At 67.3% G+C, this 189,231-nt stretch carries 175 protein-coding genes, 2 tRNA genes, 1 pseudogene and 2 riboswitches; of the genes and pseudogenes, 89 read left to right on the top strand and 89 right to left on the bottom strand.

Going from position 1 to position 189,231, the window contains the following annotated elements; genetic code table 11:
- Both EV657_RS08825 and EV657_RS08820 read right to left on the bottom strand, forming a co-directional pair.
- Positions 1 to 343, bottom strand: a 343-nt coding sequence (locus tag EV657_RS08825; RefSeq protein WP_134077663.1) for an IS5 family transposase, incomplete at its 3' end; no start/stop codon positions are given.
- Positions 344 to 642: 299 nt separating this feature from the next.
- Positions 643 to 2,529: a methyl-accepting chemotaxis protein gene (locus EV657_RS08820; protein WP_134077662.1), complete on the bottom strand. Its 1,887-nt coding sequence runs from the start codon at positions 2,527 to 2,529 to the stop codon at positions 643 to 645.
- A gap of 355 nt (positions 2,530 to 2,884) precedes the next feature.
- Between EV657_RS08820 and EV657_RS08815 the strand changes: the two genes are divergently transcribed.
- Positions 2,885 to 4,924, top strand: coding sequence for an ATP-dependent helicase (locus EV657_RS08815; protein WP_134077661.1), 2,040 nt, complete (start codon positions 2,885 to 2,887; stop codon positions 4,922 to 4,924).
- Positions 4,925 to 4,934: 10 nt separating this feature from the next.
- On the opposite strand, the gene EV657_RS08810 is transcribed toward EV657_RS08815, so the two are convergent.
- Positions 4,935 to 5,267, bottom strand: a complete 333-nt coding sequence (locus EV657_RS08810; protein ID WP_134077660.1) for a DnaJ family domain-containing protein — start codon at positions 5,265 to 5,267, stop codon at positions 4,935 to 4,937.
- Between the two features lie 93 nt (positions 5,268 to 5,360).
- Here EV657_RS08810 and EV657_RS08805 point away from each other — a divergent pair, with 93 nt between their 5' ends.
- From EV657_RS08805 to tpiA, 3 genes are all read left to right on the top strand, one after another.
- Positions 5,361 to 5,723: an SUF system Fe-S cluster assembly protein gene (locus EV657_RS08805; RefSeq protein ID WP_075785759.1), complete on the top strand. Its 363-nt coding sequence runs from the start codon at positions 5,361 to 5,363 to the stop codon at positions 5,721 to 5,723.
- A gap of 95 nt (positions 5,724 to 5,818) precedes the next feature.
- Positions 5,819 to 6,184 (top strand): HesB/IscA family protein, encoded by a 366-nt coding sequence (locus EV657_RS08800; RefSeq protein ID WP_075785758.1) that lies wholly within the window; start codon positions 5,819 to 5,821, stop codon positions 6,182 to 6,184.
- Between the two features lie 132 nt (positions 6,185 to 6,316).
- A complete protein-coding gene (gene tpiA, locus EV657_RS08795; protein ID WP_075785757.1) occupies positions 6,317 to 7,075 on the top strand; it encodes a triose-phosphate isomerase in 759 nt (252 codons plus the stop codon).
- A gap of 79 nt (positions 7,076 to 7,154) precedes the next feature.
- On the opposite strand, the gene EV657_RS08790 is transcribed toward tpiA, so the two are convergent.
- Complete coding sequence (locus tag EV657_RS08790) at positions 7,155 to 7,967, bottom strand: hypothetical protein (protein ID WP_134077659.1); 813 nt, start codon at positions 7,965 to 7,967, stop codon at positions 7,155 to 7,157.
- 197 nt (positions 7,968 to 8,164) lie between these two features.
- On the opposite strand from EV657_RS08790, the gene infC reads away from it, so the two are divergent.
- Both infC and EV657_RS08780 read left to right on the top strand, forming a co-directional pair.
- Positions 8,165 to 8,707, top strand: a complete 543-nt coding sequence (gene infC, locus EV657_RS08785) for a translation initiation factor IF-3 (RefSeq protein WP_075785755.1) — start codon at positions 8,165 to 8,167, stop codon at positions 8,705 to 8,707.
- Between the two features lie 172 nt (positions 8,708 to 8,879).
- Complete coding sequence (locus EV657_RS08780; protein ID WP_075785754.1) at positions 8,880 to 10,223, top strand: globin-coupled sensor protein; 1,344 nt, start codon at positions 8,880 to 8,882, stop codon at positions 10,221 to 10,223.
- A gap of 609 nt (positions 10,224 to 10,832) precedes the next feature.
- On the opposite strand, the gene EV657_RS08775 is transcribed toward EV657_RS08780, so the two are convergent.
- From EV657_RS08775 to EV657_RS08750, 6 genes are all read right to left on the bottom strand, one after another.
- Entirely contained in the window at positions 10,833 to 11,831 is a 999-nt protein-coding gene (locus tag EV657_RS08775) for a molybdopterin-binding protein (protein WP_113668589.1), read from the bottom strand.
- Positions 11,831 to 12,811 carry an XdhC family protein gene (locus tag EV657_RS08770; RefSeq protein ID WP_134077674.1) on the bottom strand — a complete coding sequence of 327 codons (981 nt, stop codon included), beginning with the start codon at positions 12,809 to 12,811 and terminating at the stop codon, positions 11,831 to 11,833. Before EV657_RS08770 ends, EV657_RS08775 begins: the two co-directional genes overlap by 1 nt.
- A 118-nt stretch (positions 12,812 to 12,929) precedes the next feature.
- Positions 12,930 to 13,544 (bottom strand): DUF6691 family protein, encoded by a 615-nt coding sequence (locus tag EV657_RS08765; protein WP_113668588.1) that lies wholly within the window; start codon positions 13,542 to 13,544, stop codon positions 12,930 to 12,932.
- A 3-nt stretch (positions 13,545 to 13,547) separates the two neighbouring features.
- Entirely contained in the window at positions 13,548 to 14,105 is a 558-nt protein-coding gene (locus EV657_RS08760) for a YeeE/YedE thiosulfate transporter family protein (RefSeq protein WP_134077673.1), read from the bottom strand.
- Positions 14,106 to 14,425: 320 nt separating this feature from the next.
- Positions 14,426 to 15,694, bottom strand: coding sequence for a vWA domain-containing protein (locus EV657_RS08755; RefSeq protein ID WP_134077658.1), 1,269 nt, complete (start codon positions 15,692 to 15,694; stop codon positions 14,426 to 14,428).
- A 27-nt stretch (positions 15,695 to 15,721) separates the two neighbouring features.
- Positions 15,722 to 16,594, bottom strand: a complete 873-nt coding sequence (locus tag EV657_RS08750) for an AAA family ATPase (RefSeq protein ID WP_134077672.1) — start codon at positions 16,592 to 16,594, stop codon at positions 15,722 to 15,724.
- Positions 16,595 to 16,747: 153 nt separating this feature from the next.
- Here EV657_RS08750 and EV657_RS08745 point away from each other — a divergent pair, with 153 nt between their 5' ends.
- Positions 16,748 to 17,962 carry an acyl-CoA dehydrogenase gene (locus EV657_RS08745; protein WP_113668587.1) on the top strand — a complete coding sequence of 405 codons (1,215 nt, stop codon included), beginning with the start codon at positions 16,748 to 16,750 and terminating at the stop codon, positions 17,960 to 17,962.
- A gap of 151 nt (positions 17,963 to 18,113) precedes the next feature.
- Here EV657_RS08745 and EV657_RS08740 read toward each other — a convergent pair whose 3' ends face one another.
- Positions 18,114 to 18,488, bottom strand: coding sequence for a hypothetical protein (locus tag EV657_RS08740; RefSeq protein ID WP_134077657.1), 375 nt, complete (start codon positions 18,486 to 18,488; stop codon positions 18,114 to 18,116).
- Between the two features lie 130 nt (positions 18,489 to 18,618).
- Between EV657_RS08740 and EV657_RS08735 the strand changes: the two genes are divergently transcribed.
- The 5 genes from EV657_RS08735 to EV657_RS08715 all read left to right on the top strand — a co-directional run bounded on the left by EV657_RS08735 (position 18,619) and on the right by EV657_RS08715 (position 22,476).
- Positions 18,619 to 19,095: a hypothetical protein gene (locus EV657_RS08735; RefSeq protein ID WP_134077656.1), complete on the top strand. Its 477-nt coding sequence runs from the start codon at positions 18,619 to 18,621 to the stop codon at positions 19,093 to 19,095.
- A gap of 67 nt (positions 19,096 to 19,162) precedes the next feature.
- Positions 19,163 to 19,696, top strand: coding sequence for a TniB family NTP-binding protein (locus EV657_RS08730; protein ID WP_134077655.1), 534 nt, complete (start codon positions 19,163 to 19,165; stop codon positions 19,694 to 19,696).
- 315 nt (positions 19,697 to 20,011) lie between these two features.
- Positions 20,012 to 20,476, top strand: a complete 465-nt coding sequence (locus EV657_RS08725; RefSeq protein WP_075785743.1) for a helix-turn-helix domain-containing protein — start codon at positions 20,012 to 20,014, stop codon at positions 20,474 to 20,476.
- 324 nt (positions 20,477 to 20,800) lie between these two features.
- Positions 20,801 to 21,430, top strand: coding sequence for a LysE family translocator (locus EV657_RS08720; protein WP_113668579.1), 630 nt, complete (start codon positions 20,801 to 20,803; stop codon positions 21,428 to 21,430).
- Between the two features lie 116 nt (positions 21,431 to 21,546).
- On the top strand, positions 21,547 to 22,476 hold the full coding sequence (locus EV657_RS08715) for a phosphoadenosine phosphosulfate reductase (protein WP_134077654.1): 930 nt from the start codon (positions 21,547 to 21,549) through the stop codon (positions 22,474 to 22,476).
- A gap of 30 nt (positions 22,477 to 22,506) precedes the next feature.
- On the opposite strand, the gene EV657_RS08710 is transcribed toward EV657_RS08715, so the two are convergent.
- Positions 22,507 to 22,713, bottom strand: coding sequence for a hypothetical protein (locus tag EV657_RS08710; RefSeq protein WP_075785740.1), 207 nt, complete (start codon positions 22,711 to 22,713; stop codon positions 22,507 to 22,509).
- Between the two features lie 201 nt (positions 22,714 to 22,914).
- Here EV657_RS08710 and pyrC point away from each other — a divergent pair, with 201 nt between their 5' ends.
- The 7 genes from pyrC to EV657_RS08675 all read left to right on the top strand — a co-directional run bounded on the left by pyrC (position 22,915) and on the right by EV657_RS08675 (position 29,533).
- Positions 22,915 to 23,958 (top strand): dihydroorotase, encoded by a 1,044-nt coding sequence (gene pyrC, locus EV657_RS08705; protein ID WP_113668577.1) that lies wholly within the window; start codon positions 22,915 to 22,917, stop codon positions 23,956 to 23,958.
- Between the two features lie 73 nt (positions 23,959 to 24,031).
- A complete protein-coding gene (locus EV657_RS08700; protein ID WP_075785738.1) occupies positions 24,032 to 24,712 on the top strand; it encodes an orotate phosphoribosyltransferase in 681 nt (226 codons plus the stop codon).
- A 212-nt stretch (positions 24,713 to 24,924) separates the two neighbouring features.
- Positions 24,925 to 26,421, top strand: a complete 1,497-nt coding sequence (locus EV657_RS08695; RefSeq protein WP_075785737.1) for a replicative DNA helicase — start codon at positions 24,925 to 24,927, stop codon at positions 26,419 to 26,421.
- Positions 26,422 to 26,498: 77 nt separating this feature from the next.
- Positions 26,499 to 27,551: an alanine racemase gene (alr, locus tag EV657_RS08690; RefSeq protein WP_075785736.1), complete on the top strand. Its 1,053-nt coding sequence runs from the start codon at positions 26,499 to 26,501 to the stop codon at positions 27,549 to 27,551.
- Entirely contained in the window at positions 27,548 to 28,330 is a 783-nt protein-coding gene (locus EV657_RS08685; RefSeq protein WP_081382109.1) for an MlaE family ABC transporter permease, read from the top strand. Before alr ends, EV657_RS08685 begins: the two co-directional genes overlap by 4 nt.
- Positions 28,327 to 29,073, top strand: a complete 747-nt coding sequence (locus EV657_RS08680; protein WP_134077653.1) for an ABC transporter ATP-binding protein — start codon at positions 28,327 to 28,329, stop codon at positions 29,071 to 29,073. Before EV657_RS08685 ends, EV657_RS08680 begins: the two co-directional genes overlap by 4 nt.
- A 22-nt stretch (positions 29,074 to 29,095) precedes the next feature.
- The gene (locus EV657_RS08675; RefSeq protein ID WP_208323250.1) at positions 29,096 to 29,533 is read left to right on the top strand and encodes a paraquat-inducible protein A; all 438 of its coding nucleotides are present in this window, start codon (positions 29,096 to 29,098) and stop codon (positions 29,531 to 29,533) included.
- A 30-nt stretch (positions 29,534 to 29,563) separates the two neighbouring features.
- On the opposite strand, the gene metH is transcribed toward EV657_RS08675, so the two are convergent.
- Positions 29,564 to 33,325 carry a methionine synthase gene (gene metH, locus EV657_RS08670; protein ID WP_134077651.1) on the bottom strand — a complete coding sequence of 1,254 codons (3,762 nt, stop codon included), beginning with the start codon at positions 33,323 to 33,325 and terminating at the stop codon, positions 29,564 to 29,566.
- 118 nt (positions 33,326 to 33,443) lie between these two features.
- A riboswitch (cobalamin riboswitch) is annotated at positions 33,444 to 33,655 on the top strand.
- Positions 33,656 to 33,686: 31 nt separating this feature from the next.
- Here metH and EV657_RS08665 point away from each other — a divergent pair.
- Positions 33,687 to 34,055 (top strand): hypothetical protein, encoded by a 369-nt coding sequence (locus tag EV657_RS08665; RefSeq protein WP_134077650.1) that lies wholly within the window; start codon positions 33,687 to 33,689, stop codon positions 34,053 to 34,055.
- 22 nt (positions 34,056 to 34,077) lie between these two features.
- Here the strand turns inward: EV657_RS08665 and nikR are convergent, their stop codons facing one another.
- Positions 34,078 to 34,542: a nickel-responsive transcriptional regulator NikR gene (gene nikR, locus EV657_RS08660; protein ID WP_075787564.1), complete on the bottom strand. Its 465-nt coding sequence runs from the start codon at positions 34,540 to 34,542 to the stop codon at positions 34,078 to 34,080.
- 142 nt (positions 34,543 to 34,684) lie between these two features.
- On the opposite strand from nikR, the gene EV657_RS08655 reads away from it, so the two are divergent.
- Genes EV657_RS08655 through EV657_RS08635 form a run of 5 tightly spaced genes read left to right on the top strand, consistent with a single transcriptional unit; the run spans position 34,685 to position 39,381 of the window.
- Positions 34,685 to 36,247 carry an ABC transporter substrate-binding protein gene (locus EV657_RS08655; RefSeq protein ID WP_134077649.1) on the top strand — a complete coding sequence of 521 codons (1,563 nt, stop codon included), beginning with the start codon at positions 34,685 to 34,687 and terminating at the stop codon, positions 36,245 to 36,247.
- On the top strand, positions 36,244 to 37,224 hold the full coding sequence (locus EV657_RS08650) for an ABC transporter permease (RefSeq protein WP_134077648.1): 981 nt from the start codon (positions 36,244 to 36,246) through the stop codon (positions 37,222 to 37,224). Before EV657_RS08655 ends, EV657_RS08650 begins: the two co-directional genes overlap by 4 nt.
- Positions 37,221 to 38,057, top strand: a complete 837-nt coding sequence (locus EV657_RS08645) for an ABC transporter permease (RefSeq protein WP_134077647.1) — start codon at positions 37,221 to 37,223, stop codon at positions 38,055 to 38,057. Before EV657_RS08650 ends, EV657_RS08645 begins: the two co-directional genes overlap by 4 nt.
- Positions 38,057 to 38,776, top strand: a complete 720-nt coding sequence (locus EV657_RS08640) for an ATP-binding cassette domain-containing protein (protein WP_134077646.1) — start codon at positions 38,057 to 38,059, stop codon at positions 38,774 to 38,776. Before EV657_RS08645 ends, EV657_RS08640 begins: the two co-directional genes overlap by 1 nt.
- Positions 38,770 to 39,381 (top strand): ATP-binding cassette domain-containing protein, encoded by a 612-nt coding sequence (locus EV657_RS08635; RefSeq protein WP_113668570.1) that lies wholly within the window; start codon positions 38,770 to 38,772, stop codon positions 39,379 to 39,381. The genes EV657_RS08640 and EV657_RS08635 overlap by 7 nt, the downstream gene beginning before the upstream one ends.
- A gap of 12 nt (positions 39,382 to 39,393) precedes the next feature.
- Here the strand turns inward: EV657_RS08635 and EV657_RS08630 are convergent, their stop codons facing one another.
- The 11 genes from EV657_RS08630 to iscR form a co-directional block, all read right to left on the bottom strand.
- Entirely contained in the window at positions 39,394 to 40,842 is a 1,449-nt protein-coding gene (locus EV657_RS08630; protein ID WP_134077645.1) for a tryptophanase, read from the bottom strand.
- Positions 40,843 to 40,986: 144 nt separating this feature from the next.
- A complete protein-coding gene (locus EV657_RS08625) occupies positions 40,987 to 42,207 on the bottom strand; it encodes a cysteine desulfurase (RefSeq protein ID WP_134077644.1) in 1,221 nt (406 codons plus the stop codon).
- Entirely contained in the window at positions 42,200 to 42,802 is a 603-nt protein-coding gene (locus tag EV657_RS08620; protein WP_134077643.1) for a Yip1 family protein, read from the bottom strand. Before EV657_RS08620 ends, EV657_RS08625 begins: the two co-directional genes overlap by 8 nt.
- Positions 42,803 to 42,836: 34 nt before the next feature.
- Entirely contained in the window at positions 42,837 to 43,316 is a 480-nt protein-coding gene (locus EV657_RS08615) for a YIP1 family protein (protein ID WP_134077642.1), read from the bottom strand.
- Position 43,317: 1 nt separating this feature from the next.
- A complete protein-coding gene (gene sufD / locus EV657_RS08610) occupies positions 43,318 to 44,604 on the bottom strand; it encodes a Fe-S cluster assembly protein SufD (RefSeq protein ID WP_113668566.1) in 1,287 nt (428 codons plus the stop codon).
- A complete protein-coding gene (sufC, locus tag EV657_RS08605) occupies positions 44,604 to 45,359 on the bottom strand; it encodes a Fe-S cluster assembly ATPase SufC (protein ID WP_134077641.1) in 756 nt (251 codons plus the stop codon). Before sufC ends, sufD begins: the two co-directional genes overlap by 1 nt.
- An 11-nt stretch (positions 45,360 to 45,370) precedes the next feature.
- The gene (locus EV657_RS08600; RefSeq protein ID WP_075785721.1) at positions 45,371 to 45,682 is read right to left on the bottom strand and encodes a heavy metal-binding domain-containing protein; all 312 of its coding nucleotides are present in this window, start codon (positions 45,680 to 45,682) and stop codon (positions 45,371 to 45,373) included.
- Positions 45,683 to 45,695: 13 nt separating this feature from the next.
- Positions 45,696 to 46,055, bottom strand: a complete 360-nt coding sequence (locus EV657_RS08595) for a hypothetical protein (protein ID WP_113668565.1) — start codon at positions 46,053 to 46,055, stop codon at positions 45,696 to 45,698.
- A gap of 14 nt (positions 46,056 to 46,069) precedes the next feature.
- Positions 46,070 to 47,602 carry a Fe-S cluster assembly protein SufB gene (sufB, locus tag EV657_RS08590; RefSeq protein ID WP_075785719.1) on the bottom strand — a complete coding sequence of 511 codons (1,533 nt, stop codon included), beginning with the start codon at positions 47,600 to 47,602 and terminating at the stop codon, positions 46,070 to 46,072.
- 71 nt (positions 47,603 to 47,673) lie between these two features.
- The gene (locus EV657_RS08585; RefSeq protein WP_134077640.1) at positions 47,674 to 48,720 is read right to left on the bottom strand and encodes a cysteine desulfurase family protein; all 1,047 of its coding nucleotides are present in this window, start codon (positions 48,718 to 48,720) and stop codon (positions 47,674 to 47,676) included.
- Positions 48,721 to 48,828: 108 nt separating this feature from the next.
- Entirely contained in the window at positions 48,829 to 49,290 is a 462-nt protein-coding gene (gene iscR, locus EV657_RS08580; RefSeq protein ID WP_113668562.1) for a Fe-S cluster assembly transcriptional regulator IscR, read from the bottom strand.
- Positions 49,291 to 49,439: 149 nt separating this feature from the next.
- Between iscR and EV657_RS08575 the strand changes: the two genes are divergently transcribed.
- The 4 genes from EV657_RS08575 to EV657_RS08560 all read left to right on the top strand — a co-directional run bounded on the left by EV657_RS08575 (position 49,440) and on the right by EV657_RS08560 (position 52,656).
- Positions 49,440 to 50,093, top strand: coding sequence for an alpha/beta hydrolase (locus tag EV657_RS08575; protein ID WP_113668561.1), 654 nt, complete (start codon positions 49,440 to 49,442; stop codon positions 50,091 to 50,093).
- Positions 50,094 to 50,366: 273 nt separating this feature from the next.
- Positions 50,367 to 51,581, top strand: coding sequence for an NADP-dependent isocitrate dehydrogenase (locus EV657_RS08570; RefSeq protein ID WP_134077639.1), 1,215 nt, complete (start codon positions 50,367 to 50,369; stop codon positions 51,579 to 51,581).
- Positions 51,582 to 51,697: 116 nt separating this feature from the next.
- Entirely contained in the window at positions 51,698 to 52,306 is a 609-nt protein-coding gene (locus tag EV657_RS08565) for a YitT family protein (protein WP_134077638.1), read from the top strand.
- A gap of 14 nt (positions 52,307 to 52,320) precedes the next feature.
- Positions 52,321 to 52,656 carry a DMT family transporter gene (locus EV657_RS08560; protein ID WP_134077637.1) on the top strand — a complete coding sequence of 112 codons (336 nt, stop codon included), beginning with the start codon at positions 52,321 to 52,323 and terminating at the stop codon, positions 52,654 to 52,656.
- 65 nt (positions 52,657 to 52,721) lie between these two features.
- On the opposite strand, the gene EV657_RS22155 is transcribed toward EV657_RS08560, so the two are convergent.
- A complete protein-coding gene (locus EV657_RS22155; protein WP_243837514.1) occupies positions 52,722 to 53,438 on the bottom strand; it encodes a VPLPA-CTERM sorting domain-containing protein in 717 nt (238 codons plus the stop codon).
- Positions 53,439 to 53,647: 209 nt separating this feature from the next.
- On the opposite strand from EV657_RS22155, the gene typA reads away from it, so the two are divergent.
- Entirely contained in the window at positions 53,648 to 55,468 is a 1,821-nt protein-coding gene (gene typA / locus EV657_RS08550; protein ID WP_113668559.1) for a translational GTPase TypA, read from the top strand.
- A gap of 153 nt (positions 55,469 to 55,621) precedes the next feature.
- On the opposite strand, the gene EV657_RS08545 is transcribed toward typA, so the two are convergent.
- From EV657_RS08545 to EV657_RS08525, 5 genes are all read right to left on the bottom strand, one after another.
- Positions 55,622 to 55,909, bottom strand: coding sequence for a DUF1330 domain-containing protein (locus EV657_RS08545; protein ID WP_075785711.1), 288 nt, complete (start codon positions 55,907 to 55,909; stop codon positions 55,622 to 55,624).
- 4 nt (positions 55,910 to 55,913) lie between these two features.
- Complete coding sequence (gene alaS, locus EV657_RS08540) at positions 55,914 to 58,571, bottom strand: alanine--tRNA ligase (protein WP_134077636.1); 2,658 nt, start codon at positions 58,569 to 58,571, stop codon at positions 55,914 to 55,916.
- 154 nt (positions 58,572 to 58,725) lie between these two features.
- Complete coding sequence (recA, locus tag EV657_RS08535; RefSeq protein WP_075785709.1) at positions 58,726 to 59,796, bottom strand: recombinase RecA; 1,071 nt, start codon at positions 59,794 to 59,796, stop codon at positions 58,726 to 58,728.
- Positions 59,797 to 59,996: 200 nt separating this feature from the next.
- Positions 59,997 to 62,318, bottom strand: coding sequence for an ATP-binding protein (locus tag EV657_RS08530; RefSeq protein WP_243837516.1), 2,322 nt, complete (start codon positions 62,316 to 62,318; stop codon positions 59,997 to 59,999).
- A 135-nt stretch (positions 62,319 to 62,453) separates the two neighbouring features.
- Positions 62,454 to 63,632 (bottom strand): RsmB/NOP family class I SAM-dependent RNA methyltransferase, encoded by a 1,179-nt coding sequence (locus tag EV657_RS08525; RefSeq protein ID WP_134077635.1) that lies wholly within the window; start codon positions 63,630 to 63,632, stop codon positions 62,454 to 62,456.
- A 180-nt stretch (positions 63,633 to 63,812) separates the two neighbouring features.
- Positions 63,813 to 63,909, top strand: a riboswitch (TPP riboswitch).
- A 43-nt stretch (positions 63,910 to 63,952) separates the two neighbouring features.
- Between EV657_RS08525 and thiM the strand changes: the two genes are divergently transcribed.
- Genes thiM through thiD form a run of 3 tightly spaced genes read left to right on the top strand, consistent with a single transcriptional unit; the run spans position 63,953 to position 66,209 of the window.
- Positions 63,953 to 64,795 (top strand): hydroxyethylthiazole kinase, encoded by an 843-nt coding sequence (gene thiM / locus EV657_RS08520; RefSeq protein WP_075785707.1) that lies wholly within the window; start codon positions 63,953 to 63,955, stop codon positions 64,793 to 64,795.
- On the top strand, positions 64,792 to 65,406 hold the full coding sequence (thiE, locus tag EV657_RS08515) for a thiamine phosphate synthase (RefSeq protein ID WP_134077634.1): 615 nt from the start codon (positions 64,792 to 64,794) through the stop codon (positions 65,404 to 65,406). Before thiM ends, thiE begins: the two co-directional genes overlap by 4 nt.
- Complete coding sequence (thiD, locus tag EV657_RS08510) at positions 65,403 to 66,209, top strand: bifunctional hydroxymethylpyrimidine kinase/phosphomethylpyrimidine kinase (protein ID WP_134077633.1); 807 nt, start codon at positions 65,403 to 65,405, stop codon at positions 66,207 to 66,209. The genes thiE and thiD overlap by 4 nt, the downstream gene beginning before the upstream one ends.
- 24 nt (positions 66,210 to 66,233) lie before the next feature.
- Here thiD and EV657_RS08505 read toward each other — a convergent pair whose 3' ends face one another.
- The gene (locus EV657_RS08505; protein WP_134077632.1) at positions 66,234 to 68,171 is read right to left on the bottom strand and encodes a M1 family metallopeptidase; all 1,938 of its coding nucleotides are present in this window, start codon (positions 68,169 to 68,171) and stop codon (positions 66,234 to 66,236) included.
- A 260-nt stretch (positions 68,172 to 68,431) separates the two neighbouring features.
- Between EV657_RS08505 and cysG the strand changes: the two genes are divergently transcribed.
- From cysG to EV657_RS08480, 5 genes are read left to right on the top strand one after another with little or no spacing between them, the layout of a single operon-like run.
- On the top strand, positions 68,432 to 69,808 hold the full coding sequence (gene cysG / locus EV657_RS08500; protein WP_113668553.1) for a siroheme synthase CysG: 1,377 nt from the start codon (positions 68,432 to 68,434) through the stop codon (positions 69,806 to 69,808).
- A complete protein-coding gene (locus EV657_RS08495) occupies positions 69,805 to 70,110 on the top strand; it encodes a DUF2849 domain-containing protein (RefSeq protein WP_075785702.1) in 306 nt (101 codons plus the stop codon). The genes cysG and EV657_RS08495 overlap by 4 nt, the downstream gene beginning before the upstream one ends.
- A 2-nt stretch (positions 70,111 to 70,112) precedes the next feature.
- The gene (locus EV657_RS08490) at positions 70,113 to 71,765 is read left to right on the top strand and encodes a nitrite/sulfite reductase (RefSeq protein WP_134077631.1); all 1,653 of its coding nucleotides are present in this window, start codon (positions 70,113 to 70,115) and stop codon (positions 71,763 to 71,765) included.
- Positions 71,755 to 72,501 (top strand): phosphoadenylyl-sulfate reductase, encoded by a 747-nt coding sequence (locus EV657_RS08485; RefSeq protein ID WP_134077630.1) that lies wholly within the window; start codon positions 71,755 to 71,757, stop codon positions 72,499 to 72,501. The genes EV657_RS08490 and EV657_RS08485 overlap by 11 nt, the downstream gene beginning before the upstream one ends.
- A complete protein-coding gene (locus EV657_RS08480; protein ID WP_134077629.1) occupies positions 72,498 to 72,920 on the top strand; it encodes a DUF934 domain-containing protein in 423 nt (140 codons plus the stop codon). Before EV657_RS08485 ends, EV657_RS08480 begins: the two co-directional genes overlap by 4 nt.
- 7 nt (positions 72,921 to 72,927) lie before the next feature.
- Here EV657_RS08480 and EV657_RS08475 read toward each other — a convergent pair whose 3' ends face one another.
- Positions 72,928 to 74,439, bottom strand: a complete 1,512-nt coding sequence (locus EV657_RS08475; RefSeq protein ID WP_166673678.1) for a divergent polysaccharide deacetylase family protein — start codon at positions 74,437 to 74,439, stop codon at positions 72,928 to 72,930.
- A gap of 327 nt (positions 74,440 to 74,766) precedes the next feature.
- On the opposite strand from EV657_RS08475, the gene EV657_RS08470 reads away from it, so the two are divergent.
- The 6 genes from EV657_RS08470 to lexA all read left to right on the top strand — a co-directional run bounded on the left by EV657_RS08470 (position 74,767) and on the right by lexA (position 79,582).
- Positions 74,767 to 75,348: an anthranilate synthase component II gene (locus tag EV657_RS08470; protein ID WP_075785697.1), complete on the top strand. Its 582-nt coding sequence runs from the start codon at positions 74,767 to 74,769 to the stop codon at positions 75,346 to 75,348.
- Positions 75,345 to 76,364, top strand: a complete 1,020-nt coding sequence (gene trpD / locus EV657_RS08465) for an anthranilate phosphoribosyltransferase (protein WP_134077627.1) — start codon at positions 75,345 to 75,347, stop codon at positions 76,362 to 76,364. Before EV657_RS08470 ends, trpD begins: the two co-directional genes overlap by 4 nt.
- The gene (gene trpC / locus EV657_RS08460; protein ID WP_134077626.1) at positions 76,361 to 77,170 is read left to right on the top strand and encodes an indole-3-glycerol phosphate synthase TrpC; all 810 of its coding nucleotides are present in this window, start codon (positions 76,361 to 76,363) and stop codon (positions 77,168 to 77,170) included. Before trpD ends, trpC begins: the two co-directional genes overlap by 4 nt.
- A complete protein-coding gene (gene moaC, locus EV657_RS08455; protein WP_134077625.1) occupies positions 77,170 to 77,649 on the top strand; it encodes a cyclic pyranopterin monophosphate synthase MoaC in 480 nt (159 codons plus the stop codon). Before trpC ends, moaC begins: the two co-directional genes overlap by 1 nt.
- On the top strand, positions 77,646 to 78,821 hold the full coding sequence (locus EV657_RS08450) for a molybdopterin molybdotransferase MoeA (RefSeq protein WP_134077624.1): 1,176 nt from the start codon (positions 77,646 to 77,648) through the stop codon (positions 78,819 to 78,821). Before moaC ends, EV657_RS08450 begins: the two co-directional genes overlap by 4 nt.
- A gap of 68 nt (positions 78,822 to 78,889) precedes the next feature.
- Positions 78,890 to 79,582: a transcriptional repressor LexA gene (gene lexA / locus EV657_RS08445; protein ID WP_075787560.1), complete on the top strand. Its 693-nt coding sequence runs from the start codon at positions 78,890 to 78,892 to the stop codon at positions 79,580 to 79,582.
- Here the strand turns inward: lexA and EV657_RS08440 are convergent.
- A complete protein-coding gene (locus EV657_RS08440) occupies positions 79,576 to 81,624 on the bottom strand; it encodes a ComEC/Rec2 family competence protein (RefSeq protein WP_134077623.1) in 2,049 nt (682 codons plus the stop codon). The genes lexA and EV657_RS08440 overlap by 7 nt on opposite strands.
- 134 nt (positions 81,625 to 81,758) lie before the next feature.
- On the opposite strand from EV657_RS08440, the gene gltX reads away from it, so the two are divergent.
- Both gltX and gltA read left to right on the top strand, forming a co-directional pair.
- Entirely contained in the window at positions 81,759 to 83,162 is a 1,404-nt protein-coding gene (gene gltX / locus EV657_RS08435) for a glutamate--tRNA ligase (RefSeq protein ID WP_425057250.1), read from the top strand.
- Between the two features lie 87 nt (positions 83,163 to 83,249).
- A complete protein-coding gene (gene gltA, locus EV657_RS08430; RefSeq protein ID WP_134077621.1) occupies positions 83,250 to 84,548 on the top strand; it encodes a citrate synthase in 1,299 nt (432 codons plus the stop codon).
- 118 nt (positions 84,549 to 84,666) lie between these two features.
- Here gltA and EV657_RS08425 read toward each other — a convergent pair whose 3' ends face one another.
- From EV657_RS08425 to EV657_RS08370, 12 genes are all read right to left on the bottom strand, one after another.
- The gene (locus EV657_RS08425; RefSeq protein WP_075785690.1) at positions 84,667 to 84,855 is read right to left on the bottom strand and encodes a hypothetical protein; all 189 of its coding nucleotides are present in this window, start codon (positions 84,853 to 84,855) and stop codon (positions 84,667 to 84,669) included.
- Positions 84,856 to 84,971: 116 nt separating this feature from the next.
- Positions 84,972 to 85,751, bottom strand: coding sequence for an enoyl-CoA hydratase-related protein (locus EV657_RS08420; protein WP_113668543.1), 780 nt, complete (start codon positions 85,749 to 85,751; stop codon positions 84,972 to 84,974).
- 82 nt (positions 85,752 to 85,833) lie between these two features.
- Entirely contained in the window at positions 85,834 to 86,313 is a 480-nt protein-coding gene (locus tag EV657_RS08415; RefSeq protein ID WP_075787559.1) for a cytochrome c-type biogenesis protein, read from the bottom strand.
- Positions 86,314 to 86,321: 8 nt separating this feature from the next.
- Positions 86,322 to 88,301 carry a heme lyase CcmF/NrfE family subunit gene (locus tag EV657_RS08410; protein ID WP_134077620.1) on the bottom strand — a complete coding sequence of 660 codons (1,980 nt, stop codon included), beginning with the start codon at positions 88,299 to 88,301 and terminating at the stop codon, positions 86,322 to 86,324.
- 154 nt (positions 88,302 to 88,455) lie between these two features.
- A complete protein-coding gene (locus tag EV657_RS08405; RefSeq protein WP_208323248.1) occupies positions 88,456 to 89,019 on the bottom strand; it encodes a holin family protein in 564 nt (187 codons plus the stop codon).
- Positions 89,010 to 89,624 (bottom strand): holin-associated N-acetylmuramidase, encoded by a 615-nt coding sequence (locus tag EV657_RS08400; RefSeq protein WP_134077619.1) that lies wholly within the window; start codon positions 89,622 to 89,624, stop codon positions 89,010 to 89,012. Before EV657_RS08400 ends, EV657_RS08405 begins: the two co-directional genes overlap by 10 nt.
- A 63-nt stretch (positions 89,625 to 89,687) precedes the next feature.
- The gene (gene ccmE / locus EV657_RS08395) at positions 89,688 to 90,149 is read right to left on the bottom strand and encodes a cytochrome c maturation protein CcmE (protein ID WP_113668540.1); all 462 of its coding nucleotides are present in this window, start codon (positions 90,147 to 90,149) and stop codon (positions 89,688 to 89,690) included.
- A 13-nt stretch (positions 90,150 to 90,162) separates the two neighbouring features.
- On the bottom strand, positions 90,163 to 91,191 hold the full coding sequence (gene argC, locus EV657_RS08390) for an N-acetyl-gamma-glutamyl-phosphate reductase (RefSeq protein WP_134077618.1): 1,029 nt from the start codon (positions 91,189 to 91,191) through the stop codon (positions 90,163 to 90,165).
- Between the two features lie 97 nt (positions 91,192 to 91,288).
- Positions 91,289 to 91,906, bottom strand: a complete 618-nt coding sequence (locus tag EV657_RS08385; protein ID WP_134077617.1) for a VPLPA-CTERM sorting domain-containing protein — start codon at positions 91,904 to 91,906, stop codon at positions 91,289 to 91,291.
- Between the two features lie 122 nt (positions 91,907 to 92,028).
- Complete coding sequence (gene murI / locus EV657_RS08380; protein ID WP_134077616.1) at positions 92,029 to 92,841, bottom strand: glutamate racemase; 813 nt, start codon at positions 92,839 to 92,841, stop codon at positions 92,029 to 92,031.
- Between the two features lie 4 nt (positions 92,842 to 92,845).
- Complete coding sequence (locus EV657_RS08375; protein ID WP_134077615.1) at positions 92,846 to 93,718, bottom strand: lysophospholipid acyltransferase family protein; 873 nt, start codon at positions 93,716 to 93,718, stop codon at positions 92,846 to 92,848.
- Positions 93,719 to 93,861: 143 nt separating this feature from the next.
- Entirely contained in the window at positions 93,862 to 97,266 is a 3,405-nt protein-coding gene (locus EV657_RS08370; protein WP_134077614.1) for an indolepyruvate ferredoxin oxidoreductase family protein, read from the bottom strand.
- A gap of 154 nt (positions 97,267 to 97,420) precedes the next feature.
- Here EV657_RS08370 and EV657_RS08365 point away from each other — a divergent pair, with 154 nt between their 5' ends.
- From EV657_RS08365 to EV657_RS08340, 6 genes are all read left to right on the top strand, one after another.
- Positions 97,421 to 98,326 carry a LysR family transcriptional regulator gene (locus tag EV657_RS08365; protein ID WP_134077613.1) on the top strand — a complete coding sequence of 302 codons (906 nt, stop codon included), beginning with the start codon at positions 97,421 to 97,423 and terminating at the stop codon, positions 98,324 to 98,326.
- A 399-nt stretch (positions 98,327 to 98,725) separates the two neighbouring features.
- The gene (gene purL / locus EV657_RS08360) at positions 98,726 to 100,885 is read left to right on the top strand and encodes a phosphoribosylformylglycinamidine synthase subunit PurL (protein ID WP_075785680.1); all 2,160 of its coding nucleotides are present in this window, start codon (positions 98,726 to 98,728) and stop codon (positions 100,883 to 100,885) included.
- 88 nt (positions 100,886 to 100,973) lie between these two features.
- Positions 100,974 to 101,480 (top strand): GNAT family N-acetyltransferase, encoded by a 507-nt coding sequence (locus EV657_RS08355; protein WP_134077612.1) that lies wholly within the window; start codon positions 100,974 to 100,976, stop codon positions 101,478 to 101,480.
- A gap of 64 nt (positions 101,481 to 101,544) precedes the next feature.
- Complete coding sequence (locus EV657_RS08350; RefSeq protein WP_113668532.1) at positions 101,545 to 101,787, top strand: BolA/IbaG family iron-sulfur metabolism protein; 243 nt, start codon at positions 101,545 to 101,547, stop codon at positions 101,785 to 101,787.
- A gap of 105 nt (positions 101,788 to 101,892) precedes the next feature.
- Positions 101,893 to 102,255, top strand: coding sequence for a Grx4 family monothiol glutaredoxin (gene grxD, locus EV657_RS08345; protein ID WP_075785677.1), 363 nt, complete (start codon positions 101,893 to 101,895; stop codon positions 102,253 to 102,255).
- A gap of 10 nt (positions 102,256 to 102,265) precedes the next feature.
- A complete protein-coding gene (locus EV657_RS08340; RefSeq protein ID WP_075785676.1) occupies positions 102,266 to 102,781 on the top strand; it encodes a hypothetical protein in 516 nt (171 codons plus the stop codon).
- A 60-nt stretch (positions 102,782 to 102,841) separates the two neighbouring features.
- Here EV657_RS08340 and EV657_RS08335 read toward each other — a convergent pair whose 3' ends face one another.
- The 5 genes from EV657_RS08335 to EV657_RS08315 all read right to left on the bottom strand — a co-directional run bounded on the left by EV657_RS08335 (position 102,842) and on the right by EV657_RS08315 (position 106,014).
- A complete protein-coding gene (locus EV657_RS08335) occupies positions 102,842 to 103,240 on the bottom strand; it encodes a cell division protein ZapA (protein WP_075785675.1) in 399 nt (132 codons plus the stop codon).
- Positions 103,233 to 103,724 (bottom strand): hypothetical protein, encoded by a 492-nt coding sequence (locus EV657_RS08330; RefSeq protein ID WP_113668531.1) that lies wholly within the window; start codon positions 103,722 to 103,724, stop codon positions 103,233 to 103,235. The genes EV657_RS08335 and EV657_RS08330 overlap by 8 nt, the downstream gene beginning before the upstream one ends.
- Positions 103,725 to 104,035: 311 nt before the next feature.
- On the bottom strand, positions 104,036 to 104,527 hold the full coding sequence (gene coaD / locus EV657_RS08325; protein ID WP_075785673.1) for a pantetheine-phosphate adenylyltransferase: 492 nt from the start codon (positions 104,525 to 104,527) through the stop codon (positions 104,036 to 104,038).
- 100 nt (positions 104,528 to 104,627) lie between these two features.
- On the bottom strand, positions 104,628 to 105,062 hold the full coding sequence (locus EV657_RS08320) for a CBS domain-containing protein (RefSeq protein WP_075785672.1): 435 nt from the start codon (positions 105,060 to 105,062) through the stop codon (positions 104,628 to 104,630).
- 61 nt (positions 105,063 to 105,123) lie between these two features.
- Positions 105,124 to 106,014, bottom strand: a complete 891-nt coding sequence (locus EV657_RS08315; RefSeq protein WP_075785671.1) for a LysR family transcriptional regulator — start codon at positions 106,012 to 106,014, stop codon at positions 105,124 to 105,126.
- A gap of 104 nt (positions 106,015 to 106,118) precedes the next feature.
- Here EV657_RS08315 and EV657_RS08310 point away from each other — a divergent pair, with 104 nt between their 5' ends.
- From EV657_RS08310 to EV657_RS08300, 3 genes are all read left to right on the top strand, one after another.
- On the top strand, positions 106,119 to 107,618 hold the full coding sequence (locus EV657_RS08310) for a CoA-acylating methylmalonate-semialdehyde dehydrogenase (protein ID WP_134077611.1): 1,500 nt from the start codon (positions 106,119 to 106,121) through the stop codon (positions 107,616 to 107,618).
- Between the two features lie 59 nt (positions 107,619 to 107,677).
- A complete protein-coding gene (locus EV657_RS08305) occupies positions 107,678 to 108,157 on the top strand; it encodes an RDD family protein (RefSeq protein ID WP_237400478.1) in 480 nt (159 codons plus the stop codon).
- A gap of 68 nt (positions 108,158 to 108,225) precedes the next feature.
- Positions 108,226 to 109,062 (top strand): arginyltransferase, encoded by an 837-nt coding sequence (locus EV657_RS08300; RefSeq protein ID WP_075785669.1) that lies wholly within the window; start codon positions 108,226 to 108,228, stop codon positions 109,060 to 109,062.
- A gap of 100 nt (positions 109,063 to 109,162) precedes the next feature.
- Here EV657_RS08300 and EV657_RS08295 read toward each other — a convergent pair whose 3' ends face one another.
- From EV657_RS08295 to EV657_RS08280, 4 genes are all read right to left on the bottom strand, one after another.
- Positions 109,163 to 111,514 (bottom strand): TRAP transporter large permease, encoded by a 2,352-nt coding sequence (locus EV657_RS08295; RefSeq protein ID WP_134077610.1) that lies wholly within the window; start codon positions 111,512 to 111,514, stop codon positions 109,163 to 109,165.
- A gap of 17 nt (positions 111,515 to 111,531) precedes the next feature.
- Entirely contained in the window at positions 111,532 to 112,425 is an 894-nt protein-coding gene (locus EV657_RS08290) for a TRAP transporter small permease subunit (protein WP_075785667.1), read from the bottom strand.
- Positions 112,426 to 112,530: 105 nt separating this feature from the next.
- A complete protein-coding gene (locus EV657_RS08285) occupies positions 112,531 to 113,613 on the bottom strand; it encodes a TRAP transporter substrate-binding protein (protein ID WP_075785666.1) in 1,083 nt (360 codons plus the stop codon).
- 248 nt (positions 113,614 to 113,861) lie between these two features.
- Positions 113,862 to 114,944, bottom strand: coding sequence for a TRAP transporter substrate-binding protein (locus EV657_RS08280; protein WP_134077609.1), 1,083 nt, complete (start codon positions 114,942 to 114,944; stop codon positions 113,862 to 113,864).
- A gap of 460 nt (positions 114,945 to 115,404) precedes the next feature.
- Between EV657_RS08280 and EV657_RS08275 the strand changes: the two genes are divergently transcribed.
- The 8 genes from EV657_RS08275 to EV657_RS21870 all read left to right on the top strand — a co-directional run bounded on the left by EV657_RS08275 (position 115,405) and on the right by EV657_RS21870 (position 127,161).
- Complete coding sequence (locus tag EV657_RS08275; RefSeq protein ID WP_134077608.1) at positions 115,405 to 117,162, top strand: acetolactate synthase 3 large subunit; 1,758 nt, start codon at positions 115,405 to 115,407, stop codon at positions 117,160 to 117,162.
- A gap of 217 nt (positions 117,163 to 117,379) precedes the next feature.
- Positions 117,380 to 117,775 (top strand): hypothetical protein, encoded by a 396-nt coding sequence (locus EV657_RS08270; protein WP_134077607.1) that lies wholly within the window; start codon positions 117,380 to 117,382, stop codon positions 117,773 to 117,775.
- Positions 117,776 to 117,792: 17 nt separating this feature from the next.
- Positions 117,793 to 118,353 (top strand): acetolactate synthase small subunit, encoded by a 561-nt coding sequence (gene ilvN, locus EV657_RS08265; RefSeq protein WP_075785661.1) that lies wholly within the window; start codon positions 117,793 to 117,795, stop codon positions 118,351 to 118,353.
- A gap of 387 nt (positions 118,354 to 118,740) precedes the next feature.
- Positions 118,741 to 120,573 carry a sigma-54-dependent Fis family transcriptional regulator gene (locus tag EV657_RS08260; RefSeq protein ID WP_134077606.1) on the top strand — a complete coding sequence of 611 codons (1,833 nt, stop codon included), beginning with the start codon at positions 118,741 to 118,743 and terminating at the stop codon, positions 120,571 to 120,573.
- A 272-nt stretch (positions 120,574 to 120,845) separates the two neighbouring features.
- Positions 120,846 to 122,999, top strand: a complete 2,154-nt coding sequence (locus tag EV657_RS08255; RefSeq protein ID WP_134077605.1) for a hydantoinase/oxoprolinase family protein — start codon at positions 120,846 to 120,848, stop codon at positions 122,997 to 122,999.
- Positions 123,000 to 123,021: 22 nt separating this feature from the next.
- Positions 123,022 to 125,331 (top strand): hydantoinase B/oxoprolinase family protein, encoded by a 2,310-nt coding sequence (locus EV657_RS08250; protein ID WP_134077604.1) that lies wholly within the window; start codon positions 123,022 to 123,024, stop codon positions 125,329 to 125,331.
- A gap of 55 nt (positions 125,332 to 125,386) precedes the next feature.
- Positions 125,387 to 125,887: an acetone carboxylase subunit gamma gene (locus EV657_RS08245; protein WP_134077603.1), complete on the top strand. Its 501-nt coding sequence runs from the start codon at positions 125,387 to 125,389 to the stop codon at positions 125,885 to 125,887.
- A gap of 167 nt (positions 125,888 to 126,054) precedes the next feature.
- Complete coding sequence (locus EV657_RS21870; RefSeq protein WP_208323247.1) at positions 126,055 to 127,161, top strand: alpha/beta fold hydrolase domain-containing protein; 1,107 nt, start codon at positions 126,055 to 126,057, stop codon at positions 127,159 to 127,161.
- Between the two features lie 303 nt (positions 127,162 to 127,464).
- Here the strand turns inward: EV657_RS21870 and EV657_RS08230 are convergent, their stop codons facing one another.
- The 4 genes from EV657_RS08230 to EV657_RS08215 form a co-directional block, all read right to left on the bottom strand.
- Positions 127,465 to 129,324 (bottom strand): methyl-accepting chemotaxis protein, encoded by a 1,860-nt coding sequence (locus EV657_RS08230; RefSeq protein ID WP_113668520.1) that lies wholly within the window; start codon positions 129,322 to 129,324, stop codon positions 127,465 to 127,467.
- 451 nt (positions 129,325 to 129,775) lie between these two features.
- Complete coding sequence (locus tag EV657_RS08225) at positions 129,776 to 131,032, bottom strand: helix-turn-helix domain-containing protein (protein ID WP_134077602.1); 1,257 nt, start codon at positions 131,030 to 131,032, stop codon at positions 129,776 to 129,778.
- Between the two features lie 113 nt (positions 131,033 to 131,145).
- A complete protein-coding gene (gene hemA, locus EV657_RS08220; RefSeq protein WP_113668519.1) occupies positions 131,146 to 132,369 on the bottom strand; it encodes a 5-aminolevulinate synthase in 1,224 nt (407 codons plus the stop codon).
- A gap of 525 nt (positions 132,370 to 132,894) precedes the next feature.
- Positions 132,895 to 133,536 carry a 5-aminolevulic acid synthase gene (locus tag EV657_RS08215; RefSeq protein ID WP_243837513.1) on the bottom strand — a complete coding sequence of 214 codons (642 nt, stop codon included), beginning with the start codon at positions 133,534 to 133,536 and terminating at the stop codon, positions 132,895 to 132,897.
- Between the two features lie 153 nt (positions 133,537 to 133,689).
- Between EV657_RS08215 and EV657_RS08210 the strand changes: the two genes are divergently transcribed.
- Positions 133,690 to 135,063 (top strand): M20/M25/M40 family metallo-hydrolase, encoded by a 1,374-nt coding sequence (locus tag EV657_RS08210; RefSeq protein ID WP_113668518.1) that lies wholly within the window; start codon positions 133,690 to 133,692, stop codon positions 135,061 to 135,063.
- A gap of 281 nt (positions 135,064 to 135,344) precedes the next feature.
- On the opposite strand, the gene EV657_RS08205 is transcribed toward EV657_RS08210, so the two are convergent.
- Both EV657_RS08205 and EV657_RS08200 read right to left on the bottom strand, forming a co-directional pair.
- A tRNA-Asp gene (locus EV657_RS08205) sits at positions 135,345 to 135,421 on the bottom strand.
- Between the two features lie 28 nt (positions 135,422 to 135,449).
- Positions 135,450 to 135,526: transfer RNA gene (locus tag EV657_RS08200), tRNA-Asp, on the bottom strand.
- A 261-nt stretch (positions 135,527 to 135,787) separates the two neighbouring features.
- On the opposite strand from EV657_RS08200, the gene EV657_RS08195 reads away from it, so the two are divergent.
- The 3 genes from EV657_RS08195 (at position 135,788) to EV657_RS08185 (ending at position 138,892) form a co-directional block, all read left to right on the top strand.
- On the top strand, positions 135,788 to 136,234 hold the full coding sequence (locus EV657_RS08195) for a GNAT family N-acetyltransferase (RefSeq protein WP_243837512.1): 447 nt from the start codon (positions 135,788 to 135,790) through the stop codon (positions 136,232 to 136,234).
- Between the two features lie 61 nt (positions 136,235 to 136,295).
- Positions 136,296 to 137,645 (top strand): DUF2927 domain-containing protein, encoded by a 1,350-nt coding sequence (locus EV657_RS08190; RefSeq protein WP_134077600.1) that lies wholly within the window; start codon positions 136,296 to 136,298, stop codon positions 137,643 to 137,645.
- A gap of 62 nt (positions 137,646 to 137,707) precedes the next feature.
- On the top strand, positions 137,708 to 138,892 hold the full coding sequence (locus EV657_RS08185; protein WP_134077599.1) for a vWA domain-containing protein: 1,185 nt from the start codon (positions 137,708 to 137,710) through the stop codon (positions 138,890 to 138,892).
- A gap of 284 nt (positions 138,893 to 139,176) precedes the next feature.
- Here the strand turns inward: EV657_RS08185 and EV657_RS08180 are convergent, their stop codons facing one another.
- From EV657_RS08180 to EV657_RS08155, 6 genes are all read right to left on the bottom strand, one after another.
- On the bottom strand, positions 139,177 to 139,587 hold the full coding sequence (locus EV657_RS08180; RefSeq protein ID WP_075784985.1) for a F0F1 ATP synthase subunit epsilon: 411 nt from the start codon (positions 139,585 to 139,587) through the stop codon (positions 139,177 to 139,179).
- 57 nt (positions 139,588 to 139,644) lie between these two features.
- Positions 139,645 to 141,069 (bottom strand): F0F1 ATP synthase subunit beta, encoded by a 1,425-nt coding sequence (gene atpD / locus EV657_RS08175; RefSeq protein WP_075784984.1) that lies wholly within the window; start codon positions 141,067 to 141,069, stop codon positions 139,645 to 139,647.
- A gap of 19 nt (positions 141,070 to 141,088) precedes the next feature.
- Positions 141,089 to 141,958, bottom strand: coding sequence for a F0F1 ATP synthase subunit gamma (locus EV657_RS08170; RefSeq protein ID WP_113668515.1), 870 nt, complete (start codon positions 141,956 to 141,958; stop codon positions 141,089 to 141,091).
- Positions 141,959 to 141,979: 21 nt separating this feature from the next.
- The gene (gene atpA, locus EV657_RS08165; protein ID WP_075784982.1) at positions 141,980 to 143,518 is read right to left on the bottom strand and encodes a F0F1 ATP synthase subunit alpha; all 1,539 of its coding nucleotides are present in this window, start codon (positions 143,516 to 143,518) and stop codon (positions 141,980 to 141,982) included.
- Positions 143,519 to 144,079, bottom strand: a complete 561-nt coding sequence (locus EV657_RS08160) for a F0F1 ATP synthase subunit delta (RefSeq protein ID WP_075784981.1) — start codon at positions 144,077 to 144,079, stop codon at positions 143,519 to 143,521.
- A 288-nt stretch (positions 144,080 to 144,367) separates the two neighbouring features.
- Positions 144,368 to 145,114, bottom strand: a complete 747-nt coding sequence (locus EV657_RS08155) for a class I SAM-dependent methyltransferase (RefSeq protein WP_113668514.1) — start codon at positions 145,112 to 145,114, stop codon at positions 144,368 to 144,370.
- 66 nt (positions 145,115 to 145,180) lie between these two features.
- Here EV657_RS08155 and gloB point away from each other — a divergent pair, with 66 nt between their 5' ends.
- Together gloB and clpA are read left to right on the top strand one after the other, a co-directional pair.
- A complete protein-coding gene (gloB, locus tag EV657_RS08150; protein ID WP_134077598.1) occupies positions 145,181 to 145,942 on the top strand; it encodes a hydroxyacylglutathione hydrolase in 762 nt (253 codons plus the stop codon).
- A gap of 175 nt (positions 145,943 to 146,117) precedes the next feature.
- The gene (gene clpA, locus EV657_RS08145; protein WP_075784978.1) at positions 146,118 to 148,454 is read left to right on the top strand and encodes an ATP-dependent Clp protease ATP-binding subunit ClpA; all 2,337 of its coding nucleotides are present in this window, start codon (positions 146,118 to 146,120) and stop codon (positions 148,452 to 148,454) included.
- A 104-nt stretch (positions 148,455 to 148,558) separates the two neighbouring features.
- Here clpA and EV657_RS08140 read toward each other — a convergent pair.
- Positions 148,559 to 149,601, bottom strand: a pseudogene (locus EV657_RS08140) (integrase core domain-containing protein).
- A gap of 101 nt (positions 149,602 to 149,702) precedes the next feature.
- Between EV657_RS08140 and EV657_RS08135 the strand changes: the two are divergent.
- Positions 149,703 to 150,062, top strand: a complete 360-nt coding sequence (locus EV657_RS08135) for an IS3 family transposase (RefSeq protein WP_134077597.1) — start codon at positions 149,703 to 149,705, stop codon at positions 150,060 to 150,062.
- Positions 150,063 to 150,345: 283 nt separating this feature from the next.
- On the opposite strand, the gene EV657_RS08130 is transcribed toward EV657_RS08135, so the two are convergent.
- The gene (locus EV657_RS08130) at positions 150,346 to 151,098 is read right to left on the bottom strand and encodes a cytochrome c biogenesis CcdA family protein (protein WP_075785637.1); all 753 of its coding nucleotides are present in this window, start codon (positions 151,096 to 151,098) and stop codon (positions 150,346 to 150,348) included.
- A 129-nt stretch (positions 151,099 to 151,227) separates the two neighbouring features.
- On the opposite strand from EV657_RS08130, the gene EV657_RS08125 reads away from it, so the two are divergent.
- Complete coding sequence (locus EV657_RS08125) at positions 151,228 to 151,455, top strand: sulfurtransferase TusA family protein (protein WP_075785636.1); 228 nt, start codon at positions 151,228 to 151,230, stop codon at positions 151,453 to 151,455.
- Between the two features lie 63 nt (positions 151,456 to 151,518).
- Here EV657_RS08125 and EV657_RS08120 read toward each other — a convergent pair whose 3' ends face one another.
- The 7 genes from EV657_RS08120 to purC all read right to left on the bottom strand — a co-directional run bounded on the left by EV657_RS08120 (position 151,519) and on the right by purC (position 160,943).
- Entirely contained in the window at positions 151,519 to 154,434 is a 2,916-nt protein-coding gene (locus EV657_RS08120; RefSeq protein ID WP_134077596.1) for an Rne/Rng family ribonuclease, read from the bottom strand.
- Between the two features lie 417 nt (positions 154,435 to 154,851).
- On the bottom strand, positions 154,852 to 156,186 hold the full coding sequence (locus tag EV657_RS08115; RefSeq protein ID WP_113668508.1) for a sigma-54-dependent transcriptional regulator: 1,335 nt from the start codon (positions 156,184 to 156,186) through the stop codon (positions 154,852 to 154,854).
- A 7-nt stretch (positions 156,187 to 156,193) separates the two neighbouring features.
- Positions 156,194 to 157,957, bottom strand: a complete 1,764-nt coding sequence (locus tag EV657_RS08110) for a sensor histidine kinase (protein ID WP_075785633.1) — start codon at positions 157,955 to 157,957, stop codon at positions 156,194 to 156,196.
- A 46-nt stretch (positions 157,958 to 158,003) separates the two neighbouring features.
- Complete coding sequence (purQ, locus tag EV657_RS08105) at positions 158,004 to 158,672, bottom strand: phosphoribosylformylglycinamidine synthase subunit PurQ (RefSeq protein ID WP_075785632.1); 669 nt, start codon at positions 158,670 to 158,672, stop codon at positions 158,004 to 158,006.
- A 24-nt stretch (positions 158,673 to 158,696) separates the two neighbouring features.
- Positions 158,697 to 159,740 carry a zinc-dependent alcohol dehydrogenase family protein gene (locus EV657_RS08100; RefSeq protein ID WP_075785631.1) on the bottom strand — a complete coding sequence of 348 codons (1,044 nt, stop codon included), beginning with the start codon at positions 159,738 to 159,740 and terminating at the stop codon, positions 158,697 to 158,699.
- Positions 159,741 to 159,743: 3 nt separating this feature from the next.
- The gene (gene purS, locus EV657_RS08095) at positions 159,744 to 159,983 is read right to left on the bottom strand and encodes a phosphoribosylformylglycinamidine synthase subunit PurS (RefSeq protein ID WP_075785630.1); all 240 of its coding nucleotides are present in this window, start codon (positions 159,981 to 159,983) and stop codon (positions 159,744 to 159,746) included.
- A gap of 198 nt (positions 159,984 to 160,181) precedes the next feature.
- Positions 160,182 to 160,943, bottom strand: coding sequence for a phosphoribosylaminoimidazolesuccinocarboxamide synthase (purC, locus tag EV657_RS08090; protein ID WP_113668506.1), 762 nt, complete (start codon positions 160,941 to 160,943; stop codon positions 160,182 to 160,184).
- Between the two features lie 254 nt (positions 160,944 to 161,197).
- Between purC and EV657_RS08085 the strand changes: the two genes are divergently transcribed.
- Together EV657_RS08085 and bmt are read left to right on the top strand one after the other, a co-directional pair.
- Positions 161,198 to 161,512 (top strand): DUF1476 domain-containing protein, encoded by a 315-nt coding sequence (locus tag EV657_RS08085; RefSeq protein ID WP_075785628.1) that lies wholly within the window; start codon positions 161,198 to 161,200, stop codon positions 161,510 to 161,512.
- A 111-nt stretch (positions 161,513 to 161,623) separates the two neighbouring features.
- The gene (gene bmt, locus EV657_RS08080) at positions 161,624 to 162,637 is read left to right on the top strand and encodes a betaine--homocysteine S-methyltransferase (RefSeq protein WP_134077595.1); all 1,014 of its coding nucleotides are present in this window, start codon (positions 161,624 to 161,626) and stop codon (positions 162,635 to 162,637) included.
- A 77-nt stretch (positions 162,638 to 162,714) separates the two neighbouring features.
- Here the strand turns inward: bmt and EV657_RS08075 are convergent, their stop codons facing one another.
- Entirely contained in the window at positions 162,715 to 163,788 is a 1,074-nt protein-coding gene (locus EV657_RS08075) for a PA0069 family radical SAM protein (protein ID WP_243837511.1), read from the bottom strand.
- A 236-nt stretch (positions 163,789 to 164,024) separates the two neighbouring features.
- Between EV657_RS08075 and EV657_RS08070 the strand changes: the two genes are divergently transcribed.
- The 3 genes from EV657_RS08070 to EV657_RS08065 all read left to right on the top strand — a co-directional run bounded on the left by EV657_RS08070 (position 164,025) and on the right by EV657_RS08065 (position 166,305).
- Entirely contained in the window at positions 164,025 to 164,729 is a 705-nt protein-coding gene (locus tag EV657_RS08070) for a corrinoid protein (RefSeq protein ID WP_075785626.1), read from the top strand.
- A 779-nt stretch (positions 164,730 to 165,508) separates the two neighbouring features.
- Complete coding sequence (locus tag EV657_RS21545; protein WP_166673677.1) at positions 165,509 to 165,670, top strand: hypothetical protein; 162 nt, start codon at positions 165,509 to 165,511, stop codon at positions 165,668 to 165,670.
- Between the two features lie 50 nt (positions 165,671 to 165,720).
- Positions 165,721 to 166,305 carry a DUF1638 domain-containing protein gene (locus tag EV657_RS08065; protein ID WP_243837515.1) on the top strand — a complete coding sequence of 195 codons (585 nt, stop codon included), beginning with the start codon at positions 165,721 to 165,723 and terminating at the stop codon, positions 166,303 to 166,305.
- Positions 166,306 to 166,311: 6 nt separating this feature from the next.
- Here the strand turns inward: EV657_RS08065 and EV657_RS08060 are convergent, their stop codons facing one another.
- Entirely contained in the window at positions 166,312 to 166,731 is a 420-nt protein-coding gene (locus tag EV657_RS08060) for a PaaI family thioesterase (RefSeq protein WP_134077593.1), read from the bottom strand.
- A 59-nt stretch (positions 166,732 to 166,790) separates the two neighbouring features.
- Here EV657_RS08060 and EV657_RS08055 point away from each other — a divergent pair, with 59 nt between their 5' ends.
- Positions 166,791 to 167,579 (top strand): enoyl-CoA hydratase, encoded by a 789-nt coding sequence (locus tag EV657_RS08055; RefSeq protein ID WP_113668502.1) that lies wholly within the window; start codon positions 166,791 to 166,793, stop codon positions 167,577 to 167,579.
- Between the two features lie 50 nt (positions 167,580 to 167,629).
- Here the strand turns inward: EV657_RS08055 and EV657_RS21540 are convergent, their stop codons facing one another.
- The 5 genes from EV657_RS21540 to EV657_RS08035 all read right to left on the bottom strand — a co-directional run bounded on the left by EV657_RS21540 (position 167,630) and on the right by EV657_RS08035 (position 171,754).
- Entirely contained in the window at positions 167,630 to 167,794 is a 165-nt protein-coding gene (locus tag EV657_RS21540; RefSeq protein WP_165828028.1) for a hypothetical protein, read from the bottom strand.
- A 223-nt stretch (positions 167,795 to 168,017) separates the two neighbouring features.
- Entirely contained in the window at positions 168,018 to 168,275 is a 258-nt protein-coding gene (locus EV657_RS08050; RefSeq protein ID WP_134077592.1) for a hypothetical protein, read from the bottom strand.
- 52 nt (positions 168,276 to 168,327) lie between these two features.
- The gene (locus EV657_RS08045) at positions 168,328 to 169,806 is read right to left on the bottom strand and encodes a carboxypeptidase M32 (RefSeq protein ID WP_134077591.1); all 1,479 of its coding nucleotides are present in this window, start codon (positions 169,804 to 169,806) and stop codon (positions 168,328 to 168,330) included.
- 6 nt (positions 169,807 to 169,812) lie between these two features.
- Positions 169,813 to 170,958 (bottom strand): COX15/CtaA family protein, encoded by a 1,146-nt coding sequence (locus EV657_RS08040; protein ID WP_134077590.1) that lies wholly within the window; start codon positions 170,956 to 170,958, stop codon positions 169,813 to 169,815.
- Positions 170,959 to 171,013: 55 nt separating this feature from the next.
- Positions 171,014 to 171,754, bottom strand: a complete 741-nt coding sequence (locus EV657_RS08035) for an RNA methyltransferase (protein WP_113668498.1) — start codon at positions 171,752 to 171,754, stop codon at positions 171,014 to 171,016.
- Positions 171,755 to 171,824: 70 nt separating this feature from the next.
- Here EV657_RS08035 and EV657_RS08030 point away from each other — a divergent pair, with 70 nt between their 5' ends.
- Together EV657_RS08030 and EV657_RS08025 are read left to right on the top strand one after the other, a co-directional pair.
- Positions 171,825 to 172,199 (top strand): TfoX/Sxy family protein, encoded by a 375-nt coding sequence (locus tag EV657_RS08030; RefSeq protein WP_166673676.1) that lies wholly within the window; start codon positions 171,825 to 171,827, stop codon positions 172,197 to 172,199.
- Between the two features lie 28 nt (positions 172,200 to 172,227).
- Positions 172,228 to 172,848, top strand: coding sequence for a thiamine phosphate synthase (locus EV657_RS08025; protein WP_113668496.1), 621 nt, complete (start codon positions 172,228 to 172,230; stop codon positions 172,846 to 172,848).
- Between the two features lie 22 nt (positions 172,849 to 172,870).
- Here EV657_RS08025 and olsA read toward each other — a convergent pair whose 3' ends face one another.
- The 3 genes from olsA to EV657_RS08010 form a co-directional block, all read right to left on the bottom strand.
- Positions 172,871 to 173,686, bottom strand: a complete 816-nt coding sequence (gene olsA, locus EV657_RS08020; protein WP_243837510.1) for a lyso-ornithine lipid O-acyltransferase — start codon at positions 173,684 to 173,686, stop codon at positions 172,871 to 172,873.
- Positions 173,683 to 174,459, bottom strand: a complete 777-nt coding sequence (gene olsB, locus EV657_RS08015) for an L-ornithine N(alpha)-acyltransferase (protein WP_075785616.1) — start codon at positions 174,457 to 174,459, stop codon at positions 173,683 to 173,685. The genes olsA and olsB overlap by 4 nt, the downstream gene beginning before the upstream one ends.
- A 166-nt stretch (positions 174,460 to 174,625) precedes the next feature.
- Entirely contained in the window at positions 174,626 to 174,808 is a 183-nt protein-coding gene (locus EV657_RS08010; RefSeq protein WP_113668495.1) for a DUF3553 domain-containing protein, read from the bottom strand.
- A 35-nt stretch (positions 174,809 to 174,843) separates the two neighbouring features.
- On the opposite strand from EV657_RS08010, the gene EV657_RS08005 reads away from it, so the two are divergent.
- Positions 174,844 to 175,449: a histidine phosphotransferase family protein gene (locus EV657_RS08005; protein ID WP_113668494.1), complete on the top strand. Its 606-nt coding sequence runs from the start codon at positions 174,844 to 174,846 to the stop codon at positions 175,447 to 175,449.
- A gap of 183 nt (positions 175,450 to 175,632) precedes the next feature.
- Positions 175,633 to 176,970: a tyrosine-type recombinase/integrase gene (locus EV657_RS08000; protein ID WP_134077588.1), complete on the top strand. Its 1,338-nt coding sequence runs from the start codon at positions 175,633 to 175,635 to the stop codon at positions 176,968 to 176,970.
- A gap of 71 nt (positions 176,971 to 177,041) precedes the next feature.
- Here EV657_RS08000 and EV657_RS07995 read toward each other — a convergent pair whose 3' ends face one another.
- Positions 177,042 to 178,223, bottom strand: a complete 1,182-nt coding sequence (locus tag EV657_RS07995; RefSeq protein ID WP_208323245.1) for an MFS transporter — start codon at positions 178,221 to 178,223, stop codon at positions 177,042 to 177,044.
- Between the two features lie 226 nt (positions 178,224 to 178,449).
- On the bottom strand, positions 178,450 to 179,769 hold the full coding sequence (locus EV657_RS07990) for a hypothetical protein (protein ID WP_134077587.1): 1,320 nt from the start codon (positions 179,767 to 179,769) through the stop codon (positions 178,450 to 178,452).
- A 227-nt stretch (positions 179,770 to 179,996) separates the two neighbouring features.
- On the opposite strand from EV657_RS07990, the gene EV657_RS07985 reads away from it, so the two are divergent.
- The 4 genes from EV657_RS07985 (at position 179,997) to bioB (ending at position 183,458) form a co-directional block, all read left to right on the top strand.
- The gene (locus EV657_RS07985; protein ID WP_134077586.1) at positions 179,997 to 180,590 is read left to right on the top strand and encodes a LysE family translocator; all 594 of its coding nucleotides are present in this window, start codon (positions 179,997 to 179,999) and stop codon (positions 180,588 to 180,590) included.
- 580 nt (positions 180,591 to 181,170) lie between these two features.
- Positions 181,171 to 181,839: a GntR family transcriptional regulator gene (locus EV657_RS07980; RefSeq protein ID WP_134077585.1), complete on the top strand. Its 669-nt coding sequence runs from the start codon at positions 181,171 to 181,173 to the stop codon at positions 181,837 to 181,839.
- 84 nt (positions 181,840 to 181,923) lie between these two features.
- Positions 181,924 to 182,481 carry a biotin transporter BioY gene (locus tag EV657_RS07975; RefSeq protein WP_134077584.1) on the top strand — a complete coding sequence of 186 codons (558 nt, stop codon included), beginning with the start codon at positions 181,924 to 181,926 and terminating at the stop codon, positions 182,479 to 182,481.
- Complete coding sequence (gene bioB, locus EV657_RS07970; protein WP_134077583.1) at positions 182,478 to 183,458, top strand: biotin synthase BioB; 981 nt, start codon at positions 182,478 to 182,480, stop codon at positions 183,456 to 183,458. Before EV657_RS07975 ends, bioB begins: the two co-directional genes overlap by 4 nt.
- Positions 183,459 to 183,460: 2 nt before the next feature.
- Here the strand turns inward: bioB and pdxR are convergent, their stop codons facing one another.
- Positions 183,461 to 184,873, bottom strand: a complete 1,413-nt coding sequence (gene pdxR / locus EV657_RS07965; protein ID WP_134077582.1) for a MocR-like pyridoxine biosynthesis transcription factor PdxR — start codon at positions 184,871 to 184,873, stop codon at positions 183,461 to 183,463.
- A 93-nt stretch (positions 184,874 to 184,966) separates the two neighbouring features.
- On the opposite strand from pdxR, the gene EV657_RS07960 reads away from it, so the two are divergent.
- The 4 genes from EV657_RS07960 to EV657_RS07945 all read left to right on the top strand — a co-directional run bounded on the left by EV657_RS07960 (position 184,967) and on the right by EV657_RS07945 (position 188,846).
- Positions 184,967 to 185,662: a glutamine amidotransferase gene (locus EV657_RS07960; protein WP_134077581.1), complete on the top strand. Its 696-nt coding sequence runs from the start codon at positions 184,967 to 184,969 to the stop codon at positions 185,660 to 185,662.
- A complete protein-coding gene (locus EV657_RS07955) occupies positions 185,659 to 186,339 on the top strand; it encodes an MOSC domain-containing protein (RefSeq protein ID WP_134077580.1) in 681 nt (226 codons plus the stop codon). Before EV657_RS07960 ends, EV657_RS07955 begins: the two co-directional genes overlap by 4 nt.
- Entirely contained in the window at positions 186,336 to 187,184 is an 849-nt protein-coding gene (gene pdxY, locus EV657_RS07950; RefSeq protein WP_134077579.1) for a pyridoxal kinase, read from the top strand. Before EV657_RS07955 ends, pdxY begins: the two co-directional genes overlap by 4 nt.
- 222 nt (positions 187,185 to 187,406) lie before the next feature.
- Positions 187,407 to 188,846 (top strand): IS1182 family transposase, encoded by a 1,440-nt coding sequence (locus EV657_RS07945; RefSeq protein ID WP_134077664.1) that lies wholly within the window; start codon positions 187,407 to 187,409, stop codon positions 188,844 to 188,846.
- The last annotated feature ends 385 nt before the right edge of the window (positions 188,847 to 189,231 follow it).

Here is a 189,231-nt window from a genome sequence, read left to right as displayed (position 1 = left end):
TCGGGCGGCCCCCCTCTTTCGCGGCCATGCTGGTCGCTGTGCGGTGCGCCTTCAGATAGGTCGCATCGATCATTACGGTCTTCTGCTCGCCGTGTTCGGCCGCCAACCCGGCCATCATCCTGGCGAAGATGCCTTTCGCGCTCCAACGCTTCCACCGGCTGTACAGCGTCTTGTGCGGTCCGTAGGCTTCGGGCGCGTCGCGCCAGCGCAAACCATTGCGATTGATGAAGATAATCCCGCTTATGACCCGTCTGTCATCGACCCGAGGCTTGCCGTGGGATTTGGGGAAGAAAGGGGCAAGCTTGGCCATCTGCTCGTTGGTCAGCCAGTACAGGTCGCTCATGTCACCGCTCCGTTTTGCGGGCCGTGAATCACGCAGCGCGTTGAAAATCAATGCATCCTGAGCCTAGGGACCCCACAGGTCCTCAAGAATTCGCCCCCCCCGATCACCTCGATCGCGGCGACGCAGTATTGGCAAGTCCGTTCGGTCAGAAACTGGCCAGCGGGCTGGTCTGGCTCTGGCCTGAATTGCAGAACGCGAAGGAACGGTCGGCCGATATGTCGAACGCCGCCCGCTGCGCGAGGCGTTTCAAGACTGTCTTTGGCAAAGCCCTCCAAAGAGGTTTGGACCGGGTGGCGCGCTCAGAAATCCTGCCAGCCACCGTCGTTGACCGCCTGGCGCAAGGGCGCGGTCGTTGGCACCGGTTCGGGGGTGACAGCTGTGGGATGGCCGCGCGCCGGCGCGGGTGCGGTCCCGTGGACGGATGGCCGACGCTTGAGATCGAACCGCGCCACAAGCCGTTCCAGGGTCGCGGCATCGGAGTTCAGCGTGGTCGACGCGGCTGTTGCCTCTTCGACCATGGCCGCGTTTTGCTGCGTGACCTTGTCGAGTTCGGAAACGCCAACGTTGATCTCGCCCAGCCCCACCGACTGTTCCTCGGCGCCTCTTGCAATATCGGCCACAAGGCCCGCGATGTTGCCGACACGCTCGACGATGTCGGTCAGCGCCTCGCCGGTGCGATTGACCAGCGCCACACCCGATTCGACCTCGTCGGAACTGGTCGAGATCAGCGTCTTGATCTCGCGCGCTGCCTCGGACGAGCGCTGTGCCAGCGCCCGCACTTCGGACGCCACGACGGCAAAGCCGCGGCCGGCCTCGCCCGCGCGCGCCGCCTCGACGCCTGCGTTCAGCGCCAGCAGGTTGGTCTGGAAGGCAATGTCGTCGATCACGCCGATGATCTGGCCGATTCCATCCGAAGATCTTTTGATGCGCGACATGGCCCCGACCGCGTCCTTCACCACCACGCCGCTTTCCTCGGCATGGTTGCGCGCCCGCTTGACCACCTCGGCGACCTCCGCCGCGCCTTCGGCTGCGGTCCGCACACTCGAGGTCATCTGGTCCAGCGCCGCGGCGGTCTCTTCGAGGGTCGCGGCCTGATTCTCGGTCCGGTGCGAAAGCTCGTCCGCGGCGGTGCTGATCTCGTCGGTGCGGGTCCGGATCTCGGCCGCGTTTTCGGCAACGATACCGATCAGGTCGTTCAGCGTATCGATGGTGGCGTTGAAATCCGTCCGCAGCCCTTCGTAATTGTGCGGGAACGGCTCTTCCAGCGAGTGGGACAGATCGCCCGAGGCCATCCGCTCCAGCCCGGCGCGCAGGGTCTGGACCACATGCGCCTCTTCCTTCTGGCGCTGGCGCGCTTCCTCGTCGAGCAGGTGCGCCGCCTTCAGCTTGATGCGGAAGGCATCGGCCCGGTCGGCGATCGCGCCGATCTCGTCATGCCGATGCGCATGCGGCACCTCGGTCTCGAGATCGCCGCCCGCCATCCGTTCGAACGCGTCGCCAAGATCGCCGAGCGGCCGCAGCAGCATTCGCAGCATCAGCAGCAGCACCGCCATGGCGACCGTGATCAGCACCGCGGTCACGGCCAGCCCGGTCTGACGCTGCACGGCAATCGCATGGTCGATCCGGCTGCGGTCGATGCCGACATAGAAAATCCCGACCGGCTGGCCATCGGACCCCATGATCGGCTGATAGACAGTCAGGAACGGCCGACCGAGGATGATCGCCTCTCCGCTGTAGGTCTGGCCCTGCATCACTGCCGCCCTGACCGGATTGTCCTGACCGAGCGGCGTGCCCACAGCGCGCGTTCCGTCGGGCTTCTGGATGTTGGTCGACACCCGCACGAAGTCGTCGCTGGCCGCATCCCAGGCGAAAAGGGTCGCGGTTTCGCCCGACAATCCGCCCACATGGTCGATCAGCGCGTTATCCGTCACTTCGGGCAAGCGGTCCCAGGTCACCCGGCTGACCGTGCCGTCGGGCGCGGTTTCGAACCCGATGCCGCCGAAATGGTCGTCGAACTGGTCGATCAGGATACGCAGCGACGTGGTCTGGCGCTGTTGCGCTGCCTCGCGCATCGCCACGGCGGTCTGGCGCTGAAGCACCACCCCCTGGACGATGCACAGCACAAGAACGAGCAAGCCCGTACCCAGCGTCAGGACGACTTTCAAGGATAGCTTGCTGAGGCGCATCGTGCCGTCTCCCGAAGGGGCCGGCACCGCGGCCCTGCCCGCACCGGCCCGAATATCTGTCGTGGCGCCCGTCCCGCCCCATGCCGAAACGCAACCACCGCGGCCGCACCGGAACGGCCGCTAATCCGATCGTTCAGCGCCCGTCCCCGGACCGGCCCCAAATCCAGGCACAAGCCGATCCCGTCCTGTTTCGCCGACCAGAATTGACGCTTGGTAAACGAAAAAGCGAATCTTGCCCTCACTTCGGGCGGTTTCAAGAGGCTCCCCGGCCTGGACGGGACTGCGGCGTCTTTCGGTGTTCCATGATTGTTCCAATCGCGCTAGACTCGTCCGGCAAGAGACGATGGGCAGGGGCATGCTGGATCACGGCGGGCATCTCGCCGGTCTGAACGACCGGCAGCGCGCGGCTGCGAGTCACGGGCCCGAGGGCGCGGGACCGCTTCTGGTCATCGCCGGGGCGGGGTCTGGCAAGACGCGCACCCTGGCGCACCGGGTGGCTCATCTGTTGGCCGGGGGCGCAGATCCGGGCCGGATCCTGCTGATGAGCTTTTCGCGCATGGCCGCGCAGGAGCTGACCCGCCGGGTCGAGCGGCTGCTGGCCGGGTCGGACCGCGCCTGGCCTGCGGGGGCGCTATGCTGGTCGGGGACATTCCATGCCATCGGCGCCCGGCTCTTGCGCGAGAATGCGGGCCGACTGGGGCTCGACCCCGATTTCGTGATTCACGACCGCGAGGACAGCGCCGATCTGATGAACCTCGCCCGGCACGGTCTGGGCCTCTCCTCGACCGAAAAACGCTTTCCGGCCAAGGGCAGCTGCCTTGCGATCTATTCGCGCTGCGTGAATGCGGGAAGCCCGCTGCCCGAGGTGCTGGCCGACCGCTTTGCCTGGTGTCTGCCCTGGGAGAACGACCTGAAACGGCTTTTCGGCGCCTATGTCGCGGCCAAGCAGGCGCAGAATGTGCTGGATTACGACGACCTGCTGCTGGCCTGGGCGCAGGCGATGGAAGACGAGAGTTTCGCGCGCTGGGCCGGGGGGCAATGGGACCATGTCCTGATCGACGAATATCAGGACACCAACCGGCTGCAGGCGCGGATCCTGATGGCGCTGAAACCCGACGGGCGCGGGCTGACCGTGGTCGGCGACGACGCCCAGGCGATCTACGGTTTCCGCGCCGCGACGGTGCGCAACATCCTCGACTTCCCCAAGGCCTTCGAACCGCCCGCCACGGTGATCGCGCTCGACCGCAACTACCGCTCGACCGGGCCGATCCTTGCCGCCGCCAATGCGGTGATCGGGCAGGCGCGCGAACGCTTCGCCAAGGATCTCTGGACCGACCGCGCGGGCGGCAGCAAGCCGCAGCTGGTCACCCTTCGCGACGGCCGCGACCAGGCCCGCCATGTCGCCGGGCGCATCCTGGCCGCGCGCGAGGCCGGGCTGAGGCTGAAGGATCAGGCGGTGCTGTTCCGCACCTCGAGCCATTCGGCCGAGCTGGAGATCGAGTTGACCCGCCGCCATCTGCCCTTCGTCAAGTTCGGCGGGCTCAAGTTCCTGTCGGCCGCCCATGTCAAGGACCTGCTCTCGGTGCTGCGGCTTCGGCAGAACCCGCGCGACCGGGTCTCGGGCTTTCGGATGTTGCAGCTTGTGCCCGGGATCGGCCCCGGCACCGCCGCGCGGGTGCTTGACGCGCTGGAGGCGGCGCCTGCCCCGGCCGAGGCGCTGCGCCGTCTGGCCCCTCCGCCCCGGGCCGCCGCCGACTGGCCCGCGCTGGTCGAGCTGATGACCGCGCCCGCCGGATGGCCGGACCTGATCGGCGCCGCCCGCGCCTGGTATGCCCCGCATCTGGACCGGCTTTACGAGGATGCCGACAGCCGCCGCGCCGATCTGGAACAGCTTGAACGGATCGCGGCGGGCTATCCCGACTGCGCCCGGTTCCTGACCGACCTGACCCTCGATCCGCCCGAGGCCACCAGCGCCGAGGCGGGCGTGCCGCTGCGCGACGACGACTATCTGATCCTGTCGACGATCCATTCCGCCAAGGGCCAGGAATGGCGGTCGGTCTTCGTGCTGAATGCGGTCGACGGCTGCATCCCGTCCGATCTGGGCACCGGATCGGAGGCCGAGATCGAGGAGGAACGGCGGCTTCTATACGTGGCGATGACCCGCGCGAAAGACAGCCTCGCCCTGGGAGTGCCGCTGAAATTCCATGTCACCCAGCAGGCCCGGTTCGGCGACCGCCACCTTTATGCCCGGCGGACCCGCTTCATCCCCGACTCGATCCTGAGCCAGTTCGAGCAGGTCTACTGGCAGGACCCGCCCGGCCCCGACGAACCGGCAGACGGGACCGAAGCGCCCCGGCTCGACCTGCGCCGCCGCATGCGCGACATGTGGGCCTGACCCGACCCGCTCAGAAAGACAGAAACCGGCGCCGCGCCTCTTCGGCGATGGCCTGGCGCATCTGCAGATCGGCCAGTTCGGCCATCGCGGCCTTCCGCTCTGCCGGATCGGTCAGCGCCGTCAACCGGGTCCTGCAGGCAAGAACCTGCTTTTTCAGCGAGATTTCTTCCGGCAGAGCGCCCGCCTCGGCCATGATCCGGAAGCCTGCCGCCTCGGCTGCGCCGACGAAGGCATCGCCCGGCCGGTCGGGCAGCGGTGCGCCCTCGCCCGCCAGCCCCTGCAACTGGCAGCGGGCCTGCGCCTGCAGGATCCGCCGCTCGACCAGTCTCGACATCCACGACATCGCATCCCTCCGCCGCAGGCCCCGCCCCCATTCCGCCTCTGGACGGCGGTTTTTCCATTCCTTATATAATTGGTAGGAATTACAGGAGCCGTCATGACCGAGCCGCAGGGAAAGCTTGAAGGCACGCCGCTCATCGAGCCCTCGACCACCGACCATCCGCTGTACGAACAGGTCGTCGAAGCCTGCCGTACCGTCTACGATCCCGAGATCCCGGTCAATATCTACGATCTGGGCCTGATCTACACCATCACCATCGACCCCGAGAACGTGGTGCGCATCACCATGACGCTGACCGCGCCCGGCTGTCCGGTGGCGGGCGACATGCCCGGCTGGCTGCAGGAGGCGGTCGAGCCGCTGCCGGGCGTGAACCGGGTCGAGGTCGACATCACCTGGGACCCGCCCTGGGGCATGGACATGATGTCCGACGAGGCGCGGCTGGAACTGGGCTTCATGTAGCGCGGCCGCGCCGCCTGCCCTTGCCGGTCAGGGTCCGGGCTCTTGCAGGATGCCCGCCCCGCCCTAGCTTGGCACCGAAGGAAACGAGGTATCCAATGTTCGCCATTCCCGGAAAACAGGCTGTCAGCCTTACCCCCGCCGCGGCGGCCGAGGTCGCGCGCCTGATGGACCAGCAGAACGCCCAGGGCCTGCGCATCGGCGTCAAGAAGGGCGGCTGCGCGGGCATGGAATACACCATGGACTATGTCGCCGAGCTCGATCCGATGGACGAGATCGTCGAGCAGGACGGCGCCCGGGTCGCCATCGCGCCGATGGCGCAGATGTTCCTCTTTGGCACCGAAATCGACTACGAGACCTCGCTGCTGGAATCGGGGTTCAAGTTCCGCAACCCCAATGTGGTCGATGCCTGCGGCTGCGGCGAATCGATCAAGTTCCGCGAAACCGACGCCGCCGAGGGCTGATCGCCTCTCCTCCGCATGTTGCGGCCCCGCGCCGTCCGGCGCGCCTCGCTTGCGCGGAAAAGGGCCGTTCCGCCCGGCCGGGAAATCGCCTAGGAAGGCCGGAATCATCATCAGCGACGAGGGAGTGAGCGCATGCGCAGGAAGCTGGCGGCCGGAAACTGGAAGATGAACGGGCTGAGCGGCGCGCTTGGCGAGGCGGTCGCGCTGGCCGCGGCCCATCCCGCTCCCGGAATCGACATCCTGCTGTGCCCCCCTGCCACGCTGCTCGACCGGATGGCGGATTCGGTCCATGGTTCGAAGGTCGCGGTCGGCGGGCAGGATTGCCATCCGCTGGTCTCGGGCGCCCATACCGGCGACATCTCGGCTGAGATGCTGGCCGATGCCGGGGCAAGCTACGTGATCCTCGGCCATTCTGAGCGCCGCGCCGATCATGGCGAAACCGACGCGCTGATCCGCGCCAAGACCGAGGCCGCGCTGGCCGCGGGTCTTGCGGCGGTGGTCTGCGTCGGCGAGACCGAAGCTCAGCGCGACGCGGGCGAGACGCTGGCCGTGGTCGGCGCACAACTGGCCGGGTCGCTGCCCGATGCGGGCGTCTCCGCCGAAACGCTGGTCGTGGCTTACGAGCCGGTCTGGGCCATCGGCACCGGCCGGGTGCCGACGCTCGAACAGATCGCCGAGGTCCATGACAGCCTGCGCGCCGCGCTGAAAGACCGCTTCGGCGCTACGGCCGACGGCATCCGGCTGCTGTATGGCGGGTCGGTCAAGCCCGGCAACGCGGCCGAAATCTTCGCGACCTCGAATGTCGACGGCGCACTGGTCGGCGGCGCCTCGCTGAAGGCTTCGGATTTCTCGGCGATCATCGCGGCACTCGAGGCCGCCCCGGCCGCCTGAGCAGGACAGCCGTCCCGCCAAACAAAGACGCCCGGCCCTGCGGCCGGGCGTTTCGCTTTCGGTCGAGCCTCCGGCGGCGTCAGTAGCCCAGAGCCGCGCGGATCTGGGCCACGACCGGCGGCACCAGAACCGGCGCATCTGCCGCGCCCTCGGCCGCGGCGGTCAACAGCGCCTTCTCGTCCTCGGGAAGATCCGAGGCGGCGATCAGTTCGGCCACCGCCGCGGCATCGAACCCGCCCTCGGTCAGCGCAAAGGGCAAGGCCGCCCCTGCCCCGGGCGTCTCCTCGGCTGCGGGCGCTTCCGCTGAAGGGGCTTGCGCTTCGGAGGCCGGGTCGGCCCCCTCGGGGACGGCCGTCTCCGGTGCCTCGGCGCCCGCGTCACCGGCGCCCGGTGCCGCGGCGGCAGGGTCTCTTTCTGCCGCCGGAGCGTCCCCGTCCGACGCCTTTGCGTCCGGGAGGTCTTGCGGCACGGCGGCCTCAGTGCCGGTCCCGTCGTCGGGAGCCGCCGCCTCGACGCTGCCATCGCCCGAGCCGACCGCCTCGGTCTCCTCCGGGGTCCCGGTCTCCTCTGGGGTCTCGGACGTCTCGGGCTGCGTCTCCTCGCCGACGCTCATGTCGTCATCGGCCGAGACCATGCCCGCGCCGGTCTGCGGCCCGGCCGCGGCCTCATCCTGCGGCGCATCGGCCTGCGTCTCTGCGGCCGGGACCTCTACTGGCCCGGCATCTGCCTCGGCCGCGTCCGGTGCCGCCTCCGGCGGCGCGGGCACAGCCTCTTCGGATGCGGGTGTGGCGGCGGTCTTCGCCCCGGGACCGGCCATGTTGCCCAGATACCAAATGAACCCGCCCAGCCCGAAAGCGGCGAGAATGACGATCGCTGCAAGAGCCTTTTTCATCCTATCCTCCTCTGCCGCCGGAGCGTCCTGCCCCGGCCCTCGCCCCGAAGCTTGTCCCAAGCACCCAGCCTGCGGCAAACCGGCCCGTCGCCGCAGGCCCCAGAGCCTTGCCCGCAGACGGAAAACCGCCTTGAAGCGCGCCCGCCTCGGCGGTAACTTGGACCCTACTCAATTGCAACGATCCAAGGAGCGACACCATAGCCCGCCGACCTCACAACGCGCCGCCAACGCGCGATACCGGCCCTCGCATCAACGGACGCATCCGCTGCCCGGAAATCCGCCTGATCGGCGCCGAGGGCGAAAACCTCGGAGTCGTGGCCCCCGCCCGCGGCATGGAACTGGCCGAACAGGCCGGGCTCGATCTGGTCGAGATTTCTCCCAATGCCACGCCGCCGGTCTGCAAGATCATGGATTTCGGCAAGTTCAAGTACGAACAGCAAAAGCGCGAATCCGAGGCCCGCAAGAAGCAGAAGGTGATCGAGGTCAAGGAAATCAAGTTCCGCCCCAACACCGACAGCCATGACTACGAAGTCAAGATGCGCTCGGTCATCAAGTTCCTCGAGAGCGGCGACAAGGTGAAGGTGACGCTGCGGTTCCGCGGTCGCGAGATGGCGCACCAGAATCTCGGGCGCGAATTGCTGGAGCGGGTGGCCGAGGACGTCAAGGAAATCGGCAAGGTCGAGAACATGCCCAAGCTGGAAGGCCGCCAGATGGTGATGATGATCGGACCGGCCAAGTAACCAACCGGCCAAGTGACCAAATAACAAAACCCGCCCGTCCAGCGATCGGCCGCCCTTCGGGGCGGCTTTTTCGTTATAATTCTCCTTATCTCGGCGAAGGTAACGTTGGGTCAACTGTCGCGACGGATAGTCTCATCGCATCCGCTTGCGCAACAGGGAGACCGTCAGCGTCATGGCCGAAAAGAAACGTCAGCCGGCACGTCTTTGGGCCTATGGGCTTCAGGGGCAGACACGCGAGCGCGTTGCCGAGGTCGGCAAGATCCTGCTGCCGCATCTCGATGCGGTGCTGGCGAGTTTCTATGAAGACATCGCCAACACCCCTGACTGGGACGCGTATTTCACGACCGAAGCGCTGCGCGCGCATGCCCGCAAGAAGCAGAAAGAGCACTGGATTCTCATGTTCAGCTCGAACTTCTCGCAGACTTATTTCGAAAGTGCGGAAAAGATCGGCCGGGTCCACCACCGGATCGGCCTGCCGATCAGCCATTATACTGCGGCCTATGCCCGGGTCGGTCTGGCGCTTCAGGGTCTGATCATGGCCGAGGTGCGCAGGAAATCCTTCCTGGGCCGCGGCGACCCGACCCCGTACATGGACGCCCTGTCGCGGGTGCTGATGCTGGATACCGAGGTCGCGAACTCCGGCTTTTTCGCCGCGCAGGCCGAGGAATACGAGGCCCGGCTTTCGACGCTGGGCCGCAATTTCGAGGACGACATCGGCCGCATCACGGATGTGCTGTCGACCTCGATGCGCCGCCTCGACGATGCGGCGGGCACCATGAACACAGAGATTTCCCGCGCCCGTCAAGGTGCCGACTCGCTGTCGGACAACGCCTCGCGGATCGCCACCAGCGCACAATCCGTCGCCTCGGCAATCGATGAGCTGTCCGCCTCGATCACGTCGATCACCCAGGATGTGAACAACGCCGCCTCGGCCTCGGCCAACGCGATGGAAGAGGCCGAGGCCTCATCGGAACAGGTCGAAAGCCTGCAATCCGCGGCCGAGGAAATCGGCGAGGTGGTGAACCTGATCGCCGAGATTGCCAAGCAGACCAATCTTCTGGCGGTGAACGCGACGGTCGAGGCCTCGCGCGCGGGCGACGCGGGCAAGGGCTTTGCCGTCGTCGCCTTCGAGGTCAAGGCCCTGGCCGAACGGATCAGCCAGGCGACCAGTTCGATCAACGACCGGATCAAGCGGATCCAGTCCGAAACCCAGCTGATGGGCACCCGCATGACCGGCATCAGCGACTGCGTCAGCCGGGTCAGGTCGTTCTCGGACAGCATCCGCGTCGCGGTGGCCGAACAGACCCAGGCCGCCCAGCATATCTCCCAGCATGCCGAGTCGACGGCCTCCAGCACCACCGACATGGCCCAGATGATCCACGACGTCTCGCATCGGGTGGAACGGTCTGGCGACACGTCGATGGCGCTCAAGGACGCGGTCGGCACCGTATCGGGCGAGGCGGGCACCTTGTCTGACAAGGTCCGGAGCTTCCTCGTCGCGCTCCGCGCCGCCTGATCGGAGGCCAAGCAGCCGGGCGTATGCGCGTCCCAATCGCCGACGCCGTCCGTCCGCCGGGGGCGGCATGGGCCGCGCCCCAACCACGCTTGGCCTCAAAGCCCACGCCGGTGCGCGACCGCAGACAGCCAGCGTCCCCTTTTCAAACTGCTGCGGCCTGCGTCGGTCCCGCAAACGAAGGCAGCCAGGCGACGGAGCGCATCGCGCAAAAGACCGGCGTGATCGACGCATCAGATCCGCAGGAACTCCTGCATGGCGCAGATCCGGGGCGACCTGCAAATCGCGACAGAGACGGCCTCCGATATCCGCACACCACCCAGGTCTTCCCAATCGAAGCGCCGCCCGGTCCGGCTCTTGCAGCAGCGGCTTCCGAGAACCCGATCCGGGGGGCGTGGCCCGGCTCGCCCGGGACAGCGCGACGCGTCTGTCAGGCCCAGAACGGCGCCCTCGGGGACCGGAAAAGCGAGCCGTGTCAAAGCGGGCCTTTCGCCGTGCTGAGCCGAAGGGCGTTCGGAAACCGAGAGATGGCGCCCTCGCACCTGACGGTTTCGATCGGCAGATGCCGATGACCGGAACAATTCCGGACCCGGGCGCGGCCCGTCCCCGGGCTCAGGCCTCTCGCGGCTGCGGACGCGACGGGATCTCTTTCAAGAGCCCCCCCACCGCCATGTCGGCAATGGCAGCGGCATCGACCTCGATGCCGCAGGCCACCCGCTCCAGCACCCAGTCGGCGCCGTTCAGCGCGGGCGAGCGGGCACAACCCGGCAGGCCGATCACCGGCCGCCCGCCCTGCGCCCCCAGAAACAACAGATTGCCCGGATCGACCGGCATGCCGAACCGTTCGACCGTCCCGCCCGCAAGGCGCACCGCCTCGGGCCCCACGTCGCGCGGGTCCGAAGTGGCCGAGCCGGTCAGGATCAACCCGATTTCGCCTGGCAGATCGGCCAGCACCGCGGCCATCGCCCCGGCCTCGTGCGGCACGACCCGCACCGCGTCGAGAGAAATCCCCAGCGCCGTCAGCCGGGCTTCGACCGCACCCGCGCCCTTGGCGGTCAGGCCCGGCTTCTGCCCCGCCACCTCGGACAGGATCAGCCCCGCCGATCGCCGCTGCACCGGATGCACCCGGACGGCCGACCGCCCGGCCTGGCAGGCCAGCGCAAGCGCCCTCCCCGGCACCGCATAGGGCAGGATCTTCACGGTACCGACCAGCATGCCGGGCGCGACCCGGACCAGCGGCGCGAGGGTTGCCAATGTGATGCCGGGATCGACCCGATTGATCGCCTGGACCGCCGCCGCGTCGAGCCCGACAACCCCGGGGCCGACCGCGTGCAGGTTGACCCGCCCCCGCGCCGCCGGTCCGATCCGGAGCGCCGCAGCCAAGGGGTCCGGAACCAGCGCTGCCGCCAGCCGCGCCGCCGCGGCATCCTCGGTCACGTCGTCCGGATCGGGGCGCGCGACCGTGACCGAGGCGATGCCTGCCGCCGCCAGCGCCGCCCCATCCTCGGCCGTCAAAATGCGGCCCTTCTGCAGCCGCCGCCCCGCCAGCGTCAGCGAATGCGCGAGGATCGCGCCCTCGGCCTCGGCGGGCGGCACCGGACCGAAGCGCATCAACCCCGCCTCAGCCGCTGGACGATCTCGGCCAGGATCGCGACCGCGATCTCGGCCGGCGATCGCGCCCCGATATCAAGCCCCACCGGCGCGTGGATCGCCGCGATCCGGTCCGGTGCCACCCCGGCCGCCTGCAGCCGCTCGACCCGCTTGGCATGGGTGCGCGGCGAGCCGAGGCAGCCCAGATAGAACGCCTCGGACTGAAGCGCGGCCAGAATCGCCGGATCGTCGAGCTTGGGATCGTGGGTCAGGGTCACGACCGCGGTGCGGGCATCGAGGCCGAGGCCCGCCAAGGCCTCGTCGGGCCAGGCGTCGATCAGGGGCTCGCCGGGAAAGCGCGCCTCGGACCCGAAGGCCGGGCGCGGGTCGATGACCACCGGGGCAAAGCCCGCCAGCCGCGCCATCTGCACCAGTGGCTGGGCGATATGGACGGCCCCAACCACGGCAAGCCGCAGCGGCGGGTTGTGGATCGCGATGAAGGCCGCCCCCTCGAAGCCCGAGCGGTCGGCGCGCATCCGGTCGGCCAGAACCGGCCCGAGGTCCGGGTCGCCGGGCCCCGCAAGACGCCGGGCCCAGCTGTCGGTCTCGACCACATAGGCCACCGCCCGGCGCGCGGCCCGGGCCGCGACCAGATCGGCCAGAAGCGCCTCGGGCAGCGCCGCGCCCACCGGCTCGACCAGCACACGAATGCGGCCGCCGCAGGCGAGCCCCACGGCAAAGGCGTCCTCGTCGCTGACGCCGAAGTCGAGCAGGCGGGGGCGGCCGTCCCCCAGCGCCTCGAGCGCCTCGGCGATCACCGCGCCCTCGACGCAGCCGCCAGAAACGGAGCCCGCCATGCCGCCCGCGCCCGAGACCGCAAGCTGGCTGCCCACCGGGCGCGGCGCGCTGCCCCAGGTTTCGATCACGGTGGCCAGCACCGCGCCCTGCCCCGTCCTGTGCCATTCGAGCGCGGCTTCGGGGATCGCGTCATGGTCTGCGATCTGCATGGATGGTGTCCTCCCTCGGACCGGATATTGGGGGGCCGCGCCGCCGGGGGAAATAGGCAAAAGGTGGCGCCCCCGCCCGCCGGGGTCCGGCGGGCGGGGAGGCCGGGGCCGGCTATTCGGCGGGCGCGGTCTTCGCGGCGTCGGCAGCGGCGGCGCGGGCGGCCGTCCGTCCGACGATCCGGCGCGGCAGAAGGATCGCGATAAGGATGAAGGCAGCCCCCATCACGATGCCCGCCAGATCGCCCTGCAGCGCCGGGATCGCGGCGGGGTAGTCGGCCCCCGGAATGGCGCCCAGAGTCCATTTCTCGCCGTTCAGAAACCCGATCGACTCCCAGAACGGATAGCTGACCATGAAGCCCGCGGCGCCAACGAGCCCGCCCGCCACGAAGAACAACGCATCGATCCGGCCGACCGCAAGCCCGCACAGCCCGGTGCCCGGGCAATAGCCCGCGATGGCCCAGCCGAAGCCCAGGATCGCCCCGCCCAGCAGCACGCCCACATGGACCGCCTTCACCGACATGTGGCCCACATCGACAAGCCCGTACATCTGCCCCGCGAAGATCAGGATCGAGGCGGTGCCGATGGCCACGAGGATGGTCTTCATCAGGTTGGTATCGGTCAGGGTCAGCATCCTCGCGATCCAGTTCGGGTTCGTGGCCCCGATCCGGTCGAGCATCGCCCCGAAGGCCGCGCCCAGAAGCCCGGCGATGACAAGGGTCATGGTCATAGCTTAGCCCTCCTTCTTCAGAAGCGCCATCGCCGTCGGGAAGGCGGTCAGAAACGCCCCGAAGGCAAAGACATAGCCCGAGATCGAGGTCTGCATCATCCCCGACATCATGTGCCCCGAGGTGCAGCCCCCCGCAAGCCGCGCGCCGTAAAGCACCAGCACGCCGCCCGCGAAGGCCAGGACCCAGCGCAGCGGCCAGAAGCCGCCGGTATTGGCGCGGTACATGGCGGGCACGTTGCGTTCGCCCTTCGGCACGGTCGAGCGGATCAGCGAGGACAGGAACGCCCCCACCATCATCGCCAGAACGAAGACCACGGGATAGGTCAGCGGATTGCCCGCCTCGGCCGCCAGCGCCCCGCCCGATTTCGCCAGATAGGCATTGGTCGAGGTAAAGCCCTCGGCGGTCTGCGTGACGATGCCCGCATCGGGCTGCTGGAGGTTCCACAGGACGGCGTCGAGCACCACGAACTGGGTCGAGACGCCGATCGGCTTGGCCAGAAGCACGGCCAGGAAGACCAAGATCCCAAGGAGCGGGCCGCCGATCTTCCAGTTGAGTGGCATGGGTTTCACCGGATTTCACTCCCCTCATTATATTCTCTGTTTGGAATATAATGACAGGGCGCGACGAGTCGGATCAAGACGGATCGCCTGTGACAAAAACGGAAACGGGAAACGCAAAAAACGCCGTGGGAGGGAGGGCCCACGGCGTTTCACTGACCGGCATCCGGGGAGGGAGGACCCCTTTGATGCCGAAATCCTGTGCTGGGAAAGACACAGGGACTCGCTGCGGGCTTGCTGGCGCCGGCTGGGAACGTTCCGACGCCGCCCGCAAACAGTGACTGTCAGATGTATCTTTCGCCGGGCCGTCACTTTGATCTGGATCAAACCGGTCCGGAATGTCGCATGGCGGCCAGCAATCGGTCGCGTTCGCCGGTGTCGCGGGCCTCGGAGACGGCCTCGGCGAGCTCTTCCAGCGAGCGGATCGAATGGCCCGCGCGAAAGCAGTCCACATGGGGCAGCATCGCCTGTATTCCCCGGGCCTTCGGCGCGAATCCGTCCCAGCGCAGAAGCGGGTTGATCCAGATGAGACGGCGCGCCGAGAGATGCAGCCGCTCGATCTCTCGCGACAGGATGTCCGCCTCGTCGCGGTCGAGCCCGTCGGTAATCAGCAGCACGACCGCGCCGGGGCCGAGAACCCGGCGCGACCAGTCGCGGTTGAAGGCATGCAGGGCACTGCCGATTCGGGTGCCGCCCTCCCAGTCGGGGGCCTCGGCCCCAGCCGCGGCAAGCGCCGCGTCGACGTCGCGGGTCGCGAGATGCCGGGTGATGTTGGTCAGGCGGGTACCGAAAGTGAAGGCATGGACCCGCGCCCAGCCCGCACCCCTGGCGTTCAAGACGGCGTGCAGGAAGTGCAGCACCATGCGGGAATACTGCGACATCGACCCCGAGATGTCGCAAAGCACCACCAGATTGGGCCAGCGCGGGCGCCGATTTTTCTGCGAAAAATCGCGGACCTCCCCGCCCGCGCGCAGGGAGGCGCGCATCGTGCCGCGCCAATCGGGCAGCCGCCCGTGCCGCGCGGCCTGGCTGCGGCGCGACACAAGGGGCGCCACCGGCAGGCGCAGCCGGGACAACATCCGCTTCGCCTCGGCGGTCTCGGCGGTGCTCATCTGCTCGAAGTCAAGGCTCTTGAGCCGTTCGCGTGCCGACTGGGTGCCGGTCGCATCGATCTCGATGTCCTCTTCGGGTCCAGGTTCGACGGGATCGGACAAATCGCGCGGCACGCCATCCAGCAGCGCCTCGGCCGCGCGCTTCTCGGCCGGGCGCGCCCGGCGCTCTTCCGCGGCACCGCGCAACGCAGGCAGCATCAGGCTCATCATGTGTTCGAGAAAGCGCGGGTCGCGCCAGTACAGCCGGAACACCTGGTCGAAGACCGCGCGATGCTCGGGGCGCGACACGAAACAGGCGGCGAGGGTATGGTGAAAATCGGCCCGGTCGGTGAAGCCCGCCGCCTCGACCGCGCGAACGGCGTCGATGGCCCGGCCGGGACCGACAGGCAGCCCTGCCTTGCGCAGGGCACGCGCGAAATGAAGGATGTTGTGCGAGAGCTTCCCCTCGTCGGGGATGCCGAGGGCGGGATAGTCAGCCATCTTCATCCACTCCGGGGCGCGGCAGGGTCAGGCGGTCGCAAGTTCGGCCCTCACCGCATCCAGAAGGCGCCGCGCCTCGGAGCCTTCGAGCCGCTGGATGTCGTCCTGGTATTTCAGAAGCGCGCCGATGGTGTCGGCGATCACTTCTGGCGAGAGGCCGATCACGTCGAGGGCGAGCAGGCATTTGGCCCAGTCGATGGTCTCGGCGACGCCCGGCTTCTTGAACAGATCCTCGCTGCGAAGCCGCTGCACGAAGGCCACGATCTCGCGGCTGAGGGTTTCGGCCGCCTCGGGCGCGCGGGCCTGCAGGATCTCGAGCTCGCGGGCGAAATCGGGGTAGTCGACCCAGTGATACAGGCAACGCCGCTTCAGCGCGTCATGGACCTCGCGCGTGCGGTTCGAGGTCAGGATGACGATCGGCGGCTCGGCCGCGCGGATCGTGTCAAGTTCGGGGATCGTCACCTGGAAATCGCCCAGCGCCTCCAGCAGGAAAGCTTCGAAAGGTTCGTCGGTTCGGTCGATTTCGTCGATCAGCAGAACGGGCGCGCCGCCCGGCTGGGGCCGCATCGCCTGCAATAGCGGCCGTTCGATCAGGTAGCGTTCGTCGAAGAGCTCGGCTTGCAGCCCGGCGCGGTCGGCACCGCCCGCGGCCTCGGCAGTACGGATCGCGATCATCTGCGCGGCGAAGTTCCATTCGCAGACCGCACTCGCGGCATCGAGCCCTTCGTAGCATTGCAGGCGGATCAGCCGACGGCCCAGCGCTGCGGCAATGGCGCGGGCGATTTCGGTCTTGCCGGTGCCGGGCTCGCCCTCGAGAAAGAGCGGCCGCCCGAGCCTGAGCGCCAGAAAGGCCACCGTCCCGAGCGCGCGGCCGCAGACATAGTTCTGGCCCGCCAGCATCGCCTGCACCGCATCGATGGACCCGATCACTTCTGCCACCCGCCCTGTCCTTCTCCTTAGCGTTCCGCTGGCCCCCGTCCCAGGACCGGCGATTGCCTCACCCTGCCGCGCAGGCTATGCCTCGTCCATAAGCCTAAAGGAGGAGGAACGGCCTTGGAGAGTCCGCTGAAACCGAAGGATGCGCCCGAGCTGGCGCGATTCGACTGGGAGGACCCGCTGCGGCTGGAGGACCGGCTGGACGAGGATGAACGGATGCTGCGGGACGCGGCGCGGGCCTTTGCCCGGGACCGGCTGCAGCCCCGCGTGACCGAGGCCTTCCGCAACGAGACGGTCGAGCCGGAACTCTTCCGCGAGATGGGCGAGGCCGGGCTTCTGGGGGTGACGCTGCCCGAGGCATATGGCGGGCTTGGGGCGTCTTACGTGACCTACGGCCTTGTCGCGCGCGAGATCGAGCGGGTCGATTCGGGCTATCGCTCGATGATGTCGGTGCAGTCCTCGCTGGTGATCTATCCGATCTACGCCTACGGCTCGGAGGCGCAGCGACAGCGCTATCTGCCGGGGCTGGCGCAGGGCACGCTGATCGGCTGTTTCGGGCTGACCGAACCAGAGGCGGGCAGCGATCCGGGCAGCATGAAGACCCGGGCCGAGAAGACCGCCACCGGCTACAGGCTGACCGGCACCAAGACCTGGATCTCGAACGCGCCAATGGCCGATATCTTCGTGGTCTGGGCGAAATCCGAGGCCCATGGCGGCAAGATCCGCGGATTCGTTCTGGAAAAGGGGATGGCCGGGCTTTCGGCGCCGAAGATCGAGGGCAAGCTGTCGCTTCGGGCCTCGCCCACCGGCGAGATCGCGATGGACGGGGTCGAGGTCGGCGAAGAGGCGCTTTTGCCCGGGGTCGAGGGGCTGAAGGGGCCGTTCGGCTGTCTGAACCGGGCGCGCTACGGCATTGCCTGGGGCGTGATGGGCGCGGCCGAGGCCTGCTGGCATGCGGCGCGGAGCTATGGGCTCGACCGGCGTCAGTTCGGCCGCCCGCTGGCCGCGACGCAGCTGTTCCAGAAGAAGCTTGCCGACATGCAGACCGAGATTGCGCTTGGGCTGTCGGCCTGCCTGCAGGTCGGGCGGCTGATGGACGAGGCCCGTGCCGCGCCCGAGGCGATCAGTCTGATCAAGCGCAACAATTGCGGCAAGGCGCTGGAGATCGCCCGGGCGGCGCGCGACATGCATGGCGGCAACGGGATTTCCGAGAGCTATCCGGTGATCCGCCACATGGTGAACCTCGAGACGGTGAACACCTACGAGGGCACGCATGACGTGCATGCACTGATCCTCGGCCGCGCACAGACCGGGCTGCAGGCCTTTTTCTGAAGCCACCTGAGACCCCGTCGCGGGGCCGGAATCGCGCGCGCCGGAGTTAGTGTTCAGTTGGTTTGATACCGGTGGTTCACGAGGTTTGATCCCGGAAGAACCCGGCAGTCCCCCGGTTATCCGGGATGGCCCAGCGGCGTCCGGCACAAGGTCAACGGCGTCTGCGGCGCTGCCACCATGCGTGGATTGCGGACTTCGCGACCCGGCGGCCTTCGGGAAATGTGCGCGATACCTCTGACGCGATATCGTCGAACGTCATGCGGTCGATGCGCGCCTCGATAAAGGCACGCAATTCAGGGTCCGTCTCGATCTTCGAGGGTCTTCCGGGCCGGTGATTGCGGCGATGGTCAGACGGTTCCGGCAGGTCCTGGAAGCCGATTTGAACGCCCTTGGAATGCGCGCTCAAAGGGTCGACCCGGAGTTCATCCTCTGCCTGATCGAGCGCGTCCGCGAGCCGGTCCAAAAGCAACTTCAACTGCCCGACCACTGCGCAAGCGGTTCTGATCTGGAGCGACACGCCGTCCATCTGATCAATCGCTCAGCGCTTCGGGCCAAAGACCCAATTGACGTGCGACATCGGCTGCTTCCGACGAAACTGAGGCACCTGCGGAAACTCTTGTGCGCGGTGGCGCGGCCGTCACAGCGTAAGACGTCAAGTGAGCATAGGCAGGAGCCGCCGAGGCAACAAAGCGGTCAAAGGCCGCTTCATCGGCCACGCATGGACACGCGCCCAAGATTTCATCGGAGTTGTCGAATACCCTTTCTGGAAGGCTTCCTCAACCTTTGCAGTCGCGCGCTCCAAACGCCAGGCATTTGGCTCTTCTAAGGCCGCGCATGGCAGCGCTGACGGCATTCGCGATGCCGCGCGCAACCGCAATGCCGCGCGCGCGGCCGTCGCTGCGGCCAACACCTACATAACCGACGCGAGTTTCGAGGCCGCGCTTGCCGCCCTCGATGTGGACAAGGCGGAACGTCCAGAACGGCCCGGAAAAGTGGTCGGCGCCCGCTTCGGCCCGCCGCTGAACCCACGTCCCACCATTGCGGAGCCCGAGACCGCCAAACCAGACGAGTACATGTCGAATTTCGATGCCTTCCTTGCCGCCAAGCGGTCGAAGGGCGGGAAACCGGCATGAGAGGCGCTGCAACGCCTCCCATGCCATTGGCAGAGGGCCGAGGCCCTCACTTCACCAGGAGAGGACTATGACCAACGTAATCCCGATTGCCAAGCCAGAAGTCGCATCGCGACAGATAGGCGGCTGGGTCGAGACCGAAGCGTCCAAGATTATTCTTCGGTCCCTGGAGCTCATCCGAGCCATGGACCCTCCGGCGCTCACAATGGTCGCGGGCGCACCCGGCCTTGGAATAACCAAGTCTTTGTTCCGCTTCAAAAACACTCACAAAAACGTCTTGATCCACGTCGCGGTGCAAGGCGAAGGAGGCGTCTGGAACCTGGCGAACGAACTCTACAGGTTGCTGGATATCGAAGACCCGAATGGCCGACGCCTGCCCGAAGAGAGGCGGCGCATCGCCGAGGCGGTCGGTTTCGAGTCGATGCTGCTTATAGACGAGGCCCAGTATCTGGTGCAGCGCAACGGCCGGGGTCGCGATGACCTTCAGCCGTGGCCCTCGGCCGCGAGCGAGACCAGAAGCCGTGCCATCGCGGCCTTCCGCTCGGCCCGTTCGCGCAGCGAGGGCGACGCCTCCATGAACGCCGCGTGCGCCGCCTCGTCATAGGTGCCCGGCTCAAGGTGCAGCTCGTCGCAGGTCTTGCGCTGCCAGGCCAGCCGCTCGGGCTCGGGCAGGTCGGAAACCGGGAAGAGGAAGACGTTGCCGTTGGAGCGCGGTTCGATGCCATTCCGCTTGAGCTAGGCGAGGCAAGGCAAGCGGGCTTGCTGCTTGGGATAGAACCCGCCCCTCCGAGCTCTGAAGCGGTCGCCATAGGCAAAGGAGCACCTCGTTTCTTGCCTTGCCCTTCGGGCACTCGTATAATAGTTACGGAATACCGTAAATAATTACGGATTACAATATTGGGATGAGGTTATCCGGACTATGGCCGCAGAACAAGAGCCCTACACGCTCCTTGATCTCTCGCCCGTCCTGCGGTCGATTATGGCTGCGCGCGGGCTGTCGGTTGCGGACATGGCCCGTATGGCTGGTGTGTCGAAAAGCGCCATGGAGAAGTATCTGGCCGGACCGAGTTCGCCGCGCGCGGTCGCGGTAGCCTCGCTTGCGAGAGCGTTGAATATCAGCACGGATGCCCTGGTATTCGGCGAGTTCTATGAGATGACGGAGAAGGCGGCCCACCGAGCCGCCGTTGACGGGTTCATCAAGCTTCTACGCGACCTCAAGTCGGACCCGGAGCTTTCAAGAACCTTTGCCGAACTCGAACCCGGTTCCGATGCGCTCTCGGACTTCACTATGCGCGTTGCGCTTGACCGAGCCGACGACGTCCACCGGCAATTCGTTGGGCGGCACTTCCGCATTTTGCCCGCGACAACGACCATCAAGCGTTAAGTCTCAGCTTAACGATCCCTGCAAGCTCCCATTGATATCATTGGATTTTTTACTGCACCTTTGGGTGTTTTGCGGCGTTTCCGGCCCAAATCGGCCCCATCGGTATTAAACCTCGTGAACCAGCCCCCCATTGCAAGCACATAAAAAGGCTTGATATTTTTTCGACCCGGTATCAAACCATCTGAACCGCGTCAGCCGGGGGCTCTGCCCCCGGACCCCCGGGGTATTTCGGCCAAGAAGAAGGACAGCCCCTTCGCCGCACTGGGTTTCGGGCTGAAACCGGCGTATGTGGAAGCCGTGCCTTTTCGTGCAGGAGTGCCCGCAATGCCCTTGGATCTCTGGTTTGCCTTTGCTGCGGCTTCGGCCCTTCTTCTGATGAGCCCCGGCCCGACGGTCCTGCTTGTGCTGAGCTATGCCCTGAGCCAGGGGCGGCGGGTGGCCGTGGCGATGGCCCTGGGCGTGGCCCTGGGCGATCTGATCGCGATGACGGCCTCTCTGGCCGGCCTGGGCGCGCTGGTGCTGGCCTCGGCCACGCTGTTCTCGGTGCTGAAATGGGTGGGGGCGGCCTACCTGGTCTGGCTCGGGATCAAGCTTTTGCGGAGCCGCCCGGCGGCACTGGAAGAGGAGAGCGGCGGCGTGCCAGAGCAGCGCCCGGCCCGGGCGATTTTCGCCCATGCCGCGATGGTCACCGCGTTGAACCCGAAATCGATCGCGTTCTTCATCGCCTTCGTTCCGCAATTCCTGCGGCCCGAGGCGCCGCTGGCGCCGCAATTCGCGACGCTGATCGCCACATTCGTCGGGCTCGCCGCGCTGAACGCGCTGAGCTATGCGCTGCTGGCCGACCGGCTCAGGGCGCAGATCCGGCGGCCTTCGGTGCTGCGCTGGATGACCCGGGCCGGGGGGGGCGCGCTGATCGGCATGGGGGCCCTGACCGCGACGGCGGCGCGCACCTGACCGGCCCCGGGGCGGTTTTCCGCTGACCGGACGCCGTGCCGCGCCGGTCGGTGAAAAACGCGCCTTTCGGACGCCGCAACTTGGATTTAGGCTTCCTCACGGTTGTAGAGGTGGGCATGAAGGACCGGTTCGCGAGCGAAAGCGAGACAGGCCGCTGGCATACACTGCTGGACCGGTCCGGTACGGGGGCGTGGGTCAAGGCGCTTGGCCCCGACCATGCCGCCGTCTGGGCGGCGGGGGGCGGCACGCTTCTGGTCACTTTCGAGCAGGCCCGCGAGATCCTGACCGGGGCGACCGTCGGCCATACCCTGGCCGCCCAGCTTGCCGAGCCCGCGGGCTGGTCGCGGCTGACCTTGGTAGCCCATGGCGCGACCTGGTTCCGCGACCGGGCGGTTTACGACTTCTTCGACGAGCGCGTCGATTCAGAATTCTTCGACGCGTTCGATCGCGTGGTGTTCTACGGGGCGGGCATGTGCGGCTATGCGGCCTGCGCCTATTCCGTCGTGGCGCCGGGGGCGGCTGTGGTTGCGCTCGCGCCGCAGGCCACGCTGGACCCCGCGCAGCTGGACTGGGACCGGCGTTTTCTGATGGCAAGGCGGCGCGACTTTACCTCGCGCTATGGCTATGCCCCGGACATGATCGAGGCCGCCTGCTGTGCGGCAATCCTCTACGACCCGGCGCAGACGCTCGACGCGATGCATGCCGCTTTGTTTGACGGGCCCAACGTGATGCGGCTGGCCACGCCCCATTGCGGCGACGCGCTCGAGGCGCATCTGTCGGCCATGGCCGTCCTGCCGGAACTGATCGACGCGGCGGGCGAGGGTCAGTTGACCGCCGAGGTCTTTTTCCGGCTTTTCCGGGCGCGGCGCCAGCACGCACCCTATCTTGCGGCCCTTCTGGACCGGCTTGACAAGTCCGGCCGCACCGATCTGGCGCGGGGCGTTCTGCGTCATGCAAGCCATGTTGCCGAGCACGAGCACCTGACCGGCGCACGCACCGATCTGGACCGGCGGCTGCGGCGCCACCGGCCGGACGTGCCGGTCTGAGCGACCGACCGGCCCGGGATCAGAGCGAGATCAAAGGTAGAAGCGGTCGCTGAAAATCCGGCGGATCACGTCCTGCCGGGTCAGCCCCCGGGCCGCCAGATCCTCGTCCGAGATGGCGTTCAGCTTTTCCAGCGCACGGGTGCGCGGGTGGTTCTCGACGATGCGGACCATCGCCGCGATGATCGAGGAAACGAGCGAGCCGCGTTGGCCCGCAACATGCGTATTCGCGAGTGCCATATGGAAACTCCTGTTCGCGTACAGTTGTTTCCTCCCATGCCCGCAAGATAGGACAGTATCCGTGACTTTTCCATTGACGGATGGGAAGCCCCGCCTTGCGTCAGGCGCTTGGCTCAGGCGCGGCGCGCGGCGCCCCAAGGCCGCAAGCCGACCGCGATCGGTACTGGAAAGCGCCCGGGCGATTGTGTATCGCCCTGCCCCATGACCCAGAGCCTCACGATCCGCCGCCCCGACGACTGGCACCTGCATCTGCGCGACGGCGCCATGATGGCCGGCGTGCTGCCCGAATCCGCCCGCGACTTCGCCCGCGCCATCGTCATGCCCAATCTGGTGCCGCCGGTGGTGACCGGGACCCAGGCCGCCGCCTATCGCGACCGGATTATCGCCGCGCTGCCCGAGGGGGCGGACTTCACCCCCCTGATGACGCTCTATCTCACCGAAGAGACCGATCCCGAGGATGTGGCCCGCGCCCATGCCGAGGGGCTGGTGACGGCGGTCAAGCTCTACCCCGCCGGGGCCACGACCAATTCGGCCTCGGGCGTGAGCGATTTCGACAAGGTGCGCGGGGTCCTGGACAGGATGGCCGAGATCGGCTGCCCGCTCTGCGTCCATGGCGAGGTGGTCGACCCCGAGATCGACATCTTCGACCGCGAGGCGGTCTTCATCGACCGGGTGCTCGACCCGATCCGCCGCGCGGTGCCGGGCCTGAAGGTGGTGATGGAGCATATCACGACCTCGGACGGCGTCGATTACGTGCGCTCGGCCGAAGCGGGGCTTGGCGCGACGATCACCACCCATCACCTGATCATCACCCGCAACCATATTCTGGTGGGCGGGATCAAGCCGCATTACTATTGCCTGCCGGTGGCCAAGCGCGCGCGCCATCGCGACGCGCTGGTCGCGGCCGCGACTTCGGGCGATGTGCGCTTCTTTCTCGGAACCGACAGCGCGCCCCATGCCGACCCGGCCAAGGAAAGCGCCTGCGGCTGCGCCGGGGTCTTTTCAGCCACGAACACGCTGTCCTGCCTCGCCGAGGTCTTCGAACGCGCGGGCGCGCTTGACCGGCTCGAGGCCTTCGCCTCGCTGAACGGCCCCGCCTTCTACGGCCTGCCGCCCAATGAGGACCGCATCACCCTGACCCGGGATGCCGCGCCCGTCGCCTATCCCGCGCGGATCGAGACCGGGGCCGGGCCGGTGACGCTGTTCGATCCGGGCTTCGATCTGCACTGGCGGGTCGAGCGGTGAGCCGCGGATTTTTCGCAGAAAAATCGCCGGGCCGGGCCGCACCCGTCCGGCAGGATACGGAGACGCTTGCGCCATGATCCCGACCGCCTTCCCCGACAAGTCCGAAATCGCCCGCCTCTCCGCCCGCATGCTGCTGGAAATCGGGGCGGTGCATTTCAATGCCGAAACGCCCTTCACGCTCGCCTCGGGCCTGCCCTCGCCCACCTATATCGACTGCCGCAAGCTGATCTCGTTTCCGCGGATCCGCGCCACGCTGATGGATTTCCTGACCGTCACCGTGCTGCGCGACGCGGGCTTCGAGGCCTTCGACTGCATCGCGGGCGGCGAAACCGCGGGCATCCCCTTCGCAGCCCTCGTGGCCGAGCGGATGGCGCTGCCCATGACCTATGTCCGCAAGAAGCCCAAGGGCTACGGCCGCAACGCCCGCATCGAGGGCGTGATGGCCGAAGGCGACCGGGTGCTTCTGATCGAGGACCTGACCACCGATGGCGGCTCGAAGATCAGCTTCGTCGACGCGATCCGCGACACCGGCGCCATTTGCGGTCATACGGCGGTGATTTTCTATTACGGGATCTTCCCCGAAACCGAAAAGACCCTGGGCGATCACGGCATCCGGCTGCATCATCTCTGCACCTGGTGGGACGTCCTGGCCGAGGCCCGCGCCCAGGGCACCTTCGATTCCGCCACGCTTGCCGAAGTCGAGGAATTCCTGAAAGCGCCGCGCGCCTGGCAGGAGGCGCGAGCCAAGGTTTAGGCGCAAACCCGCCTGTCTGACGCCGGAAACCTCTCGACCTTCCGGCCCGGGAGCCCGGCAGGAAACCAAATCTTGACGCAAGGCCACCTCGACCCGCAAGACTCGGGGTGGAAACTTATGAACCATTCATCCACAGGCTATCCACAGGTTTACCCAGATTGCCGTGGCCGCAGGCGGGGGGCTAGAACCCCCCTGCAGGGAGTTTAACGAACATGAACAAGGTCAGAACCATCCGGCCCGAGGGCGAGGAGGCGGACGACACGACCGGCCTGCCCCATAACATCGAGGCCGAGCAGCAATTGCTGGGCGCGATCCTGACCAATAACGAGATCTTCGACCGGATCGCGTCCATCGTCCAGCCGCAGCATTTCTACGATCCGGTCCATTCCCGGATCTTCGAGATCGCCGCCAACCGGATCCAGAAGAACCAGCTGGCCTCGCCGGTCACGCTGAAAGCCTTCCTCGAGGATGACGAGGGGCTCGCCGAACTGGGCGGGCCGGCCTATCTGGCGCGGCTCGCAGGGGCCGCGATCTCGTCCTTCGCGGCGCGCGACTATGCCCAGATGATCTACGATTTCTGGCTGCGCCGCGAACTGATGAAGCTCGGCGCCGAAATCTCGGACAAGGCCGCCAAGGTCGACATCGCCTCGGAACCGGCCGCCCAGATCGTCGAGGCCGAACAGGGGCTCTACAAGCTGGCCGAGAAGGGCCAGTCGGAAACCGGATTTCAGTCCTTCCTGCGCGCCGTCACCGATGCGGTGAAGGTCGCCAATGCCGCCTATCAGCGGGACGGCGGGCTGGCGGGCCTCTCGACCGGGCTGACCGATCTCGACAAGAAGCTCGGCGGGCTGCACCGGTCGGACCTTCTGATCCTCGCCGGGCGGCCCTCGATGGGCAAGACCTCGCTGGCGACCAACATCGCCTTCAACATCGCCCGCGCCTACAAGCGCGGCACCCTGCCCGACGGATCGGTCGGCGCGGTCAATGGCGGCGTCGTGGGCTTCTACAGCCTTGAGATGAGCGCCGAACAGCTGGCCGCCCGGGTCCTGTCGGAGGCCGCCGAGGTGCCCTCGGAACAGATCCGCCGCGGCGACATGACCGAGACCGAGTTCCGCCGCTTCGTCAACGCCGCCAAGGACCTCGAGGCCTGTCCGCTCTACATCGACGACACGCCCGCCCTGCCGATCAGCCAGCTTGCGGCCCGCGCCCGGCGGCTGAAACGGACCCACGGGCTCGATGCGCTTTTCGTCGACTACCTGCAGCTCGTCCGCCCCGCCACCGCCAAGGACAGCCGGGTCAACGAGGTGTCCGAGATCACCCAAGGGCTGAAGGCCATCGCCAAGGAGCTGGACATCCCCGTCGTGGCGCTGTCACAGCTGTCGCGCCAGGTCGAAAACCGCGAGGACAAGCGGCCGCAACTGTCGGACCTTCGGGAATCGGGCTCGATCGAGCAGGACGCCGACGTCGTGATGTTCGTGTTCCGCGAGGAATACTACAAGGAACGGGAAAAGCCCGGCGATCACGACCTCGAGGGCATGGCCAAGTGGCAGGAGCAGATGGAATCGGTCCATGGCAAGGCCGAGGTCATCATCGGCAAGCAGCGGCACGGGCCCATCGGCTCGGTCGAGCTGAGCTTCGAGGGCCGCTTCACCCGCTTCGGCAACCTCGTAAAACCCTGGCAGCAGGGACAGGCGGTCGAGGGCTTTTGATCGACCCGGACGCGGGCGGGCCGAGCCCGGGCCATTCGGCTCTTGACGCGGCCCGCGCGCGTGGCACAACAGCGGCCATGGCTACCGGTACACTCACGATCGATCTCGACGCGCTCGCGCGCAACTGGAAGGCGCTCGACCGCGCAAGCGGAGCGGGCGTGGAAACGGGGGCGGTCGTCAAGGCCGACGGCTACGGGCTGGGCGGCGACCGCGTGGCCCGCGTGCTGGCCCAGGCCGGCGCCCGGCGCTTTTTCGTCGCCGCCGCCGAGGAAGGCGCCCAGATCCGCAACGCGCTGGGACCGGGGCCGCAGATCTGCGTGTTCTCGGGCCATATGGCGGGCGATACCGACATGATCGGCGATCTCGACCTGGTGCCGATGCTGAACTCGGTCGACCAGCTGACCCGCCACATGGAGGGCCTGCCGGGTCGTGCCTTCGGCATCCAGCTCGATACGGGGATGAACCGGCTGGGTCTTGAACCGGCCGAATGGGCGGCGGTGCGCGACATCGTCCTGGCCGCGGGGCCGGTCCTGATCATGAGCCACCTCGCCTGCGCCGACGAGCCCGGCCACCCCGCGAACCTTCAGCAACTGACCGCCTTCCGCGAGATGACCGACGGCTGCGCCGTGCCGCGCTCGCTTTCCGCGACGGGCGGCGTTCTGCTGGGGCCCAACTATCATTTCGACGTCACCCGCCCCGGCATGGGCGTCTATGGCGGGCTGCCCTTCCCCGAGGCCGAGCCGGTCGTGGGCCTGTCCTTCCCGGTGATCCAGACCCGCGAGGTGCAGCCCGGCGAAAGCATCGGCTACGGTTACACCTTTACCGCGCCCGAGCGCCGCGTGGTCGCGACCGTGACCGCGGGCTATGCCGACGGCATGCACCGGGCGCTGTCGAACCGTGGCCAGCTCTGGTTCGAGGGCACGCCCTGCCCCATCCTCGGCCGGGTCTCGATGGACCTCATCACCGCCGACATCACCCATCTGGGCACGGTTCCGCCCGCGCTTGACCTGCTTTGCCCCGAACAGGGGGTGGACGCGGTCGCCGACACCGCCGGGACCATCGGCTACGAGATCATGACCTCGCTCGGCCGCCGCTATGCCCGCCGCTATGTCGGCGGTGCGGGCACATGATCCTGCTGAACCCCGTCGGCGCGCTCGGTCGCGCGGTGCTGGACGGGCTGGCCGCGCTCGGGCGACTCACGCTCTATCTCGGGGCCACGCTTTACGCGATGGTGCGCCCGCCCTTCTATTTTCGAGAATTCGGGCATGCGGTCTGGGTGATCGGCTACAACAGCCTGCCCGTCGTCGGGCTGACCGCCGTCTTCACCGGCGCGGCGCTGGCATTGCAGATCTACGAGGGCGGCTCGCGCTTCAATGCAGGCCAGGTCGTGCCATCGATCGTCGCCATCGGCATGGCGCGCGAACTGGGTCCGGTGATGGCGGGCCTGATGGTCGCCGCGCGGGTCTCGTCCTCGATCGCGGCCGAGATCGGCACGATGAAGGTGACCGAGCAGATCGACGCGCTGGTCACGCTTTCGACCGACCCGATGCGCTATCTGACGGTGCCCCGGGTGCTGGCGGCGACGGTCACCGTGCCGGTTCTGGTCGCCGTGGGCGATTCCATCGGCATCTTCGGCGGCTATCTGGTGGGCACCCAAAGCCTCGGGCTGAACGCCGCCGCCTATCTGAAGAACACCGCCGATTATCTGGAAATCTGGGACGTGACCTCGGGTCTGGTGAAGGGCGCGGCCTTCGGCTTCCTGATCGCGCTGGTCGGCTGCTATTATGGCATGAATTCGGGCCGCGGCGCCCAGGGCGTGGGGGCCGCCACGAAATCGGCGGTGGTCGCCGCCTCGGTTCTGGTGCTGGCCGCCAACTACATTCTCACAACCCTGTTCTTCGCCGCATGATCGAGCTTCGCGATATCCGCAAGGCCTTCGGCCGGAACCATGTCCTGAGGGGCGTGACGCTGACCGTCCCGAAGGGCGAAAGCATGGTCATCATCGGCGGGTCTGGCACCGGCAAGTCGGTGCTGCTGAAATGCATCCTCGGGCTGGTGCGGCCCGATGCGGGCCAGATCCTGATCGAGGGCGAGGATGCGTCGCGCGCCGAACGCGAGGCGTTTCTGGCGCGCTTCGGGATGCTGTTTCAGGGCGGCGCGCTGTTCGATTCGCTGCCGGTCTGGCAGAACGTGGCCTTCCGGCTGATGCGCGGCGCCACCAAGCGGCCAAAGGCCGAAGCGCGCGAGATCGCCATCGAAAAGCTGCGCCGGGTCGGGCTGAAACCCGAGGTCGCCGATCTGTTCCCGGCCGAGCTGTCGGGCGGCATGCAGAAACGCGTGGGTCTGGCCCGCGCCATCGCCGCCGAGCCCGAGATCATCTTCTTCGACGAACCCACCACCGGGCTCGACCCGATCATGGCGGGCGTCATCAACGAGCTGATCCGCGAGATCGTGGTCGAGATGGGCGCAACCGCCATGACCATCACCCATGACATGAGCTCGGTCCGGGCCATCGCCGACGACGTGGCGATGCTGCATGGGGGCGTGATCCAGTGGACCGGGCCGGTCGCCGACATGGACCACTCGGGCGATCCCTATCTCGACCAGTTCATCCATGGCCGCGCCGAAGGCCCCATCGAGGCGGTGCGGTGACGGTCCGGCCGTGACCCTGCGGCTGCTGCGCCTCGCCAATCTGGCGCTGCTGATCCTGTTCCCCGTCGCCTGGGCCGCGCCACTGTTGCGCGCGGGGCTCCTGCCGCTGTTCGGGATGTCGGAAATCTCCGTGCTGTCGGGGCTGGCCTCGCTCTGGCAGGCCGACATTTTCCTCGCGCTGCTGGTGACGCTGCTGGCGCTTGTCGCGCCCTATGCCAAGACCGTCGGGCTGGCGCTGGTCCAGTACGATCTGGCCTCGCCCCGGCTGCTGCCCGCGATCCATGTCATGGGCAAGCTCGCCATGGCCGATGTGTTCCTGATCGCGATCTATGTCGTGGTCGCGAAAGGGGTGGGCCTCGGCCGGGTCGAAACCGCCTGGGGGCTTTACCTCTTCACCTTCTGCGTACTGGCCTCGCTGGCATTGTCGAGCCTGACGGCCCGGGTGATGCACCGGACCTGACGCCCGGCATGGTCCGCCGGGCACCTGTCTTCAGGCCGCCGCCGCGTCGCCGGCCTTGCCGGGCGTGTAGTTCAGGACCGGCGCCAGATGGCGTTCGGCCTCGGCGAGCGCAATCCCCTTCCGCGCGGCATAATCGGCGACCTGATCGGCCTCGACCTTGCCGACCCCGAAATAGAAGCTGTCGGGATGGGCGAAATAAAGCCCCGAAACCGACGGCCCCGGCCACATCGCCATGCTTTCGGTCAGCCGGATGCCCACGGCCCGTTCCGCATCGAGCAGCCGGAAGAGCGTCTTCTTCTCGGTATGGTCGGGCTGGGCCGGGTAGCCCGGCGCGGGGCGGATGCCCTTGTAGGGCTCGGCGATCAGCTCTTCGGGGGTGAAGGTTTCATCGGGTGCATAGCCCCAGAGGCTGCGGCGCACTTCCGCATGCATGCGCTCGGCGAAGGCCTCGGCGATGCGGTCGGCCAGCGCCTTGACCATGATCGCGCCATAGTCGTCATGCTCGGCCGCCATGCGCTCGGCAATGGCGATTTCCTCGGGGCCCGCCGTCACCGCAAAGCCGCCCAGATAATCGGGCGCGGTGCCTTCGGGCGCCACGAAATCCGACAGCGCCGCATTGGCCACGCCCGGTCGCTTGGCGGTCTGCTGGCGCAGGGTGTGGAAGGTGGCGAGCGTTTCCTTGCGGTCCTCGCCCGTGTAAAGCCGCACATCGTCGCCCACCGCATTGGCGGGCCAGAAGCCCACCACGCCCTTCGGCGCGAACCAGTCGCCCTGCACGATCCGGTCGAGCATCCGCCGCGCATCGTCGTAAAGCGCCCGCGCCGCCTCGCCCTTGGCCTCGTCCTCGAGGATGCGGGGAAAGACGCCCTTCATGTCCCAGGCGTGGAAGAACGGAGTCCAGTCGATATGCGCCGCCAGATCGGCCAGATCCCAGCGGTCATAGACCTTGGTGCCGAGGAAGGAGGGCTTCGCCGGGGTGTGGCCCGTCCAGTCGATGGCGATCCGGTTGGCGCGGGCGGCCACGAGCGGCAGGCGCTTCTTGGCGGCCTCGCCGCGGGCATGCTTTTCGGCGATCTCGCGATACTCCTCGCGGATGCCCTCGACATAGCCCGACCGCTGGTTGTCGCTCAGCAGCGCGGACACGACGCCCACCGCCCGGCTGGCATCGGTCACATAGACCGCCTGCCCCGCCGTGTAGTTCGGCGCGATCTTCACAGCCGTATGCACCTTGCTGGTCGTGGCCCCCCCGATCAGCAGCGGAATGTCGAAGCCCTGCCGCTGCATCTCGGAGGCCATGTGAACCATCTCGTCCAGCGAGGGCGTGATCAGCCCCGACAGGCCGATGATGTCGACTGCGTGCTCCTTCGCGGCGGCGATGATCTTTTCGGGCGGGACCATCACCCCCAGATCGACGATCTCGTAATTGTTGCAGGCCAGCACGACGCCGACGATATTCTTGCCGATGTCATGGACATCGCCCTTGACGGTCGCCATCAAGACCTTGCCCGCAGCCTCGCGGCGGCCGTCCTTTTCGGCCTCCATATGGGGCAGCAGCACGGCCACGGCCTGTTTCATCACGCGGGCCGATTTCACCACCTGCGGCAGGAACATCTTGCCCGCCCCGAAAAGGTCGCCCACCACGTTCATCCCCGCCATCAGCGGGCCCTCGATCACGTGCAGAGGCCGCTCGGCCGCCAGCCGGGCCTCTTCGGTATCGGCCTCGATGAATTCGGTGATGCCGTTGACCAGAGCATGTTCCAGCCGCTTCCCGACCGGCAGCTCGCGCCAGGACATGTCCTTTTCGCGGGCCTGAGACCCGCCCTGCCCGCAGTATTTCTCGGCCAGCTCCAGCATCCGCTCGGTCGCATCGGCGCGGCGGTTCAGCACCACGTCCTCGCAGGCCTCGCGCAGCTCGGGATCGATCTGGTCATAGACCGCCAGCTGACCGGCATTGACGATGCCCATATCCATCCCCGCCTGGATGGCGTGGTACAGGAACACCGCATGCATCGCCTCGCGCACGGGCTCGTTGCCGCGGAAGCTGAAGGACAGGTTCGACACGCCGCCCGAGATATGGACATGCGGGCAATCGGCCGTGATCCGCCGGGTGGCCTCGATGAAATCGACGCCGTAATTGTCATGCTCCTCGATGCCGGTCGCGACGGCGAAGACGTTCGGGTCGAAGATGATGTCCTCGGGCGGAAAACCGACTTCTTCGGTCAACAGCTTGTAGGCGCGGGCGCAGATCTCGACCTTGCGGTCCTCGGTATCGGCCTGGCCCTTCTCGTCGAAGGCCATCACGATCACCGCCGCACCATAGGCCCGGCACAGCCGCGCATGATCGAGGAAAGCCTCTTCGCCCTCCTTCATCGAGATCGAGTTGACGACCGGCTTGCCCTGCACGCATTTCAGGCCCGCCTCGATCACCTCCCATTTCGAGCTGTCGATCATCACCGGCACGCGGGCGATGTCGGGTTCGGCGGCGACGAGGTTCAGGAAGTCGATCATCGCCTGTTTGCTGTCAATCAGCCCCTCGTCCATGTTGACGTCGATGATCTGGGCGCCGTTCTCGACCTGGTCGCGCGCCACATCGAGGGCGGTGGCGTAATCCTGCTCCTTGATCAGCTTGCGGAACCGGGCAGAGCCGGTGACGTTCGTCCGCTCGCCCACGTTCACGAAGGGGATGTCGTCGGTCAGGGTGAAGGGTTCCAGTCCCGAGAGCCGCATCTTCGGCGCGATCTCGGGGATCTTGCGCGGGGCATGCCCCTCGACCGCCTTCGCCACGGCCGCGATATGGTCATAGGTCGAGCCGCAGCAGCCGCCGACGATATTGACCAGCCCGTCTGTCGCGAAGCCCTCGACCAGGGCCGCCATCTCGTCGGGTGTCTGGTCGTACTCGCCCATCTCGTTCGGGAGCCCCGCATTGGGATAGGCGCAGATCAGCGTGTCGGCCACGGCCGAAAGTTCCGCCAGATGCGGGCGCATCGCATCGGCGCCAAGCGCACAGTTCAGCCCGACGGTCAGCGGCCGGGCATGGCGCACTGAATGCCAGAAGGCCGTCGGCGTCTGGCCCGACAGCGTGCGCCCCGACAGGTCGGTGATGGTGCCCGAGATCATAACGGGCAGGCGCAGGCCGGTTTCGGCAAAAACCTCTTCGCAGGCGAAGATCGCGGCCTTGGCGTTCAGCGTGTCGAAGATCGTCTCGATCAGCACCAGGTCGATGCCGCCCGCGATCAGCCCGTGCAGCTGTTCGGCATAGGCGATGCGCAGATCGTCGAAACTGACGGCCCGGTAGCCGGGGTTGTTCACGTCGGGGCTGATCGAGGCGGTCCGGTTGGTCGGCCCCAGCGCGCCCGCGACGAAGCGATGCCGCCCGTCCTCGGCCTCGGCCCGGTCCATCGCCTTGCGCGCCAGCCGCGCGCCCGCCTCGTTCAGCGCGAAGACCTTGTCTTCCAGCCCGTAATCGGCCTGGGCGATGGCGGTCGAGGAAAAGGTGTTGGTCTCGACGATATCGGCACCCACCAACGCATAGCGATAGTGGATCTCTTCGATCACGTCCGAATTGGTCAGGTTCAGAAGGTCGTTGTTGCCCTTCTGCGGCTTGTCGCCGTGCAGGTGGCATCCGCAACCGCCGCCAGGACCGGTGAAATCCTCCTCGGTCAGGCCGAGCTTCTGGATCTGGGTGCCCATCGCCCCGTCCAGCACCAGGATGCGCTCGGCGGCGGCGGTGCGAAGGGTCTCGAAAACGGGCGACAGCGAAAGGCGGGCGGGGCGGGGCGCAGGTTGGGTCATGGACGGCAGATATGGCCTTCGGCCGCTCCTGTCCAATTCATGTTTGTCAGGATCTTTATGAGGCCGCTTCACATTGCCGAACGACCCGCTGCGCCATTGACAGCCGCCCGCCCCGCCGGGTACCGCTTGCGGCGATGGTTCCCGCAGGCCTTGCCGGCTGCGCGGGTGAAAAGGGAACGCGGTCCGCCGGAACCACCGGCAAAGCCGCGGCTGCCCCCGCAACTGTAGGCGGAGAGCCCCCCGAGACGGCCACTGGACCCGCAGGTCCGGGAAGGGTCGGGGCGGCGATGACCCGCAAGCCAGGAGACCTGCCATCCAAGCGTGCGAACCCGGGCGGGGTGCCCCGGTAAGGAGATCCGCGATGGATGACATCGGGGGCCGTCATGGCCAGGTTTTTCGTGACGAGGTTCCGGGCGGGGCCGGTCTGCCGGCGATGCTGGAGATGGTCCTGATGCGGCTTGCCGCCTGCCCCGAAACGGGCGCACGGGCGCGCGAGCTGGGTCAGCTCGGCTTCATGCAGTGGCTGGGCAGCCTGCCCGGCCGGGCCGATCTGCCCGCCGCCGCCCGCGCCGCCGAGGCGCAGGCGGCACCGGGTCCGGCCACGGCCGCGCTGGACGAGTTTCGGCGCCTGCTGGTGCAGATCCGCGCGATGCCGCCACGGCCGCTGGATCTGGCCCTGCCGCGCCCTTGCCGCCGGGGCGGCGCCCGGGCGCGGCGCCTCAGGCTTTAGGCCGGTCCCGCCGCCGCCGGGGTCAGAAGCGGTCCAGCACCCGCAGGTGATCGTGGGTATGCGCCCGCTCGCCATGCAGGTGAAACTCGACCTCGGTCCGCACCGGGATCAGAACGGTCTGTCCGTGCCGCACGCCGCGTTGCAGGAACAGGCTGTTGGCATAGGCCTGGACCGAGCCCACCGTGCCCCGCATCACCGCCACCTCGACCGCCGCGTGATGGTCAAGCGGCACCGACAGCGCCGCGATGGCCGCGTCGTGGTGCTGCTGGCGGCTTTCGGGCACCAGCCGCCCCAGATCGCGCTGCGCCGGGTCCATGGCATAGGTCACGACGCCCACGCATTCGGCCGCCTCTGGCGCATCCTGATCGAGCCCCCGGCGGATCAGGTCGCGCAAGGCCTCGGACCGGTTCGACGCGCCAGACCGGTCCATGAAGGCGTCAAGCGCCTCAAGCAGGTCGTCCTCGATGGTGATCGTGATGCGCTGCATGGGGCCCCTCCCGCTTTGCGGCGACTTTGCCCGCGAAGCCGCGCACGAACAAGAGCCGGGCGAACAAGAGACAGAACCGCGCTTGGCATTCCCGCCCCTCCGGTCGTATGAATATCGAACACATAAATCATACCGATTCCGCATGCGCCCCCTGTCCTTCCTTGCCCTTGCCGTTTCGTTGAGTCTGCCGCTGGCCGCCGAGGCGGCCCCGCCCTTGGTGCTGGCGGTGGGCGGCGAGCCCGAGACCGGTTTCGACCCGATCATGGGCTGGGGCCGCTACGGGAACCCGCTGTTTCAGGCAACGCTCCTGCGGCGCGAGGCCGATCTGTCGCTGGCGGGCGATCTTGCGACGGGCTGGACGCTGTCGGACGACCGGCTGACCTGGACCATCACGCTTCGCGACGATGCCCGCTTCTCGGACGGCACGCGGCTGAGCGCCGAGGATGTGGCCTTCACCTTCAACGCCGCACGCGACGGCGACGGGCTGACCGATCTCAAGGTGCTGAAAGAGGCCCGCGCGACCGGCCCGCTGACCGTCGAGCTGGAACTCCGCCATCCGCAGATCACCTTCACCGGCGATCTGGCGACGCTGGGGATCGTGCCGAAGGCATCCTATGGGCCGGATTACGCCCGCCACCCGGTCGGCGCCGGGCCGTTCCGCCTGGTCGAATGGCGCGAGGGCGAACAGCTGATCGTCGCGCCGAACCCCTACTGGCACGGCCCCGAGATCCCGTTTCCGCGCGTGACCTTCGTCTTCGGGGCCGAGGCGGCGGGGCTGGCGCTGGCGCGCACCGGCGCGGCGCAGATCGTCGCCGTCCCCCCGGCCGAGGCCGATGCCGCGCCAGAGGGGATGCAGGTGCTGCATGTGCCCAGCGTCGACAATCGCGGGGTGATGTTCCCGATGCGTCCAGCGGGCGGCACGACCGCGGAAGGAGCCCCCATCGGCAATGACGTCACCGCCGACCGCGCCATCCGGGTGGCGGTCGATCAGGCGGTGGACCGGACCGCGCTGCTGGCGCTGGCGGTCAACGGCCATGGCGCCCCCGCCCATGGCCCGGCCGACGGGCTGCCCTGGGACAACCCCGCCGACCGCCTGTCCGAGACCGGCCCGGATGCCGCGCGCGCCACGCTGGAATCGGCGGGCTGGACCGATGCCGATGGCGACGGGCTGCGCGAGAAAGGCGGGCTGAAGGCGCAGTTCCAGCTGGTCTATCCCGCCTCGGATTCGGTGCGGCAAGCGCTGGCGCTGGGGGTCGCCGAGGCGCTGAAACCGGTCGGCATCCGGGCGATTCCCGACGGCCGGAGCTGGGACGAGATCGGGCGGCTCATGCATTCCGAGCCGGTGGTCTTCGGCTGGGGCTCGCACGACCCGTCGGAGGTTTTCAACCTTTATGAGAGCAGCCTTGCGGGCCGGGGCTGGTACAATCCGGGCTTTTACGCAAACCCGGCGGTCGATGCCCATTTCGCCGCCGCCGAAGCCTCTGAAAGCTACGAGGCCTCGCTGCCCGAATGGCGCGCCGCGCAATGGGACGGGACCACCGGCTTTGGCGCGAAGGGCGACGCGGCCTGGACCTGGCTGATCAATATCGACCATTCCTACTGGGTCAGCGACTGCCTCGATCTCGGCCCGATCCAGACCGAGCCGCATGGCCATGGCTGGCCGATCACACAAGGGCTGCCCGGGTGGCGCTGGACCTGCGAATGACAGGCTGGCTCGGGCGGCTGCTGGTCGAGCGGCTGATCCGGCTGGCCTGGTTGCTGCCGCTGGCGATGGCGGGGCTTTTCACGCTGGTCTCGCTGGCCCCGGTCGACCCGATCACGTCCTATGTCGGCGCCCGCGTCGCCGAGGTTGGCCCCGACCAGCGCGCAGCCATTGCCCAGGCCTGGGGGCTCGACGCGCCCGCGCCCGAACGGTTCGCGCTGTGGCTCGGTCACATCGCGCGCGGCGATCTGGGCAGCTCGATCACCTTCAACGCACCCGTCGCCCAAGTGCTGGCGGGCCGCGCCGGGGCCTCGCTGACGCTGATCGCGCTGGCCTTCCTGATGTCCTTCGCGGTGGGGCTGAGCCTCGGGCTGACCGCCGCCGCGACGCGCGGGCGCTGGCCCGATCGGGCGATCCGGGGCTTTGCCGTGGTGCTGACGGCAAGCCCCGGCTTCTGGGTCGCGCTTTTGCTGATCGCGCTTTTCGCCGTCGGGCTTGGCTGGCTGCCCTCCTGTTGCGCGGCCCCGCCCGGTCTGACCGCCGACGAGGCCGATCTGGCCGCGCGACTGCGCCATCTGATCCTGCCCGCGGCGACCCTGTCGGTGGTGGGCACCGGGCCGCTGATCCTGCATAGCCGCGCCCGCGCCGCGGCCTTTCTCGAAAGCCCCGCCGCGCGCCATCTGGCCGCCCATGGCGCCCGCCCCGGCTGGCTGGCCTGGAGGCCGGGGCTGCGCCATGCGCTGGGCCCGGCGCTGGCCGTGCATCTGGCGGGCACGGGCGAGCTGATCGGCGGGTCGGTTCTGGCCGAGACGGTCTTTGCCTGGCCGGGCCTCGGGCAGGCGACGGTGCGCGCGGCGCTGGGCGCCGATGCGCCGCTTTTGCTGGGGATCGCGCTGGCCACGCTGGTGGTGGTCTTTCTGGGCAATCTCGCCGCCGATATCGCGGCGCGGCTGCTCGACCCAAGACTGAGGCAGGCATGATCGCCGCCCTCACCCTCGCCTCGCCGGTGCGCCGCGACCTGCTGATCCGGGGCGGGCTGGCGCTGGGGCTTGTCGCGGTGCTGCTGTTGGCGGCGCTTGCCCTGCCGCCCGAAGGCCCGCCCGTCAGCGCGCTTGCCCGCAACCTCGCCCCCTCGCTGGCGCATCCCTTCGGCACCGACAGTCTGGGGCGGGACATGGCGCTGCGCACCGCGCTGGCGCTGGCCACCTCGATCAAGGTCGGGCTGTTCGCGGCGGTGCTGTCGACGGCGGTCGCGGTCGTCTTCGGGCTTGCCGCCGCCTCGCACCGGCTGGCCGACCGGCTGGTGGGGGTCGCGACCGAACTGGCGCTGGGGCTGCCGCATTTCGTGCTGATCCTGCTGATCTCCTATGCCGCGGGCGGCGGCATGGCAGGCGTGATCCTGGGCGTCGGGCTGACCCACTGGCCCCGGCTCACCCGCGTCCTGCGGCTCGAGGCGCAGACGGTCGCCGCCTCCGACTATGTCGCGATCTCGCGCGGGCTCGGGCGCGGGCCGGTCTGGATCGCACGCCATCATCTGGCGCCGCATCTGATCCCGCAGATCGTGGCGGGCTTCGTGCTGATCTTTCCGCATGCCGTGCTGCACGAGGCGGGGCTGTCCTTCGTCGGGCTCGGCATTCCGCCGCATCTGCCCTCGATCGGGGTGATCCTGGCGGACTCGCTGCGGGCACTGATGGCCGGGCACTGGTGGGTCGCGGTCTTCCCGGGCGCGGGCCTGATGCTGGTCGCGCTGACGGTGGAACGTTTCGGCGAGGCGCTGCGGCGCGCGGCCGACCCGAGCGAGGGGGTGGCCTGATGTTGCGCATCGAGGACCTGTCGGTCGCCTTCCGCCAGCATGACGGGCGCCTGACCCGCCCGCTTGCGGGCGTCAGCCTGACCGTGGGACCCGGCGACTGCGCGGGGCTGGTCGGCGGCTCGGGAGCCGGGAAAAGCCTGATCGCCGAGGCGCTGACCGGCACCCTGCCCCGCAATGCCGAGCTTTCGGGCCGGATCGAGGTCTCGGGCCGCATCGCTCTGGCGCCGCAAGCGGTGACGGCGCTCGATCCGCTGGCGCGGGCGGGCACGCAGATCGCACGGCTGGCCCGGCTCGCGCGGCGGCGCGCCGATCCGGCCGCGCTGATGGCGCGGCTCGGCCTGCCCGAGGCCGCCCTTCGCGCCTATCCGCACGAGCTGTCGGGCGGCATGGCCAAGCGGGTGCTGATCGCGACGGCGCTGGCGACCGGAGCCGGAACCCTGATCGCCGACGAACCGACGCTGGGGCTCGACCCCGAGGCGGCCGACCGGATCATGGCGCTGCTGGGCGGGCTCGCGGCCGATGGGACCGGCGTTCTCATCATCAGCCACGACCTGCCCCGGCTGGTCGCGACGGCGACCCGCGTGACGGTGCTGTGCGAGGGCCGCCCGGTCGAGACCGCCCCGGCCGCCGCCTTCCCCGAGGGGCTGACCCATCCCTTCACCCGCGCGCTGTGGGACGCCCAGACCTGGACCGCAACCGAGTGGGCCGAGGCATGCTGAGCGCCGAGGACATCCGCCACGGCTTCGGCGGCCGCGACGTGCTGCGCGGCGTGTCGCTGCGCCTTGCCCCGGGCGAGGTGCTGGGGATCGGCGGGGCCTCGGGCGCGGGCAAGTCGACGCTGGGGCGCATCCTTGCGGGCCGGACACGGCCCGAGGGCGGCCGCGTCCGCTGGCAGGGCGCGGGTCTTCCCGGCAGGGGGCCCTGCCCGGTCCAGCACGCGCCCCAGTCGCCCGATGCCGCGACCGACCCGCGCTGGCCGGTGGCGAAGATCCTGAAGAATGGCGGGCCGCCCGATGCCGGGGCGGTCGCGGCGCTGGGCATCCGTGCGGACTGGAGCCGCCGCCTGCCCGGCGAGCTGTCGGGGGGCGAGCTGGCGCGGGTGTCGCTGGCGCGGATGATCCGGCCCGAGACCCGTGTGCTGATCTGCGACGAGATCACCGCCCAGCTTGACGCGCTGGCGGCGCGCGATCTGTGGCAGGCGCTGTTGCCGCTGGCACGGGCGCGCGGCATGGCGCTGATCGTGATCAGCCACGATGCCGGGCTGCGCCGCGCGCTGGCCGCGCGCGACACGGTGCTGACGGACGGGCGGCTTTGCCAGGCCTGACCGAGACAGCCCTCAGAGGCTGTCGCCGAAATCGGCCTTGAACTGCGCCACCAGCCTTTGCTGCCAGTCCGAGACCGGCGCGAGACGGCCGTAGAAGAAACGCAGGATCTCGGGTTCCTCGACGAAGGTCAGCCCGCCCACCAGCCTGCGGTTCTGCCAGAGCCAGTCGATCCGGTCGATGGCGTATTTGACCTGCGACAGGGTGAAGACCCGGCGCGGCATGGCGAGCCGTACCAGCTCCATATTGGCCAGCGGCTCGGTGCCGTCGGGGGCGCGCTGTTCGGACAGGGTGCCGCGCTCCATCCCGCGCACGCCCGAGGCGATGTACAGCGCCGAGGCCAGCGCCCCCGCCGAATACTGCGGCTGCGGCACGTGATCGAGGAAGCGCATCACGTCGATATGACAGCCAAGCCCGCCCGCCGGCGTGATCACCGGAATGCCGCGGCGGTCGAGTTCGCCCACCATGTAGGCGATGAATTGCGGCCCCTGCGAGATCATGTCCTCGTCCATGGTCTCTTCTAGCCCGACGGTCAGCGCCTCGATCTCGCGCACCGACATGCCGCCATAGGTCAGGAAGCCCTCGTAAAGCGGCACGAGCCCCCGCATCCGGTTGTAAAGCGCCTCGTCGCGGACGCAGATCGCGCCGCCGCGCGCACAGCCGAGCTTGCGGGCCGAGAAATAGATCACGTCGCACAGATCGGCGATCTTGCGGGTGATCTCGCGGATCGACAGATCGCGGCAGGCGGCCTCGCGGGTCTTGAGGAAGTAGAGGTTGTCGGCCATCAGGCTTGCGTCATAGACCAGCGTCAGCCCGTGCCGGTCGCAGGCCGCGCGCACCTCCTGCAGGTTCGCCAGCGAGACCGGCTGGCCGCCGATCAGGTTGGTGCCCGCCTCGACCCGGACGAAGGCGATGCGCCCGGCGCCATGCTCGGCCACCAGCCGGTCCAGCGCCGCGACATCCATGTCGCCCTTGAACGGCTCGTCCGAGGTGACCTCGAGCCCGCGGGCATGGATGATCTCCTCGACGCTGCCGCCGTTCAGAACGATATGCGCCTTGGTGGTGGTGAAGTGATAGTTCATCGGCACGATCGAGCCCGGCGTCACCATCACCTGCGCCAGGATGTTTTCGCAGGCCCGGCCCTGATGGGTCGGCAGGATCCAGTCCATGCCGAAGATCTCGCGCAGCCGGGTTTCCAGCCGGGTATAGGTCGCCGATCCGGCATAGCTGTCATCGGCCACCATCATCGCCGCGACCTGCCGGTCGCTCATGGCGTTGACGCCGCTGTCGGTCAGCATGTCCATGAACACGTCCCTGTTCTGCAAAAGGAACGTGTTGTTGCCCGCCGCGGTGATCGCCGCGAGACGCGTGTCGATATCGGGCAGGGTCAGCTTCTGGACGACGCGGACCTTGTGCATCTCGAGCGGGACGGTCTCGCCGCTGAAAAAACGGACGCTGGGCATGGGGGTCTCCTCCTCGGGCCGATGTCACGGCCTCGTGATTGCGCAAGAAAGTTTCGCGCGCGGCCCCGCCCTTGGCACTGCGTCAAACACGCGCGCGGTGCCGGGACGGGAAGGAGGAGACGAAAAGGACCGGCAGGCGCCCGGTCAGGCAAAGAGGTCGCGGCAGAGTTCCAGCGCCTCGATCAGCCTGTCGACCTCTTCGGTGGTGTTGTACATCGCGAAGGAGGCGCGGCAGGTGGCCGTGATGCCCAGATGGTCCATCAGCGGCCCCGCGCAATGGTGGCCCGCCCGGACCGCGACGCCCTTCTTGTCAAGCACGGTCGAGATGTCATGCGGATGCGCCGGGCCTTCCAGCGTGAAGGAAAAGATCGCGCCGCGATGGTCGGCCTTGCCCTGCACCTGCAGCCAGTTGAGCCCGGTCAGCCGGTCCATGGCATAGGCGGTGATCGCCTTCTCATGGGCCGCAATGGCCTCCATCCCGACGCCCATCATGTAGTCGAGCGCCACGCCCAGCCCGATCTGCTGGACGATCCCGGGGGTGCCCGCCTCGAAGCGCATCGGCGGATCGGCATACAGGATGCCGTCCTTGTGGACCTCGCGGATCATGTCGCCGCCGCCCATGAACGGACGCATCTCGGCCATCCGCTCCTTGCGGATGTGGATCGCGCCCGAGGCCGAGGGACCGTAAAGCTTGTGCCCGGTGATGGCGTAGAAATCGGCCCCCAGCGCATCCACGTTGACAGGCTGGTGCACCGCGCCCTGCGAGCCGTCGACCAGCACCGGCACGCCCTTCTCATGCGCGCCCTTCACGATGGCCGCCACATCGACCACGGTGCCCAGCACGTTCGACATCTGGGTGACGGCGACCAGCTTCGTCCGGGGCCCGATGGCGTCGATCACCGCCTGCGGGTCGAGATTGCCGTTGCCATCGACATCGACCCATTTCAGCACAGCCCCCTGGCGTTCGCGCAGGAAATGCCAGGGCACCACATTGGCGTGATGCTCCATCACCGACAGCACGATCTCGTCGCCGGGTTCGAAGCGCGGCGCGGCCCAGGCATAGGACACCAGATTGATGCCCTCGGTCGCGCCGGAGGTGAAGACGATCTCGTCCGCGTCGGCGGCACCGAGGAAGCGCGCGATGATGCCGCGCACCGCCTCGTATTTCTCGGTCGCGATGGTCGAGAGCGTATGCAGCCCGCGATGGACGTTCGCGTATTCCATCGCATAGGCCTGCGTCACCGCGTCGATCACGGCCTGCGGCTTCTGCGCCGAGGCGCCGTTGTCGAGATAGACCAGCGGCTTGCCGTTCACCTGACGCGAGAGAATCGGAAAATCGGCACGGATCTTGTGCACGTCATACATCGGGGATGGCTCCGGTCAGGGTGATACCGAGGATCGACAGGATCAGGCTCATCCCGAAGACGATCCCGATCATCGAGAAGACGATCATCGCGAAGGTTTTCAGGACCGAGGGAAAGCCGTGAAGAACGGCGACAAAGTGACTGAGAAGCCAGAAGAAAAGGCCGATGCCGAAAATGCCCACCAGGCCCGCGGCGGGCGGCAGCACGATCAGGAAGACAAGCTGCACCACCTGCAGGCAGGCCATGACGAATTGCAGCCAGACGGTCAGGGCCAGCGCACCGTCCAGATCCCCGGTGCCGCCGAAGACCCGGCCGATCCCGGCGATGGCATGCACCGTCACGACCAAAAGCAGCCCCTGCACCGCCGCCGCCGCCAGCGGGTAATGCATGAAGACCGGCATCATCGGGTCGACCGGCGCCGGGTTGATCAGCTCGCCCAGCTCGGTCAGCAGAATGCTGAGGATCACGACCAGAGCCAGCGCCTCCCACAGCACGGCACGCGGCGGGGCCAGCGACAGGATGCGCACCGCGCTGCCGCGCGGATCGGTGACGGTGTCGCGGGCCAGCAACAGCAAGGAGGGTCTGGGTTCGGTCATGATCGGGCTATCCTGCGTCTCGTCGGGCACGGGCCTACGCCTCGGCCTCGACCAGAGACAAGAGCCAAATCGCGAGAAAGGCAACCGCAAGAACGGTCGAGACCAGCGCCAGCGCCGGGCCTTCCCCGATGAACCCCGCCACCAGCCCCTGCAAAAGCCAGAGCGGCGAGACGCACAACAGCGTCCAGAACAGCGCCAGCCGGGCGGTGAACCAGCTGCCCTTGCCCCCGACCGCACGCGCAATCAGGTGGCTGACCGCCGCAAGCCCGTAGAAGAACAGCGGCGCCAGCGCCATCCAGCCGAACAGCGCCGCGCCCAGAAGCGCCTCCAGCGGCACCTCGGGCGTCATGTAGGCCTCGCGCGCAAGGCGCGGCCATTGCCCGATGAAGATCAGGAAACAGGCGATCATCAGATAGATCAGCGCGCGATCCTCGCGCGGACCCATCCGCAACTGCCGCCGCAGCGCGGCGCGCGGTCCGCGCCACGTCGCGACGATTTCGGTGGTGACGGCCATCCTACCTCCGGTGCCGTTCGAGCCAGTCGGCAAGGCTGGCCACGACCTCGTCGCGCACGGCCTCGGCCTCGATCTCCTCGATGGCCTCGGCCAGGAAGGACAGGACCATCATGTCCTGCGCCTCGGCCTTCGGCACCCCGCGCGAGCGCAGGTAGAACAGCGCATCCTCGTCGATCGCGCCCGAGGTCGAGCCGTGCGAACAGGCCACGTCGTCGGCATAGATCTCGAGTTCCGGCTTGGCGAGGAAGTTTGCCTCTTCGTCCAGCAGCAGCGATTGCGAGATCTGGTAGCCGTCGGTCTTCTGCGCGCCCGCCTTGACGAGGATCTTGCCCTGGAAGACGCCGGTCGCACCCTTCCTCAGCACCTTCTTGAACACCTGACGGCTTTCGCAGTTCAGCGCGTCATGGGTGATGAAGACGGTGTCGTCGTGGTGGAAGCTGCCATCGCCCATGCAGGCGCCCGCGACATGGGCGGTGCCGTTGTCGCCGGTCATCTCGATCACCACCTCGTTGCGGGTCAGCGCGCCGTTCATGGTCAGGGTGAAGGACTTGAAGATGCTCTCCTCGCCAAGCCGCGCAAAGATATGGGTCGCGGCGCGGCGGTCATGGTCGCGGCCCTGGCTGCGCACGTGGTGGAAGGCGCCGCCATCGGCCACGTCGACCTCCATCACCTTGTTGAACCGCGCCGCCGCCGGGCCGGTTTCCAGCACGGTCAGATCGGCGCCGGGTTCGACCCGGATCAGGTGATGCAGGATCGCGTCCGAGGTCTCGTCGCAATGGCGATAGACCAGGTTCACCGGCTTCTCGACCTTGCCGGTGGCGCGGATCAGCACGCCATCGGTGGCAAAGGCGGTGTTCAGCGCGGCCAGCGGACGCGGCACCGGGCTCTGGCCGCGGGTCTCGAGCACGCCGTAAAGATCGGCCGCCCAGGAGATGTCCTGCGCCTCGGCCTCGGCCAGACGGGTGATCTCAAGCCCGGCCAGCGCCGGATCGTCGGACGCCTCGGGGTCGAACACCCCGTCGACGAAGACAAGACGCAGCCGGTCGATGTCCTCGAAGGTGGCGTTCTCGGCGGGCGGCAGCACCGCCGCCGGCACCGGCGCGGCCGAGATCAGCTCGTCGGGCCGGGTGAAGCGCCAGTATTCGTCGCGCCGCCCGGGCAGGCCCAGATCCTGCACCCGGGTCAGCGCCGCCTCGCGCAGGGGCCGCGTCCAGCCCGCCTGTACCGGCATCGCCAGCGAGGCCAGCCGCGCCTCGGTCGCGGTCAGTTTCGCCTGCGGCAGACCCATCACGCGACCTCCGCCAGGATGTCGGCATAGCCGTTCCGTTCGACCTCGAGCGCGAGCTCGGGACCGCCGGTCTTGATGATCCGGCCCTTGGCCATGATGTGCACCACATCCGGTACGATATGGTCGAGCAGGCGCTGATAGTGGGTGATCACCAGAAAACCCCGGTCGGGCGCGCGCAGCGCGTTGACCCCGTCGGCCACCAGCTTCATCGCGTCGACATCGAGCCCCGAGTCGGTTTCGTCGAGGATGCACATCTTCGGTTCCAGCATCGCCATCTGCAGGATTTCGTTGCGCTTCTTCTCGCCGCCCGAAAAGCCCATATTGACCGGGCGTTTCAGCATCTCGGCATCGATCTTCAGATCCTTGGCCTTGGCGCGCACCTCCTTGAGGAAGGTGGCTGCGTCCATTTCCTCTTCGCCGCGGGCCTTGCGCTGGGCGTTCACGGCCGTCCGGAGGAAGGTCATGTTGCCCACGCCCGGGATCTCGACCGGGTACTGGAACGCGAGGAACAGACCGGCCGCGGCGCGTTCCTCGGCTTCCATTGCCAGCAGGTCGGCACCGGCCAGCGTGGCCGAACCGTCGGTCACCTCATAGCCGCCCTTGCCCGACAGCACATAGGACAGCGTCGACTTGCCCGACCCGTTCGGCCCCATGATGGCATGCACCTTGCCCGCCTCGACGGTCAGGTTGACGCCTTTCAGGATCTCCTTGCCCTCTTCTTCCAGCGAAGCGTGCAGGTTCTTGATTTCCAGCATGTCGATATCCCTTAGCTCAACGTGACGGCGGTGCCCGAAGCCGACACCATCAGCATGTTGTTGATGACTTCGTAATCCAGATCGACGCCGACCACGGCATTGCCGCCCATGGCTCGCGCCCGTTGTTCCAGTTCGGCCAGCGCGGTCTCGCGCGCCTCGCCCAGCGAGGCCTCGTAGGCCGAGGACCGGCCGCCGATGATGTCGGTGATGCCCGCGAAGATGTCGCGGAACACGTTGGCCCCCAGGATCGCCTCGCCGACGACGACGCCGTGATAGGCGATGATGGAGCGGCCCTCGACCGAGGGTGTGGTGGTGACGATCATGTCGCGTGTTTCCTCATTTCCCGTCCTGCCGGTCGCGCGCGACCACGCGCATCCAGGCAATCATGCAAAGCCCCCAAAGGCTGAAGAGCACGAGCCCCAGCAGACCCTCTGCCAGCGCCGCCTGCCCTTTCGAGAGCGGTACCAGCGTGCCGAGCCAGTCGATGGTTTCCTCGTCCTGGAGCGACGCGTAGAAGATCAGCCCCTGGGCGACGATCAGAAGCCGCATCCGCGTGGTCAGGAACAGCCGCCCGCCATGGCCCGGGATCGACGGAAGCGGCAGCAGCCGCCGCCGTCCTTCCGGGCCGCGCCCGCGGTCGGCCGCCGCGCGCCCGGTCTCGGCACCGGTGCCGCGGCCCGCGCCGGAGGCGGCCATCGTCTTCGGCCTGTTCACCCGACCGACCCTTCCAGGCTGATCGCCACCAGCTGCTGCGCCTCCATGGCGAATTCCATCGGCAGCGCCTGCAGCACGTCCCTGCAGAACCCGTTGATCACCAGGGCCACGGCTTCCTCCTCATCCATGCCCCGCGAGCGGCAATAGAAAAGCTGGTCCTCGTCCACTTTCGAGGTGGTGGCCTCGTGTTCCACCCGCGAGCTGCTGTTTCTCACCTCGATATAGGGGACGGTGTGCGCCCCGCACTTGTCGCCGATAAGCAAACTGTCGCACTGGGTGTAGTTTCGGCTGTTCTTCGCCTTCGGATGCATGCTGACGAGGCCGCGATAGGTGTTCTGGGCGTGGCCCGCCGAGATCCCCTTGGACACGATCCGGGACCGGGTGTTCTTGCCCAGATGCACCATCTTGGTGCCGGTATCGGCCTGCTGCCAGTTGTTGGTGATGGCGATCGAGTAGAATTCGCCCTGGCTGTCATCGCCCCTGAGGATGCAGGAGGGGTATTTCCAGGTCACGGCAGAGCCGGTCTCGACCTGGGTCCACATCACCTTGGACCGCGGGCCCCGGCAATCGGCGCGCTTGGTCACGAAGTTGTAGATCCCGCCCTTGCCGTTCTCGTCGCCCGGGAACCAGTTCTGCACGGTCGAATACTTCACCTCGGCATCGTCGAGGATCACGATTTCCACCACGGCGGCGTGCAGCTGGGCGGTGTCGCGCTGGGGCGCGGTGCAGCCTTCCAGATAGGAGACATAGGCCTCCTTGTCGGCGATGATCAGCGTGCGTTCGAACTGGCCGGTATTCTCGGCATTGATCCGGAAATAGGTCGACAGCTCCATCGGGCAGCGCACGCCCGGCGGCACATAGACGAAGGAGCCGTCCGAGAAGACCGCCGAATTGAGCGTGGCATAGAAGTTGTCGGACTGCGGCACGACCGAGCCCAGATATTTCTTCACCAGCTCGGGGTGGGTGCGGATCGCTTCCGAGATCGAGCAGAAGATGACGCCCGCCGCCTGCAGCTCCTTCTGGAAGGTGGTGCCGACGGACACCGAATCGAACACCGCGTCGACCGCGACCTTGCGGCCCTCGGCGGGCGCGGCCTCGGCGCCCTCGACGCCCGCGAGGATCATCTGTTCCTTCAGCGGAATGCCCAGCTTCTGATACGTCTCCAGCAGCTTGGGGTCGACCTCGTCGAGCGATTTCGGCTTTTCCGCCATGCTCTTGGGGCGCGCGTAGTAATACTGCGCCTGAAAGTCGATCTCGGGATAGTCGACCATCGCCCAGTCGGGCTCTTCCATCTGCTGCCAGCGGCGGAAGGCCTGCAACCGCCACTCGGTCATCCATTCGGGTTCTTCATTCTTGGCCGAGATCAGGCGGACGATCTCTTCGGTCAGCCCCATCGGGGCGTAATCCATCTCGATCTCGGTATCCCAGCCGTACTTGTACTTGCCGGCCATCGACTGGACGGCCTCGACCGTCTCCTGGTCGACCCCCTCCTTGACGTTCTTCATGTCGGCCTTGTCCAAAGCAGCCATCCTGGTCTTCCGCCTCTCTGTCTTGGCCCGCCGATCCGCGGAGCCGGTCCGATCTGTCGGCCCGCGCGTCCTCAGCCCGCGCGAGCCCTGAATTTCGCCTCTGCCGCAAGCCAGGCCTCGGCAAAGCGCCTCACATCCTCTTCGGTCGTGCCCGGCCCCATCGAGACCCGGATCGCCGATGCCGCCACGTCCTCGCCCAGCCCCATGGCGGTCAGAACCCGGCTGGGGCGCAGCTTGCCCGAGGAACAGGCCGATCCGGCGGAAACCGCGAAACCGGCCAGATCCATCTGCATCACCTGAGTCTCGCCCTTCCAGCCGGGCGTGGCGAGGCACAAGGTGTTGGGCAGACGCGACGCCCCTTTCCCGACAAAAATAGTCTTATTTGCGCGCTCTGCAATCGTTAATTCTAGAATACTTCTAAAACGTTCGATTTCCGCCCAGTTTCCTGCGGCAAGCTCGGCAGCGGCGGCTTCTGCGGCGGCACCGAATCCCGCGATGCCGATCACGTTCTCGGTGCCCGCCCGGCGGCCAAGTTCCTGACCGCCGCCGCGAATCTGCGGCTCCATGTCGCAACCGGGGCGCATCACCAATGCCCCGATCCCCTTCGGTCCGCCAATTTTATGGGCAGAGACCAAACCCATCTCGCAGCCCAGCCAGTTGAAGGCGATCGGCAGCTTGCCGAATCCCTGCGTCAGATCGCATACAGCCAGCCCCTCGGGGATCTGCTGGATCACGCCGGTTTCGGAATTGGCCAGCTGAAGCGCGGTCCCGGCCGGATCGCGCACCGTGACCCGCCCCTCGGCATCGACCGGCAGACACGGGTCGATCCAGGCCGCCACCGCGTCATGCTCGATCTCGGCGCCCTGCAGCCAGCGCCCGGCGCAGGCCAGCGCCGCCGCCTCGCTCGCACCCGAGGTGAAGACGATCTCGGCGCCCTCGGCCCCCAGCGCCGCGGCCACCTGGGCGCGGGCCTTCTCGACCAGCCCGCGCGCGGCCCGGCCCTCGGCATGAACCGAGGACGGGTTGCCCACCACATCCATTGCCGCGATCATCGCGGCCTTCGCCTCGGGCCGCAGCGGCGCCGTGGCGTTCCAGTCGAGATATACCCGCCCGGGCATGGTCTTCCCCTTGTTCCGGCCCTTGTTCCGGGCCCTTCTCCGGCCGCACCGCCGCCGGGCGGTCGACGGCCGCAAGGCGCGCGGGCGGCACCGCGACAGATGGCGGCGTCAGTCCTCGTCCACGATGTGGAAGAGCGCAGGCACCGCCGGACAGGGCGCAAGCCCGTTGCCGATCACATCCGACAGGCGGGCCTGGTGCAGGAACACATAGACATGCGCGCTGAGCCCTTCCCAAAGCCGGTTGGTCAGCGATTGCGCCCGCGTGCCCGAGGTGCCGCCCGAGACGCCCGCGCCGGTATGCATCGCGCTGACCGTCTCGTCGACCGCGCCCAGCACGTCAGAGACGCGGATATCCGCGGCCGGCCGCGCCAGCTTGTAGCCCCCGCCGGGGCCGCGCACCGATTCCACCAGCCCCGCCCGGCGCAGCTTGACGAAAAGCTGTTCGAGATAGGGCAGGGAAATGTTCTGGCGCTTGGAAATTTCCGACAGCGAGACCAGACACTCGTCCGGCTGCAAGGCCAGATCGGCGAGGGCGACCATCGCATAGCGCCCCTTGGTGCTGAGTTTCATCGACGCTCCCCCGGCAAACAGTTGACGCAGCCCCGGCGGACCATTACCTCCGGATGCACCCCGACCCGCGCCCGCCGGGTTCGTCCTGTCCTATGGAGCCCGTCCGATTTCGTCAAGAAATCGCGGGCACCGCGAATGAGAAGACACGCATGCCCGAGGTCATCTTTCCCGGACCCGAAGGTCGTCTGGAAGGCCGTTACCACCCGCAGAAAGACCGCGACGCCCCGATTGCCATCGTCCTGCATCCCCACCCGCAATTCGGGGGCACGATGAACAATCGCGTGGTCTACAGCCTGCACTACGCATTCTATAACATGGGCTTCACCGTGCTCCGGTTCAATTTCCGGGGAGTCGGCCGCAGCCAGGGCGAATACGACCAGGGCGTGGGCGAATTGTCCGACGCCGCCTCGGCGCTCGACTACCTGCAGTCGATGAACCAGAACGCCAAGCATTGCTGGGTCGCGGGCTTCTCCTTCGGGGCCTGGATCGGCATGCAATTGCTGATGCGGCGGCCCGAGATCACCGGTTTCGTCTCGGTCAGCCCGCCCGCCAACATGTACGATTTCTCGTTCTTGGCCCCCTGCCCGTCCTCGGGCCTGATCATCAACGGCTCCGCCGACCGGGTGGCACCGCCCGCCGATACCCGCGCGCTCGTCGACAAGCTGCACGAGCAGAAGGGCATCACCATCACCCATCAGGAGATCGAGGGGGCGGATCACTTCTTCCAGGAGCCGCACATGGACCCGATGATCGAGAACGTCAGCACCTATGTCCGGCGGCGCCTGACCGAAGGCACCCGCTGATCCGGCTGCGACGCCCCGTCGCGCCCCCCCCCCCACCCCGAAAAACGCTTCGCCCCCGAGGGCGGAGCGTTTTTTCATTGGCCACTCGTGGTTCGGCCCTCCCCGCGGCCCCTGCCGAGCGCTGTTCCGGATCGGGGACCGAGATCGGATTGACCCAAGGGAACCTTGCTTGCGCGCCATTCCGTATACAACCGCATACTATCTTCCCCGTCGTGCCTCTTTGAGGTATCACCCAATCCGAAAGCGCGAATCCCGCACCGAAAAGAGGCGCCCATGACAAAGATCAAAGTCGAAAACCCGGTCGTCGAGCTCGACGGCGACGAGATGACCCGGATCATCTGGGACTTCATCAAGAAGAAGCTGATCCTGCCCTATCTCGACCTCGATCTGCTCTATTACGATCTCGGCATCGAAGAGCGCGACCGGACCAACGACCAGATCACCGTCGATGCCGCCGAGAAGATCAGGGACGTGGGCGTCGGCGTGAAATGCGCCACGATCACCCCGGACGAGGCGCGGGTCGAGGAATTCGGCCTCAAGCAGATGTGGAAATCGCCCAACGGCACGATCCGCAACATCCTGGGCGGCGTCGTCTTCCGCGCGCCGATCATCTGCAAGAACGTGCCGCGCCTGGTGCCGGGCTGGACCCGTCCCATCGTGATCGGCCGTCACGCCTTTGGCGACCAGTACCGCGCCACCGACTTCCGCTTCCCCGGCAAGGGCCAGCTGACGATGAAATTCGTCGGCGAGGACGGCCAGGTGATCGAGAAGGTGGTCTATGACGCCCCCGCCGCCGGGGTCGCCATGGGCATGTACAACCTCGACCAGTCGATCATCGACTTCGCCCGGGCCTCGATGAATTACGCCCTCTCGATGGGCTGGCCGGTGTACCTCTCGACCAAGAACACCATCCTCAAGGCCTATGACGGCCGCTTCAAGGACCTGTTCCAGAAGGTCTATGAGGAAGAGTTCGAAGAGCAGTTCAAGAAGGCCGGCATCACCTACGAACACCGCCTGATCGACGACATGGTCGCCTGCGCCATGAAATGGAACGGCGGCTTCGTCTGGGCCTGCAAGAACTACGATGGCGACGTGCAGTCGGACACCGTGGCCCAGGGCTTCGGCTCGCTCGGGCTGATGACCTCGGTGCTGATGACCCCCGACGGCAAGATCGTCGAGGCCGAGGCCGCGCATGGTACCGTCACCCGGCACTACCGCCAACACCAGAAGGGCGAACAGACCTCGACCAACTCGGTCGCCTCGATCTACGCCTGGACCGGCGGGCTCAAGCACCGCGCCAAGCTCGACAGCAACGAGCCCTTGATGCATTTCGCCCAGACGCTGGAGCGCGTCGTGGTCGAGACCGTGGAATCGGGCTCGATGACCAAGGATCTGGCGCTGCTGGTCGGCCCCAACCAGAAATGGCTGACCACCATGGGCTTCCTCGAGAAGATCGACGAGAACCTGAACAAGGCACTGGCCGGCTGAACCGCCCACGCCCTGAGCAGCCAAAGGGGGCCGGCCGCCGCGTCGGCCCCTTTTCGGTTTCAAGGCACTGGACAAGCCGCGCCCGCCGCGCCATCCCCTAGCCCATGCCGACCGACATGCCCCCGCCGACCGTTCCCCGCCATTCGCTTCTGGAGGATGCCCAGGGGCTGGTCGTGGGCACGCTGCTGGTGGCGCTTTCGGTGCAGATCCTGAAAAGCGCAGGCCTTGTCACCGGCCAGATCGCCGGGCTGTCGCTGGTCGCGAGCTATGTCAGCGGCTTCGGCTTCGGGCCGGTCTTCTTTGCACTGAACCTGCCCTTCTACTGGCTGGCGCTGCGCCGGATGGGGCTGGCCTTCACCGTCAAGACCTTCAGCGCGATCGCCCTGCTGTCGCTGTTCACCGAACTCATGCCGCATGTGCTGACGCCGGGCCGGGTGCAGCCGCTGGCCGGATCCATGCTGGCCGGGGTCGTCGCGGGCGCGGGGCTGCTGGCGCTGTTCCGCCATGGCGCGAGCCTCGGCGGTGTCGGCATCATGGCGCTCTGGCTGCAGGACAGCCGGGGCATCCGCGCGGGCTGGGTGCAACTTGGCTTCGACGCCATCGTCTTCGCGCTGGCCTTCGCGGCGATCCCGCCGCTGACCGTGCTGTGTTCGCTGGCGGGCGCGGCGGTTCTGAATGTCATCATCGCCACCAACCACCGGCGCGACCGCTATATCGCGCGCTAGGTCCGGAGCGTTCCATGCCCAAGCATTACCTCTATCTGCTGCTCGCCGTCGTCACCGAGACCATGGCCACCAGTTCGCTGCAGGCGAGCCAGCAATTCACCCGGCTCTGGCCCTCGGTGCTGGTGGTGCTGGGCTATGCGCTGTCGTTCTATTTCATGGCGCAGACGCTGAAGGTGATGCCGGTCGGGATCGTCTATGCGATCTGGTCGGGGCTTGGCATCGTGCTGATCTCGGGGATCGGCTGGGCCGTCTTCGGCCAGCGCATCGACTGGCCCGGCGCGCTGGGGCTCGGATTGATCATCGCGGGCATTCTCGTCATTCACCTTTTCTCGAAAACCGCCGCGCACTGACCGGCCCGAAAGAGGAAAGCCGCCCCCGAGGGACGGCTTTCGCGACTGTCGAAATGCCCTGAGGATCAGCGGCGACGCCGGATCAGACCGAAGGCCCCCAGACCGGCAACCAGCAAGGGCAGGCCCGCGGGCAGCGGCACCGGCGCGACCGGCGGCAGAGCGGCACCGGGGATTTCGGCATCCTCAGAGTAGTCCGCCAACCCCATGCTTTTGACCATCAGGCCTTGTTCGCCGCGCTCGAGTTCGAGCCAGCCGAACTGCCAAGCCCCTGTCTCGTATTCGCCGTAGCCTTCATCCTCACAGTATTCGCTGTCCGGGTCATCGCAAGAGGTGTACTTTTCGAAGACAAAGCCAATGAAGGCGCTGGCCCCGATTTCGTCCAGGGGCCCCTCCACACCATCACCGTAGACATTGACAAAATTCGATGTGCCATAGCCCCACGAAGATATTGTGTCGCCAGCCTCGAAAAACTGGGGCAAGCTACCGCGGTTGTTGCCTGTCGGCCCGCTCTGCAACATCAAAGTCTGGCGGTACGTCCATCCATCTCCAAGAGCGCTTTCGGGGCGAAAATCATAATAACCGAACTCGCCGATAAGCCCACTTGTACTGCCAGCCAGAAAATAGAAATCCTCGATACCGTCGCCGTCGAGATCAGCGTGGTCCTCACCGAACACGAGCGGTTCTTCAAAGACCGTAACCGTTGTCGCCGCGTCGACGTCGGTGGCGAAGGATGACAGGATGGCCGCGCCGCCAATCAGCGCGCCGGAGACAAGACTTTTCATAAGCAACTCCGAAATTGATTTAACGAGGAAATACCCCCACCTCGCCTTACCAATGCCGCATTTGGATCGGCAACGCTGACCAGACGTCACTGCGACCACTGGTCGGGCTGTGGCGCGCGTCCCGTGAAAAGCTGCTGCCGCAATGGGCACTGGTCTTTGGCCCTCGCACAGGGTATGTCCGCCGCAACCCCCATTTCGAGGCATATTCGATGGACCTTCGCAATATCGCGATCATCGCACACGTGGACCATGGCAAGACGACGCTTGTGGACCAGCTCCTGAAACAATCCGGCGCCTTCCGCGAGAACCAGTCCGTGGCCGAACGCGCCATGGACTCGAACGATCTTGAACGCGAGCGCGGGATCACCATCCTGGCGAAATGCACCTCGGTCGAATGGGACGGCCACCGGGTCAATATCGTCGACACCCCCGGCCACGCCGATTTCGGCGGCGAGGTGGAACGGATTCTCAGCATGGTCGACGGGGTGGTGCTTCTGGTCGACGCCGCCGAAGGGCCGATGCCCCAGACCAAGTTCGTGACCGCCAAGGCGCTGGCGCTGGGGCTCAGGCCCATCGTCGTCCTGAACAAGGTCGACAAGCCCGAGGCCGAACCCGACCGCGCGCTGAACGAAGTCTTCGATCTGTTCGCGAGCCTCGGTGCGAATGACCAGCAGCTCGATTTCCCGCATATGTATGCCTCGGGCCGGTCGGGCTGGGCGGATATGGAGCTGGACGGGCCGCGCAAGGACCTGCACGCGCTCTTCGACCTGATCCTCGAGCATGTCCCGGCCCCGAAGCAGCTGGCCCGGACCGACGCACCCTTCAGCATGCTGGCGACCACGCTTTCGGCCGATCCCTTCATCGGGCGCATCCTGACAGGACGGGTCGAAAGCGGCCGGGTCAAGCCGGGCGACACCGTGAAGGCGCTGTCGCGGACCGGCGAGATGCTGGAAAGCTTCCGGGTGTCGAAGGTGCTGGCCTTCCGCGGCCTGTCGCAGCAGCCCATCGAGGCGGGCGAGGCGGGCGATATCGTGACGCTCGCGGGCATGTCGAAGGCGACCGTTGCCGATACGCTTTGCGCGCCGCAGGTCACCGAGGCGCTGCCCGCCCAGCCCATCGACCCGCCGACGATCAGCGTCAGCTTCGGCATCAACGACAGCCCGCTGGCGGGTCGCGAAGGCAAGAAGGTGCAGTCGCGGGTGATCCGCGAACGCCTGATGCGCGAGGCCGAACTGAACGTCGCGATCCAGGTGACCGACACCCCCGGCGGCGAGGCCTTCGAGGTCGCGGGCCGGGGCGAGCTGCAGATGGGCGTGTTGATCGAGAACATGCGCCGCGAGGGCTTCGAGCTGTCGATCTCGCGCCCGCAGGTGCTGATGCGCGAAGAGAACGGCCAGCGGCTGGAGCCCATCGAAGAGGTCACCATCGACGTCGACGATGAATTTTCGGGCGTGGTGATCGAGAAGCTGACCGGCGTCCGGCGTGGCGATCTGGCCGAGATGCGCCCCGGCGGCACGGGCAAGACGCGAATCATCGCCCATGTGCCCTCGCGCGGGCTGATCGGCTATCAGGGCGAGTTCCTCACCGACACCCGCGGCACCGGCGTGCTGAACCGCGTGTTCCACGACTGGGCGCCGCACAAAGGGCCGATTCCGGGCCGGCGCGCGGGCGTTCTGGTCTCGATCGAGGACGGGGTGTCGGTGGCCTATGCGCTGTTCAACCTCGAAGACCGCGGCAAGCTGTTCATCGGCGCGCAGGAGCAGGTCTATCAGGGGATGATCATCGGCGAGCATTCGCGCGACAACGATCTGGAAGTGAACCCGCTGAAGGGCAAGAAGCTGACCAACATCCGCGCCTCGGGCACGGACGAGGCGGTGCGGCTGACGACGCCGGTCAGGATGAGCCTCGAGGAGGCCATCGCCTATATCGACGACGACGAGCTGGTCGAGGTGACGCCGGGGTCGATCCGGCTGCGCAAACGCTATCTCGACCCGCATGAGCGCAAGCGCCAGGCGCGCGCCGCGGGCTGAGCCCGTCATCCTGCGGACGCCCTTCGGGCGACGGTTTCAGAGACGGCCCCTGACGGGGCCGTTTTCTTTTTGGGTATTTGCGCCAAGAAGACATGCAAAAGGCCGCGCCCGGGATCGGAGCGCGGCCTTTGTCTTCGGGGTGCCAAAGGGGCGTTATTCGCTGGTTTCGACGACCATCAGCTCGCGTTCCGAGGCGCCGCGCGCGTGGTCGAGCGCGGCCTGGTATTCGGGGCTGTTGTAGCAGGCGACCGCGGCCTCGACCGAAGGAAAGCGGGCGACCACGTTGCGCGGTCTTTCGCGGCCCTCGAGCTGGACGAAGCGGCCGCCCCGCGCGATGAACTGGCCGCCATGCGCGGCGATGGCGGGACCGGCCAGTTCGGCATATTTCGCATAGGCCTCGGCATCGGTCACGGTGACATGGGCGATCCAGAGCGCGGGCATCGGCTCAGGCCCCCAGCACAGCTTCGGCCGCCTTGATCGCGGCTTCGGCATTGGCCGCGTCCTTCGCCCCGCCCTGGGCCATGTCGGGACGGCCGCCGCCGCCCTTGCCGCCAAGTTCCGCGACCGCCGCCTTGACCAGATCGACCGCCGAGACCTTGTCGGTCAGATCCGGGGTGACGCCTGCCGCAACCGAGGCCTTGCCGTCGGCCTCGGCGATCAGCAGGATCGCGCCAGAGCCGAGCCGGGCCTTGTGCTCGTCGATGATCGGCGGCAGGTCCTTGCCGGAAATGCCGTGCAGGACCTGGGCGAGGAAGGGCACGCCATGGACCTCGCGCACCTCGGGGGCTGCGCCCGCCGGGCCCGCCAGCGCCAGCTCGCGGCGAAGCTGGGTAACCTCGTGTTCCAGCGCGCGGCGTTCCTCGACCAGGCTGCGGATGCGCGCGACCACATCCGAAGCCGGGGCCTTGACCGCCTCGGCCACCTCGGCGAGGCGTTGTTGCTGCGCGATCAGATGGTCGAGCGCGGCCTGCCCGGTCAGCGCCTCGATCCGGCGCACACCGGCCGAGGAAGCGCTGTCGCCGAGCACGACGCACAGTCCGATATCGCCGGTACGGGCGACATGGGTGCCGCCGCAGAGCTCGATCGACCAGGTCTGGCCGTCGTGCCCCTTGCCGGTCGCGGCACGGCCCATCGAGACGACCCGCACCTCGTCGCCGTATTTCTCGCCGAAAAGCGCCTGGGCGCCGATGGCGCGGGCATCGTCCGGCGTCATGATCCGGGTCTCGACCGCCGAGTTCTGGCGGATGAAGCCGTTGACCTGGCTTTCGACCGCGGCCAGTTCCTCGACCGCCATCGCCTTGGCATGGCTGAAATCGAAGCGCAGCCGGTCGGGCGCGTTCAGCGAGCCCTTCTGCGCGACGTGATCGCCCAGCGTCTGGCGCAGGGCCTCGTGCAGCAGGTGGGTAGCCGAGTGATTGGCGCGGATCGCCGAACGGCGGGCATGATCCACCCGAAGCTCGACCGCGTCGCCCACGGCCAGCGGCGCCTTGGCGGGCGTCACCTTGTGGGCAAAGAGCCCGCCCGGCATCTTCTGGGTATCGAGGATCTCGCCCCGCCCCTCGGGCTTGAGATAGGTGCCGGTATCGCCGACCTGGCCGCCCGATTCCCCGTAGAACGGGGTCTGGTTGACGATCATCCAGCCGGTGGTGCCAGGGGCGAGTTCGTCGACCTCGGCGCCGTCGGCCACCAGCGCCATCACCTGGCCTTCGGCGGTTTCGGTGTCGTAGCCGAGGAATTCGGTCGCGGCGACGCGCTCGGCGATCTCGAACCAGATGGTCGATTCCTTCGTCTCGCCCGATCCCGCCCAGCTGGCGCGGGCCTTGGCGCGCTGTTCGGCCATGGCGGCATCGAAACCCGCCACATCGACCTTGCGGCCCTTCTCGCGCAGCGCGTCCTGGGTCAGGTCGAGCGGGAAGCCGTAGGTATCGTAGAGCTTGAACGCCGCCTCGCCGGGCAGATCGCCATCCTCGGGCAGACGGGCCAGTTCCTCGTCGAGCAGCCGCAGGCCGCGGTCCAGCGTCTGGATGAAGCGGGTTTCCTCCAGCTTCAGCGTCTCTTCGATCAGCGCCTGGGCGCGGCGCAGTTCCGGATAGGCCGCGCCCATCTGGGTCACGAGCGCGGGCACGAGGCGATACATGACCGGGTCCTGGCTGCCCAGAAGATGGGCATGCCGCATCGCGCGGCGCATGATCCGGCGCAGCACATAGCCGCGGCCGTCATTCGAGGGCGTCACCCCGTCGGCAATCAGGAACGAGGTCGAGCGCAGGTGGTCGGCGATCACCCGGTGATGCACGTTGCCCGGCCCGTCGGGCTCGGTCGAGGTGGCATGGGCCGAGGCCTCGATCAGGTCGCGCATCAGGTCGGTGTCGTAATTGTCGTGCTTGCCCTGCAAGAGCGCGCCGATCCGTTCGAGCCCCATGCCGGTATCGATCGACTGCGCCGCCAGCTCGCGCCGGGTGCCGTCCTCGAACTGCTCGTATTGCATGAAGACGAGGTTCCAGATCTCGATGAACCGGTCGCCATCCTCGTCGGGCGATCCGGGCGGGCCGCCCCAGATGTGATCGCCATGATCGTAGAAGATCTCGGTGCAGGGGCCGCAGGGGCCGGTCGGGCCCATCATCCAGAAATTGTCATTGGTCGGGATGCGGATGATCTTGTCGTCGGACAGCCCCGCGACCTTCTTCCAGATCGCGGCCGCCTCGTCGTCGGTGTGGTAGACCGTGACCAGAAGCCGGTCCTTCGGGATGCCGAAATCGCGGGTCAGCAATTCCCAGGCAAAGGGGATGGCCTCGGACTTGAAATAGTCGCCGAAGCTGAAATTCCCCAGCATCTCGAAGAAGGTATGGTGGCGCGCGGTATAGCCGACATTGTCGAGGTCGTTATGCTTGCCGCCGGCGCGCACGCATTTCTGGGCGGTGGTGGCGCGGGTATAGTCGCGCTTCTCGACCCCGGTGAAGAGGTTCTTGAACTGCACCATGCCGGAATTGGCGAACATGAGCGTGGGATCGTTGCGGGGAACGAGCGGCGAGCTGTCGACCACCTGGTGGCCGTTCCGTTCGAAATAGCTCAGGAATGTCGAGCGGATCTCGTTCAGGCTGGGCATCGGTCTGAGACCTTTCGGGGGAGTTTTCCGGTTTGTCGTCCGATGTATCGCCGCGGGCAGGGCCTGTCCATGGGTCAGACGCGCAAGCCCCGTCCTGAAAGCGGAACACCCGCCCAGAGGGGCGGGTGTCCGAAGCCTGGGTCTGGCGGGCGCGTCAGTCCTCGATCATCTCGTCGTTGTCGTCGCCGCTCATGTGAAAGTCGAGCCCGTGGGCGGCGCGGATCTTGTCCTCGATCTGCATCGCGACCTCGGTATTCTCGCGCAGGAAGTTCTTGGCGTTCTCGCGCCCCTGCCCGATCCGTTCGTCGCCATAGGAATACCAGGAGCCCGACTTCTCGACCACGCCGGCCTTGACGCCGAGATCGAGCAATTCGCCGGTCTTCGAGATGCCTTCGCCATACATGATGTCGAATTCGACCTGCTTGAAGGGCGGCGCGACCTTGTTCTTGACGACCTTGACGCGGGTGGCGTTGCCCACCACCTCGTCGCGGTCCTTGATCGACCCGATCCGGCGAATGTCGAGCCGGACCGAGGAATAGAATTTCAGCGCGTTGCCGCCCGTCGTGGTCTCGGGGCTGCCGAACAACACGCCGATCTTCATCCGGATCTGGTTGATGAAGATCACCATGCATTTCGAGCGGCTGATGGACCCGGTCAGCTTGCGCATCGCCTGACTCATCAGCCGCGCATGCACGCCAAGATTGGAATCGCCCATGTCGCCTTCCAGCTCGGCCTTGGGCGTCAGCGCGGCGACCGAGTCGACCACCACCATGCTGACCGCGCCCGAGCGCACCAGCGTATCGACGATCTCAAGCGCCTGTTCGCCGGTATCGGGCTGGCTGATCAGAAGCTCGTCGAGATTGACGCCCAGCTTCTTGGCGTAGATCGGGTCGAGCGCATGTTCGGCATCGACGAAGGCACAGACGCCGCCCTTCTTCTGTTCCTCGGCCACGCAATGCAGCGTCAGCGTGGTCTTGCCCGAGCTTTCGGGGCCGTAGATCTCGATGATGCGGCCCTTGGGCAGCCCGCCGATCCCCAGCGCGATGTCGAGACCGAGCGAGCCGGTCGAGGTCGCCTCGATCTCCTGCACGGGGTTGTCCGCCCCGAGCCGCATGATCGAGCCCTTGCCGAACTGCCGTTCGATCTGTGCCAGCGCCGAGTCGAGCGCCTTCTGTTTGTCCGAAGCTTTCTTGTCTGCCATGTCCAGGAGGTTCGCCGTCGCCATGTTCGGTTCCTTATTCCACACCCGGAAGCGGGCGGCAATGACTGCTCTTGTTCGCTTCTTGTTCTCATTCATATGAGATCAAAAAGCGAACATTGCAAGTCAAATTGTTCCCATTCTCAGGATCGACCGAAACAGTTAAGGAAGTGTTCACGCCCGCCGAGATCGCGCGGCCGGGCCCTGAAGCCAGGCGCGCCGGGCGGTCACGAGACCTCTTCGGGCAGCCGTCCCTCTTCTTCGTCGGGGTGGCCTTCTCGCGCGCGGGCCGCGGCGCGCAGCTGGCGCTGGACGGTGGCGGTCAGATCGGCCAGCGAGAAGGGTTTCGGCAGATAGACCGAATTCGGGATCCGCGCCTTGATCTCGCCGAAGCTGTCCTCGGCATAACCCGAGACGAAGATCACCCGCGTGCCCGGACGGTCGGCCAGGGCCTTGCTGACCCAGCCCGGCCCGTCGAGACCCGGCATCACCACGTCACTGACGAAGACATCGACCTTGAGATCGGGATCGGAGAGCTTTTCAAGGGCCTCCTCGCCGCTTTCGGCCTCCAGCACGGTATGGCCGCGCATCCGCATCGCGCGGGCCGCGAAGGAGCGCACGGGCGCCTCGTCCTCCACCAGCAGAACCACCGCCGATCCGGGCTGGTCCTCGACCGTGCCCTGCTCGCGCCGGGGCGCGGCCGGGCCGATTTCGCCGGCATAGGCGGGCAGGTAGACCGAAAAGCAGCTGCCCTGCCCGACCGTGCTGTCGACAAAGACAAAGCCGCCGGTCTGCTTGACGATGCCATAGACGGTCGACAGCCCCAGCCCCGTGCCCTCGCCGGGGCGCTTGGTCGTATAGAAGGGCTCGAAGATCTTGGTCAGCCGGTCGGGCGGAATGCCATGCCCCTCGTCGCGGACGCGGATCATCGCATAGGGGCCGGGCGGCACCACGGCGCGGTCGCGCTGCAACTCGGTGCTCAGCTGCACCGCCTCGGTTTCCAGCCGGATCTCGCCGCCCTCGGGCATCGCGTCGCGGGCATTGACCACGAGGTTCATCACCACCTGTTCCAGCTGGCGCTTGTCGGCGCGGATCGGCGGCAGCGCCTCGGCATGGCGCATCCTCAGGCGCACCTTCTCGCCCACCAGCCGGTCCAGCAGATGGGCCAGTTCGCCCATCGTGTCGCGCAGGTCCATCACCTCGGGGCTGAGCGTCTGCTTGCGCGAGAAGGCCAGAAGCTGGCCCACGAGGCTCGCCGCGCGGTTGGCGTTCTGGTGGATCTGCACCAGATCGCCGTAATCGGGATCGCCCGCGTCATGGCGCAGCATCAGCAGGTCGCAATGTCCCGAAATCGCGGTCAGCAGGTTGTTGAAGTCATGCGCCACCCCGCCCGCCAGCTGGCCGATCGCCTGCATCTTCTGACTTTGGGTGAATTGCGCCTCCAGCGTCTTCATCTCGGTCACGTCATGCAGCACCGCGACCAGACCGCCGCCGCCCATCCGCGCCAGCGCCACCTGCACGAAAAGCTCGCGGTCGTCGCGGGCCACGCGCAGCACTTCGGCGGTGTTGGGGGCGCGGCCCTGGGCGGCATCGGCCAGCCAGTCGCCGACCGACCGTCCCAGCCCTTCGAGTCGGTCGCAGAGGTTCAACGCCTCGCCGGCATAGGCGCCCAGCAGCTTGTTCGCCCGGGCATTCGACAGCCGCACCGTGCCGTCGATGTCGAGCTGCAGGAGAGCGACCGGCAGCGCGTCCAGGAACCCTTCGGGCGCCTCGGCGGCCCGCGCCCCGGCCGCCTCGGGCAGGATATAGAATTCGCGCCCGCCATCGGCCATGCGCAGCTGCACCAGGCGGCGGCGGCTCGGCCCCTCGGGGGTTTCGACCATCACCTCTTCGGTCTCGTCCGATGCGCCGCCCAGCAAGGCCGCCACGCTGTCGGGACTTTGCCCGATCAGCGCGCGGGCCGCGGCGTTGATGACCGCGAGACGCCCGGCCGGATCGAGCCGGACCATCGGCAGCGCAATTTCCGGCCCGTCGGCGGCACAGGACTCGAGCCGCCAGAGAAACAGCCCCGACCCGGCGCGTTCGACGGCGATCCGAAGCGGCCCGGAGGCCAACGTACGTTGGGCCGAGGCCGGAAGGCCCCGGGCGGCGGCCGAGATCAGGTCGGCGACGGCGTGACCCGGATCGGCAAAGAACGCCTGCAGGGCGTCCGCGACCGGCTGGCCGCGCACCGCCGCGACACGGCGCAGCGCCTCGGGGCTTGCGATCAGCACGCAACCTTCGGAATCGGTGACCAGTGTCGCGCCCGGCGCACTGGCGCAGAGCCGCCGCAACCGGTCCGACGGGATGTCCGACACCGGCCGCCCGAAGAGGCGCAGCAGCACGGCCAGGCAGGCCAGCGTGCTGCCCGCCGTCAGCAAGGGCGCGAAAAGCCCGGGCCAGGGCGATGTCCAGGCCGCCGCAACCAGCAGAACCCCAAGCGCCAAAGCGACCCAGGCGCGGTCGGCATGGGCCGCCGCGGATCGCCGGACAGTCACCAGAACGGGCACGAAACGCAACAATGAGGCCTCCCGGAAAGAGCGTCTTGCCCACTCTTTCTCCACAGGTATTAATCGAAGGTTAATGCGACCCGCCCGAGATGACCCGGCGGCACGGGATCGCCGAATAACGCAGCGTAACCCTTGTCAGCCATCGCCCCGCCGCAGCACCGCCGCATAGAATCCGTCGCCGCCATCAAGCGGGGTCAGGCGCCGCTCGGCGACCTCGGTCCAGCCCGGCGTATTGGCAAGAAACCGCGCGACCTGCGCGTCGTTCTCGGCCGACAGGAGCGAGCAGGTGGCATAACCAAGATGCCCGCCCGGCGCGACCAGTGCTGCGGCCCGGTCGAGAATGCCCGCCTGCAGCGCGGTCAGCCGGGCCAGATCGTCGGGGGTCGTGCGCCATTTGGCCTCGGGGCTTCGCCGCCAGGCGCCACTGCCCGAACAGGGCACGTCGCAAAGCACCAGGTCGAAGGGCGCTGCCTCGTCGAGATCCGCGCCGTCAAGGCAGGTCACCGCGATTCCCGCCCGGGCGGCCCGGTCGGGAAGATCGCGCATCCTTTGCGGGGCCGCGTCATGGGCGTAATGCCGGGCCGTCCCGCGCGCGGCCATGGCCAGCGTCTTGCCGCCGCCGCCCGCGCAAAGGTCGAGCACCCGCGCGCCAGCATCCAGCGGCATCAGATCGGCCACCGCCTGCGAAGCCGCATCCTGCAGTTCGACCACGCCGTCGGCAAAGGCGCGCGACTGCTGGACGCGCCGCGCCCCGGCCGTCACCTCAAGCGCGGTGGGCGAAAGCGCATGCGGCCGGGTCTCGATCCCCTCCCCCGCCAACTGAGCCGCCGCCTCGTCCCGGCCGCTGCGGCGCAGATTGACCCGCAGGAAGACCGGCGCGCGGTGCCGCAGCAGGTCCATCACCGGGCGGAAGGCCGGGCCGAGGCTGTCGCGAAGCATCTCTTCCAGCGCCTCGGGACAGTCGCAGGCGACCGCCTCGGGCAGATCCGCCAGGCCGGGCATGGGCGCGCGTTCGGCCTCGGACAGCGGCGCCGGGGCGTGGCCCTCGCCGGTGAAGACCGTCCCGGGGTCCGTGCCCTCGGCGCGCAGGGCGCCCAGCATCATGCCGCGCCCCGTCGCCGCCCCGCCCAGCGCGGAGAAGGATCGGGCGCAGCGGATCGCATCGAAGACATGGTCGCGGATCGCGGCCCGGTCCTTCGAGCCGGCAAAGCGGTTCTGCCGCGCCCAGGTGGTCAGCAGCTTCTCGGCCGGAGCGCCCTCGCGCCAGGCATCGAGCAGCTCGGCCGCCGCCGCGATCCGCGCCGCGGGCGTCACGCGCGGCCCAGCCCGGCCCGTTCGCGGCCCGCCGCAACATCATGCTCTGTCATCGCCCGCCATCCCTTCATCCGATCCGCCCCCGTGGGGGGTGCCCGTCTTCTGGCAGCCGCGTCCCCCGCGTGCAAGCGCGGCCCTCACCCGGGGCCTTTTCATCCGCGCCCGGACGTGGTTTGGTGGATCCCGTGACAGGGGCGTCCGGATCTGCCCGGGCTGAGAAGCACCCTTAGAACCTGAACCAGATCATGCTGGCGGAGGAAGTCGCGTGCCGGGCCCGAAAGCGGGCCGATGCGGCCGTCCGATGCCAGGGGAGGACAGCCATGCCCAGCGCGACAGAGACCCCGACCGGCGCCCCGAGCCAAACCGCAAGCCCCACGCCCGGCGCCCATCTTGCCGCGATGCGCGACCGCGCGCCTCTGGTGCAATGCATCACCAATTTCGTCGCCATGAACACCGCCGCGAATGTGCTGCTGGCGGCGGGTGCCTCGCCCGCGATGTTGCACGCGGCCGAGGAAACCCGTGAATTCACGCCGCTGGCGCAGGCGCTCTCGATCAATATCGGCACCCCCTCGCCGCATTGGGCCGCCGGCATGAAGGCCGCGGCCGGGGCGGCGCGGGCGGCGGGGCTGCCCTGGGTGCTCGACCCGGTGGCGGTTGGCGCGACCTCGTACCGTCAGGCGCTTTGCGGCGATCTTCTGGCGCTGGAGCCCGCAGTGATCCGGGGCAATGCGTCCGAAATCCTTGCGCTGGCCGGGGCCGCCACGCGCGGCAAGGGCGCGGACAGCGCCGACCCGGTCGAGGCGGCCGAGGCGGCGGCGCGGGCCCTCGCCCAGCGCAGCTGGGCGGTGGTCGCGGTCACCGGGCCGGTCGATTACGTGACCGACGGCACCCGCGCCTGGCGCGTTTCCAATGGCGACCCGATGATGCCGAAGGTCACCGCGCTGGGCTGTTCGCTGACCGCGCTGGTCGCGGCCTTCGTGGCGGTCGAGGGCGCCGATCGCGCCGAGGCGACGGTCGCGGCGCTGGCCTGTTTCGGGCTGGCAGGCGAAATCGCGGCCAGGGGTGCATCCGGTCCCGGCAGCTTTGCGGTCGCGCTGCTCGACGCGCTGCACGCCATGACGCCCGAGGCGCTGGACCTCGGCGCACGGGTCGAGCCCTCATGAACCGCAAGACGCTCGCCGTCTATTTCGTCACCCCCGACGGCGCCACGCCGGATCTGGTGATGGCGGCGGTCCGGGGCGGCGCCAGCATGGTGCAGTTGCGCGACAAGCAGGCCAGCGACAGCGATCTGATCGCGCTCGCCCGGCAGCTGAAACCGGATCTGACCCGGCGCGGCGTGCCGCTGATCGTCAACGACCGGCTGGCGGTCGTGCTGGCCTCAGGGGCCGACGGGCTCCATGTGGGGCAGTCCGACGGCGCCCCAAGCGCGCTGCGCAAGGCCCTGGGACCGGGGCGGCTGCTTGGCCTGTCGGTCGAGACCCTGGCCCAGCTCGACGCCATCCCCCCGGGTGCGGTCGATTACCTGGGCGTCGGCCCGGTCCATGCGACCGCGACCAAGCCCGATCACGCGGCCCCGCTGGGCGTCGACGGGCTCGGGCGGATCGTGACCAGGACCACCCTGCCCTGCGTCGCGATCGGCGGGCTCGGGGTCGCGGACGCGGCCGGTGTCAAGGCGGCGGGCGCCGATGGCATGGCCGTGGTGTCGGCGATTTCCGCCGCGCCCGATCCGGCGGCGGCGGCACGCGCCCTGGCCGAAGCCTGGAGAAGCGCATGATCCCCAATATCCTGTCGATTGCCGGGTCCGACCCCTCGGGCGGCGCCGGGATCCAGGCCGATCTGAAGGCCATCGGCGCCAATGGCGGCTATGGCATGGCCGCGATCACGGCCCTGACCGTCCAGAACACCCAGGGGGTGCGCGGGGCAGAGCTGGTGGCGCCCGCCCTGGTCGCCGACCAGATCCGCGCGATCCGCGAGGATATCCGCATCGACGCGGTCAAGATCGGCATGCTGGGCTCGGCCGCCATCGTCGAGGCGGTGGCCGGGGCGCTGGCCGGGCTCGACGCGCCGGTGGTGCTGGACCCGGTGATGGTGGCCAAGGGCGGCGACCGGCTGCTGGCCGAAGAGGCCGTGGCCGCGCTTTCGGCGCATCTGATGCCGATGGCCGCCGCGATCACGCCGAACCTGCCCGAGGCGGCCGACCTTCTGGGCCGTCCCGAGGCGCAAGACCGCTTTGGGATGGAGGCCCAGGCCGAGGCGCTTCTGGCGCTGGGGCCGCGCGCCGTTCTGTTGAAGGGCGGCCATCTGTCCGGCTCGGACAGCCCCGATCTGCTGCTGGACCCGACCGGGCGGGTCTGGTTCGAGGGGCCGAGGATCGACAGCCCCAACACCCATGGCACCGGCTGCACCCTCTCGTCGGCGCTGGCGACCTGGCTTGCCCGGACGGGCGAGATGCGCCCTGCGGCCGAAGCGGCGCGCACCTATACCCGCGCGGCAATTATGGGCGCGGCGGCGCTGTCGGTCGGGCACGGTCATGGGCCGACCGACCATTTCTTTGCGCTGAGAAACCTCCCGGTCTGACGGACCCCCTTGGGGCGGGGCCGGTCAGTCGAAGCGGCGGCTCAGCGGCGTGGCGCCGGTCGGCCAGTCGCCCGTCACCACAGCCGCCCCGCCCGCAAAGGCCGCATAGCTTTGGCCTGCCTGATAGCGGAGCGCGCCCAGCTCGGAGGCCAGATCCTCGATCCGGTCGGCCGAAAGAAACCCGATGAGCCGCCCGCCCGGGTCGCGCTCGACCCAGGCGCGCGCACGGCCGGCATCCATGCTCCAGGGCGCGGGCGCGGACAGATGCGCCATCCGCCAGGCCGCCACCTCGGCCCCCGAGCCGACCACGATCAGCGCGGGCGCGGTCTCGGCCGCCGCCGCATCGACCAGCCGCGCCGGGCGCCGCAAGAGCCGCGCGCCCAACGCCTCGGCCGCTGCCGTCTCGCCGCCAAGCGCCAGCAGTACCGGTTCGGGTCCGGCGAAGAGATCGCCCAGCATCGGCGGCACCTCGCCCGGGGCCAGCGCGCGGGCCAGATCGAAATCGGGATCGACCGAAACCGCCCGCGCCGGAGCCCGAAGCCGCAGCGTGGCCTCGCCCCGCCCGGCATCGAGCGCAACCAGATGGCGTTCGGTCCCCGCCCCCGTCTCGACCACCACGGGCACCGACAGCCGGTAGGCGGGCCAGGACTGGCCCAGCACCAGATGCAGGGCCGTACCCTCGGGCTCGGCCGCCTCGAGCCGCAGCGCGGGCAGGCCGCTGCGGGTCAGCCACTGGTCGAAGAACCCGCCCAGATCGCGCCCGGACACGGCCTCGAAAGCCGCGCGAAGGTCGTGCCAGGCCGCGACCCGGTCGTGATGGTCGGCATAGAAACGGCGCAGGCCCGCGCGCCAGTCCTCGGGACCGAGCTCGGCCTTGAGCATATGAAACAGAAGGGCAGCCTTGCCGTAACCGACCGCCTGCCGGTCGCCATGGGCGGCCGCGCGGAACTCGGTCAGCGGCCGGTCCTCACCGGCGGGCAGCGCCGCGAGATCGCGCAGCCAGCCCAGCCGCATCGCGCGCGCGACCTCGGGTCCCGCATCCTCGGCCAGCGCATGGTCGGCCATGTAGGTCGTCAGCCCCTCGCACCAGTTGCCGCGCCGGTAATCGACGGCCACAGCATTCCCCCACCAGGAATGCAGCACCTCATGGGCCAGCGACCGCCCGCGTATATAGCCATGGCCCAGGATCGACTGGCTGACATAGGTCAGACCGGGCATCCCCAGCCCGACCGGGATCGGCGCCGAGACCACCGAGAAGCCGGGATAGGGATAGGGGCCGATCTCGGCCGAGAAGCGGTCGATATAGCCCGCGACGGCCTCGGTATAGGCGGGCGAATAGGCGGCATCGCGGGGCTCGAAATAGGTGCGCAGCCGCAGCTCGCCATGCATCGCCTCGCCGACGGTATAGCGCCCGGCAAAGACCCCCATGTCGGCCGCGCGACCGGTGAACACGAACTGGGCGCTTCGCCCCTCGGCGTCGACCGCCTCGGCGCCGAGCGTGCCGGTCGCCGCCGGGCGCCAGCCCGCAGGCACCTCGAGGTTCAGCTCGAACCTGGCGCGGGGCGCTGAATCGATCGGCAGCCAGCCCGAGCCCAGAAGATAGCTTGCCGTCTCTCCGCGCGCGACCTCGCCGATACCGGCCGACAGCGGGGGCAGCGTCCCGGTCAGCCGCACCGTCACCGGCCGTCCCATATGCCGCGCCGCCCGCAAGACGCCCGAACCTGGTACCGGCGTCGCATCGCCGCCGATCCGAAGCGTCTCGATGGTCAGCCAGTCCTGCCGGGGCAGCGTCACGTCTCCCTGCGGCGCGGGCAGCACCGCGTCGAGCGCCAGCGCGCCGGTCGCTGGGTCAAGCGTCAGGGTCACCGCCTCTTCGCCCAGCATCTCGGCATGCGGTCCGGCCCAGACGGCCGGTCCGGCCAGGGCCGGAAGGACGGCAAGCAGCAGGGGACGAAAACGCATCGGCAGGTCTCCGGGCAGGCGATTTTCGCGAAGGTTAGGCGCGGTTCGCCGCCAGAGCCAGCGGATTGCGCGCCTGCCGCTGCAAGACGGGCGTTCGTCCGCTGCGGCCCGCACCGGGCAGGTTTCCAAGGAAAAGGGATCGAATGGGATTTCCTCCCACCATGACTGCAATGGATGGAGTTATGACCCTTTTTCTTCCGGGTTATCGCCTTCTTTCAAGAATTTTGTTCTACTGCGGGAAAGTCACAGGGAGAGTCCCGATGAAGTTCTTCCCGATCTTCCTGCGCACCGAGGGCGCGCGGATCGTGGTGTCAGGCGGCGGCGAGACCGCGCTGGCCAAGCTGCGTCTGCTGCTGAAGACCGAGGCCCGGATCGCGGTCCATGCCGCCGAGGCCGACCCGAAGATCCTCGACTGGCAGGCCGAGGGGCGTCTAAGCTGGGTCGCGCGGCCCGTCGAGGCGGCCGATCTCGACGGCGCGCGGCTGGTCTATGCCGCGACCGACGATGCCGCCGAGGATGCGCGCGTAGCAGGTCTCGCCCGCGCCGCCGGCGTGCTGTTCAACATCGTCGACAACCGCGCCGACAGCGCCTTCATCACCCCCGCGCTGGTCGACCGCGCCCCCGTCGTCGTGGCGATCGGCACCGAGGGCGCGGCCCCGGTGCTGGCGCGCCGGATCAAGGCAGGCCTCGAAGCCTGGCTGCCCGCCGGGCTTGGCGCGCGGGTGCGCGAGGCCGATGCCTTCCGCCCGGCGGCCGAGGCACTGCCCAAGGGCCGGGCCCGCCGCCGCTTCTGGGACGACGCCTTTGCCGGGCTTCTCGACGGCATGCCGGGCCCCGCCCCGCAGCTTGCCCCCCTGCTTGAAACCCACAAGGCGGCCGCAACGGCGGCGGGCGAGGTGCTGTTCGTCGGCGCAGGCCCCGGCGATCCCGACGACCTGACGCTGCGCGCCCGCCGCGCGCTCGACCGCGCCGATGTGGTCATTCACGACCGGCTGGTGCCCGCGCCGATCCTGGAACTCGCCCGCCGCGAGGCCGAGATCGTCGAGGCGGGCAAGACCGGCTTTGGCCCCTCGACGCCGCAGGCGGACATCAACGGCCTGATCGTCGACCGTGCCGCCCGGGGTCTTGTGGTGGTTCGCCTGAAGGCAGGCGATCCGTCGGTCTTCGGACGGCTCGACGAGGAAATCGAGGCCTGCGAGGCCGCCGGTATCGCCTGGTCGGTGGTGCCGGGGCTGACTGCCGCCTCGGCCGCTGCCGCAAGCCTTGGCCAGAGCCTGACCCGGCGCGGCCGCAATTCCGAACTGCGCGTGCTGACCGGGCATGACGTGAAGGGCCTGGCCGATCACGACTGGGCCGCGCTGGCCCGGCCGGGTGCGGTCGCCGCGATCTACATGGGCAAGCGGGCCGCGCGCTTCATCCAGGGCCGGCTGATGATGCATGGCGCCGAGGCCGCGACCCCGGTCAGCGTGGTCGAGAATGCGGGCCGCCCCGAGGAACGCATCCTTTCGGCAACGCTGGGCAGCCTGCCCGCCGAGATCGCCGCCGCCGGGCTGACCGGTCCCGCCGTCATCCTGCTGGGTCTGGCGCCGCGCGCCGCCGCCCGGTCCGTTCCCGCCCTGCGCGAGGTCGCCCGATGAAACGCCGCTTTCACCCCAGCGTGGTGACCGCCAACGACCTGTTCGAGGGCCACCCGGTCTGGCGCACCGCAGAGGGGCGCTGGTCGGCCACGATCCGCGAAGCCGAAGTGCTGCGCGATCCCGAGACGGCCGAGGCCCGCCTTGCCGCAGCCGCGTCGGATGCCGCTCGGGTCGTCGGCCCCTATCTCGCCGAGGTCGCGACCGCCCCCCAGGGCCCCGCGCCGCTGCATTTCCGCGAGGTTTTCCGCGTCCGGGGTCCCGCCCAGGCCTCTGACCGCCTCGACCACCTTCCCGGAGAGTGACGATGTACGCCTATTCCGATTTCGACGAGAGTTTCGTGCGCGACCGCGTGCGCCAGTTCCGCGATCAGGTCGAACGCCGGATCGACGGCCGCCTGAGCGAGGACGAGTTCAAGCCGCTGCGCCTGATGAACGGGCTTTACCTGCAGCTTCACGCCTACATGCTGCGCGTGGCCATTCCCTATGGCACGCTCGACGCGCGCCAGATGCGCCAGCTTGCGGCGATCTCGGAACGCTGGGATCGCGGTTACGGCCATTTCACCACCCGCCAGAACATCCAGTTCAACTGGCCGAAACTTTGCGACGTGCCCGACATGCTGGACGCGCTGGCCGATGTCGGCATGCATGCGATCCAGACCTCGGGCAATTGCGTGCGCAACGTGACCTCGGACCATTTCGCTGGCGCCGCCGCCGACGAGATCGCCGATCCGCGCCCCTATGCCGAGCTGCTGCGGCAATGGTCGAGCGATCACCCCGAATTCCAGTACCTGCCGCGCAAGTTCAAGATCGCGATCACCGGCGCCACCGCCGACCGCGCCGTCACCCGCGCCCATGACATCGGGCTGCGCGTCGTTGCGCGGGACGGCGCCGTGGGCTTCGAGGTCAGCGTCGGCGGCGGGCTTGGCCGCACCCCGATGATCGGCCGCATCATCCGCGACTTCCTGCCCGAGGCCGATCTGGTGCCCTATGTCGAGGCGGTGCTGGGCGTCTACAACCAGCTTGGCAGGCGGGATAACAAGTACAAGGCCCGGATCAAGATCGCGGTCCACGAGATGGGGCTTGATACCATCCGCGAACTGGTCGAGGCCCGCTTTGCCGAAACCCGGTCCGAATTCCCGGGCGCCGAGGCCGCCCTGGCCGAGATCCGCGCGGCCTTCCGCGCCCCCGATTTCCGCGCAGGTGGTACGGCGATCCCGTCGGGCAGCCCGGCCTTCCGGGCCTGGGCCGACACCAACCTTGCCCCGCACCGGCGCGAGGATCATGCCATCGTCACCGTCTCGCTGAAGACCCCCGGCCAGCAGCCGGGCGATGCCAGCGCCGGTCAGATGCGGGCAATCGCCGATCTGGCCGAAACCTTCGGCTATGACGAGATCCGGATCAGCCACCGCCAGAACGTGATCCTGCCCCATGTCCGCAAGGACGACCTGCCCGCCGTCTTCGAGGCGCTGGCGGCGGCGGGGCTGGCGGCGGCCAATGCCGGGCTGATCTCGGACATCATCGCCTGCCCCGGCATGGACTACTGCGCGCTGGCGACGGCCCGCTCGATCCCGGTCGCGCAAGAGATCGCGGTCCTGTTCGAGACCCTCGATCTGGCCCATGAGGTCGGCCCGCTGAGGCTGAACGTCTCGGGCTGCATCAATGCCTGCGGCCATCACCATGTGGCCGATATCGGCATTCTCGGGCTCGAACGCGCGGGCGTCGAGACCTATCAGATCACGCTGGGGGGCGATCCGACCGAACGGATCGCCATCGGCGAGCGCACCGGTCCGGGCTTTGCCGCGGACGAGATCGTCGGTGCGGTGGAACGTATCGTGACGGCCTATCTGGAGCTTCGCGACAGCGCGGACGAGACCTTTGCCGATGCCTATCGGCGGCTGGGGCTCGCGCCGTTCCAGAAGGCGCTTTATTCCGAGGAGAGCAGGGAAAATGCGGCCTGAAAACGGGTTCGAACGGGGAGAGACCCGGCTTGCGGCGCTGAACCGGCGCCTGGACGGCGCGACGCCGCAAGAGGTGCTGGCCGAGGCGGCCGACCGCTTCGCCGGGCAGCTGGCGCTGGTGTCGTCCTTCGGGGCGGAATCGGTCGTGCTTCTGCACATGGTGGCCGAGCTCGACCCCGGCCTGCCGGTGCTGTTTCTGGAAACCGAGATGCTCTTCCCCGAGACGCTGGCCTATCAGCGCGAGGTCGCGGACCTGCTGGGGCTGACCGGCGTTCGGCTGCTGCACCCCGATGCCGAGGCGCTGGCGCTGCACGACCCGGCGGGCGATCTGCACCGCAGCGATCCCGATCTCTGCTGCCACCTGCGCAAGACCGAACCGCTGGAACACGCTCTGGCAGGCTTCGGCGCCTGGGTCACCGGGCGCAAGCGGCACCAGACCCGCGAACGGCAGGCGATGCATGTCTGCGAGACCGACGAGGCCGGGCGGGTCAAGATCAACCCGCTGCATGCCTGGGGCCGCGAGGATGTGGCCGCCTATATCGACCGCCACGACCTGCCCCGGCATCCGCTGGTCTCGCGCGGCTATCCGTCGATCGGCTGCGCGCCCTGCACCAGCCGCGTCGCCCCGGGCGAGGACCCGCGCGCGGGCCGCTGGCGCGGGCAGGACAAGCAGGAATGCGGCATCCACCTGGTCAATGGCCGCTTCGTGCGGATGGGCACGGAGGATGTGGCATGAGCGACCGGGTTCTGATCACCGATGCGGGCTTCGGCCCCGTCGATCCGGCCGAGCGCTATCTGGGCCTCGCCGATCTCGTGGCGGCGCCCGGGGCGCAGCGGGTCGATCTCGGCCCCGAGACCGACCCGGCCGCGCTGGGTCCCGATCTGGCGCGGATCCAGGCCATCCGCATCGCCTTTCCGGCGGTGTCGGACGGGCGCGGGTTCACGCTGGCGCGGACGCTGCGGCGGATGGGCTTTACCGGGCGGCTGCGTGCCGCCGGGCAACTGATCCCCGAGCAATATCCAATGACGCGGGCCTGCGGCTTCGACGAGGTCGAGATCGACGCGGATCGCGCCCGACGTCAGCCCGAGGCCGACTGGCGCGCGGCGGCCCGGCGGCAGGGCTATCTTGCGCGGTTGCGGCGCCCGGCGGCCTGATCCGAGATCAGGGCAGGCGCAGCACCGCCGACAGCGGGGCCAGCGCCACCTCGCCCCGCCCCGATTGCAGCGCCCAGGAGAAAAGCGCGGTCACGGTCTCGGGGCGGCTGTGGCCGACCAGCACCGCCTGGCCGGTCTGGCGCGCCTCGAACACCGCGAGGTCCAGCATCCGGCGCATGGTCTCGGTGTTCTGCCCCTCGGCATCGAGGGTCTGGAAGACCGTCGCCTTGGGCACGCCCACCCGGTCGGCAGCGCGGGCCGCAGCGTTCAGCCCCTCATCGCGCGTGACGATCCCGTGACCGGTTTCGGCCAGTACGCCCAGAACCGCATCGGTCAGGACGCGATCGTCCTGAAACCCCTTCGACTGAACCCCATCCTTGCCGGGGTCGAGCACCGCAATCCCGGTGCCGATCAGCCCAAGCGCGCGGTTCAGCCGGGCGGCGGCCTCGGCGGGCGGCAGATCCGACAGCCCGCTGGCCAGCAGCACGACCTCATAGCCCGCGCGGTGGAAATCGGCAGCCGCCTCTGCCGCACCGGGCATCGCCGGGTCGATCGCGAAGGTCACCGGAAAGGGGAAGGTCAGCAAGGCCCGGCGGTCGAGCCCGGCCGCGCCGATATCGACCAGCACCAGCGACAGAAGCGGCGCACCGGGCGGCGGATCGAAGGCCACCGCATTCCGCGCCAGCGCACCCAGCGGCGCCGGGGCGGCGGCCCGGTCGCCCGGCACGGTGGCCGGAGCCTCGTCGGAAGGATCCTCGGCGGCCGCGCCATCCTCTTCCGGCGCCGTGCCGAGCGTCGGCAGCGGAGCGACCGGGGTCAGCCCGGCCGGCGCGTCTCCGGGCACGGTGGCATCCTCGACGCTTGGCAGCGGCAAGACCCGGGGGCCGGCCTTCCCGGCACCGGGCGGCGCGGCGGCTTCCTCGTCCTCGTCGTCATCGCGACCCACATCGCGGGGGGCGGTCTCGGCTGCGGGCCGGTCGTCGGGCAGCGCCTCGGGGTCGGGCGGCGCGGCCGGTTCTGGCGCCGCCGGGCCGCGCAGGGCGGCACCGGCGGGCGCAGGCTCTTCGGCGCCGAGGTCGGTCCCGGCCCCAAGGTCGACGGCCGCATCGGGGGCCTCGGGCGGGGTCATCGTCTCGGGTATCGCAGAGACCGGGGCGGGGGCCGCCGCGGGGGCGGTGTCGGGCAGCGGCGCCTCGGCGACGGCGGCGGGGGCCGGGGCGCCCATCGCCGGGGTCTCGCGCAGGGTTTCTTCGCGCTCGGGCAGGGTCGCCTCGGTTTCGGGCCGGGGACGGTTGAATTCGGACCCCGGCGGCAGGTCGATATCGGTGGTCGGGTCGGCGGCGGGCAGCCCCCCGGACCCGGACGGCGCGGCCGGACGCGCCCCCGGTGCCGCGACCGCGGCAGGCGCGGTTTCGGGCTCGGGGGCGGCGGGCGCGCCGCTTTCGGGGATGGCCGAGAACCGCGGGGCGGGCGCCTCGCCCGGCTGCGTGGGCACAGGAGCGGGCTCAGGGTCTCTCACGGGATCTCTCGCGGGGGCTGGCACCGAAGCGGTCCCTGCGCCGGGACCAGGACCGGGAGCAGGGCCGGGCCCGGACGGCGGCACCGCAACCTCCAGTGCCGCCAGCCCCAGACCGCTGGCCGCAGCACCCCAGAGAAAGCCGCGAATGCCGCTGGAAAAAACCCTGCCCATGCCTCGTACCTCCGACCTCGCGACGGCCTGCCCGGGCCGCCCTGTCCGATGCGGGACCCTTTGCCCCGCCGCCGCCCCTTGACCGGGGCGCGTCGCTCTGAGCATGTATAGCCCGACCCGCGACCCGGTTCATCCCCTTTCGCGAAGGCGCTGACCATGCTGCTCTTGATCGACAATTACGACAGTTTCACCTATAATCTCGTGCACTATCTGGGGGAACTCGGCGCCGAGACCAAGGTCGTGCGCAACGATGCCCTGAACGTGCAGGAGGCGATGGGGCTGCGGCCGTCCGCGATCCTTTTGTCGCCCGGCCCCTGCGATCCGGCCCAGGCCGGGATCTGCCTGCCCCTGACCCGCGCCGCGGCCGAGACCGGCACGCCGCTGATGGGCGTCTGCCTCGGGCACCAGACCATCGGCGAGGCCTTCGGCGGCAAGGTGGTGCGCGCGGACGAGATCGTGCACGGCAAGAAGGGCCGCATCGAACATGACGGGTCGGGCGTCTTCGCGGGCCTGCCCTCGCCCTTCCAGGCGACCCGGTATCATTCGCTGATCGTCGAGCGCGCCAGCCTGCCCGACTGCCTGATCGCCAATGCCTGGCTGGAAGACGGAACGATCATGGGGCTGCGCCACCGCGAGCTGCCGATCCACGGGGTGCAGTTCCACCCCGAGAGCATCGCCTCGGAACATGGCCACGCCCTGCTGAAGACGTTCCTCGACACCGTGAAGGAACCCGCATGAGCGATGCGCTGAAACCGCTGATCGGCCTTGCCGCCGACCGCCCCCTGACCCGGGAAGAGGCCGAGACCGCTTTCGAGGCGCTGTTCGAGGGCGAGGCGACGCCCAGCCAGATCGGCGGTCTGCTGATGGCGTTGCGCACCCGCGGCGAAACCGTCGACGAATATGCCGCCGCCGCCAAGGTCATGCGCTCGAAATGCCGCAAGGTGACCGCGCCCGAGGGGGCCATCGACATTGTCGGCACCGGCGGCGACGGCAAGGGCACGCTGAACATCTCGACCGCGACCGCCTTCGTGGTCGCGGGCGCGGGCGTGCCCGTCGCCAAGCACGGCAACCGGAACCTGTCGTCGAAATCGGGCGCGGCGGATGCGATGACCCATATGGGCATCAACGTGATGGTCGGCGCCGATGTGGTCGAGACCGCGCTGAGGGAGGTCGGCATCGGCTTCATGATGGCGCCGATGCACCATCCGGCCATGGCCCATGTCGGCCCGACCCGGGCCGAGCTGGGCACCCGGACGATCTTCAACATCCTCGGGCCGCTGACCAACCCGGCCGGGGTCACCCGCCAGCTGACCGGCGCCTTCTCGAAGGCGCTTTTGCGCCCCATGGCCGAGACGCTCGACCGGCTCGGTACCGAGGTCGCCTGGCTGGTGCATGGCGGCGACGGCACCGACGAGCTGTCGATTGCCGGGATCAGCCATGTCGCGATGCTGGAGGAAGGCACCATCACCGAGCGCGAGCTGCATCCCGAAGAGGCGGGCCTGCCGGTCCATCCCTTCGAGGCCATCATCGGCGGCACGCCCGATCACAACGCCCGCGCCTTCGCGGCGCTTCTCGACGGCGAGGCCTCGGCCTATCGCGACGCCGTGCTGCTGAACGCGGCCGCCGCTCTGGTGGTCGCGGGCCGGGTCACGACGCTGCGCGAGGGCGTCGAGCGGGCACAGGACAGCATCGACAGCGGCGCGGCCAAAAGCAAGGTCGAGGGCCTCGCCCGGATCACATCGGAGGCCGCATGACCGAGACCATCCTGGACCGCATCAAGGCCTACAAGCTGGAAGAGGTCGCCGCCGACAAGGCCACGCGGCCGCTGGCGGATGTCGAGGCGGCGGCACGGGCCGCCCCGGCCGTGCGCGGCTTTGCCGAGGCGCTGCACCGGGCCGCGCTGACGGGCTACGGGCTGATTGCCGAAATCAAGAAGGCCAGCCCGTCCAAGGGGCTGATCCGGCCCGATTTCGACCCGCCCGCGCTGGCGCGCGCCTATGAGGCGGGCGGCGCGGCCTGTCTTTCAGTGCTGACCGACACGCCCTCGTTTCAGGGCGCCAAGCCCTATCTGACCGAGGCCCGCGCGGCGGTGAAGCTGCCGGTGCTGCGCAAGGATTTCCTGTACGACACCTATCAGGTGGCCGAGGCCCGGGCGCTGGGCGCCGACTGCATCCTGATCATCATGGCCAGCGTCTCGGACGCTCAGGCGGCCGAGCTGGAAGAGGCTGCGACCTCCTGGGGGATGGATGCGCTGATCGAGGTCCATGACGCCGACGAACTTGACCGCGCGGCCAAGCTGAAATCGCCGCTGATCGGCATCAACAACCGCAACCTGAGATCCTTCGAAACCAGCCTCGACACCACCAGGCAGCTGGCCAAGCGGGTGCCCGAAGGCCGCCAGATCGTCAGCGAATCCGGGCTCAACACCCCGGCCGATCTGGCGCAGATGGCGATGTACGGGGTCCGCAGTTTCCTGATCGGCGAAAGCCTGATGCGCCAGGACGATGTCACCGCCGCGACCCGCAAGCTGCTGGCCAACCCGGCGATGGGCGCGCATTGATGCCCGAACTGACCCATTTCGACGCCGAGGGCCGCGCCCATATGGTCGATGTCTCGGACAAGCCCGAGACGGCGCGGCTGGCGGTGGCGACGGGATGGGTCCGGATGGCCCCCGAAACCCTGGCGCTGGTCGTCGCGGGCAGCGCGAAGAAAGGCGACGTGATCGGGGTCGCGCGGCTGGCGGGCATCATGGGGGCCAAGCGAACCTCCGATCTGATCCCGCTGTGCCACCCGCTGCCGATCAACCGGGTCGCGGTCGACCTGACCCCCGACGACACCCTTCCCGGCCTTCGGATCGAGGCGACGGTCAAGACCGCCGGGCGCACCGGGGTCGAGATGGAGGCGCTGACCGCTGTCAGCACCGCGGCGCTGACGGTCTATGACATGCTCAAGGCCGCCGAGAAGGGCATGGAGATCGGCGGCATCACGCTGAAGCTGAAAGAGGGCGGCAAGTCGGGCCGCTATGAGGCCCCGGAATGATCTCGGTCGACGCGGCGCTGGGCCATGTCTTCGACCTGATCGCGCCGCTGCCCGTCGAGGAGGTGCCCCTGGCCGAGGCCGCGGGCCGCGTGCTGGCCCGCCCGGTCGCGGCGCGCCGCAGCCAGCCGCCCTTCGCCGCCTCGGCCATGGACGGCTACGCGATCCGCGAAGACGACGCCCGCCCGGGCGCCGCCCTGCGCGTCGAGGGCGAGGCCGCGGCCGGTCAGGGCTGGCCGGGCACGGTGGCGCCGGGCCAGGCGGTGCGGATCTTCACCGGCGCGCCGCTGCCCGCGGGCGCCGACCGCGTCGTCATTCAGGAAGACGTGACCCGCGAGGGCGACCGGATCGTGCTGGGCGCGGGCTTCGATCACGGCACCAATATCCGCGCGGCGGGCGGCGATTTCCGGCAAGGCGACATGCTGGCCGCCCCGCGCCGTCTGGGTCCCGCCGATCTGGCGCTGGCGGCGGCGATGAACCTGCCCGCCCTGCCCGTTCACCGCCGCCCCGAGGTCGCGCTGATCGCGACCGGCGACGAGCTGGTGATGCCGGGCGAGATCCCCGGCCCCGACCAGATCGTGGCCGCGAACGGCTTCGGGCTGAAGGCGCTGATCGAGGCCGAGGGCGGCTTTGCCCGGCTGCTGCCCATCGCGCGCGACAGCGAGGTCTCGTTGAAGACCGTCTTTGCCCTGGCCGAGGGCGCCGATCTGGTCGTGACCATCGGTGGCGCCTCGGTCGGCGATCATGACATCGTCGGCAAGGTTGCGGCCGATCTCGGGATGGCGCCGGCCTTCTACAAGGTGGCGATGCGACCCGGAAAGCCGGTGATGGCGGGCCGCCTGGGCGGGGCCGCGATGATCGGCCTGCCCGGCAACTCGGTCTCGGCCATGGTCTGCGGCCATGTCTTCCTGCGGCCTGCGCTTCGGGCCTTTCAGGGCCTGCCCAAGACCCCGCTGCCGACCGCGCGCGCGCCGCTGGCCACAGATCTTGAGGCCAACGGACCGCGCACCCATTTCCTGCGCGCGCGCCTGACACCCGACGGGCTCTTGCCCTTCGAACGGCAGGACAGCGGGCTGCTGTCGGTGCTGGCCGAGGCCGATGCGCTGCTGATCCGTCCGGCGGGCGACGGGCCACAGCCCGCTGGGGCCTTGGCGGACTACTTGACGTTGCGGTAACTAAAGCTTGACACAAAACGTGAACATGTCTAGAACAGGAGAGAACGGCTTCCTGTGGGGGGATGAACATGCTGACTCGCAAGCAACTGGACCTTCTTGAATTCATTCATAAAAGGATGCAGCGCGACGGTGTTCCGCCGTCCTTCGACGAGATGAAGGAAGCGCTGGATCTGCGGTCCAAATCGGGCATTCACCGGCTGATCACGGCGCTGGAGGAACGCGGCTTCATCCGACGTCTGGCCCATCGCGCCCGTGCCATCGAGATCGTCAAGCTGCCCGAGGCGCTGGAGGCCAGGGGCTTCCGCCCGGTGGTCATCGACGGCGACCGGCCCGAGACGCCCGCGCCCTCGGGCGCGATGGATGTCACGCCCGTCCATGCGCTGGAACTGCCGGTGATGGGCCGGATCGCGGCGGGCACGCCGATCGAGGCGATTTCCGAGGTGTCGCATACCGTGGCCGTGCCAGGCTCGATGCTGTCGGGCCGGGGGCGGCATTACGCCCTTGAGGTCAAGGGCGACTCGATGATCGAGGCCGGGATCAACGATGGCGACGTCGTGGTGATCCGAGAACAGACCACGGCCGAGAACGGCGAGATCGTGGTGGCGCTGGTCGAGGGCCATGAGGCGACGCTGAAACGGTTCCGCCGCAAGGGCGAGATGATCGCGCTCGAGGCCGCGAACCCGGCCTACGAGACCCGGATCCTGCGATCCGATCAGGTCAAGGTGCAGGGCCGTCTGGTCGGGCTGATCCGCAGCTACTGAGCCCAGAGCCGGTCGCCCGCCGCGCCGCGGGCGGTGACAACGCGCGGGCCGTCCGCGCCGGGAAACAGCGCCAGCGACCCGGTTCGGGCCAGCGCCGCGCGGTCGAAGACCCGGCAGCCCGCAGGCGCGTCGTCCAGGAATTGCGGCACCACCACCCAGCCTCGCGCGCAGGCGGGGGCCACCCGGTCGGCCCAGCCGCGCCCGGTGATCAGCGTCACCCGCCGTCCCGCAACCGTGGCCTCCTGTTCGCCGGGCGCGCCGCCAAGCCCCGGCCGGGCAAAGGCCGCGGCCTGATTGGCGCGGTCGCCGTCGTTTTCCAGCCAGCTCAGCGCAACGAAGCCCTCGCCCGAGGGTTTCGACAGCGCCCGCCCCTCGGGCCCCATCGCGCCCATCAGCCCGCCGCTGTCGGCGATCAGCAGCGCCGGACGCGCGACCGCCGACCAGAGCGCGAAGGCCGCGAGGATCGGCACCAGCCCCAGCGCCCGCGCGCGCCCGGTCCAGAGCATGACCCAGAGTGCCCCAAGCGCGATCAGCGGCAACACCGCAGGCCCCGGCGCGGGCACCGGCCAGACCGCGCCGTCAAGCCCCGCGACCCGCTCGGCCACCCAGAGGATCCAGGCGATGCCCCAGCGCATCGGCTCGAGCCCCAGCACCGCCAGCCCGAAGGGCGCCAGGCAGGCGGCGGCGACCGCGGCGGGCATCACCAGAAGCCCCATCAGCGGCACCGAGGCCAGATTGGCGATCAGCCCGAATTGCGAGACCTGGTTGAAATGCGCGGCCCCGAAGGGTGCGGTCGCGGCCCCCGCCACCGCCGAGGAGATCACCACCGCCAGCGCGCCTTGCGCCCAGCGGGGCGGGCGCCAGCGGTCGGCGGGGCGGTCGCGCAGCGCGACAAAAACCGCGATCAGCGCCGTCGTCGCGGCAAAGGACATCTGGAACCCGGCCTGGGTCAGGCTTTCGGGGGTCAGGACCAGCACGATCAGCGCGGCCAGCGCCACCGCGCGCAGCGTCAGCGCCCGGCGGTCGGCCATCACCGCGCCAAGCACGACCGCGACCATGATGAAGGCGCGCTCGGTCGCGACATTGCCGCCCGAGAGCGCCAGATAGACCGCCCCGACCGCCAGCGCCCCCGCCGCCGCGATCTTCTTGATCGGCAGGCGCAGCGCCAGCCGCGGCCAGAGCGCCAGCGCAAAGCGCAGCGCGGTGAAGACAACCCCGGTCAGCAAACCCATATGCAGCCCCGAGATTGCCAGAAGATGCGCGAGGTTCGAGTCGCGCAGGGCCTGGATCGTGTCGCGCGACATCGCCGAGCGGTCGCCGGTCAGGATCGCCGCCGCGAACGCGCCCTGATCGCCCGGAATGCGCGCGCGCAGCGCGTCCGACAGTGCCATCCGCATCCGGTGTACCAGAAGCGTCGCGCCGCCCTCGGGCGGGCTCAGCGTCACCGCCGGGCTGTTGGCATAGCCCACCGCGCCGATCTGCTGGAACCAGGCATGGCGGCGGAAATCGAAACCGCCTGGCTCGGCGGGCGCGCCCGGCGGCGACAGATGCGCCATCATCGCGATCCGGGCGCCGGGCGGCGGCGCCATCACGCCGCCTGCGCCATGCAGCGCCACACGCAGCCGACGGGGCGTCTCGTCGGGGCGCACGCCCTCGATCCAGACCTGATCGAGCGTGATCCGCGGCGCGTCCGAGATCGACCGGTCCAGCACCAGCACCCGGCCCTCGAGCGCGCCATAGACGCGGTGGTCGAGCTTGGGCGCCGCGACCAGATGGGCCCGCGCGCCGGCCAGCGCCGCCCCGCCTGCCACCAGCGCCAGCACGATCAGGAGAGGCCCCCACAGCTCGGGCAGGCGGCGCGCGGCCAAGGCCAGCGCGGCGGCCACCCCGGCACAGGCCCAGAGCGCCCAGACCGGGGGCTCGGTTTTCTGCAGGAAATACAGCCCGATGCCCAGCGACAGGAAGACCGGCGTCCAGGGAAAGAGATGGCCGCGCCGGGCCTCGACCGCCGCCAGCACCGCCGACACCGCCAAGGCCGGCATTCGCGCCGTCCCCGCAGACCCGACCGCCTCCGTCAGCAGAAGCCCCACCGCTTGTCCTCTCCGCAGCGATCTCCTAGACAGACAGAGAAGCTATCTCCACCATGGTGAACAAAAGGTTAAGGCTCATGACCGACATGTCGGACAGCCCTGTCGTTACCCGTTTCGCACCCTCGCCGACCGGGTATCTGCATATCGGCGGCGCGCGCACGGCGCTGTTCAACTGGCTTTTCGCGCGCGGCCGGGGCGGACGGTTCCTGCTGCGGATCGAGGATACCGACCGCGCCCGCTCGACCCCCGAGGCGACGGCCGCGATCCTGAAGGGGCTGACCTGGCTCGGGCTCGACTGGGACGGCGAGGCGATCAGCCAGTTCGAACGTGCGCCCCGCCATGCCGAGGTGGCCCGCGCGATGCTGGCCAACGGCACCGCTTATAAGTGCTTTGCCACGCAGGAGGACATCGAGGCCTTCCGCGAGGCGGCGCGGGCCGAGGGCCGCTCGACGCTTTTCCAGAGCCCCTGGCGCGACGCCGATCCCGCGACCCATCCCGATGCGCCTTTCGTGATCCGGCTGAAAGCCCCGCGCGAGGGCGTGACGGTGATCGGGGACAAGGTGCAGGGCGATGTGAAGATCGGCAACGACCAGCTTGACGATATGGTGATGCTGCGCTCGGACGGAACGCCCACCTACATGCTGGCGGTGGTGGTCGACGATCACGACATGGGCGTGACCCATGTGATCCGGGGCGACGATCACCTCAATAACGCGGCCCGGCAGATGCAGATCTATCACGCCATGGGCTGGCCGGTGCCGGTCTGGGCACATATCCCGCTGATCCACGGGCCCGATGGCAAGAAGCTGTCGAAGCGCCACGGCGCGCTGGGGGTCGAGGAATACCAGGCCATGGGCTATCCGGCGGCCGCGATGCGCAACTATCTGGCCCGGCTCGGCTGGTCGCACGGGGATGACGAGTTCTTCGACGACGCTCAGGCCAAGGAATGGTTCAGCCTTGAAGGAATCGGCCGCTCGCCCGCACGGCTCGACTTCAAGAAGCTTGAAAACCTCTCGGGTCAGCATATCGCGGGGGCGGAGGATGCCGCGCTGCTGCACGAAGTTCAGGCTTTTCTGGCCGCAACCGGCGCACCGTCCCTGACGGAAGAACAGATCGCCGGTCTTGCCCGCGCCCTGCCCTTCCTCAAGCAATCCGCGAAAACCTTCCCGCAACTCGTTGAAAAGGCTTATTTCATCCTAGGCGAACGCCCCTTCGAGCCGGATCAGAAAGCGGCAAAATCGCTGGATGATGTATCCCGTGGTATACTGGGAGAATTGACGCCGCATCTGCAAAATGCTAGCTGGACGCGTGACGCCCTTGAGGCGGCCGTGACCGGGGTGGCAGAGGCCCATGGGCTGACCCTCGGGAAACTGGCCCCGCCCCTGCGCGCCGCACTTGCCGGGCGGACGGTTACGCCCAGCGTCTTTGACATGATGCTTGTCATCGGCCGGGACGAAACGCTCGCCCGGCTGGCTGACACCCAGGGCTGAGGCACCGCCGCCGAAAGCCCCCTGCACGCCACCGTCCGGAGCCGCGATCAGGGAGCGCGGCCCGGTTTCTCAAGAAGAGGGACTTTCATGGCTGACAGCAAGAAATCCGCAACGCTGACTCTGGGTGACACATCGGTCGAGCTGCCGGTGCTGAGCCCGACGGCCGGGCCGGACGTCGTCGATATCCGCAAGCTCTACGGCCAGATGGGCATCTTTACCCACGATCCGGGCTTCACCTCGACCTCGTCCTGCGAAAGCTCGATCACCTTCATCGACGGCGACAAGGGCGAGCTGCTGCATCGCGGCTATCCCATCGACCAGCTTGCCGAGAAATCCCACTTTCTCGAGGTCTGCTTCCTGCTTCTGTACGGCGAACTGCCCACCGCCGCCCAGCTTGAGGACTTCGAGAACCGCGTGACCCGCCACACCATGGTGCATGAACAGATGCACCGCTTCTTCACCGGGTTTCGCCGCGACGCGCACCCGATGGCGGTGATGGTGGCCGTGGTCGGCGCCATGTCGGCCTTCTATCACGACTCGACCGACATCTCGGACCCCTGGCAACGCGAGGTCGCCTCGATCCGGCTGATCGCCAAGGTGCCGACCATCGCCGCGATGGCCTACAAGTATTCGATCGGCCAGCCCTTCGTCTATCCGCGGAATGATCTGGACTATGCCTCGAACTTCCTGCGCATGTGCTTTGCGGTGCCCTGCGAGGAATACGAGGTCGACCCGATCCTGACCCGCGCGATGGACCGGATCCTGACGCTCCACGCCGACCACGAACAGAACGCCTCGACCTCGACAGTGCGTCTGGCCTCGTCGTCGGGCGCGAACCCGTTCGCCTGCATCGCGGCCGGCATTGCCTGTCTCTGGGGCCCGGCCCATGGCGGCGCCAACCAGGCCTGTCTGGAAATGCTGCGCGAGATCGGCACCGTCGACCGCATCCCGGAATTCATCGCCCGGGCCAAGGACAAGAACGATCCGTTCCGTCTGATGGGCTTCGGCCACCGGGTCTACAAGAACTTCGACCCGCGCGCGAAGGTGATGAAGCAATCCGCCGACGAGGTGCTGGACCTTCTGGGCATCGAGAACAACGAGACCCTGAAGGTCGCGATGGAGCTTGAGAAGATCGCGCTGGAAGACGAGTACTTCGTCTCGAAGAAGCTCTACCCGAATGTCGATTTCTATTCGGGCATCATCCTCGACGCGATGGGCTTCCCGACCTCGATGTTCACGCCGATCTTTGCGGTCAGCCGCACCGTCGGCTGGATCTCGCAATGGAAGGAAATGATCGCCGATCCGGCGATGAAGATCGGCCGTCCGCGCCAGCTTTACACCGGCGCCACCCGCCGCGACTACGTGGATGTCGAGGACCGGGGCTGATCGCCCCGGCCGTCATCGAAACACCGGACCCGCAGGCCGATGCTTGCGGGTCCGTTTCATTTCCGGGCGCCGGACGCCCGGCTGGGTCCGTTTACTTGGTCAGGATGCCGGCCCCGGCTTACTTGGTCAGGATGCCGGCCCCGGCCCCAATCGCGGCACTGGTGCCCACATCGTTGCCGGTCGCGGCGCCGACGCCCGCGCCGAGGACGCCGCCGGTCAGCGCGCGTTCGCCGTAGCTTTCGCCGCACCCCGCCAGCAAGGCGGCGCCCAGAAGCGAAACGGCGGTGATCGTATGAAGACGGGTCATGGCGGTTCCTTTCCGTTGGGTTATTTGCCTTGCCCAACGCACGGCTTGCCCGTCCCGTTCCATCGCCGCACGGAGCCGGGCCTCGTCTCGGCAAGGACCGGCCGACCCGCCCCGTCTCAGCAGCCCTCGAACCGGGCCTTGCGCTTTTCGACAAAGGCCAGCACGCCCTCCTTGAAGTCGCGCGAGGCACCGCAGCGGCCCTGAAGTTCGGCCTCCAGCGACAGCTGGGCCTCGAAATCGTTCGAGACCGACCGCCGCAGCGCGGTCTTGAGATTGGCGTAAGCCACGGTCGGCCCCGCGGCCAGCTGCGCCGCCCGGGCGCGCCAGTGGGCCTCGAACCCGTCCTCGGGCACCGCCTCCCAGATCATGCCCCACTCGGCGGCCTGACGCGCCGGGACGGGTTCGGCGAAAAGCGCCGCCCCCATCGCGCGGGCAAAGCCCACCTGCCGGGGCAGCCAGTAGGTGCCGCCCGCATCGGGGATCAGCCCGATCCGGGTAAAGGCCTGCACAAAGACCGCCGCTTCCGAGGCGATGACCACATCGGCCGCCAGCGCCAGATTGGCCCCGGCCCCGGCGGCAGCCCCGTTCACCGCCGCGATCACCGGCACCGGACAGTCGATGATGGCGTTCAGCATCGGTTCGTATTCGTCCCGCAGCGTGCGCTCGATGTCGATATTGGCGATATTGGCGCCGTCGCCCAGATCCTGCCCGGAACAGAAGGCCCGGCCCGCGCCGGTCAGCACCACGACGCGGGCCGCCTGCCCCGCCGCGCGCATCGCATGGGTGATCTCGGCCCGCATCTGCGCGCTGAGCGCATTCATCACCTCGGGCCGGTTCAGCGTCACCACCGCCAGCCCGTCCGCGCAGTCATATCCGATGGTCTTGTAATCCGTCACGCCAGCGTCCTCCCTTTGGCCCGTTCTCGGGCCAGACTAGCGGCCGCGCGCCCGGGGAAAAGGGAGACGCGAGGTCAGCGCCTCACTTGCCGAGGATCTCTTTCAGCCGCGCCTCTTCCTCGGGGCTCAGCGCCTCCGAACCCGCATCGCGCCCGGCCCGGCGCCCGCGGATGTAGAAAACGGCACCGCCCAGCCCCAGCACCAGCATCAGCGGCCCGGCGATGTACAGCACCAGATTCGAGCCGGTGGCGGTCGGTTTCAAAAGCACGTACTCGCCATAGCGGTCCACCAGATAGTCGACGACCTCGGTATCGCTGTCGCCCGCCGTGATCCGCTCGCGCACCAGAAGCCTGAGGTCGCGCGCCAGATCGGCGTTGGAATCGTCGATGCTTTCGTTCCGGCAGACGAGGCAGCGGATGTCCTTCGATATCTCGCGGGCGCGGGCCTCTTCGGCCGGGTCGGCCAGAATCTCGTTCGGCTCGACCGCCTCCAAAGGCCCGCTCAGAAGCGGGCTCAGGCTCAGGGCCAGCAGCAGGGCGGCAGTCAGCGCGGGACGGGGCATCGGCATCCTCATTCGGCGGGCTGGGGCAGTACGGGGCCACGCTCCTTGCGGGCGCCCGCGGCGACGCGGACCCGGCGATCGGAAAGGCTGAGAAGCCCGCCCAGCGCCATCACGATGGCCCCCATCCAGATCCAGTTGGCGAAGGGCTTGATATAGGTGCGCACCGCCCAGCCGCCGTCCTGCTGCGGATCGCCGATGGCGACGTAAAGGTCGCGAAGAAACCCGCCGTCGATGGCGGCTTCGGTCGTCGGCATGCCTGCGACCGGATACACCCGTTTTTCGGGATGCATCTCTGCCACCTGCCGGTCGCCGCGCCAGACGCTCATCGTGGCGGTGGTCGAGATATAGTTCGGGCCTTCCAGCTTCTGCACCCGGTCCAGCTGGAAGCCGTAGCCGCCCAGGTCATAGCGCTCGCCGATCTGGGCCACGCGGATGTCTTCCTGGCTCCAGGCCAGCATCGCCGAAATGCCGATCATGGTAATCCCCAGCCCGGCATGGGCGACCGCCTTGCCCCAGTCGGCACGCGGCAGCCGCGTCAGCCGGCCAAGCCGCGCCACCATCCCCGTCCGTCCGGCCCGCAGCCAGAGATCGACCGCCGACCCGGCGATCAGCCAGGCGCCCAGCGCCACGCCAATGGGCCCCAGCGCGCTGTGTCCGGTCTGCATCGCCCAGACAAGTGCCCCCAGCGCGACTGCCAGCACCAGCGCGGGCAGCACCGGCCCTGCCGCGCGGGCAAGTCGCGCCCGCTTCCAGGGCAGGATCGAGCCCAGCGGCAACAGGATCGCCAGCACCACCATGAAGGGCGTGAAAGCCATGTTGAAGAAGGGCGCGCCGACCGAAAGCTTGCGGTCGAAAGCCATCTCGGCGACCAGCGGCCAGATCGTGCCGACGAACACCACCAGCGCCGCGACCGCCAGCAGGATATTGTTGAAGACGAGCGCCGCTTCCCGGCTGACCGTGCCGAAGACGCCCTTGGCCTCCATCGCGCCGGCCCGCACCGAAAACAGCGTCAGCGCGCCGCCCATGAAGACCAGCAGGATCATCAGCAGGAAGACGCCCCGCTCGGGGTCGTTGGCGAAGGCATGCACGGACGTGATGATGCCCGACCGGGTGATGAAGGCGCCGACCAGCGAGAAGCCGAAGGCGATGATCGACAGCAGGATCGTCCAGCTTTTCAGCGCCTCGCGCTTTTCGACGACGATAGCCGAGTGCAGAAGCGCGGCGGCGATCAGCCAGGGCATGAACGAGGCATTCTCGACCGGGTCCCAGAACCAGAAGCCGCCCCAGCCCAGTTCGTAATAGGCCCACCAGGACCCCAATGCGATGCCGACCGTCAGGCAGATCCAGGCGGCCAGCGTCCAGGGCCGCACCCAGCGGCCCCAGGCGGCATCGACCCGGCCCTCGATCAGGGCCGCGACCGCGAAGGAGAAGCAGATCGAAAGCCCGACATAGCCGAGGTAGAGGAAGGGCGGATGGAAGGCCAACCCGGGGTCCTGCAGCAGCGGATTCAGGTCCTGCCCGTCGAAGGGCGCCTCGGCCAGCCGGTCGAACGGGTTCGAGGTGAACAGGATGAAGGCGTAGAAGGCCGCGCCGATGGCCGCCTGCACCGCCAGCACCCGCGCCTTGAGGGTCGGTGGCAGCCCGCCCCCGAACCAGGCCGCAAGCGCGCCGAAAAGCGACACGATCAGCACCCACAGCAGCATCGAGCCCTCGTGGTTCCCCCAGACGCCCGACACCTTGTAAAGCATGGGTTTCAGCGTGTGCGAGTTCTCGACCACGACCCTCAGCGAGAAATCCGACACAACGAAGGCATAGGTCAGCACCCCGAAGCTGAAGGCCGTCAGCAGGAACTGCGCCATGGCGGCCGGTTCGGCCATGGCCATCCAGCCGCTCCAGCCCTTGTGGGCACCGATCAGGGGAACGATCGCCTGCACCAGGGCAATGGCGAAGGCGAGGGCGAGGGCAAAGTGGCCGAGCTCGATAACCATGGCGACCTCATACCCGCCCGGCAGCCCTGCGCCAATGGATTTCGCGTCGCGGGGGCGAGGCGTTTACGCAATCGTGAGCCGGACGGCGCCCGGCGCGGGCGCGGCGCGGGCGCGGCCCCTGCCCGTCCGCGGCCGGGGACCATGCGCCCGGCGATCACCTCTCGCGCCACTCCTCCAGCGCCGGATTGGTTCCCAGAGAGACCGCCACCGCGCCGGTATCGGTCCGGGCGGTACGCACCGCGACCGCCTCTTCGGACAGGTCGCGCAGATGCTGGAGGTTGCGCGCCACCTGCGGCGCCATCGCCATGGTCTCGGCGATCGAGCGCTGAAAGTCCTGCCCCTTGGCCTGATACCGCGCCCCGAAATAGAAGCTGATGATCGCGCCCATGAGCCACCAGAGCGGCTCGGGCACCAGCGCTATGCCCTGCATCCGGGCGGCGAACCAGACCGGATCGACCATGGCCGAAATCGCCAGCCCGACCGTGCCCAGCGCCAGCAGCGGCCGGGGCAGCCGGTTCGCCCCGTCGATCAGCGCATCGAAACGCGTCTGGCGCGGCTGGGCGAATTCACGGGCGAATTCCTCCAAGACGGCGCGCTGCAATTCCAGATCGCGCTTGTCGGCCGCCTCGGCATTGACCCGGAACACCTCGGCCGCCTCGCGCACCACATTGGGTCCGCCCGAGAACAGCATGCCGAGGGCTGCATTCATCATCCCCATCGCGCGATCCTTTCCCGATGTTCGTCCTCGCTGAGACGATAGCGGGGCGAAATGAATTCCTCGGCCCGCAGGATCCAGCCGCCCTTGCCGCCGTCGCGCCGGCAGGCGAATTTGCGGCTCGCAGGGCGGCGATCGGCCAGCGCGTAATAGTAGTTGCGCCGGGCGATGCCGTAGGCGTCGGCGATATGGTCCGGCGCCGCCTCGGCCGCCGTCTTGGCGGCGCGCGCGGTCTCGGGACCGACGGCGCCGTCAACCCCGCAGGGCTGGCCCATGTCGTTCAGCAACTGCTGCAGCAACCGCACCGCATTGGCGCCCGCGTTGACATACATGTCGAAGACCGACGCATGCAGCAGGTCCGGCAGGGCATCGAGCTTGGGTCGCCGGAAATAATGGTCGACATAGATCGCCGCCGCCTGTTCGGCACTCAGCTTGCGCACATCGGCGATGTCGACCAGCCCGTCCCCGGTCAGGTCGAGCCGCAACCGCCGCAGCGTGTCCAGCGTGACCCCGTGATTCGTCGGACCGCCCGGGTCGTCGGGGTCATTCACATAGCCCCCCTCGCGCAGGACGATCTCCCGGGCGAGTTCTTCCACCGTTTTCGTCACAGAAAATCCCCCGCTTCGCGTCTGAACCGGGGGACTTTGGATCGAACGCTGTTAGCGTGGGGCTTAGCTGCCGTTCGCGCCCTCAACGGACGGGTCACGATAAACGCCCTGTTCCTTCAGCGCGTCGACCACTTCCTTGGGCATGTAGCTTTCGTCATGCTTGGCGAGGATCTCGCGCGCCTCGAAGACGCCGTCGACCAGCCGTCCGGTGCCGACCATGCCCTGATTTTCCTTGAACAGGTCGGGCAGCACGCCGGTATAGGTCACGGGCACGCTGGCGCCGCCATCGGTGACGTTGAAGCGGATGGTCTCGCCCTGCCCGCGCTTGAGGCTGCCCGCCTCGACCAGACCGCCGATGCGGAAGGTCTCGGTCGGCGGCGGCGGCGCCTCTGCAACCTGGCTCGGCGAGCGGAAGAAGTTGATGCCGTCGCGCATCGCATAGCCGATCAGGCCGGTCGACAGCACCAGCGCCGCAAAGGCCAGAACGATGATCTGTATCCGTCGTCTCTTCTTCAGTCCGCGCATCGTGCGTTCTCCCTCAGGGGAAGCAGGGGGCCAGCATCAGGCCGGTTTCCTCGGCGATCCCGAGCATCAGGTTGGCGTTCTGCAGCGCCTGCCCCGACGAGCCCTTGGTCAGGTTGTCGAGCGCCGCGATCACCATGGCCCGGCCCGGTTTCCGGTCGCCCACCACCCCGATATGGGCGAAGTTCGAGCCCCGGACATGCCGGGTCGAGGGGTGGTCTCCGAAGGGCAGGACCTCGATGAAGATCTCATCCGCATAGGCCCTTGCCAAGGTGGCGTGAATGTCGCGGGCCTCGCCCCGGACATAGACGGTCGCCAGAATCCCCCGGTTCGCGGGGATCAGATGGGGCGTGAACTGCACCTCGACAGGCCGCCCGGCGAGCATCGAGAATTCCTGGTCGAACTCGCCCAGATGCCTGTGAATCCCGCCTGCGGAATACGCATGAAAGCCCTCCGACAGCTCGGCATGTAGAAGATTTTCCTTCAACGCCCGGCCCGCGCCGGACACGCCGGCCTTGAGGTCGATCACGATCTCGTCAAGGTCGATGACGCCCGCCTCGATCAGCGGCCGCAGCGCATATTGCCCGGTCGCCGCGTTGCAGCCGGTGCCCGCGACCAGCCGTCCGGCGCGAATCTCGTCGCGGTAGAATTCGGTCAGGCCATAGACGGCCTCTTTCTGCAGATCGACCGCGGCATGGGGCTTGCCGTACCATTTCTCGTAGGCGGCCGGGTCGCGCAGCCGGAAATCGGCCGACAGATCGACGATCTTCAGATCGCGCGGCAGTTCCCTGATGACCGCCTGGCTGGTCGCATGGGGCAGCGCGCAGAAGGCCAGATCGACGGTGGAAAAGTCGATCTCCTCGATCTTCACCAGATCGGGCAGGTCCATATGGCGCAGATGCGGAAACACCGAGGCCATCGACATCCCCGCCTTGCGCTCGCCCGACAGCGCCACGATGCGAAGCTCGGGATGAGTGGCGATCAGCCGGATGAGTTCTGCCCCGGTATAGCCCGAGGCGCCCAGAATGGCGACGGAGTATGACATGGCTTCTGCCCCTGCAGGAAAACGGGCCCGCACAAGGCGGACCCGGCTGTCTTACCTGTCGCGCGGGGCGAAACGCAAGAGAGGGCCCAAGCCCCGCTCAGGCCGCTTTCCGCGCGCGCTGGCGCTGGCACAGGAGCGCCGCCGCCCCCAGAGCCGAAATTAGAAGGAGGCCACCCGCGGGCAGCGGAACGGCCGGCGCCGACGTTTGCGGAAGATCGACCGTGTAGCCGATGCCGCTGGGTGCCGTGTTGTCAGTGCCTATGATCGCCAGAAAGAGCGTGGAGCCCAACGCCGGGTCGGTGTCGATGGTGAACGCGGCGTTGGTCGGCGTGCCCGCCGACCAGTTCTGGAGACTGACGCTCGTAGGCGTCACCGTCTGGGTGACCCACTGGTTGTAGGGTTGCCTGAAGCTGTTGTTGGTATAGCTGAACGGCGAGTAGCTGTAATAAAGTTGGAAACCCGCCCCGTTCGGAATGCTGGTGTCCGCAAGTGAAAAGCTCAGGGCGATCAACGAGCCCACGCTCGGCAACCCGAGGGCGAGGTAGTCCCAGTCCCCGCCGGTCAACGTGCCGGTCACCGCATCGAAGCCGCTTCCGACAACGCTCGGATTGGTTGCCACAGACGAGTAATCCGTTATCTCGTTCAGCGTCGCCGCCGAGGCCGTGGAGCCGAGCACAGCCAGAGAGATCGCGGCGAATGCCATATTGAGTTTCATGTCATGTCCTTGCTGTGCGAACCTTCGCACAAAAAATACCTTGTTAGGCTGCTATGTAGGCATTTTTGGAACGCCTATAAACCCGCGCGGGGATCACGTCCGCATCCCGCCATGCGCATGGCTCAGGCGGCGCGAAATTCGATGCGGCGTCGCAGGAATTGCGTGGCCTTGTCCGACACGAACCCCGGATCGCCGGTGGTCAGGAACATCGAGGCGTCGCCCGTCCCCCGCATCCCCGGATGCCGGCCCAGATAGTCGGCAAGGCTCTCGGCCACCAGATTGGCCTGGGAATAGACCTTGACCCCCTCACCCAGCGCCTCCTGGAAGGCGCCCTGCAGCAGCGGGTAATGGGTGCAGCCGAGGATCGCGGCCTCAGGATGGGGCATCCGCCGTTTCAGCGCCTCGACATGGGACCGGACCAGCGCCTCGGCCAGCATCTCGTCGCCCGCCTCTATCGCGTCGACAAGACCGCCGCAGGGCTGGGCCTCGACATCGACGCCGATGGCGCGGAAGGCCAGTTCGCGCTGAAAGGCGCGACTGGCCACGGTGGCGGGGGTGGCAAACAGCGCCACATGCTTGACCGCAACCTCGCGCGGCGGAGAGTTGTCGCCCCATTGCCGTTCGGTCAGCGCCTCGATCAGCGGCACGAACACGCCCAGCACACGCTTGTCCTTCGGCACCCAGCTTTCCTGCATCCGCCGAAGTGCTGCGGCCGAGGCCGTGTTGCAGGCAAGAATCGCCAGATCGCAACCCGCATCGAACAGCCGCGAGACCGCGGCGGTGGTCAGCTTGTAGACATCCTCGGCATCGCGGATGCCGTAGGGCGCATGGGCGTTGTCGCCGAAATAGACAAAGGGCACATCGGGCAGTCGACGCGATACCGCATCCAGAACCGTCAGACCGCCAAGCCCGGAATCGAAGACACCAACCGCCATGCTCTCATGCCCTGCGTTTGTGATCGAACTCGTAGCCGTATGCGAGCGACTTCAGAGGCCGTGGAGACAACTCATAGGTGGAGTTGCGCAGAAAATCCATCATCGCTTTGGCATCCTGCCCAAGGGCATTCAGACGCGCCCGGTCGATCGGACGGCCGATCGCCACCCGCACGGGTTCATCGACCCGCGACCGGAATTCTTTCAGCAGAAGCGCCAGCCGCAGCGTCTCGTGCAGATGGCTCGCCAGCTGGAAGAGGCGCGAATTGTGGCCGTCGAAAAAGATCGGCACCACAGTCGCATCGGATTTCGCCACCATCCTGGCGGTGAAGCTGCGCCAGCCGGGATCCATCGGCGGCCCCATGGGCCGAAGCGCGGTCGACACCGTCCCGCCCGGAAAAACCCCTATGGCGCCGCCCTCGGCCAGATAGTCCAGCGCCGCCTTGCGGGTCGCAAGGTTTTCCTGCATCGCGGCCTTGGTCTCGTCGAAGCTGACCGGCAGGATCACCCGGTTCAGCGCCTCGGCCTTGCGGAAGACCGAATTCGCGAGAATGCGGAAATCGCCCCGCGCCCGCGCCAGGATCAGCCCCATCATCAGCCCGTCGAGAATGCCGTAGGGGTGGTTTGCGATCAGGATCAGCGGGCCGGTCGCGGGAATGTCCGAAAGGCTGCCCTGCACCACGTCGAGGCTGAGCCCGTAGCGATCGACCATGACCTCCCAGAAGTTTCGGCCGCGTTCGACCTCGACCTCGTAGCCCTCGGCCCGGCGGATCAGCGAAATCCGTCCGGTGGCGTTTTCCAGAACCCGGATCAGGGCCTTGCCGCCCTTGGTCCGGGCCGAACTCGAATAGCTGATGTCGCGCGCGACCTGGCCCCGCATGGGCGTTCCCCGAAGCTCTCCGGCACCGGGCCGGGTGGCCTGTGGAGCTACACCAAAACCCGCGCGCAGAAAAGAAATATCGGCGTCGCACGGGGCCACCGGACCCGGATTTCCCGAGGCCCGGCGGCAGCCCCGTCAGCCCCCTATTCCGCCGCCGTCCGCAGCGGCGCCTCGCCGCCCCGGATGCTGGCCAGAAGCTCTTCGCGCCGCACCTCGGCCGCCGCCTCGGCCGCCGCCTTGACCGGGCCGAAACCGCGCACCGTCAGCGGCAATTCGGCCAGCGCCGTGCAGGCCTCCAGCGTGGCGGGCGAGAGCCGGGCCAGAACCTCCTCCATGTCGGCCTCGAAGCGCCGGATTGCCGCGCGTTCGCGCCGCCGTTCGCCCTGCCAGCCGAACGGATCGAACGGCGTGCCCCGCAGCCGCCTGAGCGCCGCGAGCAGCCGAAAGCCCTGTTCCATCCGCCGCCCGAAGGCGCGTTTCTTCGGACGGCCGTCCGAGCCCTGCCCCTTGAGGAACGGGGGCGCCAGATGCCAGGTGATCTGAAGATCGCCCTCGAATTCGGCGCGGGCCTTGGCGGCGGTCTCCAGATGCAGCCGCGCGACCTCGTATTCGTCCTTGTAGGCCAGAAGCTTGTGATAGCCCTTTGCCACGGCCGCGCGCAGGAACGGGTCCTCGAACCGCTCGACCATCCGGCGATACCGCCGGGCCAGCCGCCCCGACTGATAAGCCCGCAGATGCGCCTCGCGCAGCGCGATCCGCTCGCGCAGCGACCGGGGCTTCTCGACCGTCTCCGAGACCAGCACCCGCGCCGCGGCGGCAGGCTGGGCCGCCGCCCAGCGCCCGATCTCGAAGGCACGGCGGTTGCCCGCGACGCCCGCCCCGTTCAGCTGGATCGCCCGGTCGATGGCCTCGTGCGAGATCGGGATCAGACCCTGCTGCCAGGCGGCCCCGGTGACGATCATGTTGGCATAGATCGTGTCGCCCATCAGCCGCCGCGCCAGTTCGGTCGCATCGAAAAGTTGCAGCCGGTCCTTCAGCCGCGCCTTCAGCGCCAGTTCCAGCCGGTCCGACGGCACCCGGAATTCCGGGTCGCGGGTGAAGGCCCCGGTCACGATGTCGTGGTTGTTGACGACCGCCCCGGTGCGCCCCTGCGTCATCAGCCCGACGGTCTTCGCCCCCGCCGTGACCACCAGATCGCCGCCGATCACCGCATCGGCCTCGCCGGTCGCCACGCGGATGGCGGAAATACCCGAGGGGGTTTCGGCGATCCGGCAATGGATCTGCACCGCGCCGCCCTTCTGGGCAAGCCCGGCCATTTCCATCATGCCCGCGCCCTTGCCGTCGACATGGGCCGCCATGGCGAGGATCGCCCCCACCGTCACCGCGCCGGTCCCGCCGACCCCGGTGATGACGAGGTTCCAGGTGCCCTCGATCCGGGGCAGCGCAGGCGCGGGCAGCGCGCCGATCTCGACCTCGGCCGAAGCCTCCTTGCGCGGCCGCGCGCCCTTCAGCGTCACGAAGGACGGGCAGAACCCCTTGAGACAGGAGAAATCCTTGTTGCAGGCCGACTGGTCGATGGCGCGCTTGCGCCCGAACTCGGTTTCGACCGGCACGATGGCCACGCAGTTCGACTGCACCCCGCAATCGCCGCAGCCCTCGCAGACATCGGTATTGATGAAGACCCGGGTATCGGGATCGGGAAAGGCCCCCTTCTTGCGGCGGCGGCGTTTCTCGGCGGCACAGGTCTGGATATAGACCAGCGCGGTCACGCCCTCGATTTCCGAAAGGCGCCGCTGAACCGCCATCAACTCGGCACGCGGATGGCAGGCCACCCCGGCCGGAAAGCCCCGTGGGTCGAGGTCTTCCTTCTCGTCATAGACGACCTCGACGCGCTTGGTCCCGGCGGCCAGCAGTTCGTCGACGATCTGGCGCGCGGTCAGGCCGCCATCGTTGCCCTGCCCGCCCGTCATGGCGACCGCGTCGTTATAGAGGATCTTGTAGGTGATGTTGACGCCAGCGGCGATGGCCGCGTGGATCGCCAGCCGCCCCGAATGGTTATAGGTGCCGTCGCCGAGGTTCTGGAAGACATGGCCCCGGGTCGAGAACGGCGCCTCGCCGATCCAGTTCGCGCCCTCCGCGCCCATATGGGTAAAGCCGCTGGTGTCGCGGTCCATCCAGAGCGCCATGATATGGCAGCCGATCCCCGCATAGGCGCGCCCGCCCTCGGGCACCTTCGTCGAGGTATTGTGCGGGCAGCCCGCGCAGAAATAGGGCAGCCGCGCCGCCAGATCCTCGGCATTGTCGGCGCGCCGCGCCTCCCGAATGCGCGCCAGCGCCGCGGTCAGCGCCTCGGTCTCGCGGCCCTCCTCGATCAGGATCTGGCCAAGCTTCTCGGCGATCATCACCGGGTCGAGCGCATAGCGGGTCGGAAACAGTTCCTGGTCGCGGTCGTTCTTCCAGCCATAGATCCGGCGGCCGCGGCGGTTGTGGAAGATCGCCTCCTTGGCCTGCACCTCGATCAGCTTGCGCTTTTCCTCGACCACCACGATCAGCTCGAGCCCTTCCGAGAATTCGGCAAAGCCCTTCATGTCCAGCGGCCAGACCTGCCCGACCTTGTAGGTCGAGATCCCCAGCCGTTCGGCCTCGGCCTCGCCGATCCCCAGCAGCTCCAGCGCATGGACCAGATCGAGCCAGTTCTTGCCCGCCGCCACCAGACCGATCTTTGCCCCGGGCTTGCCCCAGACCCGGCGGTCGATGCGGTTGGCATGGGCGAAGGCTTCGGCCGCGAAGCGCTTGTGGTCGATCATCCGCTCTTCCTGCGGCACCCAGTGATCGTTCAGCCGGATGCCCAGCCCGCCGGGCGGCATCGCGAAATCGGGCGTGACGAACCGCATCCGGTCCGGGCGGCCATCGACGACCGAGGTCACCTCGACGGTGTCCTTCATCACCTTCAGCCCGACCCAGACCCCGGCAAAGCGCGACAGCGCATAGCCGTAAAGCCCGAAATCGAGGATCTCCTGCACGCCCGCGGGCGAGAGCACCGGCACATAGGCGTCGACCATCGCCCAGTCGGACTGGTGGCAGGTGGTCGAGGACTCGCCGGTATGATCGTCGCCCATCGCGAGCAGCACCCCGCCCCGCGGCGAGGTTCCGGCCAGGTTCGCATGACGGATCGCGTCGCCAGACCGGTCGACCCCCGGCCCCTTGCCATACCAGAGGCCGAACACCCCATCGTGCCGCCCCTCGCCCCGCAGTTCGGCCTGCTGGGTCCCCCAGAGCGCGGTCACCGCCAGATCCTCGTTGAGCCCGGGCTGGAACAGCACGCCTGCCGCCTCCAGATCGGCCCGCGCCCGCGTCATCTGCTGATCGACCGCGCCGAGCGGCGAGCCGCGATAGCCGGTGACATAGCCCCCCGTATCCAGTCCGTCCGCCCGGTCGCGGGCCGACTGCATCAGCATCAGGCGCACCAGCGCCTGGGTGCCGTTCAACAGGATCCGGGATTTCGACAGGTCGTAGCGATCGTGCAGGCTCACATCGGGTCTGGTCATGGCGCCCCTCCCTTGGCGTCGGGTTTGCCCCAGTCTAGGTCAGGAACCGTGACCTACAAAATGATTTCGGAGACACTTCTTCGTTTGCAAATCCGGAACCGCCGCCTGTAGGTATCTGTCGAAATCGGTATACCAGCATTGCGGGAATTGCATGATGGATTGGGACAAGCTCAGGATATTTCACGCGGTCGCGGACGCGGGCAGCCTGACCCATGCCGGCGAAACCCTGCACCTGTCCCAGTCGGCGGTCTCGCGGCAGATCCGGGCGCTTGAGGAAAGCCTTGGATCGACCCTCTTCCACCGCCATGCCCGCGGCCTGATTCTCACCGAACAGGGCGAGTTGCTGTTCGACGCGACCTCGGCCATGGCCCGGCGGCTCGACACGGCCGTCGCGCGCATCCGAGACAGCGTCGAGGAGGTCTTCGGCGAGCTGCGCGTCACCACCACCACCGGCTTCGGGTCGCTCTGGCTCGCCAAGCGCCTGCCGGTGCTTTACCAGCGCTATCCCGAGCTCAAGATCGACCTGATGCTCGAAGAGCAGGTTCTGGACCTGCCGATGCGCGAGGCCGATGTCGCGATCCGGATGAAGGAACCGAGCCAGGCCGACCTGATCCGGCTGCGTCTGATGAACATCAAGATGCGGCTTTACGCGACCCAGCCCTATCTGGACGCGCACGGCATGCCCGCCACGCCCGAGGATCTGTCGTCCCACCGGCTGATCTGCCAGAACACCTCATCGGCCCAGGTCGCGGCGGGCGCGCGGTTGGTGCGCGAACTGATGACCTACAACATCCCCTCGACCCTGACCGTGAACAACTATTTCGGCGTGCTGCAGGCGGTGCTGAACGGGCTCGGCATCGGGGTCCTGCCCGATTACGTCACCGAGGATCATCCGCATCTGGTCCGGGTGCTCGACGACATCGAATCGCACGACGTGCCGGTCTTCCTGGCCTATCCCGAGGAATTGCGGGCCTCGCGGCGCATCGCGGCCTTCCGCGAGTTCATCACCGAACAGATCATGGAGAAGCGGCAGAGAGACAAAGACGCGCCGTCGATGTGAGATATGTGCCACATGCATGCCGCCTATGCTGCCTCCGCGGCAAGTTTGGACTTGAACCGCGGCCACCTCGTCCATAATTGCTGGGACGAAGGCGGAAGTAGCGCTTTCGTCTTTACCTCCCTGTTGGACTTGGGCCGAGCTTATGCTCGGCCTTTTTTTGCGCGCGGCGCAGGGTTGTCGGAATTTCGCGCAAGCTTCCGTAGCGTCCGCATGAAATTTCACCAAGATGTGAACGCAGAACCGACGGCAAGATCGCTTTCCGGCCCTCCCGCGCCCCGAATCGTCCATCGACCCGCCTTCCGGCGCCGGTCCGCGCCGCCTTCCGCCATGCGCCCCCTTCCCCCGACCGCGCTCCTGTCGTAGGACGACGCCAAACTGCCCGAGGGGAAGACGACCGCCATGGACGAGCCGCAGATCACCGAGGATCTCATCGCCGCACACGGGATAAAGCCGGACGAATACGCCCGCATCCTGCAGTTGCTGAACCGGGCGCCGACCTTCACCGAACTCGGCATCTTCTCGGCCATGTGGAACGAGCACTGTTCCTACAAGTCCTCGAAGAAATGGCTGCGCACCCTGCCCACAACCGGCCCGCAGGTCATCTGCGGCCCCGGCGAGAATGCAGGCGTCGTCGATATCGGCGACGGGCAGGCCGTCATCTTCAAGATGGAAAGCCACAACCACCCCTCCTATATCGAGCCCTATCAGGGCGCGGCCACGGGCGTGGGCGGCATCCTGCGCGACGTCTTCACCATGGGCGCGCGGCCCATTGCGGCGATGAACGCGCTCAGCTTCGGCGAGGTGAGCCACCCCAAGACCCGCCAGGTCGTCCATGGCGTGATCGAGGGCGTCGGCGGCTATGGCAACTGCTTCGGCGTCCCCACCGTGGGCGGCGAGGTCCGCTTCCACACCGCCTATAACGGCAACTGCCTGGTGAATGCCTTCGCGGCGGGTCTGGCCGATGCCGACAAGATCTTCTACTCGGCCGCCTCCGGCGTCGGCATGCCCGTCGTCTATCTGGGTGCCAAGACCGGCCGCGACGGCGTCGGCGGCGCGACCATGGCCTCGGCCGAGTTCGACGAGGGCATCGAGGAAAAACGTCCGACCGTCCAGGTTGGCGATCCCTTCACCGAAAAGCGCCTGATGGAGGCCTGTCTGGAACTGATGGCCTCGGGCGCGGTGATTTCGATCCAGGACATGGGGGCCGCGGGCCTGACCTGTTCGGCGGTCGAGATGGGCGACAAGGGCGATCTGGGCATCCGGCTCGATCTGGACCGTGTGCCCTGCCGCGAAGCGCGCATGACCGCCTATGAGATGATGCTGTCAGAATCCCAGGAACGGATGCTGATGGTGCTGCGCCCCGAGAAGGAGGCCGAGGCCAAGGCGATCTTCGACAAGTGGGATCTGGACTTCGCCATCGTCGGCGAAACGATCCCCGAAGACCGCTTCCTGATCGTGCATGGCGGCGAGGTGCGGGCCGACCTGCCTTTGAAGGCGCTGTCGGGCAATGCCCCCGAATACGACCGCCCCTGGGTCGAGACGCCCCCGGCCGCCCCCATGGACGACGTGCCCGGCATCGACCCGATCGACGGGCTGAAGGCGCTGATTTCGTCGGTCAACTACTGTTCGCGCCACTGGGTCTATGAACAATACGACACCCAGGTGATGGCCGACACGGTGATCCGCCCGGGCCTTGGTGCAGGTGTCATTCGCGTCCATGGGACCGAAAAGGCGCTGGCCTTCACCTCGGACGTGACGCCCCGCTATGTGCGCGCGAACCCCGTCGAGGGCGGCAAGCAGGCGGTGGCCGAGGCGTTCCGCAACCTCTCGGCCGTCGGGGCCCGGCCGCTCGCGACGACCGACAACATGAATTTCGGCAACCCCGAAAAGCCCGAGATCATGGGGCAGTTCGTCGGCGCGATCAAAGGCATCGGCGAGGCCTGCCTGGCGCTCGATATGCCCATCGTGTCGGGCAACGTCTCGCTTTACAACGAAACCGACGGCGTCCCGATCCTGCCGACGCCGACCATCGGCGCGGTGGGTCTGCTCGAAACCCTCGACGAGCTGATCGCGGGCGTTCCCGCCGAAGGCCATCTGGCGCTTCTGATCGGCGAGACGGCGGGCCATCTGGGCCAGTCGGCGCTGCTGTACGAGGTCTTCAACCGCGAGGATGGCGACGCGCCCCGCGTCGATCTGGAGGCCGAACGGCGCAATGGCGACTTCCTTCGCGCCAACCGCGCGCTGATCGCCGCCGCGACCGATCTGGCCGATGGCGGGCTCGCGCTCGCGGCCTTCGAGCTGGCCGAGGCGGGCGGGATCGGCGTCACCCTCGATGCGGCCGACACACCCACGCTCTTCGGCGAGGATCAGGCCCGCTATCTGGTCGCGGCCGGGTTCGACGCCGCCGAGGCGCTGATGGTCGCCGCGGCCAAGGCGGGTGTGCCGCTGACTGCGGTCGGCCGGTTCGGCGGCGATCAGGTCAGCTTCGGCGGGGTGTCGGCCCCGCTTGCCGATCTGACGACGCTTTACCGCTCGGCCTTCGCCGCCGCCCTGGGCTAACCCCCGGGCCGCGCATGAGCGGAACCTGCGACAACGAACCCGCGTGCCCCGTCCTGACAGGGCGCGCAGGTCCGGCTAGGCTCGGGCTGTGACGACACACGACCGCGCCTCTTCCGCCACCGCGATCCGCCCGGCTTCACCGGCGGATTTTCCGTTCCTTCACGCCGTCGCGGGCCGCCCGGACATGGCGCGCTTCGTGATCGACGAGGACGACACGGCACTGGCCGCCTATCTGGCCGATCCTGCCTGCCGACTGGTGATCTGGTCCCCCGAGGGCCGCCCGCTGGGCTTTGCGCTCTTCTGCGAGATCGGCAATCCCTCGGGCCGGGTCGAGCTGCGCCGCCTGGCACTCGCCGAGACCGGCCGGGGGCTCGGCCGCGCCTTTCTGGCCGCCCTTGTCCGCCACGCCTTCACCAAGCTCGGCGCCAGCCGGATCTGGCTCGACATGGCCTCCGACAACGACCGGGCGCACCGGGTCTATCTGGCCGCGGGCTTCAGCCATGAGGGCACGCTCCGCCGTCACTGGAGGCGTCCGGCCGGCGATGTCGCCGATCTCCTCCTCTTCGGGATGCTGCGCGACGAGTGGCGCGGCTGACCGCTTGCAGCCAGCCGTTCCCCCCTCTACATCTTGCAGGGGAGAGCAGAAAGGACGCCCGCCCATGGCGATCACGCCCGAAGAAATCGAGACCCTGATCCGCGAGAGGTTTCCCGCCGCAAAGATCACCATCACCGACCTTGCCGGGGACGGAAACCACTACGCCGCCGAGGTGATCGACGAGAGCTTTCGCGGCCTCAACCGTGTGCAGCAGCAGCGTGCCGTCTATGCGGCGCTGAAAACGCAGATGGAAGGCTCGACCGGCGCGCTCCACGCGCTGGCCCTCACAACAAAGGCCCCGGACTGACCGGACGGGCCGCCCGGCGCGCAGGGGTCATGCCGCCCCATCCGTGCCGGTTCGCACCAGACCCACCAGGGGCTCGACCCGGCCCCGCAGACAGGACCGCAGACCATGACCGACGCCAAGGATCGCATCCAGCAGACGATTTCCGACAATGACGTGGTGCTTTACATGAAAGGCACCAAATCCGCGCCGCAATGCGGCTTTTCCAGCCGGGTCGCGGGCGTTCTGAATTTCATGGGCGTGGACTATGCCGATGTGAACGTGCTGGCCGACGAGGACATCCGCCAGGGCATCAAGGACTTCTCGGACTGGCCGACCATCCCGCAGCTTTACGTCAAGGGCGAATTCGTCGGCGGTTGCGACATCATCACCGAAATGACCCTCTCGGGCGAACTCGACAAGCTGTTCGAGGACAAGGGCGTGGCCTATTCCAAGGACGCGGCCGACAAGATCCGCGCGGCCAACGCCTGAGGCCGCCCCGATGATCCGGGCACGTCTGTGGTACGGCCCGGCCGGCGACCACCTTCCGCCGAAGCGCATCGCGCGGTATCTGCGGGGGCCGCTGGCCTGTTCGGTCGCGCTGCGCGAACGTAATCTCGACGGCGAATGGCGGTCCGAGATCCGCCTGTCCGCGCCTGTCGGCGCCACGCTCGCGCTCGAGCGCGGGCTGGACGTCTCGGGCGAAGCGGCCGATCTGGTCAGCCGGCTGCCGGCGGATGCGCCCGCAGCGCTGGCCCGGCGGCTCGCGCGCTGCACCGCGCGGATCGAGGTATCGGACCCGTCCCCCGGCAGGCGCTTTGCCCCGGGCGCGCCAGTGGCTCGCAGCGTCCTGTTGCCGCTTGCCTTCGCGCTCGATGCCATCGTCGAGGACCTCGACAATGGCCGGGTGTCCTTCTTCCCGACGGCGGCCCGGCCCCGCGAAGCGCTGACCTCACGGATCGGCCGGATCCTGTCGGAAATCTCGGTCATCCTGAACAGGCGCAAATCCCTGATGTGATCCCCGATCGAAAAGGGCGGCCGGTCGAGAGTTCCGGGCGCCCCTGTTCGGGTCTGGCGGTCAGGACCCCGCTGCCCGATCCTCGACCTGAGCCGCCAGCGCCTCGGCCCGCGCCGCGATTTCGGCCAGGGTCTCGCCGACCGATGGCGGAATGACCGGAACCTCGACCCGCTCAGGCGCCGGGCGCGGCGCGGTTTCCATCGCCTCGATCCGGGCCGAGGCCTCGGCAAGCTTCGCCTCAAGCCCCTTCAGGCGTTCTTCAAGCCCCACCGTCTTGTCGGCCAGCATCAGCCCCGACATCAGCAAAAGCCGCGTTTCCGGCAGCCGCCCGTTCTGCGACGACAGTACCGAGGCCTCGGCATCGAGCATGCGGGCCGCAGCCGCCAGATAGGGTTCCTCGCCGGGTTGGCAGGCCACATCGAAGCTGCGTCCGCCGATCACGATCTCGATATTAGGCATGCGCCGCCCCTCCTTCGGCCACCGGCATCAGTTCGGCCAGAATGGCGTCGATCTCGGCCCGGTCGCTGGCGCGCAGCGCGGTCAGCGCCTCAAGCTCGGCCAGCATCGCCGCGTCGATGGCGCCGGGGTCGCCCAGCCCCTGGGCATTCGCCTCGCGCAGCGCCGCGCTGGTTTCGCGCAGCTTGGCATTCACAGCCCGAAGCCGGTCGACATCGGTCTCCGCCGCCTCGGCCCGCGCGGCCAGATCGGCCACCCGCTGCTCGAGCCGTGCAACCTGCGTCTCCTGCCGGTCATGAAGCGCCTTGACCCGCTCGTTCAATTGCGCATTCGCACCGCGCTCGGTCTCCAGCGCCTCGCGCAGCGCCTCCAGTTCCGATGGGTCGGGCCGGTCGGGGTCGTCGCCCCGCCCCATCCCGTCGAGCCCGCGCCCGATGCGGTCCAGCGCCGCGACGATCCGGCGCTCCAGTTCCACGATATCGCTCATCCGCCTGCTCTCCGGCCAGTCTTTTTGGGGCCCCGTCGCAGCCGCGTTCCGAATCGCGATGGCGGGCCATTGCGTAAAGTGTAGCTTAACGCAGGACGGAATGCGCCCCCCAGCGGCGACGGTCGAGCCCGCCCGGTTCCGTCGAACGCGCGGTCCCTCCGCTCCCCGTCCGTTTTCTTCTTGGCGAAAATACCCATCTGCGGCCCGGTCAGGGCCGCCAGGGAAACATCTGCGGCCCCGTCAGGGCCGCCTGGGAAAACCGACATGCCGAAGGCATTCCTCAGGGATACCGGCGGCCCCAAGACGGGGAGTCAGACGAACTTCGCCACCAGCCGGTCACGCACCCCGGGCGTCACGAAGCTCGACACGTCGCCGCCCAGCCGGGCGATCTCCTTGACCAACTTCGAGGCAATCGCCTGGCGCCGCGCATCGGCCATCAGGAACACCGTCTCGACGCTGGCATCGAGCGCGCGGTTCATGCCGACCATCTGGAACTCGTACTCGAAATCAGCGACCGCCCGCAGCCCGCGCAGGATCATCGAGGCGCCGACATCGCGGGCACAGTCGATCAGCAGGTTCTCGAAGGGATGGACGACGATCTCGGTTCCGAACCGCTCGCCCAGCGCGGCGCATTCGCTTTCGATCATCTCGACACGCTCTTCCAGCGGGAAGAGCGGACCCTTGTCGCGGTTGATCGCGACCCCGATCACCAGCCGGTCCACCAGCGCGCAGGCCCGGGTGATGATGTCGATATGGCCAAGCGTCACCGGGTCGAACGTCCCCGGATATAGACCGATGCGCATCGGGAAATCTCCTGCAGCCTTCCCGGCGCACGCAACAATATTGACGCCCATTTTGCAAGCACACCATGGGCTTGGCGACCGATTTCCGAACGTCGCGGGCCTAGTGGCCCATGATCATCCCTTCCAGCGCGGCCTTCTCCATCGCCAGTTCCGACATCCGCGCCTTGACCACGTCGCCGATCGAGATGATCGCTACCATCCGCCCGTCTTCCAGGACCGGCATGTGCCGGAACCGGCCCTCGGTCATGCGCGCCAGCACGGTATCGGCGCTGTCTTCCAGTGCGCAGAACTGGATGCGGCGGGTCATGATCGCGGCCACCGGGTCCTTGAGGCATTTCGGGCCGCGCCGCCCCAACTCGCGCACGATGTCGCGTTCCGAGACGATGCCCTCGACGCGCTCGCCGCTGCCGCTGACCACGAGCGACCCGATGCGCCGGGCCGACAGCTCGGCCGCGGCGTCGGCCACCGAGGTTTCGGGCGGGATCGTCGCCACCCCCGGCACCAGTTTCTCGCGCAGGATCTGATGAACTTGCATTGTCTCCTCCCCAGGATGACGGTGTCCATTGACCAAGCGTCACCCGGACTGCGACATTCTGTCAAGTCAAGCCTTCGAGGCGCAGCAATTCCGCGCGCACCCCGTCCAGAAGCAGCCCGGCGAACCGGGTCAGCCGCGCCAGCTTGCGGTCGTCGCCATGACGGATAAGGTAAAAACTGCGCCTGAGCGCCACCTGATCCGTCAGCACCCGGACCAGCCCCGGCGCGGCCGGGATCGCGAAATCGTGGACGATGCCCAGCCCCGCCCCGGCCCGCAGCCAGTTCAGCTGCACCGAGACCGAATTCGAGGCCAGCGCCACCCGCTCGGCGCCGGTGGCCGACAGGTAGTCGAGCTCGCTGTCGAAGATCATGTCGGGGATGTAGCCGACGATCCGGTGCCCGGCGAGATCGGCCAGATCGCGGATCGGCGGATGCGCCGCCAGATAGTCGCGATGGGCGGCCAGATGCAGCTGATAATCGGCGATCCGCTGCACCGTCAGCCGCCCGGTCTTGGGCGGGCTGACGGCGATCGCCATGTCGGCCTCGCGGCGGCTGAGATTGAACACCCGCGCCAGCGCCACGATCTGCACCTCGAGCCCCGGATGCCGGTCGCAGATCGCCGCCGCCACCTGCGGCAGCAGATAGTTCGCGACCCCGTCCGGCGCCCCGATCCTGACCGCGCCGGTCAGCTGGCCCTCCTGCCCGCGCACCTCCTCGACGCCCTCGGTCAGCGCCTGTTCGGCCTGGACCGCGCGCGCCATCAGCCGTTCGCCCGCCTCGGTCAGCCCGTAGCCCCGGGGCGAGCGGGCGAAGAGCGCACTGCCCAGCGCCTCTTCCAGCCGCGCGATGCGGCGGCCCAGCGTCGCGGGATCAAGCCGCAAGACCTTGCCCGCCCCGGTCAGGCTTTCGGCCCGCGCCACCGCCAGAAACAGCCGCAAGTCATCCCAGTTCATCCGCCCATCCTTGCATTTCTGCAAAATGCTTTTGGCAATCTGCGGCTTTTCGGCACAAATTTGCAAGACTAAGCTCGCGCCCGAGAAAACCCAGGGAGAACGCCATGAAGGATCTCACCCATTTCGTGAACGGCCAGCACACCGCCGGGACCTCGGGCCGGTTTGCCGATGTCTACAACCCCGCGCTTGGCGAGGTTCAGGCGCGCGTGCCGCTGGCCTCGAAGGCCGAGGTCGATGCCGCCATCGCCGCCGCCGCCGAAGCCCAGCCGGGCTGGGCCGCCACCAACCCGCAGCGCCGCGCCCGGGTGCTGATGGAGTTCGTCCGCCTGCTGAACCGCGACATGGACAAGCTGGCCGAGGCGCTTTCGTCCGAGCATGGCAAGACCCTGCCCGATGCCAAGGGCGACGTGCAGCGCGGGCTCGAGGTCATCGAATTCTGCATCGGCGCGCCGCATCTTCTGAAGGGCGAGTTCACCGACAGCGCCGGTCCCGGCATCGACATGTATTCGATGCGCCAGCCGCTGGGCGTGGTTGCGGGCATCACGCCCTTCAACTTCCCCGCCATGATCCCGATGTGGAAGATGGGCCCGGCGCTGGCCTGCGGCAACGCCTTCATCCTCAAGCCCTCGGAACGCGACCCCTCGGTGCCGCTGATGCTGGCAGAGCTGCTGCAGGAGGCGGGCCTGCCCGACGGCGTGCTGCAGGTCGTGAACGGCGACAAGGAGGCGGTCGACGCGATCCTCGACAACCCGGCGATCCAGGCCATCGGCTTCGTCGGCTCGACCCCGATTGCCGAATACATCTACGGGCGCGGCTGTTCGAACGGCAAGCGCGTGCAATGCTTCGGCGGCGCCAAGAACCACATGATCGTCATGCCCGACGCCGACATGGACCAGGCGGCCGACGCGCTGGTGGGCGCGGGCTATGGCGCGGCGGGCGAACGCTGCATGGCGATCTCGGTCGCGGTCCCGGTGGGCGAGGAAACCGCCGACCGCCTGATCGAAAAGCTGGTGCCGCGGATCGAAAAGCTGAAGGTCGGCCCCTATACCGCCGGCAATGACGTCGATTACGGCCCGGTCGTCACCGCCGAGGCCAAGGCCCGGGTGCTGGGGCTGATCGACAAGGGCGTGGCAGAGGGCGCCGAGCTGGTGCTCGACGGCCGCAACTTCTCGCTTCAGGGCTACGAGAAGGGCTTCTTCGTCGGCCCGACGCTGTTCGACCGGGTCACCACCGACATGGAGATCTACCGGACCGAAATCTTCGGCCCCGTGCTCTCGACCGTCCGGGCGAAGACCTATGAAGAGGCGCTGGGCCATGCCATGGACCACGAATACGGCAACGGCACCGCGATCTTCACCCGCGACGGCGACACCGCGCGCGACTTTGCCAGCCGGATCAATATCGGGATGGTGGGCATCAACGTCCCGATCCCGGTGCCGCTGGCCTATCACACCTTCGGCGGCTGGAAGAAATCGGGTTTTGGCGATCTGAACCAGCACGGGCCCGACGCCTTCCGCTTCTACACCCGGACGAAGACCGTGACCGCGCGCTGGCCTTCCGGCCTGAAGGAAGGCGGCGAGTTCCACTTCAAGCAGATGGACTGAGACACAATCAGGAGGCGGCCTGCGGGCCGCCTCTTCCCGGCGCCCCTCCGGCTTCCTACATGTCAGCGATGACAGACCGCACCGAACCCTCCGCCGACCGCCTCTGGGGCCTGCCCGACCCGGTGCTCCAGCCCGAATTCTATGCCGACGTGCCCTCCAAGCGGCTGGCCGCCTGGGTCATCGACGTGGTCCTGATCCTGATCCTGTCGCTGCTGGCGCTGCCCTTCACCGCCTTCACCGCGATCTTCTTCCTGCCGCTCTTCTTCACCCTTGTGGGCTTTGGCTACCGTACCGTCACGCTGGCCCGCGGCTCGGCCACCTGGGGGATGCGGATCATGGCGATAGAGATTCGCAATGCCCGTGGCGAGAAACTCGATCTGACGACGGCTGCCCTGCATACTTTGGCCTATTCGGCCTGTATCACCTTTTTGTTGCCGCAATTGGCCTCGGTGATCCTGATGCTGACCGGCGCACGTGCCCAGGGATTACCTGATTTCCTCCTTGGAACCGCCGCCATTAACCGACCTGCAAATCCGTAGCAACAATCCCTTGGCGCCTCGGGGGACGAGTGTTAGCGTATTCGTAACCAGGATATGACTGCCCGACGATGCGCCACACCCTTCCGCTTGCGCCACAGTTCTATGTGACGGCGCCCCAGCCCTGCCCCTATCTGCCCCGGCGGATGGAACGGAAACTGTTCACCGCGCTGCAGGGCGACACCGCCGAGACGCTGAACGACTCATTGTCGAAACAGGGCTTCCGGCGCTCGCAGAACGTGCTGTACCGCCCGGCCTGCGCCGATTGCACGGCCTGCCTCTCGGCCCGGATCCGGGTGGCCGACTTTCAGCCGACCCGCAGCCAGCGCAAGGCCCAGAACCGCAATGCCGATCTCAAGCGGCAGGCCAGTTCGCCCTGGGCCACCGAAGAGCAGTACACGCTTTTCCGCCGCTATCTCGACAGCCGCCATGCCGATGGCGGGATGGCCGACATGGACATCTTCGAATTCGCCGCGATGATCGAGGAAACCCCGGTCCGCTCGCGCGTGGTCGAATATACCGCCGATCCATCCGATGGCGGGCGCCACCGGCCGCTGGTCGCGGTCTGCCTGACCGACATCCTCGATGACGGGCTGTCGATGGTCTATTCCTTCTACGAGCCCGAGCGGACCAAACGCTCGGTCGGGACCCATGTGATCCTCGACCATATCGAGATCGCGCGCGAGGCCGGGCTGCCTTACGTCTATCTCGGCTATTGGGTGCCGGGCAGCCCGAAGATGGGCTACAAGGCGAATTTCTCGGCGCTCGAGATCTACAAGAACGACCGCTGGCAGGATATCGGCACGCCCGAGGACCATCACGCCGAAACCCACCCGCTTTCGGTCGCGCCCATTGCCGAACAGGTCGCCCGGATCCACCTGCCCGACAGCCGCCCCACCCGCGATTGATCGCGCCCGGGACCGGAGCAGGGCCGCCCGCGGCCCGGCGACAGAAAAGAACAAGCCCGCGCCAGTGGCGCGGGCTTTCCTTTGGACGGACCTCCCGAAATCAGCCGTTTGGCAGGAGGTTCGGCACGATGGTCACGATCCCGGGCAGGAACCACAGGATCGCCAGCCCGATCACCTGGATCACTACGAAAGGCGCGACGCCCCGATAGATATGCCAGGTCGTGACCTCCTTCGGCGCCACGCCCCGCAGATAGAACAGCGCGAAACCGAAAGGCGGGGTCAGGAACGAGGTCTGCAGGTTCACCGCGATCATGATCGTCACCCATTTCGGGTCGAAAGTGCCGCCATAGATAACCGGCCCGACAATCGGGATCACGATGTAGATGATCTCGAGGAAATCCAGCACGAAGCCCAGGACGAACAGAACCAGCATCACCAGCAGGAACACCGTGAACTCGTTGTCGAAGCTGCGCAGGAACTGCTGGATGTAATGCTCGCCCCCGAACGAGATCACCACGAGGTTCAGCAGCTGCGAGCCAATCAGGATGGTGAAGACCATCGAGGTCACCTTGGCGGTCTCGCGCACCACCGGCCGCAGAACGCCCGAGCGCAACAGCACCCAGCAGGCATAAAGGATGCCAAACATCGCGAAGTGATAGGTGCCCTGCGCCACGAAGAAGGCGATCCAGTCCTCGACCGGCACGCTCTCGCGCCCCAGCCTCAGATCGAAATTGGTGCCGACCAGCAGCATGATGACGATGGCATACGAGGCCCAGAGGATCAGCTTGCCGGTCCGGTGCTCTTCCTGCAGCTTGCGATAGGCGGCCAGCATCAAGGCCCCGCCCGCGCCCAGCGCCGCCGCGGGCGTCGGGTTGGTGATACCGCCAAGGATCGAGCCCAGCACCGCCACGATCAGCACCAGCGGCGGGAACACCACCCGCAGAAGGTCCGACCGCGAGAGGCAGGCCACCGCATAGCGGCAGCCGTAAAGCACCATCAGGACGGGCAGTGCCAGCATCAGCAGCACCGTGCCGGGCGAGGCCAGCGGCCCGATGAAAAGCGCATCGACCAGAAGACCCAGAACGATCCCCGCCCCGCCGATCAGCAGCGGCGCAGGCCGGGCTGTCGGCACCACGCCCCGCGCCGTGACCAGCGCCAGCGCGAGGAAGGTGAAGGCCAGCAGCACCCCGCCCGAGACCGGCGGCGTCGCCGCAATCCTGGCGGCGCGCGCGGCGGCGAGTTCGTCATCGGTCAGCTGATGCATCTCGACCCGGCCGCTGCCTGCGTCGATCTCTTCTTGCTGGGCAACGGCGCGATCCCATTTCGACTGGCCGTGCAGCGCGATCATCGAGGCCTTGCACTGATCGGGCACGTTGGTCCGCAGGCTTGCGGATTCGGCCGTGTTGGAATAGCGCGAAACGGTGACGTCCTGGCTGCCGGCGATGCCGGTCGCCTCCATCAGCAACGCCAGCCCGATCACCCCGGCGGGGGCGGCCAGAAACCAGGTCAGCGCCGAGCCCTTGCGGCCGCGCCGCGCCCCGGCCTCGATCACCGGCGGCGCCTTGTCGGGGTTCAGAAGCGCATAGCCGAAGGCATAGGCCGCATAAAGCAGCGCCAGCAGCACCCCCGGCAGGATCGCGGCCTGGAACAGCGTGCCGACCGAGACCACCGCCGCCTGCCCCAGATAGGTCAGCGCATCGGGACAGCCCGCAAGCTGGGCCCGGGTTTCCTGCGCGGTGGCATAGATATCGCCCGCCAGCGTGCCCAGAAGCACGATGATGATCGAGGGCGGGATGATCTGCCCCAGCGTGCCGCTGGCCGCGATGACGCCGGTCGCCAGCTCGGGCGAATACTTGTTGCGCAGCATGGTCGGCAGCGACAACAGGCCCATCGTCACCACGGTCGCGCCGACAATGCCGGTCGAGGCAGCGAGGAAGGCGCCGACCACCACCACAGAGACCGCCAGCCCGCCCGGCATCGGCCCGAACACCCGCGCCATGGTGGTCAGCAGGTCGTTGGCGATCTTCGAGCGTTCCAGCGTGATCCCCATCAGCACGAACATCAGAACCGCCAGCAGCGTCTCGATCGACTGCCCGGCAAAGACCCGTTCGTTCATCCGGTTGACGATGAAGCTGATATTGCGGTCCATCGCCGTCTCCCAGCCCTGCGGGAACAGCGCCGTGGTGACGGTGGGCAGGTCGGGATAGCGGAAATGCGAAATCGCGTCGGGGTGGATGCCCTGGGCCAGCAGCGCGTCATAGGCCGCGCTGCCGGTATCGATGGCCTGCGCCACCAGAATGCCCGCGCTGTCCAGCGCCGCGATGATCCCGAAGGAGATGACCGCCGCGCCGCCGATGGCGAAGGCCACCGGAAAGCCCGACAGGATGCCCCCGAAGAGGCAGAGAATGACGATGATCAGGCCGATCTCGACGCCATCAAGTCCGAATAGCATATGCCTGCCCTGCCCCTTTAATGCGTGCCTTCATAGGCTTCTTCGCCGGCGCCAAGGCTGTCCCGGTCGAGATATTTTCCGGCGCTCTCCTCGCCTTCCACGAATTCGAGGAAGGACCGGTAGAAGAACGCGATGGCCTGCAGGAACACGAGGCCGGTAAAGGCCACCAGAAGCACCTTGAACAGGAAGTACCCGTTGAAACCGTTGGGCGAGAACCCGATGGTCTCGACATTCCAGCGCACCGCGCGGGCCTTCATCAGAAGCCGCTCGATCGTGTCCGAGGCCGAGGGCTTGGGCGTGATCAGATGCCGCCACATGAAGAACCAGGAATACATCCAGACCAGCACCGCGACCGGCATCATGAACAGAAGCGACCCCGCCATGTCGATCGCCCGCTTGGCGCGGAAGCCCACCGCCGAATAGACCAGATCGACCCGCACATGCCCCGCCTGCACGAAGGTGTAGGTCGCGCACAGCGCCACGATGGCGGCGTTGTAGAGCTTCAGTTCCTCCGACCACCAGGACAGGTCCTTGGTGAAGGTATAGCCGAACGGCCCGACGCCGATTTCCGAGACCCGGAAGACCCGCTGCAGGAAGACGATCATGATCTGCTGCAGCACCATCAAGAGCCCGAACCAGGCGACGGCGCGGCCGATGCCGTTGGCCAGCCCCTCCAGCAGCCGGACCGCGCCCCACATGACCTGCCGCCGCCAGATCCCGACGGCGGTCAGCACCAGGAAGGCGGTGAAGACCACGAAGAAGAACTCGACCGAGCCGCCGTAATAGACGACCCGCATGATCGCCTGCTTGTCGGACCAGTCGAGCCAGAGCCCCGGATGGGACACGGCATAGCCGAAATTGTAGAAGGCCAGCAGGATGTTCTTGCAGACCCACAGAATGCCGTCGAGCATCCGGTTCTCCCGTTTGCCCCGCCTGTCGCGGCGGGATCGGTGAAGCATGGACGCCCCGGCCCTTGGTCCGGGCCGGGGCGCCAGATGGTACGGGCGCGGCCGGGCTCAGCCCAGAACGCGGTTCCGCTGGCGGGTGAAGACCCCCTCCGATATCTCGATCCAGGCAGCGGAATCGCGCATCGAGGCGACGTAGCTGTCGTAGATCTTCTTGTAGAGTTCGTCGCCCATGTACTGGGCAAAGACCTCTTGCGCAGCGGCGCCGAAGGCGTCCCACACATCGTCGCTGAATTCGCGCACCTGCACGCCGCCCGCCTGCAGCCGCCGCAGCGCCGAGGCGTTGTTCTTCATGAACAGCGACAGCGCCCACTGGTTGGCCGAGGCGGTCACCTGCTGCACCGCCGCCTGCTGCGACGGCGTCAGGCTTTCGAAGACCTCGAGGTTCATGGCCAGCGACAGGCCCGGACCGGGTTCATGGAAGCCGGCGGTGTAGTAGATCTTGGTGATCTCCTGGAAGCCCGCCTTCTCGTCGGCCCAGGGACCGATCCATTCGGTGCCGTCGATGGCCCCCGAAGACAGTGCCTGATAGACCTCGGACCCGGGCAGGTTCTGCACCGAGGCCCCGAGCTTGCCGAGGATCTCGCCGCCCTGCCCCGGCATCCGGAACTTCAGGCCCTTGAAGTCCTCGGGGCTCTTGATTTCCCTGCGGAACCAGCCGCCCGATTGCGGCCCGGTATTGCCCGCAAGGAAGCTTTTCAGTCCGAAGATCTGGCCCAGCTCGTTGTGCAGCTCGTGCCCGCCCGAGTGATAGTACCAGTTGTGCAGTTCCTGTGCGGTCATGCCGAAGGGCAGCGAGGCGAAGAACTGATAGCCCGGATGCTGGCCGACGAAATAATAGTCGACCCCGTGATACATGTCGGCCTGACCCGAGGTGACCGCGTCGAACACCTCGAAGGCGCCGACAAGCTCGCCTGCGGCCTTCAGATCGACGGTCAGCTGGCCGTCGGTGACGGCGGTGATCTGGTCGGCGCAATACTGCGCGGCGTCATGCACGCCCGCGAGCCCCCGCCCCCAGGTGGTGACCAGCGTCAGCGTGCGCTTGCCCTGGGCATAGGCGGGCGCGGCCAGCGCTGTGGCCGCCGCGGCCGAGCCTCCCAGCGCGGACCTGCGCAGAAATGAACGTCGATCCATGGTCTCTCTCCTCCCGGTTTCATGCCCGCCTCCTCGACGGGCGGATCGTTTTAGTGCGGGCAATCTAGCGGGAGGGTCAGGTCAGATAAATAGCAAGAAAGGACGAGGCCCGAACTTTCCTTGCAGATACGCCAGCCAATCCGCCCGAAAGTTGTGCAAAAGCACCGGGCGGCTGGCCGGCCCCCGTCCGGCGCCTGTCTCGATTCGGCGCCCCCGGCCCGAAGGGACCGGAGGCCGCCCTGGCCGGGTCAGCCGATCACGCGGTCGCGTTGGGCCCGATAGGTGCCCTCGGAAGCCTGCAGCCAGCTCGACGAGGTCCGCATCGAGGCCATGTAGCTGTCCAGCATCCGGTCGTAGATGTCGCCATCGCGGTTCTCTTCCAGCGCCTCCTGCGCGGCCCTGCCGAAGGCATCCCAGACCGGATCGGGGAAGGACATGATCCGCACCCCTTCCGAGGCCAGCCGCGACAGCGCCGCACTGTTCTGCGACAGGAACATCGCCAGCGTCCACTGGTTGCACTCGGCCGCGGCACTTTCCATGACCTGCTGCAGGAACGGCGTCAGGCTGTCGAAGAGATCGCGGTTCAGCGCCAGGCTGAGCCCCGCGCCCGGTTCGTGGAAGCCGGCGGTGTAATAGATCTTGGTGATCTCGTAGAAGCCCGCCTTCTCGTCGGCCCAGGGACCGACCCATTCGGTGCCGTCGAGCGCGCCGGTCGAGAGCGCCTGATAGACCTCGCCGCCGGGGATGTTCTGGACCGAGACACCCAGCTTGCCCATGGCGACGCCACCCAGCCCCGGCATGCGGAACTTGAGCCCCTGGAAGTCCTCGGGCGTGTTGATCTCCTTGCGGAACCATCCGCCCGACTGGGCGCCGGTATTGCCGACGAGGAACATCTTCAGCCCGAAGATCTCGCCCAGCTCGTCATGGAAGGCCGCGCCCTCGCCGTGATAATACCAGTTGATCTGTTCCTGCGCGGTCATCCCGAAGGGCACGGTCGAGAAGAAGGCGAAGGCCGGGTGCTGGTTGACGAAGTAATAGTCCGACGAATGGTACATGTCGGCCTGCCCCGAGCTGACCGCGTCGAATACCTCGAACGCGCCCACCAGTTCGCCCGCGGCCTTGATCTCGACCTTGATCTGACCGTCGCTCAGCGCCTCGATCCGGTTCTTGCAGAAGGTTGCGGAATCGTGGACCCCGGCCATGCCGTTCGGCCAGGAGGTGACCATGGTCAGCGTCCGCACCCCCTGGGCCAGGGCGGGGGCGGCCAGCGTCGTGGCCGCGGCGGCCGAGCCGCCAAGGGCGGAGGTCTTCAGGAAAGAGCGGCGATCCATGGGCAGATGTCCTTTTCTTGGGTCCGCTGCCCCGGGTCGGTCGTCGCTCGGACCGGCCGGAGCCTGCGTGCTGCGCAAAACGGGCGCGACCCTAGCCGCCCCGCGCGGCCCCGGCCAGCCGCCCCGCCTTGCTTATTCCGCATGCCGGACCTGCGCCCAGAACAACCCGCATTTCGCACTTGTTCGCAAGACCCCCGCTGACGCGCAACAAACGCAAAGGATTCATTGCCGCAGGGAACTATTCTTCACGATTTTTGCGGTTGACCCCTTCCGGGCAGGCTCCTAATGTCCCGCGCACGCAACGCCAAAGGAGTCCCGCGGCAATGACCCTCGTACTCGTAATTACGGAAGACAGGCGCATGGGCCGGTAACGGCGGACCCAGGGTCCTTCCCATGCGCCCCCGCTTCACGGGGGCTTTTTTATGCGCAAAAGCTGGCGGACAGCACGGAGAACGAAAAGATGACACAGCCCATGACCGGCGCGAAGATGGTGGTTCAGGCGCTCAAGGACCAGGGGGTAGATGTAATCTTCGGCTACCCGGGCGGGGCCGTGCTTCCGATCTATGACGAACTCTACCAGCAGACCGACATCCAGCACATTCTGGTGCGCCACGAACAGGGCGCGGTCCATGCGGCCGAGGGCTATGCGCGGTCGACCGGCAAGCCGGGCGTCGTTCTCGTCACCTCGGGCCCCGGCGCGACCAATGCGGTCACCGGGATCACCGACGCGCTGATGGACTCGATCCCGCTGGTCGTTTTGTCGGGCCAGGTCCCGACCTTCCTGATCGGCAACGATGCCTTCCAGGAGGCCGATACCGTCGGCATCACCCGCCCCTGCACCAAGCATAACTGGCTGGTGAAGGACCCCGACAAGCTGGCCGAAACGATCCATCAGGGCTTTCACGTCGCGACCTCGGGCCGCCCCGGTCCGGTGCTGATCGATATCCCCAAGGACGTCCAGTTCGCCGAAGGCACCTATGTCGGCCCGGTCAAGGCGGGGCATGGCCATTATCACCCCAAGGTCAAGGGCGACCGCGAGACGATCACCCGCCTCGTCGAGGCGATGGAAACCGCCGAGCGGCCGATCTTCTATACCGGCGGCGGGGTCATCAATTCGGGCGATGCCGCGACCCAGTTGCTGCGCGAGCTGGTCGAGGCCACGGGCTTTCCGATCACCTCGACCCTGATGGGTCTGGGCGCCTATCCGGCCTCCGGCAAGAACTGGCTGGGCATGCTGGGCATGCACGGGCTTTACGAGGCCAACCTCGCGATGCACGATTGCGACCTGATGATCTGCGTCGGCGCGCGTTTCGACGACCGGATCACCGGGCGGGTGGCCGATTTCAGCCCGAACTCGATCAAGGCCCATATCGACATCGACGCGTCCTCGATCAACAAGACGATCCATGTCGACCTGCCGATCATCGGCGATGTCGCCCATGTGCTGGAGGATCTGCTGCGGATCTGGAAGTCGCGCGGGCGCAAGGTCAACAAGGAGGCGCTGAAGCCCTGGTGGGCGCAGATCGACGAATGGAAGACAGTCGACTGCCTGCGCTACACCCCGTCCGCGCAGACCATCAAGCCGCAATACGCCCTGCAACGGCTCGAGGCGCTGACGCGGCACCGCAAGGACCGCTTCATCTGCACCGAGGTCGGCCAGCACCAGATGTGGGCGGCGCAATTCCTCGGCTTCGAGGCGCCGAACCACTGGATGACCTCGGGCGGGCTTGGCACCATGGGCTACGGCATGCCGGCCTCGGTGGGCGTGCAGGTCGCCCATCCGGAGGCGCTGGTCATCAACGTCGCGGGTGAAGGGTCGTGGCTGATGAACATGCAGGAGATGGGCACCGCGGTTCAGTACCGCCTGCCGGTCAAGCAGTTCATCCTCAACAACGAACGCCTCGGCATGGTCCGGCAGTGGCAGTCGCTTCTGCATGGCGGGCGCTATTCGCACAGCTGGTCCGAGGCGCTGCCCGATTTCGTCAAGCTCGCCGAGGCCTTCGGCGCCAAGGGCATCCAGTGTTCGGACCCGGCCGATCTGGACGACGCCATTGCCGAGATGCTGGCCTATGACGGGCCGGTGATCTTCGATTGCCTGGTCGAAAAGCACGAGAACTGCTTCCCGATGATCCCGTCGGGGCGCGCCCATAACGACATGCTGCTGGGCGACGCCGACACCGAAGGGGCGATCGGGACCAAGGGCGCGGTCCTCGTCTGAGCCATGGCGGCGGCGCTTTCCTCACCGCGGCATGGCCCGCACGGGCCGCCAGTCGGCGGCCCGTGGCGGCCACCGCTGGCCATCGCCGCCGCCGCCGCCCTGCCCTCGGCGATCCTTGCCGCCCGGATCGCGACGCGGCCAGATCACGTCCTGACCGCCGGTTGCGCTGGCTGCGGCCAAGGTGCCCGTCCCGGCCGCGCTAGCCGCCCAGAGCGGGTTGAGCGCGGCTCTGGCGCTGGCGGTTTTCGCGGTCTGGCGGGCGCCGGGCTGGCCCTTCGACCGCAAGGCCGCACTGCTGGTCGCGGCGGCACCTCTGGCGACGCCCTGTCTGTGGCATTACGATGCCGCCCCGACCGGCCTGGCCGCGCTGTTTCTGCTGCGGGCGGGCACCCTGCCCGTCTCGGACGGTCTGCGCGGACTGCTCTGGCTGCCTGCCTGGATCGGGCCCGGCCTGCTGATCTGGACCGTGGCGCTGATGCCCGGCCCGCAACCGCCCGCTGCGTGGCTTTTGCTGCCGGGCATGGCGCTGACCCTGGCGGTCGTGCTTTGGCCCCGTGCGGCCTGCCCGCATCCCCCAGACTTCGCCCGGCCCTCGGCCGGGTGCCAACGATAACGCCGAGAGGACATGACATGGCCCCGTTGAACATCCAGCAAGGCACCTCCAGACATTCCGCCTATGACCTGCGCGACCCCAATGCCGAGGCCAGCGAACGTCACACCCTGGCGGTGACCGTCGACAACGAGGCGGGCGTGCTGGCCCGCGTCATCGGCCTCTTTTCGGGGCGCGGCTACAACATAGACAGCCTGACCGTGGCCGAGGTCGACCATGCCGGCCACAAGAGCCGGATCACCATCGTCACCACCGGCACCCCTGCGGTGATCGAGCAGATCAAGGCCCAGCTCGGCCGGATCGTTCCCGTGTACGAGGTCCACGACCTGACCGTCGAGGGACCGTCGGTCGAACGGGAACTGGCGCTTTTCAAGGTCACGGGAACCGGCGAGAAGCGGGTCGAGGCGCTGCGGCTTGCCGACATCTTCCGCGCCAATGTGGTCGACTCGACGCTGGAGAGCTTCGTCTTCGAGATCACCGGCACGCCCCAGAAGATCGATGCCTTCGGCGAACTGATGCGCCCGCTCGGTCTTTGCGAAATGGCGCGCACCGGCGTCGCGGCCCTGGCGCGCGGCAACTGAGGTCTCGACGTCTGGACCCTGAAAGGATGAAGGCCTCCGGCGGGGTTGGAACCGGAGGCCTTCGGAGCCGGGGGAAATCCGGCAAATGGACCTGTCCCGGACACCCCTTCGGGGAGGTCCTGGGCGCAGATCCGCCCCGATTCGCGCTATGCGCAACGCGAACCGCTAAACAAGGTTAACACCGGACATCCGATTGTGGGAACAATCCGCTTGCCGCAAGCGGCAAGCTGCCGGTTCCGACGCTGCGTCGCCCATCTCCCCCTGTACGCCCGACCCCGCCGCCAGCCGCTCCGGGCCGCAATCTTTCCAGATCTCCCCGCGCCCGGTAGAATGACGCACCACACGTGACGACGTATTCGGGGCCGGGCACGGTCCCTGGGAGGAGATATGGTCGCGCGCGAACGCTTCGTCAGGAAAGCGGACTGGGTCCGCTTCCTGGAAACCGGTTTGTTGCCGGACGATCTCGCCCCGGATCTGGCGGCCTCCTGGCTGCGCTCGCGCGACTCGGGCGTTCTGCCCGACCGGATGACGGCGCCGCAGGTCACCGACGAGGTGCTGCTGCGCAAGCGCACGGAAACCGCCGAATTGCGGCGGCTGGCCCGGGCTGCGCTGCTGCGGGCGCGGGCGATGCTGAAGGATACCGGGTCGATGATGATCCTCGCCTCGCCCGACTGCATCATCACCGAGACCGAAGGCGATCCCGGCGTCATCGATACCGGCCGCGAGAACCGGCTGCAGATCGGCGGCAACTGGCAGGAAACCAGCATCGGCACCAACGGCATCGGCACCGCCGCAGCCTCGGGGCGCCCGGCGCTGGTCCATGGCATCCAGCATTTCTGCGAAGAGATCCAGCGCTGGAGCTGCGCCGCCGTGCCGGTGCTGGACCCGGTCGACCGGTCGCTGCGGGGCATCGTCGACATCTCGGGACCGACCGATGTGTTCCTGCCGCAAAGCATGGCGCTGGCGATGGCCGTCGGCGACGAGATCACCCAGGCGCTGGCACGTATGATCGGCGAAGAGCGCGAGGTGCTGTACCAGCAATTCATGGGCCGCCGCGCGCGCTGGCAGAACACCCACATGATCCTGATCGACCGGCGCGGCGCGGTGCTGCACGACACCCGCGCGGTCTGGTCGAACCAGGCGATCCAGGGCGGCGCCATCGGCGACCGGCGCGAAGACGACTGGGCAGGCGAGATGTCGGACCGGTTCTCGGGCATGGATGGCGAGATCCTGCGCCGCGATGGCCTGCCCATCGGGTTGGTGCTGACCGCCTATCGCGGGCGGCGGACGCCCGTCGAAACCCCCAGCGGCGACCCGTTCGACGCTTTTCTGGGCACAGCACCTGCGATTGTCCGGTTGCTTGAGCATGCGCGCTGCGTGGCCGGCTCGGCCGTGCCGGTGCTGATCAGCGGCGAGACCGGCACTGGCAAGGAGTTGCTGGCCCGCGCGATCCACGACGCCTCGGCCCAGCGGCACGGGCGTTATGTGCCGGTGAATTGCGGCGCGCTGCGCGCCGACAGTGCCGCGGGCGTGCTGTTCGAAACCGACGGCCCCGGCAGCGGCGCGGTGGCCGCGGCGCATGGCGGCACGCTTTGCCTGGACGAGATCGGCGAGATGCCCGCAGACGTGCAACCCTTCCTGCTGCGGGTTCTCGAAGACGGGCTGACCCGGGCGCGCAGCCCCGATGCGCCGGAACGCTCGGACTTCCGGGTGATCGCGCTGACCCATCGCGACCTGCCCCGGGACGTGGCCGAAGACCGGTTCCGGCGCGATCTCTTCCACCGCATCTCGACGATCCAGTTCCGGCTGCCGCCGCTGCGCGACCGGGCCGAAGACATTCCGCTGCTGGCCCAGCATTTCCTGGCCCAGGCGGCGGCGGAGGCCGGGCGGCAGGCGCCCGCGTTGACGCGCGCGGCGCGCGAGACGCTGATGGCCTATCCCTGGCCCGGCAACGCACGCGAGCTGAGAAACGACATGCAGGCGCTGGTGCTGTTCTGCGGTCGCGGCGTGATCGACGCCGAGGACCTGCCCGAAAAGATCCGGACCCCGGCCGCCCCCCTGCCCCGGCCCGAGCCCGACGAACGCGCCCGCATCCTGAAGGCGATGGCGGCAAGCGGCGGCAACATGTCGGCCACCGCCCGGCGGCTCGGGATCGCGCGCTCGACGCTTTATACCAAGCTCGCGGCCTACGGGCTGACCCGGCCCGACGACCGGACCTGACCGGCCGGGCCCCGGAACCGGCGCGAATCGCACCGCTCCCATCCCCCCAAAGAACCGTCCGGGCCCTGTCCGGCACCTGTCCGGACAGCCGGACACTTCCTGTCCGGCGCCCTCTGCCGCTGCCCCAGGACGCCCGCCCCTGAAAGCCCTGTCTTGATGCCCGATACTGTCCGGCGCCCGCGCCCGTGCCGGACAGGGCCGGTGCCACCGCCCGCCCGCATAGTCTGACCGGACGGCGCCCCGAGACGGCGCTGAAACGGGAGGAAACACGCATGACACAGACCGCACGGAACGCGCGGTCGGTTCAGGTGCTGGGCATCGACGCCGGCGGCACCATGACCGACACGTTCTTCGTCGATGCAGATGGCGACTTCGTCGTCGGCAAGGCCCAGACCACGCCCGCGAACGAGGCTCAGGGCCTTCTGGAATCCAGCCGCGAGGGGCTCGAACACTGGGGCCTGACGCTGGAAGACGCGCTGCGCAACATCCAGACCGGGGTCTATTCCGGCACCGCGATGCTGAACCGGGTGGTGCAGCGCAAGGGGCTTCGGGTCGGGCTGATCGTCAATGCCGGGATGGAGGATTTCCACCGCATGGGCCGCGCGATCCAGGCCTATCTGGGCTTCGCCTACGAGGACCGCATCCACATCAACACCCATTACTACGACGATCCGCTGGTGCCGCGCGACCTGACCCGGGGCGTGGCCGAGCGGATCGACATGATGGGCACGGTGGTGATCCCGCTGAACGAGGACACGGCCCGGACCGCCGCGCGCGAGCTGATCGCCGAGGATGTCGAGGGGATCGTGATCTCGCTTCTGCATTCCTACAAGAACCCGACCCATGAACGCCGGGTGCGCGACATCGTCGAGGACGAGGTCAAGGCCAGCGGCAAGCCGATCCCGGTCTTTGCCTCGACCGACTACTACCCGGTGCGCAAGGAAACCCACCGTACCAATACCACCGTGCTCGAGGCCTATGCCGCAGAGCCCTCGCGCCAGACGCTGCATGGCATCTCGGGCGCCTTCAAGGATCACGGGTCCAAATTCGACTTTCGGGTGATGGCGACCCATGGCGGCACCATCTCCTGGAAGGCCAAGGAACTGGCGCGCACCATCGTGTCGGGCCCGATCGGCGGCGTGATCGGCGCCAAGTATCTGGGCGAGAAGCTGGGCTACAGGAACATCGCCTGTTCCGACATCGGCGGAACCTCCTTCGACGTGGCGCTGATCACGCAAGGCGAGCTGACCATCCGTAACGATCCCGACATGGCGCGGCTGGTGCTGTCGCTGCCGCTGGTGGCGATGGACTCGGTCGGCGCGGGCGCGGGCAGCTTCGTGCGGCTCGACCCCTATACCAAGGCGATCAAGCTGGGTCCGGACAGCGCAGGCTACCGCGTCGGCGTCTGCTGGGCCGAAAGCGGCATCGACACGGTCTCGATCTCGGATTGCCATGTCGTGCTGGGCTACCTGAACCCCGACAACTTCCTCGGCGGGCAGGTCAAGCTGGACCGTCAGCGCGCCTGGGACGCGATCAAGGTGCAGGTCGCCGACCCGCTGGGGATGTCGGTCGAGGATGCCGCCGCCGGGGTGATCGAGCTGCTCGATGCGGAACTGCGCGACTACATGCGCTCGATGATCTCGGGCAAGGGCTACAGCCCGGGCAGCTTCACCTGCTTCAGCTATGGCGGCGCGGGGCCGGTCCATACCTATGGCTATACCGAGGGGCTGGGCTTCGAGGACGTGATCGTGCCGGCCTGGGCCGCGGGCTTTTCGGCCTTCGGCTGCGCGGCGGCGGATTTCGAATACCGCTATGACAAGTCGCTCGACATCAACATCGACACCGATGCCCACGAGGCCGACAAGGCGTCCCAGGCCGAAGTGCTGCAGGCCGCCTGGGACGAGTTGACCGAGCGCGTTCTGGAAGAGTTCGAGCGGAACGGCTATGCTGCCGACAAGGTCGAGCTGCAGCCCGGTTTCCGGATGCAGTATCGCGGCCAGCTCAACGACCTGGAAATCGAAAGCCCGATCGCCTCGGCCGGCGGCGCCGACGACTGGGACCGGCTGGTTTCGGCCTTCAACGACACCTATGGCCGGGTTTACGCCGCCTCGGCCCGCTCGCCCGAACTGGGCTATTCGGTGACCGGCGCGATCATGCGCGGCACCGTGCCGATCCCGAAGCCGAAGATCCCCGAGGAACCCCTGCACGACGCCACCCCGCCGCGCGAGGCGCGCACCGGCACGCGGCAGTTCTACCGCAAGGGCCGCTGGGTGGAGGCCCAGCTTTACCGGATGGAAACGCTTCTGCCCGGCAACCAGATCGTCGGCCCCGCGATCATCGAATCCGACGCCACGACCTTCGTCGTGCCGGACGGGTTCGAAACCTGGCTCGACGAACACCGCCTGTTCCACCTCAAGGAACTGTGACGCGCGAAAGGGAGGACATCACATGAACATCCAGACAGATATCAAGGGCATCGTCCGCGGCGGCGAGACCCTCAAGCAGCACCGCGACAAGATCATGGAGGCCACCAAACGCAGCGGCCACTATGCCGGGCTGCGCCACATGGAGCTGCGGGACGAACACCCGATCAAGTACAACAAGCTGTTCTCGCGGCTTCGGGCCGGTGTCGTCGATGCCCGCGAGACCGCCAAGAAGATCGCGGCCTCGCCCATCGTCGAGCAGGAGGGCGAGCTGTGCTTCACCCTCTATAACGCGGCGGGCGACAGCATCCTGACCTCGACCGGCATCATCATCCATGTCGGCACCATGGGGGCCGCGATCAAATACATGATCGAGAACGGATGGGAGACCAATCCCGGCGTCAAGGACCGGGACATTTTCTGCAACAACGACAGCCTGATCGGCAACGTCCACCCGTGCGACATCCACACCATCGTGCCGATCTTCCACGAGGGCGAGCTGATCGGCTGGGTCGGCGGCGTGACCCATGTGATCGATACCGGCGCCGTCGGTCCGGGCTCGATGACCACGGGCCAGGTCCAGCGCTTCGGCGACGGCTATTCGGTGACCTGCCGCAAAATCGGCGAGAACGACACGCTGTTCCGCGACTGGCTGCATGAAAGCCAGCGCGCGGTGCGTACCACGCGCTACTGGATGCTCGACGAACGCACCCGGGTCGCGGGCTGTCACATGATCCGCAAGCTGGTCGAGGAGGTGATCGCCGACGAGGGGATCGATGCCTACTGGCAATTCGCCTACGAGGCGGTCGAACATGGCCGGCTGGGGCTGCAGAACCGGATCAAGGCGATGACCATTCCGGGCACCTATCGCCAGGTGGGCTTCGTCGACGTGCCCTATTCCCACGACGATGTACGCGTGCCCTCGGACTTCGCCAAGGTCGACACGATCATGCACACGCCGTCCGAGATGACGATCCGCAAGGACGGGACCTGGCGGCTCGATTTCGAGGGCTCGTCCCGCTGGGGCTGGCACACCTACAACGCCCATTCGGTCAGCTTCACCTCCGGTATCTGGGTGATGATGACCCAGACCCTGATCCCGAGCGAGATGATCAATGACGGCGCCGCCTACGGCACCGAATTCCGCCTGCCCAAGGGCACCTGGATGAACCCCGACGACCGGCGCGTGGCCTTCGCCTATAGCTGGCACTTCCTCGTGTCCTCCTGGACGGCGCTCTGGCGGGGGCTGTCGCGCAGCTATTTCGGGCGCGGCTATCTCGAAGAGGTCAATGCGGGCAATGCCAATACCTCGAACTGGCTGCAGGGCGGCGGCTTCAACCAGTATGACGAGATCCATGCCGTGAACTCGTTCGAATGTGCGGCCAACGGGGTCGGCGCCTCTGCGGTGCGCGACGGCATCAGCCATGCGGCGGCGATCTGGAACCCCGAAGGCGACATGGGCGACATGGAGATCTGGGAACTGGCCGAGCCGCTGGTCTATCTCGGCCGCCAGATCAAGGCATCGTCGGGCGGCGCGGGCAAGTATCGCGGCGGCTGCGGCTTCGAGAGCCTGCGCATGGTCTGGAACGCCAAGGACTGGACCATGTTCTTCATGGGCAACGGCCATATCAGTTCCGACTGGGGGCTGATGGGCGGTTATCCGGCGGCCTCGGGCTACCGCTTCGCCGCGCATGATACCGGGCTGAAGGAGAAGATCGCCAGGGGCGAGCCGATCCCCTGGGGCGGCGATACCGACCCCGAAAACCCGGTCTGGGACGGGATGCTGGAGGGCGCCCGGATCAAGCGCGACAAGCAGGCCATCACCACCGAGGAAATGTTCGCCGATTACGATCTTTATCTCAACTACATGCGCGGCGGCCCGGGCTTCGGCGACCCGCTCGACCGCAAGCCCGAAGCGGTGGCGGCCGATGTGAATGGCGGCTACCTGCTCGCGCGCTTTGCCGACAGCGTCTATGGCGTCGTGCTGGCCGAGGGCGAGCGCGGCCGGGTGGTGGCCGATCTGGCCGCGACCGAGGCGCGCCGTGCCGAGATCCGGCAGGAACGGCTGGCCCAGTCGGTGCCGACCCGCGACTGGATGGCGGGCGAACGCGACAAGATCCTCGCCAAGGACGCGGGCACCCATGTCCAGCAGATGTATGCCGCCTCGTTCAAGCTCGGCCCGAAATTCGAACGCGATTTCCGGGCGTTCTGGGACCTGCCGGACAGCTGGCAACTGAAGGAGGCCGACCTGCCGATCCCGTCCTACGGCAAGGACTATTCGATGGACCTGTCGGAACTGCCCGATGTGACCATCGTCAAGCTGGTCGAGGAATGACCCAACCGGGGCGCCGGCCGACCCCGGCGCCCTTTTCAGAAAGGGAGGAACAGACATGGCCTATACCGAAGCCAAGATCCGCGATCTCGTGGACGGCACCATCGACCAGGACACGCTGCATCAGATGCTGTCCATGCCCAAGGATCAGGAACGGTTCGAAATCTACCTCGAGATCCTGCAGGAGCAGGTCCCCTGGGACGACCGCATCATCCTGCCGCTGGGCCCGAAGCTTTTCATCGTTCAGCGGGCCGAGGACAAGAAATGGGTGATCCGCAGCTGGGCCGGGCACGATTTCTGCGACTGGACCGAGAACTGGAAGCTGCATGCCAAGGTCCGGGTCCGCGACACGCCGGAGGCGATGGAAAAGCTCTATCCGAAGCTGATGGCCCCCTCGACCGGCTGGCAGGTGATCCGCGAATACTTCTGCCCGCTCTCGGGCGATCTGCTCGATGTCGAGGCGCCGACACCCTGGTATCCGGTGATCCACGACTTCGAGCCGGATATCGACACCTTCTACCGCGACTGGCTGGGTCTTGAGGTGCCCGAGCGCGCCTGACCGAGGCCCCGGCCGCGCCGCGGCCCCCTTTCCGAAGGGGGCCGCATAGGCCCTCGCCGAACCTTGCCGCAAGGCGAAAGAAAGTCGCCGCAAGGTTGTGCAAACAGCTTGACCCGTCGCCCTCCCCGCCTTTTCATTGTCCCGCCCCATCAAGGGAGGCTTGGGCCATGTCTATGCTTCTGAGCGATCTGCGCACCACCTTCGGCTATCTGCTTCAGGCTGCCCTTTGCCGGGCGTTCGGACCATTGTGCCCCAAGGCGCCGCCACGTCCCGATTACAGCGCGGTCTATACCTCGCCGGAGTTCACCGTCGAGCGGTTCGGGAAATGCCAGAAGGGCAGCTATATCGAGGTCTACCGGCCGAAGACGCCCTGGCTCGGGCAGAACGGACGCCCCAAGGCGGTGATCTTCCTGCACGGATTCGTGCTGGGGGCCTCGCAGATCTACCGCGCCCATCTCGAACACCTGGCCCGTCAGGGCTATACCGTCTTCTTTCCGAACTTTCAGACCGGGTTTTGCAGCTTTCCCGAAAGAGGGCTGATGACCGTGGCAGAGTTGCTGGACGAGGTCTTCGGCGACGGGCTGCGTCCGTCTCAGGAAAAATGGATGCAAAACGCGCTGGCCAGCGTCACCGATGCCTATGCCCGGGTCGGCTTCGGGCCCGATGTCGCGGTCGATACCTATGTCTATGGTCATTCGCTGGGCGGCCTCTTCGCGCTGAGCTGGCCCTGGTACGTGACCCGGGACGGCCTGCCCGCCAACCTCATGCCGCTGCAGGTCGTGACTGCCGACCCGATCCCCAGCAGTTCAGCCGCGTCGGCGCCGGGCCAGATCGGCCTGGCCCTCGACCGGTTGCAGGACGATGTGAACCTGAGCGTCACGGGAAAGGCACTGACCATGCCGGTCGCAATCCTGCATGGCGATGCCGACTGGATCGTGCCGAAATCCGAATGGGACATCCCGTTCGGCAGCATCGCCACAGATCGCAAGCGCATGTACCTGTCGCAGACCGATACCCATGGTTGCCCCGGGCATTTCGCCAATCACGAACAGGCAACCGACGATACCAGCTTTTTCCGCCCGCTTCTGTCTCTGTTGCTGCTCGACGGCGTTGGCGCCGAGGACACGCTGGACTGGCGCTATCTTTGGTTCGCGCTCGATCAGGTGATCCGCGAGGGCGCCGAGGCCGACCGTCTAGAGTTCGACCTGGGACATTGGTCCGACGGCCGCCCCGTACGCCCGGTCAAGGTCTATCTTTCGGGCGACGCGGCCTGAACCCGGTCTGGGATCCCCCGAGGTCGCTCGAGGCCTCGGGATCTTCGTCCGGGTGGCCGGGGTCTGGGTGGCCGGGGGCGAACTTGCTCGATGCCAGCGGCGCGTGTCGCGCTCTTCTTCGTACGGGTCATCCCGAGCAGTCGCAAACACGGCTCCTCACCGAATTGCCGAACTGCGGTGGCAGCCAGTCGATACCTTTCCCGAGCCCGCACCGATCTGCGTGAAGGTTCGGGCATCTCGGACCGCTCCTTCCGAGCGCTGACGCTCTGCGAACGGTCCGAGGCCGACTACCGGTGTGCAGGCTCAGAAATCCTGCCAGCCGCTGTCGTTCACAGCCCGTTTGGGCGCATCCATCGCGGCGAACGGCGGGCGATCGGGCTTGTAGGAGGGCGCCGACGGGCTCCGCGGGCGGGCGACGGCGGGGGCGCTGCCCTTCAGACGGAACCGGGCGACGAGGCTTTGCAGATTGCCCGCCTCCTGCTTCATCGTCACCGCGGCGGCGTTCGCCTCCTCGACCATGGCGGCGTTCTGCTGGGTGACCTTGTCCAGCTCGTTGATGCCGACATTGATCTCGCCCAAGCCCACCGACTGTTCCTGAGCGCCGGTCGCGATCTCGCCGATCAGTTCGGCAATGTTGCTGACGCGCTCGACGATGTCGGTCAGCGCCTCGCCGGTCCGGTTCACCAGCGCGACACCGGATTCGACCTGATCGGAACTGGACGAAATCAGCGTCTTGATCTCTTTCGCGGCCTCGGAGGACCGCTGCGCCAGTGCCCGTACCTCTGACGCCACAACGGCAAAGCCCCGGCCGGCCTCGCCCGCCCGCGCCGCCTCGACGCCCGCGTTCAGCGCCAGAAGGTTGGTCTGGAAGGCGATGTCGTCGATCACGCCGATGATCTGGTTGATGCCGTCGGAGGATTTCTTGATCTCGGACATCGCGCCGATGGCTTCCTTGACCACCAGACCCGATTGTTCGGCATTGCCCCGCGCCTCGCGCACCACATTCTCGACCTGGGCCGCGCCATCGGCCGCGGCGCGCACGCTGGCGGTCATCTCGTCCATGGCGGCGGCGGTCTCTTCCAGCGTGGCGGCCTGATTCTCGGTCCGCCGCGACAGGTCGTCGGAGGCGCCGCTGATTTCCTCGGCCCGGGTGGTGATCTCGGTCGAATTCTCGACGATTTCGCCCATCAGCGCGTTCAGCGTGTCGACAGTGGCGTTGAAATCCTGACGCAGCTGTTCATAGGCAGGGGCGAAGGTCGTGTCGATCGTCCGGGTCAGGTCGCCCTCGGACAGCGCCCGCAGCCCGACGCCCAGATCGGTCACCACGCGTTCCTGTTCGCGCCGGTCTTCCTCGCGGGCGGCGGCAAGCCGTTCGGACTCGGCCAGCTTGTCGCGGAACTCGGACAGGTTGCGGCCGAGATCTCCAATTTCGTCATGGCGCTTGGACGCCGGGATCTCGGTATCGTAACGGCCATTCGCGACATCGCGCATCGACTCCACGAACGCCGCCAGCGGCCGGGTGACACTGCGCACCAGCACGGCCGACACGGCGATCAGCAGCAACATACCGACAATCAGCGTGATAATCGACGCCATCCGCATGCTTGCCAGTTCGGCGTTGATGTCCGACACATAGGCGCCGGTTCCGACGAACCAGCCCCAGGGTTTGAACTGCTGCACCGAGCCAAGCTTTTTCTCGGGCTCCGTCTCTCCGGGTTTCTGGAACCAGTATTCGACCGTGCCCGCCCCGTCGCGCAGCGCAACCTCGCGCATTTCCTGAAAGAGTTTCAGCCCCTTGACGTCGGCATAGTCGGATTTGTCGGTTCCGACCCATTCCGGCAAAGTGGCATGCGCCGTCACAACGAGGTTGTTGTCGAGCGCGAACAGGTACCCCGACTCTCCGAAGCGCAGCGTCTCGAGAAGCCGACGCCCCGTCGCCTCGGCCGCCGGACGGTCCATCTCACCGGCCTCCACCTTCGCCTGCAGATCGTCGAGCAGCGATATCGCAGCATCGGTCATGCCGCGAAGCTCGGTCTCGCGCATCTGGTAGGCGTTGCTGACCGCGCGCGTGAGAAGAAGGACCGACAGCACGATCGACAGCGCAAGCGCGACGATCACGATCAGATAAATGCGGAAAGGAATCCGGTACAGGAAGGCGGGCATGCGGGCTACCTCGAATTGTGCATTGCGGGGCGGTATACCGCAAAGCGTTTAGAAACTCTCTTAAAGTTCAATTCTAGGTAAATGCTGGATGACTTTTCCAACAGATCGGGCGAGCCCGCCTCGAGACCCTTTTATCGTTTATTTTTATGAGCTTATCGACACGCGAACGGATTTCTCACTCAGTCAGGCACCGGGTCGATGGTGTGCAACGCTTCGACAACCATACTAAACTGACAAAACCTAGCCCGAAATTACCCCCGGACTTCCATTCTTTCGCCCCCCCGGACCCATCGCGCTGTCACAGTTGACCCCTTTGCCGATCAGACACGCCATCGGACGGACGCGCCCGGGCGCCCACGCGTGGAAAACTGACGACACGACAAGGGCCGCCTTCGAGGCGGCCCGGTCCTTCGCGAATGAAAGATGAAACCGGCGCTGCGGCGGCCCCGCCCTAGCGGGACGGCCCCGACACGGTAACCGGAACCTCGTTCTGGGCAAGCGCCACCGCAAGATCCGGATCTGCCTTTATATCGGCCAGTTGATAACGCTCGGTCAGCGCTTTCGGCGAAAGCTCGATGTTCTTGGCCACGTTCGCGCCCGGCGCCGACGGTCCGTAGGTCCGGCCATTCACCGAGAAATAGACCGAGCCCGAATTGCCGGCGCGCAGCGTCGGCGGCTCGTCGGTCCGGGGCAGCACATAGCTTTCGCCGGCATTGAGGATCTTCTCAAGCAGCACGGTGCCGTCCGCCGCCGAAACGCGGACCCAGGCGGGTCGCACGGCCAGAAGCGCCAGTTCGGGCGTTGCATCGGCGGCCACGACCTGAACCGGGGTTGCGCCGGAAACAGCCGTGCCGACCTGGGTAACGGTCATGCCCGGTGTGCCCGCACCGGCCTCGGCCAGCGCGCTGGCGACGGCACGGTCGAAGGCCCGGTCGGGACGGCGGTCGCTGGACAGAACCCCGATCTCGCCGGGGTCGATGGTGGCAATCGGCCCGTCGCGGGCGACCATGACCGGCCGGTCGAGCGCCTGAGGGCGATAGAGGCGGTCGAGCGCCTCGACCGAAGGGGGCGTGGCGGGCGCTTCGTCCGACAGCGGATCGGCCCCGGCCACCTGCAGCGGATCGACATCGGCGATCAGACCCGGCTGATCGTCCAGCGGCGCAAGCCGCACCTGCTGGATTTCCTTCAGCACCGACCAGCCGCCATAGCCCAGCACCGCGATCAGCGACAGCAACACCAGCATCGAGCCGATGGCGCCGGGCTGAACCTGGGAAAACATCGCCGGACCGCGTGGCACGAAGATCGCATTCGGATCGGCCAGCGGATCGCGCGGTTCGGAGACCGACTTGCGGCGCGAGGCCTGCGGACGGGGCGAGGCAGCCGCGTCCATGGCGTTGACGGTCGCGAAATTGCCCTCTTCGCAGAAGCGGCGATAGGCCCATTCCGGGTCGAGCCCCAGATAGCGGGCATAGGACCGCACATAACCGGCGATGAAACCGGGCGTCTCGAAGGCCGTGGGATCGGCGTTCTCGATGGCGGCGATATAAGTTGCGCGGATCTTCAGTTCGCGCTGGACGTCCAGCAGGGATTTGCCGAGCGTCGCCCGCTCTCCCCGCATGACATCCCCAAGACGCAATTCGAACGCATCGAAACCTTTGGGTGCGTCTTGCGAGCCCTCAGCCGCGCGCGGCTGCCTGCGCCTGATCATGGAACCGCCCTGTGCCTGCCTTCGTGTCCCCGGTGAGGCGGCGATCCGTGGAATCGCCGCCTCGTTGACGAAACATTATCACAAGCGCGGGAGCGGTACACCCGCAGTTGGATTTAAGCGGTGAGTTCGGCGCGATTCAGCGCACATTGGGCCCAAAGCTCGTCCATCGCGCGGATCAGGGCATCCATTTGTTCCGGCGTATGAACCGGCGACGGCGTGAACCGCAGCCGTTCGGTGCCGCGCGGCACGGTGGGGAAGTTCACCGGCTGCACGTAGATGCCGTATCCCTCGATCAGCATGTCCGAGATCCGCTTGGTGTGGACCGGGTCGCCGATGATCAGCGGCACGATATGGCTGCCATGGTCGATCACCGGCATACCCAGGCCCTTGAAGCGGGCCTTCAGAACGCGGGCACGATCCTGGTGTTTTTCCCGAAGCGCGGTGTCGGTCTTCAGGTGACGCACCGACGCGCAGGCGCCGGCCGCGATGGTCGGCGGCAGCGAGGTGGTGAAGATGTAGCCCGGCGCATAGGAGCGGACGGCATCGCACATCTTGGCCGAGGCCGCGATATAGCCACCGAAGACGCCAAAGGCCTTGGCCAGCGTGCCGTTGATGATGTCGATGCGGTGCATCAGATTGTCACGCTCGGCGACACCGGCGCCGCGCGGGCCGTACATGCCGACCGCATGGACCTCGTCGATATAGGTCAGCGCGCCGAATTCGTCAGCCAGATCGCAGATTTCCTCGATCGGGCCGAAATCGCCATCCATCGAATAGACCGACTCGAAGGCGATCAGGATCGGGCGGCCCTTCTCGATGCCTTCCAGCACCTGACGCAGATGCGCCATGTCGTTGTGGCGGAAAATGTGCTTGTCGCAGCGGCCGCGGCGAATGCCCTGGATCATCGAGGCGTGGTTCAGCTCGTCCGAGACGATGACCAGATCCTTGAACAGCATCGGCAGGGTCGAGAGCGTCGCGTCGTTGGCCATGTAGGCCGAGTTGAAGACCAGCGCGGCCTCTTTCTGGTGCAAGTCGGCCAGTTCGGCCTCGAGGCGGCGGTGATAGACCGTGGTTCCCGAAATGTTGCGGGTGCCCCCCGACCCGGCGCCGGTGGCCGAGATCGCATCCTGCATGGCGGCGATCACCGTCGGATGCTGCCCCATGCCGAGATAGTCGTTGCCGCACCACACGACGATGTCCTGGTTCTCACCGTCCGGACGGCTCCAGACCGCCTCCGGGAACGCGCCCTTGCGCCGTTCGATGTCGATGAAGGTGCGGTAGCGTCCCTCTTCATGCAGCCGGTTGATGGATGCGTCCAAAGCAGCGGTATAATCCACCGGGTCTCTCCTTTTTCTAGGCCCCGCAAGGCCATCGAGGATTTCCGTCACGCCCCGCCCTGCGGAACCTTCCGGGTCCTTCTGCGTTCAGGGGTCACCGACCGACCCCTCTGGCGTTCCGTCCGTCCCGGCCGGGAGCGTCCGAATTGCCGTTTCCGTTTCCCGTCCGTTTCTCTTATGCGAAAAACGGCGGATATCGAAGCGTGATGCTGCACAAATTTTCAGCCGATCCTCGCTTTTGCGTCAGCCTTCCCGGGCCAGGCGTTCCGATCGGAAACAGGGTTTCTGAGGTCCACCGATACCCGGGCAATATGGCACGATTCGGTCTGAAGGAGCGTTCGCGCGCACCACCCGTCCGTCAGCTTAGCGACAGTTTTGCCGTTTGAACATTGATTTCTGTCAATTCAGGTGGACAGAGCGGCTGTAAGCTTGGCTAGACAGCCTTCCATCCGGCGGCGTCCGGGACCCGCCCTTGCGCAGCGGGCCCGGAGAGATCATGCCCCGCAGGGCCACGCATCCGTCGTCTCAGCGATCCTCGACGGCCAACCGGCAATCGGACGCGCCCGAAGCGCTGGCACAGGCGTCGAGCGCCTGAGCCGCAGCGTCGGGCCCCTTGCGGACCACCCAGCGGCCGGTCGATTCCGAAATCGCCATGGCGCGCGGACCGCCCCGCCGTCCGTAATCGCTGCGCAGCCCTTCGGTCGCATCGGCCGAAAGCTGCAGCGCCCGTGGTTCCCAGCCCTTCGGCCGGATCTCGGCCGCAATTACGCAAGGGTTCCCGTCGGGCTTGCGGGCGGCATCGCAGCCCGCAAGCGCCGCAGCCCGGGCCGCCTCGACATCGTGATAGTTGGCCGCGGCCAGCGTCGCCTCGGAAATGAGCCCCTCGCTCGGAGCGACGGCGATGGCCCCGTAATAGGGCTGCTGCTCGCCCGCGAAGACCAGCCCCTTGCGGTCGGCTTCCGACAGGAAGGGCAGGTCGATCACGGTGACCTCGGCGCCTTTCGGCTTGAACACCAGCTTGCGCGCGGCCTTGCCGTCCACCGGCTCGGCCGAGGCCGCGACGGCGGCCCCCAGACAGAGGGCAATCCCAAGCGAAATCCCGAAACCCCGGGCGGAACGAAGAGCCCCCCCTTCGCGCGGCCCCGCGCTTTCCGTCCTGCAATCCATGTCCGACCTCCTGTTAAGACGACCGCCCGGTAACTCTAGTCTTCCCGGCGACGGCCTGCCAGCCCTCGGCTCCCCCCTGTACCGGGCGCCCTCTGGACACCCCCCATCGGCCTGCTAGGGTCCGCGCAACCCACGCATCCGAAGGAGTCCGCGATGAGCCTTGACCCTGTTCTTTCCCGTATCGACGCCGATCTGCCGCAGGCCCTCGACCGGCTGATGGCGCTGCTCCGCATCCCGTCGATATCGACCGATCCGGCCCATGCCGCCGCCTGCCGCGACGCGGCCGAGTGGATGGTCCGCGATCTGGCCTCGATCGGCTTCGACGCCGAGATCTGCCCCACGCCCAAACATCCGATGGTCGTCGCCAAGGGCGGCACGGCCGGGCCGAGCCTGCTCTTTTACGGTCACTACGACGTTCAGCCGGTTGACCCGCTGTCGCTCTGGGCGCGCGATCCGTTCGATCCGGCCATCGAGGAGACGCCCAAGGGCAAGGTGATCCGTGCCCGCGGCGCGGGCGACGACAAGGGCCAGCTGATGACCTTTCTCGAGGCATGCCGCGCCTGGAAGGCGGTGCATGGCTCCCTGCCCGCCCGCATCACCGTCTTTCTCGAGGGCGAAGAGGAATCGGGGTCGCCCTCGATGGTGCCCTTCCTCAAGGAGAACGCGGACCGGCTGAAAGCCGATCTCGCGCTGATCTGCGACACCGGCATGCTGGGCGACGCGACCCCCACCATCGTCACCATGCTGCGCGGCCTCGTGGGCGAAGAGATCACCGTCACCGGCCCGTCCAAGGACCTGCATTCGGGCATGTATGGCGGCCCCGCGATGAACCCGATCCGGGTGCTGGCCCGGATCATCGCGGCACTGCATGACGACACCGGCCGCGTGACCGTGCCCGGTTTCTACGATGGCGTGCCCGAAATGCCCGAAGAGATCCTCCGGCAATGGGCCGGGACCGGCTTCGACGCGGACCGGTTCCTGGGCGAGGTCGGGCTTTCGACACCGGCGGGCGAAGACGGCCGGTCGGTGCTGGAAATGCTCTGGGCCCGCCCGACCTGCGAGGTGAACGGTATCTCGGGCGGCTACGAGGGCACGGGCTTCAAGACGGTGCTGCCGTCCAATGCCTCTGCCAAGGTCAGCTTCCGGCTGGTCGGCACCCAGGACCCGCTGAAGATCCGCGAATCGTTCCGGAAGATGGTGCAGGACATGCTGCCGCCCGACTGCACCGCCGAGTTCGCCCCGCACGGCGCCTCGCCTGCCTCGGTGATGGACATCGCCGATCCGGCCTTCGAAAAGGCCCGCCTGGCGCTGTCCCAGGAATGGCCCAACCCGGCGGCCTTCGTCGGCTCGGGCGGGTCGATCCCGGTCGCGGGCTACTTCAAGACGCTTCTGGGGATGGAATCGATGCTGATCGGCTTCGGCAAGGATGACGACGCAATCCACTCGCCGAATGAGAAATACGACCTCGAAAGCTTCCACAAGGGCATCCGCAGCTGGGCCCGGATCCTGGCCGCCCTCGCCGCCTGAACGGCCCACCGAGACAGACCCCCGGCCGGGCGTGTGTCCGGTCCGGGGCAGTCCGCGGGGCTGACCACCGCGGCGGCGCGGACTGCGGAACCGATGCGAGCCCCAGGCCCGCGACCGCGACCAGCCGGGCGAAATACCCCCTTCCGCAAAGCCCCGACCGCGCCGCGCGCCAGCGCGGCGCCCGGCCCAACGGGATGCGGCGGCCGAGAGGCCGCCAAAGACGGGCGGGAGCGCCCGGTCTCAATCGTCCGGGTGAACGAGGCAATCAGGATTTGAAGAAGTGGCGCGGTTGACGGGGCTCGAACCCGCGACCCCCGGCGTGACAGGCCGGTACTCTAACCAACTGAGCTACAACCGCGCATCGCGCGGGACAAACTGGAAGGCGGTGGCGCGGTTGACGGGGCTCGAACCCGCGACCCCCGGCGTGACAGGCCGGTACTCTAACCAACTGAGCTACAACCGCAGCGCCTTCCGGGCTCGCCCGGCGTGACGTGCCTTTTATTGACGCCCAAAGCCCCCGTCAAGCGCCTCCGACCGCAAATCTTGCCCCCGCCGCGCCGGTTTTTTCGCCCATCCTGCCGCAGCCCGCAAAAAGCCGGGCCGGAAGGCCACGCCCCGCCCCGCAATGGCCCCCGATCCGCGGCCGACCCTTGTGAAGACCGCGCCGCTCTCGCAAGATGCGGTTGCCGGATTCCCCCTGCTTTCCCGCGAAAGGCCCCCCTCCGTGACCGACCTCCTCGTCCGTCCGCTTCGCCCAGAGGACGCCGCCTCCTGGCGCAGGCTCTGGGCGGCCTATCTCGACTTCTATGAAACCTCGGTCCCGGCCGAGACCTATGACATCACCTTCGCGCGGCTCCTGCATGGTGGCGATCCGAACATGGGCTGTCGCCTCGCGCTCAGCGGCGGCAAGGTTGTGGGGCTCGTGCATTTCATCTTCCACCGGCATTGCTGGAGGCCCGAGAATGTCTGCTATCTGCAGGATCTCTATGCCGATCCCGCCATGCGCGGACGCGGCGTCGGCCGGGCGCTGATCGAGGCGGTCTATGCGGTGGCCGATTCCCGGGGCACGCCCTCGGTCTACTGGCTCACCCAGGACTCGAACGAAACCGCGCGACAGCTTTACGACCGGATCGGCCAGCCCACCCCCTTCGTGAAATATGTCCGCGGCTGAGATCGGCCGCCGCGGCCCTGCGGTGCGGACCATTGGCCGCGCGGCGGCGCTGGCGCGGCCAATGGCCCTGCTCATCACGCTCGCGGCCTGCGCCGGTCCCGGCCCGGAAATGCCGGGCCGCCGCCCCCCAGCCCTTGCCGATCTGCCGCCGATGAAGACCTTCGTCACCCATCGCGTGACGCCGCCCCAACGCTCGAACGCCGCCATCGCCCAGGACTTTCTCGACCTCGCCTTCCAGATGGAGAGCGGCCGCAGCCTGCCTTACATGACGCGCTTCGAAGGGCCGATCACCGTCCGTGTCACCGGCCCTGCCCCGGCCAGCCTCGAACCCGATCTGGCTGCGCTGCTGGCCCGGCTCCGCCGCGAGGCCGGGATCGGCATCCACCGGGTCGCCGCCGACGCCCCGGCCAGCGTCACGATCGAATTCTTGCCGCGCAGCCAGTTGCAGCGGCTGGTGCCGCAGGCCGCCTGCTTCGTCGCGCCGCGCGTCTCCTCCTGGGAGGACTTCCGGCAAAGCCGCCGCTCGGGCGAGGTCGACTGGACCACGCTGCCGGTCCGCCAATGGGTCGCGATCTTCATTCCCGGCGACGTGAGCCCGCAGGAGGTGCGCGACTGCCTGCATGAGGAACTGGCCCAGGCCATCGGCCCCCTGAACGACCTCTACCGGCTGCCGGATTCGGTCTTCAACGACGACAATTTCCACACCGTCCTGACCGGGTTCGACATGCTGATCCTGCGCGCCTATTACGCGCCCGAACTGCATAACGGCACCACCCGCGACGAGGCCACCCGGGTGCTGCCGCAGCTTCTGGCCCGGCTCAACCCGCGCGGCGAACGGATCGGCGGCAGCGATCTGATGTCGCCGACCCCGCGCGCCTGGATCGACGCCATCGAGGCCGCGCTCGGCCCCGGCACCGCCCCGTCGCAGCGGGTCGCGGCGGCCCGGAGCGCGGTCGAGATCGCCCGCACCCAGGGCTGGCGCGACACCCGCCTGGCCTTCAGCCTCTTTGCCTTCGGCCGTCTGGCGCTTGGCCAGAACAATGGCGAGACCTCGCTGGCCGCGTTCCTCGAGGCAGGCCAGATCTATGCCGCCCATCCGGTGACCCGCGTGCAATCCGCCCATGTGGCCATGCATATCGCGGCCTTCGCGCTGTCCGCCGGGCAACCGGACACCGCCGTCCTGATCATCGACGATCATCTCGACGACGTGCAGAACGGCGAGAATGCCGCGCTTCTGGCCTCGATGCTGCTGATGAAGGCCGAGGCTCTCGACATGCTGGGCTGGACCAAGGAGGCCGCCGCGATCCGGCGCGACGCGCTGGGCTGGGCGCGCTACGGATTCGGCTCCGAGAACGAGGTGCGCGAACGCATGGCCGAGATCGCCTGGCTGAACCCGGCCCGGACTGACTGATCCGGCCGACTGAGCCGGGCTTTCCCCTTTCCGGCGGCCGTGCCCGGCCCTATGCTTGGCCCATGTTCCTGCCCTTCTTCCAGACGCTTCGCGCCACTGGCATTCCCGTCTCGCTGCGGGAGTATCTGAGCTTTCTCGAAGGGGTAAAGCTGGGCCTCGTCACCTATGACGCCGAGGGCTTCTACTATCTGGCGCGCACCGCGCTGGTGAAAGACGAGCGCCTGCTCGACCGGTTCGACCGGGCCTTCGCGCAAAGCTTCGGCGGGCTCGAGGAAACCGGCCCGGGCGAGGTGCTCGAGGCGCTCGACCTGCCCGAGGACTGGCTGCGCAAGCTGGCCGAACGCCACCTGTCCGAGGCCGAGCGCGCCGAGATCGAGGCCATGGGCGGCTTCGACAAGCTGATGGAGGCGCTGAAGGAGCGCCTGAAAGAGCAGAAAGAGCGCCATCAGGGCGGCAACAAGTGGATCGGCACCGCCGGGACCTCGCCCTTCGGCGCCTATGGCTACAATCCCGAGGGCGTGCGCATCGGTCAGGACGAAAGCCGCCACCGCCGCGCGGTCAAGGTCTGGGACAAGCGCGAATTCCGCAATCTCGACGATTCGGTCGAGCTTGGCACCCGCAACATCAAGGTGGCGCTGAAACGGCTGCGCCGCTGGGCCCGCGACGGCGCCCGCCACGAGCTTGACCTCGACGGCACGATCCGGGCCACGGCCGATCACGGCTATCTCGACGTCAAGACCCGGCCCGAACGGCACAACGCGGTCAAGGTGCTGCTGTTTCTCGACGTGGGCGGGTCGATGGACGACCATATCCGCGTCGTAGAGGAACTGTTCTCGGCCGCGCGGTCCGAGTTCAAGCATCTCGAACACTACTACTTTCACAACTGCCTTTACGAAGGCGTCTGGCGCGACAACCGGCGCCGCTGGGATCGGGTCACGCCGACCGCCGAGGTGCTGCGCACCTACGGGTCCGACTACAAGTGCATCTTCGTCGGCGATGCCAGCATGTCGCCCTACGAGATCGCCTTCGCGGGCGGCGCGAACGAACACTGGAACGCCGAACCCGGCCGGGTCTGGCTGGAGCGCGCCCGGGCGCAGTGGCCCGACCATCTCTGGATCAACCCGGTGCCCGAACGGCACTGGCACTACACCCAGTCGATCGGCATGATCCGCGAGATCTTCGAGGACCGCATGGTGCCGATGACCCTCGACGGGATCGAACGGGGCATGAAGACGCTGGGGCGCTGACGCCCACTCTGTAAGCGCCGCCTCTTGCACAGATCCACTCCCCGGCGCACCCTCTCTGCCTGCAGGGGCGGTGTGCTGCGTCCGCGCCTCCGTCCTCCATCGCCCTATTGCAAGGCCATCACAGCCGGCGCGCCCCGGCCCCTTGCAACCGCCCGGACCACTCACGGGCTGGTCCCTGTTGCTCCCGGCGAGGACCTCGCCTTCCGGGGGCCGTTCCCGTCCCGGCACAACAAAAAAAGGGCCCGCCGAGGCGGACCCTTTTCAAAGCGTACAAACGGCGGGCCTCAGGTCTGCGGCTCGAAGCCAATATGGGTGCCCATCGCCACCATGTCGGCCAGCATCCGCGCCGCGGCGTCGACCACGTCGGGATGCGCGTCGCGCGCGGCCGCGCGGGCCTCGGCGACCATCTCGTCGATCATGTCCTGCGTCACCTCCTCGACCGGGTGCGAGCGTTCGGCCAGAACCGTCGCCGCATCAGCGGTGATTTCGGCGAACCCGCCGGTGACGATGTATTTCTGCGATCCGCTCTCGGTGAAGACCTCAAGCAGGCCAGGGCGCAGGGTGGTGATCAGCGGCGCGTGCTGGGGCATCGCGGTGAGGTCGCCCTCGAACCCCGGGATGACGACAGAGGTCGCCTTTTCCGAGGCCACCCGGCGTTCCGGCGCCACCAGATCGAATTGCATCGTGTCGGCCATGTTGCCTCCTTGCAAGCGGGCGCCGGGCGGACGGTCCGTCCGGCGCCGTAAGCCCTATCAGGCCGCGTCGGCCGCCATCTTCTCGGCCTTGGCGATCACGTCGTCGATGTCGCCGACCATGTAGAAGGCGGCTTCCGGCAGGTGATCGTATTCGCCGGCCACGACCGCCTTGAACGACGCGATGGTCTTTTCAAGCGGCACCTGGACGCCGTCCGACCCGGTGAACACCTTCGCCACGTCGAAGGGCTGGCTGAGGAACCGCTGGATCTTCCGGGCGCGGGCCACGGTCAGCTTGTCCTCTTCCGACAGTTCGTCCATGCCGAGGATGGCGATGATGTCCTGCAGCGACTTGTAGCGTTGCAGGATGCCCTGCACGTCGCGCGCCACCTGGTAATGCTCTTCGCCGACGACGGCCGGATCGAGGATCCGCGAGGTCGAATCGAGCGGGTCCACCGCCGGATAGATGCCGAGTTCGGAAATCGCACGCGACAGAACGGTGGTGGCGTCGAGGTGGGCAAACGAGGTCGCGGGCGCCGGGTCGGTAAGGTCGTCCGCGGGCACGTAGATCGCCTGAACCGAGGTGATCGAGCCACGCTTGGTCGAGGTGATGCGTTCCTGCAGCGCGCCCATGTCGGTCGCCAGCGTCGGCTGGTAGCCCACGGCCGAGGGAATACGGCCCAGAAGCGCCGACACCTCGGACCCCGCCTGGGTGAAGCGGAAGATGTTGTCGACGAAGAACAGCACGTCGGTGCCGGACTGGTCGCGGAACTGCTCGGCCAGGGTCAGGCCGGTCAGCGCGACGCGGGCCCGGGCCCCCGGAGGCTCGTTCATCTGGCCATAGACCAGCGCCACCTGCGACTTGGACAGATCATCGACCTTGATGACGTTCGACTCGATCATCTCGTGATAGAGGTCGTTGCCCTCCCGGGTCCGTTCGCCAACGCCCGCGAACACCGAGTAGCCCGAGTGCACCTTGGCGATGTTGTTGATCAGTTCCATGATCAGAACGGTCTTGCCCACACCGGCGCCGCCGAAGAGGCCCACCTTGCCGCCCTTGGAATAGGGCGCCAGCAGGTCGATGACCTTGATGCCGGTCACGAGGATCTCGGACGAGGTCGACTGTTCGGCGAATTCCGGGGCCGGCTGGTGGATGGCCCGGGTTTCCGTCGCGTGTACCGGACCCTTTTCGTCGACCGGCTCGCCGATCACGTTCAGGATACGGCCCAGCGTGGCGTCGCCCACCGGCACCGAGATCGGCTTGCCCAGGTCCGTCACCTTGGCGCCGCGCACGAGACCCTCGGTCGCGTCCATGGCGATGGTGCGCACGGTGTTCTCGCCGAGGTGCTGGGCCACTTCCAGCACCAGCCGCTTGCCGTTGTTCTCGGTTTCCAGCGCATTCAGAATCTCGGGCAGGTGTTGGTCGAATTGAACGTCGACCACGGCGCCAATCACCTGGGTGACCTTGCCTACAGCATTTGCCATTGTCGTTTCTCCGGTTCCGTTAGAGCGCCTCGGCGCCCGAAATGATTTCGATCAGCTCCTTGGTGATCGCAGCCTGACGCGAGCGGTTGTACTCGAGGTTCAGCCGGTCGATCATGTCGCCCGCGTTCCGGGTCGCGTTGTCCATCGCGGACATCCGCGCGCCCTGTTCCGAGGCGCCGTTCTCAAGAAGCGCGGCGAAGATCTGGGTCGCCACCCCGCGGGGCAGAAGCTCGGCCATGATCTCGCCCTCGGTGGGCTCGTAATCATACATGGTCGAGACATCCTCGGGTTCGTCGAAGACGGCCGGGATGATCTGCTGGGCGGTCGGCTCCTGGCTGATCACCGACTTGAAGCGGCTGAAGAAGATCGTCGCGACATCGAACTCGCCCTTTTCGAACCGGGCGATGATGTCCTGCGAGATGTCGCGCGCATTGCCGTAGCGGATGCGCTTGACCTCGCTCAGATCGACATGGCCGACGAAATGATCGGCGAAGTCGCGCTTCAGCTGTTCGCGACCCTTGCGGCCCACGGTCAGAATCTTGACGGTCTTGCCCTCGGCGATGAGGTTCTGCGCCTTGAGACGCGCGAGACGCACGATCGACGAGTTGAAGCCGCCGCAAAGGCCCCTCTCGGCCGTCATCACGACCAGGAGGTGCACCTTGTCCGCACCGCTGCCGACCAGAAGCTTCGGCGCATTGGCCGCCCCGGTGGCCGAGGCCGCGAGCCCGGACATGACCTTTTCCATCTGCGCGGCGTAGGGCCGCGCATTCTCGGCAGCTTCCTGGGCGCGGCGGAGCTTGGCCGCCGCGACCATCTGCATGGCCTTCGTGATCTTTCGCGTCGACTTGACGCTGGCGATCCGGTTCTTGAGGTCCTTGAGGCTAGGCATCTATCCTGATCCCATCCCCGCTCAGGCGAAGTTCTTGGCGAATTCGTCCAGCGCGGCGCGGATCTTGTCCTCGAGCTCGCCCTTCACCTTGCGGTCGTTGTTGGTGATGTCGTCCAGCAGCGCCTGGTGCTTGGTGCGCAGGAAGCTCAGCAGGTCCGCCTCGTAGCGGGTCACGTCCTTGACGGCGACCTTGTCGAGATAGCCCTGCGTCCCCGCGAAGATCACGCAGACGATTTCGGCGTTGGTCAGCGGCGAATATTGCGGCTGCTTCATCAGCTCGGTCAGACGCGCGCCGCGGTTCAGCAGCTTCTGGGTCGCGGCATCGAGGTCCGAGCCGAACTGCGCAAAGGCCGCCATCTCGCGATACTGCGCCAGTTCCAGCTTGACCGGACCCGCGACCGATTTCATCGCGTTGGTCTGGGCCGCAGAGCCAACCCGCGACACCGACAGACCGGTGTTCACGGCCGGACGGATGCCCTGGTAGAACAGGTCGGTTTCCAAGAAGATCTGGCCGTCGGTGATCGAGATCACGTTGGTCGGGATATAGGCCGACACGTCGCCCGCCTGGGTCTCGATGATCGGCAGGGCGGTCAGCGAGCCCGCGCCGTGATCCTCGTTCATCTTGGCCGACCGTTCCAGCAGGCGGGAATGGAGGTAGAACACGTCGCCCGGATAGGCTTCACGCCCCGGCGGACGGCGCAGCAGCAGCGACATCTGACGGTAGGCGACGGCCTGTTTCGACAGATCGTCATAGATCATCAGGGCGTGGCGGCCGTTGTCGCGGAAGAATTCGCCCATCGCGGTGGCGGTGTAGGGGGCGAGGTATTGCATCGGCGCCGGGTCCGAGGCGGTCGCGGCCACGATGATGGAATAGTCCATCGCGCCGGTTTCCTCGAGCTTCTTCACCAGCTGCGCCACGGTCGAGCGCTTCTGGCCGATCGCGACGTAGACGCAGTAGAGCTTCTTGCTCTCGTCGTCGCCCGCGGCTTCGTTGTAGGATTTCTGGTTCAGGATGGTGTCGAGCGCCACGGCGGTCTTGCCGGTCTGACGGTCGCCGATGATCAGTTCCCGCTGGCCACGGCCGATCGGGATCATGGCGTCGACCGATTTCAGGCCGGTGGCCATCGGCTCGTGCACCGACTTACGCGGAATGATGCCCGGCGCCTTGACGTCGGCGATGCGACGCTCGGTCGTCGCGATCGGTCCCTTGCCGTCGATCGGGTTGCCCAGCGCGTCGACCACGCGACCCAGCAGCGCATCGCCGCAGGGCACGTCCACGATCGCGTTGGTCCGCTTGACGACGTCGCCTTCCTTGATGGCACGGTCCGACCCGAAGATCACGATCCCGACGTTGTCGATCTCGAGGTTCAGGGCCATCCCGCGGATGCCGCCCGGAAACTCGACCATCTCGCCCGCCTGGACGTTGTCGAGGCCATGGACACGGGCAATGCCGTCACCCACCGACAGCACGCGGCCTACCTCTGCAACTTCGGCCTCCTGGCCGAAATTCTTGATCTGCTCCTTGAGGATCGCAGAGATCTCAGCTGCTTGGATACCCATTTATCCGACCTCTTTCATGGTGTTCTGGAGTGCACTGAGCCGCGCGCGGATCGAGGTGTCGATCATCTTCGAGCCCAGTTTTACGATAAGGCCGCCGATGAGGCTTTCATCGACGGAAGCATTGATCTTGACGTCCTTGCCGGCGTTTTGCTTCAGCGCGGCAGCCAGGGCGGCGCGTTGCGCGTCGCTCAGCGGCCGGGCCGACACCACATCGGCGCTGACCTCGCCCTTGGCCTCGGCGATCAGGCCGCGCAGTTCGGCGACCATTTGCGGCAGCACGAACAGCCGCCGTTTCGAGGCCATCAATTGCAGCGTGTTCGCCATCATCCGGCCCAGCCCCATTTTCGACGCAATGGCATCGATGGCCCGGGCCTGATCGTCCCGCGAATAGACAGGCGACGAAATCAGGTCTCGAAATTCCCCGCTTTCGGTCAAGGCCGCGTCGAGCGCGTCGACATCGGCTTCGAGTGCGGAAATGCCATTGGCTTCCCTGGTGAGGTCAAACAGCGCTGTGGCATAGCGCTTGGCAATGCCGGACGAAATCGAAGCTGGTTCGGACACGTCAACCCTTCCGATGTCTTAAGGCCCCTCGCATGCCCGTTAAACTCCCGGACGGGGCAGATCAAGCGGCGCGCCCGGTCGGGCACGCTCCGAAATCGGCGTGGGTGTAGCAGAGGAGGATTGACCTCGCAACCGCCTAGAACGGCAGAATGTTGCAGGGGGTAGCGGTCCCGCCACAACGGGCCGCAGAACCCTCGGGTGCCGCTTGGGCAACCGCGCCCCATGCGGCGGTGCGGGGCGGCCGTCCGACTGCGGCGCGGCGCCGGAAAGCCCATGCCCGCTGGGGTCTCAGGCGGGTTCGGCCCCGGGCCGGGGCAGACCGTCAAGAATGCGCAGCGGCCGGGGCAACGGGTCCTTCGTCGCAAGCCCCGTCGGACGGTAGACCCTTTTGGTCGCCTCAACCATCAGCACGCCGCCCGCATAATAGGCAGACATGCGTTGACCCGCGTTTTCCCAGATCCCGGCGGTTTTAAGCCAGAATCGCCTGGCGGTCGGCGGCGAAAACAAGGCGGCGCGATGCGCCTCGGGTTCGAAACCGTGCTGACGCAATTGCGCCTCCAGCTGGCCGGAACTGTAGGGACGGCCAAAACCGAACGGCGTTCCGTCACGTCGCGCCCAAAGACCCGACCGGTTCGGCACAATGAAAAGCGCCCTGCCCCCGGGTCTGAGAACCCGAAGCGATTCCTCAAGCACCGCGCCCGGATGCTCGCTGGTTTCAAGACCGTGCAGCAAAACCAGCTTGTCGACGAACCCGTCAGGCAGCGGCCAGGCGGTCTCTTCGCACAGGACCGAGACGTTTTCCTCGCCCGCGGGCCAGGGCATCACCCCCTGCTGGCCGGGCATCAGCGCCACCACCCGGCGCGCGCTGGCCCTCAGCGGCCGCAGCAGTGGCACAGCGAAACCGAAGCCCGCGACCGTCTGGCCCTTGGCCTCGGGCCAGATCTCGCGCACCTGCTCGCGGATTGCCCTCTGCGCCACGCGCCCCAGATTGGTGCGGTAGTAGAAGTTCCTCAGGTCCAGAACGTCGAGATGCATTGCCGCGCGGCTGCCTCTGGGCTTTGGGTCTCGGGTCCCAAGATAACCAAGACGAACGAGAATGCCATGCCCCTAGAGATCGTCACCGTCCCCTGCCTCAGCGACAACTACGCCTATCTGGTGAAAGGACCCGGCGGGGCCCTTCTGATCGACGCCCCCGAGGCGGGCCCGATTGTCGAGGCGCTGGAGTCGCGCGGCTGGGGGCTCGACGCGATTCTGATCACCCATCACCATCACGACCATGTCGGCGGCGTCGCCGAACTGCGGACACGGTACGGCGCGCAGGTGATGGGTCCGGCGGCCGAGGCGGCCCGGCTGCCGCCGCTCGACCGGGCGCTGGCCGAGGGCGACCGGGTTGGCGACGGCCCGGCCGAAGCCGAAGTGATCGCGGTGCCCGGTCACACGCTTGGTCATGTCGCCTACCGCTTTGCCGGCGGAAACGCGGTCTTCACCGCCGACAGCCTGATGGCTTTAGGCTGCGGCCGGCTGTTCGAGGGTACGCCCGCGATGATGTGGGACAGCCTGATGAAACTGGCTGCGCTGCCGCCCGAAACCCTTGTATTCTCGGGCCATGAATATACATCCGCCAATGCCCGCTTCGCCCTGACCGTCGAGCCCGGCAACGATGCGCTGCGCGCCCGGTCCGCCGAAATCGACCGGCTCCGCGATGAGGGCCGTCCGACTGTACCGGTGCCGCTTTCCGTCGAAAGCGCAACCAATCCCTTCCTGCGCGCGGGCAGGCCCGAGCTGAAGACGGCGCTGGGGCTGGGGGATGCCAGCGATGTCGAGGTCTTCGCCGAGATCCGCGCGCGCAAGGACAGGTTCTGAGGCCCGCGCCGCACCGGCGGTCGTGCCGAAAAACCGGGCGAACCGGAAACGGCGTCCAAGTTTTGAACAGAAAAAACTTGAAGCAGGCCAACAAACACCAAAACTTAATCCTAAGGGGCCAAGGTGGAGGAACGGCAATGCCCGCCTCTGCCACAGAAGGAAAGGAGCACGTCCCGTGCCTTCATTCTCAAACACTCTCGAGCAAGCCATTCACGCTGCGCTGGCCCAGGCCAATGCGCGCCGCCACGAGCTCGCCACTCTCGAACACCTTCTCCTGGCACTGATCGACGAGCCCGACGCGGCCAAGGTGATGAAGGCCTGCTCGGTCGATCTCGAGGATCTGCGCAAGACGCTCACCGAATTCATCGAGGATGAGCTGGCGACGCTCGTGACCGATATCGAGGGCTCGGAGGCAGTGCCGACAGCGGCGTTCCAGCGTGTGATCCAGCGCGCCGCGATCCATGTCCAAAGCTCGGGCCGGACCGAAGTGACCGGCGCGAACGTGCTGGTCGCGATCTTCGCCGAACGGGAATCGAACGCCGCCTATTTCCTGCAGGAACAGGAAATGACGCGCTACGATGCGGTGAACTTCATCGCCCATGGCGTGGCCAAGGACCCGTCCTTCGGCGAACACCGCCCGGTGACCGGCGCCTCGGAATTCGAGGAAGAACCGCAGGCCGGCGCCACGCAGACCGACGGCGGGGAATCCCGGGAATCCGCGCTGTCCAAATACTGCGTCAACCTCAACGCCAAGTCGCGCAAGGGCGATATCGACCCGCTGATCGGCCGCGACCAGGAGGTCGAGCGCTGCATCCAGGTGCTGTGCCGCCGCCGCAAGAACAACCCGCTGCTGGTCGGCGATCCGGGCGTGGGCAAGACCGCCATCGCCGAAGGGCTCGCCCGCAAGATCGTCAGCGGCGAGACGCCCGAGGTGCTGTCGAAGGCCACCATCTTCGCGCTCGACATGGGCGCGCTTCTGGCCGGGACCCGCTATCGCGGCGATTTCGAGGAACGGCTGAAGGCGGTGGTCACCGAGCTTGAGGATCATCCGGACGCGATCCTCTTCATCGACGAGATCCACACCGTGATCGGCGCGGGCGCGACCTCGGGCGGGGCCATGGACGCCTCGAACCTGCTGAAGCCCGCGCTGCAGGGCGGCAAGCTGCGCTGCATGGGCTCGACCACCTACAAGGAGTTCCGCCAGCATTTCGAGAAGGACCGCGCGCTGAGCCGCCGGTTCCAGAAGATCGACGTGAACGAGCCCTCGGTCGAGGATGCGGTCAAGATCCTCAAGGGGCTCAAGCCCTATTTCGAGGAACATCACGAGGTCAAGTACACCTCTGATGCCATCAAGTCGGCGGTGGAACTGGCCGCGCGCTACATCCATGACCGCAAGCTGCCCGACAAGGCCATCGACGTCATCGACGAGGCGGGCGCCGCCCAGCACCTGCTGGCCGAAAGCAAGCGCCGCAAGACCATCGGCACCAGGGAGATCGAGGCCGTCGTGGCCAAGATCGCCCGGATCCCGCCGAAGAACGTCTCGAAGGACGATGCCAAGCTGCTGAAGGACCTGGAAACGACGCTCAAGCGCGTGGTCTTCGGCCAGGACAAGGCCATCGAGGCGCTGTCTGCCTCGATCAAGCTGGCCCGGGCCGGTTTGCGCGAACCCGAAAAGCCCATCGGCAACTACCTCTTTGCCGGGCCCACGGGTGTCGGCAAGACCGAGGTCGCCAAGCAACTCGCCTCCAGCCTCGGGGTCGAACTGCTGCGCTTCGACATGTCCGAATACATGGAGAAACACGCGGTCAGCCGTCTGATCGGCGCGCCTCCGGGCTATGTCGGCTTCGATCAGGGCGGCATGCTGACCGACGGGGTCGATCAGAACCCGCATTGCGTGCTGCTGCTCGACGAGATCGAGAAGGCGCATCCGGACGTGTTCAACATCCTGCTGCAGGTGATGGATCACGGCAAGCTGACCGACCATAACGGTCGGCAGGTCGATTTCCGCAACGTGATCCTGATCATGACCTCGAATGCCGGGGCCGCCGAACAGGCCAAGGCGGCGATCGGCTTCGGCCGCGACCGGCGCGAGGGCGAGGACACCGCCGCCATCGAGCGGACCTTCACGCCCGAGTTCCGCAACCGGCTCGATGCGGTGATCTCCTTCGCGCCACTGCCGAAAGAGACCATCCTGCAGGTCGTCGAGAAGTTCGTGCTGCAGCTCGAGGCCCAGCTGATGGACCGGAACGTCACTATCGAGTTGACCCGACCCGCCGCAGAATGGCTGGCCGACAAGGGCTATGACGACAAGATGGGCGCCCGGCCACTGGGCCGCGTCATTCAAGAGACGATCAAGAAACCGCTGGCCGAAGAACTGCTGTTCGGAAAGCTCGCCAAGGGCGGTGTCGTCAAGGTCGGCGTCCGGGAGGGCGAGATCGACCTTCGGATCGAGGAGCCGGAAAAACGCCGCCTCGACTCTTCGAAAAAGCCGCCCCTTCTGACGGCGGAATAGACGGCGGACTATCCCCTTCGGGAACAAGAAGCGCGGCGGGTCTCCGCCGCGCTTTTTCGTTGTCGGTCAGGCGAGAAACGATGGCAAATTTGTTATGTGGGATGTCAAGCAAAGCTGTCTTTCCGGTCAGTATAGCTGTCACATCCCGCGAGATTGTAGACGCGCTTCCTGAACAGCTCGGGCCTTTGACGTTGCCGGTCCTTGAGGGTTGCGACGGGGGTTTGCCGCTTCAGGGCTGATTGCGGGAACTGGGTGCTGTAGAGGTCGACGTAGCGCAGGAGGGTCTGCTCCAGGTCCTCGCCACTCTGGAAACGATGGCTCTGCAGGACATCCCCGATCCTGCCGTTGAACCGCTCGACCATGCCGTTCGTCTGCGGCCGCATCGGCGGCGCGAGACGATGCTCGATGCCGAGTTCCGCGCGGAGGAGGTCGAACTCGTGTTGTCCGGTTGCCGCGCGTTTGCGCAGGCCGAAGAGGCGGTCGGTGAAAGCCCTGCCGTTATCGGTCAGCACGCGGGCGATCCTCATCGGGGCCGCGCGCTCCGGATCGCGAAGGAAACGGCGGGCGTTGGCCGCGATCTGTGCGGGATAGATGCGCGGCGGCGACCCACCGCGTCGCTCGGTCAATGGCAACGAAGAGATAGCGGCGGCGGTCCTCGTCGGCCATCCGGGGCAGATACGTGATGTCGATGTGCAGATCGCCGGGCTCGTCGGCCTTGAAGCTGCCATGCGCAGGCTTGGGTTCCTTCGGCTTCGGCGCCCGCAGGTTGCCCAGGCCGTGGCGCCGGAGGCAGCGGTCGAGGCCCGAGCGCGAGACATGCGGGTTGAGGAATTCACGCACCACGGCGAGCAGATCGTCGAGCCGCAGGAGAAGCGCCTTGCGCAGCGCAACGGCAACCTTCTTCGCTGCGATCGGTCCACCGGATCGATCGTTTCACGCTCGAACCCTGCGTCGGCGTCAGCGTCGTCTGCAAGCGGTGCGGCGTGTGGCTCCGGGCGTGGACATCGTCGCGACCCCGCCACGTCCAGACCGTCCGCTCGGAGATCCCGGAGCGCTCGGCAACCAACCACGCCGGTTCGCTGCTTGCCTGGATCGCTCCCCGGATCTTCGGCGTCGTGGTGGCCTGCCTGTGCAGAGAGACCAGCATGCTCCCATCCCTTCCCGAACCTCGCGCAGGATCGACCTTGCCATGAACAGGGCAGACCGGCGCGGGGCTATGTGATCATCCGGGATGGAACACGCAGGCCCATGGCGAAGCGCAAAGCCGTGGGCTTTCTGATGACGGAGAAAGGCTTCAGCGCACGGCGGGCCTGCCGGATCGCCGGGCTCGCCCGGTCGGTGCAGAAATACTGGCCGAAGCCGAAGACCGACGTGGCGCTGGTTGCGCGGATGAAGGCGCCAGCGGACGAAAACCGGCGCTACGGCTATCTGCGCCTGCCCGCCATGCTGCGCCGCGAAGGGCTCATCCCGAACACCAAGCGCACCGATCGCCTCTCCACGGCCGAGGGCCTGCAAGTGCGCAAGAAGAAGCGACGAAAGCTACCCCGCCGGGATCGCGTTGCTCCTCAGGTGCCGAAACGGCCGATGCAGCGCTGGCCGATGGAATGAGGCGGATCAGGAAAGGCCCCGGTGGGGCGTTTGCCCGCCGAATGCGAACGATCAGCTGGCCGATTGCCGACGGTTCCTGGCGAGGCACTTCGTCGATGATCACAGCCGCATCTGTCCCGGCCAGATCATCGATATCTCGATCTGCGGCGCGTCGCCAGTGTCGCTCGGACCAATGACGCTCCAAATGGCGACTGAGCGGTTTCTCGAAGACTTGGCGCAGCGCGTCGGTCTGCCCGAAGAGATCGTTCTCGACAACGGCCCCGAAGGCAGCAGCAGACCGAAGTCAGCCGAGGCGTGCAAGCGAGGGGAAGGTCTCCAGCAGCCAGTAGCTGAACGCGCTGAACGCGCCGGTCAACAGGGCCAGCCCGACCGCAATCAGCAACACGCCCATGGCGCGTTCGATCAGGGCCATGTGGCGCTTGAGGCGGTTCATCACCCCCATCGCCCGCTGAATGAAAAGCGCGGCCAGCAGGAAGGGAATGCCAAGTCCCGCCGCATAGACCGCAAGCAGAACGGTCCCCCGCGAGACGCTGGCCTCGGAGGCCGCAAGCGACAGGATCGCGCCAAGCTGCGGACCGATACAGGGCGTCCAGCCGAAGGCAAAGGCCAGCCCCAGCAGATAGGCCCCCAGCGCCGACCCGCCGCGATCGCCCGCATCGACCCGCATCTCGCGATCCAGCAGCGGAATCCGAAAGACATGCAGGAAATGCAGACCGAAGACGATCACCACCGCGCCCGATACCCGGGCGAAAAGGGTCTGGTTCTGCAGGAAGAACGCCCCGAAGGCCGAGGCGGTGAACCCAAGCAGCAGGAACACGGTCGACAGCCCCAGCACGAAGAAAAGCGCGGCCACTGTCGCGCGCCGCCGTCCCGCAACCGCCCCGGTCAGCTCGCCCATCGTGATCCCGCCCATATAGGCCAGGTAGGGCGGCACGATCGGCAGCACGCAGGGGCTGAGAAAACTCAGCAGGCCCGCCGCCAGCGCCACCAGCATGGCGGGCAGAAGCCCCGCGTCGATCAGCTCGATTCCGAACATGGCCCCTCCGTCGCCCGGTCCAGGTCTCTCGACCTCGTTCCGGTCCTAGCCGAAGCCGGTCCATTCGTCACGGGCGACGGTCTCACAAAGCCGTGGACATGTCGGCGCATCGGGCCTAAGCGCGGCGCCATGGAGGACGGGATCGAAATCGACCTACGGGGGCTGAAATGCCCGCTGCCGGTGCTGCGGGCGCGCAAGGCGCTGGCCGGCCTTGCACCCGGTGGTCTGCTGCGGCTTCGGGCGGACGACCCGGTCGCGGTGATCGACATTCCGCATTTCTGCCGCGAGGCCGGGCACGTGCTGGTCTCGGCCGAAGACGAGGCAGACGCCACGCTTTACCTGATCCGGAAAGGATAGGCCCGGCCCCCCGAAGGGCGCCGGGCCAATACCGTTCTGACCGACTGTGCCTCGAGCCGCCCGTCAGCGGCCGAGCGACCACCAACCGCGCCGCTTGGGCTCGTCGCTTTGAGGCTCTTCGGCCTGCGTTTCGGGCTCGGGGTCCGAGACCGGGTGTGCATCCGAGGACCCTTCGGCGTCCGGCTCCGGCGCGTCCGCAGGATCGGCAGCAGCCTCGGTGCCGCGCTCCTCCTCCGCGAGGGACGTTTCGACAACCGGCTCGGGGTCAACCGACGGCTCGGGCGTCGCCTCGGGCGCCGGTGCCGACACATCCTCCGACACCGGTGCGGTGACCTCTGCCTCTGCCTCAGCCTCTTTCCCGGTCTCTTGCTCGGTCCGGTCAGACTTGCGGCCGCGCGAGCGGCTCCGCCGCGTCCGGCGCGGCTTGTCGTCGGACTTTTCCTCAGCCTGAGCGGACTCGTTCTCGGGATCGGCAGCCTCTTCCGGTTCGGGCTCGGCCTGATCCGCGATGTCGCCGTCGTCTTCGCCCTCGGCATCGTCCTCGGCCGAACCGGCCTCGAAGCCCTGATCGTCCCCGCCCTGCGAGGGTTTCTTGCGGCGGCGGCGGCGGCGGCGCTTCTTGCCCGGCTTGTCCTCGTTCTTTTCGTCGGCTTCGGGCTGGGCGACGGTCTCGACGACCGGCGCCTCGTCCTCTTCCTCCTCCTCGACCGGGTCGGGCATGTCGGACATGTCCAGCGACACCACCGGCGTCACCACCTCGGGCACCGACCGGGTCGCGGTCTTGAACCGTTCGATGGAGAAGTCGGGCGAGATCAGGAAGGGATCGGCCTCGATCCGTACCGACAGCCCGTAGCGGGCCTCGATCTGGGCGACATGCTCGCGCTTCTGGTTCATCAGGAAGTTGATGATGCCGATCGGCGCCTTCAGCAGCACCTCGCGCGACCGGCCGCGCACGCCCTCTTCCTCGATCTGGCGCAGGATCGACAGCGCCAGGTTGTCGTCAGACCGGATCAGCCCGGTGCCGTGGCAATGCGGACAGGGCTGCGTCGTGGCCTCGATCATGCCCGGGCGCAGACGCTGGCGCGACATCTCAAGCAGACCGAAGCCCGAGATACGGCCCACCTGAATCCGCGCGCGGTCGGTTTTCAGCTTGTCTTTCAGGCGCTTCTCGACCGAGGCGTTGTTCTTGCGCTCTTCCATGTCGATGAAGTCGATGACGATCAGCCCGGCCAAGTCGCGCAGACGCAGCTGGCGGGCCACTTCCTCGGCGGCCTCGAGGTTGGTCTTGAGCGCGGTTTCCTCGATCGAGCCTTCCTTGGTGGCCCGGCCCGAGTTGACGTCGATGGCCACCAGCGCCTCGGTCACGCCGATCACGATGTAGCCGCCAGACCGTAGCTGCACCACCGGGTTGAACATCGAGCTGAGGTAGCTTTCGACCTGATAGCGCGCGAAAAGCGGCATCGGGTCGGTGTAGTGCTTCACGTTCTTGGCGTGGGACGGCATGATCATCTTCATGAAGTCCTTGGCCAGACGGTAGCCCCCCTCGCCTTCCACCAGAACCTCGTCGATCTCGCGGCTATAGAGGTCGCGGATCGAGCGCTTGATCAGGTCGCCTTCCTCGTAGATCGGGGCGGGCGCGATGGATTTCAGCGTCAGTTCGCGGATCTGTTCCCAAAGCCGCTGCAGGTATTCATAGTCGCGCTTGACCTCGGACTTGGTGCGCTTGGCGCCTGCGGTCCGGATGATCAGGCCCGCGCCTTCCGGAACGTCCATTTCCGAGGCGATTTCCTTCAGCTTCTTGCGGTCGACGACATTGGTGATCTTGCGGCTGATGCCGCCGCCCCGCGCCGTGTTCGGCATCAGCACGCAGTAGCGGCCCGCCAGCGACAGATAGGTGGTCAGCGCCGCGCCCTTGTTGCCGCGCTCTTCCTTGACGACCTGGACCAGCATGATCTGCCGGACCTTGACCACTTCCTGGATCTTGTAGCGCCGGGCGCGCGGCTTGCGCGGACGGATCTCTTCGGTGACGTCCTCTTCGGCGACCGACTCGATCTGGTCGTCGTGATGCACCTCTTCGGGGCCGTCCTCGTCGGCTTCGGCGGCGGGCACGGCGGGCGCCTCATCCTCAGTCTCGTCGGTCTTCTTGCGCGATCCGCGACGGCGGCGGCGCGACGAGGACTTGCGGCCCTCGGACGCGCTTTCCGAAGACGGCTCGTCGGCCAGGTCGCCTGCGGTTTCGTCGTCCTCGCCCAGATCGACCACGTCCATGCCGGGAATACCGGCGCCCGGCTCGCGGGTCTCGACCGGGTCGTCGCTATGGGCCGTCATCGCCATGACGGTGGGCGGGGTATCGTCGTCCTCCTCCTCGTCGCCTTCCTCCTCTTCGGCGGCATCCGTCTCAGGGCTGTCCGCGTCGTCGTCGGAATCCGCATCGGAAGTCCCCTTGGCCTCTTCGGCGTCGGGTTCGGACGCGCTTTCGTCGTCCGCATCCTCGGCGGACGCAGAAAGCTCCTCGATTTCGTCAACGGGATCGTCGTCCCCGTCTTCAGTGTCGAGCGCACCCTCATCGGCCTGATCCACGGAAGACGGGGAGGTGCCCGACGCCCCGCTGCCCGAGCGCGGCTTGCGGCGCGACCGGCCGCGACGCTTGGGCTTGTCGCCGTCGCCATCCTCATCCTCGAGGTCCTCGGCCAGCGCGCGTTCCTCGGCCAGCAGGGCCTCGCGGTCGGCGACCGGGATCTGGTAATAATCGGGATGGATTTCCGAGAAGGCCAGGAAGCCGTGACGGTTTCCGCCGTAATCGACGAAGGCCGCCTGGAGCGACGGCTCGACCCGGGTGACTTTCGCTAGATAGATATTGCCTGCGAGCTGGCGCTTGTTGACCGACTCGAAATCGAACTCGTCAACCTTGTTTCCGTCCACCACGACAACGCGGGTTTCTTCCGCGTGGGTGGCGTCGATGAGCATCTTCTTTGCCATTGGATCTCTTTGCACCACGGCAGATCGCTCGGCCCCGGGGGGGCAGAACGGCCTGGTGGGTGTCTTGTTGGGGCGTCAAGGCGTGCATGCGAGGCGCGGGCGGCGGCGTCGAGCCGTCTGCGTCCCTGCCTCGTCATCTCTGCACGCTCCATCGCGGTTCGTCTCCGATGCCGCGTCAAGCGGCATCCATTCGGTTGTCCCGGCGTCATTTCCGCGCCGGAATGCGGTTGGCCGAAACCGGCCAGATCGATCTGTTCCTTGCGGGCAACGGGCCTCCGGGCCCTGCGCCGCGCGAAAAAACAGCGAAACTCAAAATCTTCCAGAGCGGCCGACAGGCGGCACGGTCCTCCGTCAGTTGACATTAGCGGGTGGAGACGGTCAAAGACAATGCCTTTTTCCACACGCCGCAGTTGCGGATCAAAGATAGTCCGCGCGACTGAGGCCATATTTGGCCATCTTCTCGTTCAAGGTACGCCGCGGAAGGCAAAGCTCTTCCATCACCGCCGCAATCGAGCCCTTGTGCCGCCGCATCGTGTTGTCGATCAGCATGCGCTCGAAAGCCTCAACATATTCTTTCAGCGGCTTGCCTTCGGTCGTCATCACCGGCTGGCTGGCCTCGTTATCGGCCATCAGAAGGCTCGCGATGGTGCCCGAGCCGCGCCGGTTCTGCAGCACCGCGCGTTCGGCGATGTTGATCAGCTGGCGCACATTGCCCGGCCAGGGCGCCTGCATCAGCTGGGCGGCTTCCTGCGCGGTCACCTCGGGCGCGTCGCAGCCGTATTCCTCGGCGAACTGGTCGCTCAGCCGGTTGAACAGCGTCAGGATATCCTCGCCGCGATTGCGAAGCGGCGGCAGGGTGATCTTCATCGCCGCCAGCCGGTAGAACAGATCCGGCCGCAGCATGTCCTCGACGGTCTTGTCCTGCTCCTGCAGGTTCGAGACGGCGATGATCCGGGTTTCGGCGGGGCTCCCCTGCTCGTTGATGAACGTCAGCAGGCGGGCCTGCAGCGTCGGCGACAGCGCCTCGATATCCTCGAGGCACAGCGTTCCGCCTCGGGCTTCCTCGACCGCCGGAAGCGTGGTCGAGCCATCTTCGATCGGCCCGAAAAGCCGCGCGGTCAGCGCCTCGGGATCGAAGGCGGCACAGGCGATCTGGACGAATTTGCGCCCGGCACGCGGCCCCACCGCATGGAGCGCGTGGGCAACCAGCGTCTTGCCGGTGCCGGTCTCGCCGTCGATCAGCACATGGCCGTCGGCCTGACCCAGATCGAGAATGTCCTCGCGCAGCCGCTCCATCACCGCCGAGGACCCGATCAGCTTCTTGACCAGCACGGTGCCGTCGCCCAGTTCGCGCCGCAGCGCCCGGTTGTCGAGCGCCAGCCGCCGGGTCTGGCTGGCCCGCTTGGCCAGTTCGGTCATGCGGTCGGGATTAAACGGCTTTTCCATGAAGTCGAAGGCACCGATCCGCATCGCCTCGACCGCCATCGGCACATCGCCATGGCCGGTTATCATGATGACCGGCAGCGTCGAATCCTGGCTCATCAGCCGTTTCAGGAAGGTGATACCGTCCATTCCCGGCATCTTGATGTCGGTCACGACGACGCCCGGATAGTCAGGCCCGATCTCTTTCAGCGCATCCTCGGCCCGGGCATAGGTGGCGGTTTCGAATCCGCTCAGGGCCAGCCACTGGCTGATCGACTGACGCATGTCCTGTTCGTCATCGACGATGGCGATCTTCATGGCCTGAGGCATGTGCTGCTCACTCCGCGGCTTCTTTGTCCTGGTTCAATATGGGAAGCTGCACCTCGAAGACAGCCCCCTCTTCGCGCGCATTGCGGGCGGTCAGGCGGCCGCCAAGGTCGGCAACGATCCCCGACGAAATGGCGAGCCCCAGCCCGACGCCGTCCCCGGGTTGCTTGGTGGTGTAGAAGGGTTCGAACAGCCTGTCGATGTCCTCGATCCCGTGACCGTTGTCGCGCACGGTCAGCGTCGCGGTCTCGCCCGACGACAGGATCAGGTCGATCTGCGGCACCGGGCTTTCGCGGGTCGCATCGAGCGCGTTGCGCAAAAGGTTGATGATGACCTGTTCCAGCCGGATGCGGTCGGCCATCACCATCACCGGCTCGCGCGGCAGCGACCGGGTGATCGTCACCTTCCGCCGCTTGAGCTGCGGCTCCATCATCGACAGCGCGCCAGAGACGCAAGACCGCATGTCGAGCGGCTCGAAGGCGTCGCCGCCCTTCCGGGCATAGCTTTTAAGCTGGCGGGTAATGGCGCCCATCCGCTCGATCAGATCGTCGATCCGCTGGAACGAGGACAGCGCCTCGTCGGGGCGCTTGCGCTGCAACAGCAGGCGCGCGCCCGCCAGATAGGTCTTCATCGCAGCGAGCGGCTGGTTCAGCTCGTGGCTGATTGCGGCCGACATCTCGCCCAGCGCAGCCAGCTTCGAGCTTTGCTCCAGGGTCTGCTCGGCCACCTCGAGGTTCTTCTCGGCGCGCTCGCGTTCGGCGATCTCGCGCTGAAGGCGCGCGTTCAGCTCGCGCAACTCGACGGTTTCGCGCTGATAGCCCAGCGATTTCATCTGCGCCCGGCGCGACAGCAGGTAGAAGGACAGCGCCAGCAGCATGGCAAAGCCCATGATCTCGAGCGCGAGCACGGCATTCACCTTGTCGCGGATCGAGACATAGGGGGTGAACGAGATGATGCGCCAGCCGCGGAACGGAATCCGCGCCTCGTTGCGCATCACCGCCTCGCCCATCACATAGGCATCGGGCGGCAGCGCGCCCCAGTCGGCGGTCGCCTGGATGGCACGCGCCACGGCCGAGGGCGCCGAGCGCGCGTCGAGCGCCTCATTGACCAGCCGCCCGCGCCAGCGCGGTTCGGTGGCGAGGATGATCTGTCCCTCGCTGTCGGTCACGATCACCGCATCCGAGATGCCCGCCCAGCTTTGTTCGAACTTCGCCAGATCGACGCCCACGACGATTACCCCCGCCTTCTTGCGGTCGACCGTGATGGCGCGCGAATAGGTGAAGGTGAAATTCCCCGCCTCGGCCCGCGAGGTGATGAAGACGGTATCGTTCGACCTGAGCGCCTCGACATAGAAAGGGGCAGACCGCAGATTGGTGCCGATGGTCGAGCGGTCGGTGGCGGCCACCACCCGCCCGGTATCGTCCAGAAGCTGCAGCGAGGCGGCACCGATTTCATCGACATAGGAAATCAGCAACTGCGAGCTTTGCGAGAAGTCGACATTCTCCAGCGCGCGAATCAACGTGGGGTCGCGGGACAGCAGCAGCGGCACCACCGAGGCGCGCTGCAACTCGCTGACCACGTTCCCGGAATAGAGCGCCATCCGCACCTGCGCCCGGCTGCGCGTGCTTTCGGTGAAACGGTCGGTCAGCCATGTATTTGTGGTCCAGACCGTCGCGACCGCAATCAGGATCAGAACGCAGACCGCAAGGCGCACGATCCACACCCCCCGCAGGGGATATGCGGACCGATAGGGGCTGCGCGAGGGACCGGACATGCCGGCAAATTACGCTTGCGCGAAGGAACGCTCAAGCGGCGCGGGGTCACGCCGGGACGAGTGCGCCCAGAAGCGAGCGGAAAAGCGCCGCCCCGTCGGTATTGCCATGGGCGGGTTCCGCCGCCCGTTCGGGATGCGGCATCAGGCCCAGAACCCGGCGGTTTTCCGACAGGATGCCGGCGATGTCGGCGGTCGCGCCGTTGATCGGTTCGGCATAGGTGAAGGCGATGCGGTCCTCGGCCCTCAGACGCGCCACCAGATCGGCATCGGCCACATAGTTTCCGTCGTGATGCGCGACCGGAATGGCGATCTGCTGTCCCTTGGCATAGCCCGCGGTAAAGGCGCTGTCGGCGGTCTCGACCGTCAGCGGAACCGGCCTGCAGACGAACTTGAGACCGGCATTGCGCATCAGTGCGCCCGGCAGCACGCCGGTTTCGGTCAGCACCTGAAAGCCGTTGCAGACCCCCAGCGCATAGCCGCCGCGCGCGGTATGCTCGATCACCGCGCGGGTAATCGGCGAGCGCGCTGCGATGGCGCCGCAGCGCAGATAGTCGCCAAAGGAAAACCCGCCCGGAATGCCCACCACATCGACGCCCTCGGGCAGCGCGCTGTCCTTGTGCCAGACCATGGTGACCTCGGCGCCCGCGTTGCGGAAGGCCATGGCAAGGTCGCGGTCGCAGTTCGACCCGGGGAAGACGAGAACGGCGGCTTTCATGGGCGGATTCCTCTCTGGCGGCTCTCAGGCGAGAAAATTGGTGATCACGGCAACGCCGGGCGGTGCGGGGGCATCGAAGGCGGCCAGTTCGCCACTGGCCTCGGTCAGCTTCACACGCCGCCCGATCAGCGGCGTCAGGTCCACGTGCCCGCCGTCGATCAGCGACAGCAGCGAGGGATACTTCCAGGCCGCCATGCCGCGGGTGCCGTAAACGGCCAGCTGGCCGGAATAGACCGCATCCATCGGCAGCGCCATGGTGGTGTTCTTGCCGGTCGGCATGCCGACCTGAACCATCCGCCCCAGCTTGCGCAGCGATTTCATGGCGCCGATGGTGGTCTCGGGGATGCCCAGCGCCTCGATCGCCACATGGGCGCCGCCGCCGGTAATGTCGCGCACGGCCTCGGCCGGGTCCCCGGCGCGCGCGTCGATCGCCGCATCGGCGCCCAGCGCGACCGCGTAATTCAGCTTGTCGGGCACGACGTCGACGACCGCGACCCGCGCACCCAGCGCCCGGCCCAGCAGCAGCGCCGAGATCCCGACCCCGCCGCCGCCGAAGATCGCCAGCCATTCGCCCGGCCGCAGCGCGGCGCGCCCGGTCAGCGCCTGCCAGGCCGTCGTCACCCGACAGCCCAGCGCAGCAGCCAGCGCCGGGTCCATGGTTTCGGGCAGCGGCGTCAGGTTGGTATCGGCAAAGGGCACCGCGATCAGTTCCGCGAAGGCGCCGGCCTGGGTGAAGCCCGGCAGCACCTGATGCGCACAGATCGTCTGATGCCCCGAGGCGCAGTCGGCGCAATGTCCGCAGGCCAGGATGAAGGGCGCGATGACCCGGTCGCCGACCTGCCAGCGGGTCACCCCGGGCCCGACCTCTTCGACCACGCCGCAATATTCGTGACCCGGGATCAGCGGCAGCGACACGTCCGGGTCGGCACCTGTCCAGGAATGCCAGTCGGACCGGCAGATGCCGCAGGCCAGGACCTTCAGGACCACCCCATCCTTGGGACAGTCCGGGTCGTCGACCTTCGAGACCTCCAGCGGCTTGCGCCAGCCGGTGAGGACCGCGGCCCGCATCGCTCAGACGATCTCGATGTCGTAGCGTTCGATCACCGTATTCGCGAGCAGCTTCTCGCACATCTCGCGCACCCGCGCCTCGGCCGCCGTCCGGTCGGTCGCGTCCAGATCGAGGTCGATCACCTTGCCCTGCCGGACCCCGCCGACGCCCTCGAAACCAAGCGTCCCCAGCGCGTGGCGCACGGCCTCGCCCTGCGGGTCGAGCACGCCGTCCTTCAGCATGACATGAACGCGGGCCTTCATCGGGTGGTCCTTCCTTGGATTGTCCTGGTGCTGTCCCCGCGCCCGGCGCGGGCACCGGGCGCGGTCTTTGGGGGCCGTCTGTCGCGGCGGGCGCGCGGCCCGCCGTCAGTCGCGCCGGGGCCGCGCGCCCCGCACGCTGCGTCTGGGATCGTGTTCGGTGGAACCCTGTGATGACACAAGCCGAACACGCTTACCCTTTCAATTGATCAGGGTCGGCTTGCTGGGATGCGCGACATTGGTGGGCAGCACCCCCAGACGCTTGGCCACCTCGGTATAGGCATCGGTCAGCGAGCCCAGATCGCGGCGGAACACGTCCTTGTCCAGATGCTGGCCGGTCTTGACATCCCAGAGCCGACAGCTGTCGGGGCTGATCTCGTCGGCCACCACCAGGCGCATGAAATCGCCTTCCCAGATCCGGCCGATCTCGATCTTGAAATCGACCAGCTTGATGCCGACCGCGACCATGATCCCCGAGAGGAAGTCATTGACCCGCAGCGCCAGCGCCACGATGTCGTCCAGATCCTGCTGACCGGCCCAGCCGAAGGCGATGATGTGTTCCTCGGTGACCAGCGGGTCGCCCAGCCCGTCATCCTTGTAGTAGAATTCGATGATCGGGCGCGGCAGCTGGGTGCCTTCCTCGATCCCGAGCCGCTTGGACATCGAGCCCGCAGCGATGTTGCGCACGACCACTTCCAGCGGGATGATCTCGACCTGGCGGATCAGCTGTTCGCGCATGTTGATGCGCTTGATGAAGTGCGTCGGCACCCCGATCGCGTTCAGCCCGGTCATGAAGAATTCGGACAGGCGGTTGTTCAACACGCCCTTGCCCTCGATCACGTCATGCTTCTCGGCGTTGAACGCGGTGGCGTCGTCCTTGAAATACTGCACCAGCGTTCCCGGCTCGGGTCCTTCGTAGAGAATCTTCGCCTTGCCTTCGTAGATCTTCTTCCGACGTGCCATGGAAACTCCGAATGCGATTGGCGCGGGTGGCAGAGGTGCGCCCGCGCGATTTGACGCGCTTGTAGTCCAAGCCGCGCCCTGCCGCAAGGCGGCTGCGCGGTCGCGGCAGCCTGCCGCCTTGCGGTTGCGAGGGTCCGAAGGCGCCGCGCGGTCTTGCCGCGAGGCCCCGCCCCTGCCAACGTGTCTCTAGGCAGACGGAGGAAGTTCCCTTAAATGGCATGCACCGCAGGAATTCCACGACGGGGGGAAGAGAAATGACCACGTTCGACGACCGCGAACTTGCTTTCGAAAACAAGTTCGCCCACGATTCCGAACTTCAGTTCAAGGCCGAGGCACGGCGCAACAAGCTGCTGGGCCTCTGGGCCGCCGAACTGATGGGTCTGAGCGAGGAAGCGTCGCTCGACTATGCGAAGCAGGTCGTTAAGGCCGATTTCGAAGAGGCGGGCGACGAAGACGTTTACCGCAAGGTGTCGTCCGATCTCGGCAGCCGGGTCGACGAACCCACGCTGCGCGCCAAGATGGCCGAGCTGATGGTTCTGGCCAAGGAACAGATCATGAGCGAATCCTGAGCCCGGAGGCGCCTGCCCCGGCAGGCGCGCGCCCCGGACCCTCGATCCGCCGCCGGTCCCGGTGGGATGACTGCCCAGCCGGGCCGCTTCAAATGCATGAGGACCCCCAAGATGACTGACGCCCTTTCCCGTTTGCTCGCCGAGCGCGACTGGCTGATGGCCGATGGCGCGACGGGGACCACCTTGTTCAACATGGGGCTGAGCTCGGGCGAGGCACCCGAATTCTGGAATGCCGACGAGCCCGACAAGATCCGCGCGCTTTACCGGGGCTCTGTCGAGGCCGGGTCGGACATCTTCCTGACCAACAGCTTCGGCGGCAATGCCTCGCGGCTGCGTCTGCACGAGGCCCAGGACCGGGTGCACGAGCTGAACCGGCTGGCGGGTGCGCTGGCGCGCGAGGTGGCCGATGCCGCCGGACGGCCGGTTGTCGTGGCGGGCTCGGTCGGGCCGACCGGCGAAATCATGGAACCGATGGGGCCGCTCTCCTATACGCGCGCGGTCGAGATCTTCCATGAGCAGGCCGAGGGGCTGAAAGAGGGAGGCGTCGATCTGCTTTGGGTCGAGACGATCAGCGCTCCCGACGAATACCGCGCTGCCGCCGAGGCCTCCAAACTTGCCGGCATGCCCTGGTGCGGCACGATGAGCTTCGACACTGCCGGGCGCACGATGATGGGCATGACCTCGGCGGGGCTGGCCGAGCTGGTCGAGAAACTGCCCCACAAGCCGCTTGCTTTCGGGGCCAATTGCGGCGTCGGCGCGTCGGACCTTTTGCGCACCGTGCTGGGCTTTGCCGCCGCCGGGACCGAATGGCCGATCATCGCCAAGGGCAATGCGGGCATCCCGAAATATGTGGACGGGCATATCCATTATGACGGCACGCCCGAGCTGATGGCCGATTACGCCGTGCTGGCCCGCGATTGCGGCGCCACCATCATCGGCGGCTGCTGCGGCACCACGCCCGAACATCTGCAGGCGATGCGTGCAGCGCTCGAAACCCGCCCGCGCGGCCCGCGCCCCAGCCTTGACGAAATCACCGACCGGCTGGGCGGGTTCTCGTCGGCCTCGGACGGCACCGGCGACGGTGAAGGCCCGGCCCGCGCCCCGCGCCGGCGCCGCCGCGGCTGAGACAAACCCCGGGCATTGCCGCAATGCCCGGCTCCCCATGCCCCTCCAGACGGTTGCGACGGGAATTTCTTCCGCGATCAGAACAGAGAAAGCTGATCTCCCGCCCGGGGCGGCACCCGGAAAAGCGCGGTTGAAAGCTCGGGCTGCGCGGTTGCCAGGCCCAGCCGGGCCACGGCCAGCCGGAACCGCTGCGCCACGATCTCGGCATAGGGCCCCTCGCCCCGCATCCGGCGCCCCCAGTCGGGGCTGTAGATCTCGCCGCCATGCATCTCGCGCAGCCGTGCCAGCACCCGCGCCGCCCGGTCGGAACAGTGCCGGGCCAGCCAGTCGGAGAAAAGCGGCCCGACCTCGCGCGGAAGGCGCAGCATGATCCAGCTGGCAGCCCCCGCCCCGGCCGCCGCCGCCCGCGCCAGAATCGCCTCGAGCTCGGGATCGGTCAGCGCCGGGATCACCGGCGCCACCATCACCCTTACCGGCACCCCCGCCGCGGCCAGGCTCTCGATGGTCTGCAACCGCCGCTCGGGCGCGGGCGCGCGCGGCTCCAACCTGCGCGAAAGATCCCGGTCGAGCGTCGTCACCGAAATGCCGACCCGCACCAGCTCCAGCTCGGCCAGTTCCGCCAGCAGGTCGAGAACGCGCTCGATCAGCGCGCCCTTGGTGACCACCGCCACCGGATGGCGGAAATCGCGCAACACCTCCAGAAGCCCGCGCATCACGCGATAGCTGCGCTCGATGGGCTGATAGGGGTCGGTATTGGTGCCGATGGCCAGCGTCGCGGGCCGGTAGCCTCGGCGCGACAGCTCTTCTGCCAGCACCCTTGGCGCCTCGGGCCGGGCGATCAGCCGGGATTCGAAATCGAGCCCCGGCGACAGACCCAGCCAGGCATGGCTCGGCCGGGCAAAGCAGTAGATGCAGCCATGTTCGCAGCCGCGATAGGGATTCACCGACCGGTCGAAGGGCACATCGGGCGAGCTGTTGCGGGTGATCGCCGAACGCGGCCGCTCGACCCGCGTCTCAGTCCGCAGCGGCGGCGGCGCCTCGCCCGGGTCCCAGCCGTCATCCTCGGGCGTGACCGCCAGTCGGTCGAAGCGGTTCGCGGGGTTGCCGCTCGCCCCGCGCCCGGGCGTCGGCCCCTGCCCCGGCCCTGGCACCGGGTCGATCCTGGGGCCGGAACCGGCCGAAGACATCCGCGCGCGTGTCATGCCGCGAGACTGGAACATAAAGCGAACATATACAAGCGCCAGGCGGTGTCGGGAGCGCCGTATTTTCGCGGTCAGGTCGCTTCGGGAAGCCGGCTGGTCGCAATTCGGTAAGCCTTGGATGTGCAAACTCCCGATGAAGGGACAAGAGGGTCCGGCAGGGCGCCGGGCCCCATTGGGAGCATGAGATGGCCGAGGAAGACGACGACATCGTCCTGGCGGAGCTGCCGGATGACGAACTGGTCCCGCAGATGCAGGACGACCTTTACGACGGGCTCCGGGACGAGGTCGTCGAAGGGGTCGAGATCCTGCTGTCGCGCGGCTGGGCGCCCTACCGGGTGCTGACCGAGGCGCTGGTCTCGGGCATGACCGTCGTCGGCCATGATTTCCGCGATGGCATCCTCTTCGTGCCCGAGGTGCTGCTGGCGGCCAATGCCATGAAGGGCGGAATGCAGCTCCTCAAGCCGCTTCTGGCGGAAACCGGCGCGCCGCGCATGGGCAAGATGGTGATCGGCACCGTCAAGGGCGACATCCACGACATCGGCAAGAACCTCGTCGCGATGATGATGGAAGGCGCCGGGTTCGAGGTGGTCGATCTGGGCATCAACACCGATATCGACCGCTATCTGGTCGCTCTCGAAACCGAACAGCCCGACATTCTGGGCATGTCGGCGCTGCTGACCACCACCATGCCCTACATGAAGATCGTCATCGACACGATGGCCGAAAAGGGCATCCGCGACGATTACATCGTGCTGGTGGGCGGGGCGCCGCTGAACGAGGAATTCGGCCGCGCCATCGGCGCCGACGCCTATTGCCGCGATGCGGCCGTGGCGGTCGAGACCGCAAAGACCTTCGTCGCCCGCAAGCACAACAGCGCCGCGGCGGGCTGAGCCGCGCGGTCGAAACACGCAGCGCGTCGGTCCAGATGGCCAGGCCCCGGAGGACGCCGAAACCGTCCCGCCCCAGACCGGGCCCAGGTCCCAGGGCAGGGGATGTACGACCGCCGGGCGACGCCATCGGCGCCGGGCGATGGCGTCGCTCGGCACCCGGCGAACCGGCCGTACCGTTTCAGCTGGGTGTACGATCCGAACGGAGGTCTCGAAACGAACGGGCGGGTTCTCCCAAACCCGCCCGCCGCGCGAAAGCCGGTGCGCCTACCCCCCGGAAACGCCTGGAGCGCCCCCGTGCCGGCAATCGCTGCAGCGCCCGATCCTCCCCCGGGTCGGCCGCTGCCTGTCGTCTCTATCTGCCCCGCAGCCCCGCCCCTGCTGGGCAGGGGCACAGGTCTTTTGCGCTGACCCTGTCCTGGCGAGGCTTGTCGGAGCCACGCTTTTCGGAACGGGCCATTCGCCGGCCGCAAGGCCAATCGTCGCGAAGAACCCGATCGGACACCGCCAGATCGAAACCATGCACCGCGTTCATGGCCGTTCTCCGGGCATGCCCCCTGAAGGTCGCTCCGCACCGATTACTGACACATGGCGGCGTTCCGACCTCGGCCCCGAGCGGATGCGGCCCGGTCAAGATGCCGTAACGCAACGTAACACGAGAGCGAGCAAAAGACCAGAACTGACTGACTTTATTTAATTATTCCAAATCCTTAAAGCCAACTCCCCAACACGCCTTGCCGAGCTCTCGGCTCTGCCCCACATCGGTAACGAAAGGAGACGTCATGCCTGTCCGTCGTCTTGCCCTGCTTCTGACTGCTGTGATCGGGGCCGCTGGCCTGACCGTATGGCTGGCCGCGCTTCTGCCCGTCAGCGGGGTCGCATGGCTTCTGCCGCTGGCGCTGGCCGCCGCTGTGGGACTGCGCCTGCTGCAGAGGCGGCGGTGAGCGCGCCCGACGACCGCAGCCTGACCGAGACCGGCCTGCCGCCCAACGGCATGGGACGGGTTCTGGTGATCGGCTGCGGCGCGCTCGCCCACGAGATCCTGGCACTGAAGCGGCTGAATGGCTGGGACCATCTGGACCTGACCTGCCTGCCCGCGATCTGGCACAACCACCCCGACCGCATTGCCCCCGGGCTCCGCACGCTGGTCGAGCGGCACCGCGCCGCCTATCCCACGATCCTTGTCGCCTATGCCGATTGCGGCACTGGCGGCGGTCTGGCCCGCACCTGTGCCGAGCTTGGGGTCGAAATGATGGAGGGCCCGCATTGCTATGCCTTCTTCGAAGGCCAGGCCGCTTTCGCCGCCCGCGCAAGCGGGGAAATCGACGCCTTCTACCTCACCGATTTCCTGACCCGGCAGTTCGACGCCTTCGTCTGGCGCCCGCTCGGGCTTGATCGCCACCCCGAACTCGCGCCGCTTTACTTTGGTAATTACCGAAGCCTCGTCTATCTGGCCCAGACCGAGGATGCCGCGCTCGACCGGCAGGCAGCGGCCTGCGCCGCGCGCCTCGGGCTTGCCTACGAGCGGCGGCCCACGGGCTATGGCGATCTGGCGGCGTTCCTGGCCGGGCGCGGCTGAGCCGGGCTATTTCGGCGGGATCGAATAGGTCAGGCTGGCCCGGGCCACGATCTCGTCGCTGCCGTCAGAGCGGATCATCGCATCGCCCACCGCCAGCACCCGGCCCAGCTTCAAAAGCCGCGCCTCGCAGATCAGGTCGCGCCCGGCGGCGGGCTTGCGCATGAAGTCGATCGAACAATTGGTGGTGACGGCCAGCGCCTTCGGCCCGATCATAGCCAGCACCGCCAGATAGATCCCCACATCGGCCAGCGCGAACATCGACGGTCCCGACACCGTGCCCCCCGGCCGCAAGTGCCGGTCCGTCACGGCAAGCCGCACCCGCACCCGCATCGGCGCGACCTCCTCGACGACGAACTCTTCGCCCACCTGCGGAAACGCGCTCAGCAGAAAGGCGGTCAGCGCCGCCACGTCCATCACTGGCTGCATGGGCTTTTCCCTCCTCCCGTTCCGCCCTAGTCTTCGCCGCCTGAGGGAGGAGACACAAGATGACCGAGATCCTGTTACGCGACGACACCCGCGGCGTGGCCATCCTGACGATGAACGCGCCCGAGCGGCTGAACGCGCTGTCCGACGCGATGCTGGCCGCGCTGCAGGACCAGATCGACGCGCTGGCCAAGGACCGCGAGACCCGGGTGGTGATCCTGAAGGGCGCGGGCAAGGCGTTCTGCGCGGGTCATGACCTGAAGGAGATGCAGGCCGGGCGTCAGGCGCTTGATGGCGGCAGGGCCTATTTCGCCGACCTCTTCGCACGCTGCGCGCGGGTGATGACGGGGCTCATGCGCCTGCCTCAACCGGTAATCGCGGCGCCGCATGGCATCGCCACCGCCGCAGGGTGCCAGCTGGTGGCGTCCTGCGATCTGGCGGTCGCGGCAGAGGGCACGCGATTTGGGGTGAACGGGGTCAATATCGGGCTTTTCTGTTCGACGCCGATGGTCGCCCTGACCCGCACCATCCCGCGCAAGCATGCCTTCGAGATGCTGACCACGGGCCAGTTCGTTGACACCGGCCGGGCCGAGGCTCTGGGGCTCATCAACCGCGCAGTTCCAGCGGACATGCTGGACGATGCGGCTTGGCGTCTGGCCGAAACGCTGGCGGGCAAGTTGTCGCCTGCGCTGCGGGTGGGAAAGGGTCTTTTCTACGACCAACTGGAGCGAGGCATCGACGAGGCCTATTCCATGGCAGGCGCCGCGATGGTCGAGAACATGATGCTGTCGGAAACGGAGGAAGGCATCGGCGCCTTTCTCGAGAAACGGCCGCCAGCCTGGCAGGCCTGAGATCATGATCGGGGCCGGGCGACGTCCGCCCGGCCCTGATCCTGATCCTGTCATTCGGCCGGCACAACGCGGCCAGCGGCGGCGGCGCGCTTCTCGCGGCGCTCGCGCGAGGCTTTCAACTGCTCTTCGGTCTGGCGCAGGTTGATATAGGCGAAGGCGAGAACGAAGCCGAGGGTGCCAAGACCCAGAACGGCGTTGATCGCATCGATATCCATTGGTCGTGTCCTCTCTGTGCAAGTTGCAATGTACAAGGGATACGTGGCGCCCTCGGGACCGGATCACCGCATGGGCGGAAGAATCTGCAAATCCAAGGACATGCGGCGAAAGCCGAAGCGCAAGCCTTTGAAATAGGACAAAAAAATGGCGCGATCTCGCCGCAATCAAACGAATGTGAGCGCCGCATCCGGGACCTATCAGGCCCCCGGCGCCGGGGCGCGCCTAGCGGATCAGCAGGATCACCAGAAGCAGGAAGACCAGCATCCCGAGGATGCCGGCATGGGCGAAAACCAGGCTCGTGAGGAAAAGCCCTGTCAGGACCGCAGCCACGATGGTCGCCTGGTCGCGAAGCGACCGGGCCTCCAGCCGCGCGGAGATCTCTTCGGGCGGGCGGCGCCACCAGAGGCGGGCGACAATGGCAAAGGCCACCCGGCGGGCGGGGAGCCAGATAGCTTGCCAGAGCCGGTCATGCGAGGTCATGCCATCCTTCCTAGCAGCACCGCCCTCCCGGGGCGAGCCTCGGCACCGGCGGTCAAAGCCCGTAGATCTCGCCGAACTTGGCGTCGAGATAATCGAGAAGCGGGCCTTCGCCGGGGGCGAACCCGCAGGCCCGGCGGATCGTCTCGGCCGGTTCGTAAAGCCCGCCGGACCGCTGCACCTCGGATTTCAGCCAGGCGGTCGCGGGTTCGGCATGGCCCCGCGCCAGATCGGCATCGAGCGTGGGCACCGCGGCGCGCAGCGCCTGATACAGGCAGCCCGCATAGACATTGCCCAGCGTATAGGTCGGGAAATAGCCGAAAAGCCCCACCGACCAGTGCACATCCTGCAAGAGCCCATTGCGCGGCCGGTCGACCGCACCCCCGAAATCGGCCTCGAAGCGGGTGTTCCAGGCCTCTTCCAGATCCTCGACCTCGAGCCGCCCGGCGATCAGGTCGCGTTCCAGATCGAAGCGCAGCATGATGTGCAGGTTGTAATGCACCTCGTCCGACTCGGTGCGGATATGGCCCGAATGGACCCGGTTGACCGCCGCATAGAAGGCATCCGCGTCGGCCGCCCCCGCCGTGCCGAAGACCTCGGCCATCCGCCCGAAAAGCCAGGAGCAAAAGGCGCGACTGCGGCCAAGCTGGTTCTCGAAGATCCGGCTCTGGCTTTCATGCACCCCCATCGAGACGCCGGCCCCCAAGGGCGTCAGCCCATAGGCCGGGTCGATCCCCTGTTCATAGGCGCCATGTCCGGTCTCGTGCAGTGTGGAATAAAGCGAACCCAGCGGCTCGGTCTCGTCGACCCGGGTGGTGATCCGGACATCGGTGCCCGACCCCGAGGTGAAGGGATGAACCGAGAAATCGAGCCGCCCATGCCGCCAGTCATAGCCGAAATGCGTGGCGACCTCGCGCGACAGCGCCATCTGCCCGGCTTCGGGGAAATGGCCCGAAAGCGGTGCGGGCGCCCGGCCCGAGCCCATGATCCGTTCGCGCAGGCTCACCAGACGCGGGCGCATCCGGTCGAACATCGCGGCCAGCGCCCCCGCCGTCGCGCCGGGCTCGTAATCGTCGAGAAGCGCGTCGTAAAGATCGCCGCCCATGGCCAGCGCCGCCGCCTCTTCGCGTTTCAGCCGCACCACCTCGCGCAGCGTGGGCAGGAAATGCGCGACATCGTCGGCGGCGCGGGCCTCGGCCCAGATCCCCTGGGCGCGGCTTGTGACGCGGGCGATCTCGGCCAACAAGGTCTCGGGCAGGCGCGTCGCGCGGGTATAGCTGCGGCGGATATGGCGCATCTGCGCCCGTCCGGTCTCGTCGAGCAGGTCGTCGTCGATGGCCCCCAGCCAGTCGCCCAGACGCGGGTCGGTGCGACGGCGGTGCAGCACCGATTCCAGCGCCGCCATCTCTTCGGCCCGCTGCTGCGCGGCACCGCGCGGCATCATCGTCTCCTGGTCCCAGCCCAGCCGCATCGAGACCTGCGACAGTGCCTCGGTCTCGTGCTGGAAGGCCATCAGATCGTCAAAGGCGGTCATCGCGCGTCACCCCCGAATGGATTGCTGAACAGGATATTGCGCCAAGAACCGGGCGCGCAGCACCAGAACCCACAGAAGGACGGCGCCCACCAGATGGGTCAGCGCCATATGCCACTGGCCCGCGTAAAGCACGGACCCGACACCCAGCACCCCCTGCCCGAAGACCATCACCCCCAGCCAGTCGAAGGCGCGGCGGGTGCGGGCATGGGGGCTTTTGCGGCCGCGCAGCCAGGACGCAAGCCCCAGCAGCACGACCAGATAGCCAAGCCCGCGATGGATGAATTGCACGAGACCCGGATTGTCCCAGATGTTGCGCCAGACCGGCTCCAGCGACAGCGGCTCGGGCGGCAGGATGCCACCCGCCATCAGCGGCCAGTCGGGAAAGCCCCGCCCCTGATCGAGCGCGCCCAGCATCGCTCCGAACAGGATCTGCAGGAAGGCCAGATGCATGACCCCGGTCGCCATGCCGAAGGCGCGTCCGTCGCGGGCACGCCGCGCCTGCATCAGTTGCGCCTCGGGGCGGCGCAGCAGCATCGCGCCCCAGGCCGACAGCCCCATCCCGGCAAAGCCGAAGCCCGTCATCGCCGCCAGCCGCAGCGAGGCCGCGTCGAAGGGCGCGGGCAAAAGTCCCGCGGGCCCCATCGCCCAGTCGGCCGCGCCGATCCCGAGGATCGTGCCGCCCAGCGGCAACAGCCGCAGCGCCCAGCCCTTGGGGAGCTTGCCGAAAACCAGGAAGCCCAGATAGCCCAGCGCCCAGACCAGGGCCGCAAGCGTCCCTGCCTGGCGGATGCCCCAGTCCCACCAGTAAAGCCGCTGGAAGCCCGCAAGGTCGGTCGCACCGCCCGCCGCCGTGAAACGGTCAAAGGCGGCCGTCCATCCGGCCGGGTCCAGGGGCGGCAGCTGCCCGTAAAGCGGACCGAACCCCGGAAGGGCCGCCGGATGGCCGGTCAGCCGGGCGACGCCCGCCGCGATCAGCATGGCGGCGATCAGCACGAAGACCGAGATCAGCCACCAGGCCACGGCCCCGCGCGCGCCGCGCCGGGCGGCGCGGTCGATGGCGCCGGGCTGGACGACCGGGCGTTCCAGCGGCGCCTCGGTGCCGACCTCCTCGAAGATGCTGCGGGTCTTTGCCTTGCTGCGGGTCTTGCTCATCGGCCCCCCTCCGTCTTGCGCCGCGAGACTAGGCGGGCGGGCGCGGCGCTGCAAGTCACTCGCCGCGCCCCCTGACGCGCGTCAATTGCCGCAGCATCCCGTGCAGGATCTGCACATCGGGCCGGGTCAGCGGCATCCGGCTCCACATGTTGCGCAGCGCCAGCTTCATCCCGGGCGCCTTGGTCTCGGGAAAGAAGAAGCCCGCCTCGGACAGACGCTCTTCGTAATGCTCGGCGAGCTTCTCGACCTCCAGAAGGCTCGCAGGCTCGGCCCCCGCCATTTCCAGTCGCTCGGGCAGGACCTCGGCGGTCTGGCGGCGCCATTCATAGGCACTCAGCAGGACGCATTGCCCGAGGTTCAACGAAGCAAAGTCGGGGTTCACCGGCACCGAGACGATGGCATTGGCCCGGGCGATGTCGTCGTTTTCCAGCCCTGCCCGTTCCGGCCCGAACAAAACCGCGACGCGGCGCCCGTCGGCCAGCAGCGCACGGGTCTCTGTCATCGCCTGCTCGGGGGTCACGACGGGTTTCGTCAGACCGCGCGGCCGGGCCGTTGTGGCGAAGACATAGTCGCAATCGGCCACCGCCTCGGCGGTCGAGGGAAAGATGCCCGCATGATCCAGAAGCCGCCCCGCGCCACTGGCCAGCGCCACCGCGCGCGGATTGGGCCAGCCGTCGCGCGGATCGACCAGACGCATCCGGTCGAGCCCGAAATTCCACATCGCGCGCGCCGCCGCCCCGATATTCTCGCCCATCTGCGGGCGCACGAGGACAAAGACGGGCTGGGCTGCTGTCATGGGGCTCGCTTCCTTCAAAAACTGCGGGGTGATACGCTTTGACCGGCGAAAGGGCAAGCCAGAGGGGCGCATGGCATTCGACGAAGGATTGGCCGCAGAGTTGCGGGGCGATCTGAATGAGGCCGGGTTTGTCACCGAACGGCGGATGTTCGGCGGGCTTTGCTTTCTGCTGGAAAGCCATAAGGTCTGCGGCGCCTTCGGCGAGGCGGGGTTCTTCCGGGTCTGTCCCGACCGCGCGGCCGAGGCGCTGGCGCTGCCCGGTACGCGGCCCTTTGCGTCCTCGGGGCGGCGAATGACGGGGGTCATCTCTGTCGATGCCGATCTGATGGCCGACGACGCGCGGCGCGGGCAGATGCTGGCGCTGGCGCTGGCCTTCGTCCGGAGCCTTCCGCCCAAACAGGTTCGGCAGGCGGGCCGTAGCCAACCGGAAAAAACCCCGCTATAGCGGCGCCACGGATAAGAGGAGCCCGCAAATGGCCGAACCCGAGCGCCCGCAGATCTACCTGATCACCCCGCCCGCCTTCGATCCCGAGAGCTTCGGCCCGCGCCTGGCCGGGGTGCTGGACAGCCATGACATCGCCTGCCTGCGCCTGTCGATGGCCAGCCGCGACGAGGATCTCGTGGCCCGCGCCGCCGACGGCCTGCGCGAGATCGCCCATGAGCGCGACGTGCCGCTGGTCATCGAGACCCATGTCGGCCTGGTCGAGCGGCTGGGACTGGATGGGGTGCACCTGACCGATGGCGGGCGCAGCGTCCGCAAGGTGCGTACGCTTCTGGGGGCAGATCCGATCGTCGGCGCCTTCTGCGGGGCCTCGCGCCATGACGGCATTGGCGCGGGCGAGGGCGGGGCCGATTACATCGCCTTCGGGCCGGTCGGCGAAAGCGGGCTGGGCGATGGCAGCCGCGCCGAGGCCGATCTGTTCGCCTGGTGGTCCGAGATGATCGAGATTCCCGTGGTGGCCGAAGGCGCGCTCGATCCCGCCACGGTCGCGGCCCTGACCCCGATCACCGATTTCTTCGCCATCGGCGAGGAAATCTGGCGCGAAGAGGACGCCTCGGCTGCGCTCGGGAAACTGATCGCGGCCATGGGCTGAGGCCCCGGCAGAGGCGCGCGGCCTAGCCTGCGGCGGCGCTCCGCACCGCCGTCTCGCAGGCCAGCGCCAGCGCCTTGCGGTTTTCGGCCTCCGCCACCCGGAGCGGCGGGTGATAGACCAGCTCGACCCCGCCGGGGCGTGCCGTCGCCAGAAGCTTCAGCGCATGCGGGCCAAAGCCCATGTCGCCCCACCAGCCATAGAAGGCCGGGTCCTCGCCCTCGGGCGCGGTGTAGACGACCGTCACCGGCTGCACCCAGAGAATGTCGCGCAGGTCGGCGCCGAAGAAGGCCGCGAACAGCGTCGACTTGAAGGGCAGCACCCGGCGCCCGTCGGTCGAGGTGCCTTCGGGGAAGAAAACCAGCCGGTGCCCGGCCTTCAACCGCGTCTCGAAGAGGTCAGCCTGGGCCTTTGCCTCGCGCTTTTCGCGGGCAATGAAAACGGTTCCGGCCGCCCGCGCCAGCCAGCCGATCCCGGGCCAGTCCGCGACCTCGGCCTTCGAGACGAAATAGACCCGTCCGCCCGCGTTCAGCGCAAAGATGTCAAGCCAGGAGGCATGGTTCGCGACCAGCGCGCCGCGTTCGCGCATCGGCCGCCCCCGTCGCCGGTAGCGCATCCCGAGGATCGCCAGCGCGGCCCGGCTGACCCCTTGGGTGATCCAGGGCGTCACCGGCCGCCTCAGCCCGAAAAGCGGCCGTTCGACCAGCCGAAGCGTCAGTTTCAGCATCATGCCAACACAAAGCACCGCGATCAGCGCCCCGCCGCGCAGCGCGACCCGCAGCCAGCCCGCCGCGTCGATCGGGGGCGCCTCGGGCGGCGCGGCGCCGCGCCAGGTGCTCACCCCTGACCCCGCCCGTAGCGCGACCGGCTTTTCTCGTTCATCTTGGCGGTGTCCATCAGAAGGCACACATCGGTGGTGTTGAAGGCCCGGTCGATGAAGGCGCCCTCGCCCACGAAGCCGCCAAGCCGCAGATAGGCCTTGATCAGCGCGGGCATTGCCAGCATCGCGCGTTTGCGGTCGATCTCGGACTCGGGCATCAGGTCCATCCGCTGGAAATGCTCGGGCAGGACCCGGACCCGCAGGTCCGAAGGCGCCAGATGGCGGTGATGCAGATAGGACAGCGGCTCGGCCAGCGCCCGGGCATCGGTGCCATGAAAGCTTGCCACCCCGAACAGCACCTCGATCCCCTGGTCGAGCACGTAATCGGCCAGCCCGTTCCACAGGTGATACAGCGCGGTGCCGCCGCGATAGTCGGGATGCACGCAGGACCGGCCCAGCTCCAGCAGCCGCCGCCCCGAGGCCTTCAGCGCCGACAGGTCGTATTCGTCCTCGCTGTAGAACCGCCCGATGGCAGCCGCCCGGTCCGAGGTCAGCAACCGGTAGACCCCCACCACATGGTCAAGCGCCGCCGCGTCGCGCCTTGTGTCGATCAGGATCAGATGGTCGAAATGCGGGTCCAGATCGTCGCGTTCCAGCCGCGCCTCATGGTCCACCAGCGGCCCGTCCGCCCCCAGCTCGGCCACGAAAACCTCGTAGCGCAGGCGCTGAGCGGCCATCAGGTCGGCCTCGCCTCGGGCCAGACGAAGCTGAAAGAACTCCTCGGGCGGCTGCATCTCTTGACCCCACACCACATTGACGCCCGCTTCTAGGGCGGCACCGGCGCAAGTGCAACCGCGCGGCCTGACGCGGCCGGACCGGCAGATCGCGGCAGCGCGGGTGTTCCGGCCGCGTTAATGTCCCATTAACGATGATGGGGCAGCTTTGCGCCGTACACGTATATCAGGACTCGAAGACAGGTATGAGCTCGACCCGCGTTCCGTCGATGACGACTTTTCCGGCCTCGGTGAAATTCACCGTGATCCGCGCCCCGATGACCGATTGCACCTGGCCAAGGCCCCAGTCCGGCTGCCCCGGATGGCGGACCAGCATTCCGGGTTCGAGGATCGCGTTCATCGGGTGCATCGGCTCTGTCCTTTCCGCGGGACCGGGAGGCTGCCATGACTGATCTGACAGCGCTTGTGGGATCGCGTATCTGCCACGATCTTATCAGCCCGCTCGGCGCCATCGGCAACGGGATGGAGCTTTTGGCCATGGCCGCCGCCGAGACGCCCGATGACGCGCCGGGCGAAGAACTGGCGCTGATCTCGGACAGCGTGGCCCGCGCCAATGCCCGGATCCGCATGTTCCGCCTGGCCTTCGGCGCGGCAGGCGACGGCGCCGAGGTCGCCGGACGCGAAGTCTGCGAGATCCTTGCCGACTATTACGGCGGCAGCCGCCATAACGTGACGGCCGAACCGCCCGCAGCGCTCAGCCGTGCGATGGCCAAGGTCGCGCTGCTGGCGGTGCTTTGCGCCGAAACGGCCCTGCCCCGGGGCGGGCGCATCGCGCTGTCCTGGTCGGAGGGGCGCGTTGTCATGCAGGCCGAGGCCGAGCGGATGAGCCTCGATCCGCGGCTCTGGACGCCGCTGACCGAAGGGGCGCTCTGCCATGAGGACCTCCGCCCAGCCGAGGTACAGTTCGCGCTTCTGCCCATCGCGCTGGCCGAGGCGGGACGGCGGCTGACCTTCGATCATGACGAAACCCACCTGACGCTTGCCTTCTGAGCAATTAATCGTGGCCTATCCGAAATGCGGGACGCAGCACGCCACGGCACGCTAACATCTTAAAATCGCTTGTGTTTAAGTTCGCTCGTCGTCGAAACCAGTAGCCGCAACTACTCCGTAGCTTTCGCCCGACTGCTTACGTGGTGCTTACGCGGCTCAGTTGCTCTGATGACGAGGTTGATGATGCCAAAGATCACAAAACGGCTGGTTGAAAGCGTCAAGAGCCAGAAGAAGGACTACGTTGTCTGGGACAGCGACCTGCCTGGCTTCGGGTTGCGTGTTTTCGCTTCTGGGAAGCGCAGCTACGTGATCCAGTATCGCCGTGACGGACGGTCGCGCCGCTATACGATTGGCCTCCACGGTATCTGGACTGCCGAAACAGCCAGACGAGAGGCCAAGGTCCAGCTAGGGCGCGTCGCTCAGGGCGATGATCCGGCCGAAGAGCGCCACGAAGACCGACAGGCCATGACCATGCAACAGCTCTGTGAGCGCTACATCGAAGACCTGCACGCCGGCCTCATCCTCGGGAAACGTGGGCAGCCCAAGAGACCATCAACGGTCTCCACCGATATCGGGCGGATCAATGGGCATATCATCCCACTGATCGGCAAGAAGAGGGTGCGTGATCTGACCAAAGTGGATGTTACGAAGATGATGAATGACATTATCCTCGGCAAAACCCGCGCTACGCGAAAGACCAAAAAGCTAAGGGGCAAGACGATCTTGCGGGGTGGCCAGGGGACAGCAACCCGGGCGGTCGGGTTGCTGGGCGGTATCCTCACCTATGCTTCGGAGGCGGGCATCGTCGATACGAACGTCGCGCATGGCATCAGGAAGCCCAAAGATCGCGTTCGCGACCGGCGTCTGACACACAGCGAGTATCAGTTGATGGGTAAGATTCTGGACAAGGCCGAGCGGGATGAAAACCTCGCCACCATGGTCAGCATCGTCCGCCAGATCGCCCTCACGGGCTGCCGGCGCAGCGAGATTATCGAACTCCGCTGGTCCGATGTCGATCTTCCCAACAGCTGTCTGAGGCTGTCAGAGACAAAGGAAGGAGCGTCCACACGACCGATAGGACTGGCAGTTGTCGAGTTCTTGGAAACGCGGAGCTTGAGAAAGGAAGGGCCGTTCGTGTTCCCGGGTGTGCGCGGCAACAACGCATTCGGCAATTTTCCGAAGCAATGGAGCCAGCTTTTCGAGAACACCGAACTCTCCGATATCACCGCGCATGTCTTGCGCCACAGCTTCGCGAGCATAGCGCACGAACTCGGCTTCAGCGAAATCACCATCGCGGCCCTCCTCGGGCACTCGAAGGGTTCTGTAACGAGCAAGTATGTGCATACCCTCGATAGCAGCCTCGTCATGGCCGCCGATACCGTCGCGGGCTACATCTCAGGACTTCTGACTGGCAACCAATTCAAACAACCAGCTTACGCTTTTGATCGGTCTGCCAGAAAGCGTTCCCTTGACCAGTTCCTCGACGGGGTGGCAATGGCGCGCGACGAGTTGGGGACATGACGCTTGGGCCGTCTGGGTAAACGCCCGACCGCCGCGTTGATCAAGGCGGACATTTTTCGCATCGCCTCGAATTAGGGCTTCCACGACAACAGCAGCGCCAAGGTAGCCGAGATGACGCCCAAAGCGCATGTGCCGCTCCAGCCCCACTCGGCGTAGGCAGCTCCACCAATGCCGGCCCCGACCGCGCCACCAGCGAGCATGGTTGCCATGAATATGGTGTTAAGCCGGCTGCGTGCGTTCGGATCGAGTGCATAGACGCGCGACTGGTTGGCAACCTGGGAGGATTGCACAGCAAGATCCATGATCACAATGCCGGTGACCAACCCAATAATGGAACCTTGCCAGAGCCCGAAAATGAGGAAGGCCAGAATCACGAGCCCCGCGCCCATCGACACTACCACGGCAGGCCCGCGCCTGTCTGATAACCCGCCTGCGATAGGCGCGGCAATTGCACCGACGACACCGACAAGCGCCAGAAGACCTACAGCTGTTCCTCCGAGTTCATGCTGCGGCTCAGCCATTAGAAGCGCGAGGTTCGACCAAAAACTGATGAAGGTCGCAAAGATCAGGAATTGCACCGCGACCACGCGCCGGAGAACGCCATGCTTGCGTACCAACGTCCAAAGAGAGCCAAGCAGGCGCAGATAACCCACGTTGGTCGTCGGCATCGCACGCGGAAGCCAACGCGCCAGCGCCGCGCCGACAATGCTCATCACCACCGCGGCCAGCCAGAACACGTAAGGCCATCCCCAAAGGTCCGAGATTATGCCGCTTGCCGCTCGGGCAAGCAGAATTCCGATCAGGATGCCGCCTGTTACCGTGCCAAGTGCACGACCTTGACTGTCGGGAGGAGCCAGATGCACGGCGAGCGGCACGATCTGCTGGGCGACCGTGGCGAACAGGCCGACCGCGAAACTAGCAACAGCGAGCCACACGAAGCCGGGCGAGACAGCCGCACCGATCAGCGCCGCCACGAGGGCGACAATGCTCACGAGGATAAGTGACTTACGCTCGAGCCGGTCCCCGAGTGGCGCGAGGAAGAGTACCCCAAGCGCGTTGCCTGCCTGCGTCAGCACGGGCACGATGGCGGCGGTACCAGCCGTCAGCTCGAAATCCGTTGTCAGATGGCCGAGGAAAGCCTGATTATAGTAGCTGCTAGCGACGGCCGCACCGGCACCGACTGCCAGAAGGCGGAGCAGAGCGGCGGATAGATGTTCGGAACGGACACGGCCTGTTTGCATAGCATCAGACATGCACTACGGCCTTGTTCGCACAACTGACGTCTCTTGCCGAGAGAATGAGATTTTCTAATCCTGCCCGTTTCCTGCGGGACGCAACGCACCTTTGCTGAGGTCGGTCGGGACGGAAACATCAAGCCTTCTGCAGAGGACTGAGCTTGGCGCCAGGCGCGGTGCGCTTCCATTTCGAAGAGCGGCGCGATGGATGGAAGTCGGCGCTATGCCCCCCACGATTGATGCCCTATTCATCCTTGAACTTTCGCTGGTAGCGCTCCTCCGGCGAAACCCACTGCTCGATGAATGATAGCGGATCGAGATCGCCCAGCATCGAACGCGCCAAACGCAGCCGGGACTCCAGATGCACGCGCCGCTCTCCGTCCACCATCTGCATACGCTTTTCGGCCTCGACGAAGAACATCTCGACGGAGAGCGCCTTGGTCCAATCCGCCATGATATCCGAAAGCTGTTGAAGGCTCTCGGTGCGGGCCTTCGCCTCACTGCGCTTATCCTCTTCCCTCCGCCAGCGCTCCCATTGAAGCTCCTGTTCCCTTTTCTTCCGGGCAGCCTCGTCATCGGCCGCGTCCATGAGAGCCTTCAACTCTTCGGCCGAGCCTTCAAGCTTGCGGATCACTTCGCCGAACTCCCGATTGAACGAGCGCTTACTGGTCTCCTGCCATGTAAGCTGCCACTCTACTCCGGGGTGCGGAGAATAGGCGACCAAGCGAAAGCGTCCGCAAGGCAGGTCCTGTTCTGTCGTCCAACTGTGTGATGGCAACATCGACCGCCCCTGTCGTCGATTGAGCGTGCTTTCACGAACGTACTTCCCATTTTGGTAGCGCATAGTCGCTCGCTCGGTCATCTCCGTCAGAACCAGCCCGATCGGGATGGCGCCCAGGTACGCAATTGTGGGTCGGAGCGGCGACCAGATGGTGCCATGCCCATACTGACCGTACTTCCGGTCATGGCGGACGGTCTCCCGCTCTTCGATCTTTGCGCGCTGCAACTTCTGATCCGGAGGGGCGAACCGCACGGGATACCCCTTCTTTCCAAACGCCAGATAGAGACCATCGGCGAGGTCGAGCGCTCGTTCCAGAGACGCGGCGGATGTAACGATGTCAGAAAGGAGTTGCTTGTATGGGCGCAAGAATTCGTTGGCATCAATCTTGCGGGTCTTGAGAAACTGGCTCCTCGTCCCACGCAGCAGGGCATTCACTGCGGGCCTTGCCGCACCCCGGCCAGCTTTCTGCCACTCTTCACCGCGCTCTTCTCTCGCGGGACGTGCGAGAGGCCTGTCCTTGCTCCAGATCTGTTGATCTCCGGGCTGGGCCTCGGGTAGTTCCGGTCGGCGGGGAGCCCTGCCAACAGCCTTCTTCTGCCAGTATCCAACCGGGGGCCTGGGAACGCGCAGCACCGTGCACACTCGAGCCAGGTACGACCCTGAGACGGCATACTTCTCGGCCAAATGAAGGATCGGCGTTTCCCAAACCTCTTCGAAGAGCTGTTCCCGAGAAACCTCAAATCGGCCTTCTGCTCTGCTCAACGGGGGCGGCTTGCTGGTCATTTTAGTTCGCTTCCGGGCGGGCGCGAGCTCAGCCCGCACCTCGCATTCAGTCCTTTCGGCTCCTTCTAAGCGAATGAATCGCCGTAGCGCCACTCCAAGAGACCTCGTCCCTTGCGTGGCGGCACGCGACAAGCGTGGATTCTGCTCATGCCGAGTTGAGAAGCTCTCAATCGCCCTGCCCGTCCAGAACGCGGAGCATGTATTCGTGTGAACTGGGAAGGTCGCAAATGGAGTTTACCACAATAGGAGCCCTGGCGCTCTACGCCTTTGTCATGTCGATCACCCCGGGGCCAAACAACATGCTTCTCGCCAACGCGGGGCTGGTGTTTGGCTTTCGGAGCACCATACCGCAGATCGTTGGCATTCCGACCGGTGTGATCTCCCAGATCCTGCTCGTGGCCGCCGGTCTCAGCAGCCTTTTCGCACAGTTTCCCAGTATCCAGTTGGCACTCAAGGTGGCTGGGACGTTCTATCTGCTCTGGCTCGCCCTGAAGCTTTGGAAAGCCGATGCGCTGGCGCAATCACCTAATGCCACCCCGATCTCGTTTTCTCAGGCGCTGTTGTTCCAGTTCATCAATCCGAAATCGTGGCTGATCGCTCTCACAGCCGTCTCGGCATTTCTGCAGCCCGAGAAGGCGGTTCTTCCTCAATTGCTGATCATTTGCTTGGCCTTCGCATTGATCGGCACCCCGTGCATGGCCGTCTGGTCTGCCATGGGATCCGCCCTGCGGCGCCACCTCTCGAGTCCGACCGGCCTCAGGCGCGCAAACCGAACCCTCGCGGCGCTCGCATCGGCAACGAGCCTCATGTTCTGGCTCTGAGGGGGGACAAGGCACGCCACGCGCATTCGTTGCCTGATCTGGTGATCTGGCTGTCGTATTTTCGGCTTGCCGGGTTCTGGCTAATGGCTGGGCTCCTCCTCGTTCCAGCTCTCGCGGTGGCGATGTCTCTTATGCAGGAGCCCGGCTTCGAAGGCAGGGCATCTCAGGTGGCATTTCTGGCATTGGCCGCGCCACTTGGGTTTGTGCCGGTCCTCTTGCATTGGAAGTACGGACGACGGAAAGGCCCGATACTGACATTCACGGCGCAGGGCATCCTCATGAACGCCATAGATCCCGAGGCGAACATCCCATGGAGAGATATCGACGTCAGAGCAAGTTGGCACGTTCTCGGGGGCTGGCGGACGATCCTGACGTTCCGATGTGTCGGCCGACCTCCGAAAGAGGGAAGACGTGTCGGAGCCGCTGATCTCTACGAATTGCGACTTCCCAACATTGCAACCAAGGGCTGCCTGAGCCTGCAGAGGCTTGCCAGGTCCTACAAGAAGGCGACGATGTCAGATGAGCAGCGGACCAAATCTTAACTGTCGACGGGCGGCGCGGCATGAATTATCTATAATTCATGAAACACGCCCCTGAAGAGACCCAGTCCGCCCGCATCGCCCGCGTCCTTGCCGACCGTATCATCTCGGGCGAGATTCCGCCCGGCGCGCGACTCCGGCAGGACCATGTCGCTGCCGAGTTCGGCGCGAGCCATGTCCCAGTGCGCGAGGCCTTCCGCGAGTTGCAAACCCAGGGTCTGGCAGAGAGCGAACCAAGGCGTGGCTTTCGCGTCACCGAATTCGACGTGGCCGAACTGCGCGAGGTGGCCGAGATGCGTTCCAGCCTCGAAAGCCTCGCCCTGCGCCATGCCGCGCCCAATATGACACGCGCTATTCTTCAGGAAGCAGAAGAGGTTACGCGCCACGGCGACAGTGCCAGTAACGTCCGTGACTGGGAGGCAGCAAACCGCCATTTTCACCGGCTCATCCTGTCCCCCTGCCGGATGCCGCGTCTGCTGCGGACGATCGACGACCTGCAGGCAGCCAGCGCCCGGTTCCTCTTTGCCGCATGGCGGCGCGACTGGGAGGCGCGCACAGATCACGACCACCGCGCCATTCTCGACGCTCTGCGCAAGGGGCAGACCGACCTCGCCCGCGCCACGCTCGCGCGCCATGTCGGCTGGATCGGCAAGCGCAAGACTGCCGTGAAAAATGCCGACGCAAGAGAGACTTACGAGATTCCCGGATAATTATCTATAAACTGAATTGCAGGGATCGCACACAGCCTTCGTAATTATAGATAGATTCGATGCCTATCTTCGGAGGACTGACCCATGGCATTTTTCACCCCCTCGCTGGCCCGCCCCGCCGCGCTCGGGCGCGGCCTTGCGCTGGCGCTCGGCGGCGCGGCGCTGATCACGCTCGGCGCCAAAATCCAGATCCCGTTCTGGCCGGTGCCGATGACACTGCACACGCTGGCGGTCTTCTTCCTCGCCGCCACGCTCGGGCCGAGGCTCGGCTTTGCGGCAATGGCGGCCTATCTGGCGGCGGGCGCCCTGGGAATTCCGGTCTTCTCGGGCACGCCGGAACGCGGAATCGGGCTGGCGTATATGGCCGGACCGACCGGCGGTTATCTTGCGGGCTACCTGCTGGGCGCGGGCCTGATCGGCTGGCTGGCGCAGGGGCGCGGGTTGATCGGGCGCTCCCTGGCGATGCTGGCGGGCCTCGCCGTGGTCTATGCCCTCGGCCTCGCCTGGCTGGCGCTCTATGTCCCGACGCAGGGGCTGCTGGCCGCGGGTCTCACGCCCTTCCTTCTCGGCGATCTGGTCAAGCTGGCTTTGGCCTCGGGCCTCATCGCGGCCATCGCCCGCCTCCGGACCCGCGCGGCATGATCCGCAGCGACTGGACCATGGCGGAGGCCAGGGCGATCCACGCCCTGCCCTTCGCCGACCTCATGCATCGCGCCCAGACCCTGCACCGCGCGCATTTCGACCCCAACGCGATCGAAACCGCGAGCCTGCTCAGCATCAAGACCGGCGGTTGCCCCGAGGATTGCAGCTATTGCTCGCAATCGGCCCATCACGAGACCGGGGTGAAGGCCACCAAGCTGATCGGAACCGACGAGGTTCTGGCCGCCGCGCGGCGCGCCAAGGCCTCGGGCGCGCAAAGGTTCTGCATGGGGGCCGCCTGGCGCAGCCCCAAGGACCGCGACATGGACAAGCTCTGCGACATGGTGCGGGGCGTGTCCGAGTTGGGGCTGGAAACCTGCATGACGCTGGGGATGCTGTCGCCCGAACAGGTCGCGCGGCTGAAGGCGGCGGGCCTGGATTTCTACAACCACAATATCGACACCTCGCCCGAGTATTACGCGCAGATCGCCACCACCCGGACGATCGAAGACCGCCTCGACACGGTCGAACAGGTGCGCAAGGGTGGTATCAAGGTCTGCTGCGGCGGCATCCTCGGGATGGGTGAGGCCGAGGAGGATCGCATCGCCATGCTGGTGACGCTGGCCACGCTCCCTGCGCATCCCGACAGCGTGCCGGTGAACCTGTGGAACGAGATCGAAGGCGTGCCGGTGCCGGTGCAGGCGCGGGCCCAGGCCGTCGACCCCTTCGCTCTGGTGCGCATCGTGGCGCTGGCGCGCATCCTGATGCCGGCTTCGGTCGTGCGGCTTTCGGCCGGGCGCACGGGGATGAGCGACGAGCTGCAGGCGCTGTGCTTTCTTGCCGGAGCGAACTCGATCTTCGTGGGCGACCAGTTGCTGACCACCGGCAACCCGGCAGCGTGGAAGGATCAGGACCTGCTGACCCGGCTGGGGATGCATGTCGCCCCCGCGCAGGTCCGGGCCCGGGTCGCGGCGGAATAGGCTCAGCCCGGAACACTTCGGGCGAGGATCTCAACCGCCCGGGCGATCTGCCCTTCGTCCAGCGCCGCATAGCCCAGCCGGAAGGCTTGCGGCGCCGGACCCTCCAGCGCAAAGCGCGTACCCGGCAGCAGCGCCAGACCCACCTGCCCCGCGGCTTTGGCCCAGGCCTCGGCGGACCTCCCCTCGCAACGCAGCCACAGCGCAAGGCCCCCGGCGGGCAGATCGAATGTCGCCCGCCCGGCCAGATGCTCCCCCAGCAGCCCCGCCAGCAGATCCCGCCGCGCCCGGTAGACCCGCCGCGCCTTGCGGGCGTGACGGCCGAGATCGCCATCGCGGATCAGTTCCGCCAGTGCCGCCTCCAGCGGCGCGTCGCCCTGCCGGTCGATGGCGGCGCGCGCCTCGGCCATCCGCCGTAGCAGCGGCTCGGGCGCCAGCGCATAGCCCAACCGGATGCCCGGCGAGAGCAGCTTTGACAGCGAGCCCACATAGATCAGCGGTAAGCCCTCGGGCGCACGGGCGGCCAGCGGCAGCACGGGGCGGCCCTCGAACCGGTACTCGTGGTCGTAATCGTCCTCGATCAATGTGAGCCCATGGCGCTGCGCCAACTCCAGCAGCTGCAGCCGCCGCGCCGCGCCCATGGTCACCGTGGTCGGGTATTGGTGATGCGGCGTGACATAGACCGCCCGGATGCGCGGATCGCGGGCAAGCGCAGCCTCCAGCGCGTCGATCCTGAGGCCGCCGCCATCCACCGGCACGCCCCGCACCTCTGCCCCCGCTGCGCGGAACGCTTCCCAGGCCAGCGGATAGCCCGGTTCCTCCACCGCGATGACCTCGCCCGGAGACAGCACCGCCCGCACGGCCAGGAACAGCGCCATCTGGCTGCCCCGCGTGATCAAGAGCCGCGACGGCTCCGCCACTACGCCCCGGTCCGTGGCGAGATAGCCCGCCAGTGCCTCGCGCAGTGAGGATGTGCCGCGTGCATCGCCGTAATCCGCCCCGGCGCGGAAGGCCGACGACAGCAGCGCCCGGCGAAAGGCCCGGGCCAGCGCTTTGTCGGGCACCAGCTTGGGGTCCGGCGCGCCGTCGGTAAACGCGAGCCCCGCGCGTGGCGCCACCGGGTCCATCGGCGTGGGCGCGGGTCTGCGGACCAGCATCCCCTGCGGCAGATCCTGCGCCACGAAGGTGCCCCGCGCCGGTTCCGCCTGCAACCAGCCTTGCGTCAGTAGCTCCTGATAGGCGGCATCCACCGTATTGCGATGGACCCCCAGCTCGCGCGCCAGCGCCCGAGTGCCGGGCAGCCGCGCTCCGGGCTTCAGGCGTCCGCGGGTGATGTCACGGGTGATCGCCTCGGCAATGGCGAGGAAAAGCGGGCCGTCGTGGCTCGGCTCCATCTCGAGGGCAAGAGGCTCGCGCATGTCGAAAACCGGCCTATCTCAATCATTCATACTGGCACTTTTGCATAGGCCAGTGTTTTGCCACAGAGGCGAAAACCGCAAGAGGCTTCGACCATGAAATCAGCCCTGATCCTAGGCCACCTGGCCTTTGAAGACCTCGGGACCTTTGCCCCGGTTCTGAGGAACGTCGGCTACCAGCTCAAAGACATCGAGGCGGCTGTGGACCCACTGCCCGACGCGCTGGAACCGGATCTGGTCGTGGTTCTGGGCGGGCCGATTGGCGTGAACGATGGCGCCGCCTTTCCTTGTATGACAGAGGAGCGGAAATGGCTGGCCATGAGGCTGGCCGCGGATCGCCCAACCCTCGGCATTTGCCTCGGCGCACAGCTCATGGCCGCGGCCCTCGGAGCCCGTGTCGCGCCCATCGCCGAGAAGGAGATCGGCTTCGCGCCCCTGACCCTAACCCCGCCTGGCTGGGCCGGCCCGCTTGCCCACCTCTCGGACATCCCGGTACTGCACTGGCATGGCGAGGGCTTCGACCTGCCAGCAGGAGCCGAGCGCCTAGCCGCGACCCCCGGCTGCGAAACACAGGGCTTCGCCCGGGGCCGCAATATTCTCGGCCTGCAATTCCACCCCGAGGCCGGGATGCTGCCGGATTTCGAACGCTGGCTGATCGGCCATAGCGCCGAGCTGGCACAGGCGGGGATTGCCCCCGAGGCTCTGCGGCAGGATGCAGGGGTACATGGCCCGGCCCTGCGAACCACCGGTCAGGCCATGCTGAAACAATGGCTGCGGGGCTTGGATGAATGAGGCCCGTCACACTCCTGACAGGTCGCGCCGCTCCCCTGCCCGGATGCGACACGCTGAGCGGGATCGGGAAGACGCCGGTCACCCACCCGCTGACGCTTGGCCCCGAGGGCTTCGGAGGCGACGAACAGGCCGACCGGCGCGTACATGGCGGCGTCGAGAAGGCCGTGCATCACTATCCGCTCGATCATTACAGCGACTGGCGCGCGGAACTCGGTGACCTTCCGGCGCTGACCGCTCCCGGCGGGTTCGGCGAGAATATCTCGACCGCCGGGCTCACCGAAGCGGAGGTCTCCGTCGGCGATACATTCCGGCTGGGCGGTGCGCTGATCCAGGTATCGCAGGGGCGCCAGCCCTGCTGGAAGCTCAACCACCGCTTCGGCGTGGCCGACATGGCGCGGCGCGTGCAGCAGACTGGGCGCACGGGATGGTATTACCGCGTGCTCGAACCCGGCACCGTCGCCCCCGGCGACCGGCTGGAGCTGATCGACCGTCTGGCGCCGGACTGGACCTTGCGGCGGCTCTGGCATGCGCTCTATGTGGACCGGATGAACCTGGTCGAACTAGAAGGCATCGCCGCGCTCGATGTCCTGGCCGAGGGCTGGCGCAAATACGCGGTCCGGAGGTTGGAAAGCCGCCGGGTCGAGGACTGGAGCAAGAGGCTGGACGGCACCGCATGAAACGCCCACCTTTCGTGATCTCGATCCAGAGCCAGGTCGTCTTAGGCCATGTCAGCAATTCCGCGGCGCTCTTCCCGATGCAGGCGGCCGGGCTTGAGGTCGCGGCGATCCCGACGGTGGTCTTCTCGAACACGCCAGATTACCCGACCCTGCGCGGCCGCGCCCTGCCGCCCGAGTTCTTTTCCGACCTCCTGCAAGGCGCGCGCGAACGCGGCCTGCCCGAGCGGGCGGATTACATCCTCACCGGATACATCGGCTCGCTCGATGTGGCCGAGATGGTGGCGGATTTCGTGGCCGAGGCGAAGGCGGCGAACCCGAGCCTGCGGTACATCTGCGACCCGGTGATGGGCGACACCGGTCCCGGCCTCTATGTCCCCGAAGCCATCGCTGGCGTAATGCGCGACCGGTTGCTGCCGATGGCCGACATCGCCACGCCGAACCCCTTCGAACTCGCCTGGCTCACCGGGCAGCAGATCCGCACTCTGGCGGATCTTCAGGCCGCGCGCGAGGCGCTGCACATCGCGCCCGAAGCGCATCTGATCGCCACCGGCTGCGTGCTCGACGACACCGGCCCCGGGCAACTAGAGACGGTGCTCTTGGGTCCCGAAGACCTCAGCCGCCACCCGACCAAGCGCCTGCCGATCGCCCTGCCCGGCACCGGCGATCTCTTCGCTGGGCTTGTGGTCGCGGGCATCGGGCGGGGCCTTGCCCTGCCCCGCGCCATCGAGACCGCCCAGACCCTAACCGCCCGCGCCCTCAGCCACGCCGAGGCGCTTGGTGCGGGCGAGGTGGTGCTAAGCGAGCCGGAATTTCGTCGCGCGCTGCTTTCGCTTGGGTCCGGCTGAGGCCGGGTGACGCGGACATCTTCGCCTGATCAGGCCTGCACATAGAGTGACCCGACCTGCCCCGTTCAGGGTGGGAACGGACTGCCAAAATCCGTATGAAACCCGGTGGGAACTTATTCAGGGCAAGAAGGATTCTGCACGCTTGAATATCTACGCCTCCGGCCGAGGCTGTGTGGAAACCCCAAGATGTGGTATGCTTCCTGCGATACAGGGGGTGCATTTATGTCAGGTTTCATTGAAGGGGTTGATCGCGGTCAGATCACGCTTTTTCCGGATCGCCTGGAGGACTGGATCGACGAGGACAACCTCGTGCGCGTCGTCGATCTCTTCGTGGATGAACTCGATCTGCCCGGCCTTGGGTTCGCGCGTTCAGCACATGCACGCACCGGGCGGCCCGGATATCACCCTGCGGTTCTGCTCAAGCTGTTCATCTACGGCTATCTCAATCGTATCCCCTCCAGTCGCAGGCTGGAGCGCGAGGCGGGGCGGAATGTCGAGGTGATGTGGCTGACCAGCAGGCTGGTGCCGGATCACAAGACCATCGCGGATTTCCGGCGTGAGAACAGTGCGGCCATCCGCAAGACCTGCGCGCAATTCGTCGAGCTGTGCCGCCGGATCGGCACGCTGAAGGGCGATTGCGTGGCCATCGACGGCAGCAAGTTCAAGGCGGTCAATAACCGCGACCGCAACTTCACCAAGGGCAAGATCGCCAGCCGCCTCGCGCATCTGGAAGCGGATGTCGAACGCTATATCACCGAGATGGTCCGCATCGACCGGCAGGAAGAAGGCGAAGCTCGGACCGAGAGGGTTGCGCATCTGGCGCAGCGATACGGGCGCCTGAAGCAGGAGATCGGGAAACTCAGGGCGATGGACAAGGCGCTGGCCGATGCCCCTGATGGTCAGATATCCCTGACCGACCCGGATGCCCGCGCCATGGCCACCAGCGCGCGCAACAGCGGGCTGGTGGGCTACAATGCGCAATGTGCCGTGGATACCGAGACCCATATCATCGTCACCCATGACGTCACGAACAAAGGGTTCGACCGGGACCAGCTCAGCCCGATGGCGATTGCAGCCAAGGAGGCGCTTGGGCGCGATGACCTGCACGCCCTCGCCGACAAGGGCTATTTCAGCGGCGCCGAGATCGTCGCCTGCGACAAAGCCGGCATCACTGCGACCCTGCCGCGCCCTGAAACATCCGGGAACCGAAGCAAGGGCATGTATGTGAAGGCCGACTTCAAATATGACGCCGCGCGCGACGTCTATATCTGCCCGACAGGGGATGAACTGACGTATCGCTACACGCGCGAGGAAGACGGGCTCAAGGTCCGGCGATACTGGACCAATGAATGCCAGCACTGCCCTGTGCAGTCGCGCTGCACCACGGGCAAGGAGCGCCGCATCGCCCGCTGGGAATACGAGCATCTGGTGGACGAGATGCGCGACCGCCTGCGCAGCGATGCCGATCCCATGACCCTGCGCCGAAGCACTGTCGAGCATCCCTTCGGCACGATCAAGGCCTGGATGGGGGCCACCCATTTCCTGACGCGCCGCCTTCGAGGCGTCAGGACCGAAATGGCGTTGAACGTGCTGGCCTACAACATCAAGCGCATGGTCGCCCTGATCGGCATCCGCAGGCTGATGGCGGCTATTCCCGGCTGAACAGGCAAGAGGCTACCCCGAAAACGCAGCGAGAAGGCATCCAGCACCCTCTCCGCGGCCCGCAGGCGGGCGGGAGACAACCGGTCAAGCGAAACACCCCCTCTGTGAACCGATGACGTCGCGCGCGGGTCTGGCCGCAGGAGTTTCCACACAGCCTAGGCCCATCGCGGACATTGGCCATAGCCGGAGTCTCTGCAACGCGACATCCGAAAAGCAGACCCTGGGTACTTTCAAATTATTTCGAGTGAGCGCGAAGACCAAAGTTAGTTGCGGACGCGATCAATACAAGTGTAAACGGTGTCGCCACCCCACATTGCCGACGGGATCAGCCATTGCGAGTTGATACGCATCCAAAGAAAAGGAGTGCGTTTCGCAATGTTCGCAA

Source organism: Rhodovulum visakhapatnamense, from assembly GCF_004365965.1.
GTDB lineage: Bacteria > Pseudomonadota > Alphaproteobacteria > Rhodobacterales > Rhodobacteraceae > Rhodovulum > Rhodovulum visakhapatnamense.
This window is presented reverse-complemented; position numbering and strand designations above follow the sequence as displayed.

Excerpts from the sequence above, each read along its gene's own strand:
- EV657_RS08780 (WP_075785754.1), top strand. The coding sequence starts at position 8,880 with ATGGCCGAAAAGAAACGTCAGCCGGCACGTCTTTGGGCCTATGGGCTT.
- EV657_RS21545 (WP_166673677.1), top strand. The coding sequence starts at position 165,509 with ATGCCTGTCCGTCGTCTTGCCCTGCTTCTGACTGCTGTGATCGGGGCC.
- EV657_RS08615 (WP_134077642.1), bottom strand. The coding sequence starts at position 43,316 with ATGGCCGTCACCACCGAAATCGTCGCGACGTGGCGCGGACCGCGCGCC.
- pdxY (WP_134077579.1), top strand. The coding sequence starts at position 186,336 with ATGAAACGCCCACCTTTCGTGATCTCGATCCAGAGCCAGGTCGTCTTA.
- EV657_RS08700 (WP_075785738.1), top strand. The coding sequence starts at position 24,032 with ATGATCCCGACCGCCTTCCCCGACAAGTCCGAAATCGCCCGCCTCTCC.
- EV657_RS08640 (WP_134077646.1), top strand. The coding sequence starts at position 38,057 with ATGTTGCGCATCGAGGACCTGTCGGTCGCCTTCCGCCAGCATGACGGG.
- EV657_RS08000 (WP_134077588.1), top strand. The coding sequence starts at position 175,633 with ATGCCAAAGATCACAAAACGGCTGGTTGAAAGCGTCAAGAGCCAGAAG.
- EV657_RS08775 (WP_113668589.1), bottom strand. The coding sequence starts at position 11,831 with ATGCGCTTCGGTCCGGTGCCGCCCGCCGAGGCCGAGGGCGCGATCCTC.
- EV657_RS08730 (WP_134077655.1), top strand. The coding sequence starts at position 19,163 with ATGACCAACGTAATCCCGATTGCCAAGCCAGAAGTCGCATCGCGACAG.
- EV657_RS08655 (WP_134077649.1), top strand. The coding sequence starts at position 34,685 with ATGCGCCCCCTGTCCTTCCTTGCCCTTGCCGTTTCGTTGAGTCTGCCG.
- EV657_RS08295 (WP_134077610.1), bottom strand. The coding sequence starts at position 111,514 with ATGCTATTCGGACTTGATGGCGTCGAGATCGGCCTGATCATCGTCATT.
- EV657_RS08155 (WP_113668514.1), bottom strand. The coding sequence starts at position 145,114 with ATGCATCTCGACGTTCTGGACCTGAGGAACTTCTACTACCGCACCAAT.
- bioB (WP_134077583.1), top strand. The coding sequence starts at position 182,478 with ATGATCCGCAGCGACTGGACCATGGCGGAGGCCAGGGCGATCCACGCC.
- EV657_RS07995 (WP_208323245.1), bottom strand. The coding sequence starts at position 178,223 with ATGTCTGATGCTATGCAAACAGGCCGTGTCCGTTCCGAACATCTATCC.
- recA (WP_075785709.1), bottom strand. The coding sequence starts at position 59,796 with ATGGCGACGGCGAACCTCCTGGACATGGCAGACAAGAAAGCTTCGGAC.
- grxD (WP_075785677.1), top strand. The coding sequence starts at position 101,893 with ATGACCGACGCCAAGGATCGCATCCAGCAGACGATTTCCGACAATGAC.
- EV657_RS08715 (WP_134077654.1), top strand. The coding sequence starts at position 21,547 with ATGAAGGACCGGTTCGCGAGCGAAAGCGAGACAGGCCGCTGGCATACA.
- EV657_RS08215 (WP_243837513.1), bottom strand. The coding sequence starts at position 133,536 with ATGGATTGCAGGACGGAAAGCGCGGGGCCGCGCGAAGGGGGGGCTCTT.
- EV657_RS08115 (WP_113668508.1), bottom strand. The coding sequence starts at position 156,186 with ATGCCTCAGGCCATGAAGATCGCCATCGTCGATGACGAACAGGACATG.
- EV657_RS08120 (WP_134077596.1), bottom strand. The coding sequence starts at position 154,434 with ATGGCAAAGAAGATGCTCATCGACGCCACCCACGCGGAAGAAACCCGC.
- EV657_RS08085 (WP_075785628.1), top strand. The coding sequence starts at position 161,198 with ATGACCACGTTCGACGACCGCGAACTTGCTTTCGAAAACAAGTTCGCC.
- moaC (WP_134077625.1), top strand. The coding sequence starts at position 77,170 with ATGCCCGAACTGACCCATTTCGACGCCGAGGGCCGCGCCCATATGGTC.
- EV657_RS08340 (WP_075785676.1), top strand. The coding sequence starts at position 102,266 with ATGATCCGGGCACGTCTGTGGTACGGCCCGGCCGGCGACCACCTTCCG.
- thiM (WP_075785707.1), top strand. The coding sequence starts at position 63,953 with ATGCCCAGCGCGACAGAGACCCCGACCGGCGCCCCGAGCCAAACCGCA.
- EV657_RS08765 (WP_113668588.1), bottom strand. The coding sequence starts at position 13,544 with ATGACCATGACCCTTGTCATCGCCGGGCTTCTGGGCGCGGCCTTCGGG.
- EV657_RS08805 (WP_075785759.1), top strand. The coding sequence starts at position 5,361 with ATGACCGAGCCGCAGGGAAAGCTTGAAGGCACGCCGCTCATCGAGCCC.
- thiD (WP_134077633.1), top strand. The coding sequence starts at position 65,403 with ATGATCCCCAATATCCTGTCGATTGCCGGGTCCGACCCCTCGGGCGGC.
- EV657_RS08035 (WP_113668498.1), bottom strand. The coding sequence starts at position 171,754 with ATGACAGCAGCCCAGCCCGTCTTTGTCCTCGTGCGCCCGCAGATGGGC.
- sufB (WP_075785719.1), bottom strand. The coding sequence starts at position 47,602 with ATGGCTGCTTTGGACAAGGCCGACATGAAGAACGTCAAGGAGGGGGTC.
- EV657_RS08375 (WP_134077615.1), bottom strand. The coding sequence starts at position 93,718 with ATGCGGGGCCAGGTCGCGCGCGACATCAGCTATTCGAGTTCGGCCCGG.
- EV657_RS08410 (WP_134077620.1), bottom strand. The coding sequence starts at position 88,301 with ATGGTTATCGAGCTCGGCCACTTTGCCCTCGCCCTCGCCTTCGCCATT.
- EV657_RS08135 (WP_134077597.1), top strand. The coding sequence starts at position 149,703 with ATGGCGAAGCGCAAAGCCGTGGGCTTTCTGATGACGGAGAAAGGCTTC.
- purL (WP_075785680.1), top strand. The coding sequence starts at position 98,726 with ATGGACGAGCCGCAGATCACCGAGGATCTCATCGCCGCACACGGGATA.
- EV657_RS08025 (WP_113668496.1), top strand. The coding sequence starts at position 172,228 with ATGGCCGAACCCGAGCGCCCGCAGATCTACCTGATCACCCCGCCCGCC.
- cysG (WP_113668553.1), top strand. The coding sequence starts at position 68,432 with ATGAAGTTCTTCCCGATCTTCCTGCGCACCGAGGGCGCGCGGATCGTG.
- EV657_RS08570 (WP_134077639.1), top strand. The coding sequence starts at position 50,367 with ATGACAAAGATCAAAGTCGAAAACCCGGTCGTCGAGCTCGACGGCGAC.
- EV657_RS21870 (WP_208323247.1), top strand. The coding sequence starts at position 126,055 with ATGTCTATGCTTCTGAGCGATCTGCGCACCACCTTCGGCTATCTGCTT.
- EV657_RS08485 (WP_134077630.1), top strand. The coding sequence starts at position 71,755 with ATGCGGCCTGAAAACGGGTTCGAACGGGGAGAGACCCGGCTTGCGGCG.
- EV657_RS08180 (WP_075784985.1), bottom strand. The coding sequence starts at position 139,587 with ATGGCCGACACGATGCAATTCGATCTGGTGGCGCCGGAACGCCGGGTG.
- EV657_RS08470 (WP_075785697.1), top strand. The coding sequence starts at position 74,767 with ATGCTGCTCTTGATCGACAATTACGACAGTTTCACCTATAATCTCGTG.
- EV657_RS08620 (WP_134077643.1), bottom strand. The coding sequence starts at position 42,802 with ATGACCGAACCCAGACCCTCCTTGCTGTTGCTGGCCCGCGACACCGTC.
- EV657_RS08225 (WP_134077602.1), bottom strand. The coding sequence starts at position 131,032 with ATGATCAGGCGCAGGCAGCCGCGCGCGGCTGAGGGCTCGCAAGACGCA.
- atpA (WP_075784982.1), bottom strand. The coding sequence starts at position 143,518 with ATGGGTATCCAAGCAGCTGAGATCTCTGCGATCCTCAAGGAGCAGATC.
- alaS (WP_134077636.1), bottom strand. The coding sequence starts at position 58,571 with ATGCCCAGCCTGAACGAGATCCGCTCGACATTCCTGAGCTATTTCGAA.
- EV657_RS08385 (WP_134077617.1), bottom strand. The coding sequence starts at position 91,906 with ATGAAACTCAATATGGCATTCGCCGCGATCTCTCTGGCTGTGCTCGGC.
- EV657_RS08010 (WP_113668495.1), bottom strand. The coding sequence starts at position 174,808 with ATGCACCCGATGAACGCGATCCTCGAACCCGGAATGCTGGTCCGCCAT.
- EV657_RS08560 (WP_134077637.1), top strand. The coding sequence starts at position 52,321 with ATGCCCAAGCATTACCTCTATCTGCTGCTCGCCGTCGTCACCGAGACC.
- typA (WP_113668559.1), top strand. The coding sequence starts at position 53,648 with ATGGACCTTCGCAATATCGCGATCATCGCACACGTGGACCATGGCAAG.
- atpD (WP_075784984.1), bottom strand. The coding sequence starts at position 141,069 with ATGGCAAATGCTGTAGGCAAGGTCACCCAGGTGATTGGCGCCGTGGTC.
- olsB (WP_075785616.1), bottom strand. The coding sequence starts at position 174,459 with ATGCAGCCGCCCGAGGAGTTCTTTCAGCTTCGTCTGGCCCGAGGCGAG.
- EV657_RS08760 (WP_134077673.1), bottom strand. The coding sequence starts at position 14,105 with ATGCCACTCAACTGGAAGATCGGCGGCCCGCTCCTTGGGATCTTGGTC.
- EV657_RS08300 (WP_075785669.1), top strand. The coding sequence starts at position 108,226 with ATGCGCCACACCCTTCCGCTTGCGCCACAGTTCTATGTGACGGCGCCC.
- EV657_RS08750 (WP_134077672.1), bottom strand. The coding sequence starts at position 16,594 with ATGCTGGCGGGCCAGAACTATGTCTGCGGCCGCGCGCTCGGGACGGTG.
- EV657_RS08305 (WP_237400478.1), top strand. The coding sequence starts at position 107,678 with ATGTCAGCGATGACAGACCGCACCGAACCCTCCGCCGACCGCCTCTGG.
- gltX (WP_425057250.1), top strand. The coding sequence starts at position 81,759 with ATGTCGGACAGCCCTGTCGTTACCCGTTTCGCACCCTCGCCGACCGGG.
- EV657_RS07975 (WP_134077584.1), top strand. The coding sequence starts at position 181,924 with ATGGCATTTTTCACCCCCTCGCTGGCCCGCCCCGCCGCGCTCGGGCGC.
- trpD (WP_134077627.1), top strand. The coding sequence starts at position 75,345 with ATGAGCGATGCGCTGAAACCGCTGATCGGCCTTGCCGCCGACCGCCCC.
- EV657_RS08185 (WP_134077599.1), top strand. The coding sequence starts at position 137,708 with ATGTTCCTGCCCTTCTTCCAGACGCTTCGCGCCACTGGCATTCCCGTC.
- EV657_RS08645 (WP_134077647.1), top strand. The coding sequence starts at position 37,221 with ATGATCGCCGCCCTCACCCTCGCCTCGCCGGTGCGCCGCGACCTGCTG.
- trpC (WP_134077626.1), top strand. The coding sequence starts at position 76,361 with ATGACCGAGACCATCCTGGACCGCATCAAGGCCTACAAGCTGGAAGAG.
- purQ (WP_075785632.1), bottom strand. The coding sequence starts at position 158,672 with ATGAAAGCCGCCGTTCTCGTCTTCCCCGGGTCGAACTGCGACCGCGAC.
- EV657_RS08040 (WP_134077590.1), bottom strand. The coding sequence starts at position 170,958 with ATGAGCAAGACCCGCAGCAAGGCAAAGACCCGCAGCATCTTCGAGGAG.
- EV657_RS08030 (WP_166673676.1), top strand. The coding sequence starts at position 171,825 with ATGGCATTCGACGAAGGATTGGCCGCAGAGTTGCGGGGCGATCTGAAT.
- pdxR (WP_134077582.1), bottom strand. The coding sequence starts at position 184,873 with ATGCGCGAGCCTCTTGCCCTCGAGATGGAGCCGAGCCACGACGGCCCG.
- EV657_RS22155 (WP_243837514.1), bottom strand. The coding sequence starts at position 53,438 with ATGAAAAGTCTTGTCTCCGGCGCGCTGATTGGCGGCGCGGCCATCCTG.
- sufD (WP_113668566.1), bottom strand. The coding sequence starts at position 44,604 with ATGGGTCTGCCGCAGGCGAAACTGACCGCGACCGAGGCGCGGCTGGCC.
- EV657_RS08815 (WP_134077661.1), top strand. The coding sequence starts at position 2,885 with ATGCTGGATCACGGCGGGCATCTCGCCGGTCTGAACGACCGGCAGCGC.
- ilvN (WP_075785661.1), top strand. The coding sequence starts at position 117,793 with ATGGCCCCGTTGAACATCCAGCAAGGCACCTCCAGACATTCCGCCTAT.
- EV657_RS08810 (WP_134077660.1), bottom strand. The coding sequence starts at position 5,267 with ATGTCGTGGATGTCGAGACTGGTCGAGCGGCGGATCCTGCAGGCGCAG.
- EV657_RS08260 (WP_134077606.1), top strand. The coding sequence starts at position 118,741 with ATGGTCGCGCGCGAACGCTTCGTCAGGAAAGCGGACTGGGTCCGCTTC.
- EV657_RS08405 (WP_208323248.1), bottom strand. The coding sequence starts at position 89,019 with ATGGGGATGATGAATGCAGCCCTCGGCATGCTGTTCTCGGGCGGACCC.
- EV657_RS08495 (WP_075785702.1), top strand. The coding sequence starts at position 69,805 with ATGAAACGCCGCTTTCACCCCAGCGTGGTGACCGCCAACGACCTGTTC.
- EV657_RS08820 (WP_134077662.1), bottom strand. The coding sequence starts at position 2,529 with ATGCGCCTCAGCAAGCTATCCTTGAAAGTCGTCCTGACGCTGGGTACG.
- EV657_RS08330 (WP_113668531.1), bottom strand. The coding sequence starts at position 103,724 with ATGAGCGATATCGTGGAACTGGAGCGCCGGATCGTCGCGGCGCTGGAC.
- bmt (WP_134077595.1), top strand. The coding sequence starts at position 161,624 with ATGACTGACGCCCTTTCCCGTTTGCTCGCCGAGCGCGACTGGCTGATG.
- EV657_RS07985 (WP_134077586.1), top strand. The coding sequence starts at position 179,997 with ATGGAGTTTACCACAATAGGAGCCCTGGCGCTCTACGCCTTTGTCATG.
- EV657_RS08595 (WP_113668565.1), bottom strand. The coding sequence starts at position 46,055 with ATGGCCGCCTCCGGCGCGGGCCGCGGCACCGGTGCCGAGACCGGGCGC.
- ccmE (WP_113668540.1), bottom strand. The coding sequence starts at position 90,149 with ATGCGCGGACTGAAGAAGAGACGACGGATACAGATCATCGTTCTGGCC.
- EV657_RS08625 (WP_134077644.1), bottom strand. The coding sequence starts at position 42,207 with ATGTATGACGTGCACAAGATCCGTGCCGATTTTCCGATTCTCTCGCGT.
- sufC (WP_134077641.1), bottom strand. The coding sequence starts at position 45,359 with ATGCTGGAAATCAAGAACCTGCACGCTTCGCTGGAAGAAGAGGGCAAG.
- alr (WP_075785736.1), top strand. The coding sequence starts at position 26,499 with ATGGCTACCGGTACACTCACGATCGATCTCGACGCGCTCGCGCGCAAC.
- EV657_RS08490 (WP_134077631.1), top strand. The coding sequence starts at position 70,113 with ATGTACGCCTATTCCGATTTCGACGAGAGTTTCGTGCGCGACCGCGTG.
- EV657_RS08285 (WP_075785666.1), bottom strand. The coding sequence starts at position 113,613 with ATGGATCGACGTTCATTTCTGCGCAGGTCCGCGCTGGGAGGCTCGGCC.
- EV657_RS08190 (WP_134077600.1), top strand. The coding sequence starts at position 136,296 with ATGGCCCTGCTCATCACGCTCGCGGCCTGCGCCGGTCCCGGCCCGGAA.
- EV657_RS08065 (WP_243837515.1), top strand. The coding sequence starts at position 165,721 with ATGGGACGGGTTCTGGTGATCGGCTGCGGCGCGCTCGCCCACGAGATC.
- purS (WP_075785630.1), bottom strand. The coding sequence starts at position 159,983 with ATGAAGGCCCGCGTTCATGTCATGCTGAAGGACGGCGTGCTCGACCCG.
- pyrC (WP_113668577.1), top strand. The coding sequence starts at position 22,915 with ATGACCCAGAGCCTCACGATCCGCCGCCCCGACGACTGGCACCTGCAT.
- EV657_RS21540 (WP_165828028.1), bottom strand. The coding sequence starts at position 167,794 with ATGGATATCGATGCGATCAACGCCGTTCTGGGTCTTGGCACCCTCGGC.
- metH (WP_134077651.1), bottom strand. The coding sequence starts at position 33,325 with ATGACCCAACCTGCGCCCCGCCCCGCCCGCCTTTCGCTGTCGCCCGTT.
- EV657_RS08505 (WP_134077632.1), bottom strand. The coding sequence starts at position 68,171 with ATGCGTTTTCGTCCCCTGCTGCTTGCCGTCCTTCCGGCCCTGGCCGGA.
- EV657_RS08280 (WP_134077609.1), bottom strand. The coding sequence starts at position 114,944 with ATGGATCGCCGCTCTTTCCTGAAGACCTCCGCCCTTGGCGGCTCGGCC.
- EV657_RS07990 (WP_134077587.1), bottom strand. The coding sequence starts at position 179,769 with ATGACCAGCAAGCCGCCCCCGTTGAGCAGAGCAGAAGGCCGATTTGAG.
- gloB (WP_134077598.1), top strand. The coding sequence starts at position 145,181 with ATGCCCCTAGAGATCGTCACCGTCCCCTGCCTCAGCGACAACTACGCC.
- EV657_RS08665 (WP_134077650.1), top strand. The coding sequence starts at position 33,687 with ATGGATGACATCGGGGGCCGTCATGGCCAGGTTTTTCGTGACGAGGTT.
- EV657_RS08600 (WP_075785721.1), bottom strand. The coding sequence starts at position 45,682 with ATGATCGTCACCACCACACCCTCGGTCGAGGGCCGCTCCATCATCGCC.
- EV657_RS08415 (WP_075787559.1), bottom strand. The coding sequence starts at position 86,313 with ATGCCCCGTCCCGCGCTGACTGCCGCCCTGCTGCTGGCCCTGAGCCTG.
- EV657_RS08440 (WP_134077623.1), bottom strand. The coding sequence starts at position 81,624 with ATGCCGGCCTTGGCGGTGTCGGCGGTGCTGGCGGCGGTCGAGGCCCGG.
- EV657_RS08545 (WP_075785711.1), bottom strand. The coding sequence starts at position 55,909 with ATGCCCGCGCTCTGGATCGCCCATGTCACCGTGACCGATGCCGAGGCC.
- EV657_RS07960 (WP_134077581.1), top strand. The coding sequence starts at position 184,967 with ATGAAATCAGCCCTGATCCTAGGCCACCTGGCCTTTGAAGACCTCGGG.
- murI (WP_134077616.1), bottom strand. The coding sequence starts at position 92,841 with ATGGCGGTTGGTGTCTTCGATTCCGGGCTTGGCGGTCTGACGGTTCTG.
- EV657_RS07955 (WP_134077580.1), top strand. The coding sequence starts at position 185,659 with ATGAGGCCCGTCACACTCCTGACAGGTCGCGCCGCTCCCCTGCCCGGA.
- EV657_RS08100 (WP_075785631.1), bottom strand. The coding sequence starts at position 159,740 with ATGCGGGCCGCGGTCCTCACCGGCTGGCGCAAGCCGCTGGAGGTCTCG.
- EV657_RS07980 (WP_134077585.1), top strand. The coding sequence starts at position 181,171 with ATGAAACACGCCCCTGAAGAGACCCAGTCCGCCCGCATCGCCCGCGTC.
- argC (WP_134077618.1), bottom strand. The coding sequence starts at position 91,191 with ATGTCATACTCCGTCGCCATTCTGGGCGCCTCGGGCTATACCGGGGCA.
- EV657_RS08320 (WP_075785672.1), bottom strand. The coding sequence starts at position 105,062 with ATGCAAGTTCATCAGATCCTGCGCGAGAAACTGGTGCCGGGGGTGGCG.
- EV657_RS08230 (WP_113668520.1), bottom strand. The coding sequence starts at position 129,324 with ATGCCCGCCTTCCTGTACCGGATTCCTTTCCGCATTTATCTGATCGTG.
- EV657_RS08060 (WP_134077593.1), bottom strand. The coding sequence starts at position 166,731 with ATGCAGCCAGTGATGGACGTGGCGGCGCTGACCGCCTTTCTGCTGAGC.
- gltA (WP_134077621.1), top strand. The coding sequence starts at position 83,250 with ATGGCTGACAGCAAGAAATCCGCAACGCTGACTCTGGGTGACACATCG.
- EV657_RS08365 (WP_134077613.1), top strand. The coding sequence starts at position 97,421 with ATGGATTGGGACAAGCTCAGGATATTTCACGCGGTCGCGGACGCGGGC.
- EV657_RS08110 (WP_075785633.1), bottom strand. The coding sequence starts at position 157,957 with ATGTCCGGTCCCTCGCGCAGCCCCTATCGGTCCGCATATCCCCTGCGG.
- EV657_RS08245 (WP_134077603.1), top strand. The coding sequence starts at position 125,387 with ATGGCCTATACCGAAGCCAAGATCCGCGATCTCGTGGACGGCACCATC.
- EV657_RS08370 (WP_134077614.1), bottom strand. The coding sequence starts at position 97,266 with ATGACCAGACCCGATGTGAGCCTGCACGATCGCTACGACCTGTCGAAA.
- EV657_RS08290 (WP_075785667.1), bottom strand. The coding sequence starts at position 112,425 with ATGCTCGACGGCATTCTGTGGGTCTGCAAGAACATCCTGCTGGCCTTC.
- tpiA (WP_075785757.1), top strand. The coding sequence starts at position 6,317 with ATGCGCAGGAAGCTGGCGGCCGGAAACTGGAAGATGAACGGGCTGAGC.
- EV657_RS08635 (WP_113668570.1), top strand. The coding sequence starts at position 38,770 with ATGCTGAGCGCCGAGGACATCCGCCACGGCTTCGGCGGCCGCGACGTG.
- EV657_RS08740 (WP_134077657.1), bottom strand. The coding sequence starts at position 18,488 with ATGGACGGCGTGTCGCTCCAGATCAGAACCGCTTGCGCAGTGGTCGGG.
- EV657_RS08045 (WP_134077591.1), bottom strand. The coding sequence starts at position 169,806 with ATGACCGCCTTTGACGATCTGATGGCCTTCCAGCACGAGACCGAGGCA.
- EV657_RS08630 (WP_134077645.1), bottom strand. The coding sequence starts at position 40,842 with ATGCCCAGCGTCCGTTTTTTCAGCGGCGAGACCGTCCCGCTCGAGATG.
- iscR (WP_113668562.1), bottom strand. The coding sequence starts at position 49,290 with ATGAAACTCAGCACCAAGGGGCGCTATGCGATGGTCGCCCTCGCCGAT.
- EV657_RS08575 (WP_113668561.1), top strand. The coding sequence starts at position 49,440 with ATGCCCGAGGTCATCTTTCCCGGACCCGAAGGTCGTCTGGAAGGCCGT.
- EV657_RS08585 (WP_134077640.1), bottom strand. The coding sequence starts at position 48,720 with ATGCCCGGGCGGGTATATCTCGACTGGAACGCCACGGCGCCGCTGCGG.
- coaD (WP_075785673.1), bottom strand. The coding sequence starts at position 104,527 with ATGCGCATCGGTCTATATCCGGGGACGTTCGACCCGGTGACGCTTGGC.
- nikR (WP_075787564.1), bottom strand. The coding sequence starts at position 34,542 with ATGCAGCGCATCACGATCACCATCGAGGACGACCTGCTTGAGGCGCTT.
- EV657_RS08070 (WP_075785626.1), top strand. The coding sequence starts at position 164,025 with ATGGCCGAGGAAGACGACGACATCGTCCTGGCGGAGCTGCCGGATGAC.
- EV657_RS08425 (WP_075785690.1), bottom strand. The coding sequence starts at position 84,855 with ATGACCCGTCTTCATACGATCACCGCCGTTTCGCTTCTGGGCGCCGCC.
- EV657_RS08130 (WP_075785637.1), bottom strand. The coding sequence starts at position 151,098 with ATGTTCGGAATCGAGCTGATCGACGCGGGGCTTCTGCCCGCCATGCTG.
- EV657_RS08315 (WP_075785671.1), bottom strand. The coding sequence starts at position 106,014 with ATGAACTGGGATGACTTGCGGCTGTTTCTGGCGGTGGCGCGGGCCGAA.
- EV657_RS08720 (WP_113668579.1), top strand. The coding sequence starts at position 20,801 with ATGCCCTTGGATCTCTGGTTTGCCTTTGCTGCGGCTTCGGCCCTTCTT.
- EV657_RS08310 (WP_134077611.1), top strand. The coding sequence starts at position 106,119 with ATGAAGGATCTCACCCATTTCGTGAACGGCCAGCACACCGCCGGGACC.
- EV657_RS08350 (WP_113668532.1), top strand. The coding sequence starts at position 101,545 with ATGGCGATCACGCCCGAAGAAATCGAGACCCTGATCCGCGAGAGGTTT.
- EV657_RS08210 (WP_113668518.1), top strand. The coding sequence starts at position 133,690 with ATGAGCCTTGACCCTGTTCTTTCCCGTATCGACGCCGATCTGCCGCAG.
- EV657_RS08755 (WP_134077658.1), bottom strand. The coding sequence starts at position 15,694 with ATGGCTGACTATCCCGCCCTCGGCATCCCCGACGAGGGGAAGCTCTCG.
- EV657_RS08565 (WP_134077638.1), top strand. The coding sequence starts at position 51,698 with ATGCCCCCGCCGACCGTTCCCCGCCATTCGCTTCTGGAGGATGCCCAG.
- EV657_RS08005 (WP_113668494.1), top strand. The coding sequence starts at position 174,844 with ATGACTGATCTGACAGCGCTTGTGGGATCGCGTATCTGCCACGATCTT.
- EV657_RS08695 (WP_075785737.1), top strand. The coding sequence starts at position 24,925 with ATGAACAAGGTCAGAACCATCCGGCCCGAGGGCGAGGAGGCGGACGAC.
- lexA (WP_075787560.1), top strand. The coding sequence starts at position 78,890 with ATGCTGACTCGCAAGCAACTGGACCTTCTTGAATTCATTCATAAAAGG.
- EV657_RS08680 (WP_134077653.1), top strand. The coding sequence starts at position 28,327 with ATGATCGAGCTTCGCGATATCCGCAAGGCCTTCGGCCGGAACCATGTC.
- EV657_RS08685 (WP_081382109.1), top strand. The coding sequence starts at position 27,548 with ATGATCCTGCTGAACCCCGTCGGCGCGCTCGGTCGCGCGGTGCTGGAC.
- EV657_RS08725 (WP_075785743.1), top strand. The coding sequence starts at position 20,012 with ATGGCCGCAGAACAAGAGCCCTACACGCTCCTTGATCTCTCGCCCGTC.
- EV657_RS08710 (WP_075785740.1), bottom strand. The coding sequence starts at position 22,713 with ATGGCACTCGCGAATACGCATGTTGCGGGCCAACGCGGCTCGCTCGTT.
- thiE (WP_134077634.1), top strand. The coding sequence starts at position 64,792 with ATGAACCGCAAGACGCTCGCCGTCTATTTCGTCACCCCCGACGGCGCC.
- EV657_RS08450 (WP_134077624.1), top strand. The coding sequence starts at position 77,646 with ATGATCTCGGTCGACGCGGCGCTGGGCCATGTCTTCGACCTGATCGCG.
- EV657_RS08650 (WP_134077648.1), top strand. The coding sequence starts at position 36,244 with ATGACAGGCTGGCTCGGGCGGCTGCTGGTCGAGCGGCTGATCCGGCTG.
- EV657_RS08255 (WP_134077605.1), top strand. The coding sequence starts at position 120,846 with ATGACACAGACCGCACGGAACGCGCGGTCGGTTCAGGTGCTGGGCATC.
- purC (WP_113668506.1), bottom strand. The coding sequence starts at position 160,943 with ATGGCACGTCGGAAGAAGATCTACGAAGGCAAGGCGAAGATTCTCTAC.
- EV657_RS08800 (WP_075785758.1), top strand. The coding sequence starts at position 5,819 with ATGTTCGCCATTCCCGGAAAACAGGCTGTCAGCCTTACCCCCGCCGCG.
- EV657_RS08125 (WP_075785636.1), top strand. The coding sequence starts at position 151,228 with ATGGAGGACGGGATCGAAATCGACCTACGGGGGCTGAAATGCCCGCTG.
- EV657_RS08050 (WP_134077592.1), bottom strand. The coding sequence starts at position 168,275 with ATGACCTCGCATGACCGGCTCTGGCAAGCTATCTGGCTCCCCGCCCGC.
- EV657_RS08275 (WP_134077608.1), top strand. The coding sequence starts at position 115,405 with ATGACACAGCCCATGACCGGCGCGAAGATGGTGGTTCAGGCGCTCAAG.
- EV657_RS08335 (WP_075785675.1), bottom strand. The coding sequence starts at position 103,240 with ATGCCTAATATCGAGATCGTGATCGGCGGACGCAGCTTCGATGTGGCC.
- EV657_RS08250 (WP_134077604.1), top strand. The coding sequence starts at position 123,022 with ATGAACATCCAGACAGATATCAAGGGCATCGTCCGCGGCGGCGAGACC.
- EV657_RS08170 (WP_113668515.1), bottom strand. The coding sequence starts at position 141,958 with ATGCCTAGCCTCAAGGACCTCAAGAACCGGATCGCCAGCGTCAAGTCG.
- EV657_RS08055 (WP_113668502.1), top strand. The coding sequence starts at position 166,791 with ATGACCGAGATCCTGTTACGCGACGACACCCGCGGCGTGGCCATCCTG.
- EV657_RS08480 (WP_134077629.1), top strand. The coding sequence starts at position 72,498 with ATGAGCGACCGGGTTCTGATCACCGATGCGGGCTTCGGCCCCGTCGAT.
- EV657_RS08790 (WP_134077659.1), bottom strand. The coding sequence starts at position 7,967 with ATGAAAAAGGCTCTTGCAGCGATCGTCATTCTCGCCGCTTTCGGGCTG.
- EV657_RS07945 (WP_134077664.1), top strand. The coding sequence starts at position 187,407 with ATGTCAGGTTTCATTGAAGGGGTTGATCGCGGTCAGATCACGCTTTTT.